Origin of the sequence: Clostridium hominis, assembly GCF_014287825.1 — a bacterium.
GTDB classification, from domain to species: domain Bacteria; phylum Bacillota; class Clostridia; order Clostridiales; family Clostridiaceae; genus Clostridium; species Clostridium hominis.
Window position 1 is genome coordinate 57,672 of record NZ_JACOOO010000001.1, and the last position, 230,686, is coordinate 288,357.

The 230,686-nt window shown below is 28.7% G+C and carries 234 protein-coding genes, 1 tRNA gene, 3 pseudogenes, 4 riboswitches and 2 other annotated features (2 of these 244 only partly in view); of the genes and pseudogenes, 203 read left to right on the forward strand and 35 right to left on the reverse strand.

Going from position 1 to position 230,686, the window contains the following annotated elements:
- The 10 genes from cobU to H8S20_RS00320 all read left to right on the forward strand — a co-directional run.
- Positions 1-230 carry the 3' portion of a bifunctional adenosylcobinamide kinase/adenosylcobinamide-phosphate guanylyltransferase gene (gene cobU, locus H8S20_RS00275; RefSeq protein ID WP_032119106.1) on the forward strand. 319 nt of this gene lie to the left of the window's left edge, so 230 of the gene's 549 nt are visible here — the last part of the coding sequence; its start codon lies off the left edge, out of view; its stop codon occupies positions 228-230.
- Position 231: 1 nt separating this feature from the next.
- Positions 232-981 (forward strand): adenosylcobinamide-GDP ribazoletransferase, encoded by a 750-nt coding sequence (gene cobS, locus H8S20_RS00280; RefSeq protein ID WP_032119105.1) that lies wholly within the window; start codon positions 232-234, stop codon positions 979-981.
- A 53-nt stretch (positions 982-1,034) separates the two neighbouring features.
- A riboswitch (cobalamin riboswitch) is annotated at positions 1,035-1,218 on the forward strand.
- Between the two features lie 256 nt (positions 1,219-1,474).
- Positions 1,475-2,956, forward strand: a complete 1,482-nt coding sequence (locus H8S20_RS00285; RefSeq protein WP_186859012.1) for a cobyric acid synthase — start codon at positions 1,475-1,477, stop codon at positions 2,954-2,956.
- On the forward strand, positions 2,953-3,921 hold the full coding sequence (gene cbiB, locus H8S20_RS00290) for an adenosylcobinamide-phosphate synthase CbiB (protein ID WP_032119103.1): 969 nt from the start codon (positions 2,953-2,955) through the stop codon (positions 3,919-3,921). The genes H8S20_RS00285 and cbiB overlap by 4 nt, the downstream gene beginning before the upstream one ends.
- Positions 3,918-5,000, forward strand: coding sequence for a pyridoxal phosphate-dependent aminotransferase (locus H8S20_RS00295; protein WP_032119102.1), 1,083 nt, complete (start codon positions 3,918-3,920; stop codon positions 4,998-5,000). The genes cbiB and H8S20_RS00295 overlap by 4 nt, the downstream gene beginning before the upstream one ends.
- Complete coding sequence (gene cobT, locus H8S20_RS00300) at positions 5,001-6,107, forward strand: nicotinate-nucleotide--dimethylbenzimidazole phosphoribosyltransferase (RefSeq protein ID WP_032119101.1); 1,107 nt, start codon at positions 5,001-5,003, stop codon at positions 6,105-6,107.
- Complete coding sequence (locus H8S20_RS00305; RefSeq protein WP_186859013.1) at positions 6,091-7,032, forward strand: ABC transporter substrate-binding protein; 942 nt, start codon at positions 6,091-6,093, stop codon at positions 7,030-7,032. The genes cobT and H8S20_RS00305 overlap by 17 nt, the downstream gene beginning before the upstream one ends.
- Before the next feature lie 21 nt (positions 7,033-7,053).
- On the forward strand, positions 7,054-8,094 hold the full coding sequence (locus H8S20_RS00310; protein WP_032119099.1) for a FecCD family ABC transporter permease: 1,041 nt from the start codon (positions 7,054-7,056) through the stop codon (positions 8,092-8,094).
- Between the two features lie 6 nt (positions 8,095-8,100).
- Entirely contained in the window at positions 8,101-8,868 is a 768-nt protein-coding gene (locus H8S20_RS00315; RefSeq protein WP_186859014.1) for an ABC transporter ATP-binding protein, read from the forward strand.
- Positions 8,869-8,993: 125 nt separating this feature from the next.
- Positions 8,994-9,824 carry a GHMP family kinase ATP-binding protein gene (locus H8S20_RS00320; protein ID WP_186859015.1) on the forward strand — a complete coding sequence of 277 codons (831 nt, stop codon included), beginning with the start codon at positions 8,994-8,996 and terminating at the stop codon, positions 9,822-9,824.
- A gap of 265 nt (positions 9,825-10,089) precedes the next feature.
- Here the strand turns inward: H8S20_RS00320 and feoB are convergent, their stop codons facing one another.
- Positions 10,090-12,240 carry a ferrous iron transport protein B gene (gene feoB, locus H8S20_RS00325; protein WP_186859016.1) on the reverse strand — a complete coding sequence of 717 codons (2,151 nt, stop codon included), beginning with the start codon at positions 12,238-12,240 and terminating at the stop codon, positions 10,090-10,092.
- 73 nt (positions 12,241-12,313) lie between these two features.
- Entirely contained in the window at positions 12,314-12,550 is a 237-nt protein-coding gene (locus tag H8S20_RS00330; RefSeq protein WP_032119095.1) for a FeoA family protein, read from the reverse strand.
- 135 nt (positions 12,551-12,685) lie between these two features.
- On the opposite strand from H8S20_RS00330, the gene H8S20_RS00335 reads away from it, so the two are divergent.
- The 21 genes from H8S20_RS00335 to H8S20_RS00435 all read left to right on the forward strand — a co-directional run bounded on the left by H8S20_RS00335 (position 12,686) and on the right by H8S20_RS00435 (position 35,831).
- Positions 12,686-13,174 carry a metal-dependent transcriptional regulator gene (locus H8S20_RS00335; protein WP_032119094.1) on the forward strand — a complete coding sequence of 163 codons (489 nt, stop codon included), beginning with the start codon at positions 12,686-12,688 and terminating at the stop codon, positions 13,172-13,174.
- Between the two features lie 161 nt (positions 13,175-13,335).
- Positions 13,336-14,277 carry a ribonuclease Z gene (locus H8S20_RS00340; RefSeq protein WP_186859017.1) on the forward strand — a complete coding sequence of 314 codons (942 nt, stop codon included), beginning with the start codon at positions 13,336-13,338 and terminating at the stop codon, positions 14,275-14,277.
- Positions 14,278-14,355: 78 nt separating this feature from the next.
- On the forward strand, positions 14,356-15,627 hold the full coding sequence (locus H8S20_RS00345; RefSeq protein WP_186859018.1) for a 4Fe-4S dicluster domain-containing protein: 1,272 nt from the start codon (positions 14,356-14,358) through the stop codon (positions 15,625-15,627).
- Between the two features lie 69 nt (positions 15,628-15,696).
- Positions 15,697-15,790, forward strand: a riboswitch (NiCo riboswitch).
- A 100-nt stretch (positions 15,791-15,890) separates the two neighbouring features.
- The gene (locus H8S20_RS00350; RefSeq protein ID WP_186859019.1) at positions 15,891-18,413 is read left to right on the forward strand and encodes an HAD-IC family P-type ATPase; all 2,523 of its coding nucleotides are present in this window, start codon (positions 15,891-15,893) and stop codon (positions 18,411-18,413) included.
- 152 nt (positions 18,414-18,565) lie between these two features.
- On the forward strand, positions 18,566-20,656 hold the full coding sequence (locus H8S20_RS00355; protein WP_366455260.1) for an SPFH domain-containing protein: 2,091 nt from the start codon (positions 18,566-18,568) through the stop codon (positions 20,654-20,656).
- An 81-nt stretch (positions 20,657-20,737) separates the two neighbouring features.
- Positions 20,738-20,893: a zinc-ribbon domain-containing protein gene (locus H8S20_RS00360; protein ID WP_032119090.1), complete on the forward strand. Its 156-nt coding sequence runs from the start codon at positions 20,738-20,740 to the stop codon at positions 20,891-20,893.
- A gap of 148 nt (positions 20,894-21,041) precedes the next feature.
- A complete protein-coding gene (locus H8S20_RS00365) occupies positions 21,042-22,139 on the forward strand; it encodes a hypothetical protein (RefSeq protein WP_032119089.1) in 1,098 nt (365 codons plus the stop codon).
- Between the two features lie 156 nt (positions 22,140-22,295).
- Positions 22,296-22,520: riboswitch (Lysine riboswitch) on the forward strand.
- 119 nt (positions 22,521-22,639) lie between these two features.
- Positions 22,640-23,941 carry a diaminopimelate decarboxylase gene (lysA, locus tag H8S20_RS00370; protein ID WP_032119088.1) on the forward strand — a complete coding sequence of 434 codons (1,302 nt, stop codon included), beginning with the start codon at positions 22,640-22,642 and terminating at the stop codon, positions 23,939-23,941.
- 82 nt (positions 23,942-24,023) lie between these two features.
- Entirely contained in the window at positions 24,024-25,229 is a 1,206-nt protein-coding gene (locus H8S20_RS00375) for an aspartate kinase (protein WP_186859020.1), read from the forward strand.
- A gap of 18 nt (positions 25,230-25,247) precedes the next feature.
- Positions 25,248-26,081, forward strand: coding sequence for a diaminopimelate epimerase (gene dapF / locus H8S20_RS00380; RefSeq protein WP_207725221.1), 834 nt, complete (start codon positions 25,248-25,250; stop codon positions 26,079-26,081).
- Positions 26,082-26,106: 25 nt separating this feature from the next.
- Entirely contained in the window at positions 26,107-27,255 is a 1,149-nt protein-coding gene (locus H8S20_RS00385) for a M20 metallopeptidase family protein (RefSeq protein WP_032119086.1), read from the forward strand.
- Between the two features lie 30 nt (positions 27,256-27,285).
- The gene (locus tag H8S20_RS00390) at positions 27,286-28,278 is read left to right on the forward strand and encodes an aspartate-semialdehyde dehydrogenase (RefSeq protein WP_032119085.1); all 993 of its coding nucleotides are present in this window, start codon (positions 27,286-27,288) and stop codon (positions 28,276-28,278) included.
- Between the two features lie 19 nt (positions 28,279-28,297).
- On the forward strand, positions 28,298-29,188 hold the full coding sequence (gene dapA, locus H8S20_RS00395) for a 4-hydroxy-tetrahydrodipicolinate synthase (RefSeq protein WP_032119084.1): 891 nt from the start codon (positions 28,298-28,300) through the stop codon (positions 29,186-29,188).
- A gap of 1 nt (position 29,189) precedes the next feature.
- Positions 29,190-29,945, forward strand: coding sequence for a 4-hydroxy-tetrahydrodipicolinate reductase (gene dapB / locus H8S20_RS00400; protein ID WP_032119083.1), 756 nt, complete (start codon positions 29,190-29,192; stop codon positions 29,943-29,945).
- A gap of 30 nt (positions 29,946-29,975) precedes the next feature.
- Positions 29,976-30,683, forward strand: coding sequence for a 2,3,4,5-tetrahydropyridine-2,6-dicarboxylate N-acetyltransferase (gene dapD / locus H8S20_RS00405; protein WP_096902970.1), 708 nt, complete (start codon positions 29,976-29,978; stop codon positions 30,681-30,683).
- 29 nt (positions 30,684-30,712) lie between these two features.
- Positions 30,713-31,894: an aspartate aminotransferase family protein gene (locus H8S20_RS00410; RefSeq protein WP_032119081.1), complete on the forward strand. Its 1,182-nt coding sequence runs from the start codon at positions 30,713-30,715 to the stop codon at positions 31,892-31,894.
- A 397-nt stretch (positions 31,895-32,291) separates the two neighbouring features.
- Positions 32,292-32,849, forward strand: coding sequence for a DUF5317 family protein (locus H8S20_RS00415; protein WP_186859021.1), 558 nt, complete (start codon positions 32,292-32,294; stop codon positions 32,847-32,849).
- On the forward strand, positions 32,843-33,310 hold the full coding sequence (locus tag H8S20_RS00420; RefSeq protein ID WP_186859022.1) for a hypothetical protein: 468 nt from the start codon (positions 32,843-32,845) through the stop codon (positions 33,308-33,310). Before H8S20_RS00415 ends, H8S20_RS00420 begins: the two co-directional genes overlap by 7 nt.
- On the forward strand, positions 33,303-33,950 hold the full coding sequence (locus H8S20_RS00425) for an accessory gene regulator ArgB-like protein (RefSeq protein ID WP_186859023.1): 648 nt from the start codon (positions 33,303-33,305) through the stop codon (positions 33,948-33,950). Before H8S20_RS00420 ends, H8S20_RS00425 begins: the two co-directional genes overlap by 8 nt.
- Before the next feature lie 15 nt (positions 33,951-33,965).
- Positions 33,966-34,091 carry a cyclic lactone autoinducer peptide gene (locus tag H8S20_RS00430; RefSeq protein WP_186859024.1) on the forward strand — a complete coding sequence of 42 codons (126 nt, stop codon included), beginning with the start codon at positions 33,966-33,968 and terminating at the stop codon, positions 34,089-34,091.
- A 54-nt stretch (positions 34,092-34,145) separates the two neighbouring features.
- Positions 34,146-35,831, forward strand: coding sequence for an HD-GYP domain-containing protein (locus H8S20_RS00435; RefSeq protein WP_186859025.1), 1,686 nt, complete (start codon positions 34,146-34,148; stop codon positions 35,829-35,831).
- Positions 35,832-35,908: 77 nt separating this feature from the next.
- On the opposite strand, the gene H8S20_RS00440 is transcribed toward H8S20_RS00435, so the two are convergent.
- Positions 35,909-35,983 (reverse strand) — tRNA-Glu (locus H8S20_RS00440).
- A gap of 314 nt (positions 35,984-36,297) precedes the next feature.
- Here H8S20_RS00440 and H8S20_RS00445 point away from each other — a divergent pair.
- Both H8S20_RS00445 and H8S20_RS00450 read left to right on the forward strand, forming a co-directional pair.
- Positions 36,298-36,807: a QueT transporter family protein gene (locus H8S20_RS00445; RefSeq protein ID WP_032119075.1), complete on the forward strand. Its 510-nt coding sequence runs from the start codon at positions 36,298-36,300 to the stop codon at positions 36,805-36,807.
- A 144-nt stretch (positions 36,808-36,951) separates the two neighbouring features.
- Positions 36,952-37,326, forward strand: a complete 375-nt coding sequence (locus H8S20_RS00450) for a hypothetical protein (RefSeq protein WP_186859026.1) — start codon at positions 36,952-36,954, stop codon at positions 37,324-37,326.
- Between the two features lie 94 nt (positions 37,327-37,420).
- Here H8S20_RS00450 and H8S20_RS00455 read toward each other — a convergent pair whose 3' ends face one another.
- The gene (locus H8S20_RS00455) at positions 37,421-37,600 is read right to left on the reverse strand and encodes a hypothetical protein (protein ID WP_186859027.1); all 180 of its coding nucleotides are present in this window, start codon (positions 37,598-37,600) and stop codon (positions 37,421-37,423) included.
- A gap of 131 nt (positions 37,601-37,731) precedes the next feature.
- Here H8S20_RS00455 and H8S20_RS00460 point away from each other — a divergent pair, with 131 nt between their 5' ends.
- The 4 genes from H8S20_RS00460 to H8S20_RS00475 all read left to right on the forward strand — a co-directional run bounded on the left by H8S20_RS00460 (position 37,732) and on the right by H8S20_RS00475 (position 40,228).
- On the forward strand, positions 37,732-39,084 hold the full coding sequence (locus H8S20_RS00460; protein ID WP_186859028.1) for an FAD-binding oxidoreductase: 1,353 nt from the start codon (positions 37,732-37,734) through the stop codon (positions 39,082-39,084).
- A gap of 12 nt (positions 39,085-39,096) precedes the next feature.
- Complete coding sequence (locus H8S20_RS00465) at positions 39,097-39,441, forward strand: hypothetical protein (protein ID WP_186859029.1); 345 nt, start codon at positions 39,097-39,099, stop codon at positions 39,439-39,441.
- A 21-nt stretch (positions 39,442-39,462) separates the two neighbouring features.
- Positions 39,463-39,873: a hypothetical protein gene (locus H8S20_RS00470; RefSeq protein ID WP_032119070.1), complete on the forward strand. Its 411-nt coding sequence runs from the start codon at positions 39,463-39,465 to the stop codon at positions 39,871-39,873.
- Between the two features lie 109 nt (positions 39,874-39,982).
- Positions 39,983-40,228: a hypothetical protein gene (locus H8S20_RS00475; protein WP_186859030.1), complete on the forward strand. Its 246-nt coding sequence runs from the start codon at positions 39,983-39,985 to the stop codon at positions 40,226-40,228.
- Between the two features lie 108 nt (positions 40,229-40,336).
- Here the strand turns inward: H8S20_RS00475 and H8S20_RS00480 are convergent, their stop codons facing one another.
- Complete coding sequence (locus H8S20_RS00480; RefSeq protein WP_186859031.1) at positions 40,337-40,645, reverse strand: rhodanese-like domain-containing protein; 309 nt, start codon at positions 40,643-40,645, stop codon at positions 40,337-40,339.
- 196 nt (positions 40,646-40,841) lie between these two features.
- Between H8S20_RS00480 and H8S20_RS00485 the strand changes: the two genes are divergently transcribed.
- The 3 genes from H8S20_RS00485 (at position 40,842) to mgtE (ending at position 44,211) form a co-directional block, all read left to right on the forward strand.
- Positions 40,842-41,678, forward strand: coding sequence for a deoxyribonuclease IV (locus H8S20_RS00485; protein WP_186859032.1), 837 nt, complete (start codon positions 40,842-40,844; stop codon positions 41,676-41,678).
- Between the two features lie 460 nt (positions 41,679-42,138).
- Positions 42,139-42,408: a hypothetical protein gene (locus H8S20_RS00490; protein ID WP_186859033.1), complete on the forward strand. Its 270-nt coding sequence runs from the start codon at positions 42,139-42,141 to the stop codon at positions 42,406-42,408.
- 108 nt (positions 42,409-42,516) lie between these two features.
- A riboswitch (M-box (ykoK) riboswitch) is annotated at positions 42,517-42,679 on the forward strand.
- A 188-nt stretch (positions 42,680-42,867) separates the two neighbouring features.
- Positions 42,868-44,211 carry a magnesium transporter gene (gene mgtE, locus H8S20_RS00495; protein ID WP_032119065.1) on the forward strand — a complete coding sequence of 448 codons (1,344 nt, stop codon included), beginning with the start codon at positions 42,868-42,870 and terminating at the stop codon, positions 44,209-44,211.
- A gap of 40 nt (positions 44,212-44,251) precedes the next feature.
- On the opposite strand, the gene H8S20_RS00500 is transcribed toward mgtE, so the two are convergent.
- Positions 44,252-44,932, reverse strand: a complete 681-nt coding sequence (locus H8S20_RS00500; RefSeq protein WP_186859034.1) for a Crp/Fnr family transcriptional regulator — start codon at positions 44,930-44,932, stop codon at positions 44,252-44,254.
- 116 nt (positions 44,933-45,048) lie between these two features.
- Between H8S20_RS00500 and H8S20_RS00505 the strand changes: the two genes are divergently transcribed.
- From H8S20_RS00505 to H8S20_RS00525, 5 genes are all read left to right on the forward strand, one after another.
- On the forward strand, positions 45,049-45,471 hold the full coding sequence (locus tag H8S20_RS00505) for a DMT family transporter (protein ID WP_032119063.1): 423 nt from the start codon (positions 45,049-45,051) through the stop codon (positions 45,469-45,471).
- 13 nt (positions 45,472-45,484) lie between these two features.
- Positions 45,485-45,922, forward strand: coding sequence for a DMT family transporter (locus H8S20_RS00510; RefSeq protein WP_032119062.1), 438 nt, complete (start codon positions 45,485-45,487; stop codon positions 45,920-45,922).
- Positions 45,923-46,174: 252 nt separating this feature from the next.
- Positions 46,175-47,641: a leucyl aminopeptidase gene (locus tag H8S20_RS00515; protein ID WP_436231583.1), complete on the forward strand. Its 1,467-nt coding sequence runs from the start codon at positions 46,175-46,177 to the stop codon at positions 47,639-47,641.
- A 212-nt stretch (positions 47,642-47,853) separates the two neighbouring features.
- Positions 47,854-48,483 carry a cysteine hydrolase family protein gene (locus tag H8S20_RS00520; protein WP_207725222.1) on the forward strand — a complete coding sequence of 210 codons (630 nt, stop codon included), beginning with the start codon at positions 47,854-47,856 and terminating at the stop codon, positions 48,481-48,483.
- 24 nt (positions 48,484-48,507) lie between these two features.
- Complete coding sequence (locus H8S20_RS00525) at positions 48,508-49,548, forward strand: M42 family metallopeptidase (protein ID WP_032119059.1); 1,041 nt, start codon at positions 48,508-48,510, stop codon at positions 49,546-49,548.
- Between the two features lie 168 nt (positions 49,549-49,716).
- Here the strand turns inward: H8S20_RS00525 and H8S20_RS00530 are convergent, their stop codons facing one another.
- Complete coding sequence (locus H8S20_RS00530; RefSeq protein ID WP_032119058.1) at positions 49,717-50,448, reverse strand: phosphatase; 732 nt, start codon at positions 50,446-50,448, stop codon at positions 49,717-49,719.
- Between the two features lie 265 nt (positions 50,449-50,713).
- Here H8S20_RS00530 and yaaA point away from each other — a divergent pair, with 265 nt between their 5' ends.
- The 3 genes from yaaA to H8S20_RS00545 all read left to right on the forward strand — a co-directional run bounded on the left by yaaA (position 50,714) and on the right by H8S20_RS00545 (position 53,225).
- Positions 50,714-51,484, forward strand: a complete 771-nt coding sequence (gene yaaA / locus H8S20_RS00535; protein ID WP_032119057.1) for a peroxide stress protein YaaA — start codon at positions 50,714-50,716, stop codon at positions 51,482-51,484.
- Between the two features lie 3 nt (positions 51,485-51,487).
- Positions 51,488-51,718 carry a hypothetical protein gene (locus H8S20_RS00540; protein WP_032119056.1) on the forward strand — a complete coding sequence of 77 codons (231 nt, stop codon included), beginning with the start codon at positions 51,488-51,490 and terminating at the stop codon, positions 51,716-51,718.
- A gap of 148 nt (positions 51,719-51,866) precedes the next feature.
- Complete coding sequence (locus H8S20_RS00545) at positions 51,867-53,225, forward strand: MATE family efflux transporter (protein ID WP_032119055.1); 1,359 nt, start codon at positions 51,867-51,869, stop codon at positions 53,223-53,225.
- Between the two features lie 17 nt (positions 53,226-53,242).
- On the opposite strand, the gene H8S20_RS00550 is transcribed toward H8S20_RS00545, so the two are convergent.
- The gene (locus H8S20_RS00550; RefSeq protein WP_032119054.1) at positions 53,243-54,205 is read right to left on the reverse strand and encodes a CHASE3 domain-containing protein; all 963 of its coding nucleotides are present in this window, start codon (positions 54,203-54,205) and stop codon (positions 53,243-53,245) included.
- 94 nt (positions 54,206-54,299) lie between these two features.
- Between H8S20_RS00550 and H8S20_RS00555 the strand changes: the two genes are divergently transcribed.
- Positions 54,300-56,489: a DNA topoisomerase III gene (locus tag H8S20_RS00555; RefSeq protein ID WP_032119053.1), complete on the forward strand. Its 2,190-nt coding sequence runs from the start codon at positions 54,300-54,302 to the stop codon at positions 56,487-56,489.
- Between the two features lie 39 nt (positions 56,490-56,528).
- Here the strand turns inward: H8S20_RS00555 and H8S20_RS00560 are convergent, their stop codons facing one another.
- Positions 56,529-57,329 (reverse strand): Cof-type HAD-IIB family hydrolase, encoded by an 801-nt coding sequence (locus H8S20_RS00560; protein WP_032119052.1) that lies wholly within the window; start codon positions 57,327-57,329, stop codon positions 56,529-56,531.
- Between the two features lie 90 nt (positions 57,330-57,419).
- Entirely contained in the window at positions 57,420-58,184 is a 765-nt protein-coding gene (locus tag H8S20_RS00565; protein ID WP_032119051.1) for a DeoR/GlpR family DNA-binding transcription regulator, read from the reverse strand.
- 330 nt (positions 58,185-58,514) lie between these two features.
- On the opposite strand from H8S20_RS00565, the gene secD reads away from it, so the two are divergent.
- The 12 genes from secD to H8S20_RS00625 all read left to right on the forward strand — a co-directional run bounded on the left by secD (position 58,515) and on the right by H8S20_RS00625 (position 70,808).
- On the forward strand, positions 58,515-59,768 hold the full coding sequence (gene secD / locus H8S20_RS00570) for a protein translocase subunit SecD (protein WP_032119050.1): 1,254 nt from the start codon (positions 58,515-58,517) through the stop codon (positions 59,766-59,768).
- A 4-nt stretch (positions 59,769-59,772) separates the two neighbouring features.
- The gene (gene secF, locus H8S20_RS00575) at positions 59,773-60,648 is read left to right on the forward strand and encodes a protein translocase subunit SecF (RefSeq protein ID WP_032119049.1); all 876 of its coding nucleotides are present in this window, start codon (positions 59,773-59,775) and stop codon (positions 60,646-60,648) included.
- A 162-nt stretch (positions 60,649-60,810) separates the two neighbouring features.
- On the forward strand, positions 60,811-61,665 hold the full coding sequence (locus H8S20_RS00580; protein ID WP_032119048.1) for a DHH family phosphoesterase: 855 nt from the start codon (positions 60,811-60,813) through the stop codon (positions 61,663-61,665).
- A 34-nt stretch (positions 61,666-61,699) separates the two neighbouring features.
- On the forward strand, positions 61,700-62,218 hold the full coding sequence (locus H8S20_RS00585; RefSeq protein ID WP_032119047.1) for an adenine phosphoribosyltransferase: 519 nt from the start codon (positions 61,700-61,702) through the stop codon (positions 62,216-62,218).
- A 110-nt stretch (positions 62,219-62,328) separates the two neighbouring features.
- On the forward strand, positions 62,329-64,515 hold the full coding sequence (locus H8S20_RS00590) for a RelA/SpoT family protein (protein ID WP_032119046.1): 2,187 nt from the start codon (positions 62,329-62,331) through the stop codon (positions 64,513-64,515).
- 12 nt (positions 64,516-64,527) lie between these two features.
- Complete coding sequence (gene dtd, locus H8S20_RS00595; protein WP_032119045.1) at positions 64,528-64,977, forward strand: D-aminoacyl-tRNA deacylase; 450 nt, start codon at positions 64,528-64,530, stop codon at positions 64,975-64,977.
- A gap of 19 nt (positions 64,978-64,996) precedes the next feature.
- Entirely contained in the window at positions 64,997-65,596 is a 600-nt protein-coding gene (locus H8S20_RS00600; protein WP_032119044.1) for an MBL fold metallo-hydrolase, read from the forward strand.
- 9 nt (positions 65,597-65,605) lie between these two features.
- Positions 65,606-67,030 (forward strand): coproporphyrinogen III oxidase, encoded by a 1,425-nt coding sequence (locus H8S20_RS00605; protein WP_032119043.1) that lies wholly within the window; start codon positions 65,606-65,608, stop codon positions 67,028-67,030.
- A 13-nt stretch (positions 67,031-67,043) separates the two neighbouring features.
- Positions 67,044-68,291, forward strand: a complete 1,248-nt coding sequence (gene hisS, locus H8S20_RS00610; protein ID WP_032119042.1) for a histidine--tRNA ligase — start codon at positions 67,044-67,046, stop codon at positions 68,289-68,291.
- Between the two features lie 16 nt (positions 68,292-68,307).
- Complete coding sequence (gene aspS, locus H8S20_RS00615) at positions 68,308-70,092, forward strand: aspartate--tRNA ligase (RefSeq protein WP_032119041.1); 1,785 nt, start codon at positions 68,308-68,310, stop codon at positions 70,090-70,092.
- A 144-nt stretch (positions 70,093-70,236) separates the two neighbouring features.
- The gene (locus tag H8S20_RS00620) at positions 70,237-70,380 is read left to right on the forward strand and encodes a hypothetical protein (protein WP_186859165.1); all 144 of its coding nucleotides are present in this window, start codon (positions 70,237-70,239) and stop codon (positions 70,378-70,380) included.
- A gap of 158 nt (positions 70,381-70,538) precedes the next feature.
- Positions 70,539-70,808, forward strand: coding sequence for a metal-sensitive transcriptional regulator (locus tag H8S20_RS00625; RefSeq protein WP_032119040.1), 270 nt, complete (start codon positions 70,539-70,541; stop codon positions 70,806-70,808).
- Positions 70,809-71,007: 199 nt separating this feature from the next.
- Here H8S20_RS00625 and H8S20_RS00630 read toward each other — a convergent pair whose 3' ends face one another.
- Positions 71,008-71,439 (reverse strand): threonine/serine exporter family protein, encoded by a 432-nt coding sequence (locus H8S20_RS00630; RefSeq protein ID WP_032119039.1) that lies wholly within the window; start codon positions 71,437-71,439, stop codon positions 71,008-71,010.
- Complete coding sequence (locus tag H8S20_RS00635) at positions 71,440-72,204, reverse strand: threonine/serine exporter family protein (protein WP_032119038.1); 765 nt, start codon at positions 72,202-72,204, stop codon at positions 71,440-71,442.
- Between the two features lie 114 nt (positions 72,205-72,318).
- Here H8S20_RS00635 and glyA point away from each other — a divergent pair, with 114 nt between their 5' ends.
- The 18 genes from glyA (at position 72,319) to H8S20_RS00725 (ending at position 90,242) form a co-directional block, all read left to right on the forward strand.
- Positions 72,319-73,554 (forward strand): serine hydroxymethyltransferase, encoded by a 1,236-nt coding sequence (gene glyA, locus H8S20_RS00640; RefSeq protein WP_032119037.1) that lies wholly within the window; start codon positions 72,319-72,321, stop codon positions 73,552-73,554.
- 144 nt (positions 73,555-73,698) lie between these two features.
- Positions 73,699-74,451 (forward strand): exodeoxyribonuclease III, encoded by a 753-nt coding sequence (locus H8S20_RS00645; RefSeq protein WP_032119036.1) that lies wholly within the window; start codon positions 73,699-73,701, stop codon positions 74,449-74,451.
- A gap of 287 nt (positions 74,452-74,738) precedes the next feature.
- The gene (locus H8S20_RS00650) at positions 74,739-75,707 is read left to right on the forward strand and encodes an ABC transporter permease (RefSeq protein WP_032119035.1); all 969 of its coding nucleotides are present in this window, start codon (positions 74,739-74,741) and stop codon (positions 75,705-75,707) included.
- Positions 75,688-76,596 carry an ABC transporter permease gene (locus H8S20_RS00655; protein WP_436231584.1) on the forward strand — a complete coding sequence of 303 codons (909 nt, stop codon included), beginning with the start codon at positions 75,688-75,690 and terminating at the stop codon, positions 76,594-76,596. Before H8S20_RS00650 ends, H8S20_RS00655 begins: the two co-directional genes overlap by 20 nt.
- Positions 76,597-76,610: 14 nt before the next feature.
- Positions 76,611-78,188, forward strand: a complete 1,578-nt coding sequence (locus tag H8S20_RS00660; RefSeq protein ID WP_032119033.1) for an ABC transporter substrate-binding protein — start codon at positions 76,611-76,613, stop codon at positions 78,186-78,188.
- A 55-nt stretch (positions 78,189-78,243) separates the two neighbouring features.
- On the forward strand, positions 78,244-79,260 hold the full coding sequence (locus H8S20_RS00665) for an ABC transporter ATP-binding protein (protein WP_186859035.1): 1,017 nt from the start codon (positions 78,244-78,246) through the stop codon (positions 79,258-79,260).
- 2 nt (positions 79,261-79,262) lie between these two features.
- Positions 79,263-80,153 carry an ATP-binding cassette domain-containing protein gene (locus tag H8S20_RS00670; protein ID WP_051986909.1) on the forward strand — a complete coding sequence of 297 codons (891 nt, stop codon included), beginning with the start codon at positions 79,263-79,265 and terminating at the stop codon, positions 80,151-80,153.
- A gap of 194 nt (positions 80,154-80,347) precedes the next feature.
- A complete protein-coding gene (locus H8S20_RS00675) occupies positions 80,348-81,061 on the forward strand; it encodes a carbonic anhydrase (protein WP_032119031.1) in 714 nt (237 codons plus the stop codon).
- Positions 81,062-81,156: 95 nt separating this feature from the next.
- Positions 81,157-81,459: an urease subunit gamma gene (locus H8S20_RS00680; RefSeq protein ID WP_032119030.1), complete on the forward strand. Its 303-nt coding sequence runs from the start codon at positions 81,157-81,159 to the stop codon at positions 81,457-81,459.
- An 11-nt stretch (positions 81,460-81,470) separates the two neighbouring features.
- Positions 81,471-81,806, forward strand: a complete 336-nt coding sequence (gene ureB, locus H8S20_RS00685) for an urease subunit beta (protein ID WP_032119029.1) — start codon at positions 81,471-81,473, stop codon at positions 81,804-81,806.
- A complete protein-coding gene (ureC, locus tag H8S20_RS00690) occupies positions 81,806-83,521 on the forward strand; it encodes an urease subunit alpha (RefSeq protein ID WP_032119028.1) in 1,716 nt (571 codons plus the stop codon). Before ureB ends, ureC begins: the two co-directional genes overlap by 1 nt.
- 19 nt (positions 83,522-83,540) lie before the next feature.
- Positions 83,541-84,017: an urease accessory protein UreE gene (locus H8S20_RS00695; RefSeq protein ID WP_032119027.1), complete on the forward strand. Its 477-nt coding sequence runs from the start codon at positions 83,541-83,543 to the stop codon at positions 84,015-84,017.
- Between the two features lie 82 nt (positions 84,018-84,099).
- Entirely contained in the window at positions 84,100-84,708 is a 609-nt protein-coding gene (locus tag H8S20_RS00700; protein ID WP_243177451.1) for an urease accessory protein UreF, read from the forward strand.
- A 38-nt stretch (positions 84,709-84,746) separates the two neighbouring features.
- Positions 84,747-85,358 (forward strand): urease accessory protein UreG, encoded by a 612-nt coding sequence (ureG, locus tag H8S20_RS00705; protein WP_032119025.1) that lies wholly within the window; start codon positions 84,747-84,749, stop codon positions 85,356-85,358.
- Position 85,359: 1 nt separating this feature from the next.
- On the forward strand, positions 85,360-86,202 hold the full coding sequence (locus H8S20_RS00710; RefSeq protein WP_042281806.1) for an urease accessory protein UreD: 843 nt from the start codon (positions 85,360-85,362) through the stop codon (positions 86,200-86,202).
- A gap of 50 nt (positions 86,203-86,252) precedes the next feature.
- The gene (locus H8S20_RS00715; RefSeq protein ID WP_032119024.1) at positions 86,253-87,455 is read left to right on the forward strand and encodes an ammonium transporter; all 1,203 of its coding nucleotides are present in this window, start codon (positions 86,253-86,255) and stop codon (positions 87,453-87,455) included.
- 37 nt (positions 87,456-87,492) lie between these two features.
- Complete coding sequence (locus H8S20_RS00720; RefSeq protein ID WP_032119023.1) at positions 87,493-88,005, forward strand: AmiS/UreI family transporter; 513 nt, start codon at positions 87,493-87,495, stop codon at positions 88,003-88,005.
- Between the two features lie 284 nt (positions 88,006-88,289).
- Positions 88,290-90,242 (forward strand): YgiQ family radical SAM protein, encoded by a 1,953-nt coding sequence (locus H8S20_RS00725; RefSeq protein WP_032119022.1) that lies wholly within the window; start codon positions 88,290-88,292, stop codon positions 90,240-90,242.
- 45 nt (positions 90,243-90,287) lie between these two features.
- Here H8S20_RS00725 and H8S20_RS00730 read toward each other — a convergent pair whose 3' ends face one another.
- Positions 90,288-90,446, reverse strand: a complete 159-nt coding sequence (locus H8S20_RS00730; RefSeq protein ID WP_186859036.1) for a hypothetical protein — start codon at positions 90,444-90,446, stop codon at positions 90,288-90,290.
- A 378-nt stretch (positions 90,447-90,824) separates the two neighbouring features.
- On the opposite strand from H8S20_RS00730, the gene H8S20_RS00735 reads away from it, so the two are divergent.
- The 3 genes from H8S20_RS00735 (at position 90,825) to H8S20_RS00745 (ending at position 93,484) form a co-directional block, all read left to right on the forward strand.
- Positions 90,825-90,980 (forward strand): hypothetical protein, encoded by a 156-nt coding sequence (locus H8S20_RS00735; RefSeq protein ID WP_096902915.1) that lies wholly within the window; start codon positions 90,825-90,827, stop codon positions 90,978-90,980.
- A 136-nt stretch (positions 90,981-91,116) separates the two neighbouring features.
- Positions 91,117-93,216: a sodium-translocating pyrophosphatase gene (locus H8S20_RS00740; RefSeq protein WP_186859037.1), complete on the forward strand. Its 2,100-nt coding sequence runs from the start codon at positions 91,117-91,119 to the stop codon at positions 93,214-93,216.
- A 64-nt stretch (positions 93,217-93,280) separates the two neighbouring features.
- Positions 93,281-93,484: a heavy-metal-associated domain-containing protein gene (locus H8S20_RS00745; protein WP_032119020.1), complete on the forward strand. Its 204-nt coding sequence runs from the start codon at positions 93,281-93,283 to the stop codon at positions 93,482-93,484.
- A 32-nt stretch (positions 93,485-93,516) separates the two neighbouring features.
- Here H8S20_RS00745 and H8S20_RS00750 read toward each other — a convergent pair whose 3' ends face one another.
- The gene (locus H8S20_RS00750; protein ID WP_032119019.1) at positions 93,517-94,674 is read right to left on the reverse strand and encodes an amidase domain-containing protein; all 1,158 of its coding nucleotides are present in this window, start codon (positions 94,672-94,674) and stop codon (positions 93,517-93,519) included.
- A 154-nt stretch (positions 94,675-94,828) separates the two neighbouring features.
- Between H8S20_RS00750 and H8S20_RS00755 the strand changes: the two genes are divergently transcribed.
- The 5 genes from H8S20_RS00755 to H8S20_RS00775 all read left to right on the forward strand — a co-directional run bounded on the left by H8S20_RS00755 (position 94,829) and on the right by H8S20_RS00775 (position 98,530).
- Positions 94,829-95,779, forward strand: a complete 951-nt coding sequence (locus H8S20_RS00755; protein WP_186859038.1) for a metallophosphoesterase — start codon at positions 94,829-94,831, stop codon at positions 95,777-95,779.
- A gap of 7 nt (positions 95,780-95,786) precedes the next feature.
- Positions 95,787-96,716: a dipeptidase gene (locus H8S20_RS00760; protein ID WP_032119017.1), complete on the forward strand. Its 930-nt coding sequence runs from the start codon at positions 95,787-95,789 to the stop codon at positions 96,714-96,716.
- 89 nt (positions 96,717-96,805) lie between these two features.
- Positions 96,806-97,549 carry an elongation factor P 5-aminopentanone reductase gene (gene ymfI, locus H8S20_RS00765; protein WP_032119016.1) on the forward strand — a complete coding sequence of 248 codons (744 nt, stop codon included), beginning with the start codon at positions 96,806-96,808 and terminating at the stop codon, positions 97,547-97,549.
- A gap of 31 nt (positions 97,550-97,580) precedes the next feature.
- Positions 97,581-97,982, forward strand: a complete 402-nt coding sequence (locus H8S20_RS00770) for a hypothetical protein (protein ID WP_032119015.1) — start codon at positions 97,581-97,583, stop codon at positions 97,980-97,982.
- Positions 97,983-98,134: 152 nt separating this feature from the next.
- On the forward strand, positions 98,135-98,530 hold the full coding sequence (locus H8S20_RS00775) for a DUF2871 domain-containing protein (RefSeq protein ID WP_032119014.1): 396 nt from the start codon (positions 98,135-98,137) through the stop codon (positions 98,528-98,530).
- Between the two features lie 36 nt (positions 98,531-98,566).
- On the opposite strand, the gene H8S20_RS00780 is transcribed toward H8S20_RS00775, so the two are convergent.
- Positions 98,567-100,069: a HAMP domain-containing sensor histidine kinase gene (locus tag H8S20_RS00780; RefSeq protein WP_186859039.1), complete on the reverse strand. Its 1,503-nt coding sequence runs from the start codon at positions 100,067-100,069 to the stop codon at positions 98,567-98,569.
- Positions 100,062-100,745: a response regulator transcription factor gene (locus H8S20_RS00785; protein ID WP_032119012.1), complete on the reverse strand. Its 684-nt coding sequence runs from the start codon at positions 100,743-100,745 to the stop codon at positions 100,062-100,064. The genes H8S20_RS00780 and H8S20_RS00785 overlap by 8 nt, the downstream gene beginning before the upstream one ends.
- Before the next feature lie 154 nt (positions 100,746-100,899).
- Between H8S20_RS00785 and H8S20_RS00790 the strand changes: the two genes are divergently transcribed.
- The 3 genes from H8S20_RS00790 to H8S20_RS00800 are packed head-to-tail and all read left to right on the forward strand — an operon-like array spanning position 100,900 to position 103,872.
- Positions 100,900-102,141, forward strand: a complete 1,242-nt coding sequence (locus tag H8S20_RS00790) for a M16 family metallopeptidase (protein ID WP_032119011.1) — start codon at positions 100,900-100,902, stop codon at positions 102,139-102,141.
- 13 nt (positions 102,142-102,154) lie between these two features.
- Positions 102,155-102,790: a recombination regulator RecX gene (recX, locus tag H8S20_RS00795; protein WP_186859040.1), complete on the forward strand. Its 636-nt coding sequence runs from the start codon at positions 102,155-102,157 to the stop codon at positions 102,788-102,790.
- A 17-nt stretch (positions 102,791-102,807) separates the two neighbouring features.
- Entirely contained in the window at positions 102,808-103,872 is a 1,065-nt protein-coding gene (locus H8S20_RS00800) for a transglutaminase-like domain-containing protein (protein WP_186859041.1), read from the forward strand.
- A 13-nt stretch (positions 103,873-103,885) separates the two neighbouring features.
- Here the strand turns inward: H8S20_RS00800 and H8S20_RS00805 are convergent, their stop codons facing one another.
- Positions 103,886-104,239, reverse strand: a complete 354-nt coding sequence (locus H8S20_RS00805) for a CDC27 family protein (RefSeq protein WP_186859042.1) — start codon at positions 104,237-104,239, stop codon at positions 103,886-103,888.
- Between the two features lie 301 nt (positions 104,240-104,540).
- Between H8S20_RS00805 and H8S20_RS00810 the strand changes: the two genes are divergently transcribed.
- A complete protein-coding gene (locus H8S20_RS00810; RefSeq protein WP_081921756.1) occupies positions 104,541-105,485 on the forward strand; it encodes a carbohydrate kinase family protein in 945 nt (314 codons plus the stop codon).
- Positions 105,486-105,560: 75 nt separating this feature from the next.
- On the opposite strand, the gene H8S20_RS00815 is transcribed toward H8S20_RS00810, so the two are convergent.
- Positions 105,561-106,118 carry a hypothetical protein gene (locus H8S20_RS00815; RefSeq protein ID WP_243177453.1) on the reverse strand — a complete coding sequence of 186 codons (558 nt, stop codon included), beginning with the start codon at positions 106,116-106,118 and terminating at the stop codon, positions 105,561-105,563.
- Between the two features lie 212 nt (positions 106,119-106,330).
- On the opposite strand from H8S20_RS00815, the gene H8S20_RS20600 reads away from it, so the two are divergent.
- The 10 genes from H8S20_RS20600 to H8S20_RS00860 all read left to right on the forward strand — a co-directional run bounded on the left by H8S20_RS20600 (position 106,331) and on the right by H8S20_RS00860 (position 118,967).
- Positions 106,331-106,462: a CPC_1213 family protein gene (locus H8S20_RS20600; protein ID WP_279288152.1), complete on the forward strand. Its 132-nt coding sequence runs from the start codon at positions 106,331-106,333 to the stop codon at positions 106,460-106,462.
- 18 nt (positions 106,463-106,480) lie between these two features.
- Entirely contained in the window at positions 106,481-106,741 is a 261-nt protein-coding gene (locus tag H8S20_RS00820) for a hypothetical protein (RefSeq protein ID WP_032119005.1), read from the forward strand.
- 41 nt (positions 106,742-106,782) lie between these two features.
- Positions 106,783-106,950 (forward strand): hypothetical protein, encoded by a 168-nt coding sequence (locus H8S20_RS00825; protein ID WP_186859044.1) that lies wholly within the window; start codon positions 106,783-106,785, stop codon positions 106,948-106,950.
- A 112-nt stretch (positions 106,951-107,062) separates the two neighbouring features.
- Positions 107,063-111,328 carry a 2-hydroxyacyl-CoA dehydratase gene (locus tag H8S20_RS00830; protein ID WP_186859045.1) on the forward strand — a complete coding sequence of 1,422 codons (4,266 nt, stop codon included), beginning with the start codon at positions 107,063-107,065 and terminating at the stop codon, positions 111,326-111,328.
- 33 nt (positions 111,329-111,361) lie between these two features.
- Positions 111,362-111,571 (forward strand) — a binding site (T-box leader).
- Between the two features lie 156 nt (positions 111,572-111,727).
- Positions 111,728-114,370 (forward strand): valine--tRNA ligase, encoded by a 2,643-nt coding sequence (locus tag H8S20_RS00835; RefSeq protein WP_186859046.1) that lies wholly within the window; start codon positions 111,728-111,730, stop codon positions 114,368-114,370.
- A gap of 57 nt (positions 114,371-114,427) precedes the next feature.
- Positions 114,428-115,741 carry an MATE family efflux transporter gene (locus tag H8S20_RS00840; RefSeq protein ID WP_186859047.1) on the forward strand — a complete coding sequence of 438 codons (1,314 nt, stop codon included), beginning with the start codon at positions 114,428-114,430 and terminating at the stop codon, positions 115,739-115,741.
- 48 nt (positions 115,742-115,789) lie between these two features.
- Complete coding sequence (locus tag H8S20_RS00845) at positions 115,790-116,005, forward strand: DUF3892 domain-containing protein (RefSeq protein WP_032119001.1); 216 nt, start codon at positions 115,790-115,792, stop codon at positions 116,003-116,005.
- Between the two features lie 136 nt (positions 116,006-116,141).
- Positions 116,142-117,458, forward strand: a complete 1,317-nt coding sequence (locus H8S20_RS00850) for a bifunctional folylpolyglutamate synthase/dihydrofolate synthase (protein WP_186859162.1) — start codon at positions 116,142-116,144, stop codon at positions 117,456-117,458.
- Between the two features lie 73 nt (positions 117,459-117,531).
- Complete coding sequence (gene deoD / locus H8S20_RS00855; RefSeq protein ID WP_186859048.1) at positions 117,532-118,239, forward strand: purine-nucleoside phosphorylase; 708 nt, start codon at positions 117,532-117,534, stop codon at positions 118,237-118,239.
- Positions 118,240-118,349: 110 nt separating this feature from the next.
- A complete protein-coding gene (locus H8S20_RS00860; protein ID WP_186859049.1) occupies positions 118,350-118,967 on the forward strand; it encodes a peptidoglycan recognition protein family protein in 618 nt (205 codons plus the stop codon).
- A 47-nt stretch (positions 118,968-119,014) separates the two neighbouring features.
- On the opposite strand, the gene H8S20_RS00865 is transcribed toward H8S20_RS00860, so the two are convergent.
- The gene (locus H8S20_RS00865; protein WP_032118998.1) at positions 119,015-119,260 is read right to left on the reverse strand and encodes a TIGR03905 family TSCPD domain-containing protein; all 246 of its coding nucleotides are present in this window, start codon (positions 119,258-119,260) and stop codon (positions 119,015-119,017) included.
- 169 nt (positions 119,261-119,429) lie between these two features.
- Here H8S20_RS00865 and H8S20_RS00870 point away from each other — a divergent pair, with 169 nt between their 5' ends.
- On the forward strand, positions 119,430-120,305 hold the full coding sequence (locus H8S20_RS00870) for a YncE family protein (RefSeq protein WP_032118997.1): 876 nt from the start codon (positions 119,430-119,432) through the stop codon (positions 120,303-120,305).
- Here H8S20_RS00870 and H8S20_RS00875 read toward each other — a convergent pair.
- On the reverse strand, positions 120,302-120,835 hold the full coding sequence (locus H8S20_RS00875; RefSeq protein WP_032118996.1) for a DUF4364 family protein: 534 nt from the start codon (positions 120,833-120,835) through the stop codon (positions 120,302-120,304). The two genes, H8S20_RS00870 and H8S20_RS00875, sit on opposite strands and share 4 nt — an antisense overlap.
- Before the next feature lie 121 nt (positions 120,836-120,956).
- Between H8S20_RS00875 and H8S20_RS00880 the strand changes: the two genes are divergently transcribed.
- A complete protein-coding gene (locus H8S20_RS00880) occupies positions 120,957-121,709 on the forward strand; it encodes a polysaccharide deacetylase family protein (RefSeq protein ID WP_032118995.1) in 753 nt (250 codons plus the stop codon).
- Between the two features lie 113 nt (positions 121,710-121,822).
- Positions 121,823-122,497, forward strand: a pseudogene (locus H8S20_RS00885) (single-stranded DNA-binding protein).
- A gap of 60 nt (positions 122,498-122,557) precedes the next feature.
- On the opposite strand, the gene dapD (H8S20_RS00890) reads toward H8S20_RS00885, so the two are convergent.
- On the reverse strand, positions 122,558-123,265 hold the full coding sequence (gene dapD, locus H8S20_RS00890; RefSeq protein WP_032118993.1) for a 2,3,4,5-tetrahydropyridine-2,6-dicarboxylate N-acetyltransferase: 708 nt from the start codon (positions 123,263-123,265) through the stop codon (positions 122,558-122,560).
- Between the two features lie 144 nt (positions 123,266-123,409).
- On the opposite strand from dapD (H8S20_RS00890), the gene H8S20_RS00895 reads away from it, so the two are divergent.
- Complete coding sequence (locus tag H8S20_RS00895) at positions 123,410-123,946, forward strand: cob(I)yrinic acid a,c-diamide adenosyltransferase (protein ID WP_032118992.1); 537 nt, start codon at positions 123,410-123,412, stop codon at positions 123,944-123,946.
- Between the two features lie 26 nt (positions 123,947-123,972).
- Here H8S20_RS00895 and H8S20_RS00900 read toward each other — a convergent pair whose 3' ends face one another.
- The 4 genes from H8S20_RS00900 to H8S20_RS00915 all read right to left on the reverse strand — a co-directional run bounded on the left by H8S20_RS00900 (position 123,973) and on the right by H8S20_RS00915 (position 126,873).
- Entirely contained in the window at positions 123,973-124,137 is a 165-nt protein-coding gene (locus H8S20_RS00900) for a hypothetical protein (RefSeq protein ID WP_186859050.1), read from the reverse strand.
- A 90-nt stretch (positions 124,138-124,227) separates the two neighbouring features.
- Positions 124,228-124,980, reverse strand: a complete 753-nt coding sequence (dapB, locus tag H8S20_RS00905; RefSeq protein WP_032118991.1) for a 4-hydroxy-tetrahydrodipicolinate reductase — start codon at positions 124,978-124,980, stop codon at positions 124,228-124,230.
- Between the two features lie 11 nt (positions 124,981-124,991).
- Positions 124,992-125,870, reverse strand: coding sequence for a 4-hydroxy-tetrahydrodipicolinate synthase (gene dapA, locus H8S20_RS00910; protein WP_186859051.1), 879 nt, complete (start codon positions 125,868-125,870; stop codon positions 124,992-124,994).
- Between the two features lie 19 nt (positions 125,871-125,889).
- Positions 125,890-126,873 carry an aspartate-semialdehyde dehydrogenase gene (locus tag H8S20_RS00915; protein WP_186859052.1) on the reverse strand — a complete coding sequence of 328 codons (984 nt, stop codon included), beginning with the start codon at positions 126,871-126,873 and terminating at the stop codon, positions 125,890-125,892.
- Positions 126,874-127,069: 196 nt separating this feature from the next.
- On the opposite strand from H8S20_RS00915, the gene H8S20_RS00920 reads away from it, so the two are divergent.
- The 3 genes from H8S20_RS00920 to hslO all read left to right on the forward strand — a co-directional run bounded on the left by H8S20_RS00920 (position 127,070) and on the right by hslO (position 129,136).
- Entirely contained in the window at positions 127,070-127,321 is a 252-nt protein-coding gene (locus H8S20_RS00920; RefSeq protein ID WP_032118988.1) for an alpha/beta-type small acid-soluble spore protein, read from the forward strand.
- A gap of 182 nt (positions 127,322-127,503) precedes the next feature.
- Complete coding sequence (locus H8S20_RS00925; RefSeq protein WP_032118987.1) at positions 127,504-128,244, forward strand: class I SAM-dependent DNA methyltransferase; 741 nt, start codon at positions 127,504-127,506, stop codon at positions 128,242-128,244.
- Positions 128,245-128,260: 16 nt separating this feature from the next.
- Entirely contained in the window at positions 128,261-129,136 is an 876-nt protein-coding gene (gene hslO / locus H8S20_RS00930) for an Hsp33 family molecular chaperone HslO (protein ID WP_186859053.1), read from the forward strand.
- Positions 129,137-129,235: 99 nt separating this feature from the next.
- Here the strand turns inward: hslO and H8S20_RS00935 are convergent, their stop codons facing one another.
- On the reverse strand, positions 129,236-129,937 hold the full coding sequence (locus H8S20_RS00935; protein ID WP_186859054.1) for a DUF6873 family GME fold protein: 702 nt from the start codon (positions 129,935-129,937) through the stop codon (positions 129,236-129,238).
- A gap of 133 nt (positions 129,938-130,070) precedes the next feature.
- Between H8S20_RS00935 and ytxC the strand changes: the two genes are divergently transcribed.
- The 6 genes from ytxC to pheT all read left to right on the forward strand — a co-directional run bounded on the left by ytxC (position 130,071) and on the right by pheT (position 137,801).
- On the forward strand, positions 130,071-130,961 hold the full coding sequence (gene ytxC, locus H8S20_RS00940; protein WP_186859055.1) for a putative sporulation protein YtxC: 891 nt from the start codon (positions 130,071-130,073) through the stop codon (positions 130,959-130,961).
- 249 nt (positions 130,962-131,210) lie between these two features.
- Positions 131,211-132,557 carry a TrkH family potassium uptake protein gene (locus tag H8S20_RS00945; protein ID WP_032118983.1) on the forward strand — a complete coding sequence of 449 codons (1,347 nt, stop codon included), beginning with the start codon at positions 131,211-131,213 and terminating at the stop codon, positions 132,555-132,557.
- 10 nt (positions 132,558-132,567) lie between these two features.
- Positions 132,568-133,239: a potassium channel family protein gene (locus H8S20_RS00950; RefSeq protein WP_032118982.1), complete on the forward strand. Its 672-nt coding sequence runs from the start codon at positions 132,568-132,570 to the stop codon at positions 133,237-133,239.
- A gap of 11 nt (positions 133,240-133,250) precedes the next feature.
- Positions 133,251-134,033, forward strand: coding sequence for a TrmH family RNA methyltransferase (locus tag H8S20_RS00955; RefSeq protein WP_032118981.1), 783 nt, complete (start codon positions 133,251-133,253; stop codon positions 134,031-134,033).
- Positions 134,034-134,094: 61 nt separating this feature from the next.
- Positions 134,095-134,316, forward strand: a binding site (T-box leader).
- A gap of 69 nt (positions 134,317-134,385) precedes the next feature.
- Positions 134,386-135,405: a phenylalanine--tRNA ligase subunit alpha gene (gene pheS, locus H8S20_RS00960; RefSeq protein ID WP_032118980.1), complete on the forward strand. Its 1,020-nt coding sequence runs from the start codon at positions 134,386-134,388 to the stop codon at positions 135,403-135,405.
- Positions 135,406-135,422: 17 nt separating this feature from the next.
- Positions 135,423-137,801, forward strand: a complete 2,379-nt coding sequence (gene pheT / locus H8S20_RS00965; RefSeq protein ID WP_032118979.1) for a phenylalanine--tRNA ligase subunit beta — start codon at positions 135,423-135,425, stop codon at positions 137,799-137,801.
- 105 nt (positions 137,802-137,906) lie between these two features.
- On the opposite strand, the gene H8S20_RS00970 is transcribed toward pheT, so the two are convergent.
- Positions 137,907-138,788 carry a DUF2156 domain-containing protein gene (locus H8S20_RS00970; RefSeq protein WP_051986908.1) on the reverse strand — a complete coding sequence of 294 codons (882 nt, stop codon included), beginning with the start codon at positions 138,786-138,788 and terminating at the stop codon, positions 137,907-137,909.
- A gap of 200 nt (positions 138,789-138,988) precedes the next feature.
- Here H8S20_RS00970 and H8S20_RS00975 point away from each other — a divergent pair, with 200 nt between their 5' ends.
- Positions 138,989-139,525, forward strand: a complete 537-nt coding sequence (locus H8S20_RS00975; RefSeq protein ID WP_032118977.1) for a hypothetical protein — start codon at positions 138,989-138,991, stop codon at positions 139,523-139,525.
- A gap of 82 nt (positions 139,526-139,607) precedes the next feature.
- Here H8S20_RS00975 and H8S20_RS00980 read toward each other — a convergent pair whose 3' ends face one another.
- The gene (locus H8S20_RS00980) at positions 139,608-140,525 is read right to left on the reverse strand and encodes a radical SAM protein (RefSeq protein WP_186859056.1); all 918 of its coding nucleotides are present in this window, start codon (positions 140,523-140,525) and stop codon (positions 139,608-139,610) included.
- 144 nt (positions 140,526-140,669) lie between these two features.
- Here H8S20_RS00980 and H8S20_RS00985 point away from each other — a divergent pair, with 144 nt between their 5' ends.
- From H8S20_RS00985 to H8S20_RS01010, 6 genes are all read left to right on the forward strand, one after another.
- Positions 140,670-141,560 carry a cell division protein ZapA gene (locus H8S20_RS00985; protein ID WP_186859057.1) on the forward strand — a complete coding sequence of 297 codons (891 nt, stop codon included), beginning with the start codon at positions 140,670-140,672 and terminating at the stop codon, positions 141,558-141,560.
- Between the two features lie 139 nt (positions 141,561-141,699).
- The gene (locus H8S20_RS00990; protein ID WP_186859058.1) at positions 141,700-144,054 is read left to right on the forward strand and encodes a U32 family peptidase; all 2,355 of its coding nucleotides are present in this window, start codon (positions 141,700-141,702) and stop codon (positions 144,052-144,054) included.
- 12 nt (positions 144,055-144,066) lie between these two features.
- Positions 144,067-144,411 carry a hypothetical protein gene (locus H8S20_RS00995; RefSeq protein ID WP_032118973.1) on the forward strand — a complete coding sequence of 115 codons (345 nt, stop codon included), beginning with the start codon at positions 144,067-144,069 and terminating at the stop codon, positions 144,409-144,411.
- Positions 144,412-144,425: 14 nt separating this feature from the next.
- Positions 144,426-146,783: an endonuclease MutS2 gene (locus H8S20_RS01000; RefSeq protein WP_032118972.1), complete on the forward strand. Its 2,358-nt coding sequence runs from the start codon at positions 144,426-144,428 to the stop codon at positions 146,781-146,783.
- 123 nt (positions 146,784-146,906) lie between these two features.
- The gene (locus H8S20_RS01005) at positions 146,907-147,356 is read left to right on the forward strand and encodes a 2-thiouracil desulfurase family protein (RefSeq protein WP_186859059.1); all 450 of its coding nucleotides are present in this window, start codon (positions 146,907-146,909) and stop codon (positions 147,354-147,356) included.
- Entirely contained in the window at positions 147,357-148,376 is a 1,020-nt protein-coding gene (locus H8S20_RS01010) for a hypothetical protein (protein WP_186859060.1), read from the forward strand.
- Positions 148,377-148,423: 47 nt separating this feature from the next.
- Here H8S20_RS01010 and H8S20_RS01015 read toward each other — a convergent pair whose 3' ends face one another.
- Together H8S20_RS01015 and glmS are read right to left on the reverse strand one after the other, a co-directional pair.
- Positions 148,424-148,588, reverse strand: a complete 165-nt coding sequence (locus H8S20_RS01015) for a hypothetical protein (RefSeq protein WP_186859061.1) — start codon at positions 148,586-148,588, stop codon at positions 148,424-148,426.
- A gap of 18 nt (positions 148,589-148,606) precedes the next feature.
- Entirely contained in the window at positions 148,607-150,433 is a 1,827-nt protein-coding gene (glmS, locus tag H8S20_RS01020) for a glutamine--fructose-6-phosphate transaminase (isomerizing) (protein ID WP_032118969.1), read from the reverse strand.
- Positions 150,434-151,295: 862 nt separating this feature from the next.
- Here glmS and H8S20_RS01025 point away from each other — a divergent pair.
- The 9 genes from H8S20_RS01025 to H8S20_RS01065 all read left to right on the forward strand — a co-directional run bounded on the left by H8S20_RS01025 (position 151,296) and on the right by H8S20_RS01065 (position 161,156).
- Complete coding sequence (locus H8S20_RS01025; RefSeq protein WP_051986907.1) at positions 151,296-151,886, forward strand: 50S ribosomal protein L25; 591 nt, start codon at positions 151,296-151,298, stop codon at positions 151,884-151,886.
- 111 nt (positions 151,887-151,997) lie between these two features.
- On the forward strand, positions 151,998-153,725 hold the full coding sequence (locus H8S20_RS01030) for a phospho-sugar mutase (RefSeq protein WP_186859062.1): 1,728 nt from the start codon (positions 151,998-152,000) through the stop codon (positions 153,723-153,725).
- A 165-nt stretch (positions 153,726-153,890) separates the two neighbouring features.
- Positions 153,891-154,979, forward strand: coding sequence for a tetratricopeptide repeat protein (locus H8S20_RS01035; RefSeq protein WP_032118967.1), 1,089 nt, complete (start codon positions 153,891-153,893; stop codon positions 154,977-154,979).
- A 22-nt stretch (positions 154,980-155,001) separates the two neighbouring features.
- On the forward strand, positions 155,002-155,748 hold the full coding sequence (locus H8S20_RS01040) for a WecB/TagA/CpsF family glycosyltransferase (protein ID WP_032118966.1): 747 nt from the start codon (positions 155,002-155,004) through the stop codon (positions 155,746-155,748).
- The gene (gene murJ, locus H8S20_RS01045) at positions 155,735-157,273 is read left to right on the forward strand and encodes a murein biosynthesis integral membrane protein MurJ (protein ID WP_186859063.1); all 1,539 of its coding nucleotides are present in this window, start codon (positions 155,735-155,737) and stop codon (positions 157,271-157,273) included. Before H8S20_RS01040 ends, murJ begins: the two co-directional genes overlap by 14 nt.
- Before the next feature lie 3 nt (positions 157,274-157,276).
- Positions 157,277-158,551, forward strand: coding sequence for a glycosyltransferase (locus H8S20_RS01050; RefSeq protein ID WP_186859064.1), 1,275 nt, complete (start codon positions 157,277-157,279; stop codon positions 158,549-158,551).
- A 5-nt stretch (positions 158,552-158,556) separates the two neighbouring features.
- Complete coding sequence (locus tag H8S20_RS01055; protein WP_186859065.1) at positions 158,557-159,714, forward strand: glycosyltransferase; 1,158 nt, start codon at positions 158,557-158,559, stop codon at positions 159,712-159,714.
- A gap of 2 nt (positions 159,715-159,716) precedes the next feature.
- The gene (locus H8S20_RS01060; RefSeq protein ID WP_186859066.1) at positions 159,717-160,349 is read left to right on the forward strand and encodes a cyclodeaminase/cyclohydrolase family protein; all 633 of its coding nucleotides are present in this window, start codon (positions 159,717-159,719) and stop codon (positions 160,347-160,349) included.
- Positions 160,350-160,373: 24 nt separating this feature from the next.
- A complete protein-coding gene (locus H8S20_RS01065; protein WP_186859067.1) occupies positions 160,374-161,156 on the forward strand; it encodes a hypothetical protein in 783 nt (260 codons plus the stop codon).
- Between the two features lie 75 nt (positions 161,157-161,231).
- On the opposite strand, the gene pdaA is transcribed toward H8S20_RS01065, so the two are convergent.
- Positions 161,232-161,975: a delta-lactam-biosynthetic de-N-acetylase gene (gene pdaA, locus H8S20_RS01070; protein WP_366455363.1), complete on the reverse strand. Its 744-nt coding sequence runs from the start codon at positions 161,973-161,975 to the stop codon at positions 161,232-161,234.
- A gap of 478 nt (positions 161,976-162,453) precedes the next feature.
- Between pdaA and H8S20_RS01075 the strand changes: the two genes are divergently transcribed.
- From H8S20_RS01075 to H8S20_RS01180, 22 genes are all read left to right on the forward strand, one after another.
- A complete protein-coding gene (locus tag H8S20_RS01075) occupies positions 162,454-164,190 on the forward strand; it encodes an ABC transporter ATP-binding protein (protein ID WP_186859068.1) in 1,737 nt (578 codons plus the stop codon).
- Position 164,191: 1 nt separating this feature from the next.
- The gene (locus H8S20_RS01080) at positions 164,192-165,979 is read left to right on the forward strand and encodes an ABC transporter ATP-binding protein (protein ID WP_186859069.1); all 1,788 of its coding nucleotides are present in this window, start codon (positions 164,192-164,194) and stop codon (positions 165,977-165,979) included.
- A gap of 223 nt (positions 165,980-166,202) precedes the next feature.
- On the forward strand, positions 166,203-167,300 hold the full coding sequence (gene ychF, locus H8S20_RS01085; RefSeq protein WP_032118958.1) for a redox-regulated ATPase YchF: 1,098 nt from the start codon (positions 166,203-166,205) through the stop codon (positions 167,298-167,300).
- A 288-nt stretch (positions 167,301-167,588) separates the two neighbouring features.
- Entirely contained in the window at positions 167,589-168,017 is a 429-nt protein-coding gene (mraZ, locus tag H8S20_RS01090; RefSeq protein ID WP_032118957.1) for a division/cell wall cluster transcriptional repressor MraZ, read from the forward strand.
- A 12-nt stretch (positions 168,018-168,029) separates the two neighbouring features.
- A complete protein-coding gene (gene rsmH, locus H8S20_RS01095) occupies positions 168,030-168,962 on the forward strand; it encodes a 16S rRNA (cytosine(1402)-N(4))-methyltransferase RsmH (protein ID WP_032118956.1) in 933 nt (310 codons plus the stop codon).
- A 36-nt stretch (positions 168,963-168,998) separates the two neighbouring features.
- Positions 168,999-169,469, forward strand: coding sequence for a hypothetical protein (locus tag H8S20_RS01100; RefSeq protein WP_032118955.1), 471 nt, complete (start codon positions 168,999-169,001; stop codon positions 169,467-169,469).
- 122 nt (positions 169,470-169,591) lie between these two features.
- Positions 169,592-171,787, forward strand: coding sequence for a stage V sporulation protein D (locus tag H8S20_RS01105; RefSeq protein ID WP_186859070.1), 2,196 nt, complete (start codon positions 169,592-169,594; stop codon positions 171,785-171,787).
- 86 nt (positions 171,788-171,873) lie between these two features.
- The gene (locus tag H8S20_RS01110; protein WP_186859071.1) at positions 171,874-173,319 is read left to right on the forward strand and encodes a UDP-N-acetylmuramoyl-L-alanyl-D-glutamate--2,6-diaminopimelate ligase; all 1,446 of its coding nucleotides are present in this window, start codon (positions 171,874-171,876) and stop codon (positions 173,317-173,319) included.
- A 14-nt stretch (positions 173,320-173,333) separates the two neighbouring features.
- Entirely contained in the window at positions 173,334-174,701 is a 1,368-nt protein-coding gene (locus H8S20_RS01115) for a UDP-N-acetylmuramoyl-tripeptide--D-alanyl-D-alanine ligase (RefSeq protein WP_186859072.1), read from the forward strand.
- Between the two features lie 41 nt (positions 174,702-174,742).
- Positions 174,743-175,705: a phospho-N-acetylmuramoyl-pentapeptide-transferase gene (mraY, locus tag H8S20_RS01120; RefSeq protein WP_243177455.1), complete on the forward strand. Its 963-nt coding sequence runs from the start codon at positions 174,743-174,745 to the stop codon at positions 175,703-175,705.
- Positions 175,706-175,728: 23 nt separating this feature from the next.
- Positions 175,729-176,853 carry a stage V sporulation protein E gene (spoVE, locus tag H8S20_RS01125; RefSeq protein ID WP_032118950.1) on the forward strand — a complete coding sequence of 375 codons (1,125 nt, stop codon included), beginning with the start codon at positions 175,729-175,731 and terminating at the stop codon, positions 176,851-176,853.
- 144 nt (positions 176,854-176,997) lie between these two features.
- Positions 176,998-177,771 carry a cell division protein FtsQ/DivIB gene (locus tag H8S20_RS01130; protein ID WP_032118949.1) on the forward strand — a complete coding sequence of 258 codons (774 nt, stop codon included), beginning with the start codon at positions 176,998-177,000 and terminating at the stop codon, positions 177,769-177,771.
- A gap of 11 nt (positions 177,772-177,782) precedes the next feature.
- Entirely contained in the window at positions 177,783-178,502 is a 720-nt protein-coding gene (locus H8S20_RS01135; RefSeq protein WP_186859073.1) for a DUF881 domain-containing protein, read from the forward strand.
- Between the two features lie 15 nt (positions 178,503-178,517).
- Positions 178,518-178,868 (forward strand): small basic family protein, encoded by a 351-nt coding sequence (locus H8S20_RS01140; RefSeq protein ID WP_186859074.1) that lies wholly within the window; start codon positions 178,518-178,520, stop codon positions 178,866-178,868.
- Positions 178,869-179,603, forward strand: a complete 735-nt coding sequence (locus H8S20_RS01145) for a DUF881 domain-containing protein (RefSeq protein ID WP_186859075.1) — start codon at positions 178,869-178,871, stop codon at positions 179,601-179,603. It begins immediately after the preceding gene.
- 121 nt (positions 179,604-179,724) lie between these two features.
- Positions 179,725-180,375, forward strand: coding sequence for a YggS family pyridoxal phosphate-dependent enzyme (locus tag H8S20_RS01150; RefSeq protein WP_032118945.1), 651 nt, complete (start codon positions 179,725-179,727; stop codon positions 180,373-180,375).
- An 18-nt stretch (positions 180,376-180,393) separates the two neighbouring features.
- On the forward strand, positions 180,394-180,834 hold the full coding sequence (locus H8S20_RS01155; RefSeq protein WP_032118944.1) for a cell division protein SepF: 441 nt from the start codon (positions 180,394-180,396) through the stop codon (positions 180,832-180,834).
- A gap of 19 nt (positions 180,835-180,853) precedes the next feature.
- Positions 180,854-181,621, forward strand: coding sequence for a YlmH family RNA-binding protein (locus H8S20_RS01160; RefSeq protein ID WP_186859076.1), 768 nt, complete (start codon positions 180,854-180,856; stop codon positions 181,619-181,621).
- An 18-nt stretch (positions 181,622-181,639) separates the two neighbouring features.
- The gene (locus tag H8S20_RS01165) at positions 181,640-182,242 is read left to right on the forward strand and encodes a DivIVA domain-containing protein (protein ID WP_032118942.1); all 603 of its coding nucleotides are present in this window, start codon (positions 181,640-181,642) and stop codon (positions 182,240-182,242) included.
- 127 nt (positions 182,243-182,369) lie between these two features.
- On the forward strand, positions 182,370-183,278 hold the full coding sequence (locus H8S20_RS01170; protein ID WP_186859077.1) for an RluA family pseudouridine synthase: 909 nt from the start codon (positions 182,370-182,372) through the stop codon (positions 183,276-183,278).
- An 11-nt stretch (positions 183,279-183,289) separates the two neighbouring features.
- Positions 183,290-183,826, forward strand: a complete 537-nt coding sequence (gene pyrR, locus H8S20_RS01175; RefSeq protein WP_032118940.1) for a bifunctional pyr operon transcriptional regulator/uracil phosphoribosyltransferase PyrR — start codon at positions 183,290-183,292, stop codon at positions 183,824-183,826.
- Positions 183,827-183,840: 14 nt separating this feature from the next.
- Entirely contained in the window at positions 183,841-184,998 is a 1,158-nt protein-coding gene (locus H8S20_RS01180; protein WP_186859078.1) for a THUMP domain-containing class I SAM-dependent RNA methyltransferase, read from the forward strand.
- A gap of 82 nt (positions 184,999-185,080) precedes the next feature.
- Here H8S20_RS01180 and H8S20_RS01185 read toward each other — a convergent pair whose 3' ends face one another.
- Positions 185,081-186,817 (reverse strand): Rqc2 family fibronectin-binding protein, encoded by a 1,737-nt coding sequence (locus tag H8S20_RS01185; protein ID WP_186859079.1) that lies wholly within the window; start codon positions 186,815-186,817, stop codon positions 185,081-185,083.
- 165 nt (positions 186,818-186,982) lie between these two features.
- Here H8S20_RS01185 and H8S20_RS01190 point away from each other — a divergent pair, with 165 nt between their 5' ends.
- The 42 genes and pseudogenes from H8S20_RS01190 to H8S20_RS01395 all read left to right on the forward strand — a co-directional run bounded on the left by H8S20_RS01190 (position 186,983) and on the right by H8S20_RS01395 (position 220,600).
- On the forward strand, positions 186,983-187,990 hold the full coding sequence (locus H8S20_RS01190) for a hypothetical protein (RefSeq protein WP_186859080.1): 1,008 nt from the start codon (positions 186,983-186,985) through the stop codon (positions 187,988-187,990).
- Positions 187,991-188,096: 106 nt separating this feature from the next.
- Positions 188,097-189,488, forward strand: coding sequence for a GspE/PulE family protein (locus tag H8S20_RS01195; protein WP_186859081.1), 1,392 nt, complete (start codon positions 188,097-188,099; stop codon positions 189,486-189,488).
- Positions 189,454-190,488 (forward strand): type II secretion system F family protein, encoded by a 1,035-nt coding sequence (locus H8S20_RS01200; RefSeq protein WP_141395454.1) that lies wholly within the window; start codon positions 189,454-189,456, stop codon positions 190,486-190,488. The genes H8S20_RS01195 and H8S20_RS01200 overlap by 35 nt, the downstream gene beginning before the upstream one ends.
- 5 nt (positions 190,489-190,493) lie before the next feature.
- On the forward strand, positions 190,494-190,928 hold the full coding sequence (locus tag H8S20_RS01205) for a pilus assembly FimT family protein (RefSeq protein WP_032118934.1): 435 nt from the start codon (positions 190,494-190,496) through the stop codon (positions 190,926-190,928).
- A gap of 13 nt (positions 190,929-190,941) precedes the next feature.
- Positions 190,942-191,343 (forward strand): prepilin-type N-terminal cleavage/methylation domain-containing protein, encoded by a 402-nt coding sequence (locus H8S20_RS01210; protein WP_186859082.1) that lies wholly within the window; start codon positions 190,942-190,944, stop codon positions 191,341-191,343.
- 4 nt (positions 191,344-191,347) lie between these two features.
- On the forward strand, positions 191,348-191,815 hold the full coding sequence (locus tag H8S20_RS01215; RefSeq protein WP_032118932.1) for a prepilin-type N-terminal cleavage/methylation domain-containing protein: 468 nt from the start codon (positions 191,348-191,350) through the stop codon (positions 191,813-191,815).
- Positions 191,806-192,240, forward strand: a complete 435-nt coding sequence (locus H8S20_RS01220; RefSeq protein ID WP_032118931.1) for a hypothetical protein — start codon at positions 191,806-191,808, stop codon at positions 192,238-192,240. Before H8S20_RS01215 ends, H8S20_RS01220 begins: the two co-directional genes overlap by 10 nt.
- A gap of 8 nt (positions 192,241-192,248) precedes the next feature.
- Entirely contained in the window at positions 192,249-192,896 is a 648-nt protein-coding gene (locus H8S20_RS01225) for a hypothetical protein (RefSeq protein WP_032118930.1), read from the forward strand.
- Positions 192,877-193,269 (forward strand): hypothetical protein, encoded by a 393-nt coding sequence (locus tag H8S20_RS01230; RefSeq protein WP_032118929.1) that lies wholly within the window; start codon positions 192,877-192,879, stop codon positions 193,267-193,269. Before H8S20_RS01225 ends, H8S20_RS01230 begins: the two co-directional genes overlap by 20 nt.
- Positions 193,270-193,272: 3 nt before the next feature.
- The gene (locus tag H8S20_RS01235) at positions 193,273-193,620 is read left to right on the forward strand and encodes a hypothetical protein (RefSeq protein ID WP_186859083.1); all 348 of its coding nucleotides are present in this window, start codon (positions 193,273-193,275) and stop codon (positions 193,618-193,620) included.
- A gap of 163 nt (positions 193,621-193,783) precedes the next feature.
- Complete coding sequence (efp, locus tag H8S20_RS01240; RefSeq protein ID WP_032118927.1) at positions 193,784-194,341, forward strand: elongation factor P; 558 nt, start codon at positions 193,784-193,786, stop codon at positions 194,339-194,341.
- Between the two features lie 133 nt (positions 194,342-194,474).
- Positions 194,475-194,837, forward strand: coding sequence for a CD1247 N-terminal domain-containing protein (locus H8S20_RS01245; RefSeq protein WP_032118926.1), 363 nt, complete (start codon positions 194,475-194,477; stop codon positions 194,835-194,837).
- A 161-nt stretch (positions 194,838-194,998) separates the two neighbouring features.
- Positions 194,999-195,922 (forward strand): stage III sporulation protein AA, encoded by a 924-nt coding sequence (spoIIIAA, locus tag H8S20_RS01250; RefSeq protein WP_096902911.1) that lies wholly within the window; start codon positions 194,999-195,001, stop codon positions 195,920-195,922.
- Positions 195,907-196,425, forward strand: a complete 519-nt coding sequence (gene spoIIIAB, locus H8S20_RS01255) for a stage III sporulation protein SpoIIIAB (protein ID WP_186859084.1) — start codon at positions 195,907-195,909, stop codon at positions 196,423-196,425. Before spoIIIAA ends, spoIIIAB begins: the two co-directional genes overlap by 16 nt.
- 17 nt (positions 196,426-196,442) lie before the next feature.
- Positions 196,443-196,643 carry a stage III sporulation protein AC gene (spoIIIAC, locus tag H8S20_RS01260; RefSeq protein ID WP_032118924.1) on the forward strand — a complete coding sequence of 67 codons (201 nt, stop codon included), beginning with the start codon at positions 196,443-196,445 and terminating at the stop codon, positions 196,641-196,643.
- Positions 196,644-196,652: 9 nt separating this feature from the next.
- Positions 196,653-197,036 carry a stage III sporulation protein AD gene (gene spoIIIAD, locus H8S20_RS01265; protein WP_032118923.1) on the forward strand — a complete coding sequence of 128 codons (384 nt, stop codon included), beginning with the start codon at positions 196,653-196,655 and terminating at the stop codon, positions 197,034-197,036.
- A 9-nt stretch (positions 197,037-197,045) separates the two neighbouring features.
- On the forward strand, positions 197,046-198,233 hold the full coding sequence (gene spoIIIAE / locus H8S20_RS01270; RefSeq protein ID WP_243177458.1) for a stage III sporulation protein AE: 1,188 nt from the start codon (positions 197,046-197,048) through the stop codon (positions 198,231-198,233).
- 3 nt (positions 198,234-198,236) lie between these two features.
- A complete protein-coding gene (gene spoIIIAF / locus H8S20_RS01275; RefSeq protein ID WP_032118921.1) occupies positions 198,237-198,824 on the forward strand; it encodes a stage III sporulation protein AF in 588 nt (195 codons plus the stop codon).
- Positions 198,825-199,433: a stage III sporulation protein AG gene (gene spoIIIAG, locus H8S20_RS01280; RefSeq protein WP_032118920.1), complete on the forward strand. Its 609-nt coding sequence runs from the start codon at positions 198,825-198,827 to the stop codon at positions 199,431-199,433.
- A gap of 55 nt (positions 199,434-199,488) precedes the next feature.
- Positions 199,489-199,992, forward strand: a complete 504-nt coding sequence (locus H8S20_RS01285) for a SpoIIIAH-like family protein (protein WP_186859085.1) — start codon at positions 199,489-199,491, stop codon at positions 199,990-199,992.
- 87 nt (positions 199,993-200,079) lie between these two features.
- A complete protein-coding gene (locus tag H8S20_RS01290) occupies positions 200,080-200,469 on the forward strand; it encodes an Asp23/Gls24 family envelope stress response protein (RefSeq protein ID WP_032118918.1) in 390 nt (129 codons plus the stop codon).
- 196 nt (positions 200,470-200,665) lie between these two features.
- Positions 200,666-201,070, forward strand: a complete 405-nt coding sequence (nusB, locus tag H8S20_RS01295) for a transcription antitermination factor NusB (protein WP_186859086.1) — start codon at positions 200,666-200,668, stop codon at positions 201,068-201,070.
- 34 nt (positions 201,071-201,104) lie between these two features.
- Entirely contained in the window at positions 201,105-201,953 is an 849-nt protein-coding gene (locus tag H8S20_RS01300) for a bifunctional 5,10-methylenetetrahydrofolate dehydrogenase/5,10-methenyltetrahydrofolate cyclohydrolase (RefSeq protein WP_032118916.1), read from the forward strand.
- Positions 201,943-203,157 (forward strand): exodeoxyribonuclease VII large subunit, encoded by a 1,215-nt coding sequence (xseA, locus tag H8S20_RS01305; RefSeq protein ID WP_186859087.1) that lies wholly within the window; start codon positions 201,943-201,945, stop codon positions 203,155-203,157. Before H8S20_RS01300 ends, xseA begins: the two co-directional genes overlap by 11 nt.
- On the forward strand, positions 203,157-203,372 hold the full coding sequence (gene xseB / locus H8S20_RS01310) for an exodeoxyribonuclease VII small subunit (protein WP_032118914.1): 216 nt from the start codon (positions 203,157-203,159) through the stop codon (positions 203,370-203,372). The genes xseA and xseB overlap by 1 nt, the downstream gene beginning before the upstream one ends.
- Positions 203,362-204,231 (forward strand): polyprenyl synthetase family protein, encoded by an 870-nt coding sequence (locus tag H8S20_RS01315; RefSeq protein WP_186859088.1) that lies wholly within the window; start codon positions 203,362-203,364, stop codon positions 204,229-204,231. Before xseB ends, H8S20_RS01315 begins: the two co-directional genes overlap by 11 nt.
- A 20-nt stretch (positions 204,232-204,251) precedes the next feature.
- A complete protein-coding gene (gene dxs, locus H8S20_RS01320) occupies positions 204,252-206,111 on the forward strand; it encodes a 1-deoxy-D-xylulose-5-phosphate synthase (RefSeq protein WP_186859089.1) in 1,860 nt (619 codons plus the stop codon).
- A gap of 11 nt (positions 206,112-206,122) precedes the next feature.
- Positions 206,123-206,932 carry a TlyA family RNA methyltransferase gene (locus H8S20_RS01325; protein WP_186859090.1) on the forward strand — a complete coding sequence of 270 codons (810 nt, stop codon included), beginning with the start codon at positions 206,123-206,125 and terminating at the stop codon, positions 206,930-206,932.
- 41 nt (positions 206,933-206,973) lie between these two features.
- A complete protein-coding gene (locus H8S20_RS01330) occupies positions 206,974-207,825 on the forward strand; it encodes an NAD(+)/NADH kinase (protein WP_186859091.1) in 852 nt (283 codons plus the stop codon).
- Between the two features lies 1 nt (position 207,826).
- A complete protein-coding gene (locus tag H8S20_RS01335; protein ID WP_032118909.1) occupies positions 207,827-208,276 on the forward strand; it encodes an arginine repressor in 450 nt (149 codons plus the stop codon).
- Between the two features lie 23 nt (positions 208,277-208,299).
- On the forward strand, positions 208,300-210,000 hold the full coding sequence (recN, locus tag H8S20_RS01340; RefSeq protein ID WP_186859092.1) for a DNA repair protein RecN: 1,701 nt from the start codon (positions 208,300-208,302) through the stop codon (positions 209,998-210,000).
- Positions 210,001-210,176: 176 nt separating this feature from the next.
- A complete protein-coding gene (gene spoIVB / locus H8S20_RS01345) occupies positions 210,177-211,367 on the forward strand; it encodes a SpoIVB peptidase (RefSeq protein WP_186859093.1) in 1,191 nt (396 codons plus the stop codon).
- Positions 211,368-211,611: 244 nt separating this feature from the next.
- A pseudogene (spo0A, locus tag H8S20_RS01350) lies at positions 211,612-212,418 on the forward strand (sporulation transcription factor Spo0A).
- Positions 212,419-212,647: 229 nt separating this feature from the next.
- Positions 212,648-213,088 (forward strand): hypothetical protein, encoded by a 441-nt coding sequence (locus H8S20_RS01355; RefSeq protein WP_186859094.1) that lies wholly within the window; start codon positions 212,648-212,650, stop codon positions 213,086-213,088.
- A gap of 53 nt (positions 213,089-213,141) precedes the next feature.
- On the forward strand, positions 213,142-213,879 hold the full coding sequence (locus tag H8S20_RS01360; protein WP_186859095.1) for an HD domain-containing protein: 738 nt from the start codon (positions 213,142-213,144) through the stop codon (positions 213,877-213,879).
- A gap of 79 nt (positions 213,880-213,958) precedes the next feature.
- Positions 213,959-214,594, forward strand: coding sequence for a stage II sporulation protein M (gene spoIIM / locus H8S20_RS01365; protein WP_032118874.1), 636 nt, complete (start codon positions 213,959-213,961; stop codon positions 214,592-214,594).
- A gap of 71 nt (positions 214,595-214,665) precedes the next feature.
- Entirely contained in the window at positions 214,666-215,544 is an 879-nt protein-coding gene (locus H8S20_RS01370) for a tyrosine-type recombinase/integrase (protein ID WP_032118873.1), read from the forward strand.
- Positions 215,545-215,601: 57 nt separating this feature from the next.
- Positions 215,602-216,771 carry a phosphopentomutase gene (locus H8S20_RS01375; protein WP_186859096.1) on the forward strand — a complete coding sequence of 390 codons (1,170 nt, stop codon included), beginning with the start codon at positions 215,602-215,604 and terminating at the stop codon, positions 216,769-216,771.
- A 22-nt stretch (positions 216,772-216,793) separates the two neighbouring features.
- Positions 216,794-218,098, forward strand: coding sequence for a pyrimidine-nucleoside phosphorylase (locus tag H8S20_RS01380; protein ID WP_186859097.1), 1,305 nt, complete (start codon positions 216,794-216,796; stop codon positions 218,096-218,098).
- A 91-nt stretch (positions 218,099-218,189) separates the two neighbouring features.
- Positions 218,190-219,416: a D-alanyl-D-alanine carboxypeptidase family protein gene (locus H8S20_RS01385; RefSeq protein ID WP_186859098.1), complete on the forward strand. Its 1,227-nt coding sequence runs from the start codon at positions 218,190-218,192 to the stop codon at positions 219,414-219,416.
- Between the two features lie 103 nt (positions 219,417-219,519).
- Complete coding sequence (locus H8S20_RS01390) at positions 219,520-220,146, forward strand: hypothetical protein (protein WP_186859099.1); 627 nt, start codon at positions 219,520-219,522, stop codon at positions 220,144-220,146.
- Positions 220,147-220,231: 85 nt separating this feature from the next.
- On the forward strand, positions 220,232-220,600 hold the full coding sequence (locus tag H8S20_RS01395) for a methylglyoxal synthase (RefSeq protein ID WP_032118868.1): 369 nt from the start codon (positions 220,232-220,234) through the stop codon (positions 220,598-220,600).
- 79 nt (positions 220,601-220,679) lie between these two features.
- Here H8S20_RS01395 and H8S20_RS01400 read toward each other — a convergent pair whose 3' ends face one another.
- Positions 220,680-221,408 carry a YwaF family protein gene (locus tag H8S20_RS01400; RefSeq protein ID WP_042281774.1) on the reverse strand — a complete coding sequence of 243 codons (729 nt, stop codon included), beginning with the start codon at positions 221,406-221,408 and terminating at the stop codon, positions 220,680-220,682.
- Between the two features lie 145 nt (positions 221,409-221,553).
- Here H8S20_RS01400 and H8S20_RS01405 point away from each other — a divergent pair, with 145 nt between their 5' ends.
- From H8S20_RS01405 to scpB, 6 genes are all read left to right on the forward strand, one after another.
- Positions 221,554-222,501, forward strand: coding sequence for a CobW family GTP-binding protein (locus tag H8S20_RS01405; protein WP_186859100.1), 948 nt, complete (start codon positions 221,554-221,556; stop codon positions 222,499-222,501).
- A gap of 14 nt (positions 222,502-222,515) precedes the next feature.
- The gene (locus H8S20_RS01410) at positions 222,516-223,139 is read left to right on the forward strand and encodes a GTP-binding protein (protein WP_186859101.1); all 624 of its coding nucleotides are present in this window, start codon (positions 222,516-222,518) and stop codon (positions 223,137-223,139) included.
- Between the two features lie 19 nt (positions 223,140-223,158).
- Positions 223,159-224,073, forward strand: a complete 915-nt coding sequence (locus H8S20_RS01415; protein ID WP_032118866.1) for a permease — start codon at positions 223,159-223,161, stop codon at positions 224,071-224,073.
- Positions 224,074-224,085: 12 nt separating this feature from the next.
- Positions 224,086-224,745, forward strand: coding sequence for a TIGR03943 family putative permease subunit (locus H8S20_RS01420; protein ID WP_186859102.1), 660 nt, complete (start codon positions 224,086-224,088; stop codon positions 224,743-224,745).
- A 68-nt stretch (positions 224,746-224,813) separates the two neighbouring features.
- Positions 224,814-225,578 (forward strand): segregation/condensation protein A, encoded by a 765-nt coding sequence (locus H8S20_RS01425; RefSeq protein WP_032118864.1) that lies wholly within the window; start codon positions 224,814-224,816, stop codon positions 225,576-225,578.
- Positions 225,571-226,188 (forward strand): SMC-Scp complex subunit ScpB, encoded by a 618-nt coding sequence (gene scpB / locus H8S20_RS01430; protein WP_032118863.1) that lies wholly within the window; start codon positions 225,571-225,573, stop codon positions 226,186-226,188. Before H8S20_RS01425 ends, scpB begins: the two co-directional genes overlap by 8 nt.
- Positions 226,189-226,294: 106 nt before the next feature.
- Here scpB and ytfJ read toward each other — a convergent pair whose 3' ends face one another.
- The gene (ytfJ, locus tag H8S20_RS01435) at positions 226,295-226,720 is read right to left on the reverse strand and encodes a GerW family sporulation protein (RefSeq protein ID WP_032118862.1); all 426 of its coding nucleotides are present in this window, start codon (positions 226,718-226,720) and stop codon (positions 226,295-226,297) included.
- Positions 226,710-227,300, reverse strand: coding sequence for a DUF2953 domain-containing protein (locus H8S20_RS01440; RefSeq protein ID WP_051986902.1), 591 nt, complete (start codon positions 227,298-227,300; stop codon positions 226,710-226,712). Before H8S20_RS01440 ends, ytfJ begins: the two co-directional genes overlap by 11 nt.
- Positions 227,301-227,436: 136 nt before the next feature.
- Here H8S20_RS01440 and H8S20_RS01445 point away from each other — a divergent pair.
- The 3 genes and pseudogenes from H8S20_RS01445 to H8S20_RS01455 all read left to right on the forward strand — a co-directional run.
- Positions 227,437-228,363 (forward strand): annotated as a pseudogene (locus H8S20_RS01445) (D-alanyl-D-alanine carboxypeptidase family protein); the annotation flags it as partial.
- A gap of 472 nt (positions 228,364-228,835) precedes the next feature.
- Positions 228,836-229,438, forward strand: coding sequence for an NUDIX hydrolase (locus H8S20_RS01450; RefSeq protein WP_032118861.1), 603 nt, complete (start codon positions 228,836-228,838; stop codon positions 229,436-229,438).
- A 19-nt stretch (positions 229,439-229,457) separates the two neighbouring features.
- A protein-coding gene (locus H8S20_RS01455; protein WP_186859103.1) for an APC family permease crosses the window boundary here: on the forward strand, positions 229,458-230,686 show its 5' portion. 106 nt of this gene lie beyond the right edge of the window; the window shows 1,229 of its 1,335 coding nt (coding positions 1-1,229); the start codon lies at positions 229,458-229,460; its stop codon lies off the right edge, out of view.

Below are 230,686 nucleotides of genomic sequence, written 5' to 3' on the forward strand. Positions count from 1 at the left end.
ATATTTTAGAAAAAGAAATAATTGATGAAATATTAAAGTTCTTAGAGCAGATAAAAAGTAAAGATAAAAATGTTGTAATAATTACTAATGAAGTAGGCTTTTCACTAGTATCAGAGTATAAATTAGGTAGAATTTTTACAGATATTTTAGGAAGGGTTAATCAGATGCTAGCTAAAGAAAGTGATGAAGTATATTTAGTAGCATGTGGTTTGCCAATGAGGTTAAAGTAATATGAAAAGATATTTTGAGAATTTTTTACTTATGCTTCAAGTGTTAACTAGAATTCCTATAAATAAGTCTTTACCTTGTGAAAATACAGACTTTAAAAGAGGGGCAAATTTTTTTGCTATTGTTGGATTAGTTATAGGAGTAATTCAATTTGTAGTATATTCATTTTTAATAAAGTTCTTTAGTTTAGATATAGCAGTAATATTTATAATAATTATAGATATACTTATTACTGGTGGGTTTCATATAGATGGATTCGGTGATACTTGTGATGGATTCTTTGCAACTAAAGGAAAAGACAAGATTATTGAGATAATGAAAGATAGTAGAATTGGTACTTTTGCTTGTATTGGAATAATAATAAATTTATTAATTAAATTTATAGGGTATACTACTGTATTGAATAATACAACAAGTTATATAATAATACTGTTACCTATGATTAGTAGAGTAAGTATAGTATTGATAAGTTATATAGGAAAGGCTGCTAAAAAAACTGGAAGTGGGAATTTATTTATAAATACTGTGACCTTTAATGAAGTAATAATTAATTATTTATTATTTATATTAATAGCTATTTTTGTGTTAGATTTAAAAAGATTATTTATGATACTTGTTATATCAATTATTACAACTATCTTATTTAATAAATATTGTGATATTAAAATAAATGGAATAACAGGAGATTCTTTAGGTGCAAATAATGAATTGGTAATGTTAATCTTATTAATTGCTTTAAGTGGTAAATTTTAATTTTAAATAAAAGTATTGCTAATTTGTAATATCTACAATATAATGAGTGAGGAAAATTATATAGAAATTTAGGTGCCTTCGTAAAAGAAGGGTAAAAGGGAATGTAGTAAAAGCTACAACAGCCCCCGCTACTGTAATTGAGGACAAACTTTCAAACATGCCACTCTAAGATTTAGGGGAAGGTGAAAGTGAGGATGATTCATAAGTCAGGAAACCTGCCTAGATGGATTCTAAGAGCTTTCGGAGGGAGAGACTACTAGGGAGAAGATTCGTTTCTTATTATGCTAATAAAAAATATTGGCATTTTTATGCGATGAATAGAGGTTGTATATGAAGTAAATATACACTTAACTATAGTAGTACACTAACCGTGTACTACTTTTTTTTCTAGAGAATTTCTAATTAAAAGGAAACTGCTACTTATATACGCTCGTAGTAGATAGTTCACTTGCTAAACTAATAATTAAGAGCGTTACTTAAAGGAGGGATAAAATTGGCAAAGATAATGATACAAGGTACTGGATCATCAGTAGGGAAAAGTATATTAGTTGCAGCTTTATGTAGGATATTTACTCAAGATGGGTATAAAGTATGTCCTTATAAATCTCAAAATATGTCTTTAAATTCCTATATTACTTTAGATGGTAAAGAAATGGGAAGAGCTCAAGTGTTACAGGCCTATGCATCAGGAATAGAACCCGAAGCTTATATGAATCCGATTCTTTTAAAACCAACCAGTGATAGGAAGTGTCAAGTAATAGTAAATGGTAAAGTATATTTAAATACTGATGCAAAAGGCTATCACAATTTAAAAGATGAATTTAAAGTTATGCTTAAAAATGACTTTGAAAAAATTGAAGAAAAATTTGATATTGTTGTCATGGAAGGTGCAGGTAGTCCAGCTGAAATTAACTTAAGAGAAAATGATATAGTTAATATGGGAATGGCAGAACTAGTTGATGCTCCAGTAATAATTGTTGGAGATATTGATAAAGGTGGAGTATTCGCATCTTTAGCAGGAACTTTACTTTTACTTAGTGATTCGGAGAAGGAAAGAGTTAAAGGTGTAATAATAAACAAATTTAGAGGAGATATTGATCTTCTAACACCTGGAATTGATATGCTAACTGATATTATCCATAAGCCTACACTAGGTGTTGTACCACATTTTACTTTGAACTTAGAAGATGAAGATGGATTTATGGCTTCATCTATGAAAAACGAAAAGAAAAGAGATATAGATATAGCTGTTATTCATTTACCACACATATCAAATTTCACTGATATTGATGCTTTAAAGGTAGAAGATGATGTTAGTATTAGATTTATTTCTAAAGCCCATGATTTTGGAAATCCGGATATGGTAATTTTGCCAGGTAGCAAAAATACTATAGATGATTTGATTTACTTAAGAAATTCAGGTTTAGAAGAGAAGTTATTGAAATATAGTAAAAGTGGGAGAATCCTAGGGATTTGTGGTGGATATCAAATGTTAGGAGAAGAGATACTAGATCCTAATAAAGTTGAAAGTGATAATTTAAGCGTAAAAGGAATTGGTATAATTCCATGTATTACAAAGTTAACGACAGAAAAAATTATGACTAGATCAGAAGGTGTAACTTCTTTAGGTGACAAAGTATATGGATATGAAATTCACATGGGAGAAACAATAGCCAAATGTGAATATAATTATTTCGTAAACTTAACTAGTTCTAATGGAGAAGAAGCTAGTATTAATGATGGATATATAAGTGAAGATAAAAAGATAATGGCAACATATCTTCATGGAGTATTAGATAGCAGTTCTTTTAGGGAAACTATTTTAAACTCTATTAGAAGAGAAAAAGGATTAATTGAAAAGAAGTCATCAAAATATGAAGCAATAAGAGAAAAAGAAATAGATGAACTAGCTTCTATTGTTAGAGAAAGTTTAGATATAGATAGTATCTATGAGATTATGGGGATTAAAAGATGATTGAATTTTTACTATTAAACTTAATATCTATTGGAATAGCAATTGTAGTTGACTTTATAATTGGAGATCCATATGGATTTCCACACCCAGTAATATATATGGGGAAATTTATCTCAACTTTAGAAAAATACTTTAGAAAAAAATCTAAGAATGACAAAGAACTAAAAAAATATGGTGGATTTATTTTTCTAATACTTATTTTAACTACCTATATAACTACGTTTGTTATAGTAAGTATATTTAGCTTCAATAAAATACTTTATATATTAGTAAATAGCTTTTTACTTTATACAACAGTAGCTGCTAAATGTTTAAAGGTAGAAAGTGAGAAGGTATATAAAGCGCTAGAGGACGAAGATATAAATAAAGCTAGACTTATGCTTTCATATATAGTTGGAAGAGATACAACGACTTTAGAAGAAAGTGAAATAGTAAGAGCTGCTGTGGAGACTGTAGCTGAAAATGCATCAGATGGTGTAATAGCACCACTCTTTTATGGAATTATAGGAGGAGCACCTTTAGCAATGATGTATAAAGCTATAAATACTATGGATTCTATGCTTGGATATTTAACAGAAAAGTATAAATATATTGGATATTTTCCAGCAAAGTTAGATGATATAGCTAACTTTATACCAGCAAGGATTACAGGAATAGCTATGTGTATTTCCTCTCCAATAGTTGGGGGGAACATTATTAGGGCGGTTAGAGTTATGATAAGAGATAGAAAAAATCATAAAAGCCCCAATTGTGCTTATCCTGAAGGAGCAGCTGCTGGAGCAATGGATATAAGATTAGGTGGAACCAATATTTACTTTGGAGAAGTAATAGAAAAGCCTACTATAGGTGATAATATAAAGCCTATAAATAGAATGCATATAAAAGAATGTAATAAGCTTATGATAGTAAGTGAAATATTATTTTTTCTCTTTAGTATTTTTACATTAGGAGTAATTAATTTATGAATAAAACATTAACTAGTCATGGTGGAGATATATATACAGAAGGTTTATTAAAAGGGAAAGAACTTATAGATTATAGTTCAAATATAAATCTTTTAGGTGTACCTAATAGTTTTTATGAAGGAATAAAAGAAGCAACAAACTTAATAAATCATTATCCAGATATACAATATAGAACTACTAAGGAAGCTATTATTAAATATCATAAAATTTCTATAGATAACGATAATATAATCTTAGGAAATGGTGCTGCAGAGGTGTTAGACTTAGCAATATCAACATTAAGGAGTATATGCATTATCGCACCTTCATTTTCTGAATATGAAATTAGTGCTAAAAAATATGGATTAGAAATTAAATATAGCTATTTAAATAATGATATGACTTATAGCTATGAAGATATTTTAGATAAGTTAAAATCATGTGATGGAATAATAATAGGCAATCCTAATAATCCAAATGGGTGTAACATAGATAAAGATAGATTTAAGAAAATCTTGAATTATTGCGAAGTGAATGAGAAAAAAATAATTGTTGATGAGGCTTTTGTTGAGTTTTCAGGAGATAAAGCTTATAGCTTTATAGATGAAGTAATTAATTATAAATCTTTAATTCTTATTAGAGCAATTACAAAGTATTTTGCACTACCAGGAATAAGATTGGGATGGGCAATAAGCTCTGATAAAGAAATATTAAATAAACTAAGAGAAAAACAATTGCCTTGGAATATAAATACATTTGCTGCTGTATCATTAAAATATTTATTAGAGGATAGAGAGTATATCGAAAAGTCCTTAAATGTAAATATGGTTGAAAGAGAGTTTTTAATAAATGAATTAAGAAAAATTAGTTTATTTAACAGGGTGTTTGAAAGTAATAGCAATTTTCTTTTGTGCAAATTAAATAATGTAGTAGAGCAGGAGCTGTTTGAATTTGCATTAAATAGTGGAATACTTATAAGAAAATGTGGTAATTATAGAGGACTAGATAATTCTTTTATAAGATTAGCAGTGAAGAGTAGAGAAAATAATGAAGTTTTATTGGATATGTTAAGACACTATGAGAATATTAGGAGAATCTAGATGAGTTTATTAGAAGATGCATTAAATAAAATTAAGCCTTTAGACCAAGAAGTAATGAATAAAACATGGGAACACTTAGACAGTTTAAGCAAACCCCTTAGAAGTCTTGGAGTACTTGAAGAAATAGCTGTTAAGATATCAGGAATGACTGGCGAAGTTTTTAATAAAATTAAAAAGAAAAATATACTTATTTTCTGTGCTGATAATGGAGTATGTGATGAAGGGGTAAGTGGATGTTCACAAGAAGTTACAAATATTGTGACGAATAACTTACCGAATTACACCACTGGAGTTGGGATATTAGCAAAGTTTTATGGAAGCGAAATAAGAGTAATTGATGTTGGAGTAAAAGGTACAATATCTAATAAAAAAGTAATAGATAAAAAAATAAGAGAAGGATCTAATAATATGGCTTTAGGAGAAGCACTTACGAGAGAAGAAGTAATTAAAGCTATAAACATAGGAATTGAATCTGTTGATATACTTGTTAAAGAAGGATATAACTTGATTGGTACTGGAGAGATGGGAATAGGAAACACATCAACTAGTACAGCGGTTATAGCAGCATTATTAGATTTAGATGTAGAGGAATTAGTAGGACTTGGAGCAGGATTGACAGAAGGTGGATTAGAAAATAAAAAGAAGATTCTAAGAAGGTCTTTAGAATTAAATAATCCTAACAAAGACGATGTTATAGATGTTTTAAGTAAAGTTGGTGGCCTTGATATTGCTAGTCTCTGTGGAAGCTTTATAGGTGCTGCTAAAAATAGGATTCCAATAGTTATAGATGGACTTATAAGTTCTGCAGCAGCATTATGTGCATATAAAATTGATAAAGGTGTAAAAAACTTTATGTTTTCATCTCATAAATCTACAGAAAAAGCTATGAACGAAGTATATAAAGAAATGAACCTTGAGCCTATGTTCGATTTGAAAATGAGATTAGGAGAAGGTAGTGGTTGCCCAATAGCATTTTCAATAATTGAATCAGCTTTAACGATTTTAAGTGAAATGGATACTTTTGATAAAGCTGGATTAGATAATGATGAAAGTGAAAATTATAAAAAATTATATGAGGAGAGAAAAAAATATGAAAAAGAAGTTTAAAAGTATTATAATGATGTTAATTGTAGCTATGTTAGCTTTCGGGTTAGTAAGCTGCGGAGAAAAGAAAACTGAAGAGGAAAACACAAATAATGTACAGGAAACAGTTACAACATATCCTTTAACTATTACTGATACAAATGGAAAGGAAATAGTTATTGAAAAGGAACCACAAACAGTTGTATCTTTAGGGCCAAATGTAACAGAAATGATTTATTCTTTAGATAAAGGTGATAAATTAGCTGGAAGAACTAAGTATTGTGATTATCCAGAGCAAGCTTTAGAAGTACAAGAAGTTGGAACTTTAACTAAGCCGAACTTAGAATTAATTGCAGAAATTAAACCTGATTTAGTTGTTGCATCTACTCATTTTAAAGAAGAAGCTCAAGCTAAATTAGATGAATTAGGAATTCCAACAATAGTTTTATATTCAGAAGATAGCTTTGATGGTGTTTATAAATCAATACAAACATTAGGACAAATTTTAAATGCTTCTCCAAAAGCAGGGGAAGTTGTTGCTGGAATGAAAGATAAGGTTGCAGAAGTTACTAAAAAAGTAGAAGGATTAGAAGCACCAAGCATGTATTATGTAGTTGGATTTGGAGAAAAAGATTCAACAGCTGGTGGAAATACTTTCATAGGTGAAATGATTAGAATGGCTAATGGTAAAAATATAGCTGATGATTCAGAAGGTTGGAGTTATAGTAAAGAAAAGCTTGCTGAGAAGAATCCAGAAATGATAGTTTTATCAAAGTATTATGATACAAAAGTTACATTTACTACTACAGATTTCTATAAAGATTTAGATGCTGTTAAGAATGATAAAGTATATGAAATTGATGAAAATATGTTAAATAGACAAGGACCGAGACTTGCGGATGGATTAGAAGCTTTAGCTAAGATTCTTCACCCAGAAGCATTTAATTAATAAATAAAGAGGAAAAGTTTTATGAAGGATATTATTAGAAAAAATAAATGGAAATGTTTTGTGATATTAATTATAGCTTTTATACTTTTAACAATGATAGCAGTATCTGTAGGGTCTGCATCAATAAGTGTTAAAGATGTATTTTCTACTATTTTTACAAAGATACCCTTCATAGGTAACACATTAGAGGGTGGGGAAGTTAATACCCACGCTCTAATTATATTTAAGCTAAGACTACCTAGAATAGTTATGGCTTCTATAGTTGGAATGGGTTTAGCTGTTGTAGGAGGAAGTTATCAGGCGGTATTTAAAAATCCAATGGCAGATCCATTTGTTTTAGGAATATCATCTGGAGCAGCTCTTGGAGCTACTATTGCAATATTTTTTGATTTAAGAAGTAGCTTTTTTAGCTTTAGTTTAACAACTTTATGTGCATTTGCAGGCGCTATGTTTACTACCTTTTTAGTTTATACTTTAGGTAGAGTTGGAAGAAGAGTTTCAACAACTAATATTCTTCTTTCAGGGGTAGCAATAAGTTTGCTTATGAATGCAATACAATCTACACTTATGATTATGAATGAGGATAAACTTGAAAGTATAGTTTTCTGGACTATGGGAGGCTTAAGTACATCAAGTTGGAAAACAATATCTATTGTAGGACCATGTGTTATACTAGGAGTAATATATCTTACAATCAATTCTAGAGACCTAGATATTATTCTTACAGGAGATGATACAGCTAAAAGCTTAGGGATTGATACTAATAAGTTAGTAAAAAGAGTAGTAATAGTATCTTCATTTATTATTGGAGCTAGTACAGCTTTTAATGGAATAATTGGATTTGTAGGCCTTATTATTCCTCATATTGTGCGTATGATTGTTGGACCGGAACATAAGTATTTCTTCCCATTTGCGGCACTAGGAGGAGCTATATTTTTAGTATTAGCAGATACTGTAGCCAGAACTATAGCATCACCAGCGGAATTGCCAATTGGAGCAGTAACAGCTATGATAGGTGCACCATATTTTATATTCTTATTGAATAAATATAAGAAAGGATAGAATAGAATGAAATCTTTAATACATATAGATAATATAAAATTTTCTTATGATGAAAAAGAAATATTAAAAGGAATAACCTTAAATTTTAATAAAGGTAAATTCTATTCTATAATTGGACCAAATGGATGTGGTAAGACTACGCTAATAAAAAATATAAGTAGTTTATTATCTCCTAATAAAAATACAGTATTTATAGATAATAAAGATTTAATTTCTATGAAGTCAAAAGAAATAGCTAAGATATTAGCATCAGTTCCTCAAAATATCCATATTAATTACGAATTTAAAGTTTATGATGTAGTAATGATGGGAAGAGTTCCTCATAAAGGTAGGTTCGAAGGATATAATAATGAGGATAGAGATATAGTAAAAAAATCTATGGAAAAGGCAGATATATGGAAGTTTAGAGATAAGTTAGTTACGGAGTTAAGTGGTGGTGAACTACAAAGAGTAATTGCAGCTAGAGCACTAGCACAAGATACGGATATAATTTTATTAGATGAGCCGACATCACATTTAGATTTGCAGTACCAAATAGAGTTTTTAAAAATATTTAAAGATATATGCAATGATAAAGTAATTATTGCAGTTCTTCATGATTTAAATTTAGTATCATTATTTAGTGATGAGATAATTATGCTAAAAGATGGGGAGATTATTGATATTGGAGAAGCTGATAAGGTGATGACAAGGGAAAATATTAAAAAAGTATATAATATTGATGTAGAGATTTATAATGATAATAATAAAAGATATATACTACCAATAATATAGTTCTACATTATTTATAATATTAAAATTTGAGATGACAAAAATGTAGCTAGAGTTATATAATATGACTTTAGCTATATTTTTTTATAGAAAAATAATTTTGTAAGGCAAAACAAAAGAGGGGAACTATGGAAGTAATAGAAAGATATCCAGGTAGTGTTGGAGAAATAATTCAAGGGAAATATAATGGAATAGATGTTTTATTATCTTGTCCCATAAATTTATATACAGAAATAATATTATCAGATGAAAAGGAAAGAGATAATGAAAGAGAATATATAAAGTCTTATAGATTTATAGACAATATTTTAGATAAATGGGGATATAGAAATTGGAAAATAGCACTTTCTATAAATTCTACAATACCTAAAGGAAAAGGATTTGCTAGCAGTACAGCAGATTTATCTGCAATTTATAATGGGCTATTAAGATTAACAGATAGGAAATTTAATGAAGAAGAACTTATAAAAAATTGCTTAAAAATAGAACCTACAGATAGTATTATATTTGATAAAGCTACTATATTTGACTATAAAGAAGGAAAAGTTATAGAAAAAGTTGGTAACTATTTTAAATTTCATGTTTTATGCTTTATTGGAGAAAATGTGGTGGATACCGTAGAGTATAATAGCAAGGAACTACAACCGTTAAAAAAAATAGATGATTTGCTTGGAGAGTTAAGAGAAGCATTTGAAGATAAGGATATTAAAAAATTAGCTAAGGTATCTACTGAAAGTATAATTAGAAACCAACATAGATTAAAGTATAATATTTTAGTAGAGGTACTAGAGATAAATAACTTACTTGGTGGTTTAGGTATTATAGGAGCCCATAGTGGAGATATGTTAGGAATAATTTTTGATAACATAGATGAAGAAAAAATGAAAAGAATTAAAAATATAAATATTAATGGATATGAAAAGATTATTGTAGAAACCTTGGATAGTGTTGTTCACTAAAGCTTACAAGAGAAAAGTTAGCTAACGCTAAGAGAAATATGTCCTTTGGACTGAGAAATGTTCACCTTTGGTGAAGAGAAATATACACTTTTAGTGTAGATAAATATGACTGCGGCATATATAAGATTCGTACTGTAGCCATGGTTTTCTATAACTTTAGTCACGCATTTTTTTTCAGCTTGCTGAATATTTCTCTGTAGCTTTAGCTACATATTTCCCTTGCCAAAGGTAATATTTCTTTTTGAGAGCGTAGCGAACAACTTATTTATCCAATTCCTAAAAGTTTAACAACAGTATTGAAAACAAAGCAGATAACAATTCCTGTAGCTGTAGGTATTAAAAATGAGAGTGCAGTCCATTTCCAGCTCTGAGTTTCTTTTTTTATTGTTAAGCAGGTAGTACTACAAGGCCAGTGCATTAGTGAGAATAACATTACAGATACAGCAGTAACCCAAGTCCAACCGTTAGCAACTAATAATTCTCTAAGATGGATTATATTATCTAATTCGAATATTGTTCCTGAAGCGGTGTAACTCATCAAGATTATTGGAATTACTATTTCGTTAGCAGGAAATCCTAAAATAAATGCCATTAAAATATATCCATCTAAACCTATCAAGTGAGCAAAAGGATCTAAAAAGTTTGCACAATAAGATAGTAAGCTTAAATCACCTACAGAAATATTTGCCATTATCCAAATTACTAGTCCAGCTGGTGCAGCTATAACAATAGCTCGCCCTAATACGAATAAGGTTCTATCAAAAATAGATCTAACTAAAACTTTACCTATTTGAGGTTTTCTATAAGGGGGAAGTTCAAGAGTGAAAGATGATGGGATACCTTTTAAAATTGTTTTAGATAGTATTTTTGATATGATAAATGTCATAAATACTCCTAGAAGTATTACTGATGTTAAAATAAGCGTTGAAAGTATAGATTGAAATGGACCAGTAAACATACCAACAAAGAACATAGAAATTATAGCAATTAGTGTTGGAAATCTACCATTACAAGGAACAAAGTTATTTGTAATAATAGCTATTAATCTTTCTCTTGGAGAGTCTATGATTCTACATCCTATAATTCCGGCTGCATTACATCCAAATCCCATGCACATTGTAAGAGCTTGTTTACCACATGCAGAGCACTTTTTAAAGAAATTATCCAAGTTAAAGGCTACCCTAGGTAAGTATCCTAAATCCTCTAATAATGTGAATAGAGGGAAAAATATTGCCATTGGAGGAAGCATTACAGATATAACCCAAGCTAAAACTCTATATATACCTTGCACTAAAACACCTTCAACCCAATGTGGAGTACCAAGCCATAGGAAAAATTCAGTAAGTCTATCTTGAATCCAAAATAATCCGTCAGCAAGTAAAGCAGATGGTACATTAGCACCGGTTATAGTTATCCAAAATATTATTGCTAGCAATAATATCATTAAAGGAATACCAAATTTTTTGGATGTAAGGTACTTATCTATCTTTCTATCCCTGCTGTTATATTCTAAGTTATTAAAAGAAGTAACAGACCTACTTAGCTTTTCACATTTAGATATTAATATAGAAACTATATCATCTCTTAATGCATCAGTATCTATATTATTGTAATTAAGAAGTTCTCTGCTTTTTATGATGCTATCATTAACAGAATCAATACTAAGAATATCTAAATTAAGATATTTATTTATAGACTCTAATAAGGTTTTATCGTCCTCTAAAAGCTTTAGAGCTAACCAACGCAAGTTAAGATTATTAATATTTAAGGTATTTAGAGTGTTAACTATAATAGAAAGTGAAGCTTCAATAGATTCATCGTATTTTATTTTAATAGGATTAGTTTTAATTTTATTATTAGTCAAATTATATATAGTATCCATTAAAATATCTAATCCTTCACCTATGGAAGCACTTGTACCTATACATGGAACACCTAGTAATAAAGATAACTTTGTGAGGTCTACAGTAATTCCCTTTCTTTTTGCTTCATCCATAAGGTTTACACATACAATTACATTGCTAGTAATTTCTATAGTTTGTAATACTAAATTAAGGTTTCTTTCCAAGCAAGTAGCATCTACAACTACTATGGTAGCATCAGGGTTGCCGAAACAGATAAAGTCTCTAGCAACTTCTTCTTCTACTGAATTAGCCATAAGAGAATAGGTACCAGGAATATCAACCATAATGAATCCCCTATCCTTATGAACACATCTACCTTGAGCATTTGTAACTGTCTTTCCAGGCCAATTTCCTGTATGTTGTTTTAGTCCAGTCAAACTATTAAATACAGTACTCTTACCTACATTTGGATTACCTGCAAGTGCAATAACTTTATCATCTTCTGATTCTTTAATTATTTTTAGTTCATGGTCTATTGCAGAGACACCAGTAGAACCTTTTGTTAATCCCATATTAACCTCCAAAAAAGAATTGATAAATTATTAAAATTTCTAAGTGAATAATAAATATAAAAATTTAATATATTTATAATAATTCTACTGATATTTGTGAAGAATCCTCATTACGTAATGCTATAACTGCACCACGTATCAAATATGCTATAGGATCTCCAGATGGACTTTGTTGGAGAGCCTCTATTTCTGTGTCGCCAATTAATCCCAAGTCTAAAAGTCTTCTTCTAATTGAACCAGTAGAGTTAAGTGAAACAACTTTACACTTTTGACCTATTTCTAATTTATCTAGAGTAAGTTGGTTTTTCATATTGATTTTCTCCTCCCTAAGTTTTTTAGTGATGGGAAAGAAAGTTTCCCTACACTAACAAGGTATGAGTATAGATAAAAATGGTGTCAAATTAGAGGAGAAAAAATAAAAAAATATATTAAGGTGGTGATATATATGGAAGAAAATTTTTATACAACTAGAGGGTATGAAATTCAATCATATACAAATAATTTACTTACTTCATCGATGGAAGATTATTTAGAGATGATTTATAGGGGATATTTAGCTGATGGCTATATTAGATTAAGTAAGTTAGCCAGTTTATTAAATGTTAAGGATTCATCAGCTAGTAAAATGGTTCAAAAATTAGGAAAATTGAAACTGATAAATTATGAGAAATATGGAGTTATAACATTGACACCAAAGGGGATAGAAATAGGACATTTTTTATTATATAGACATAATATTTTAGAAGATTTTTTAAGGCTTTTAGGTGGAGAAGATAATTTATTAGTTGAAACTGAGCTGATAGAACACGTTATTAGTAAAAAAACTGTAAATAATATACATTTATTAAATGGATTTTTTTATGAAAATAAAGAAATATTAGATAAGTTTCTAGAATATAAAGATAAAAGTTTATCTAAGGATATAAAAAGTTAACTATATTTATTATAAATTTTATTGAAATAGGTATAAAAATTTTATCTATATGAATAATATAAAATATAATCATAATAGATAAACAGTTATCTAAATGTGATTATGAGGCGTTGCGAGAAAATGCAACGTCTTTTCTTATATAGGACTTAGGAGGAAATTTTATGGTTGACATAGCTATGATAGGAACAGGGGGAGGAATGCCTATGGTTGAGAGGTATTTATCTGCTGCTCTTATAAATTTCAAAGGTAGAAAAATACTTGTTGATTCAGGGGAAGGCACTCAGGTATCTATGAGAATTTTAGGATGGGGATTTAAAAGTATTGATGTAATATGTATAACTCATAGCCATGGTGACCATATTGTAGGGCTACCAGGACTTTTAGGCACTATAGGCAATTCAGGAAGAGAGGAACCAATTATAATTTTAGGACCAAAGGGAATAAAGGATGTTATTAAAGGTCTTAGAGTTATATGTCCATATTTACCATATGAACTTATTATAATTGAAAATCCACATAATATAAAATTATCAGTTGATAAGAATAGGATGAACTTTGAAGATAGGTTTGAAGGAGATATTATCATAAATAGTCTAGAGCTTGATCATTCAGCATCATGTATTGGATATAATTTTATTATTAATAGACGCCCTAAGTTTGATGTTAATAAAGCAGAACTAAATAATGTTCCTAGAAAACTATGGAGCACATTACAGAAAGTAGAAAGTGTAAAAGAAGATAATATAATATATACAAAAGATATGGTTTTAGGAGATATAAGAAAGGGAATTAAAATTAGTTATATAACAGACAGTAGGCCGATAAAAGAAATAATAAATTTCATTTCAAGAAGTGATCTTTTTATATGTGAGGGAACATATGGGAATAATGAAGATATGGAAAAAGCTATAAAAAACAAACATATGACATTTAGTGAAGCGGCAAATTTAGCAAAAGAGGGGATGGTGAAAGAACTTTTGTTAACTCATTTTAGCCCTTCATTAATAGAACCTGAAATGTATTTAATTAATGCTACTAGTATATTTTATAATACAGTAGTAGCCTATGATAGAATTATAAAAACAATAAAATTTACAGATTAGTTAGCAAATAATAGAGCTTATTCAACTCATATTTAAAATATATATTAAATTTACTATGGTTATAAAAGGAGACTAAGTATGTCACATGTAGTAGGAAAATCAGCATACAAAAGTTTGGAGGAAAGGCTAAATAGATTTCCGCAAGGAGCACCAGCATCAGAAACACTTTATAAAATACTTGAAATGCTTTTTGATAAAAAAGAGGCAGAGCTTGTAGCACAACTTCCTATTAAAGCCTTTACTACAGAAAAAGCAGCAAATATATGGGGAATTAAGGTAGGAGAAGCTAATAAAATTTTAGATAAATTAGCAGGTAGGGCAATACTTTTAGATATTGAACAGGATGGTAAAAGAACCTTTTTATTACCACCTCCAATGGCAGGTTTTTTAGAATTTAGTATGATGAGGACTAGAGGAGATATAGATCAAAAGCTTTTAGGAGAGTTATATTATCAATACATGAATGTTGAAGAAGACTTTATAAAAGAATTATTTTATAGTGCAGAGACTAAATTAGGAAGAGTATATGTACAAGAAAGTGTTTTAAGCTCGGATAATTCTGTAGAAGTTTTAGATTATGAAAGAGCATCACATATAATAAAAACTGCAACAGATATAGGGATAAGTACTTGTTATTGTAGGCATAAGATGCAACACGTTGGTAAGGCTTGTGATGCGCCTATGGATATATGTATGACATTTAATAATACTGCAACATCTTTAATTAAACATGAGTATGCAAGGAAAGTAGATGTATCAGAATGTTTAGAACTATTAGAAGTTGCTTATGAAAATAACTTAGTTCAATGTGGAGAAAATGTAAGAAAAGGGGTAAACTTTATTTGTAATTGTTGTGGATGTTGTTGCGAAGCTATGGTAGCCGCAAAAAAGTTTGGAGTAATGCATCCAGTTGAAACAACAAATTATATTGCATATATAGATGAAAATACTTGTATGAAATGTGGTAAGTGTGTTAAAGAATGTCCAGTAGGTGCAATAAAGCTGGTAACTATAAATGAGAATACTCCTATAGAAAAGGTTGTAGCAAAGGTAGACGAAGATTTATGCTTAGGATGTGGAGTATGTGTTAGAAATTGTTTTAAAAGTAGTATAATGCTAAAATCTAGGGGGAAAAGAATAATAACACCTGCTACTTCAGTTCACAGAGTTGTACTTATGGCAATAGAAAAAGGACAATTAGCAAATCTAATTTTCGATAATAGAGCTTTAGTAAGCCATAGGGCTATGGCGGCAATACTTTCGTCTATTCTTAAGTTATCACCTGTAAAAAAAGCTATGGCAAGTGAACAGATGAAATCTATATATTTAGATAAACTTTTGAGTAAGTAATAAAAAAGTGGCAAAATTTAAGTAAAACTCATATAATGCTAGTAATCTCTTTGCACTGCATATAAATCTACAGTACAAACTGATCAGGCCGATGAATTACTTATTTATGGAGCCGGGCCCAAGTTTACTAGGGCAACAGGAGAAAAACACCTGTGGGACAGTATATTGTTCTACAGGTGTTTTTATTTTTATGTAGAATAATAACTGAAATAAGATCTGTATTGCAATGCCATAGAGCTATCAAAATTATGGAGGTAACTTTTATGACAGAACAAGGAAAGGTATTGGATATAAATGGACTAACGACTGAAGAGGTTAAAGAAAGACAAGAGAAGTATGGAAAAAATCAATTGATACCAGAAAAAAAAGAAAATTTTATTTTAAAAATATTAAGTGTATTAAAAGAGCCAATGTTTTTGCTTCTTATTGTAGCTTCTACTATTTATTTTATATTAGGAGAGCCTAGAGATGGAACTATAATGTTGGTATTTGTTGTAGGAGTTATAAGTATTGAAGTTATTCAAGAGTGGAAAACGGATAAAACTTTAAAAGCATTAAAAAATCTATCTGCCCCTCATACTGTAGTGGTAAGGGATGGAAAAGAATGTACTATAAATAGTGAAGATATAGTACCTGGCGATTTGATAATTATTACAGAAGGTGTCAAAATTCCAGCCGATGGAAGAATCATTAAAGCAAATGATCTTAGAGTTAATGAGTCATCATTAACTGGTGAAGCTGAAGAGGTATGGAAATGTTTAGATGATAGTGATAATAAAGATTATTGGAAAAAGGATTATTGTTATGCAGGGACATTGGTAACGCAAGGTAGTGGAACAATATTAGTTGATAAAATAGGGATATATACTGAATATGGTAAGATAGGAATCAATATTGCAGAAGCTCCTGATAGACCAACTCCATTAGAAATACAGACCAGAAAGTTAGTTAAGGCTTGTGCTATAATTGCTGGAGTTTTATTTGTTTTAGTATGCTTAGTTACTTTTATAAACTTATCTGATCATGGGATAAAGTCAAGAATAATAGAAAGTATTTTATCAGGAATAACTCTTGCAATGGCGATGATACCAGAAGAGTTTCCAGTTATATTAACAGTTTTTTTGTCTATGGGGGCATGGAGACTAGCTAAAAAGAATTCATTAGTTAGAAGACTTTCATCAGTGGAAACATTAGGGGCAGTAACTGTATTATGTGTAGATAAAACAGGTACAATAACCAAAAACAAAATGGCTGTAAATAATATTTGGACTACTAATAGGGAAAAAGAAGAGTTGATAAGAATTATGGGAATGGCGTGTGAAACAGAGGCCTATGATCCTATGGAACAAGCTATGCTTAAATATTGTAAGGATAATAATTTAAAAGAAGAAGATTTATTTTGTAACAGATTGATAAAAGAGTATTCATTTACTAATGAGAGAAAGATGATGGGACATGTATGGCGCTGTGATGATGGAATAGTAGTATGTGCAAAAGGTTCACCTGAAAAAATATTGACTATTAGTAAGTTAAATGAAGATATGAAAAAGCTAATAGAAAATAAAATTTATGAAATGTCATCTAAAGGATTAAGAGTTATAGCAGTAGGCAAGGAAGTAGTAAATGATGAAGAAGATATACCAAAAGAACTAGAAGGATGTAGTCTTAAGTTTTTAGGCTTAATAGGTCTTCAAGATCCTCCAAGAGAAAATGTAAGAGAAGATATTGAAAGTTGCACAAGAGCTGGGGTAAGAGTAGTTATGATAACTGGAGATAATGGAATAACTGCTAGCTCTATAGCAAAACAAGTAGGGATTTCTCATAGCAATGAAATTATTACTGGAGATGACCTAAATAATATGACAGATGAGGAATTAAAGGAAAAAGTTAAAAATGTAAGTATATTTTCTAGAGTAGTACCAGAGCATAAGATGAGAATAGTAAGAGCTTTTAAAGATAATGGAGAAGTTGTTGCTATGACAGGGGATGGTGTTAACGATGCTCCAGCTTTAAAATATGCGGATATTGGAATATCTATGGGGAAAAAAGGTTCAGAAGTATCTAGGGAGGCATCTGATTTAATTCTTTTAGATGATAATTTTAGGACTATAGTAGATACAATAAAAGATGGCAGAAGAATTTATGATAATATAAGAAAAGCTATAGGATATGTTTTTGCAATTCATATACCAATAGCTCTTGCATCTTTATTAGCTCCTATACTTGGAATTAGATCTTCATTTTTGATGTTATTACCTGTACATGTTGTTTTATTGGAATTAGTAATAGACCCAACATGTTCAATAGTATTAGAGAGACAGCCAGCAGAGAGTGATATAATGGAACGTAATCCTAGAAATAAGCATGAGAGTATATTAACATCAAAACTTCTTATTAAAAGTATAATACAAGGTGTTGTATTGTTTATTGCATCTTTTGGAGTATATTATTTACATTTATATAAATTCCCTAATGAGCATGAGATTGCCCGTTCAATGGGGTTAATGGTAATAGTAATATCGAATTTGTTACTTGTACAAGTTAATAGTTCAGATATGGATTTTTGCTTTAAGTCTTTGAAATATCTAAAGAGAGATAAAGTTATGTGGGCAGTATGTATTGGCACAATTTTAGGACTTATAGCTATAATGTATACTCCTATAGCTTTAGTATTAAGTTTATCTCCACTTACTATAACTGAAGTTTTTAGAGTTATCATCATATCAGTGGTAGCAGTCTTTTGGTATGAGATAGTTAAAGTTTTTAATAAAAAGAGTCATAAGTAGTTAATGCATGTTTATAAGAAGCTAGGAGAAATCCTAGCTTTTATAAAAATATTTATAATTGGATCTTAAAAAGAATATATCAAGTAATTAAAAATATATTTATTAATAATATAAGTACAGATTTTATAAAAAATAATTAGGAGGTAGATTTTGTGGGCAATATTAGTGACTATCTTAGAATTGCAGGAATAATAATTGGAGCAATTTTAGGTTTATGGTTCTTACTTTGGATTTTTGGATTAAGAATTATTGACAATGATAAGGTTGGAATTGTAGAAAAGTGGTGGAGTAGAAAAGGATCATTAAAAGAACAAATCATAGCTTTAAATGGTGAAGCAGGATATCAACCGGAATTGTTAAGAGGAGGAATTCACTTTAGAACTCCATTAATCTATAAGATTCATGTTGTACCCTTAGTTACTATTCCACAAGGAAAAGTAGCTTATGTTTTTGCTAGAGATGGTAAGCCTCTTGAACCTACACAAACCTTAGGTGAGGTTGTCGTGGAAAGTAATAATTTTCAAGATGTAAGAGGGTTCTTGGTGAATGGAGGACAAAAAGGACCTCAAAGAGGAATCATAAGAGAAGGTACTTATGCTTTTAATCTAGCTCAGTTTGTTATTATTACTGAAACTGTTACTTATTGTTTGAAAACAGGAACTAAAGCAGAACAAGAAACATTAAAAGCTATGGCAAAATTAATACATGAAAGAAAGGGATTTGAACCAGTTATTATTAAAGGTAATACTGATTTGGTTGGAATTGTTACTGTCCATGATGGACCATCACTAGGGGGAGAAAACATAATTTGTCCTACTGTTGGAGATGATGCAGCAGATCCGAATTATCATAATAATTTTCAGGATATTGATGCCTTTTTAAGAGCAGGGGGATTTAGAGGTAGGCAGTATCAGGTTTTAGCAGACGGAACTTATTTTATAAATAGATTATTTGCTACTATTGAGTATATTCCTAAGGTTGTTATACCAGTTGGATTTGTAGGGGTAGTAGTATCCTATACTGGATCAAAAGGTGAGGATTTTTCAGGTATAGATTATAAACATGGAGAACTTGTAAAGAAAGGATATAGAGGAGTATGGAATGAACCTTTAATGCCAGGAAAATATGCATTTAATATTTATGCAGGAAACATAATTAAGGTTCCAACTACCAATGTAATCTTAAAGTGGATATCTAATCAAATTGGAAATCATAAATATGATGAAAATCTTAAAGAAGTTAGCTTAATAACTAAAGATGCTTTTGAGCCAAACTTACCTTTATCCGTAGTATTTCACATAGATTATAGGAAGGCACCATTGGTTATTCAGAGATTTGGGGATATAAAGATGCTTGTAGACCAGACTTTAGATCCTATGATTTCTGCATACTTTAAAAACATTGGTCAAACTAAGACTTTAATAGAATTAATTCAAGAACGTAATGATATACAGGGTCAAAGTTCAAGAGAAATGCAAGAAAAGTTTGGACATTATAATTTAGAATTAGAGGAAGTATTAATAGGAACACCTGCAAGTCCAAAGGTAGGAAATGAAATTGAAACAATATTAACTCAATTAAGAAGTAGACAAATAGCTAGGGAACAACTACAAACATATGAAACCCAACAAAAAGCAGCTGAAAAGGAGAAAGAGTTAAGAGAGGCAGAAGCTGTAGCTAAACAACAAACTACATTAACTGAATCTGATATAAATATTAGAATTCAAGAAAATCAAGGTAAAGCTGAGTTGATGAAAGCAAGGCAGGATGCAGAGAAAATACAAAAACTTTCTGAGGCAGATGCTTATAAAGTTAAGAAGCAATCAGAAGCTGAAGCATTTAAAATTAAGGTTACTGCAGAGGCTGAGGCTGATAAAGAAGCTAGAGTAGGTATATCTAAAGCTATAGCAGCTAAAGAACAAGTTAATGCTTATGGGGGACCACAATATAAAGTTATAAATGACGTTATGTCATCATTTGCAAATGCTATTAAGGATGGAAAGGTTGATATAGTTCCTAAGACATTAGTAAATGCTAGCGGAAGCAGTGATGGGGTAGGCACAAATGCATTTGAGTCACTAATGATGCTTTTATTAAGTGAAAAATTAGGGGGATTAGAATTCAATAAAGAAAGTGAAATTTCTGATCAAGTTAAAAGAATAAAAGAGGAGCTTTTGAATCAAATATCAACAAAAGATTATGTGGAAAATAGTTTGTTAAGCGAAGAAGAAAAAGAAAATTAATTATTTTCTTAAAATATGTATATATTTCATTTCGTAGGGAAAACTGAGAAAGAACAAGTGTTAAATTCAGGAGGAAATAAAATGTCAGACAAAACTTTAGTATGTAGAGACTGCGGACAAGAATTCGTATTTACTACAGGAGAACAAGAATTCTACAAGGAAAAAGGCTTTACAAATGAGCCAACAAGATGTGCTGCTTGTAGAAAAGCTAAAAAAGAACAAAACAATAGAAGATAAGTAATCTTTTGTTTTAAAGTAGTATTAAAGTAATAGTTTATTATTTTAATACTACTTTTTTCAATAATTTTAAAATATGTTTACTATAAATCACATTATGACAAAAAAACTCATATGTATATCTTATACGATATGAGGAGAAAGTGATATGAACGAAAGAGTATTTTTAGCTAAAGACTATAGTTACTATGAATCTTTAGGTCTTAGTAAGGAAATAGAAATATGGGAAGATGGTCTTAGAACATCTGGAGATAGAAATTCATATGAATGGTGGTACTTTGATGCAGAGTATACTAATGGTTGCAAATTTGTAGTTATATTTTATACAAAAGATAGGTTTGATGTTAAGGGATCGGGAAAACCTACAGCTACTTTAGATGTTACGCTACCTAATGGACAAACAATATGTAGAACAATAAGTGAGAATACTAAAATGATCGATGCATCAAAAGAGAGTTGTTATGTAAAAATAGGAGATAGCTTTATAAAGTATGAAAATGGAAGTTATCATGTTCATTTTAAAGATGAGTTAGTTCAATATGATTGTGTTATGAAAAGCGACCTTTCTATGTATAGACCTAAAACAGGATATACATTTTTTGGCGAGGATGAAAAATTATATTTTGCATGGTTAGTAGCACAACCAAGTGCAAAAGTTTCAGGATATGTAAAAGTAGGGGGATTAAGTTTAGAGCTAGAAGGTAATGGGTATCACGATCATAATTGGGGAAATGTTGAGATGAATAAAATAATTAATCATTGGTATTGGTGTAGAGCTAAGGTAGGGCCATACACAATAATCGCTAATGATATTATAGCTGAGCAGAAATATGATTATTTAAGGTCAGCTACTATGTTTATTGCTAAGAATGATGAAGTACTACTAGAGGATGAAGAGAAAACTAAGATCGAAAGGAATAATACAAAAGAGCATGATTTAACTAAGAAATTTATAGATAATAATATAACATTTATTTGCAAAGATGATAATGGAGTAAAGTATACTATTGAATTTTTTAGAGAGAAAGATATTTTCGCGTCATCACTTTTAAATGTTATGGGATTATCTTATAGCGAAATTTTATTGGCAATTTCTGAAAAGATAAACCCAACATATCTTAGATGTGTTGGAAATGTTAGATTAACTGTAGAATCAGAAGAAGGTAAAGAAATTTTTCAAAGTGATGCATTATGGGAGCAAATGTTTTTTGGAAATAATAAAACAGCATATATATCAGAGAAATAAGAAAAAATATCTATTAGATAAGAAAAAAAGATTAAGTTGTAACACTTTTTAAAGCATATAATAAACTAAAATCAAAGATGAAAAAATTATTTGACATTAATGTAAATTAATGCTAAACTTGGTTTAAGTTAAAGTAAATTGAATATGTTGTAAACAACTTGATGTAGAGGCCGCGATTGTCATCAGTACTGTAACTGAAAACTTTAAGCTAATATTTATTAGATTAAAGCTACTCATTGGAATGTTATGAGAAAGAGTTATAGGAAAGGGTCCATCGCCGAAATGGATAGATAAAAGTCTATTTATTGGGGCTATGTTTAAGAAGCATAGAACTGTCTTATGAGAATTGCCCAATTTTCATAAAGAAGAGCTACATCTTGTTGGGGCAGAAGGTTTTGTTTTATATTATTTTAAAACAGTCATGAGTGCCTTTTGCTCATGACTGTTTTTTTTATTTACTAACTTATTCAGGTTAAATTTAGTAAATAGGAGGATATAAAATGAAATTATTTGGAACTATGAAAAAAAATCAAAATGGGAACTTAGAAATAGGAATGTGTGATGCTGTTGATTTAGCAAAAGAATATGGTACACCGTTATATGTAATAGATGAAGAATTAGTTAGAAGAAATTGTAGAACTTTTAAAGAAAATTTTAAATCGTATGGAATAGAAACAGAAGTTATATATGCCTCTAAAGCATTTTTAAACCTAGCTATTTGTAAGGTAATTGAAGAAGAAGGTTTATCACTAGATGTAGTATCAGGAGGAGAACTTTATACAGCTATTAGGAGCAATTTTCCATTAAATAGGGTTTACATGCACGGAAATAATAAAACAGAAGAAGAGCTTAGATTAGCTATAGAATCGAATATTGGAAGAATAGTTGTAGATAACAGATATGAGCTAGAGTTGATTCAAGAGTTATGTGATGAATTAGATAAAAATATTGATGTTCTTTTGAGGGTGAACCCAGGAGTTGATGCTCATACTCATGAATATATCCAAACATCAAAAAATGATTCTAAGTTTGGAGAATCTATATTTAGTGAAGATATATATGAAGTAATAAAAAGCTTTATGAAGAGTGAAAGAGTTACTTTAAGAGGATTTCATTGTCATATAGGATCACAAATATTTCAAGAGACATCTTTTTATATGAGTGTTTCAGTTATGATTGATTTTATAAGTAGGATAAAGGAAAAGTGCGATTTTGTTACTAGAGAGTTAAATATGGGTGGAGGTTTTGGAGTTTATTATTGTGAAGGAGATTCACCTATAGAGCTAGGTAATTTTTTAAGTAATATGGTAGTTTCCACTAAAGAAGAATGTTCAAAACATAATTTGGCTATTCCTAAAATAATGATAGAGCCAGGAAGATCTATCATTGCAAATGCAGGAACAACTTTATATAAGATTGGTGGAACAAAGAAAACTTATGGGGAGAAAAATTATATTTTTGTTGATGGGGGAATGACAGATAATATTAGAACTGCATTATATGATGCAAAATATGAAGCTGTAGTAGCTAATAAGCTTGAAAGTAATACAAATATTGAATATACAATAGCAGGTAAATGCTGTGAATCAGGTGATATTATAATTAAGGATATAGTTCTTCCAGAGGTAAAAAGAAATGATATACTAGCTGTTTTAAGTACAGGGGCTTATAACTATACAATGGCTAGTAATTATAATAGAATTCCTAAACCATCAGTTGTATTTGTAAAAGATGGTATAGCAAGATTAGCAGTTAAAAGAGAAACTTACGAAGATGTTTTAAGAAATGATGTTATGTTTTAATAAGTATTAATTTTAATTTATTGTTTGAATCTATATTTTTGATATAAGAAAAAATATTTCATATATTAAAGGGGGCAATTAAATGGATATTGTAGTGCAAAAATATGGTGGTACTTCTGTAGGAAGTATTGAAAAAATTAAGTTTGTAGCTAAAAGGGTTATTAATGAAAAGAAAAAAGGTAATGAAGTTGTTGTTGTAGTTTCTGCTATGGGTAAAACAACAGATAATCTTATAAATATGTCTAAAGAGATTTGTAATAATCCTAATAAAAGAGAATTAGATATGCTTTTGTCAACTGGTGAGCAGATGTCTATATCGTTATTATCTATGGCATTAGAGGCTGAAGGGTATAAATCTATTTCACTTACAGGCTTTCAAGCTGGTATTAAGACTCAGGGGCTTCATACAAAAAATAAAATATCGGATATTGATAGTGAAAAGGTAAAAAAATATTTGCAAGATGAAAAGATTGTAGTTGTAGCGGGATTTCAGGGGATAAATGAAGATGGTGATATAACTACATTAGGAAGAGGCGGATCAGATACTACAGCTGTAGCTCTAGCAGCTAAGCTAAAATGTCCTTGTGAGATTTATACGGATGTAGATGGTATATATTCTATAGATCCTAGAGTATACAAAGAGGCTAAGAAAATAGATTATATAAGTTATGAGGAAATGATGGAGATGGCTACATTAGGTGCTGGAGTTATGGATGCAAGAGCTGTTGAAATAGGCTGTAAATATAATGTTCCAATTTATGTAGCTTTAAATAACGGAGATATAAAAGGAACATGGATAAAGGAGTATGATGAGAGAATGGAAGAAAGAGTTATTACTGGGCTTACAATTAGTGAAAATAATTTAATGATAACTATAAATAATGTGTTGTTTAAATCAAATAATATTGCAAGAATTTTTGAAAGGTTAGCACAAAGTTTTATAAACATAGATATGATAAGTCAAACTGCACCTGTCAATGGATATGTTAATGTTTCATTTACAGCAAGCAAAGATGATTTAGAAATTATAAAAGATGTTATAACTAAAATTAATGATGAAATTAGAGGTATTGATGTATCTATAGAATTAGATATAACAAAAGTATCTGTTATAGGAATAGGAATGATGAATCAAAGTGGTGTAACTTCAAAGGTATTTAAAATTTTTGCTGATAATGATATAGAGTTTAAACAAGTTACAACGTCAGAAATAAGTATATCTTTTGCTATTGATTCTAAGGACAAACAAAAAGCTGCAAATGTTTTAGCAAAAGAACTAAATTTATAAGATGGTGGGGCAAAAGAAATGATTAAGTTTCAAAAATTTCATGGAACAGGAAATGATTTTATAATTTTTAATGAAAGTGATTTAAGTATTGATGATTATAGTATATTAGCTAAGAAAGTTTGTGATAGGCATTTTGGAATTGGTGCAGATGGAATGATAATAATATCAGAATCAACTAAGGCTGATATAAGGATGAAGTTTTATAATGCAGATGGATCTATAGCTAGTATGTGTGGGAACGGAATAAGATGTTTTTCAAAGTTTGTTTACGAGAATAGACTTGTAGATAAGAAGAAGTTTACTGTGGAGACTTTAGCTGGAATTATGAAGCCAGAGGTTATAGTAGAGAATAATAAGGTTACCTTTGTAAAAGTAAATTTAGGTAAGGCTGTATTCTTGTCAAATGAAATACCAAGAAGTAATAATAATAAATATTTTATTAATGAAGAAATAAATGTAGAAGGAACTAATTTAGAAATAAGTTCTTTAGTAGTTGGAACTATTCATACGATACTGTTTGTTAAAGATTTTAGTGATATTGATATTAAAAAAATTGGACATGCAATAGAACATAATAAGATATTTCCTATAAAAACTAACGTGAATTTTTGTAAAGTTATAGATAAAGAAAATATTGAAGTAATAACATGGGAAAAAGGAGTTGGAATTACTCTTGCTTGTGGAACAGGTGCTGCATCATCAGCTGTAATAAGTTCAATGTTAAAAGATTGTGCTAATAAGATAAATGTGAAAGTTTTAGGTGGAAATCTTATAATTGAACAAAAAGATGAAGAGATTTTTATGACAGGATCAGCAGAGTTTATTTGCAAGGGAGAATATGAATTTATATAGGAAAATAATTAAAGGATGTGTTTAAGTGGTTTTTGAGAAGAATAGATATATTGATGAACTAAGAATATATAGAAGAGAATTGCATAAAATGCCTGAAGTTGGATTTTGTGAAGTAGATACCTCTAGATATATAAGAGAAAAATTAGAGAGCTTTGGGTATGAAGTAAGATCAGTAGCCAAAACAGGACTTATAGCGTTTATGGCAGGAGAAAATATCGAAGAGTCAATAGCGTTTAGAGCTGATATGGATGGTTTGAAAATTTTAGAGGAAACTAATGTAGAGTTTGAATCGGAAAACTATGATTATATGCATGCTTGTGGACATGATGGACATATGGCTATATTATTAGGATTTGCTCACTATATAGCTACAATTAAGTCGTTGAATAAAGGAATATTATTTATATTTCAACCTGCTGAAGAAGGACCAGGTGGAGCAGAGATTATTGTTAAGGAAGGAATTTTAGAGCAGTATAATATAAAGCATGTTTTTGGACTACATTTATTTCCTGGATTAAATGAAGGGGAAATAGGTATAAAGCCAGGCGCAATGATGGCACAAACTGCTGAGTTTGATATAGATATAAAAGCACAGAGCGGACATGGAGCTGTACCACATAAAGCTAATGATGGAATAATAGTAGCTGCTCAATTAATTAATTCTTTCCAAAGCATAATAAGTAGAAATATTAATCCTATAGAAGGCGCTGTTTTAACTATAGGTACTATAAATGGAGGAGAAAGACGTAATATAATTGCAGAAAATATTAGGTTAGAAGGAACATTAAGAGCTTTTGATAAAGAGGTTTATTCAAAGATTAAAAATAGAATGAGAGATGTTACTAAAGGCCTTGAAGTAATGTTTAATGTAAATATAAATCTTGAGTTTAGAGATATGTATCCAGCAGTAAGAAATGATAGGAAGTTATTGAGAAGTATAATTAAGTTTTTACCAGAAGAAAAAGTAGTAGAAATTGATCCTATGATGTTGGCGGAAGACTTTGCTTATTATCAAGAATCAGTACCGAGTTTGTTTTTTATGTTAGGAGTAAAAAATGAGGAGTTAGGATATACACATCAGCTTCATAGCTCGAAGTTTAACTTTAATGAAGAGGTTTTGTTAGAAGGAATAGAACTTTACAATAGAATTTGTGAAGGGTTGAATATTTATTAAATATTAGAATTAATTGGGGTGGGATATAAAATGAAAAAAGCAAATGTAGCGATAGTTGGTGCAACTGGAATGGTTGGAAGAACCTTTTTAAAAGTTTTAGAGGAAAGAAAGTTTCCTATAGATAATTTATATTTGTTTGCATCAAGAAAATCAGCTGGTAAGAATGTGAAATTTTTAGACAGAGATATTATAGTTGAAGAGTTAAACGAAGATTCTTTTAAAAGAGATATAGATATTGCCTTATTTTCAGCAGGAGCAGAAATAAGCAAAAAATACGCTCCAATAGCTAAAGAAAATGGAGTTATAGTTGTTGATAATAGCAGTGCTTGGAGAATGGATAAAGATATTCCGCTTGTAGTACCTGAGGTAAATCCTGATGATGTAAAGTGGAATAGTGGGATAATAGCAAATCCGAATTGCTCAACAATTCAATCTGTAGTACCTCTAAAGGTTTTACATGATGCTTATAAGATAAAAAGGATTGTATATTCTACTTATCAAGCAGTATCAGGATCAGGTGTTGGAGGAATAGAAGATTTAGATAATACAGTTAAAGGTGGAGAAAACAAAAAATACCCTTATAAAATTGCATATAATTGTCTTCCTCATATAGATAATTTTATGGATAATGGCTATACAAAAGAAGAGATAAAAATGATAGAGGAAACTAAGAAGATATTAAATGATTATGACTTAAGAATTACAGCTACTACTGTTAGGGTGCCTGTAAAGTATGGCCATAGCATTTCTATAAATGTAGAGTTTGAAAAGGAATTTAAATTAGAAGATGTATTTGAACTTTTTAATAATGCAGAAGGAATTATTCTTCAAGATGATGTTAAAAATAACATTTATCCAATGTCTATAAATTGTGAAGGAAAAGATGAAGTTTTTGTAGGAAGAATAAGAAGAGATTATAGTTTAGAAAGTGGATTAAATTTATGGGTAGTGGCTGACAATATAAGAAAAGGTGCTGCTACTAATACGGTGCAAATAGCAGAAATATTAGTGAAAGAAATTTAAGAGTATAGGGGGAAGGAATATGAGTTTATTTGAAGGATCAGGAGTTGCATTAGTTACTCCGTTTAAGAATAATAAAGTTGATTATGATAAATTGTCTGAGCTTATAGAGTTTCATATAGAAAACAATACAGATTCTATAATAATATGTGGAACTACTGGAGAATCATCAACTATGAGTGATTGCGAGAAAAAAGAAACTATAAAGTTCACTGTAGAAAAAGTTAGAAATAGAATTCCGGTAATTGCAGGTACAGGAGGAAACAATACTAGTTATTCTATAGAGCTAAGTAAATATGCAGAAGAAGTAGGCGTTGATGGACTTTTATTAGTAACTCCATACTATAATAAAGCAACACAAAAAGGATTAATAGAACATTATAAAGCAATAGCATCTTCTGTGAATATACCAATAATTCTTTACAATGTACCAGGAAGAACTGGAGTTAATATACTGCCTAAAACTGTATATGAACTTTCTAAGGTTGAAAATATAAAAGCTATAAAAGAGGCTAGTGGAAATATATCACAAGTAGCTGAAATAGCTAAATTATGTGGGGATGATTTCTATATTTATAGTGGAAACGATGATATGATAGTTCCAATCTTATCATTAGGTGGTAAAGGTGTTATTTCTGTAGTAGCAAATATATTACCTAAAGAAACTCATGAAATTGTAACTAAATTTATAAATGGTGATGTTTTAGAATCTAAGAATATTCAGTTAAAAATGTTAGACTTAATCAATTCATTATTTATAGAAGTTAATCCAATTCCTATTAAAACAGCTATGAATGTTTTAGGAATGAACGTAGGGAATTTAAGATTACCATTAACAAATATGGAGGATAATAATAGGAGTATATTAATAAATGCTATGAAAGAGTATGGTGTTAAGAAATGGGGGAAATAATATGTTAAAGATAATATTAAGTGGTTGTAATGGAGCTATGGGAAGAGCTATAACAAAAGTTGCTTCAGAAAGTGAAGATGTAGAGATAGTTGTAGGAATAGATAAATATAAGGATAGATATTCAAATAGCTATAGAGTTTATGATAATATATTTGATTTTAAAGATAAAGCTGACGTAATAATAGATTTTTCACATCCAAGTTGCTTAGAGGATATATTAACTTATGGAGAAAAAAATAATACTCCAATAGTAATAGCAACTACAGGATTAAATATTGAGGACGATAAAAAAATAGAGGATGCATCAAAGAATATTCCTATTTTTAAATCAGCTAACATGTCAATAGGGGTGAATTTATTAATAGATTTAGTTAAAAAGGCAGCTTTAGCACTACAAGATAATTTTGATATTGAGATAATAGAAAAACATCATAATAAAAAAGTTGATGCACCTAGTGGAACAGCTCTAATGATTGCAGATGCTATTAATGAAGAGTTAGATAATAGTATGGAATATAAATATGGAAGAGAAGGTAAAAGTGCTAAAAGGGAAGGAAATGAAATAGGTATTCATGCTATTAGAGGTGGAACTATTCCAGGAGAGCATACTGTAATTTTTGCAGGATTAGATGAAATAGTAGAAGTTAAGCATACTGCTTTATCTAAAAATATTTTTGCAAGCGGAGCAGTTAAAGCAGCAAAGTTTATAGTTAACAAAGAAAATGGTTTATATAAAATGGAAAATTTAATGAATTAATATCATTGATAGAAAGGAAGAAAAGATATGATGAATAATAATCTTACAGATCCATATGAAATTGCTAGATTTATAAAGGAAGTAAAGAAGGTTACACCAGTTAAGTTATACATAAAAGGAGATATGGATAATATAGATTTTATTAATTGTAAAGTTTTTGGATGTGGAGACTCAAGAATAGTTTTTGGAGAGTATGAAATTATAAAGTCAATATTAGAAAGTAATGAAGAAAAAATAGAATATTATGAATTAGAGAATGATAGAAGGAACTCAGCCATTCCTATGCTAGATATGAAAAATATTGAAGCTAGGATTGAACCAGGGGCAATCATTAGGGATAGAGTAAGTATTGGTAAAAATGCTGTAATTATGATGGGGGCAGTTATAAATATAGGTGCTGAAATTGGAGAAAATACAATGATTGATATGAATGCAGTAGTAGGAGCAAGAGGAACTATTGGTAAAAATGTTCATGTTGGTGCTGGAGCTGTAATTGCAGGAGTGTTAGAACCACCAAGTAAAACGCCAGTAATAGTAGAAGATTATGCTATGATAGGTGCTAATGCAGTTATATTGGAGGGAGTAAAAATAGGTAAAGGAGCAGTAGTAGCAGCAGGTTCAGTAGTTATAAATGATGTTGAACAAAATACTGTTGTTGCAGGAACACCAGCAAAAGTTATTAAGGAAAAAGATGATAAAACAGCAGATAAGACTAGAATTTTAGAGGATTTAAGATAAAATATTTTATACTATAAGGGGGCATAAATATGGGGTCTTTGCATGAAAATGATAAAAAATATATACTGAATCTCTATAATAGATTAAACCTGGAAGTTGAAAGAGCTGAAGGGGTATATCTTTATGATAAAGATAATAATAAATATTTGGATATGTATAGTGGTATATCTGTAAATAATTTAGGTTATGATAAGGGGATTGCTAAAGCAATAAAAAATCAAGTTGATAAATATATACATCTATCAAACTATTTTGTGTCAGAGCCAACGGTGAATCTAGCTAAACTATTAGTAGATAACTCTTTTGCATCAAAGGTATATTTTTCAAACTCAGGAACAGAAGCTAATGAAGGAGCACTTAAATTATGTAGGAAATATGGAAGAAGCATTAATGAAGATAAAGTTGAAATATTATCTGCGTTAAATTCATTTCATGGAAGAACTTGTGGTGGGCTTACATTAACAGGCCAAGAAAAATATCAAAAAGATTTTAAACCATTACTTTCTGGTGTTAATTATTTTGAATTTAATAATATAGAATCTTTAAGAGAGTGTGTAAGTGAAAATACTTGTGCAGTATTTTTAGAGGTTATTCAAGGTGAGGGTGGAATTGTAGAAGTATCTCAGGAATTTATAAATGAAGTAGTAAAGTTGTCAAAAATATATAATTTCTTAATTGTTATAGATGAAATTCAAACCGGAATAGGAAGAAGTGGAGATTTATTTGCTTTTGAAAAATATAACTTTACTCCTGATGTAGTTACATTAGCTAAATCTATAGGCGGGGGATTGCCTTTAGGAGCAATATTAGTTAGTGAAAGATTAGAAGAAGTTTTAAAGATAGGTGATCATGGAAGTACTTTTGGAGGGAATCCAGTAGCTTGTGCAGCAGGAGAATTTGTTTTAGATAAAGTAGTAAATACTAATTTATTAGATGAAGTCAGAGAGAAAAGTAAATATATTTTAGATGAGCTACAAAAGCTTAAAAAAGACTTTCCGACTTTGATAAAAGAAATTAGAGGTAGAGGAATGATGATAGGTGTAGATGTAGGAGAAAGTGCTATAGCTATAAGAGATAATGCTATGAATAATAACCTACTTTTAAATGTAACTAATAAAACTGTTATTAGATTATTACCACCTCTTTGTATAAGTTATAATGAAATTAATGAGTTTTTAGAAAAGTTTAGAGATATATTAAGTAAAATTTAAGTGAAAAACTGGTGAAGTTTATCACCAGTTTTTTTGTATCCTTTATTTTATCTTTATTCCAAATATATAATTGATTAGAATTATTTAAAGCTGAAAATAACTTGGCTTTAACAATTAGGAAGGTACCATTTAAGCTTTTTATTAAATCCTTAAATTCTTGCATTTTAGTATATCAATCTGCAGAATGAGGATTTTTTCATTCATAAAATCTTGGAATATGGAGCTTTTTTTTATTTTTAGCAAAAAATACATATTAAAACAACAAAAATATACAAAATATATGGAAAAAATACTTAATAGGCCTTATAATATAGTTAAAGTGTTTTAGATAAATGCTTTTTATTAGAAGTACAAATCTTTTTATGATAACGATTTGTATATTGACATAGGAGGAAATATGATTGAAACAATTATATTTGCATTTATTGTTTCTAAATTAAAGGGGTATGATATAAAACCATTATTTAAATCATGGGCATTTTATCCGGTAATAATAATGGAGTTGTTATATTGGATGGGACAAGTCTTAATATGGAACGAACATTATGAAGTTGTAAATTTATTAGCATTTTCTAAGACCATTTATTTATGTTCATATCTATTTTTGATTTTTAAATATGAATTATATTCAAGTGCAATTATTGGCTCGATTTTCACATTAATCGGTGGAATGCTTAATGATATTGCCATTAAAGCAAATGGAGGATTTATGCCTGTTTTTCCAAACTTATCATATTTAACAGGATATGCAAAGCCAGAATCGTTTGAATTAGTAAATGACATACATATACTTGGTAATGCACAAACAAATCTTAAAATTTTGACAGATTTTATAGACACGGGGTACTGTGTATTAAGTATTGGAGATTTATTTATAAGAGTATTTGTATTTTTAATATTATATAATTCAATTAAAAAAATTAATTGTAGAACAAAGGAGAAGATTACGTGTTAAATATTTCAGTGTTTGAATTTATCGTAAGAATATTACCAGAGGCTTTAGTTTTTATCTTTGCTACTTATACTTTTTCTAATATAAAAATAGATAAAAAAAAATATCTTTTAGCTAGTGTTATTTTAGGGTGTTGTGTGTTCATTATAAGAAAATTACCAATAAATTATGGAGTACATACTATACTTAATATTTTTACATTACCAATAATATGTACAAGCATAAATAAGATTAGTATTGTAGAGGCGACTAAGTCATCTATTATTACGACGATATTACTATTTGTATTAGAGGGAGTAAATGTTTTTTTCTTAAGTTTAATATTTAAAGATTCGTTAACACAAGTTATGTCTAATCCGACATTGAAAACTATTTATGGATTACCATCTTTAGCAGTATTAGCAATTATTGTTATAGGATACTATAATTATTTAGGCAAAAAGGAAAAGTTGAATTATGTTTAATGTTGAAAGAACTTCGAGAAAAATTTCTGGTTTTTTAGCAAATGAATTATCATTAGGAGAAGAAAAAGAGGCAGTTATTAACTACGGATTATTTGCAATCATTCAAACTCTAATATCAATAATATTTGTATTAACGTTTGGATTAATATTTGATGTTGCTTTTGAAGCCTTTTTAATATCTCTTACAATGAGTATTTTAAGGAAAAGTTCTGGTGGAATTCATGCTAGCACTCCAGTGAGATGCATAGTAGTAGCGACAATTTTTAGTGTGGGAATGGGGGTAGCAATAAAGAGGGTAATTGCTATAGCTATAAGTTTAGATTCTATATTAAAAATAATAATATTTGTATGGGCATATATTATTGTTTATAAGTTAGCACCTGTGGATAGCATTGCCAAGCCTATAAATAGTTTAGAGAAGAAACGAAAGCTAAAAAGGAATTCTATTTTTATTTTGACAGTATTTATTATTATTACTATTATTAATAATTTAACTTTTATATGGATTAGAGAAGAAAAGTTTATAGTATATAATTACTGCATATATACAGCTATAGCGTGGCAAGTTTTTTCCTTAACAAAGATGGGACACATTATCTTACGTAAATTAGATAATTGTTTTAAATATATTAAGCTTTAAAGGAGGTGAATTAGAATGAAAAAAAGAATATTAATGACAGTGGCAACAGTAGCAACGGTATTTGCATCTTTAGTGGCTACATCAGCATGTTATTTTGGATGGTACCAACCAGAAGAACCACAATGCTTAAGAGATGAATAGTAATAGTCGAGGCCGATAATTCGGTCTCGATAATCTTATGATAAGGGGTAAGAAATGAATAGCGTACAAATCGATAAACAAAAGCAAATTGGCGATATTGTATCAACTGTTAAACTAGCATCATTGTTATTTACTGGAATAATTTTATTTAAATATATATTTACCGGAGATACATCTCAAATAGGGTATCAATCTTTATATTATGAAATGATATCAATTCTATTACCACTATTAATATTGTTATTTATATATTTTGTTTGGACATTTTCGACAAAGAACAAATTGAGCAGTAAGTATGATAATATAGTAAACAAAGGAGAAACATTTTTATTTATATTATTATTTTCTATAATAATATATATATCTGGCGCTAATGAAAGTAATTATAAATTTTTATTTTTATTTATAATAATTACTACAACAATTCAATCTGGAATGAAACATGGTATGATTACTGCAATAATATCATCAATAATAATTTTATCCATGGATTTAGTAATGATGCCAGCTAGTGAAGTTAATATATATTTTGAAAATGATTTAATTTTAGCAGGAATATTTATTTTGACTGCGTGGCCTTTAGGCTTTTATGTTAAAATTGAAGGTGAGCATATTAAAAAGCTTGAAGACATGGTTAATTTTGATGGACTTACTAATGTATATAATCATAGATATTTTCAAGATAAATTAAAAGAGAAAATTGAAATCGGGAGAAAGGAAAATAAACCTGTATCCATGATTTTTATAGATATAGATTATTTTAAGCATTACAATGATTTATACGGTCATCAAAAAGGTGATAATATACTTAGGGAGTTAGCTGAAATTGTAACAAAATCAGTTAGAGAAAAGGATGTTGTTGCTAGATATGGTGGGGAGGAATTTGCTGTTATTTTAGAAGATACCACTGAGAGAGAAACTTTAGAAATAGCAGAAAGAATAAGAGCAAATGTAGAGGAAACCTATTTTGATGGTGAGGAGAATCAGCCAAAGGGAAAGATTACAGCTTCAATAGGAATTTCTGTTTTTCCTGATAAAGCAAAGGATGAACTTGAACTTATTAAAAGTGCAGATGATGCATTATATAGAGCTAAATTCTTTAATAAGAACAGAGTAGAAACATATACATCAATACTAGATGATTTAAAGAAAAATATTGATGATAAGGATATTGAACTAGTAACTTCAATAAAAACATTAATTAGTATAATAAATGCTAAGGATAGATATACATATAGTCATGTTGAAAGAGTGGTTATTTATAGTAGGCTTTTAGCTGATAAGCTTAAGCTTTCTGAAATAGATAAAAGCAATTTAATTTATGGTGCATATATGCATGATATTGGAAAGATAAATATACCTAAGGAAATATTAGTTAAGAGAATGAAGTTAGAGAAAGAGGAATGGGAAGAGTTAAAACAACATCCTGATAATGGTGTAGAGATTATAAAATCTGTTGAATCACTTAAGGATGTAATTCCACTTATAAAACACCATCATGAAAGATATGATGGAAAGGGATATCCTAATGGGTTAAGTGGTGAAGAAATTCCTTACTTAGCAAGAGTGCTTACTGTTGTAGATAGTTTTGATGCTATGACTTCTAATAGACCTTATAATAGAAGAAAATCTTATGAAGAAGGTATTGAAGAGTTAAGAAAGTGTAGCGGTGCACAGTTTGATCCAGAAATAGCAAAAGCCTTTATTGAAGTAATAGAAAGCAATGCCGCATTTTTATAAAACAAATCTGCATTAAAACATCTTGTTTTAATGCAGATTTGTTTGTTTTTATATACGAAAGTTTTTAGTTTATAAAATGGTGACCTGTAGGGGGATCGAACCCCTGATTTCACCGTGAGAGGGTGATGTCTTTACCTCTTGACCAACAAGCCTTATATTCTTTATATAATATTACCGTATAGTGGGAAAATATTCATAAAATATAAAAATATATTTAATTTATTTATACTGCTTGCTTTTAATTGGATATTAAATTATAATGTATAATGAAAATTTAATTAGAGACAGTTCGAAAGCCTCCTGTCTATAAATAAAACTAGGTTGAATAAGATGTATAAAGCTTTGTTTTATACATTGTTTATTTTACTTATGCTTGATATACCTGAGGCTATGGATATTATTATCCATAGCTTTTATTTATTTTCAAGTAAGAGGCTCTATTTAAAAAAATAGGGGGAAATAAAATATGAATCAAAATTTAACTAAAAGAATAGTAGTAACAGGAGTTATTGCTGCAATCTACACTGTATTAACATTAATTTTAGCTCCAATAAGCTTTGGCCCGGTGCAATTTAGATTGTCTGAAATAATGGTATTATTAGCTTTTGTAGATCCTTTATACATCATAGGATTAACTTTAGGATGTTTAATGTCTAATATGTTAGGTGGATTTGGAATAATGGATATAGTATTTGGGTCATTAGCAACATTTATGAGTTGTGTTGCTATGTATTGGACTAGAAACACTATAAAGAATATTAAAGCTTCATTATTAGTCGCATCAATTTGGCCAACAGTATTTAATGGAGTGATAATTGGATGGATGCTTCATGTAACTATAAATGTACCAATGTTTATAACTATGATTCAGGTAGCTTTAGGTGAGTTTGTAGTGGTAACGGTAATAGGGGTACCTTTAGGTAGACTATTTGCTAAAAAGTATGGAAAGTATTTTCAAAGAATTGGATTAGCTTAAGATATGTAAACTTAATATAAAAGAAGAGAGATAGGAACTCCTATCTCTTTTTTGGTTTAAGGAATAAAATGTATAGGAATATTAATAGGATTTTTAGGAAAAATAGTAGTATAGTATAATAAATTTTACAAAGGAGAAATAAAAATGAAATTTAAAAGAACTTTACTAATTACATTAATATGTATACTATCATTATCAATACCTACTTTTGCAAGTAATAAAGAAAAATCACCTATTTTTATGGGGAAAGTTTTAGAAATTACAAAAGATGATAAAGATAATAGCGTTAGAGTTAAGGCTAAAGGATATGTTAAAGGATGTTCAGTATATGAAGAGGAATTAGTTTTGATAGTTACAAAAGATACTGAAATAATAGTCTCTAAGTGTGGAAATGAAGAAAAACATGAAGAAGTTTGTGTAGGGGATTTAATATTTGCTAAGCTTGATAAGGCAATGACTAAGTCAATTCCTCCACAAGTAGTAGCAAAAAAAATACAAATATCAAAAGTTAACAAGTAAATTAATTTTATAAATAGAAAATGCTAAAGAAAAATAGAGAAGTACAAAATCTATTTGTTCCTTTAGCATTTTTTATTGTTAACTTATAAAAAAATTATAAATCATCTACATCTTGCTCTTCACCATAGCGTACTGTACCTTCTGAAGAAAAGCTATCCTTTGGATCTTTTTCAATGAAATAACCATCATTAGGCTCTTTAGAAGGTTTAACATGACTTGTACAAGATTTTAGTTGTACATTTGTAAGATCTTTTATACTTTTCATTTTAGACATATAAAACGCTCCTTTAACTCTGGATTTATAATTATTATTAATAAATTATAATTGTTTTATACTATAAAAAAGTGAATAAATATATTATTATATATGTAAAAGATTATTTTATAGGAAAATGAGGTGATTAAATGTATAACTATGATTATTCTATGCTAACAGGAGAAGTTATCACAAAAGATAATTTTGAATATGAAGAAAGTAGGAAGTGTTGGAATAGAGCTATAGAAAAATATCCTTTAATTATTAATTATTGTAATGATAAAGAAGATGTTTCTAATGGAATTAAGTGGGCTAGAAAAAATGCTGTTCCATTTAGGATAAGATCAGGATGTCATAATTATGAGGGGTTTTCAACAGGGAATGATTTGTTTGTAATTGATGTTAGCAGAATTAATAGTATTTTTATAGATGAAGACAAAAATTATGTTAAATTAGGTGGGGGAGTAAGGAACAGAGAGATATATGAGGCTTTAGGAAAGCAAGGATATCCTTTTCCAGGAGGTGGATGTCCAACAGTAGGTGTTTCAGGATTAATTCTCGGAGGTGGTTGGGGATATTCCACAAGGTTATTTGGATTATCATGTGATACCTTAATAGAATTAGAACTAGTTAATTATGATGGAGAAGTTATCATAGCTAGTGAGAAAGAAAACTCAGACCTGTTTTGGGCATGTAGAGGAGCTGGCGGAGGAAATTTTGGAGTAATTGTATCTATGAAATTTACGTTGCCTAATAAAATGCAAATGGCTACATTGATTAATGGAGATTTTAATAGTTGTGATATTGAAGAGACGATAAATTTAATTTCTGCTTGGCAAGATATGTATAAGAATTTAGATAAAAGATTTAATGGAAAGATGAGTATATATAATTCACAAGAAAATGGAAGAGGCGTAAAGTTTACAGCTTTATTATATGGAGATAAAAATGAAGCAAATCAGATATTAGAACCTTTAAAGAGAGTATCATCAAATTCATTCATCAAAATGGAGTATGGTACTGTTTTAGAGGCTAATAGAAAAATACAAGATAGTCATCCGGAGTATGAAAGCTATAAATCATCAGGAAGATTTGTGTATAAAGAGTACTCTAGAAGTGAGATTGAAGAATTAAGCCATCTAATTGAAACAAGAGCTGAAGGTGCTATTTATACAGCTATTACATTTTATGGATTAGGTGGAGCTGTTATGGATGTTAAGAAAGAAAAAACAGCTTTTTATTATAGAGATGCAAAATTTATTATGGGATTTCAATCTGTATGGGAAGAAGCAAAATATGCACCTGTAAATAGAAGGTGGTTTTTAGAAAAGTTTAATTATATCAAAAGCATTACAGAGGGATCTTTTATAAACTTTCCATTATTAGAGTTGGAAAATTATAAGAAAGAGTATTTTGGAGAAAATGTTTCAAAATTAGTGGGGATAAAAAGTAAATATGATCCCCTAGATGTTTTTAAATTTCCACAAGGGATAATAGATTAGCGAGGTACATATATGATGTTAAATACATATGAACAATTTTCAACTTTAAACAATGAATTAATTACATACTTAAATGAATTGATATCAGATGATTTAAAAGAAAAAGACAGTGAGAAAATAGTTAATAATTTCAATAGAATTTTAAATGATATAGAAGAATTAAAATTTAAAAGTGATGAGATTGTTTCAGGCGGAATGGAATTAGATAAGATAAATAACCTTAGATATTCAATAATGAATTCATTATTCTTAATTTCAGATTTATTACATTTTTATAAGTTAAATGAAATAGAGAGATTTAAGATGAGAGCTGTAAATTATATTAATCATAATTCAAAGCCACAAATTTTTAGGTAAAGTTAAGGAGAGATATTTAAGATGAAATGTATGTTAACAACACATGAATTAGGAAAGTTGCTTTCTGATTTATGTAATGAATATAATATTAGTATGTTATGGAGAGAAAAGGTAAGTGGAGGATTTATAACTTTAACTGGAGCAATAGATATTGAATATTATCCAACAGAACAAGTTATGCTTAAAGGTAATAATATTATTAGCTTACAAGTTAAAAGTGGAGAAAATAGCAATACTGTTAAAATTACAGGAATGAAGGGTGAGTACTTTGATGTAAGCATTGCTCCAACGAAATTTAAAGAGATAAAATCAAATTCTTTATATTTAAATCAAATTCAAGAAAGTAAAACAGAATGTAAACTTAGAATAGATGAAAATATTATTTTTACTATTCCAAAATCATATGATGATGTTATAAAGCTTATTAAGTAAAAGAATATCGAATAAATATGTTAAAATACTAGTTTTAAAATTGTAAAAAACTTCATATAAATTAATATGTGATTTAATCATAAATATTATTTTATGTGGGGGAGAGTAGATGAAAACTTTAAATTACTGTTTAGAATGTAGAAGAGTATTCGAATCTAATGAAAGATGCGAGTTTTGTAGTTCTGATAAAATTAAACCGTTAAAAAAGGGAACATCAGTAAATGTAATTGGAAGTAAAATAAAAGGAAGTGTTTTTAGTTACAAAGATAACTTAGTTAATTTAGTAATTGTTACAGAAAGTAAAGAAAGAAATATTAAAGAATACAAAGCTGATAATTTGAAAAAAATATTATAATAACTTAAATAATTTTTTGCGAATTAATTATAATATTATTAAGAGATGAAAAAACACTAAAATATAACTAGAGGCAGTTCAAATGAAAAATGAACTGCCTCTTAGTTATTATTCTATATTTCCAGTATAATCTAAGATTCCACCTCTTAAATTATATAAATTTGAAAAACCTTCTTCTTCAAGAAGAGTGCAAGCCACAGTGCTTCTTATACCACTTTTGCAATATACTAATATAGGTTTTTCTTTAAATTCATTAAGTTCATCTAGTTCGAATTCAAGATCATCTACAGGGATATTTATAGAGTTTGGAATCTTACCGCTTTTGAATTCACTAAATCTTCTTACATCCAGTATAAGTAAATTATCGACTTCATTTATTAGCTTTAAAGCAGATATATTATTAATTGATTTAATCATTTTTAATCCTCGCTATTTTTAAAATTGTTTAAATAAATTATAAGGAAAATATTTTTTAAATGCAATAGGAATGTTTTATTAATTAATAATTATTATTTACAAACTTTTAAAATAATACTATTATAGTATAAGAGATAAAATAATAATATTGAAGTTAAAATAAATTAATATAAAGTTAAATACGGAGGAAAAATAGATGTTGAAAATAGGATGTCATTTATCTACAACTAAAGGTTTTGAAAATATGGGTAAAGAAGCTTTGGAAATAGGAGCCAATACCTTTCAGTTCTTTACTCGTAATCCTAGAGGTGGAAAAGCAAAAGATATAAATCAAAAAGATATTGATGCGTTTTTAAAATTAGCTAAAGATAATAATTTTGGAGTTTTATTGGCTCATGCACCATATACGTTAAATGCTTGCTCTGCTGATGAAAATACAAGAAAATTTGCAAAAGAAATGATGGCAGATGATTTAATTAGAATGGAGTATACACCAAATAATTTATATAATTTTCATCCAGGAAGTCATGTTAAACAAGGTACTGAAGTTGGAATTAACTATATAGTAGAACTATTAAATGAGGTTATCAAGCCGGAGCAAACAACAACTATTCTTCTAGAGACTATGGCTGGAAAAGGAACAGAGGTTGGAAGAAGCTTCGAAGAAATAGCCGAAATTATAAGTAGAGTTGAGCTAAAAGATCATATGGGGGTATGTTTAGACACTTGTCATGTTTATGATGCAGGATATGATATAGTAAATGATTTAGATAATGTTTTAGATGAGTTTGATAGAATAATTGGACTTGATAAGTTAAAAGCAATACATCTTAATGACTCAAAAAATCCTTTTAAAAGTCATAAAGATAGACATGAGAAAATAGGGGAAGGATTTATTGGACTTGAAGGAGTGAAAAGGATAATAAATCATCCAAAGTTAAGACATCTACCATTCTTTTTAGAAACTCCAAACGAATTAGATGGATATGCTAAAGAGATAGAATTATTAAAAAGTATTTATGAAGAAGTTTAATTAAAAAATAATCCAGTTATTAGAGTCTTTTTATCTAATAACTGGACATTTTTTTGTTTTAATCATAATCTCTACTTGCATTTATTAAGTCTCCCTACATGAAATTAGGGAGATTTTTTATTAGAATTAAAGAATGGGGATAACAATCTATATTAAAAAGTAGGAGAAAAAACTATTATGATATTAATTATTATGATAATACTGACTACGATAATAATTTTATAACAATTACTTTTTTATCATAAATAAGCCTTCTATTAAAATTATTTAAAATAAAGTCTGCTATTTATGGGAAATACTTATAAATAATCATATTATTATCATTTTTATTAGCAAGTAGAATTTAAAAGACTTAATATAATATATGATTATGTAAAATTAGTGTTACTAAATATAGAAGAAAATTTTGAATTTTAGGTAGAAGGTATTGGAATACTAGAGCTATAAGGAGGTTGAAAATATGACAAAACATATATTTGATAAAATTGCATTAAAAAATACAGAAAATTTATCTTCACATAATTTTACTAATGATTATACATTAGGTATAAGTGATAATTTAAATGATCTAAAGATTAATGATGATATTTCTAATGACGATATTATTAAAGATTCTAGTATAGAAGGACTTAAAGTTTCTAGAGAAGAAGAAAATAAAATAAAACCTAATAATGATGATGAAAATATAAAACTTGCAGATTTACCTATATTTCCTAATTTAAGTGAGTAAATATATAGTATATTGTATATTTTATAAATTAATTAAAAAAGTTAATATTAAATTAACTTTTTTATTGACATGAGTACGGATATTCTGTACCATAAGTAGTGGAATTATATATAATATTGTTAGGTGAGGCTCCTATAAAGAAATATGCTGCTGCCCAGAAAAATCTAGAGATTCCAATGGGTTAACAAGAATCATCGTAAAGGTGATTTTTAACGTAGCTGACTTAATGTCTACGCTTTATAGTGCTAAAGCTCTACGATTGCTTAAAAGTTGTATTTAGGACTTTTTGTCGTGGGGCAAAAGGTCTTTTTTATTTGAAATAAGAGGAGGTGGTATAATATGGATTCTTATCCGGCCCATAGGTGTATTAATAAAATTGAATATTTGAAAGATAGGAAGATCATTTATTATACCACTGCTGAAAGTGGTGCTATTCCTATCTAAAGGGAGGAATTAGCCATGAAATTAAATATGAACAAAGATGAATTAAGAAAATTCTTGCTTCATGCACCACAAGATAGAATTATGAAGTACATTGAAGGTATCCACCCTGTAGATATACTTGATGTATTAAGAGAAAATGAAGATGATAGAAAAGATATATTAAATAGATTATCAGAAAAGTGCATTGCATCAATTATAGATGAGGCAGAAGATGAAGAAAAATATGAAATTTTAACGGAGTTTTCTGAAAATAAACAAAAAAATATAATTGAAGAGATGTCATCAGATGAATTAACAGACCTTTTAGGTATCTTGAGTCAAGAGCAAGCTAATAAAATACTATCTAAAATGACTGCAGAAGATGCTAGAAGAACACGTCAGCTTTTAAGTTATGAACCAGATACTGCGGCAGGTATTATGGCTACAGAATTTGTTTCAGTAAAAGGAGATATGACTGTAGAGGATACATTAAAGTATTTACAAAGAACATCTGAAGACGTTGAAAACATATATGATTTATATGTAATAGATGAATTAGACAGATTAAAAGGAGTAGTTTCACTAAAGGAAGTAGCAACAAGTAAATTTTCTACAAAAATATCAGATATACTTCACGTAAAAGTGGAAGGAATTCCTTATGATTTAGACCAAGAAGAGGTTGGTCATAGATTTGAAAAGTATGGTTATTTAACAATGCCAGTTGTTGATAATTATAATAGATTACTTGGTATAGTTACTGTAGATGATGTTATGCAAATTTTGAGAGATGAGAGTACAGAAGATATCCATCGTCTTGGAGGAGTAGATGAGGGAGAAAGAATTAGTGGTACTTTAGGTGAGTCAGTTAAGAGTAGATTACCATGGCTTATTGTTAATTTAGTTACAGCTATATTAGCTTCATCAGTTGTTGGAGCTTTTGAAGGAACTATTGAAAAAGTAGTATCACTAGCTACATTTATGCCTATAGTAGCAGGTATGGGTGGAAATGCTGGTACTCAGACATTAACTATTATTGTTAGAGGTTTGGCTTTAGGCGAGTTAGATTTTAATAATATGAAAAGAGTATTTTTTAAAGAGGTTGGAATCGGACTTATTACTGGGGCATCTATAGGGGCCATTATATCAGTATTAGGCTATCTATGGGAAGGAAATATTTTCTTTGGAGTAGTAATAGGTGTAGCTATGATATTAAATATGATAGTAGCAACAATTTCAGGATTCCTGGTACCAGTTGTATTAAAGAAATTAAAAATAGATCCAGCTTTAGCATCTTCAGTGTTTGTAACAACATTTACAGATGTTTTAGGGTTTTTATTCTTCTTAGGATTAGCTACAGTTTTTGTTCAACAACTAATCTAAAACATACGGCTTTTGCGATATGCAAAAGCCGTATGTTTTTTTATTTGTAAATATCTTTAGCAAGAGCTTCTAATTTGCCAATATCTAAAATATGTATTTCATTTTTGGTCTTTCTAATAATTCTAGAATCTATTAACGCTTTTATAATTCTATTTAAATGTCTATAACTAGAACCGAGAAGTTCAGAAATATGATTTACACCTTCAATTGTAACTGTATTTGAGTCCGATGGAATAATAGATAGTAGATAACTGGCAAATCTATTTTCAAGGGGATAGAGAATGTTGATAGAACTATAGAGTGAATTATTTCTAAGCTTTTTTTCAAGCGAAGATATAATAAATCTTAAAAAAATAGGATCCTCATATCCAAATTTGTGAATAGACCATATTGGAATAGCTATACAGGTGCAGCTATCTAGAGTAACAACATTACAATCGGCATAAGGGTTATCTAATAATTCTAAGTCTCCTATAATTGATAAAGGGGTATTAAAGCATAATAAAAGAGATTGCCCAGATGAAAGTAAAGTAGTAACTTTAGCTTTTCCTTTAACTAAGAAATACATATATTCTAATTTGTTATTTAAAGTACATATAGTTTCATTTTTTCCAAAAGTATATATTTTACATGAATTTAGTAAATCTATATTTAAATATTGCTTTAGTGAATATTGGTCCAAATAGTAATTAAGGATTTTATTATTAATTATTTCGTTCATTTAAACCACCTCGCAACAATTATACTATTTATTATAAAATAGGACAAATGTCCTATAATAAAATATAAAGAGTGAGTAATCTATATCTAGAATAATTAAGTTTAGGAGGAAAATAAATGTATAATATTTTAGCACTTGCAATTGGTGCGCTAATATCTATTATGCTTTCGGTTAATGGAAGATTAGAAGGAGTTGTAGGATTAACTAACTCTTTAATAATAATACATGTAGTGGGACTTTTGACTATAACTTTTATAATGTTAATTAAAAGAGAGAGAATCAAAATAGATAAAAAGATTCCTATATATATGTTTTTAGGTGGCGCAATAGGAGTAGCACTAACTTTAGTTAATATGATAACTATTAGCAAGATAGGAGTTGCATTAACAACATCTATAGCAGTATTTGCGCAATTAATATTCTCATCATTTGTAGATCATTATGGATTATTTGGAATGAATAGATACAGATTCAATAAGAAGAAACTTATCGGTTTTTCTATTGTATTATTAGGGTTAGTCATTATGACTGTATTTTAAGGAGGAATATTAAATGATTATTTTAGCTATGTTAGGTGGAATATTAACCACACTATCTATGATAGTAAATTCATCTTTAGGTAAGAAAATTGGAGTTCTACAAAGTACTTGTATAAATTATATTGTAGGATTAATTTGTTCAACATTAGTATTGATATTATTAGGTAGTAGTGTAAAAGTTAATGCAGAAACATTTTTAAAGATGCCTTTTTATATATTTCTAGGAGGAGCAATAGGAGTTAGCGTTGTTTATTTTTCAAATATAATAATTCCTAAAATACCTGTAGTTTATAGTACATTGTTATTATTTGTTGGACAAGTTGTTACTGGAATTATTATAGATTTTTTTGTTATGTCTGAAATATCTTTTAGTAAATTAGTTGGAGCGATAGTAATTATAATTGGCATTTTGTATAATTCAAAAATAGATGCAAAAGAAGTAAAAGAATAGATAAAGAAGTATGTAAAATTTAAATTATATAAATTTTACATACTTCTTTATTTTTATCATAAAAATTATTTGATCTTATAATAGGCATAGTAGATAGTAAGCTAGGTCATAATAAATATGTAGAAACATTGGTTTAATAAAAAGTGGTGAATTTTTCTATAAAATTTTCAAGTATAACTAGTTTTTACTAGATAATTCATAAAAATAATGGTAATATATTAAGAAACATAGCAAATTAGTGAAGGAGGAGTAATGATGAGTATAAATATTAAAGATGTAACAGTTGAATTTGTTGATGGATTAATAATAACTGCTTTTGAAGATGGAGAAAATAATTCTTCTGAGTTAGAAAATATAATAAAATCTACTACATTTAAAGGCAAAGAAGGGGAAATATTTTATATTACAGAATTAAATGAAAAAGTAAAATATAAGATATTTGTCGGTTTAGGAAAAAAAGAACTTCTAAATGGAGAAGTTTTAAGAAATGCTATGGCTAAGGCTGCTAAAAAAGCAAAGGAATTAAAAATAGAAAAAATAGGTGTAGAGTTTTTTGACACTGATAAGATCTGTGTTGGTGGAAGAATAAAAGGAATAACTGAAGGTATAAGACTAGCTCTTTATAGCTTTGATAAATATAAGGAACAAAAAAGCACATATAGTCCAGAAATATATATATCAGGAGTACCTACTCAAAAGTTAGAAAAGGCTACTGAAAGATTAGAAGAAGTTAATAATCTAGTTGATGGAGTAATTAAGGCTAGAGATCTTATAAATGAGCCAGCGAATTCTATTTATCCAGAAAGTTTGGCCCATGAAGCTATTAAGATTGGCGCTGAATGTGGATTTGAAGTTCAAGTTTTTGATGAAAAAGAATGTAAGGATTTAGAAATGAAAGCATTCTTATCTGTAGGTATGGGATCTTCTAAAAAACCAAGGCTTATAGTTATGAGATATATGGGTGATAATGAAAGTAGTGATGTATTAGGACTAGTAGGAAAAGGTCTTACATATGATTCAGGTGGATATTCATTAAAACCATCTAATTCTATGGTTGGAATGAATGGAGATATGGGTGGTGCAGCAGTAGTAATTGGTACTATGGCTGCTATAGCTAAAAATAAATTAAAGAAAAATGTAGTTGCTGTGATTGCAGCCTGTGAAAACCTAGTTTCTGGGGTAGCATATAAGCCAGGAGATATTATTGGATCAATGGCTGGAAAGACCATAGAGGTATTAAATACTGATGCAGAAGGTAGATTAACTCTTATAGATGCAATAACTTATATTATTGAAAAAGAAGGTGCTACAAAGGTTATTGATTTAGCAACATTAACTGGAGCAGCAATAGTAGCTTTAGGAAATTATACAACAGCATTAATGTGTAATGATGAAGATTTTTATGATGAATTTATGAGAGCTGCAGATGTTACAGATGAAATTTTCTGGAGAATGCCAACATTTAAACATTATAGAAAACAAATACTTGGAGAGAAAGCTGATCTTAAAAATGTAGATCCTAATGGGGCTGGTACAATTGTTGCAGGAATGTTCTTAAAGGAGTTTGTACAAGATAAGCCTTGGATTCATCTTGATATAGCTGGAACTTCAGATACGAAGTCACCTATAAATGAGTATATAGTAAAGGGTGGAACAGGAACTCCTGTAAGAACTTTATATTACTTAGCTAAAGGCCCTTGTGGATGTCATAAAAAATAGATAATTTTTATAGGAGCTGTAGTATACAGCTCCTATTTTTATATACTAATTTAATAGTTGAACATATTTAGTAGAAAATTTACTTAAAACAGTTGATTAATGTTTCTATGTTATTTTGAAGTGGTGGGTTTACATTCTTATAGCACACAGGAAGATAATTTGGTACTATATATATTATAAGGAAAAATCATAAAAGTAGGAGGGAAGAAGTTTTGGAAAAAATAATAAAAGAGTTAAATTTATCACACGTAGAGTTAAACTCATTGCCTTTAAAGAATACGGCTTTAATAGTAGTTGATATGGTTGTAGGATTCGTAGAAGAAGGGATTTTATCTTCTCCTAGAGTTAAAGAAATGTCAACTAATTTATTAGACTTAAATAATAGGACTAATGGTTATAATAAGGTGTATTTTGTTGATTCTCATAATGAAGATGCAGAGGAATTAAAAGCTTATCCATCACATTGTATTGTAAATACTAGAGAAGAAGAGTTAATAGATGGATTAAAAGAATCTATAAGTAAAGACTATAATATTAAAGTTATAAAGAAAAATAGCACAAATGGATTTCATGTACCTGAATTTAAAAGTTGGTTAGATGAAGTAGTTAATAAAATAGATAATTTTATTATTGTAGGCTGTGTTACAGATATATGTGTACTTCAATTCTCTTTAACATTAAAGACATATTTTAATCAGATGAATTTAAATAAAAGAGTAATTGTTCCTGCCAATTGTGTTGAGACATTTGATATACCAGGTCATCCAGGTGATGAAATGAACTTGTTTGCTTTGGGAAATATGAAATCAAATGGTATTGAAGTAGTATCAGAACTTATTTAAAAAATTACTAGGGAGGAAATAGAAATGAGTGAAAATTATAAAATTAATAAAGAATATTTATTATCTACAGCAAAGAGGATATTAGAGTTTAACTCACCAACAGGTTTTTGCTTTGAGATAATGGATAAGATAGAAGAGATTGTAAGGGAGTTTGGTTATAAATTCGAAAGAAACAATAAAGGTGGAGGAATTATAACTATAGAAGGTAGAAGTGATGAAAAGGTAATAGGATTATCTGCTCATGTAGATACGTTAGGAGCTATGGTTAGATCAATTACTAGTTCAGGTACTTTAAGATTTACACTAATTGGAGGGCCTATAGTACCAACTCTAGATGGGGAATATTGTAAGATTAGAACTAGAGATGGAAAAGTTTACGATGGTACTTTTTTAAGCACAAGTCCTGCTGCTCATGTATATGAAGATAGTAAGACTAAAAAGCGCGATGCTAACAATATGGAAATAAGAATAGACGAAGTAGTTAAAAATAAGAGTGATGTTGAAGAATTAGGAATAGCTCCAGGGGATTTTGTATTTATAGATCCTAAGACTACAATAACTCAAAGTGGATTTATTAAATCAAGATTCATAGACGATAAGGGGAGTGTAGCTTCACTAATGGCATTATTGGAGATGTTCCATAGGGAAAATATTACTCCTAGATTTAAAACAAAGATATTAATATCTAATTATGAAGAGGTTGGACATGGTACATCTTATATACCAAGCGATATAACTGAGATGATAGCTGTTGATATGGGATGCATTGGTGAAGATTTAAGTTGTACCGAATATGATGTTTCAATTTGTGCAAAGGATTCTGGAGGACCATATGATTATAATATGGTAACAGATTTGGTTAATTTAGCGAAAAATAATAATATCAGCTATGCGGTAGATATATATCCAATGTATGGTTCAGATGTTGGAGCGGCATTAAAGGCTGGAAATAATATAAGAGGAGCTCTAATAGGACCAGGAGTTCATGCATCACATGGAATGGAAAGAACACATTACAATGCTTTAGAAAATACTATAAAATTATTAGCTTTATACTTAATTTAAATAAAGTGCGAAGCACTTTTTAAGTTGACAGTTAAGAGTTAAAAGTGAAAAGTTTAGGATGAAACTGCTATGCAGTTTCTAAGACATAATATTTTAAAGTCAGCTTTAGCTGACTTTATTCCTAAACTTTTAACTATTCCCTTTTAACTCTTAACTAAATAAATTATCTTATAAGTCACCTAGTCTACCTTTAGATTTTAGATGAGCTATTAGTTTATCAGGATCATTCATAATAAGTTCTTCCGGCATACCTATCTTTTCAAATAGTTCTATACCTTTTTCAAAGTTCCCAATTGCTACATTCATATGAGCATCTGAAGTTAAAATAACTTTAGTACCATATTCTTTGCAAAGTCTAGCTATAGTTTCACAGTTAACATCGCTTCCTTTTCTAGAAGAGCCCATAAGAGAACTATTATTAATTTCAATCATAATATTCTTTTCTTTAGCTTTTTTTACTACAGCTTCATAATCTAACTGATAGTTAGGATTACCTAGATGGCCTAAAATTTCAACTTTCTCATTTTTATCTAGAACATTTAATACAGCTAGTGTTTTTTCTTCTTTAGATGAAGTCATAGGGAAGATAGGCTCATGGAAAGATGCTATCATATAATCTAAATATGTAGATGATTCATTAGGAATATCTAAATTTCCATCTACATCTAAGATGTTGGCTTCACAACCTTTAAAGATAATAACATCGTTAATAGTTCTTGGAACTGCTTTTAAGTTTCCAAAGTACCAATAGTGAGGAGCACCAGGCATGTTTGGTCCGTGTTCCGATGTTCCAAGTATTTTGATTCCATTTTTAGAGCAGTGGTCGATATTTTCTAATAAAGTTGAATAAGCATGACCACTAACAATTGTATGAGTATGCAAGTCAGATGAATAGTTCATAAGTTTCTCCTTAGTAAATTATTAATATTATTATATAAGTAGTATATAAATAATAGAAAATAATTTCAACTTATAGTAGGTCAGAAGAACTTTAAAAGTTCTTAACGTAAACATATACATCTGTTGAATGGTATAAATTTAATGTGATAGCTATTATATAGGGATATGATAGTTATTGATAGAAGAGGCGTAGAGGTGAAAAAATAATTGATAATAATTATTGCTTAATATAAAATGTAGTTATATTAATTAAGGGGGAGATGTTATGTTAATGATAATTTCTCCTGCAAAAACTTTAGATTTTACTAAAGAAAATAAAGCAGGATATAGTACAAATACAATTTTTAACAATGAAATAAAGGAATTAATAGATGTATTAGATAAATATACTATAGATGACCTTTCTAAGCTTATGAAGATATCAGAAAAATTAGCAGAAGAAAACTATGATAGATATCAGAAGTTTTTTACTGATGAAATAGAATGTAAGGAAGCTTTATTAGCCTTTGATGGGGCAGTGTATAAAGGTATAGATAGTAAAACATTTAATTGTGAAGATTTAGAATACGCACAAAGAAATTTGAGAATTTTATCAGGTTTATATGGTGTTATTAGACCTTTAGATATGATAAAAGAATATAGGTTGGAAATGGGCACTAAACTTAAGTTTAAAACATATAAAAGTTTATATAATTACTGGGAAGATAAGTTGACTAACTTTATTTTAAAAGAAATTGAAAGTTCTAGTGGAGATAAAGTCCTTATAAATATAGCTTCAAACGAATATAGCAAAGTCCTTGATTTGAAAGAGATAGGTAAGAAGTATAAAGTTATTAATGTGGATTTTAAGGAAAAGAGAGGGGAAGAATATAAAGTAGTAGGTACTTATGCTAAGAAAGCTAGAGGTTTATTAGTTAATCACATAATAAAAAATAAGATTGTTAATGTTGAGAATATAAAAGCATTTAATAAAGAAGAGTATGTATTTAATTCTGAGCTAAGCACTGATTCTGAGTTTATATTTACAAGGGGATAGAATATGAAAAACTTATTAAAAAATAAAATCCTCTTTATAAGTAATCTTTTATTTTATAGTGGATTACTTGTAGGGGTATATGGTTTATATATAATTTATAAGGTGAAACTATCATTACCTGAAGGGGCATGTCTAATAGAAGATAATAGGAGAATATTAATTGTTTCAGTATTATTATTAGTTGCATCTATACTTACTGAGTGGATAGGAAGTAAAAAAAGTTATAAGGGATAAGCTAAAGCTATTTTTTATGAAAGTGATTTACTTTTTTTAGATGGAATTAGAATTTGAAAATATGAAAATAAAGTTTAAGAAAATCTTGGGAAAATAGTAAGATATATATTATAATAACTAAAGAAAATTATTTAAAGGGGAAAATATAATGTTAATTAGCAAAGAAAAGGACTTTTACAAGCTTATTTTAAGTATAGCTTTGCCAATTGCTGTACAAAATTTAATAAATTTTGCGGTTGGTATGATAGATACAATGATGCTTGGGTCATTAGGAGAGATTCAATTATCCGCAGCAGCTATAGGAAATAATTTATTTTTCATTCTTATGGTTTTAATGTTTGGACTAGCTGGTGGATCAAATATTTTAATATCACAATATTGGGGGAAAGGTGATGTTAAGAGCATACATAAAATATTAGCGTTAATGTATAGAGCATGTATTATAATAACCTCAATTTTTATTGGAATAGCAATGTTTATTCCTAGTGTATTTATAAAACTTTATACTTCGGATATTAATGTTATTGAAGCAGGTAGTTCCTATTTAAGAATAGTAGCTATAGGATATATTTTTTATGCAATAACGAATTGTACTATTATGATTTTACGTTCGGTTAAAACAGTTAAAATATCATTAGTCGTATACACTACTTCACTTATAGTTAATGCCTTCTTTAACTGGGTATTTATATTCGGTAAGTTAGGAGCTCCAGCATTAGGGGTAAAGGGTGCAGCTATTGCAACGGTTATGGCAAGAATAGCTGAATTTATTATTGTAATGTGTTTTATGATATTTTTTGAAGATAAGATAAATTTAAAAGTGAAGCATTTATTAAAAGTAGATAAGGTAATATTAAAAGATTATGTTGCTAATTGTACGCCGGTTCTTTTTAATGAACTACTTTGGTCAAGTGGATCTACTATGATATCTATAATTATTGGTAGGCTTGGAACAGAGACTGTTGCGGCAAATAGTATAAGTAACGTTGTATTTAACTTTGTAACTGTATTTATATTTGGATTATCAAATGCTACTGCAGTAATTATAGGAAATACTATTGGAGAAGGTAGAAATGAAAAAGCTAAAGAATATGCAAGGACAATAGGCGTGTTAAGTATATTAATGGGACTTATGGCTGCGGGAGTTATTCAAATAATTAAACCATATGTGGTTGATTTTTATAATGTATCGGCATTAACAAAAAATATAGCTATAGATTTAATGTCTGTAACTTCAATAATTGTAATATTCCAGTCGTTGGGAATAAACCTAATGATGGGGGTACTTAGAGGTGGAGGAGACGCTAAATTTGTGCTAATAAATGATATTATATTTATGTGGGTTGTAGCTATACCACTAGGATTTATAGCGGCTTTTGTATTAAAATGGCCAGTAGCAGCAGTATTTTTTATAGTTAAAAGTGATGAGATAATAAAATCAATAATAAGTGTTATAAGAGTCCTAAGTGGGAAATGGGTTAGAAACCTTACACGAGACTTTGCATAAAAATAGGCCTAAATGGCCTATTTTTTATTTTCATTACATTCAGTTAAATTTTTAGATAGATCACTTATAAATTGATGATAATTTGGTAGTTGTTTTACAAGCATTTTTATTTCTAACACTTGCATTTCTACTTCGTCTAGTTTTTCTTTAAATATAGATGAATCACTTAATTGCAATTTTAAAAGTTTTAATTTCACATCATTAATAGAAGTTTGAAGAGTGGTAACTAAGGTATATACCTCTTGCCAGTCTTTTTCAAGTTGAGAATTAATTTTATCAGTAATGTTTATATAAGTTAAGATATTAGAATACTTATCTACTATTTTTTCACCTTCATCTATAGTATTCATTATATTATTAAAGGAAATTTCACCATTTTTATATTTTTTTATAAAGTAATAGATAGGGCCTGATATAAAAAGTGTAAAAAAACTGCTTATAACTTTAACTATATTATTTTGAGATGATATAGAGTCTGTTATATTTGATGAAGTTTTAGATGTTGAGTCTGTTTTTGTTGCTATAATATTAGAAAGTTTACGAAGGATATTATTTTGTATTTCATCACTTTTTAAAACTTTATCCTCATACTCTTGTGATAATGGTAATGTAGGAGGATTATTAAATAGATCTGTATTTATATTTTCATAGTCATTTAAATAATTAACAATTTCAACTTTATCAGAATTAGTTATAGTTTTATTAGATAATAATTCATCAAGAGTACTATAGGCAGATTTTAGCGAAGTAGAATATTGAGTTTGAAAATCGTTATTTCCTGTTAAGAAAAATGATTTTTGCATATGAGCTAAATTTACTATATTTATGCTGTAATTATCTAGAGAATTAATTTCATTTTTTCGTGTTTGTAGGTCATCTACATTTGAAGAAAGTATATTATTACTTGAAACTATATAAATATTTAAAGAAAGTAAAAAAACTACAATGATTGACAACGTAATAATTAAAAATTTTTTCATTATTCTCACCTAAAGTGTTTTTAATATAATTTTATGATTTTTTTTACTTAAGGTGATATAATATAATAAAATTCCTAGAAGAAAAGGAGATAATATGAGCAAAATATTAGTTTTAGCAGAAAAACCGTCTGTAGGAAGAGACATAGCAAAGGTATTAAAATGTAGCCAAAATAAAGGTGCATATATAGAAGGAAATAAATATATAGTAACATGGGCTATGGGGCATTTAGTAGGACTTATGGATCCAGAAGGATATGATGTAAAATATAAAAAATGGGCTATGGAAACATTACCTATGTTGCCTAAGCATATGAAGCTTACTGTACTTAAAAAGACTGGTAAACAGTATAATGAAATTAAAAAGCAAATGAATAGAGATGATGTTTCAGAAATTGTTATTGCAACAGATGCAGGAAGAGAAGGAGAGTTAGTTGCGAGATGGATAATAGAAAAGGCTGGTATAAAAAAGCCTATTAAAAGACTGTGGATTTCATCACAAACTACTAAAGCTATATTAGAAGGTTTCAGTAACTTAAAACCAGGTAAAGAGTATGAAAATCTTTATAAGGCTGCAGTATGTAGAGCAGAAGCAGATTGGCTTGTAGGACTAAATGTAACTAGGGCACTAACTTGTAAGTATAATGCTCAACTTTCTGCAGGAAGAGTTCAATCACCTACACTAGCTATGATAGTTAATAGAGAAGAAGAAATTAGAAGTTTTAAACCTAAGGATTATTATACAATAGAGGGAAATTCAAATGGTATTACATTAAATTGGGTTAATAAAGATAATAATGGAAGAATTTTTGATGAAGAATATGCTAATAAGGTATTTAAAAAGATAAATAATGAATCAGGTGAAATAATAAATATAATAGAAAAAGATAAAAAACAATTTTCACCGGCATTATATGATTTAACAGAGCTTCAAAGAGATTGTAATAAGCTATGGGGATTTTCGGCAAAGCAAACTCTTTCAATAATGCAAAGATTATATGAAAATCATAAGATATTAACCTATCCAAGAACTGATTCTAGATATATTTCTACAGATATAGTTCCTACATTAAAAGATAGATTAAATTCTATTGCAATAGGTGAGTATAGAATAGTAGCTCAAGAGTTAATGAAAAATAATATTAATGGGCATAAAGGTTTTGTAGATAATTCAAAGGTTAGTGATCACCATGCAATAATACCAACTGAAGAAAGACCTAATCTTTCAAATCTAAGCTCAGAAGAAAGAAAGGTATATGACTTAGTAGTTAAAAGATTTTTAAGTGTAATGTTACCACCTTTTGAATATACTCAAACAATTATAGAAGCTAATGTAAATGGTGAAAGATTAATTGCAAAGGGGAAAGTTATAAAGTCTAAGGGGTGGAAAAAGGTTTATGATAAAGAAGTAATAGATGAAGAATATAGTGATGAAATTAAAGAGCAAGTTTTACCTAAAGTAAATATAAAAGATAAAATTTTAATAACTAAAGCTAAGATTAAAAAAGGTGAAACAAAACCACCAGCAAGATTTACAGAAGCAACATTGCTATCAGCAATGGAGAATCCACAAAGGTTTGTTAATGTAAGTGGAGAAGAAGCTAAAACTCTTAATGAGACTGGTGGACTAGGAACTGTTGCAACAAGAGCTGATATTATTGAGAAGTTATTTAATTCATTTGTGGTAGAGAAAAAAGGAAAAGATATTTATCCTACATCTAAAGGGAAACAATTAATAGAATTAGTTCCTAGTGAATTAAAATCACCAATTTTGACTGCTAAATGGGAGAAAAAGCTAGATGAAATAAGTAGAGGTAAAGCTGATGATCATCAATTTATAAGAGAGATGAAAAATTATGCTACTGCATTAGTTGAAGATGTAAAAGGTGACAATAGTAAATTTGTACACGATAATAAAACAGGAAAGAAATGTCCTAACTGTGGCAAATATCTTCTTGAAGTTAAAGGGAAGAATGGAACGATGAATGTTTGTCAAGATAGAGAATGTGGATATAGAGAAAATGTAAGTAGATCTACTAATGCAAGATGTCCAGAATGTAAAAAGAAGTTAGAATTAAGAGGGCAAGGTGAAGGACAAATATATGTGTGTCCAAATACAAATTGTAGTTTTAGAGAAAAAGCTTCAGTATTTAATAAACGATTTAGTTCGAAGTCTGATAAAGTTAATAAGAGAGAAGTTAATAATATAATGAAGAAAATGAGAAAAGAAGCTGAAGAGGATATAAACAATCCATTTGCAGATCTTTTGAAAGGATTTAAAAATTAGAATATAAAAAATGGACTGGATAAGCCAGTCCATTTTTTATTAAGAATTTAAAATAATATCGATACATTGATGAACAAAATCTACAGTGTGATTAGCTTTAGCTTTAACACCATCTTCTACATGATTAAAAGTAAAGCTATTATCTGTTATTTCAAACATAGATATATCATTATAGGAATCTCCTATAGTGTATAAATTATTTATATCCCAATTTTCCATTTCAAGAATCTTTTTTAAACCTGAACCTTTACTACAATCTTTTCCAACCATATCGACAAAGGCTTGGTTTCTGAATATCCCATAAGAATCTCCGAAAGTTTCTACTAACTTTTCTTTAAGGCATTCAGCAATTTCACAGTTGCTAGACTTAGAAAAAATACTTATCAAGTTATATTCTCTTTCTTTTGAAAAAACTTCAGATTCATTATTTACATTTTCAAAAGCGCCTAGAAAGTCTTTAAATTCTTTGTTGCAACCAGTATAGAATACAGAACTAGTATCTTCGTAAGTCACGTACATTGCAGCATCTTTATCTGTATTAACTTTATAAATATCATTATAAACAGATTTTACAACATGATGAGGTAAAGTGTTTTTATATATTTCATTTAAATTATTATCTAAGATAAGAGCACCGTTACAAAGAACTAAATAATCGAACTCAACATCGTTATTGTCGTTAAAAATTGATTTAATACCTTTTATATCTCTTCCAGTAGAGATAATAAACTTATGTCCTTTATTTCTAAGTCTTTTAATAGCTTCTATATTATCTTTTCTTATAAAATTTTTCTCAGTTTCAACTAAAGTACCATCTAAATCGCAAGCTAAAAGTTTCATAGTATTCCTCCAAAAGTTTAATTATATACCATGAAATATTATAGCATTGCTAAGAAGATGTTAATTTCATTTTTTGAAAACCTTAGACATTTATATAATTGTAATATTATTTTCATGTAAAATATCTATGATATCTATTGATGGTAATGTATCAGTTATTATTCCATTTATAGATTCAATATTTGAAAATTTATAGTTACCATCAATATTAAATTTAGTTTGTTGCATAACTAAAAAAGTTTTTTTGCTAGACCTTATAATAGCGGTTTTAGTTAAACCATCTTCTATTTCGAAAGTGGTAATACTTTTATCAAAAACATCTATACCACAACTTCCTATAAAGGAAATGTCAAATTTATATTTTTCTACGAAGTTAATAGCAGTAGCCCCGGCAAAACCATTCAAACTTTTATTTAAAAGTCCACCTGTAGCTATTACTGTAACATTATTATCTGTTGAAGATAATATATTTATAATGTCTATCATATTTGTTACTACAGTAACTCTTTTATTACTTTGAGATAATAATTTTGCAATAAGCATATTTATAGTAGATAAATCTAAAAAAATAGTTTCTCTATCTTTTATTAAGTTAAAAGCTTTTTGTGCTATTTTTGTTTTACTAGACACATCAGTTTTACTTCTTTCAATAGTATCGTATTGGTTTGTAGATTGGCGGACTTTTATGGCCCCACCATAAGTTCTTTTTAAATGCCCAAGATTTTCAAGTTGCTTTAAATCTTTTCTTATACAATCTTCAGTTACATTAAAGTGTTGGCTAAGATTTTTAACTTTTATTTTTCCTTCTGAATTTAATAAGTTTAATATTTTATCTAATCTTTCTTCTGCAAACAATATAATTCCTCCTATCTAAATAGTATTTTAATTTAAAAGGTATTAAAAATCAAATTTAAACAATTCAAAATGATAGTAAAAGATAAATAATAATAAGAAATGATAAAAGGTGGAAATGAGATAGTAAACAGTTTAGAATTATAATAGTTATATTACAAAAAATGGAAATTAATGGGGCGAAAGGTGAATTTAATCTATAAAATTAGAAAAAAAGATGTTATTTAGGAATTAAATTGATATACTTGTTATTAGAGTTTACAAGAAACTTGATATTAAGTCGTATACATAATATAATTAATGTGATATGAAAACGTAAAGAGGGGGAAGAAAATGAAAAAAGGTAGAAGTGCAACACTATTTATATTAGCCGTTATCATTATAATATCATTAGCTTTTGCTGGTTTTAAAGGTGTTGAAATTGGAGGATGGGAATTTAAATCTTTCGATAAAGCGATTACTAAAGGTTTAGACCTTCAAGGTGGAGTTTCTGTTTTAATGGAAATAACAGATGAAAATTTATCTTCAGAAGATTTAGAAAAGAATTTAGAAAAAACAAAACAATTATTAGATTTAAGAGTTAATAAGCTTGGGGTTGCAGAAACAACAGTAACTGCTGAAGGCGATAGAAGAATAAGAATAGATATCCCAGGACAATTTGATTCAAAAGAAATAGTTGATTCATTACAAAAAACAGGTAACTTAACATTTAAGGATTCAGAAGGAAATGAAGTTCTTAATGGTAAAGATGTAGAAGAAGCAAGTGTTATGACTGATAATACTACTGGAAAGCCAGTTGTAACTTTAAAGTTAAATGAAGAAGGTAAACAAAAGTTTGCTGAAGCTACAGAGAAGAATTTAAATAAGACAATTTCTATATATATGGATGAAGATTTAATCTCTAGCCCAGTAGTAGAATCTGTAATATCAGGTGGAGAAGCGATAATTACTGGTAGTAAGACTGTAGATGAAGCTAAAAATTTAGCAGGTCTTATAAATTCGGGGGCTCTTCCTGTAACTTTAAAAGTTGCTTCAATTGAAAGTGTTGGAGCTCAATTAGGAGCAGAGGCTATGCCAAATGCTATGAAAGCTGGAGCAGTAGGTATTTTATTAATATTCTTATTTATGATATTTAATTACAGAATGTTAGGTGTGATAGCTTCTATAACATTAACTTTATACACAATGTTAGTTTTAATAGTTTTTGTTGAGGCCAATGTAACACTTACATTACCAGGTATAGCTGGTTTCTTATTAACTATAGGTATGGCTGTAGATGCTAATGTTTTAATATTTGAAAGAATAAAAGAAGAAATGGCAAAGGGAGTTTCTGCAAAGAGTGCTGTAAAAGCAGGATTCCATAATGCATTATCATCTATTGTTGACTCAAATGTAACTACTGTTATAGCTGCATTAGTACTTTATTTTATGGGAACAGGTCCTGTTAAAGGTTTTGCTGTTACATTAATGATAGGTATAGTTTTAAGTATGTTTACAGCAATATTCATAACTAGGAAATTAACTGAATGGGCTATAAATATGGGAATGCTAAGTAAGCCATGGCATTTCAAGGTTAAGAGGGGGTAATAGGATGACAAAGATAGTAGAAAAATCTAAAATTTGGTTTTCAATATCCCTTATAGTAATACTAGTTGGTTTAGGTTTTATGTTAACTAAAGGGTTAAATTTCGGAATAGATTTTAAAGGTGGAACAAAGCTAGTTATTGAATTAGGAAAAGAATACGACAAACCAGAAGTTGATGAAATTGTTAAAGCGATAGTTCCAAATGCAGTGACTAAAACCATAGAAAATACACAATACGAAATTAAGGATAAAGATTTAGATGAAACAAAGACAAGTGAGGTTTTTGAAAAGTTAAAAGAAAAATATTCTTTAGAAGACTCAGCTCTTTTATCACAAACTCAAGTTGGAGGAAGTGTTGGTAAAGAGTTAACAAGAAATTCAATAATTGCACTATTTGTTGCGTGTATAGCAATGCTTATATATATAGCTATAAGATTTAAAATGGATTATGGGGTTGCAGCAGTTGTAGCATTAATGCATGACGTATTAATTACTATAGCTGTATATGCTATATTTGATATACCTGTTAACACTCCGTTTATTGCAGCAATACTTACTGTAGTAGGTTATTCTATGAATGATACAATTGTAATATTTGACAGAATAAGAGAAAATGCTAAGTCAATGAGAAGATCTACATCTACAGAGATTGCAGATAAGAGTATATCTCAAACGTTAGGCAGATCAATTAAAACTACTATAACTACATTATTTGCAATTGGAGCTGTAAATGTATTTGTACCTACAGTAAGAGAGTTTTCATTCCCTATATTAATAGGGATAACTGCTGGAGCTTATTCTTCAATATTTATTGCATCACCAATATGGGTTAAGTTAAGGGATGGAAATAAAAACAAAAATAAAAGAGAAAAAGTTGCATAATAAGGAAATTAAAGAAGGAATTAACTGATGTTAATTCCTTTTTATTTGGCTAAAGAGAGAAAACTTTAGAATAAATAGACTTTTTTATTAGAAAACATTTGTAATATGTATAAATTTAAATTATAATATAGATGTTTTCTTATTTTTATGGAGGAGTTTAAAATGCGTAAGTTTTGGGAAAGTATATATAGTCCAAATTACATAACTGGATATAATCCCTTTATACTTAAGGATATGAATAGAGCTATTGAGCGGATGGTATCTGCAATTAATAATAGAGAAAAAATAGTGGTTTATGGGATACCTAATGTAGATGGATTATGTGCTATTTCATCCCTAATACTGGTTTTGAAATATTTAAATGCAGATATTGAATATGTAGTTCACGATGATTCGTCAGGTGATTCTAGTATTACATCAAAGGACATTATAAATAATGTTCATTTTTTAGGTGCAGAAGTACTTATCACCTTAGGTATTGGGTTAAAGTCGAAGGAAGAAGAAGAGCTTTGTAAAAAGTTAAACATAGATTTGATGGTCTTAGAAAATAGAGATCGAAAAACTAAATGCGAGTACATATATATAAACCCTAATCAAAAAGGGTGTCAATATAGATATAAGAATTTATCTATAAGTGGATTAGTATTTAAGCTAATGCAAGCAATAGCTATATATTATAACATAAAGAGTATTAATAAATATTTAGATTTAATACTTATTGGAGAACAATCTGCAAATGTTCCTCTCAAAGGTGAGAATGGTGTTATATTAAAAGAAGGTAAAAAGTTCTTAACTAATACGAACAATTATGGACTAAGAGCTATAAAGGATGCGTATAATATTACTGAGATGAACGATAGTGATATAAAACAAATAATTAAGATTATAACACCAACTATAAATGTAGTAACAATGATGGACAATGCAAGGATAATAATTGAACTGCTTATTACAAATAGAAAAGAAAGAGCGGAACAAATTACAAAGTATTTAAATAAGTCTAAAGAAAATGTATAATAAAGGTGATAATAAAATTCATGGAGGAGTTAATATGAATTTAAAAGATAAAATAAGAATAGTTGAAGGATTTCCTAAGGAAGGAATAAGCTTTAAAGATATTACAACATTAATAGGAGATGGAGAAGCTTTTAAGGAGTCAATTGACCTTATAGTTAACCATTTAAAGGATAAAAATGTTGATGTAATTTTAGGACCTGAAGCTAGAGGGTTTATTTTTGGAGTGCCTGTTGCATATGCTTTAGGGGTTGGATTCGTTCCAGTAAGAAAAAAAGGAAAATTACCTGCTGAAACAGTTTCAGTAGACTATGCTTTAGAATATGGTGTAGATGTATTAGAAATACACAAAGATTCAATAAAAAAAGGTCAAAGAGTTGCGATAGTTGATGATTTGCTTGCTACAGGAGGTACAATAGAGGCTGTAGCTAAGCTTGTAGAACAAGTAGGTGGAGAAGTAGTTTCATTAGATTTTGCGATAGAGTTAACTGATTTACATGGTAGAGATAAACTTACAGGGTATGAAGTAATGTCATTAGTTCAATATGATATTTAATTTTATTGTAAAACCCTAAATTTTAATATATAATTAGAATGAGAAGGGCTGGTTAATTAACCAGCCTTTGACTTTAGGATTTTGAGGTAATCTAAAGGAGTAAAGAGCTAATGATTGATGTGTTAATGAATAAGATTAAAGAAAATTGTACAAATGTTGATATAGATTTAGTTGTTAAAGCTTATAAGCTTGCTAATGAAGCTCATAAAGAACAAAAGAGAGAATCGGGAGAACCATATATTATACATCCAATAGATGTTGCTACTATTTTAGCAGAGCTAGGAATGGATACAAGTACTATAGTTGCAGGATTACTTCACGATGTTATAGAAGATACAAATTATACATACGAGGATATAAAAAATATATTTAATGAAGAAATTGCCAACCTAGTTAGTGGAGTCACTAAGATAACTAAAATGGAATATAAGTCAAAGGAAGAGCAACAAGCAGATAACTTTAGAAAGATGCTACTTGCTATGGCTAATGATATAAGAGTAATCATTATAAAATTAGCTGATAGATTACATAATATGAGAACGCTTAAGTATATGACTAAGGAAAAGCAAAAGCAGAAGGCTAGAGAAACTTTAGATATTTATGCGCCTTTAGCTCACAGACTTGGTATATCTAAAATAAAATGGGAACTAGAAGATCTTTGCTTAAGGTATTTACATGAAGAGGAATATTATGATCTTGTTAAGCAAATAGCTGAAAAAAGAGTAGAAAGAGAAACATATATTTCTACAATTATTGATGACTTACATGATAAGTTCGAAGATGCAGGAATTGATGCAGATATTGATGGAAGACCTAAACATTTTTATAGTATTTATAAAAAGATGGTTAATAAAAATAAAAGTATAGAACAAATTTTTGATTTAACTGCAATAAGGGTGTTGGTAAATACAGTAAAAGATTGTTATGAAGTTCTAGGGATTGTACATACTATCTATAAACCTATACCAGGAAGATTCAAAGATTATATTGCTATGCCTAAACCTAACATGTATCAATCTTTACATACAACAGTTATTGGGCCACAAGGGAAAACTTTTGAAATTCAAATAAGAACTTTTGAAATGCATAGAACAGCTGAATATGGTATAGCTGCCCACTGGAAGTATAAAGAGGGAGACGCATCAGGGGAAGGGAAAGAAAAGAATTTTGAAAATAAGCTTGTATGGCTTAGAGATATGTTAGAATGGCAAAAGGAAACATCTGATGCTGAAGAGTTTATAGAAGGATTTAAAATAAATTTGTTTACAGATGAAATATTTTTATTTACTCCTAAAGGTGTTGTTATAGATTTGCCTAATGGAGCTACTCCTATAGATTTTGCTTATAGAATACATACAGATATAGGTAATAAATGTGTTGGAGCTAAAGTGAATGGCAAAATAGTACCTTTAGATTATAAGCTTAAGACTGGTGAGATAGTTGAAATTCTAACTTCAAATAGTGCTAAAGGTCCTAATATGGATTGGTTAAGCATAGCCAAGAGTAATCAAGCTAAAAGCAAGATTAGATCATGGTTTAAGAAGGCTAAGAAGGAAGAAAATATAACTAAAGGGAAAGAAATTTTTGAAAAAGAGCTTAAGAAGCAAGCAGTTGTATATAATGAAATAGCTAAAGGTGAAAGCTATGATAAATTTGCAAAAAGATACAATATTAATAATATAGAAGATTTATATGCTTTAATAGGATTAGGCGCTATTACAGCATCTTCATATATAGCTAGATTAAAAGAAGAGAATTTGGTTAAAGATGATAAGAGTAAGGAAGAAATACTTCAAAAGTCTATAGAAGAACATATAGCAAAGCAACAAAGAGGAAAAAAAGAAAATGTTTATGGGATCACTGTTAAGGGATTAGATAACCTAATGGTTAGATTTGCGAAATGTTGTAATCCAGTTCCAGGTGATGATATATTGGGATATATCACTAAAGGAAGAGGTATATCTGTTCATAGAAGAGATTGTAGTAATTTAAAATCTCTTATTGAAAGTGACGGAGAAAAAACTATAGAAGTTTCTTGGGGTAACTCTCAAGGCGTTGGTTATGTAACAGAGATTGAAGTTAAATCTGAAGATAGGATGGGAATATTAACAGAGATTATGACCATAATTAACGAAGCTAAGATTTCTCTAAGTGCATTGAATGCAAAGTCAGCTAAAGAAAATTTAGCTTTTGTAAGCATTAAGGTTAAAATTGATTCTATTGATCAACTTAAAGATTTAATGAAAAAAATACGTAAACTAAAAGGTGTTATGGATGTTTATAGATTAAGAAACTAAAGGGGTAAAAAAATGAGAGCTGTAGTTCAAAGAGTAAAAAAATCAAGTGTAAAAGTTGATGGAGAAATAGTTGGAGCTATACAAAATGGATTAAATGTTCTTATTGGAATATGTAAAGATGATACGTTAGATGATTTAAAATACATAGTAGATAAAGTTATAAATTTAAGAATATTTCATGATGATAATGATAAGATGAATCTATCTGTTAAAGATATAAATGGAGCGATTTTAGCTATATCTCAATTTACTTTATACGGAGATTGTAGAAAAGGTAGAAGACCTAATTTTATGAATGCTTTAGGTGGAAATGAAGCAGAAAAACTATATGATAAGTTTATAGAGATGTTAAGAGAAACGGGTATAGAAATTGCAACTGGAGTCTTTGGAGCACATATGGATGTTGAGATTCAAAATGACGGACCGGTTACAATTTTATTGGATAGTAAAAAAACATTTTAAAATATAGAGAGGTGCTACTATGATAATTAATACTTATCCTATGGGAGAATATGGAGCTAATTGTTATTTTATTATAGATAATTTAAGTAAAGATACTATAGTAATAGATCCAGGAGCTAATGGAAACAGTATAATAAGAGAAATTGAAAGTCTAGGATGTAATTTAAAAGCTATACTTTTAACACATGCTCATTTTGATCATATTGGAGCAGTTGAAGAATTAAAAGAGAAATATAGCGTGCCTTTATATGTTAATGAAGGAGAAGTAGAAAACTCTAAGAAAAATAACACTGTATATGCAAAGCTACCTAGCAATTATAATTTAATTAGTGACGGTGATATATTGAAGTTCAATAGCATTGAAGTTAAATGTCTACATACTCCAGGGCATAGTCAAGGCGGAATGTGTTTCTTAATTCAAGATAATGTATTTACTGGGGATACATTATTCCAGGGGTCAATTGGCAGAACAGACTTTGTAACTGGAAATTATGACACACTTATAAATAGTATAGAAGAAAAACTTATGGTATTGGATAAGAATACCAAGGTTTATCCAGGGCATGGGCCAAGTTCAACAATTATTTACGAAAGAATGAGAAATCCTTTCTTACAGTAGGGAGAGAAAATGGAAATAAAAATTAAATTAAACGACCTTAAGTACAGATATGATGTATATCAAATGTTTAATATATATTTTTCATTAGATGAAATAAAATTTGTAGACGATGGAGAGTATGTTGTAGAAGTACTTGAAGATAAAGTTACATTTACTTATAAAGATTTTTATAAGTATGTTAAAGTTTCAGAAAAGATTAAAGATGATATAAAGAGGTTAGTATTTATATCATTAAAAGAATTAACTAATGAAGAATATCCTTGGGGGATATTAGTTGGAATTAGACCTTCTAAAATTGCTTTAAAGTATTTAGAAGAAGGGAAGAATGAAGAAGAAATAATAAAAATATTTAAGGAAAAGCATTTAGCATCAGAGGAAAAAGCAAAGCTATGTATTGAAGTAGCAAAAGCTGAAGAAAGATTTGTAAATCATGATGAAAAGAAAGTATCTATATATGTAGGGATGGCTTTCTGTCCTACTAGATGTTTCTACTGTTCATTTACAGCCAATTCAATTTTAGGCAGTAAGAAATTAGTTAATCCTTATTTAGAAGCTTTAACTTATGAGATAAGAAAGATTAGCGAATATGTTAAAGAGAAAAATTTGAAAATTGAAACAGTATATTTTGGTGGAGGTACACCAACAGCAGTAAATAATGAAGAATTTGAAAATATAATGAAAGAAGTGTATAATGCCTTTATTAAAGATAAAAATACTTTAGAGTTTACAGTTGAGTGTGGAAGACCAGATAGTATTACAGCTGAAAAACTAGAAACTATGAAGAGATATAAAGTTACAAGAATAAGCATTAATCCTCAATCTATGAATGATGATACATTAGAGGCCATAGGAAGAGGTCATAATGTAAGTGATGTTAAAGAAAAGTTTAATCTTGCTAGAAAGATGGGCTTTAATGATATAAATATGGATATTATAATTGGATTACCTGGTGAAGGCTTAGAGTATGTAAAGACTACATGTGATGAAATTTTTAATCTTAATCCAGATAGTTTAACAGTACATGGACTTTCTTTAAAAAGAGCATCCATACTTTATGAAAACTTTATTTTAAAGAAAGGTATACAAGTAAAAAAGCAAGAAGAATTAGCTTCTATGTATAATGAAAGTATGCAGCTTTCTAAAAAGTTAGGCTTAAAACCGTATTATATGTACAGACAAAAGAATATGGTTGGAAACATGGAGAACTTAGGATATTCAAAAGAAGGAAAAGAGTGTATATATAATATTCAAATGATTGAAGATAAGCAAACTATTATAGCTTTAGGTGCAGACGCTGTAACTAAGGTGGTCTTTTTAGAGGAAGATAGAATAGAACGCTTTGGAAATATAAAGGATATCAAAGAATATTCAAATAGAATAGAAGAAATGGTAAATGGTAAGATTAAGTTGTTAGATACCCTTTATCTTAAGTAGGAGGAAAAGTAGGATGGATATACAAGCGCCTAAAGGTACGAAAGATATGCTACCTCAAGATGCGTACAAATGGCAATATGTTGAAAATACGTTTAAAGAGATAGCTAAATATTATGGCATGAGAGAGTTAAGAACTCCAATGTTTGAACATACAGAATTATTTAAAAGAGGTGTAGGAGATACAACTGATATAGTTCAAAAAGAAATGTATACTTTCAATGACAAAGGGGATAGAAGTATTACATTAAAACCAGAAGGAACAGCACCAGCTGTTAGAGCTTTTATAGAAAGTAGATTATTTAATGAGGTTCAACCAACAAAATTATATTATGCTACACCATGTTTTAGATATGAAAATGTACAAAAGGGAAGATTCCGTCAGTTCCATCAATTTGGTACTGAAATATTTGGATCTAAAGAACCTTCAATGGATGCTGAAGTAATTGCTTTTGCAATGAGTGTTTTAAAGAAATTAGGTTTAAGCTCATTAAGTTTAAATATAAATAATTTAGGGTGCCCAAGTTGTAGACCTAAATATAATGAAGCATTAAAACAATACTTAAAAGATAATTATGAAAACTTATGTGATTTATGTAAATCAAGATTTGAAAAAAATCCAATGAGAATTTTAGATTGCAAAAATCATAAGTGTAATGAAATAACTAAGAATGCACCAATAATATTAGATTTTATGTGTGATGAGTGTGATACTCACTTTACAAAGGTAAAAGAATATCTAGATGCTTTAAATGTGCCTTACAAAATTGATCCAGGAATAGTTAGAGGCTTAGATTACTACACTAAAACAATTTTTGAAATCTTAAATGATGATTTCACTGTTTGTGGCGGTGGTAGATATGATAAGTTAATAGAACAATTAGGTGGACCAGAAATGCCAGCCGTTGGATTTGGAATGGGTGTTGAAAGATTGATAATGATCTTAGAAAAAGAAGGTATAGAGATTCCTAATGAACTACTTTTTGATTTATATATAGGTGCTAGAGGCGATGAAGCTAAGCTTGCGGCGTTTACTTTAGCAAATAAATTAAGAGCAGTGGGAATAAAAACAGAAGTAAATCATATGGGAAGAAGCATAAAAGCAGAAATGAAATATGCTAACAAAATAGGAGCTGCTTTTACAACAATTTTAGGTGATGACGAACTTCAAAATAAAGTAATAAAGCTAAAAAGAATGAGTGATGGAGAACAATTTGAAGTAAGTTTAGATCATATAGAAGAAATAGTTAATGTGATAAGATAGTTAGGAGGAAATAACGATGGGTGAAGCTTTAAATGGATTAAAAAGAAGCCTTATGTGTGGTGAACCTAGAGAAAATAATGTAGGACAAAAAGTTACTCTTATGGGATGGGTTCAAAGAAATAGAAAATTAGGAGGTCTTCAATTTATAGACCTTAGAGATAGAACTGGAATAATGCAAATAGTTTTTGGTGAAGAAATAAATGCTGAAAGCTTTGAAAAAGCAAAAGCTGTTAGACCAGAGTACTGTATAGCAGTTACAGGGGAAATAGTTAAGAGACAATCACCAAATGAAAATATGCCAACTGGTATGGTTGAGTTAATGTGTGAAAGTATAAAAGTTCTTTCAGAATCTGAAACACCTCCTATATATATTAAGGAAGATTTAGATGCAGCAGAAAATATAAGATTAAAGTATAGATACTTAGACCTTAGAAGACCTGATATGCAAAGAATTTTTATGATTAGAAGTAAAGCTGCAATGGCAGTAAGAAATTATCTAAATGATAATGGCTTCTTAGAAGTTGAAACACCTATTTTAACTAAGAGTACGCCAGAGGGAGCAAGAGATTATTTAGTTCCATCAAGAAATTACCCAGGAATGTTCTATGCACTTCCTCAATCGCCTCAAATATTTAAACAATTATTAATGGTATCAGGGTTTGATAGATACTTCCAAATTGCTAAATGTTTTAGAGATGAAGATTTAAGAGCCAATAGACAACCAGAATTTACACAAATAGACTTAGAAATGAGTTTTGTTGAGCAAGATGATGTAATGGCTATGAACGAGGGACTTGTAGCTCATGTATTTAAAGAAGTATTAGGACATGAAATAAAACTTCCAATTAGAAGAATGCCATTTAAAGAAGCTATGGAAAAGTATGGTTCAGATAAACCAGATTTAAGATTTGGAATGGAGATAACTGATATAACAGAAGCTGTTAAAGATATGGACTTCGTAGTATTCAAATCTGCTATAGAAAATGGAGGATCTGTTAGAGCGTTATGTTTAAAAGGTGGAGCTGATTTAGGAAGAAAGCAATTAGATAAATTAGTTGATTTTGTTAAGACATATAAAGCTAAAGGTCTTGCTTGGATTCAACTTAAAGAAGAGGGAAATAAATCTTCTATAGCTAAATTCTTAACTGATGAAGTTACAGAAAACATAGTTAAAACTATGGGAGCTGAAAATGGAGATGCAATACTTATAGTATCAGATAAAAACTCAGTTGTATTCCAAAGCTTAGGAGCACTTAGATTAGAGCTTGCTAAACAATTTGACTTAATTAAAGATAAATCAGAATTTAACTTCTGTTGGATTACAGAATTCCCATTATTTGAATATGATGAAGAAGAAGGAAGATATTTTGCAGCTCACCATCCATTTACATCACCAATGGATGAAGACCTAGAAATGTTAGATACAAATCCAGGAGCTGTAAGATCTAAAGCATACGACTTAGTCCTTAATGGTGAAGAATTAGGTGGGGGATCAATAAGAATACATGATTCAAGCCTTCAAACAAGAATGTTTAAAGCTTTAGGATTTACAGAAGAGTCAGCTCAAGAGAGATTTGGATTCTTAATAGATGCATTTAAGTTTGGGCCACCACCACATGGAGGATTAGCATTTGGGCTTGATAGAATGGCAATGTTCTTAGCAGGAACTGATAATATTAAAGATGTTGTTGCATTCCCTAAAAATCAAAATGCATACTGCTACTTAAGTGAAGCACCAAATGTAGTTGATCAAAAACAATTAGATGAATTAGGAATTGATAAAAAAGATAAATCAGAATAGTAGAAGAGGAGCTAGATGTAACTTTAGCTCCTTTTTTTATAAATAATTTTATGTTTATATATTACGAAAGTGCAAGGATAAAAAATTATATTTTGTATAAAATATATACTGTACTTATTATAGTAAAGATAGGAGGAACTTAAGATGAAAAAAGGGCCTATGAAAAATATTAAAAGAAAACTTCGTAAAGGTAAAGTTAAAGGAAATCTTTTAGTTGAAATGGCTGATGATTTCATGGACTTAGTTACCAATGCAAAATTATATAAGAAGTTAACAAAGAAAAAATAAAATGATCCCAGCTTTATAAGCTGGGATTTAAAATTTAATAAAAAAATAAACTTAAATAAAAAGTATTAACATTATGAAAAGATGATCTTATAACTATATTTCACAAATTGTTAATTAAGTGTTACAATATACCATATATAGTTATTAGGAGAGAAAAAATGGATAAAGATGAAAAGCTTAATAAAGATATTATAAATCGATTAAAAAGAATAGAAGGCCAAGTTAAAGGTATACAAGGAATGGTTGATAAGAATGTATGTTGCGATGATATATTAATTCAAGTATTAGCAGTTAGATCAGCTATTAATAAAGTTGGAGGAATGATTATTGAAAGTTATGCAAATAATTGTTTACAACTAGATGAAAATTCTAAAGAATATGAGAATGTAAAGAAGCTTATAAAAAATATAAATACTTTTATAAAGTAGATAGTTTTTGATTTCAAGCTATTTGATAAAGAATAACTAAAAGTTGAGTTTTCTTAATAATTTAATAAAAATATTCATAAATTATTGACAAATAATTTAATAGCTTGTACAATTCATATATAAGTTAAGACATTTTGCAGATGAGATTTTATATTTCTCCTTAACTTAAAAAAGGAAATGATTTAAATCATTTCCTTTTTTAACGTCTTTTATGTACGGTAAATAATTTTGTTATTGTTGATACGAAAATTATTCCTAAAGCTAATGTTCCAGCAGAAGCTAAAGTGTTTAATCCTAAATCTAAAGACTTTGATATATTACCATTTACAGCTTCTAACATAGTATAATACATACCACCACCAGGTACTAAAGGAATAAGCGAACAAATTACAAGAGTAGTTACTGGAGTTCTTAATATTCTTGCAAATACTTCACAGTAGGAACTAAAAAATATTGCAGATATAAATAAAGATGATAATTCAGATAAATTAAATTTAAGTGACAATGAGTAAAAAAACCAGCTAATAGCACCACCAAGTGATGCAAAGAAAAGTTTCTTTCCTTTAATATTAAAAATTATTCCAAAGCCTAAAGTAGCTAAAAAAGCAGAAAATGTTTGAGCAATTAACATCTATATACCTCCAAAGTTAGATAACCAAAAACTTAACACAGCACCTGAACCTACTGCAATTGAAATAGCAACTAGAAAGGCTTCAGCAGCACGTGTAAGTCCAGATAATAAATCTCCTGCAATTGTATCTCTAATAGCATTAGTTATTGCTAGACCAGGAACAAGAAGCATTATCGAACCTATTATAGTTTGGTCAAGATTTGCTGCTAAGTTTATATTTATAAAGATTATTGCTAAAAAAGCAGCTACAGCAGCTGATAAACTATTTATAAAAAATTGATTTATTTGCATATCACTTCCCTTTATTGTTAAGAATTTAATAATAAATCCTATTATAAATGCGGCTACAAAGTCTTGAATATTGCCACCAAATAAAATTGCAAAAGCAGCTGCGCCTAAAGCAGAGAAGAGTAATGTTATAGTGTTAGAATATCTTTCGCTCCTATTTATTTTTTGAAGCTCAATCTTAAAATCTTTAACTGAAAGATTTTTTAAAAGAATATTTCTTGATAAGTCATTTACTAAATCGATTTTATATAAATCAACAGTTCTTTTAGATACTCTTTTAATTAAAGAATATGTTTGACCATCATGACAAATGGAAGCCATAATTCCAGTTGGAGTAGCAAAACTTTCAGCTTCTTCAGCTCCAAAAGCTTTACATATTCGCCAAATAGTTTCTTCTACTCTATATGTTTCGCCACCATTTTCCAGGATTATTTGACCTGCAAAAGTAGCGACTTGAAGAATTTCATTCATAAGTATCTCTCCTAAATTAAATTTTACTTATGTATTATAACATTAGATAAAGTAAAAAAACAGTTGATATGTACTTAGAAAAAAATTATAATTTAGAAAAAAAGAAAAAAGGTGATGAGGATGAATTTTAATAATTTAAAAGAAGAGGATAATGAAATATTTAATCTAGTTCAAAAGGAGTTAGAAAGGCAAAGAGATGGAATAGAACTTATTGCATCTGAAAATTTTACATCTAAAGCTGTAATGGAAGCTATGGGATCTTATTTAACAAACAAATATGCAGAAGGATATCCAAATAGAAGATATTACGGAGGATGTCATATAGTTGATACAGTTGAAGAAATAGCTATAGAGAGAGCAAAAAGGTTATTTAATGCTGAGCATGCTAATGTGCAACCACATTCAGGATCACAAGCTAATATGGCGGTATATTTTTCGGTATTAAATCCTGGAGATACAGTATTAGGAATGGATTTGAACAATGGAGGTCATCTAACTCATGGTTCACCAGTAAACTTTTCAGGAAAATTATTTAACTTCGTGTTCTACGGGGTAGATAAAATAACAGAAGAAATAGATTATGAGGAAGTAAGAAAGATTGCTTTAGAAAGTAAACCTAAGTTAATTGTAGCAGGAGCCAGTGCTTATTCTAGAGTAATTGACTTTAAAAAGTTTAGAGATATTTGTGATGAAGTGGGAGCTATATTAATGGTAGATATGGCTCATATAGCTGGATTAGTTGCAGCAGGGGTACATCCATCTCCAGTTCCTTATGCTGATTTTGTTACATCAACAACTCATAAAACATTAAGAGGACCTAGGGGGGGACTAATTTTATGCAAAGAAAAGTATGCTAAAGAATTAGATAAGAATATTTTCCCAGGAATGCAAGGTGGTCCACTTATGCATGTTATAGCAGGAAAGGCTGTATGTTTTAAAGAAGCATCTGAAGAAAAATTTGTTACGTATATAAAGGATGTAGTAAAGAATTGTAAGATTCTTTCTGATGAGTTAATTAAATTTGGATTTAATATTGTATCAAAGGGAACAGATAATCATTTGTTATTATTAGATTTATCAAATACGGATATTACAGGTAAAGAGGCTGAAAAGTTATTAGATAGTATAGGAATTACTGTAAATAAAAATACTGTTCCAAATGAAACAAGAAGTCCATTTATCACATCAGGGATTAGAATAGGAACAGCTGCGGTTACAACCAGGGGATTTAAGGAAGAAGATATTGTAGAGGTAGCTGCAATAATTAATGATGCAATTTTAAACAAAGATTCAGATTTAACAGAATTAAAAAATAGAGTGAAAACTTTATGCGAAAAATATCCTTTATATAATTAAGACTTTAAGACTGGAGATTAATAGATAATTGCTTGAAAATATGGTTTTAAATTGAAGTTTCAATTAGTCAGATGTTAGAATAGATATATAAATATATCTTAGTATTGAGTGAGAAATATAGGATAATAAACAGTGGAGGAAACTATGAAATTAATATCATGGAATGTAAATGGAATAAGAGCTTGCGTACAGAAAGGATTTTTAGACTTTTTTAAAGAAGTAGATGCAGATGTTTTTTGTATTCAAGAAAGTAAATTACAAGAAGGACAAATAAACTTAGAGTTAGAAGGATATTATCAATATTGGAATTATGCAGAAAGAAAGGGGTATTCAGGAACAGCTATTTTTACAAAAGTTAAACCCTTATCTGTTTCTTATGGAATTAACATAGAAGAGCATGATAAAGAAGGGAGGGTAATTACATTAGAGTTTGAAAATTATTATGTAATTACTGTATACACTCCGAATTCTCAAAATGAATTAGCTAGATTAGATTATAGAATGAAATGGGAAGATGATTTTAGAGAGTATCTAAAGTCGTTAGAAAAAAATAAACCTGTTATTTTGTGCGGAGATCTTAATGTAGCTCATAAAGAGATAGATTTAAAAAACCCATCTACAAATAGAAAAAATGCAGGATTTACAGATGACGAAAGAGAAAAGTTTACTACTCTTTTAAATTCAGGATTTATTGATACATTTAGATATTTTTATCCAGAATTAACTGGAGCTTATTCTTGGTGGTCATATAGATTTAATGCAAGAAAAAATAATGCTGGATGGAGAATTGATTATTTTGTAGTATCAAATTCACTAGAAGATAGATTAGATAGTGCAAAAATACATGCAGAAGTATTAGGATCAGACCACTGTCCTGTAGAATTAGTTATTAAATAGTAGAAATGGTATTGAATTAAATTATAGTATTTTTCTAGAATATAATTAAATCTAAAATGAAAAGATAAAATATAGTTAATATTTAAAATCACCCTAAAATTATATTGACAAAAATGTAAAAATAAGGTAAGATTTAAAGTGTGAATCACGAAGGTTCACTAAAGGTAAAGTAATTCAATAATCTATAAGTATTTAAATAACCACGAAGGTTAACGATAAAATTTCGTTATCTTTTTTCGTGGTTTTTATTTTTATAAAGAATAGAGGTGAGATATATATTTAAGGTTGTGTTGAAAAAGTTTTTTCAGTGTATAATTGCAATTTTTGTTTTATCTGTAATTGTATTTTATATGTCAAGATTATCTCCAGGCGATCCTCTTGAATCATATTATGGAAATGCTATTGAGAGAATGAGCATAGAACACAAGGAAAAGGCTATGAATAGATTAGGACTCAACGAGCCTATATACGTTCAATATGGAAAATGGTTAAAGAATTCTATAAGTGGGGATTTTGGAATTTCATATAAATATAAGAGAGATGTTAAAGACGTTATACTAGATGTATATAAAAATACAGCTATTTTAGGAGGATTAGCATATATATTGACGTTTATATTAGCATTATTTTTGGGGATATATTGCTCATTACATGAAGATGAGTTAATAGATAGGATAATAACTTTAATAGGAAATGTAACTTCTTGCATACCTTCTTTTTGGATTTCATTAATGCTTATATTAATATTTGGAGTAAATTTAGCTATATTACCTACTAGTGGGGCTTACTCAATTGGAATGAAAGATAATTTTTTTGATAGGGTTGTTCATTTAATATTACCTTTAGTTGTATTAATATTAGGGCATTTATGGTATTACGCATATATGGTAAGAAATAAAATATTAGAAGAAATGAGAGAAGACTATGTCTTATTGGCAAAAGTTAAAGGCTTGAATAAGATAGAAATTATTTATAAGCATTGTCTAAGAAATATTGCACCATCATTTATAACTATAATGGCAATTTCAGTACCTCACATATTAGCTGGTACCTATGTTGTTGAGAAAGTTTTTTCTTATCCTGGTATCGGAACTTTAATTTTTGAAAGTGCAAAATATCATGATTATAACATGCTTATGATATTAACTATTATTACAGGTATACTAGTACTTATTTCAAATATGATAGCCCAAGTTATCAATATTAAGTTAGACCCAAGAATGAAGTATGAGAGAGGTGAAATATTTGAACCTTGATATAAGTAAATTTCAGATTGTTGATAATAAAGCAAAATTTATAGAAAAAAAAGAGATAAAAAATGAATTTAAAATACCTAGAAAATTTCCGCTATTTTCAATTATGGTTTTATTAATAATAATATGTGGATGTATTTTTTCAGAGGTGATAATTACTCATGATCCTAGATTTATGGATTTAGCAAATTCAAATGTGGCACCAAATAGAGAATTTTTATTTGGAACAGATTCGATGGGACGAGATATTTTTTCAGATATTTGGTATGGGGGAAAAATTTCTTTGTTTATTGGTATTTTTTCAACGACAATATCAACAGTTATTGCAATTGTTTATGGTAGTATAAGCGGAATGGCACCAGAATCTATAGATGATTTAATGATGAAAACTACTGAAATTATTTTAAGTATTCCATCAATTTTGATAATAATTTTTGTTCAAGCCATTATAGGAGGAAGCAACCCAATTTCTATTTCAATAGTTATTGGATTAGTTAGTTGGATGAGTATAGCAAAAATAATTAGAAGTGAAGTACGACAAATTAAAAATAGTGAGTATATATTAGCTGCAAAGATAATGGGAGGAAAATTTTTATATGTAGTTAAACAACATCTACTGCCTAATTTTATATCAGCAATAATGTTTATGGTAGTTAGTAATATTGGCTCAGCAATAGCTACAGAATCTACACTAAGTTTTTTAGGAATAGGCTTACCTATTGAAATTATATCTTGGGGGAGTATGCTTTCATTGGCACAAGATGCACTACTATCAAATTATTGGTGGGTAATATTAATTCCAGGTGTATTTCTAGTATCAACGCTTATATGCATAGCCAATATAGGAAATTATTTAAGGAAGAAAAATATTAAAAAATATAATAACTTATAAAAGGGGAAAGTAGTATGAAAAATAAAGTATTAAAAATTGTAACATCAATATTAGCTTTATCATTATTAGTTGGTTGTGGAGGAAATAAAACTTCTAATAATAATGATAATATAGCAACTTTAGAGAGTAATTCAAAGGATGAAAAGGTATTAGTATATGGTAGTTCTGACTATACCAGTATTAATCCAGCGCTTTTTGAACATGGTGAAATTAATTCATTATTATTTAACGGGCTTACAGGAAGAGATAAGGATAATAATATTGTACCAGCGCTTGCAGAGAGTTGGGAATATGATGATGAATCTTTAACATATACATTTAAATTAAGAGATGATGTGAAATGGCATGATGGGGAGCAATTTACGGCTGATGATGTAAAATTCACATATGAGACTATTAATAATCCAGATGTAGGATCTGAAATTGCAACAAATTATGAAGACATTGAAAAAATGGAAATAGTAAACGATTATGAGATTAAAATAACATTGAAAGATCATAATATTGCTATCTTAGACTATTTTACAGTAGGAATAATTCCTAAACATCTTTTAGAAGGTAAGGATATTATTACGGCAGATTTTAATATAAGTCCAATAGGGACTGGACCATATAAATTAAGTGAATGGGATGAAGGGCAAAGTATAACCTTACTAAAAAATGAAGATTATTTCAAAAATACTCCTAAGATAGATAAAATAATTTTTAAAATAGTAGATGATAGTAAAGCAAAGGTAATGCAACTAAAATCAGGTGAGTTAAATTTAGCACAAGTAACACCTAAAGATATAGATATATTTAAAAACAATTCTGATTTTGTAGTAAATATCATGAAAACTGCTGACTATAGAGGAATATTATATAATTTTAATTCAGAGTTCTTTTCTAAACATAGAGACCTACCCAATATATTAAGTTATGGTATAGATAGGCAAGCTATTGTTGATAGTATTTTATTAGGTTATGGAAAAGTAGCATATTCACCATTACAGGCAGGTGAGTATGTAAATGAAGATATAGAGAAATTTGAATATAGCCCAGCTAAAGCAAAGGAATTACTAGAGGAAAGCGGATGGAAACTTGGAGATGATGGTATTTATGAAAAGGATGGAGCAAAATTAAGTTTCGAGTTAGTTTGTGGAGAAGGAGATCAAGTAAGAGTAGATATGGCAAATTTCTGTGCACAACAGTTGAAGGAAATTGGTGCTGATGTAAAAGTTGCTATTAAAGCTAAAGTAGATTGGGCAAATCAAGATGCGTATCTAATTGGGTGGGGAAGTCCATTTGATCCAGATGATCATACTTATAAAGTTTTTTCAACTAATGGTGGAGCAAATTATAGTTCATATTCAAATAGTAAAATAGATGATATTCTTACAAAAGCAAGACAAACTGATGTGTTTGATGAGAGAGTAAAATATTATAAAGATTTTCAAGAAGAAATGACAAGAGATATGCCATATACATTCCTAGCATATATAGATGCAATTTATATTGCTACTCCAAACTTAAAAGGTATAACAACAGATACAGTTTTAGGACATCATGGCGTAGGGATATTTTGGAATGTTGAGGAGTGGGATTTAGAGTAATCTTTAAATGATATAAAAGTACGATAACAATGTTATGGTAGGAGAAAAATTAAGAATGGATAAATTATTAGAAGTCAAAAACTTAGAAGTGAATTTTGAAACTAACTATGGTGAAATAAAGGCAGTAAGAAATGTTTCTTTTAATTTAGAGAAAGGAGAGATTTTAGCTATAGTAGGGGAATCAGGTTGTGGTAAAACAATGTTATGTAGAAGTATAATAAGGTTGTTGCCAAAGAATGGATATATTAGCAATGGAGAAGTGTTATTAGCCAATAAGGATTTAAGTAAAATAAAGGAAGATGAAATGAGCAAAATAAGAGGAAAAGATATTTCCATGATATTTCAAGATCCGATGACTTCTTTAAATCCAACAATGTCTGTAGGAAAGCAAATAGCTGAAGTAGTGATAATTCACAATAAAATAAATAAATCTAAAGCTAAACAACGAGCTATAGAACTAATGGAATTAGTAGGAATAGAAGATGCAGAAAATAGATATAATCAATATCCATACCATTTTTCAGGTGGGATGAGACAACGGATAGTTATTGCTATTAGTTTAGCCTGTAATCCACAGATCCTAATTGCTGATGAGCCAACTACAGCTTTGGATGTTAGAGTTCAACGGCAGATATTAGATTTATTAAAATCAATACAAAGAAAAAGCGGTATTTCAATTATATTTATAACTCATGATTTTGGTGTAGTAGCGAAAATCGCTGATAGAGTTGCTGTAATGTATGCAGGGAAAATTATTGAAATAGGAAGAAAAGAAGAAATATTTCTAAATGCAGCTCATCCATATACAATAGGGTTGTTAGAATCACTTAGAGCTATAAATAAGAATAATGAATATCTACCCACAATTGAAGGGATGCCTCCAAATCTTTTAAATCCACCTCAAGGAGATGCTTTTGCTATTAGAAATAAAAAGCCGTTAGTGATAGATTTTTTAGAAGAGCCACCTATGTTTAAAATAAGTGAAAGTCATTATGCTGCAACTTGGTTACTTCATCCTAAGGCAAGTAAAGCTAGAGAACAAATTAGAATTAACGAGGAGCAGGTTAATTAATAATGGAAAATAAAAATATATTAGAGATAAAAAACTTAAAACAATACTTTAGGTTGAATAAAAATAAGATAATAAAGGCTATAGATGATATTTCTATAGAAATACGCGAAGGTGAAGTTTTAGGATTAGTTGGAGAATCAGGATGTGGTAAATCTACTTTAGGTAAAAGTATTGTGGGAATTAATAAAATTACTGATGGGAAGATAATTTATAAAGGAATTAATATAAGTAGTAATAGAAAGTTGCAAAAAAGAATAGTAAGCGGTAATATACAGTTTATTTTTCAAGATTCTACTTCTTCATTAAATTCAAGAATGAAAATAGGTGAAATAATAGCAGAACCTTTAAATATCAAAAAAATATATAAAGATAAAAAAGATAAAGATAAAATAGTTTATGAGATGATGAAATTAGTAGGATTAGATAAAGAGTTTATAGATAAATATCCATATGATTTCTCAGGAGGACAAAGGCAGAGAGTTGCTATAGCAAGAGCACTTTCTACAAATCCAGAGTTTGTTATAGCAGATGAACCAATAGCTTCTTTAGACGTATTGATGCAAGCACAGATAATAAATTTATTTAAAGCATTAAAAAATAAAGGAAGTTTTACTTGTTTATTTATTTCTCATGATTTATCAATGGTTAGATATATTAGTGATAGAATAGCAGTAATATATAATGGGAAAATTGTTGAACTTGCAGAAACAGAAGAACTTTACAATAATCCTATTCATCCATATACAAAATCATTATTAGATTCTATTTTAATACCAGAGATAAACTCTAGTAATCTTGAAGTGATATGGGATAATATATCAGAGTATAAGGATTATATAAAAGATGGGATGCAGTGGAAAAAAATTAAAAAAGATCATTTCGTATATATGTAATTTTAAAGTAATTATTTTAATCAAGAGGGTTAACAGAAATATTTTTCGTTAAACCTCTTGATTTTTATTTTTATACTAATGAGATACAAAGGTTAAATACTTAGATGAATAAGTTGCTAATATTTAGCTAATATTATATTTAGCATATATATTAAAATATTTTAATTAGATTTATTAAGAGAAGGAGAAGTAGTATGAAGAAAAAATTAATAATGACATTTATTATAGGAGCAATGTTAGTTGCAGGGTGCTCTAACAATGGAGCAACAACAAAGACTAACGAGCAAATATCCAATAATAATCAGGCCACAGTACAAAACACCACAGTTGATACATCTGTAACAAGCGCTGATGAAGCATTAAAGATGCTTGAAGATGGAAATGAGAGATTTTTAAATGATAAAAGCGAATTGAGAAATGTTAATTCAGAAAGAAGAGATGAATTAAAAGAAGGGCAAAGCCCCTATGCTGTTATAGTATCATGTTCAGATTCAAGAGTAACTCCAACTACTATATTTAATGCTGGTCTTGGTGAAATATTTGATATAAGAATAGCTGGAAATGTGGTTGATGATGATGCTTTAGGATCTATAGAATATGGAGCAGAACATTTACATAGTCCTTTGATAGTTGTGATAGGCCATCAGAGCTGTGGGGCAGTAACTGCAACTTATAACAAAGTTGTTAAAGGAGAGGAAGTAAAAGGACATATAGAAGATATTGTTGAAAAAATAGAGCCTAGTGTAAATTCAAGTGGAACTATTGATGATGCAATTCATAATAATATCAATGCTGTAGTTAAAGAGATATCTGAAGATGAGATAATAAAAAATCTTATAGCTCAAGGAAAAGTAAAGGTAATTGGAGCCTATTATGATTTTAATGGAAAAGTAACCTTTAATAAATAAAAATGAATAAAAAAATATATCTTTGGAAAAATAACTCATATGTAATAAATTTATTTGAAATTTATACAATAGAAAGAAAAAAGGAGGAAATTATTTTGCATTTAACTATTAGAGAGCAAGAAAAGTTAATGATTTCTGTTGCTGCAGATGTAGCAAGAAAAAGAAAAAGCAAAGGATTAAAACTTAATTATCCAGAAGCTATGGCAATAATAACAGATGAAATGTTAGAGGGTGCTAGAGAAGGAAAAACTGTTGAGCATTTAATGCAATATGGTACAACAATATTAAAAAGAGATGATGTAATGGAAGGTGTTCCAGAGATGATACATGCAGTTCAAGTTGAATGTACATTCCCTGATGGAACTAAACTAGTTACAGTACATGATCCAATACAATAAGGAGGTAAAGTATGGTACCTGGAGAATTAAAAATAAAAGAAGGAAATATTTTATACAACGAAGGTAAGGAAGCGATAACTTTAGAAGTTGTTAATACTGGAGATAGACCAGTACAAATAGGTTCTCACTATCATTTTTATGAAGTTAATGATGCTTTAGCATTTGATAGAAAAGCATCATGGGGTAAAAGATTAGATATACCTTCAGGAACTGCTGTGAGATTTGAACCTGGAGATAAGAAAGAAGTTAACTTAATTAATATAGGTGGATATAGAAGGGTTTATGGCATAAGAAATATGTGTGATGGATTCTTAGATGGAATGTCAAAAGGGAGTGGTGAAAAGTAATGAGTTTCGAAATTGATAGACATAGATATGCAGAATTATTTGGACCAACAGAAGGAGATAGTATAAGACTTGGAGATACTGACCTTTTTATAAAAATTGAGAAAGATTACACTGGATATGGAAATGAATGTAAGTTTGGTGGCGGAAAAACTTTAAGAGATGGTATGGGACAAAATGCAACCCAAACTAGTAAAAATCCAGAAGTTGCAGATTTAATAATTACTGGGGCTACAATAGTTGACTATACTGGTATTTATAAAGCTGATATAGGAATTAAAGATGGAAAGATTCTTGCTATAGGTAAGGGTGGTAACCCAGATACTATGGATGATGTAGATTTCGTAGTAGGCGTTGGAACAGAAGCATTAGCTGGTGAAGGAAGAATTTTAACAGCTGGTGGAATTGATACTCACGTTCACTATATTCATCCAGGTTGTGCTGAGGTTGCTCTAGAAAATGGGATAACTACATTAGTTGGTGGAGGGACAGGACCAATAGATGGTACTAATGCTGTTACTTCAACACCTGGACCATGGAATATTAAGCAAATGTTAAAATCTGCCGAAGGATGGCCTGTAAATGTAGGTTTACTAGGAAAAGGAAGCGGAGCTAATATAGATGTAAATGCAGAACAAATTGAAGCTGGAGCAGTTGGGTTAAAAGTTCATGAAGACTGGGGAGCTACAAGATCTGCTATTAATTATGCTCTAGAAACTGCTGAAAAATATGATACTCAAGTTGCACTTCATAGTGATACTTTAAATGAAGGTGGATTTGTTGAACATACAATTCAAGCAATTGCTGGTAGAGTAATACATACATATCATACTGAAGGAGCAGGTGGAGGTCACGCACCAGACTTAATGAAGGTTGCATCACAAGTTAACATATTACCTGCATCTACGAACCCAACTAAACCTTATACTGTAAATACAATTGCAGAACATTTAGATATGCTTATGGTTTGTCACCATTTAGATGCAAAAGTTCCTGAAGATATAGCATTTGCTGACTCAAGAATTAGACATCAAACAATAGCAGCAGAAGATATATTCCAAGATATGGGTATATTCAGTATTATGAGTTCAGATACATTAGCAATGGGAAGAATCGGAGAAGTTGTTACAAGAACATGGCAAACTGCTTCAAAGATGAAAAAGCAAAGAGGAACATTCCCTAATGATAGTGAATATAGCGATAATAACAGAGTTAGAAGATATGTTGCAAAATATACAATAAATCCTGCTATTGCACAAGGTATGGATAAATATATTGGCTCAGTTGAAGTTGGAAAATTTGCAGATTTAGTTCTTTGGGAACCACCTTACTTTGGTGTTAAGCCACATCTAATAATTAAAGGTGGAATGGCAATGAGAGGTATTATAGGAGATGCTAATGCTTCTATTCCAACATGTCAACCTGTAGTATATAGAGATTGTTATGCAGCATTTGGAAAAGCACAATTTCCAACATGTATAACTTTTGTATCTACTTATGCTTATGAGCATGGAATAAAGGAAGAATTAGGTTTACAAAAGACTATACTACCAGTTAGTGGAATTAGAAATTTGACTAAGAAAGATATGAAGTTAAATGATGCTACTCCAGAAATTAGAGTAGATCCACAAACTTATGATGTTACTGTTGATGGTGAATTAGTTACTTGTGAACCAGCAACTGAGTTGCCATTAGCACAAAGATACTTCCTATATTAATTTTTAAGGAGAGAGTTATATGATCTTTAACCAAATAAAAGGGAATATAAGCGATATTGATAATTTAAATAATTATCATATTGAAAAGATATTTATAAATAGTGATGATACCTTAAAAAGGATCTTAAGAGTATCATCAGATCATAACAATGAATACGGAATTACTTTAGATAAAAGCGAAGAATTAAAAGATGGAGATATACTTTTAAATGATGGAAAAAACCTTGTAGTAATAAAAGTTAAAGGTGATGACGTTTTAGTTATAAAACCTAATGATATTACAGAAATGGGTATAATTGCACATTCTTTAGGTAATCGACATTTACAAGCTCAGTTTAATGATGGAAAAATGATTATACAATATGATGCATTAGTAGAGGAAGAGTTAAAAAGAGATAAGATTAATTATTCTAGAGAAAACTTGAAACTTGAGAAAGCGTTCAGACATGTTGAGTTTGGACACACACATACACATACTCATGCACATGCAAATTGATAATAATATATTAAAGCATCTGAGAGTAATCCAAATATGTGACTCTAACTTTCCAGTAGGTTCTTTTAATCATTCTTACGGAATGGAGACTTATCTAAGACTGAAAAAGGTATATGATACAAATACTTTTAATAATTGGCTTGACGTTTATTTAAAAGAACAATTTGTTTATACTGATGGTTTAGCTATAAGATTACTGTATGATTTTTTAGAGGAAAATGATATGGAATCTATATATGAATTAGATCGATTAATTACTGTTCAAACTGTAGCTAAAGAAAGTCGTAATGGGGGAAAGTTAGTAGCAAGTAGAATGATTAAATTGTTTATGGATTTATATGATTTGGACTTATTAAAAGATTATGATAAAAAGATAAGAAAAAAAGAAGTATTTGGGCATCCAGCATTAGTTTTTGGTATGCTGATGTATTCTCTAAACTTTAATTTAAAAGAAGCAATAATTTATCATATGTATAGCACAATTTCTACATTAATAAGTAATGCTGTAAGAACTATTCCCTTAGGACAGAAAGATGGGCAGATTCTTCTAAAAAACTTTAGTGAAGAGTTTGTTAGCCTTTATGAAAAAGTGATGAACTTAGATTATGACGATTTTGGAGCTAATAGTCCAGGATTAGAATTATCTCAAATAAAACATGAAACTATGGAATTTAGATTATTCATGTCATAGTTAGATAAATAAATAAAAAACGAAAGGGTGTTGAAAATATGAAGCCAGTTGTTATAGGTGTTGGGGGACCAGTAGGTAGTGGAAAAACACTACTTATCGAGAGATTAACAAGAGTAATGAGTAAAGATTATAGTTGTGCAGTAATAACAAATGATATATATACAAAAGAAGATGCTAAATTTATGGTTAAAAACTCTGTTTTATCTGAGGATAGAGTAATAGGAGTTGAAACAGGAGGTTGTCCGCACACAGCAATAAGAGAGGATGCGTCAATGAATTTTGAGGCGCTTGAAGAGTTAAAAAATAGATTTGATGATTTAGATATTATATTTTTAGAAAGTGGTGGAGATAATTTAGCTGCTACCTTTAGCCCGGATTTGGTCGATTTTTCAATATACATAATTGATGTAGCTCAAGGAGAAAAAATTCCAAGAAAAGCCGGTCAAGGAATGATAAAGAGTGATTTGTTTGTTATAAATAAGATAGATTTAGCACCATATGTTGGAGCAGACCTAGATATTATGAGAAAAGATACATTAGCTTTTAGATCCGAGAATAGTTTTATGTTTACTAACCTAAAAACAGATGAAGGAATCAATGAAGTAATAAATTGGATAAAGAAAAATTGCTTATTAGAGGGTATTTCTTAAAATGGAACAAAGAGTAAAAAGTGAATATGCCGGTGCTATTGAATTAGTATTAGAGCAGAAAGATAACAGAACGATAACTTCAAAAAAATACTATGAAGGACTAGTAAAAGTATCTGCAAATATAAGAAATGATAGAGAAAAAATACCAACATACTATTTATTACAGCTTGGCGGAGGGTATATTGAAGGAGAAAAATACAAAAATGTATTTAAACTTAAAGATAACGCACGTGCAATAATTACTACACAAGCATCAACTAAGGTTTATAAGTGTGAACATGGTAATAAAGTAACTCAAGAGACAACTATTGAGTTAGGTAAAAATAGTGTTTTAGAATATATAGCTGATACAGTAATTTTATATAAAAATGCTATATATAAGCAGGTTAATGATATTTATTTAGATGACAGTTCTACGCTTATTTATAGTGATGGTATTACAGCAGGATGGTCACCTGAAGGAGATAAATTTACTTATAACAAGGTTCAATTGAAGAGTAATGTTTATATTAATAATAAAATAGTATTATTAGATAATTTAATAGTTAATCCTAGGGAGAATGATGTAACAAAATTAGGATTTTTTGAGGAGTATTTAAACTTTGGAACATTACTTATTATTAATAAAAATATTACTAGTAATGTTATTGAAGAATTAAGAAAAGAGTTAGAAAAAATTGAATTACCAATAGATTTTGGAATTTCAGAATTAGAGGTAAATGGATTTGTACTTAGAGTATTAGGTAATTTAACACAAAATATAGAGTTTGCCATGAGTGTTTGTCATAATTATGTACGTAAAAACTTTCTAGGCTCTAAGGATTTAGTTATGAGAAAATACTAAAGATTATTATCTTAAAAGAACAAAGGATAAACTAAAAAGGAGTGAATTTTATGATTATTCATGGCGATGTAGCTTTTATTATTTTAGCTACAACACTTGTTTTAATTATGACACCAGGTTTAGCATTTTTTTATGGCGGATTAGTTGAAAGAAAAAATGCCTTAACTATAATGTTTCAAATATTTATTTCAATAGGAATAGTGACATTGTTATGGGTGTTTGGAGGATTTAGCTTAGTATTTGGTGATGATATTGGAGGAGTTATCGGAAATCCTTTACAATATTTTGCATTTAAAGATATTACATATATGATTAATCTAAATTATAGCAATAATATACCATTCTTAATGTTTTTTATGTATCAATTAATGTTTGCTATAATAACAGCACCTTTAATGACAGGGGCATTTGCAAATAGATTAACAATAAGTGGATGGATAAAAATTTTAATACTTTGGATGATAGTAATTTACTTCCCTGTTGCTCACTGGGTATGGGGAGGAGGATTCTTAAGTAAGTTAGGATTTGTTGATTTTGCGGGAGGAGCAGTAATTCATATAACATCAGGATTTGGGTGCTTAGGTGGAATTTACGTTCTAGGTGAAAGAAAATACAAAAATGAACACGGGCCATTTAACTTAGGATTAGTTGCAATTGGAGCTGGACTATTACTATTTGGATGGTTTGGATTTAATGCAGGTGGAACTTTAGCTGCGGCTGAAACAGCAGCAATAGTATTTACTAATACAGGAATTGCAGGAGCTACAGGAATGGTAGTTTGGGCAATACTATATGCAATGCATAGTAAAAGAGCATCTTTTTTAGAGATAATTATAGGGGCAGTTGCAGGATTAGCTACAATAACACCGGCATCAGGATACGTAGGACCATTAAGTGCTGTATTAATTGGTGCAATAGCTGCGGTTGTATGCTTCTTTTGTGTAGAATTTGAAAGAAAAAAATGGGACGATGCTCTTGATGTATGGGGAGTTCATGGAATGGGTGGATTTATTGGTACATTATTAGTTGGTGTATTGGCGGATCCAAGAGTTAATGGAGTTTCTGCCGGAATAAATCAATTTCTAATTCAATTATTAGGTTGTGGAATAATAATTGTTTATTCAGTATTAATGACATTTATTATATTTAAAGTAGTAGATAGTACTAAGTCTATAAAAGTAAGTGAAGAAATTCAATTAAAAGGATTAGACCAAGAATTCTTTAAGGAAAGCTATGAGACTAAACCAGATTAATTAAAGAATTGATGGTTAAAAATAGAGGAGGAGAAAAATGCTAGGAGTAGTTTTAATATATGTTGGAGTTGTTCTTATTCTTAATGGAGTAGGTAGACTTTCAAATGTAGACGCAAAATCAGCATCAGTATTTAATGTATTTACAGGTATGTTATCTTTTATATTAAATATAGTAGCTGTAATTCAAGGGAATTATTTTGCTGCTGGAACAGGTTTATTATTTGGATTTACATATCTTTATATTGCTGCAAGAGGAATCTTTAATTTGGATGGAAGATTATATGGTTGGTATTGTTTATTTGTAGCAATAAATACAGTACCATTAGCATTTATAGATGGTAGTACATTAAAATTTATTGATTTTACAATAGGGAATATTTATTGGATATTTATCTGGTTGTTATGGGGATTACTATGGTTAACAGGATTTATAGAATTAGTAATGAAAAAGGATTTAGGTAAATTTGTAGGATATTTATCAGTTTTTGATGGGATATTTACTGCGTGGATACCAGGATTTTTGTTATTAATCAATATGTATCCTAAGTAAAATTATATCTTTAAAGAGATTGTTGCAGAACTGCAACAATCTTTTTTTGAAAGTTTTTTTTAGATATATTTATATTAAACAAAATATAATTCATTAATGTAAAAGGTAATATAACTATATGTTAGAAAAAGTATGTTATAGGGAAGAATAATATTAAAAATAAATATTATGGTAATTTGATATGAAGTATTAACAATAATAGAATAAGATGTTATATTAATAGATGTCGAATTATAAAGAATAAAACTTTAATATAAATAAAAGAAAATGAAAGATGTGATAATATGGAAAATAAATTCTTACCTATAAGTAAAGAAGATATGATAGAAAGAGGATGGGAACAGTGTGACTTCATTATAGTAACTGGAGATGCATACGTAGATCATCATAGTTTTGGAACAGCTATAATTTCGAGAGTTTTAGAACACGAGGGATATAAAGTTGGAATAATTCCTCAACCTGATTGGCATAGTACAGAGGACTTTATGAAGCTTGGAAGACCTCGTTTAGGATTTTTGGTAAATGCAGGTAATATGGATTCAATGGTTAACCATTATACAGTAAGTAAAAGATTAAGGGAAAAAGATTTATATTCTCCAGGTGGACAGATGGGACTTAGACCAGATAGAGCTACTATAGTTTATTGTAATAAAATAAGAGAAGCTTATAAAAATATAAATATCTGTATTGGTGGAGTAGAAGCGAGTTTAAGAAGATTTGCCCATTATGATTACTGGTCTGATAAAGTAAGAAAATCTATTTTGACTGATAGTGGAGCAGACCTTTTAATTTATGGAATGAGTGAAAAGCAAATAGTTGAAGTAGCGAGATGCTTAAACGAAGGGTTTGACGCTAAGTATATAAGACATGTTCCAGGAACATGTTACTTAGTAGACCACTTGGATGAAGTTTATGAAGAACATATAGTTATTCCTTCATTTAAAGAAGTATCTACAGATAAGATTAAATATTGTGAAGCCTTTAAAGTTACTTATCAAGAACAAGATCCTATGAGAGGAAGAACTATAGTTCAAGATCAAGGAGATAAATTCTTAGTAGTAAATAAACCTGAGGTTATATTAAATAGAGAAGAGTTAGATGCTGTATATGACCTTCCATTTACGAAGCAATATCATCCATCCTATGAAGAAGCAGGTGGAATACCAGCTTTAGAAGAGGTTAAGTTTAGTATTATGAGTTCAAGAGGATGCTTTGGAAACTGCTCCTTCTGTGCAATTACATTCCATCAAGGGAGAGCTGTTGAAAGTAGAAGTAAAGATTCTATAGTAAAAGAAGCTAAAGAAATGACAGAAATGAAAGATTTTAAAGGATATATACATGATGTTGGCGGACCAACAGCTAACTTTAGAAAACCAGCATGTAAGCATCAGCTAACAATAGGAGCATGTAAAGTAAAGCAGTGTTTAAGTCCGAGTCCATGTAAAAATTTAGAGATTGACCATAAGGAATTTCTAGATGTATTAAGATCAGTAAGAAAATTACCTAAAGTTAAAAAAGTTTTTGTACGTTCAGGGATTAGATATGATTATGTTATGGCAGATAAAGATGATACATTCTTTAAGGAGTTAGTTGAACATCATGTAAGTGGTCAATTAAAGGTTGCACCTGAACATGTATCTGAAGAAGTTTTAAAGCATATGGGTAAACCGGCAGGAAAAACTTATGAGGAATTTAGACAAAAATTCTTTAGAATTACCGAGAGATTAGGTAAGAAACAGTATATTATACCATACTTAATGTCTAGCCATCCAGGTAGTACATTAAAAGAAGCTATAAAACTTGCAGAGTATTTGAGAGATATTAAATATCAACCAGAACAAGTTCAAGATTTTTACCCAACACCAGGAACATTATCTACAACTATGTTTTACACTGGATTAGATCCGATAACTATGAAAGAAGTTTATGTTCCAAAAACTAAAGAAGAAAAAGCTATGCAAAGAGCATTATTACAATTTAGTAAACCTAAAAATTATAATATAGTTTATGACGCATTAATGCAGGCTGGTAGAGAAGATTTAATTGGTAATGGTCCAAAATGTCTAATAAAATCAAAAGAACAAAGATATAAAGAAGCTCATGGATTAGTAAGAAAAAAATCAAGCTCTTCTAACAAAAATAGATCATCAAGTAATAGAAAAAATAATAAAAATGATTCAAAGCGTCAAGGTAAAGAGCTGAGTAGAGGAAGAGAAAAATCTAAGAAAAGAAGATAAAAATTAAAAAAGTTTACAGATTAAATCTGTAAACTTTTTTTATAGTTAATTTTTAATTGAACATAATTTACATATATTAAAGGTTTTACCATCCTCTCCTTTTTTTGTCCAAACTAGTTTTACTCTTTTTCTTCCGCATAATGGACAAGTACCTCTCCAGCCAGGAATAGTTTTAATATACTTACCTCTTCTTTGTTTACTCATTTTTCATCTCTCCTTTTAATAACATTACATTACATTATATTAAGTAAAAGGAGATTTATGACTAAAATAACAAGGCATAATTATTTTTAAAAATAGCACAATAATAATAACAATACTTTTAAGGAGGAATGTAAATATGGAAAGAAAAAAAATAGATATAGCCTTATCAAATACAGTTGCAAAAAAATGATAATAGATGGTGAGCCTTGGGATGACATAATGAATGAAACTCATCTAAGACTCAAGGATCTTAAGAGAATACAAAGAGATCAAATAGATACTCATTTTTAAATTTATATGTATTTTTTTCACTATTTATATTTACCATTATGCTAAATAATATTCAAAAAAAGAAAAAGTTTAAAGAAGGAGAAAGATATGAAAAATAATAATAGAAGAGATTACACAAAAGATAATTTTTTAAGAAATGGAACAAAAACTCAAAATCAATATGCTAAGAGTAGCTTTAATACTACAATAGAAGAACCAGAGTTAAATGAAAGTGGAGTAGAGGCTAAAAAAAGAGGTTTTTAATATAGAAAGTCCCTAAATGGGACTTTTTATATTTAGTAAAAATATAATATCTATTAACATAATAAAAAAATATATATTCTATAATAAAAAAACTTCTCATATTATTATATAAAAGAATATTTGAGGAGAGATAAATATGAATTTAGTAGTTTTTGCGCCTGTAGGAGCTACGCTAGCATTACTTTTTGCTGTATATTTTACTCGTATTATATTTAAGGTTGATGAGGGTACAGACAAGATGAAGTATATAGCTAATAGTATAAGAAGTGGGGCTAATGCATACCTCAAAAGACAATATAAAGGAGTATCGTACTTTTTTATAGGAATGTTTATTATTCTATTTATATTAGCTCAATTTAATTTTGTTTCAATTTTTGTTCCTTTTGCATTTATTACAGGAGGATTCTTTTCAGGACTTAGTGGATATTTAGGTATGAAAATAGCTACTAATGCAAATTCTAGAACTGCTAATGCATGTAGTAAAAGTCTAAATAGTGGTTTAAAAGTTGCTTTTTCTAGTGGTGCGGTAATGGGACTAGTTGTGGTTGGACTTGCACTACTAGATTTAAGTATATGGTATTATATTTTGAATTGGTATTATAAAGCGTTGCCTATGGCTGAAAGAGTAGGATATATTACTTCATCTTTATTAACTTTTGGAATGGGTGCCTCTTCAATGGCTTTGTTTGCAAGAGTTGGTGGAGGAATATTTACTAAAGCTGCAGACGTAGGGGCAGATTTAGTAGGTAAAGTAGAAATAGGAATACCAGAAGATGATCCAAGAAATCCAGCAGTTATAGCAGATAACGTTGGTGATAATGTTGGAGATGTTGCAGGAATGGGTGCTGATCTTTATGAATCATATGTTGGTTCTATAGTTTCTTCTTGTGCATTAGCTGTATCAGCAGGACTATCTATAAATGGAGTGACAGTACCTTTGGTTGTTGCATCAGTTGGTATTATAGCGTCTATTATAGGTACATTTTTTGTTAAGTCTAAAGAAGATGTATCTCAAAAAGTATTGTTAGGAGCATTAAGAAGAGGAGTATATTTTTCATCAATAATAATTGCAATAGTTTCATACTTTATAGTTGTTAATGTTCTTGGAAAAGAACATATAGGAGTATATTTTGCTATTCTAAGTGGACTTGTAGCAGGGTTATTAATTGGTTTTTTCACTGAATATTTTACTAGTGATCATTACAATCCTACAAAGTCTATTGCAAAAGCTTCTGAAACAGGTCCGGCCACAGTAATTATAAACGGATTATCTGTAGGAATGTTATCTACAGCCTGTCCTGTAATTATAGTAAGTATATCTATTTTAGTTAGTTATATTTGTGCTGGAGGATTAAATAATTTCAATCAAGGACTTTATGGTATAGCAATATCAGCTGTAGGTATGCTATCGACTTTAGGTATAACATTAGCTACAGATGCATATGGACCGGTGGCAGATAATGCTGGAGGTATAGCGGAAATGGCTGGTTTAGATAAAGAGGTCAGAAATAGGACTGATGCTTTAGATTCTTTAGGAAATACTACAGCTGCAACAGGGAAAGGATTTGCTATAGGTTCTGCTGCATTGACAGCATTAGCTTTTATAGCTGCATATAAAGACTCCATCGAATCTTTAGCTATAAAAAATAATTTAGATTTTACTTTTGATTTATCTATATTAAATCCGCAAGTTTTAATAGGTATCTTTATAGGTGGTGCAGTTACTTATGCATTCTCTGCATTTACAATGAGTGCAGTAGGAAAGGCTGCGAGCAAGATTGTTGTTGAAGTAAGGCGTCAATTTAAAGAGATAAAAGGACTTATGGAGGGTAAAGCGGAACCAGATTATGCAGCATGTGTTGATATATGCACAAAGTCAGCACTACATGAATTAGTTAAGATTGCAGCTATAGCTGTGGCGACACCTATTATAGTTGGTTTAATTTTAGGTCCTAATGGCGTAGCAGGATTATTATGTGGTGCAACAGTGGCAGGATTTGTGCTTGCAGTTATGATGGCAAACTCAGGTGGAGCTTGGGATAATGCTAAAAAGTATATTGAAGCAGGAAATTTTGGAGGAAAAGGCTCTGAAGCGCATAAAGCAGCAGTTGTAGGAGATACAGTAGGAGATCCTTTTAAAGATACATCTGGACCAGCTTTAAATATATTAATTAAACTAATGTCAGTAGTTTCAATTGTATTCGGGTTAGTAGTTGTAACATTTTCATTATTTTAAAATTCATAATATTTATTTGTTTTGCTTATACTATTCTTGAGTAACCTAAGAAAGGAGAAAAAGTATGGATAGAGTACATTACAATGTTACAGGCTTATTAAATAACTCTACTAAGACACAAATAAAAAATGCATTAGACAAGATAGAAGGTATTCAAGAAGTATGTGTTGACCTTGGAAGAAGTAGTATAGAAGTAGGATTTAATGATAGTGTCACTGAAACAGATATAAGAAATTGTATTGAACAAACTGGTTTTTCAATTGAATAATAAATATTAAAGGAGCATAATATGCTCCTTTTTTAATAGTATATATCTATAAAATGAAATTTTATGTTTTTATTACTCCATCCTAGATCGTAAGGCACTAACAATCTATCTGTATTGTGGCAAGTAACTAGAGGATATCCTTTTGAGTCAAGTCCTGTTACTGTAGAAATATGTGTTATACGACCTTTCTTTTCATAAGCTACTATGTCACCAGGTCTCAATTGAAATGCTGATTTGTATGTCTCTTGATAGTTACCTTTAGCTATATAAGAGCCTCTTCCACTTCCTACAATATAATTCTTAAATCCTTGTGCATTTACCCAAGCTTTTGTTGCATCACCTTTATTATAATTCCAATAATCATTTTTTTTGAAACCTCCACCTTCGTAAAGAATTTGAGAGGCAAAGTTTGCGCAATCTCCACCTTCAGGATTAAAGTTCCTATAACTTGGATTATATTTAAATAGAAACTCTTCATTATCAGAAACACCACAATATGTGTGAGCGTAATCTATAGCTTTTTGACAACGTTCATCAATAGTAAAGTCGGGTGCTTTACAAGATAATATATATTCTTTTATCTCATCAGATTTAATGTTTTCAAGGGTTAAAGAATCAGCTAGTGGATCAGTATACCATTCTTTTGTTATTATATAGCGATCTCCTTCTTTTCTTAAGTTTAAATAATGATAAGTACCTAGCTTAAATCTATTCTGTTCTGATGGCGAATCTAAATAACTATAATAGAATTCAGTAGATACATAACATATTACGCCAAAGAGATTAGTCTCTTTTTCTTTTACTTTCTTAACTTTTAAAATTGAATTAATTCTATCAAACTTAGCACCTTGTTTTTCGGACCAGTTTGAAAAATATTGAATTTTTGTAGTTTCATTTTCATATGCCCATTGCCCAACTTTTTTTGTTAAATCGTAAAACTCTTTTAATCCCTCAGTATCTTTAGATAATATAGCAGAGTTTCTATTTAAAAATAAGTTTTCTAATAAGGATTGAAATTGATTTTTTAGCTCATCAGTTTCGTCTGTATTATTTTTTAAAGCTATTATTTCTTCTTTCATTACAGCTAAATCATCTTTTGATAAAGGGGTAGCAAAACAAATAGTATGAATATTATTAATTGCTAAGAAAAGAACTATTATAATCTTAAGACTAAAGCTATTACGATACACACCTAGTCCTCCTTTTTATAAAAAAAATTATAATGATAGTTTGCTCAAATTTGTTTTTTTATATGTAGTAATAATTTTTTATGAAGTTTTTTAAATAACCTTTAAAGAAATTCAGACATAGGATATAAAAAGGAATTTTTAGTAAGGAGTATTTATGAGAAATACACTAGACTATTTATATGACAATGCATTAACTATACCTTTCGATGATTCATCTAAGTTAGTTTTTATATCAGATGTTCATAGAGGTGATGGAACTTATTTTGATTCATTGTTACCTAATGCTAATATATATATTACTGCATTAAAGTATTATTTACGAAATGGATTCACATATATTGAAGTTGGTGATGGTGATGAATTATGGGAGAATAAGAACTATAATGAAATAGCGTATACATATGAAGAGGTATTTAGGATATTTAATAAATATAAGAAAAAAGACAAAATTTATATGATTTATGGTAATCATGATATAATAAAAGGAAATAAAAATTTTAAAGATACTCAAGAGAAAAGCTTAAGAAAGATAGGTGCAGATTACGGAAGAGAATTTTTAAAGTTTATAGAAGATATAAAGTTTTATCCAGGATTAAATATGTTATATACACCATTAGATGAAAAAATTCTGGTAACTCATGGAAATCAGATGGACTTTTTAAACAAAGAACTGTGGTTTATAAGTAGATTTCTAGTAAGATATATTTGGAAATTTATGTTTGGAATTGCAGGGTTTAGAGATCCGTCAAGTTCAGCTAAAAATAAAACAAGAAGGACAAGGGTTGATTTGGACCTACAAAGGTGGGCTAGGGATAATGGAAAGATGCTATTATGTGGGCATACTCACAATAGTAGATTTCCAGGTGAGTTTGAACCACCATACTTTAATGATGGATGCTGTATATTACCATATGCAATGACATCCATAGAAATAGAAAATGGGGATATAACATTAATAAAATGGAGCGTAGATGCACAAGATTCAGGTATACTATGGGTAAAAAGGAAGATTATCGGAGGACCGAGAAAAATTTCAACTTATTTATCATGGGCTAAAGAAGAAAGGCTACGAGTTAACAAAGAAAATAGTAGAAAGAAGAGGTAATGAGTTAATGATTGATTTACATTGTGATACAGCTAGTAGATTATATTATGAAGGTGGAAGGTTAAACAAAAATGAATTTTCTGTAGATATAAAAAAGTTAAAGAAAGCAGGGGCTTATGGACAAGTATTTGCTCACTTTATAGAAATGGATAAATGTAAAAATCCTTATGAAGAATTTTTAGCTATGCATAGAAACTTTTTGAAGGAATTAGGTGACAATAAAGAAAGTATTAATATAGTAACTAATGTAGAGGAGCTAGAAAATGCTAATAAGGAAGGGAAAATAGGAGCATTTTTATCTATAGAAGAGGGAGAAGTTCTTGAAGGAAAAGTTGAAAGAGTAAAAAATATATATGATTTAGGTATTAGAATCATTACATTAACTTGGAATTTTCCTAATAAGATAGGATATCCTAATATAGATTTTATTTATAAAGACAAGGGGTTAACCCAATGTGGTAGAGAAATCGTAGCTGAAATGGAGAGAGTAGGAATAATACCTGACGTATCACATTTATCAGATAAGGGTTTTTTTGATGTATTAGAAATATGTAAAAAGCCTTTTATTGCATCACATTCTAACGCTAGAGCTATAAAATGTCATCCTAGGAATCTTACTGATAATATGATTAAAAAGTTATCAGAAAAGGGAGGAGTAATGGGGATAAATTTCTGTAGTAATTTTCTAGGAGAATCTGAAATATCAAAATTAGATGACATGATTATCCATATTGACCATATAAAAAATGTTGGGGGAATAGATGTAATTGCAATAGGGAGTGACTTTGATGGAATTGGGAATGAAGTGGAAATTAAAAATATAGGAGAGATTGGGTTATTAGCCGATAGGTTGAAATATAGAGGATATAAAGAAAGTGAGATAGAAAAAATATTTAGTAAAAATGCATTAAGAGTATTTAAGGATGTACTTAAATAAAAGATATTTAAAGAATTTACTTTATATTTCTTTAATAGTAAAATAAAGTTGGAATTAAAGTATGAAACTAAAAGATGGTGGTAAATTTTATGGAAAAACTAACAGGAAAAGTTATATTAGTTACTGGAGCTTCAAGAGGGATTGGAAGAGCTATAGCTCTTGAATTAAGTAAGCAAGGAGCAAGTATAGCAATTAATTGTTCAAAGGATGTAGAAGGTGCAAAGAAAACATTAGATGAAATAATATCTAATGGTGGCTATGGGAAAATATATATAAAAGACATTTCAAAGGCTATAAATTGTAAAGAATTAATTCAAGATGTTATAAAGACATTCGGTAAGGTTGATATATTAGTGAATAACGCAGGTAGGTCTAAAGTTGGATTACTAATGGATTGTGAAGATGAAGATATTGAGGAATTAATAAATACCAACTTATTAGGTGCAATGTATTTATCAAAATATGCAGTAACCAACATGATTTCAAGAGGAAGTGGGAATATAATTAACATATCTTCTATCTGGGGAGAAGTTGGAGCATCCTGTGAAGTAGTTTATTCATCATCTAAAGGTGGTATAAATTTATTTACTAAAGCATTATCTAAGGAAGTTGCACCTTTTGGAATAAGAGTTAATGCTGTAGCACCAGGGGTAATAAATACAGAGATGAATAATTTTTTAGATAAAGATGAAAAGAATTCGTTAATCGAGGAAATACCACAAGGTCGTTTTGGTGATTGTGATGAAATTGCAAAAGCTGTATCTTTTTTATGTGATGATAATTGTAAGTATTTAACAGGACAAATAATAAGAGTAGATGGTGGAATTATATAAATAATATTTAGTATTAAGATGGTGGAAACGTATGATAAAGATAAAAATAGACAAAAATAAAAGAGGAGAACCTATATTTAAATTAGGATATAAGGAATTAGAGGAAAAAGAAGTAAGATTTTTAAAAAGAGCTATAATGGAAGGAAAAGAAATAAAGGGCATGTTTAAATATGAAATACCCCTAAGGTTTTTTACCCCTATTTTTAATAACTTTGATAAAGAGAATATAAAAATAGATAGATATAGTAAGGTTGAATATTTAGAGTTTTCAGACTTCTATGATGAAAGATATTTTTATTCCTTTGAAATAACTCCTAAATATATGAAAAAGTGGAGAGAAGAAGGTTGCCCTAATATATTTAAAATTCAAATAGATGTTGAAACTAAAGAAGTCAAAAAGGAAATAATATTTAAAAAGATAAGTAGAATTTAAAGAAAAAAGGAGCTTTAAAAGCTCCTTTTTTATATTATAAAACAAAAAAAAATGGTTCCAATGCAAACTATTTTTTTTGAAAGTATTGAAAAATTCTTCTTTTTATAATAATATATATTAGAAGATAAAAATTATTTGTTGGAGGTTTTTTTATGAGAAAGTATGTAAATTTTTCAGTTTTTTATTTAGCATTAGGATTAGCATTGGGAGTATTTTTTAGAGAGTTTACTAAGTTTAATAATTTTACAGATAGAACGACATTAAGCGCATTACATGGACATGCACTAATTTTAGGTTTTATATTCTTTTTAGTAGTTCTTATATTAGACAAGCTTTTTGAAATATCAAAAGCTAAAGCATATAAAGTATGGTTAACACTTTATAACGTATCTTTAGTATTTGTGTTAGTAACACTTTTAGTTAGAGGGATACTACAAGTTAATGGTAGTGATTTTGCAGGTTTAAGTCATATTGCTGGATTAGCTCATGCTATGCTTGGAGTATCATTAATTTGGTTTGCTACTATATTATATAAAAAGATAAAATAAAAAATAAGCTGTGACAAAAAGTCGCAGCTTATTTTTTTATTCTTCAATATCTATAGATTTAGATAAAGTAAATTTGAATAATACACCATCAGATGTATTATTTATAGAATAAACACTATTATGAAGATCTAATATTCTTTTAACTATGGATAAACCTAATCCGTAGCTTTTTTTTGTTCTATCACCGGATTTATCTAATCTATAAAACTTGGCAAATATATTTTCTAGTTCTTTCTCAGGTATATTTACTCCAGTATTTTCAATACTTATTACAAAATTATCATTTTGATCTACTACAGAAATATTTATATTACTTCCTTCAGGAGAATATTTTATTCCATTTGTAAGTATATTTTGTATAACTTGCTCAATTTTAAGTATATCTCCATTAACATAAGCATATGGAGGAAGAGCTATAAAGTTAGCTGCTATATTTTTATTAGTGAGCTCTAAAGAGAATTTTTTAATCATTCCTTGTAATAGTCTAACTATATTAAAGTCCTCTAATTCCAATGTTGCTTTATCAGTTTCAAGCCTTGAAAGATCGAGCATACTATTTAACAATGAATTCATTTTGTTAGCTTCATCAATTATAGTTTCTAGATAAATTTTTCTATCTTCACCAGTTACTATATCATCTTTTAAAGCTTCGGCGTAGCCTCCTATTATTCCAATCGGAGTTTTTAAATCATGACTAACACTAGTGACGAAGTCTTTTCTCATGTTTTCGAGATTACGTTCCCTTTCTATTTCATTTTCAAGTTTCAAATTTTTATCTTTTAAATCATCTAAGGCATTTTCAAGATTACTTGAAAGAAAGTTTAAGGTATTAGCTAAACTTCCTATTTCATCTTGAGAAGTTATATCACATTTTGCGTTAAAGTCTAGATTAGACATCTTTTCTGCTACTTTGTTTATTTTTATCAAAGGCTTACTAATTAGCTTAGCATAAATATTTGAAAGAATTATAGCAACAAATAATATACAAATTAACAGATAGAAATAAAAGCTTTTTATAACTGAAGCAGCTTCTTGTATTGGTTGTATTGATGAAACTGAAATTATAATTGAATCATTAAAGTTTTGTAGGGACATAGGAGAAACAACTCCAATTTTTTTACTGTCGCTACTTTTATCGATAAAAATTGTCCACTCAACAGTGTCGTGAGTTAAAACTCTATCAATTAACTCATTATTAGAAAGAAGATCTGCACAAAAAGCTGTTAAAGTTGTAGAATCATCTACACCACCCTCATAGTTTGTTAAATACTTAAGCTTTCCATCAAGTGAGAATATAGCCATTTTGGAGTTGTTAGATTCTTCATAGGAGCTTAAGGCGTTATATAGAGTATTTTTATTAACCAGTTGATAAGAGTACATGGTTCTAAAGGTGTTAACTTCATTTTTTAAATCTTTAACTTTTCTATCTAAATAAAAATCTTCAAAGAAAAGTAATTGAACTATCATATTAATGACGAATACGGATAAAATTAAACTAAATGTTATTGTAAATAATTTTTTTGAAATACTTTTACTCATGATTTACCTCGAATTTATATCCGCTACCTCTTACTGTAATTATATAGTTTGCTTTAGAGCCAAGCTTTTCTCTTAAACGCTTTACGTTTGTATCAACAGTTCTAAGGTCCCCATAATAATCTATGCCCCAAACATTATCTAATATTGTATCTCTAGTTAGTGATATGCCTATGTTATCGGTTAAATAAACTAATAGTTCAAATTCTTTTGGAGATAAGTTTAAAGCTGTACCATCTACTTTAACTTCATGAGCAAGTTTGTTTATACTTAAGCCGTTGAAATCTTTAGCTGAAGAAAAAGAGTTACCTCCATCAGAAGTTCTTTTAAGTAAAGCCTTAACTTTAGCTATTAAAACTTTTGGGGAAAATGGTTTGGTTATGTAATCATCAGCTCCGAGCTCATAGCCAAATAGTTTATCTTCTTCCTGTGATTTGGCAGTTAATAGAATTATAGGTACATCAGAAACGTTACGTATAGTTTCTAACACTGTAATTCCATCAACTCTAGGCATCATTATATCTAACAGAATTAAATCGATGCTATTATTTTGAAAGGCATTAATACCTTCATCACCATCAGAAGCTTCAATTACATTAAAGCCGTCTCTTTTTAAATAGTCTCTAAGTAAAATTCTAATTCTAATCTCATCTTCTATAATTAAAATATTTCTTTCCATACATACTCCTCATAAAAATTTTTTATTAAGTATAATTATAGACTAAAGTGATATAATTATAAACTGTGTTATTATTATTATATTGTAATTAATTATTAAACATATTATATTATAGTATTAGAACAATAATTGGAGATGGGAGAGGCAATAGAGTATGATTAAGCTGAATTTTGACATAAAAAAACATCTATTACCTAATGGGTTAGAGATATTAACAATAAAAAAAGACACACAAATTTCATCAATAAATATAGGAATTAAAGTTGGAGCATTATATGAAAAGGTAAATGAGAAGGGGATTTCACACTTTATTGAACATATGCTTTTTAAAGGAACCAATAAAAGAACCTTTCAAGCTCTAAATGATGAATTAGAAGCTTTGGGGGGAGAGTATAACGCGTATACTGACTTTACGTCTACTGTATATTCTATAAGTTGTTTAGAAGAGGAGTTAATAAATGGAATAGAAATTTTATCTGATATGGTGACGTCATCAGTGTTTTTGCAGGAAGAAATTGAGAAGGAAAGAGGAGTCATTCTAGCAGAGATTAGAACTAGTAAAGATAGTGTTGAAGATTTAAGTTTTAAGAGAGCTAATGAAGTAGCTTTTAAGAAGGGACCTCTTAGATACGATGTTGCTGGCGTAGAAAAAAATGTTAAGAAATTTAATCATAAAGACTTGTATACATTTTATAAAAAGCATTATATAGCAAATAATTCTGTTATTACTATGGTATCATCTTTTGAACATGAAGAGGCTCTAAAAATGATTCAAGAACATTTTGGAGAGTGGAAAAGTGGAGATATAACATCATTAAAAGTTAAGGATGAAAAGAATGTAAAAACTAAAGAGATTACTGTTAAAGAAAATATTGAATTAAATACAATTATATATCTGTATACATTTTATGAATTAGATAAAGAGTATGAATTACCATTAAGAATTCTAAACCATAGATTAGGAGAAAGCTCAAATTCCTTATTATTTAGGGAAATAAGAGAAAATAGAGGGCTAGCCTACGATATATATTCTCATCTTGATGTAACAAAGCATGTAAAAACATTATATATTTACACAGCTGTAGATGAAGAAGATATAGATAGTGCAATAGAAGCTATTGATGAGACTTTATTGGGAATAAAGGAAGGAAAAATCGAAATAGGAGAAAAAGATTTAAATATAATGAAAAAAGTTCATAAAACTGCTGTAGTATCAACATTAGAAGATCCAGTGGAGTTATGTAGCTATATTTTGACCCAAAGTGTTGAAGGAGAGGATATATTTGAATTTTTAGATGATATGGATAGTTTAAATAATATAACTAAGGACAAAATTTATAATGTTGCAAATAAAGTATTAAATAATCCTACTATTCATATACTAAAGTCTTCATAAGGTGGCAATAATTATGAATATAATAACTAAACTAGAGATTGGTAAGCGAAATAAAGAAAGAATTAATGTTTATATAGACGATGAATTTGCTTTTTCATTAAGTGCAGAAATAGTTTATAAAGAAAATTTGGCTCCAAAGAAAGTTATAGATATTGAAAAACTTACGAGACTTGCAAGAGAAGATGAATTTATGAAGTGTAAAAATTCTGCACTTAAGATAGTTGAAAGAAGTTATAAAACAGAGAAAGAAATATATAACAAGCTAATAGCGAAAGAGTATAGTAAAGAATCTATAAATAGAGCCATTGAGTTTTTAAGAGAATATAATCTTATAAACGATGAAAATTATGTAAAGATGTATGTAAAAGATAAATTAAAAAGCCAAGGTAAAAACAAGATTAAATATAATCTAAAAAGAAAAGGGATACCAGATGAACTAATAAATGAGGAACTTTCTAAAATAGATTATGATGACTCTAAAGATGGAGCGATAATTTTAGCACAAAAGAAATATAATGAATTACAAAGAAGAGAAAGTGATAAATATAAGCTATCACAAAAATTATATAGATTTCTTATAAGCAAAGGATACAATTATGACCTAGCATCAGACGTTATGAAAGAGGTTGTAAAAAAGGATGAGTATTAATTAAAGGAGTATTCTTTATGGAGAAATTAATAGCATATTCTATATGCTTTGCTTTTATTTTATTTGGGGTTAAAGAAAGTATAAATCTACTAAAAGATCATAGAGATATAAAATTTCCTATTAATAGAACCTTATATTATCTATCGATATTACTATCTTTTTTAATAATAAATAGTAATTTAAATGTTATTTTAGCGGATATTATTAAAATAAGTTATAACTATTTTGCTTTTTCTTCAATAAAAAATGAAGTGATTAGAATGGTTTTATTAGTTGTAGTTTACTTTATAATTCATTTTATAATTTATATGGTATTAAAGTTTTTGGCTAAATTATTTTATTTTGGCAAAATATTAAACAGAAGGATTTTAATATTTATATCTGCTTTATTGGGTGCCATAAAAGGGACTATTGTTATTTTAATAATGTTTATAGGAATAGTAATATTTAATATGACTATTGGGAGAAATTTTCCTATGAATATTTTTACTAATATTAGCGGATATAAAATGATTTATGATACTATAAGTCAAAACTTCACTAGTAGCAATGAAAAAATAACGTATAGTGATGAAGAGAATTATATGCCTACCTCTAACGTGTTGATTTATTATAATGGAGTAACGTTAGAAGACGGAGTTAGGTCAAATAGTGAAATTGACAATAAGGCTATTGAAATAACTAAATATAAAGAGAATGACTTAGAAAAAGCAAAGAGCTTATATGTATGGATAGGAAGTAATATAGAATACGATTTTGATAAAGCTTATAAAACTTTAAATAATGAAAGTAGTGGAAAAAGTGGAGCAACTGAAGCTTGGACAACTCAAAAAGGTATATGCTTTGATTATGCATGTCTTTATGTTGCAATGGCAAGAGCTATTGATTTAAAAGTTAGATTAGTTACAGGAAGTGCATATGATGGGACACAATATGGGCCTCATGCATGGAATGAAGTATATTTGGAAAGTGAAGATAAATGGATACCTGTAGATCCAACGTTTTATATGTCGGGCAACTATTTTAATAATAATAATTTCTATGATGATCATATAAAAGAGATGATAGCAGGTGAATGGTAAAAGCGCTTTAAGATTAAAGCGCTTTTTTGTTAGCCATAATTAAATTTATTGCTTTTTCACAGTCTGCATCTGTACTATCTAATGACCAAGCCCTATTAAAATATATAAGAGCTCTATTTGTATCTTCTTTCATAGCATAGCAATATGCTAAGTTAAAGAAGTATTTACTTTCTTTTTGAATAGAAAGTGCATTTTTAATCATATCTATAGCAGCGCTGAAATTTTTTAATTTTATAAAGCATACTCCTGCATTATAATAAGCACAAGCTGTATTTTCTTTTGTTTCAATAGATTTTTTGTATAACTCTATTGCTTTATCATATTCTTTTAAATTATAAAGTTTATTTGCTTCGCTAAAATAATCCATATGGACCTCCTGTATATATAAACCATTATTATAATTATTGGCATTATAGGTAGCTATTATTCACATAATATATATTATTAACATTAAACAATTACTAAATTATTCCTATTTTCATAATTTAAATTATTAATTTGTTAAAAGTATAAGGGGAAAAGTTGAAAATAGTTAAAGAAAATAGTGAAATAAAGGGGGGAAACTAAAAAAAACGACAAATTTTTATTTTTTTCTTTATTTTTTTTAATCTGTTTACTATAATATATTTATCACTCAAAATCGGAGAAAACATAGCAGGAGAGATATAATGATAGTAAATGATAAGTATATATTAGTAGTAGGAGCTTCAATAGTAGATATAATTGGCTTTGGAAGAAAAGAGTATAGTCCTAAAGATTCAATTCCAGGATGCATAAAAGTGTCTTTAGGAGGTGTATGTAGAAATATAGCTGAGAATTTAGCAAGAGTAGGAGTAAGTACTGAATTTATTTCTATTGTAGGCGATGATAGTAATGGAAGAAGTATTTTAGAACATTCTAAAAGAATTGGTTACAGAATGGATAATTCTTTAATATTAAAAGATGGGTGTACTCCAACATATATGGCTATTTTAAATACTGAAGGTGAAATGGAGTCAGCTGTAGTAGATATGGAAAGCTTAAATAAAATGGATACAGCTTTTGTAGATTCTAAAGCAGAAATATTTGAAAATGCAGAATATACTATTGTAGATTCAGATAATCCTATACTTTTAGAGTATATGCTAAAAAAGTATAGAGGAAAAACTAAATTTGTATTAGACCCTGTTTCAGCTAATAAAGCAAAAAAAATAAGTCACTTAGTTAAATATTTCCATACTGTTAAACCTAATAGACTTGAGACTGAAGCCTTATGTGGTTTTAAAATAAATACAGATGAAGATTTAAAGAAGGCAGCAAGATATTTTTTAGATCAAGGAGTTGAAAATGTATTTATAAGCTTAGATGCTGATGGAATATATTATTTAACAAAAAATGAAGAAGGAAAGCTAGCTTGTGGTGATAAAGTTGATGTAAAGAATGTAACAGGTGCAGGAGATTCATTTGTTGCAGGATTAGGTTATGGGTATATGAATAAATTTTCAACTATAGATACGCTTAAATATGCTATTGCTATGTCTATAGTAACTATAACTCATGAGGAAACTATAAATCCACATATGAGTCATGAATACGTAGAAGAATATGTTAAAAAAATCAATTGGGTAGAGTAAAAGCTTATTGATAAAAGATAACTTTAGTGTTTTTAATAGAGATTATTATAAGAGATATGAAAAAGGAAGGTAATTTTAAATTATACCTTCCTTTTTTATATTTATTAAGTTTATAGAAAGACCATGTTTATTTGCTAAATCTTTATATTGATTTAAAATGTTAATATCAGAAAAGAATACAGGAAATTTTAAATCATAATTTCCCCAAATAGTAAAAGGAAAGTGTTTGAAATATATTGTGCAAAAGAATAGAGCTCGCGTATTTAAAATAGTTATGAAACCTAGTAGATTAGTATCTGTTAAAGTGAAATAAACAGAATCATCTTTAAGATTTTTTAATTCTTGAAGTAATATTATTTTGTTATTATGGTCAAGAGAGTCTAGTAAATTTAATATTTCTTCACTACTTAGATTTTTTAAGTAGAAATCTACTATAAGATGATTTGAGTTTAATGATAAAGCTTGTTGAAAAAACTTTAAAAATCTTTCTTCTTTTGCTTTAAAGGATAGTGTATCATCTACACATTCTAGAATTCCATTACTAAACGTATTAAAACCATCGCTAATATTATTAAATCTAATTTTTATAAGTTCTTTAAAATCTTTATCAGATATTGGATGTAGGTTTTCCATTAGTACCTCCATATAAATCATTTTAATTTATTATAATATCATATTTTTAAATTTATCAATAAAAAAATTAAAATTAAGTTTGCTTATGAATTTTACTTAGTTGGAATTCTTGTGAGAAGAAGTTTCCTTATGAATATTATAAAACAAATGGAAATTTTCTAATAGGATATTAAACGAGAATATGTACAACATATTAATGAGGTGATGTTTATATGGGAAATCAGATGAAAAAAACAAAAAAGCAAAAGAAGAATGTAAGTCATAATCCGCAAGTGGAAAGTGTAAAAGCTTGTTTTGGTGAACCAAAAGCCAAACCATATGATCCAACTGATTTTAAAATTTAAGTAAGAGGAAGTGTGAATATGGATAAATATGATTATGTTTTTAAATGGTTGAAAAATGCAACTAAGCCTGAACGTCACATTGATGAGATGGAAGCTTTTGCAAAGAAACATCCAATTATATTTATGAAGTTCCACAAAGAATCATCTAAAATCGTTAACAATGATGTTAACGATGAAAAGTATATTAAAGCTAAGGAAGAGTTAACTAAATTATTTAATGAAAATGAAGAATATTTTAGACCAGTGTTTGACGCAGTTAAAAGTAAATTTAATTATTAATTTTAAATGGATACTTAATTATTAATATGTGAGGTAAGTTTATGGATAATAATAAAAATAGAATGAAAGATAGACCAAAATCTAAAAATGAGCTTAGGAAAATAGATCCTACAGGAAATTCAGAAGTAGGAATAGAAAATGGTGAAAGAATAGGAGCTCATGCACATAATAAAAAGAGTTATAAAACTTATGAATGGATGAATGATTAAACTTTATGGTGGCATACAATTAAGTATGTCATCTTTTTTTATAAAAATAATATTAATAATATATGTAATGTGTGTTTGAGTCATATATAATTGGGGGAAGTGAGATGGAATTATGTATAAAGTAGGAATTGATGTAGGTTCAACAACAGTAAAATTAGTAGTTTTAGATAATCGAAATAGAATTATTTATAGTAAATATAAAAGACACTTTTCAGATATAAGAATAAGTATAGTTAGATTAGTTGAAAATGCATATAAAATTTTAGGAAATATTAAATGTTCTATAGTTGTAACTGGCTCAGGAGGATTATCTGTTTCTAAGTGGCTTAATTTAAACTTTGTGCAAGAGGTGATTGCTTGCTCAAGAACAGTTGAAGAGTTTATTCCTGAAACAGATGTGGTTATAGAATTAGGAGGAGAAGATGCTAAGATAACATATCTTAATGGTAGTATAGAGCAAAGAATGAATGGAAGCTGTGCAGGAGGGACAGGTGCATTTATAGATCAGATGGCGGTATTGTTGAATACAGATGCTGAGGGATTAAATGAATATGCAAAAGATTTTAAGGTAATTTATCCTATAGCATCTAGATGTGGAGTATTCGCTAAAACTGATATTCAACCGCTTATAAATCAAGGTGCACATAAAGAAGATATAGCAGCTTCTATTTTTCAAGCGGTTGTAAACCAGACCATAAGTGGGTTAGCTTGTGGAAAGCCAATAAGAGGAAGGGTAGCATTTTTAGGAGGACCATTAAATTTTTTATCTGAACTTAGAGAGAGATTTGTAGAAACATTAAATTTAACAAAAGAACAAACTATTACACCTAAAAATGCAGAGTTATTTGTAGCTATAGGAGCTGCATTATTAAGTGAGGATAATAAAGAGGTTTTATTAGGTGATTTACTAGGAAATCTAGAAATGATACTAGATATTAAGGATAATGACGTTAAAAGATTAAAACCTTTATTTACAGATAATGAAGATTATAAAGTATTTAAAGATAGGCATAATAAAGCTATTGTAAAAAAGGGAGATTTATTAAGTTATAAGGGAAAAGCTTATTTAGGGATTGACGCAGGTTCAACTACTACTAAGGTAGCTTTAATTAATGAAAAAAATGAACTGATATATTCTTTTTATGAAAATAATGATGGGGACCCATTAAAAAAGGTGATTAGTATATTAACTAATTTATATGAAGTTATTCCAAATGATGTTGAAATAGTAAATTCAGCGATAACTGGTTATGGAGAATCACTAATAAAAACAGCTTTACATATAGATATAGGAGAAATTGAAACTATGGCTCATTATAAAGCTGCAAAATATTTTTTACCGGAGGTTAATTTTATATTAGATATAGGTGGACAAGATATGAAGTCTATGGGAATAAAAAATGGGACTATAGATAGTATTCTTTTAAATGAGGCATGTTCATCAGGCTGTGGTTCATTTATTGAAGGTTTTGCAAAGTCTTTAGGGATGGATGTAAAAGAGTTTGCAAAAGAAGGATTATTTTCAAAGTCACCGGTAGATTTAGGGTCAAGATGTACTGTGTTTATGAATTCAAGAGTAAAACAAGCTCAAAAAGAAGGTGCTGAAGTTTCTGATATATCAGCAGGTTTATCTTACTCAGTAATAAAAAATGCTTTATTTAAGGTAATAAAGATGAGAAATGAAAATGATATGGGGGATAAAATAATAGTTCAAGGTGGAACTTTTTATAATGATGCAGTTCTAAGAAGTTTTGAAATTATTTCTGGGAAAGAGGTTATAAGACCAGATATTGCAGGAATAATGGGAGCCTTTGGATGTGCAATAATTGCAAAGGAAAGATATATAGAAGGGGAAAAATCAACTCTTTTATCTAATGAGCAAATTAAAAAATTTAAAATAGAAACTGATTTTGCTAGGTGTGGTCGATGTGGGAATAATTGTTTGCTTACAGTAAATAAATTCTCAGATGGAGAAGAGTTTATTTCAGGTAATAGGTGTGAAAAAGCACTAGGAGTAATTAAGAAAAAAAATGAAGAGATTCCTAATTTATATAAGTATAAATATAAGAGAATATTTAATTATAAACCTTTACCGTTAAATGAAGCTAAAAGGGGAGTTATAGGTATTCCAAGAGTTTTAAACATTTATGAAAATTATCCGTTTTGGTTTACTATGTTAACAAGTTTAGGGTTTAGGGTAGTGCTTTCTGATGCATCAAATAAAAGGATATATGAGTTGGGAATAGAAACAATACCATCAGAATCGGCCTGTTATCCTGCTAAAATAAGTCATGGACATATAATGAATCTCATCAATAAAGGGATAAAAACTATTTTTTATCCATGTATTCCTTATGAAAAAAAGGAGTTTAAAGATGCAACAAATCATTATAATTGTCCTATAGTAACATCTTATCCAGAGGTTATAAGAACAAATATTGATGAGATAAAAGAGAGAAATGTTAAGCTTATTGAACCATTTTTATCTTTAGACAATTATAAAGTTTTAGCGAAAAGAATTGTTGAAGAATTTAAAGAGTATAACATATCCTTAGATGAAGCTAGGGAGGCAATAAAGAAAGCCGCATTAGAGAGATTGGCATGTAAAAGAGATATAGAAAATAAGGGGGAAGAGGTATTAGAATATTTAAAAGTAAATAATAAAAAGGGGATAGTATTATGTGGAAGACCATATCATATTGATCCTGAAATAAATCATGGTATACCAGAAATAATAACATCTTATGGAATGGCTGTTTTAACAGAAGATAGCATATCTCATTTGGGTAAGTTAGAAGAAAATTTAAGAGTAGTAGATCAATGGATGTATCATTCAAGATTATACAGAGCAGCAGCATTTATAGCAAAGAATCCATATTTAGAGATTATACAATTAAATTCATTTGGATGTGGACTAGATGCTGTAACAACTGATCAAGTTTCTGATTTAATTATTTCGAGAGGTAAAATATATACATCTTTAAAGATTGATGAAGGAAATAATTTAGGCGCAGCTAGGATAAGAATAAGATCGTTATATGCAGCTATAAAAGAAAGAGAGAGGCTAAATTATAAACCTGTAGAGGAAAGTATCAAATACAATCCACCTATATTTGTTAAGGAAATGAGAAAAAAACATACTATATTAGCTCCGCAAATGTCACCTATGCATTTTGACTTACTAGAGAAAGCGGTAAGAGAGTGTGGATATAATATAGAAGTATTACCAGCTATGGATATAAAGTCTATTGATGAAGGATTAAAATATGTAAATAATGATGCTTGTTATCCATCAATAATAGTTGTCGGACAAATTATAAAAGCTTTAAAATCAGGAAAGTATGATGTTGATAATACATCTGTATTAATAACACAAACCGGTGGAGGGTGTAGAGCTACAAATTACATTGGATTTTTGAAAATGGCATTAAAAGATGCTGGATTTAAAAATATTCCTGTTATATCACTTAATGCTTTAGGTATGGGAGAGCAACCAGGATTTAAGATAACTTTAAAATTTATAAATAGAGCTATAATGGCATTAGTTTATGGAGATTTATTTATGAGAGTTTTATATAGAACAAGACCTTATGAAAAAAACTTAGGTGAAGCTGATAAGCTATATAAATTCTGGAATAAAAAAGCAAAAGAAAACCTTGGAAATGGTAGTAGAAGCATTTTTAATAAAAATATAAAAGGTATAATAAATGATTTTGATAATTTCGAATTAAAAGATATTAAGAAGCCTAGGGTGGGAATCGTAGGAGAAATATTAGTAAAGTATCACCCAACAGCTAACAATGATATAGTAACTATTCTAGAAAATGAAGGAGTAGAGGTTGTAGTTCCTGATTTGTTAGATTTTTTTATGTATTGTTCTTATGATTCAGGATATAAAGCAAAATATCTTGGAAAGAGCAAATTAAACGAAGGTTTAGGGAATATAGTTATAAATTATTTAGAAAATTACAGAAAAGTTATGATGAAGGAGTTGAAAAAAAGTAGAAGATTTGATTCACCGAAACATATAGGAGAACTTGCTAAATTAGCATCACCTATTTTATCTATAGGAAATCAAACTGGAGAAGGTTGGTTTTTAACTGGAGAGATGATTGAATTAATCAAAAGCGGAGTTAATAATATTGCTTGTGTACAACCTTTTGCATGCTTGCCTAATCATGTTACTGGAAAAGGGATGATAAAGATATTAAGAGATCATTATCCAGATTCTAATATAGTAGCAATTGATTATGATCCTGGTGCTTCTAATGTCAATCAGATGAATAGAATAAAATTGATGTTATCAGTAGCAAAGAAAAAGATAGAAAATAATGAGGCGAATAATAAAGAAATTATAGATAATATATTGACAAAATAAAAAAAATATCATAGTATAAAGTAAAATTGATATCTAAAAACTGTGAAAAAGAGGAGTAGGAATAGGAAGTATTAAGAGAGGAAGGCCTTGGCTGTAAGCCTTCTATATGAAGTATTCTGAAGGTAGCTTTTGAGTTTCTTAGCTGAAATTATAGTAAGCTAAGACGGCTGTCTAGTCGTTATTTAATTAAGAGCCTGTTGATTGACAGGAATAAAGGTGGTACCGCGAGTCTTCGTCCTTTTTATGGATGAAGGCTCTTTTTTTATTTAGAAAATGATTATATGAATTGCAATCATGGAACTATAACTAATGAGAGTTTTATTAAGGAAATGTAATTCAAATAATTTATTTATATATTATTAAGTATATTTATTTAAATTAAATCAGGAGGTTTTATTTATGGAAGAAAAGAAGAATTTATCTACAACCTATAATCCAAAAGAATTTGAAGAAAGAATCTATAAAACATGGGAAGAAAAGAAATATTTCACTCCTGTCGTTGATAAGAGTAAAAAGCCGTTTACTATAATGATGCCACCACCAAATATAACTGGTAAGCTTCATTTAGGGCATGCATTAGATAATACTATGCAAGATATGCTTATAAGATTTAAGAGAATGCAAGGATACTGCACATTATGGCTTCCGGGAACTGACCATGCTTCTATAGCTACAGAAGTTAAAGTTGAAAATGAACTTTTAAAGCAAGGTTTAGTTAAGAAAGAAATGGGAAGAGAAGCTTTCTTAGATGAAGTTTGGAAATGGGCAGAAGAGTATAAAGGCACTATTAGAAATCAGCTAAAGAAGTTAGGGGTTTCTTGTGATTTTACAAGAGAAGCATTTACAATGGATGAGAACTTAAATAAAGCTGTTAGAACTGTATTTGTAAAGTTATATAACGAAGGACTTATCTATCAAGGGAATAGAATAACTAACTGGTGTCCAAAGTGTACAACTGCTTTATCAGATGCAGAAATAGTATATGAAGAAAAAGAGGGAAGCTTCTGGCATATTAATTATCCAATAGCTGATGGTTCAGGATTCTTAGAAATAGCTACAACAAGACCAGAAACGTTACTTGGAGATACCGCAGTTGCTGTTAACCCAAATGATGATAGATTTAAGCATTTAATTGGAAAAACTTTAAAATTACCATTAACTGATAGAGAAATACCTGTTGTTGGTGACGAATACGTTGATATTGAATTTGGTACAGGAGCAGTTAAAATAACTCCAGCTCATGATCCTAATGACTTTGAAGTTGGTAAGAGACATAATCTTCCTATAATAAGAGTTATGGATGATCATGGTGTAATAAATGAATTAGGAGGAAAATACCAAGGGTTAGATAGATATGAAGCTAGAAAGCAAATGGTAAAAGATTTAGAAGAGCAAGGGTTGTTAGTTAAGGTTAAACCTCATACTCATAATGTTGGAACACATGATAGATGTAATACTGTAGTTGAACCAATAGTATCTAAGCAATGGTATGTTAAAATGGAGTCTTTAGCAAAACCAGCTATAGAAGTTGTTAAAGAAGGAAAGACACAAATTGTTCCTGAAAGATTTGAAAAAATCTACTTTAACTGGATGGAAAATATTCAAGACTGGTGTATTTCAAGACAATTGTGGTGGGGCCATAGAATACCTGTATTCTATTGTAACGACTGTGGAAATGAAATGTGTGAAGTAGATGCACCACATAAGTGCTCAAAATGTTCTTCAGAAAATATAAGACAAGATGAAGATGTACTTGATACTTGGTTCTCATCTGCATTATGGCCTTTCTCAACTTTAGGATGGCCAGAAAAAACAGAAGACTTAGATTTCTTCTATCCAGGTAATGTATTAGTTACCGGTTATGATATTATATTCTTCTGGGTTGCAAGAATGATATTCTCAGGCCTTTATAACATGAAAGAAACACCATTTGAAACAGTTCTAATGCATGGGATAATTAGAGATGCTAATGGTGTTAAAATGAGTAAATCTTTAGGAAATGGGGTTGATCCACTAGAAGTAATTGAAAACTTTGGTGCAGATGCTTTAAGATTTATGCTTGTTACAGGAAGTACTCCTGGAAATGATATAAGATATATTCCAGAAAAAGTTGAAGCTGCAAGAAACTTTGCAAACAAGATGTGGAATGCTTCAAGATTCGTTATGATGAATTTAGATAAAGAAGTTATGGAAAAGTATTCTGACTGCAAAGAGTACAGCTTAGCTGATAAGTGGATATTATCAGAAATGAATAAATTAGTTAAAGAAGTAACTGATAACATGGAAAAATACGAGCTTGGAATTGCAAACCAAAAGGTTTATGACTTTATGTGGACTGAATTCTGTGACTGGTATATAGAACTTGTTAAGCCTGTGTTCTTCAGTGATGATGAAAAGGCTAAGGGTGTAGTTTATAATGTATTATACACTGTATTAACTACAGGATTAAAATTATTACACCCAGCAATGCCATTTATAACAGAAGAAATATATACTACTTTAACAGATGGAGAATCAATAGCTATATCTTTATGGCCAGAATTTAAAGCTGATGAAGTAGATGTTAAAGCAGTAAAAGATATGGATTATATAATAGAAGCTATTAAGGGATTAAGAAACTTAAGAGCTGAAATGAATGTACCACCATCAAGAAAAGCTAAAGTAATTTGTTATATTTCTGATGAAGCTAAGGATGCTTTCTCAGCAGGTATACCATATATAGAGAAATTAGGTTCAGCTTCAGAAGTTGAATTTATAGCTGATAAATCTCTTGTTCCTGAAAATGCTGTATCTTTAATAGTTAAAGGTGGGGAATTATTTATGCCACTTCTTGACTTAGTAGATAAAGATAAGGAACTTGAAAGATTGGGGAAAGAGAAGATTAAATTAGAAGGTGAAATAACTAGAATTGAAAAGAAACTTTCTAATCAAGGATTCGTTGCAAAAGCTCCAGCAGCAGTAGTTGAGTCAGAAAAAGAAAAAATGGCTAAGTATCAAGAAATGCTTGATGCAGTTTTAGTAAGAATAGAAGCATTTAAATAAAAGATTTAAGGCTGTCTCGTAAGAGACAGTCTTTTATATAATGAATTGGGGGGAAAGATGGATTTACTTAAAGATGATGTGAAAAGATTATACTTGAAATATTTTTTGCCAACAGTAGGAGCAGCTCTTGTTACCTCAATATATATTCTTTTTGATACCATTTTCATTGGCCAAGGAATAGGCGGTGATGGACTAGCCGCATTAAATATTGTATTACCAATCTATTCGTTAGTGTTTGGAGTGGGGTATTTAATAGGAGTTGGAGGATCAACGGTATTAGGTATTGAAAGAGGTAGAGGGCATAATAAAAAGGCAATAGATATTTTTAGCTTATCAATTTATATGGCAGTGATAATTTCTATATTATTCTTTATAATAGGAAAGTTTTTTATGGACGATATAGCAATAATGCTAGGTGCTACTAACATTACTAGAGAGTTAATAAGAGAGTATATGGATATAGTTGCATTTGGATTTATACCTTTTACTATAGGTTCTACTTTACAAGGCTTTGTTAGAGTGGATAAGAATCCAAAGAGAGCTATGATTGCTACAATAATAGGCGGAATGCTAAATATAGTTTTAGATTATGTGTTTGTATTTCCTTTAAATATGGGGATGTTTGGAGCAGGACTTGCAACTGTACTATCGTACACAATAAGTACAATAATATTATTGACTCATTTTATTTCGAAAAATAATACATTAAAACTAACATATAAATGTTTTAAATCAAGTTATATTATGAGAATAATTAATAATGGTATTCCAAGCTTTTTTATTGAGATGTCAACAGGAATAATAATATATCTATTCAATTTTCAATTATTAAAATTTATTGGAGAAACTGGAGTAACAGCGTACAGTATAATATCTAATACAGCGATAATATTTATTTCAATAAGTAATGGTATAAGTCAAACAATTCAACCAATAGTAAGTATAAATGTGGGAGCAAAGAAGTACTCAAGGGCAATGGAGTTAAGAAAAATAGCCTTTTATGTGGCTATAGTTTTTGGACTAATATCAGCTATATGCGGGTTTTTATTTCCAGAGCAGATTATAAAAATATTTGTAACACCAACGGATGAGGTAAATCAAATAGCAATTATAGCTATAAGAATATATTTTATAGCATTTATTACTATGGGTGCTAATATCGTGTTAGGGGGATATTTTCAAGCGATAGAAATGTCTAAAATAGCGATTTTTATTTCCCTACTAAGAGGATTAGTAATAGTAGGAGTTATGATCTTTATTTTACCTATAATATTAGGTGTTAATGGAATATGGCTTAGTGTTCCATTGACAGAAGTTATTACTTTTGGAATTGCTTTGTGTGTGAGCAAAAAAACTTTAAAGATAATTTAGTATAATAATTTGGTTGTAGATTAAAATATAATTAAGAGGTGATATTTTATGACACAAAAAATTACTGATACTATAAAAGATAGTAGTGGAGAAATAACTCATTATATATTAGATAATGGAGAAAAACTTGAAAAGTCAGAAGGTGTTAATAGAGCAAAAAATGGTGAAATTGAAGGAGTTATAGTAGCTCATTCAAGAAAAGGTGAAGAGTATTTAAGAACTAAGCCAGATGGAAATGAAGGTAATAATCTATCTTCATTATAAAGTATTTACGATTAGATACCATAAATGTTTTTATGGTATCTTTTATTTTTTTGTAAAGTTTGATATTTTCGAAAAATTTATTTATAATTATGCTAAATAAATGAGGTAATATAAATTAATATAAAAGTTAAGAGGTATAAATATGAATTATAATCAAGCTATGAAATACATAACTGGAGTGGGGAATTTTGGATCTAATTATGGATTAGAGAGAACTTTAAGATTGTTGGAGTTATTAGGAAATCCACAGGAGAATTTAAAGTTAATACATATTGCAGGAACTAATGGAAAAGGTTCAACAACATCTATGATAACAAAAATGTTAAGTGGCTTAGGTTATAAAGTTGGAATGTACACTTCTCCTTTTTTAGAAGAATTTGAAGAGAGAATTCAGATAAATGGAGAAAATATTCCAAAGGATGTTTTAGCAGAAATGGTGACACTGATTAAGCCATCAATAGATAAAGTTAAAGAAGAAGGGTATGGACATCCTACTGAATTTGAAATGATAACTGTTTTAATGCTTCTTTATTTTGAAAAAGAAAAGGTGGATTTTGGAGTAGTTGAAGTTGGCTTAGGTGGAAGATTAGATTCTACTAATGTAATTATTCCTATAGTATCAGTTATTACATCTATTAGCTTTGATCATACTAACCTATTAGGAAATAGTTTAAAAGAAATTGCGGGAGAAAAATGCGGAATAATTAAAAAAGATATTCCCACAGTAGTTTTTCCGCAATATGAAGAAGCAAAAGATGTTGTTTTAAATAAATGTAAGGTTGAAAACTCTAGATTATATGAGGTTAATCTAAATGATGCTGAGCTATTGGAAATTATTAAAGGTGATAAGCCTTTTCAAAGAGTTAAAATAAGAGGAACAAAAGAATATATATTAGACTTACCTTTACTAGGGGAACATCAAATTTATAATTTAGCTTTAGCAATAAAAGTTTTAGAAGTAATAGAAAGACAAGGATTAATAATTCTAAATAATGAAGCTATTGAGAAAAGTATAAGGGAAGTAAAGTGGAAAGGTAGATTAGAGGTATTAAGGAATAAACCGTTAGTTGTCATAGATGGAGCACACAATATTCAAGGAATAGCTACTTTGAAAACAAATATAGAAAAGTATTTTAATTATGAAAATGTGTATTTAATCTTAGGTATTCTAGCAGATAAGGATGTTGAAAAAATGGTTGAAGAGATTGCACCATTAGCAAAGAAAGTATATGCTGTAACTCCAAATTCTATAAGAGCAGAATTAGCTCAAGATTTAAAAATGGAAATTATAGAATACAATAAAAATTGTGAAGCTTATGAAAGTTATGAGGATGCCTTTAATAATGCCTTAAAAGATGCAAATGAAAATGATTTGATAATTGCAAGTGGATCATTATATATGATAGGGGACATGAGAAAAATAATAGTAAAGGGTAAAGGAAGTAAAAATTAAAACACCTATATTTACTAATAATATAAGATATAATATACTATGTATAATAGATAAATAGATAGGAGGAGTTAATATGTCAAAACATTTACATATTATGGCTAAAGAAGGTTCTATAGCTGAAACAGTATTACTACCAGGGGATCCTTTAAGAGCAAAATTTATCGCTGAAAACTTTTTAGAAGATGTGGTTTGTTATAATGAAGTTAGAGGAATGTATGGTTATACAGGAACATATAAAGGTAAAAGAGTATCAGTTCAAGGTACAGGAATGGGGTTACCATCGCATTCGATTTATGTAAATGAATTAATACAATTCTATGGAGCAAAAAGATTAATAAGAATAGGTTCAGCAGGTTCTATAAACGATAATGTTAATGTTAGAGACATAGTTCTTGCTCAAAGTGCATCAACTAACTCAGGGATTAACAAGAGAAGATTCCAAGGGTTAGACTATGCTCCAAGTGCAAATTTTGAATTATTATATAATGCTTATAATAAATGCAAAGATAAAGGGATTAATGTAAAGGTAGGAAATATTTTATCTAGCGACTTATTCTATGATGATGCAGGATTCCCAATAACAAAATGGGCTGAATATGGTTGTTTAGCTGTAGAGATGGAAAGTGCAGAGCTTTACACTGTAGCTGCTAAATATGGGGTTGAAGCATTAGCTATTCTAACTATTTCAGATCATATTTTAAAGGGAGAAGAAACATCTCCTGAAGAGAGACAAAATACATTTACAGATATGATGGAAATTGCTTTAGAATTAATAAAATAATGTTTTTAGAGGAAAGGATTTTTGATCTTTTCCTCTTTTTATATAGCAATAATATTTAAAGTTCTCTTCATATAAAATCTATAATAAATATAATATGAAGAGGTGATTTTGTGAAAAAGGAAATAAAATATATATTTTTTCTAGTACTAATTTTAGGAACTATATACTTTCTTAAGCCAACAATACTTAAAGTTATTGGGTGGAGTTACAAAGATATATATAATGCTAATATTACAGTAGAAGAAATTGAAAATATGCAAAAAAGTTTAAATATACATTATTTAAAATATGAATGGTCTGAGGAATTAGAGGTTGATAACGAACCTACTAAATTAGTTTATCATCATACAGCAATAAAGAATATCTCACCAGAGGATATAAATAAATTACATAAAAATAAAGGATGGAAAGGAATTGGATATCATTATTATATTAGAAAGGATGGGACTATTTATAAGGGAAGAGAAGATGATGCTGAAGGATCTCATGTTAAGGGATATAATAAAGAATCAATAGGGATTTGTGTAGAAGGAAATTTTGAAGAGGAGTATTTATCGGATGAGCAAATAGAATCGCTAAAGAAGCTTTCATTATATATTTGTCTTAAATATAATATAAAAGATATACTTCCACATAAAGAATTAGGAAAGACACTATGCCCAGGTAAGAACTTTCCATTAGAAGAAATTAAAAATGATGTTATAAAAGAGATTAAAAAAATCAATTAATTATAAAAAATGAGAAAGTTATTAATAACTTTCTCATTTTTTATATATTAAGAATTTTTCATTGATAATAAAGCTTTAGCTAATTGGTCAGGACAAGAAGTTCCTTTTGAACCACATTGAATCCCTTGCAATTTATCAATTGCATCAGTAACTTTCATACCTTTAACTAGTGAAGAAATTCCAAGTAAATTTCCTGCACAACCTCTTACGAAATTAACATCTTCTATTTTATCATCTTTTACATCGATATGTATTTCTGTTGAACAAACACCAGAAGTTTTGTAAATATACATTTAAATACCTCCCCATATTAAATAATAACATTAATATTATAAGGCTTTATACAATAAAAAGAAAGATTGAAAATAAAATTATGTAATATTGAGAAAAATGTGCCAAGTTTTATAAAGATGCATATATTGAAAGTACAAGAGGTTTCAACCTAAAGGAGGTGAAATAAGGGTGAACTCTATAATAATATGCAATACAGGAGCAGACTCCCTTTCAAGGATTACTTTAGATAATTTAGCTTTAGAGAAGATAACATTTAATTTAGGTGAGAAACCTATAGGTCCTCATGGAATTAAAACTTATGATGATGGATTTATAACTACAAATAGTTATAGCGATTCAATATCATTTTTTGATAAAAATACTTTTAAAGAGAAAAAAAATGCAAAAATTGGACCTTCTCCAAATGATTTAATAATATATAAAAAGAAAGTTTATACTATCTGCGGTGAATCAAATTCTGTAGTGGTATATGATATTTTAGAAGATAAAACTTCATATGAAATTGCCACAGGAAGTTGGCCCCATAGCATAGATTGTGATATTGAAAAAGGAATAGCTTTTATTACAAATTTCGAAAGTAACGATATTACAGTAATTAATATGGAGAATAATAATGTACTAACTAAAATAGAAGCTAGTGAGTATCCAACAAAAGTATTACTATCAAAAAATAAAGAATTTATATACGTATGTGAAAGTTACTTAGGGCATGATAAGAGTGGGTTTTTAGATGTAATTTCTACCAAAACATTAAAAAGTATAAAAAGAATTGAAGTAGGTAGCTCACCTATGGAAGTTATAGAAGAAGAAAAAAACATATATGTTTCAAATTTTACGGATGGAACAATAAGCGTAATAAATAAAAGTAATATGATGGTTATGGAAAGCATGTATGTTGGTGGAATGCCTAAAGGAATGGTTGTACATGAGAACAAAATGTATGTTTTAGATTATTTAAAGGGGAAGGTATATATTGTAGAGGATAATAAAATAAATAAAGTCATAGCTATCGAGTCTGAACCCAATGCCATGACTTTGTTTTAATCTTCATCAGAAAATAAACTTTGCATAATCCTAGTGTAAATATCTGAAGGATTATCCTTCCATTTTGTGCATAATGCTTTAGCTTGAGATTTTGTTGGAACGGATACCTTTAAATCAATTAATAGCATCTCATCTTCCAGTGCTTTAAGATTAACAATGAAGGAATCGCTATTCTCTATAGTGTAATCACTATGAATAGTTAATTCCTTTTTTATATTATCAATTACTGAGGAGATATAATTGTCAATTATATCTCTTTTAATTGCTGAAATTCTTTGTGTAAAAAATGAAAGAACTTTTTCACCTTTAGTTGTAATAGTTAAAAGCTTTTTATCATTTTTTTCTATATATTTTAGAAACTCAGAAGATAATAGCTCAGTTATATATTGTTGCAAAGTAAAATAATTAATAAAGTTATTTTCTAAAATTATTTCTGTTAACTGAGTATTTGATATCGGATGCTTTAATGATTTTATAACGTATAAAACTAATAATTTATTTTCTGCTAATTCTGCTGAATTTTCGTACATACTAAACCTCCATTATATAAGGATCTATTTTATTATAACATAAATTTAGAATTGTGGAATAATATAGGCATTAATATTATAAATAAAGAATATAAATTATTATGGATAAGGGAGGATTGATATGGTTAGAAAAAGAAAGGTTATAATAGCCATCTTATTGATTTTTGGAACTATAATTACATCGATTTTAGGATCAAAGTCTATATTAGTTAGTGGTAATCTTGATAAGAAACCTATTTTTCGAGTGAATACAGAAAAGAAAGAAGTAGCTTTAACATTTGATGTAAATTGGGCAGAAAATGAGTACATTTATGACATATTAGATGTACTAAATAAATATAATGTAAAAGCAACATTTTTTGTAATGGGTAAATGGGTTAATTATCCAGAGGGAAACAAAGAAAAATTAATGAAAATTAATGAGATGGGACATGAAATAGGGAATCATAGTTATGTTCATCCAAGCTTTTCAAAAATAGATGAATCAAGAATGTTAGAAGAATTGACAAAGACAGATGATATTATATATGAGGCTATTGGGGTTAAACCTACATTATTTAGATTTCCTAGTGGTGATTATAACGATAAAGCATTACAGTTTGTTTTGGATAAGGGATATAAATGTATACAATGGGATTGTGATTCAGTTGATTGGAAACAATCCGGAGAAAAAGTTGAGTATGAAAGAATTATGAAAAAAGCAACTTCAGGTTCGATAATGTTATTTCATAATAATGCAAAATATACTCCAAGTAATTTAGATAAAATAATTTCAAAACTTAAAGAAGATGGATACGAATTTGTTACTGTTGGGCAACTTACAGAGTGTGATGAGTACTATATAGATGAAAATGGAGAACAACATAAAAAATAAATATTAGAAATATATTGAAATTGAAGATAATATTGTATTATAATGGAAATAAATCCTTGTGGGGTAAAAGCAATAAAAAATCAAACTAATTACTAAGGGAGAGAGGGGTAACGATGGATAATTTGATGTTAAATAACAAGATTTATCTTGAAGGAAAAATAGTAAGTGAATTAGAGTTCAGTCATGAAATGTATGGATAGGGATTCTATACTTTTTATATGGAGGTGCCTAGATTAAGTGATTCTGTAGACTTATTAAATATTACTATATCTGAAAGACTTATAAGTAATATGAATATAGCAGTAGGAAACGAAATAATAGTTTTAGGTCAATTAAGGTCATATAATAAGTTTGTAGATGGCTCTAATAAACTGATTCTAACTGTGTTTGCAAGAAACATAGAACCTTGTATAGAAAGAAGTAAAAATCCAAATGAAATATTCTTAGATGGATATATATGTAAAGAGCCTGTTTATAGAAAGACTCCTTTCGGAAGAGAGATTGCTGATGTTTTATTAGCTGTAAATAGAGCATATAACAAATCTGATTATATTCCAACTATAGCTTGGGGAAGAAACTCAAGATTTTGTCAAACACTTGAAGTTGGAGATAATATAAGGGTATGGGGTAGACTTCAAAGTAGAGAATATCAAAAGAAATTAAACGATACTGAAGTAATTAAAAAGATTGCATATGAAGTATCTATATCAAAGATGGAAAGAGTTACAGAAGAAACAGAAGAAATAGAAAATAATGTAACTTCTTCATCTGAAGAAGGCGCTATATAATTCATTTATATAAAAAGGAGCTATTAAGCTCCTTTTTATTTTTATATTGTACAATAAATATTAACGTAAATCGTCTATAAATTTTGTTTTGCTTTTTGTTTGAGTATCTACATTCTTTATTATTTTTGCAGGAATACCAGCTACAACAACTCCAGGGGGGACATTTTTTGTGACTATAGATCCTGCTGCAACTACAGCACCTTGGCCTATTTTTATTCCTTCTAATATTACTGCATTTGCGCCTATAAGTACGTCATCTTCGATAATACAGGGTTCTTGGCTTGGAGGTTCCAATACACCGGCAATTACGGAGCCAGCTCCTAGATGAACTCTTTTACCAATTTTACCTCTGGCACCAATGACTGCATTCATATCAATCATTGTATAATCTCCTATTTCAGCTCCTATATTAATAATGGCTCCCATCATTATAATAGCATTTTTACCGATTTTAACACCGGCTCTAATTATTGCACCTGGTTCAATTCTAGCATCTATAGGAATAATATCTAAAAGTGGAATAGCTGAGTTTTTCCTATCTGCTTCTAAGCGATAATATCTAATTACTTCTTTATTATTAATTATAAACTTTGATATGTATTCAAATTCACCGAATAATATATAAAAGTTATTAGAGCCATACCACTCTATATTTTTATCGTCAATATCATTTAGAGAACCATTTATATAGGCTTTTACTGGAGTGGATTTTTTTATGTTTTTTATAAACTTGATAATCTCATCATGATCATTAAAGTTATAATCCATAATATCCTTCCTTTCAAGATTTAGATTTAATGAATTAATCATAATTATTATAATTATAATAAAAAGATAATAAGAATATGATTAAATGAAAATTATTTACTAAAGTATAAGTTTGTAATAAAATTTTTAGGAGGAGTGATTAAGATGAGACTAGAAAAAGGATTAGTTCAAGTATATACAGGGAATGGAAAAGGAAAGACTACAGCTTCAATTGGTTTAGGAGTAAGAGCGTATGGTAATGGTTTAAAAGTTATTATGATACAATTTTTAAAAAGCGGAGTTACTGGTGAGTTAAATGTTTTAAATAATCTAGGTGAAAACTTTAAAGTATATAGATTTGAAAAAGAGAAAGATTTTACTTGGAACCTAACTGAAGAGCAAAAGGAAGAGTTAAAAAAAGAAATAGCAGAAGGTTTCGATTTTGCAAAAAAGGTTGTAAAAGAAAATATGTGTGATATGTTAATACTAGATGAAGTTATGGCATCAGTTAATGGTGGATATATTAAAGAAGAAGACGTAGTGAAATTAATAGAAAGTAAAAATGAAAATATGGAATTAGTTTTAACAGGTAGAAATGTACCTAAGGCTATCGCAGATAAAAGTGATTTAATAACAGAGATGAAAGATATTAAACATTATTTCAATAAGGGAATTCCAGCTCGTAAAGGAATTGAATTTTAAAAAAGAAGAGTTTAAACTCTTCTTTTTTAATTTCCTGCTGGGTTATAGTGTTCGCTAGAAACACCTTGTTGCTTAACAGATTTATGCTTTTTATTAGGATTGTGATTGTGACCTTCTTCAGTTATTGGAGTTTGGTAATTACATTTTTCCATTCTAGCGTATTTATTGTCGGGTTGACTATCTTTTGACATATTAAACCTCCTATAAATTGCATTACATATATAGTATGTCTATAAGCCAAAAATATTATTAATATAGTATCAAAATATAATAATAAGTTTTTATATTTCTAACATATTTTCCATATTATATAATCCTGGATCTTTTATTTTACTCATATACTCACAAGCTTTTAATGCACCTATAGCAAAAACCTCCCTTGAGATAGCTTTGTGACTAAGTTCTATAATCTCGCCAGTTCCAGCAAATATTATTTCATGATCACCTACTATTGATCCACCTCTTATAGCATGAATGCCTATTTCATCTTTTTTACGTTTCTTTTTGCCTTCTCGGCCATATATAAAATTGGTTTTAGAATCTATGGAGTTAGATATAGTATTGCCTAGCAATAAGGCTGTTCCACTAGGAGAATCTATTTTTTGATTATGGTGTTTCTCTACTATTTCAATATCATAATTATCATATAAAAGTGGAGAAATCTTTTTTAAAAGTACATTTATTAAATTAATGCCATAAGACATATTGGCAGATTTGAATATTGGAATAATTGAGGATTTTGTATTGATTAAATCTAAATCGTTTGGGGCATATCCAGTAGTGCACAAGATTAATGGTTTTTTAGTTTTTTCACTTAAAGATAGTAGACTTTCTAAAGCAGTTGGTCTGGAAAAATCTAGTAAAACATCATATGAAATGTTTATATTTGACAATGAAGTGAATACAGGAAACTGATTATCGCATGGATATTTATCAACACCAGCAACGATATTTAAATCTGGAAATTGACTTATTGCTTCTGCAATAACTTTCCCCATTTTTCCACAGCAACCATTAAGAAGAATTTGAATCATAACAGTACTCCTTAAATTAAATTATATTTTTTTAAAGTATTAACTAAAATTTCTTTATTTTTATCATCCATTTTATAAAGTGGAAGTCTTAGATTTCCAACATCTTTTGATAAAATATTAAGAGCTGTTTTAACAGGAATAGGATTTGTTTCTATGAATAATGTGTTACAAAGTTCTAAATAATCTAGTTGCAATTTTAAAGCTTTATCATAGTTTCCATGCAAAAATTCAGAAGTAAGATTGTGGACTGCATTAGGAATAATATTTGCTGCCACGGAAATAACTCCTAAACCGCCTAGGGACATTATAGGAATTATTTGATCATCGTTACCTGAGTAAATATCAATTTTATCACCGCAGAGTGCTTTCATCTTAACAATCTGACTAATATTACCGCTAGCTTCTTTTATGGCTATTATATTATTAAATGCAGATAGCTTTAAAAGTTGTTCGGGAGTTATATTTAAACCAGTTCTACTTGGAACATTATATGCAATAATAGGGGTGTTTACAGCGTTATTTATAGCTTCAAAGTGTCTAATTAAACCTTCGCTATTAGTTTTGTTATAATAAGGTGTAATGATAAGAAGTCCATCTACGCCAACACTTTCTGCATATTTACTCATACTAATAGATTTTACTGTATCGTTACTTCCTGTACCAGCAATGACAGGTATTCTATTTTTTATTACATCAACTGTAAATTTTATGGTTTTTTTCTTTTCTTCCTCTGACATAGTAGTAGCTTCGCCTGTTGTACCACATATTATGATGGCATCAGTACCTTCTGATACATGCCATTCTAGTAACTCCTCGAGTTTTGTGTAATTAACACCAGTATCTGTAAATGGAGTAATAATTGCAACACCGGAACCTTTAAAGATTGACATAATATAACCTCCTATAAATTTAGTTTGTTAATGTTTCAAGGATTTGTATTGCATTTAAAGCAGCACCTTTTCTTAGATTATCTGCTACGACCCAAATGTTAAGTCCGTTATCAACACTAAAGTCTCTTCGTACTCTACCTATATAAACCTCATCTTTTCCATCAGCTAAAATAGGCATTGGATATTTTAATGATTCTTTTTCGTCATAAAGAATTAATCCTTTAGAATTATTAAATAAATTAATTACATCCTTTAGGTTATAATCATTTAATAATTCTATATTTATACTTTCTCCATGACAGTTTAGGACTGGTACTCTAACGGTAGTGGCAGTGATTTTTAAGTTGTCATCATGAAGAATTTTTTTTGTTTCATTTACCATTTTGATTTCTTCTTTTGTATAACCGTTATCTAAAAAAATATCAATTTGAGGAATACAGTTATTAAATATAGGGTAAGGGAATTTTGTTGGAGATATTCCAGAAATTCCGTTTTTTAAGTCGTTAATTCCTCCAATTCCTGCCCCAGATACTGCCTGATAAGTTGAGTATATAATTCTTTTTAAACCGTAATTATCTTTTAAGATTTTAAGCGGTATCATTGCCTGTATTGTTGAACAATTAGGATTGGCAATAATGCCATTATGACTTTTTAAATCTTCAGGATTTACTTCAGGAACTATTAATGGAACATCTTTATCCATCCTCCAAGCGTTAGAGTTATCTATAACTATAGCGCCGTATTTAGTAAAAATAGGCGCATATTTCAAACTGGTTTCACCACCAGCTGAGAAAAGAGCATAATCAATTTTTTTGTTTTTTATATTATCTTCAATAGTTTCTTCAACTAAGTAGCTTTTGTTTTTAAATTTAAGATAACTTCCATTAGATTTTTTAGAGGCAAAAAGATAAAGTTCTTTAATAGGAAAATTTCTTTCCTCTAAAATATTTAAAAATTTTCTTCCTACATTGCCGGTAGCTCCGACTATTGCAATGTTGTACATAAACTATCCTCCTATAAAAATAAAAAGATTTAAATTAAAAATTCCCTATATAGGAGCATTAAATCTAATAATTTAAATTCTTTGTCATAATAACAATATATGATAAAGCCTTAAATAAGTTATAAAAAGATAGGGGGTATAAATATATACTTGTTGGATAAAATACATATGACAAATTTATTTAGGGGGAAGTAATATGAGTAAAACACCATTAAAAAAAATTATAAAATCCAAATTAAAAAGTAATAAAGAATTAACCCCGGAAGAGCTTTTAAGAGAAAAAATAAAGTATGAAATAGCGGATGAATTAGGCTTAAAGGACAAGGTTGATGAATATGGATGGGCAGGGTTAACAGCAGAAGAGACAGGTCGTATTGGTGGAATTATGACTAAGAGAAAGAAGGAGCTAAAAATACCTACTAATGATGAGATATTAGGTAGAAAATAGTTTGTTAATTTAGTAATTTTATAAATAAAGACTATCTATATATGAGGAATAGTTAGTTATCGTTGACTAAAAGTACTTTTACATATATTATAGTTTGTAGAAAAATATAGCTTTATTTACTTAAGTTATATTTTTCTAAATTTGACCTTATGGGAAAATTACTACAAGTGAGGGGGGATTTTATGGCATATGGTGAATTTGCCAAAATCTACGATGAACTTATAAATGAAGATATAGATTATGATGAAATGGTTAATAGAATTATTAGTATTTGCGAAGAAGAAAATGTTAAATTTAATAACTATTTGGATGTGGCTTGTGGTACTGGAAATGTTACTATACGTTTAGCTACAAAATTTAAGGATATATTTGCTGTAGACCTATCAGAAGACATGCTACGTGAAGCTTTTGAAAAGTTAAAAGCTAATAAGTTAAAAGGAAAAGTAATATGCCAAGATATGACTGAGTTAAGTTTAAATAAGAAGTTTGATTTAATAACTTCTGTACTTGATTCTACCAATTACATAATAGAGGAAGATGGAATTTTATCTTACTTCAAGTCTATATATGAGCATTTAAATGATGATGGGATTTTTATTTTTGATATAAATTCATACTATAAACTATCAGAAATATTAGGAAATAATATATATACATATAGCGAAGAAGAAGTTTTTTATACGTGGGAAAACACCTTTGAAGATGATTTGCTTTCAATGTTTTTAACTTTCTTTGTTAAAAAAGGAGAGTTATATGAAAGGTTTGAAGAGGAACATTTAGAAAGAGCGTATAAAGCAGAAGAAATTGAGAAGTATTTAAAACTTTCAAACTTAGAAGTGATAAATAAATTTGATGGATACACTAATAATGATGTACAAGAAGATAGTGAAAGATTAGTGTATGTTGTAAAGAAAAGCAGATAATTTGGAGGAAGATTAAATGAAAGATACAATTATAACAGCAACAGCTAAAGATGGAATGGTTAGAATTATTGCAGGATCAACTACTAATTTAGTTGAAAAAGCACGTGATATACATGGATGTACACCAGTAGCAGCAGCTACTTTAGGTAGATTATTAACTGCAGGAGCTTTATTAGGAAGTACACTAAAATCAGAGAAGGATGTAACAACATTAAAAATTAACGGTGGAGGAGATGCAGAAGGAGTTGTTGTAACTGCATATAAAGATGGTATAGTTAAAGGGTATATAGGCAATCCATATGGCGATTTACCGTTAAATTCTAAAAATAAATTAGATGTTGGCGGATATGTAGGTAAAAATGGTAATTTAATAATAATTAAAGATTTAGGATTAAAGGATCCATACGTTGGGCAAGTTCCAATATTCTCAGGAGAAATAGCAGAAGACTTAGCATATTATTTCACTGTATCAGAGCAAACACCTTCAGCTGTAGCTTTAGGAGTTTTAGTTAATACTGATTATTCTATAAAATCTGCTGGGGGATTTATAGTACAGATGATGCCAGGGGCAGATGAACTATTAGCTGATTTAATAACTTATAGATTGGAAGAAATACCATCAATAACAACTTTACTTGATGAAGGAAAAACAATTAAAGAAATAATAGAATACATATTTGATGGTATGGATCTTAAGATATTAGAAGAGGTAGAGCCAGAGTTTAAGTGTAATTGCTCAAGAGAAAAGGTAGAAAAAGCTTTAATATCTATTGGGGAAAAAGATCTTAAAGAAATAGCTGCAGAAGGAAAAGATGAAGAGTTAAAATGTCATTTCTGCAATGCTAGTTACATTTTTACAAAAGAAGATATAGAGAAGATTTTACAAAAATAATACAAACACCACTAGATCGATAGGATTTAGTGGTGTTTTTTTGTAAATAAAATATATTCAACTTTTAAAGCATTTATACGTAGTATATAGGGAATAAATTTATAAACACATTAAACTACCTCTATCAATTAATTTACCTTGGCTCAAGTAGATTGGTTTAATATCATATTTGCTTAAAAAGAGTTTAATTTCTTTGCCGTATTTATAGTAGTCTAAGTTACCAAAAAAAGCTAAAGAGTCATCAGATATTTTTCCACCAACGCCACCAATAAAGCCATAATTTAAACTAGGTAATAATATGTCACCAGGAGGAAGCCATAAAATATCATAATCTTCTTTTTTTAAGATATCATGTATTCCTTTATCATTTGTTATAATTACTTTTTCTCTAATAGGGAGTATTGAACATTTAGAATATCCTTGTTTAACATTGATAAAATTTTTATCCTTCATAGAAGATATAAGGTTTTTATCAGTGTATTTAAAATTATGAATAATATCATTTTCTAATATTGCAGCATTTAATATTATATTCCCAGGATATTTTTCAGTAAGAGAGCTTAAACTTTTTAGATACTTAATATTATATTGTTCAAGTTTCTTAAGGAAAGAAGAATCAATATCTTTATGTACAATTATTTTTTTTTCTTTTTTATCAATTATATTCATCTGTATATCTACGTGACCATCAATTGCATCATATAATGTTGAATTTTTTGGTATTTCTATAAAATCAATATTAAATTTTGAAAGTGATTTTTTTTCTTCTGCTGTAGTTCGATAATCGATAAATGCAACCATATAAGCCCACCTTTAATAATTTTAATATAAAGTTATCTGAAAAATAAGAAAAAATCAAGGGTTGTTTACTTAATATTGATGGTATAGAGATGTTATTTTAATACATACTATTATTAAGAAGGGAGTGAAATCTATGATAGTATTGAATTTACGACGTAATGATGACCTTGATTTCGTAAAAGAGCTGCAAGAGTTGAGAGACATATTAAAGAAAAAGAATATTACGATAGGTCTCGTGGAAAGTTTTGAAGGTGACACTCATTCAGTAAAAGTTATATGCGATGAAAAGTGTTATGATGAGAGAGTTAAAAATACACTTTATCTATATATCAGTAATATTCTATACAATATTGTATTAGAACAATATAGAAAAAAAGAAATGTTCGAGTTTTTGATGGAAAATTATTTCTTTTTAAAGCAAGATGAAATTTTAGAAGTAGAAGATATAATTATGAGTGTTCTAAAAGGTGAAGCTACAGTAAATGATGATAGAATGATATATTGTTTAAATAAAGTAAACTCAATAATAGAGAAAATAAAGGAATGTTTAGAGGAAAATGAAGAGATAAACATCCAAGGCTTTGTAACTTTTAGAATGAAAGAATTAAGACAGGGGATAGAAGATATAATTGAAAAAGTTGTAGAAGAGTACATGGTAGAAAAGGAATATAAAGAATTTGTGAAGTTATTAAAATACTTCGTTGATATTCAAGAAAGCAGAATTGATGAAATTAATATTTTTATACAAGATGGTGGTGGATATATCATTAAAGATAAATATGGCAATGATATATTTGAAGAATTTATTAAGGAACTTTCAGAGTGTAAGGTGGATACCGAAGCTAATATAGAGGATGTTATAATAAGCGGATTAATTACTAATGCACCAAAAAGTGTAATAATTCATGGAAAAGAAAAATGTAATAATAAGGAGTTTATAAATACAATAATAAATGTTTTTGGAGAAAGAGCATATTGTTGTAAGGGATGTAGTGAGTGCAAAATAGTTAAAACTAAAATATAATTATTTTATTACTAAGAAAAATATAGTTTCTAAGATTAAGATTTTGGAATTGTTAAATATAGATTTTATTTAGGCGACTTTTAAGTCGCCTTTATTATTATATATAAATAAAATTATTTAATGGACTATGAAAATAAATGTAAAGATGGTAAAATACATGGAGGACAAATATTAACACCCAACAAATAAAATAATATATATAGAGCAAAATAATAAAAGTAGTTAAAATGAAACCTACGAGGTGAGATTATGCAATTTAATTTAAGAAAAAATACTAAGCTTAAAGGAGTTCAAATTTTAGCATTAGGTTTTTTAGCAGTGATATTGATTGGAGGAATAATATTAACTTTACCTATATCATCTGCAAGTGGAGAAACGACTAATTTTTTAGATGCGCTATTTACAGCTACATCTGCTGTATGCGTTACAGGGTTAATAACACTAGATACTGGAACTCATTGGAGTATGTTTGGTCAAACAATTATTATGTTATTAATAGAAATTGGTGGACTTGGATTCATGTCTTTCACAACATTAATAGCAATCGTATTAGGGAAAAAAATAACATTAAGAGATAGGCTGATATTACAAGATGCTATGAATACTTTTAATATTCAAGGCCTTGTTAAGATGGTGAAATATGTAATAGTGTTTACGGTAACAGTTCAACTTTCTGGAGCACTTTTATTTTCGACACAATTTATACCACAGTTTGGAGTAGCAAAAGGATTATTCTATAGTGTATTTCACTCTATATCTGCTTTTTGCAATGCGGGTTTTGATTTATTTGGAAATTTTTCAAGTTTAACAGGATATAGTTCAAATTGGGTAGTTTTACTTGTAGTTAGTGCCTTGATTATAATTGGGGGTATAGGCTTTACAGTATGGATAGAAATTTACAATTTTAAAAGCATTAAAAGACTTTCATTACATTCAAAAATAGTTATTTTAGTTACAACTGTTTTACTTGTATGTGGAACAATACTTATGTTTATTTTTGAACATAATAATCCAAACACCATGGCTAATATGAATATTGGAGATAAGGTAGTAAATTCATTTTTTGCAGCAGTAACTCCAAGGACTGCGGGATTTAATTCAATATCTACAGCAGGAATGACTAATGCAGGAAATTTTTTAACGATTATACTTATGTTCATAGGTGGTTCGCCAGGATCAACTGCTGGTGGGATTAAAACAACAACTATGGGTGTGTTAATAGTAACTGTTATATGTGTTATAAGGGGACGTGATGATGCAGAAGCATTTAAAAAGAGATTTCCTAAAGAATTAGTATATAAAGCATTTACTTTATTCTTTATAGGAGGAGTTTTAATAATAGGATCAACTATGTTATTATCATATACAGAAAAAGGGGCATCATTCCTTTCGGTATTATATGAAACTACTTCTGCCTTTGGAACAGTAGGTATAACTTTAGGGTTAACTCAACAACTTACTGAAGTTGGTAAAGTGTTAATAATGATAATGATGTATTTAGGCAGAGTTGGACCATTAACTGTTGTATTATCATTAATGAGAAATAAAAATAATAATGGTGTAAGATATCCAGAAGGAAAAATACTAATAGGTTAGGAGAGTAATTATGGCGAAGAGTAAACAATTTGTAGTTATAGGTTTAGGAAGATTTGGGGAGTCTGTAGCAAAGACTCTTTATGGGTTAGGTCATGATGTATTAGCTGTAGATATGGATGAGGATATGGTTCAAGAAATTTCAGATTCTGTAACTCATGCGGTTCAGATGGATGCAACAGATGAGTCAGCACTTAGAACTTTAGGGTTAAGAAATTTTGATGTTGCAGTAGTTACAATAGGATCGAATATACAAGCTAGTGTTATGGTAACATTATTAGTTAAAGAATTAGGAGTTAAATACATAATAGCAAAAGGACAAAGTGATTTACATGCTAAGGTATTATATAAGATAGGTGCTGATAGAGTAGTTTTACCTGAAAAGGATATGGGAGTTAGAGTTGCTCATAATCTTGTATCTGCAAGTATTTTAGATTACATTGAATTATCACCAGATTATAGCATAATGGAAATGAAAGCATTAGCAGAATGGAATGGTAAGACACTTACTGAGCTTAAGCTTAGAAGTAAATATGGAATTAATGTAATGGCAATAAAGAAAAATGATGATATTAATATCTCTCCTAGCGCTGAAGAAGTTATTTCTACAGAAGATATAATAGTAGCTATTGGTTCAGCAGAAGATTTAGCTAAGATAGAAGAGATTATGTCTAAGCAAAAATAGAGGTGTAGAAATTGATATCAATAGAAAGTAAAGAGAATACATTTTTTAAGCTAGCGAAAAAGCTTAAAGATAGAAAAGGTAGAAATAAAGAACAAAAATATATAATAGAAGGCTTTAGATTAATACAAGAAGCATTTAAGGCAGGATGTAAAATTGATTCTATAGTTGTAAATGCTGATGGAGAGAAAAAAATAAGTCAATATTTAGAGGGGTATATCGATAATATAAAGATATATTTAATGGAAGATAGCCTTTTTTCACAACTTACTTCTACCGAGAATCCACAAGGAATAATTGCAATACTAGAGATAGAAGATAAAAGAGAAAACTTAAATGGAGATTTCTATCTTCTATGTGATAAAGTTCAAGATCCAGGTAATTTAGGTACCATAATCAGAACTGCACATGCAGCAGGAGTAACTGGAATTATACTAACAAAAGGTACTGTTGATATATATAATGATAAGGTTATAAGATCTACAATGGGTTCTATATTTTATGTTCCGATAATACATGATAATGATTTGTCGTTTTTAAAAGAACTAAAAAATGATGACTTTAGTTTAGTTGCTACTTCATTGCAAGAATCTAAAGATTTCTTTAGAGAGGATTTAAGTGGTAAAATAATTCTTTCAGTAGGAAATGAAGGAAATGGTATAAGCGATGAAATTTTTGATATGGCAGATATTAAAGTTAAAATACCAATGCCTGGTGGAGCTGAATCTCTAAATGTAGCTATAGCAACATCTATAATTTTATTTGAAAGAGTTAGACAAAATATATCAAATAAATAATTTTACATAAAACTATTGAAAATATTGTCTTTTAGATGTATAATCAGTTGTAATTTAATATAAAAATACTGTGATTGAGAGAGTAGGTATAAAAACTTTTTCAGGGAGAAGAGGTCATAGACTGTAAGCCTTTTTATTAGAATTTATATTGAAGTTCGCTCAGGAGTACTAGCTGTGAAACGAAGTAGTAGCTAGCGGTTTTTACCGTTATTAAAATTAAGTTGGATATTTGTTTTATAATAAATATCAATTAGGGTGGTAACGCGGATATTCCGTCCCTTTGTGGGGCTGAATATCCTTTTTTTTATTGGAAAAAATACCATAATTTAATTCGTTAGAAGGGAGAATACAAATGCAAGAAAAATTATTAGCAATTAAAGAAGCTGCTTTTAATGAAATATCTGCTGCAGAAAATAGTGGAGCATTAGAAGAAATAAGAGTTAAATACCTTGGGAAAAAAGGGGAGCTAACTACTATCCTTAGAAGTATGGGAGCTTTATCAAAAGAAGAAAGACCTGTAGTTGGGAAATTAGTTAATGAGGCTAAAAATGAGGTAGAAGAGAAATTAGAAGAGGTTAGCAAAAAGATTAAAGAAAAAGAAAAGAATGCTAAACTTGCTAGCGAAGTTATAGATATATCATTACCAGGTAAAAGAAATGTTATAGGAAAAAGACATCCTTTAGATTTAACATTAGAAAGCATGAAAGAAATATTTATTTCAATGGGATTTACTATAGAAGAAGGACCAGAAGTTGAATTAGATCACTATAACTTTGAAGCTCTAAATATACCAAAGGACCATCCGGCAAGAAGTGAGCAAGATACTTTCTATATAAATGATAACATAGTATTAAGAACTCAAACTTCTCCAGTTCAAGTTAGAACTATGGAGAAACAACAACCTCCTATAAAAATGATATCACCAGGTAAGGTTTATAGATCAGACGCTGTAGATGCTACTCACTCACCTATATTCTATCAAATGGAAGGTCTAGTAATTGATAAGGGTGTTACTTTTGCAGACTTAAAAGGAACATTAGAATTATTTGCTAAAAAGATGTTCGGGGATAAGGTTGTAACTAAATTTAGACCACACCACTTCCCATTTACAGAGCCATCAGCAGAAATGGATGCTACTTGCTTTGTATGCGGTGGAGAAGGTTGTAGAGTATGTAAAGGAAGCGGATGGATTGAAATTTTAGGATGCGGAATGGTTCACCCTGAAGTTTTAAGAAATTGTGGAGTAGACCCAGAAGTTTATAGTGGATTTGCTTTCGGATTTGGTGTAGACAGAATGGTTATGCTTAAGTACGGAATAGATGATATCAGATTATTATACGAAAGTGATATGAGATTTTTAAATCAATTTTAATTAGGAGGTAAAGTGAGATGAAAGTACCATATAATTGGTTAAAAGATTATGCAGAAGTAAATGTAGATGCAGTTACATTAGGTGATAAATTAACTCTTTCAGGTTCAGCTGTAGAAGAGGTTATTATACAAGGTGACAATATAAAAAATATTGTTACAGGAAAGATTACTAAAATAGAAAAACATCCAGATGCTGATAGATTAAATGTATGTCAAGTAAATATTGGAGCTGAAGAAGAAATTCAAATAGTTACTGCAGCTACTAATATGAAAGAAGAAGATGTAGTTCCAGTTGCTCTTCATAAATCAATTTTAGCTGATGGAAGTGAAATTAAAAAAGGTAAGATGAGAGGCGTAGTATCTAATGGTATGTTCTGTTCTGAAGAAGAACTAGGAATTGCTGGAGATGAACCAGTTCATGGATTAATGATATTACCACAAGATGCACCTCTTGGGATGGATATAAAAGAATACTTAGGTTTAAACAAAGCTATATTAGATTTTGAAATAACTTCTAATAGACCTGATTGTTTAAGTATAGTTGGTATGGCTAGGGAAACGGCAGCGACTTTAAGAACTTCTTATAAAATGCCAAATATGAACTTTGAAGTAAAATCATCAGCTAATATTAATGATGAATTAAAAGTAGAAGTAAGAGATGATTTATGTAGAAGATATATGGCTAGAGGTGTTAAAAATGTAAAAGTAATGCCATCACCAGGTTGGATGCAAGAAAGACTTTTAGAAGCTGGGGTTAGACCTATTAACAATATAGTTGATATAACTAACTTTGTTATGTTAGAGATTGGGCAACCAATGCATGCTTTTGATGCTAGACAAATAGAAAGTGGAAAAATTGTTGTTGAAAAAGCTAAAGATGGAGAAAAATTCACTACTTTAGATGAAGTAGAAAGAGAGCTAACTTCAGATTTCTTAATGATTAAGGATGGTGAAAAATCAGTTGCATTAGCTGGAATAATGGGTGGATTAAACTCAGAAATTCAAGATGATACAACAGAAGTTATATTTGAATCAGCAAACTTTGAAGGAACTAATATAAGAGTTAGCTCTAAAAAGTTAAATTTAAGATCAGAAAGTTCTTCAAGATTTGATAAAGATATAGACCCTAACTTAGCTAAGCTTGCTATAGATAGAGCTTGTGCACTTGTTTGTGAATTAGCATGTGGAGAAGTTATGGAAGGAACTATAGATGTTTATAATCAAGTTAAAGAAGAAGGCTCTATAACTGTAGATTCAGCTTGGATTAATAAATTCTTAGGAACAGATATATCTAAAGAAGAAATGAAAGAAGCTTTAGACTCTTTAGATTTAAAAGCGGAGATTAAAGGTGAAATGTTAGATATAACTATACCTACATTTAGAATAGATATAGCTATAAAAGAAGATATAGCTGAAGAAGTTGCTAGAATTTATGGATATGATAAGATTCCTACAACAGTATTTAAGGTATCTACTGAAAGAGAACCTAAATACAAAAATGAATTATTATCAGATAAAGTTGTAGATATAATGATTGGAAGCGGCGTTAATCAATCTATCAGTTATTCATTTGTATCACCTAAGGTGTTTGATAAAGTTAATATACCAGAAGATAGCGAACTTAGAAATGTTGTTAAAATAAAGAATCCATTAGGTGAGGATTATAGTGTAATGAGAACTACTACATTACCATCAATAATGGAGTGTTTATCTAGAAACTATTCTAGAAACAATGATTATGTTAGATTATTTGAAATAGGAAGAGTATATATTCCCAATGAAGTAGAAACTGAGTTGCCAACAGAGAAAAATATCTTAACTATAGGTATCTATGGTGATTGCGATTACCTTGATCTTAAAGGAATAGTGGAAAATGTAATTGAAGGATTAGGTGTAGATAAAGCTAAATATGCACGTGAAAGTGAAAATCCAAGTTACCATCCAGGAAAAACTGCAGCATTAATGGTTAGAAATAAGAAAGCAGGAGTATTTGGGGAAGTTCATCCAGATGTAACTGAAAACTATGGAATAGATGTAGATTGTTATGTAGCAGAATTAGACTTAGATTTACTATTCCAAGCAGCTACTACAGTTAAATCATATAAACCATTACCAAAGTTCCCAGCTGTAACAAGAGATATTGCACTTTTATGCGATGACTCTATATTAGTTGCTGACATAGAAGACTGTATAAGAAGAGCTGGTGGAAACTTAGTAGAAAAAGTACAATTATTTGATATCTATAAGGGAGCACAAATACCAGAAGGTAAAAAATCAATAGCTTATGCTATAGCTTATAGAGATGAAAAGAAAACTTTAGAAGATAAAGATATATCTAAAGTTCACGATAAAATCCTAAAAGCACTAGAACACAAACTAGGAGCTGTGTTAAGATAACTGACACTCTAAATCTCCGATTTAGTTAGTGGAACTTACTTATTTAATATCACGAAAATTAGTTTTCTTAACTTAAAAATAAAGTAGTAATTCAAAAGTGAATTACTACTTTATTTTTACAAAATATTTATTTAGAATTTTATATGGGTGATAAGATTCTTTTGATTTTTGTAGACCTTCATGTCCGCAGTCTTCTTCTCTATTAACATATTTAGTATCTTTAAAAGATGATTTTAAAAATTCATTATTTATAAATGCATAAATTCCACGATAGTCTGTATTGCATTTTTCTATATGAATTATAGCTGAATCATTAAAAACTTCACCTATAGAAAAACCAGCTAAGACATCATCAACATATACAGCTATAGAATTTAGCGATAAATCATTAAGAGAATATAAAATGTTTTTTATAGCAGATGGTTCGATTAATAGTTCCTTTGAGCATATACATTTTTTATTTTCCCAGTTAGATAGAAGTATTAAGCAATCAGTTATTATTTTTTCACTATTTATAGGAGAAGAAGAAAAGTTATATGAATTAATAAAATTATTATAATGATTTCTTTTTTTATGATATTTTTTTCCTTTAAGACTAATTAAATCAGTAGTAAGATAAATATATTCAGAAGAGTTTTTGTTTTCTAGAACTTCTATGGGGTAACGTTTTTTTAATAAATTAAGATAGTTGTTATCTATATCACCTAATAAATATTTAAAGTTTACGTAGTTACATTTTAAATAATCTAAAGTTTTATATAACGACTCAGTATTATCTGAATAAGGCATCATAAAGAAAAAACCGTTATCTTCATCGTATTTTTGAACTACTAAAGTATCGTAAATTATACCTACATTAGTTTGACAAAGGTCTTTCCATAAATATAATGAGTTAAAAGAGTACTCATATGATAGTGTAGTTATAGATTTTGAATAAGAATCTATCAAGTTTTTATCTTCATAAGAAATTGGATGTAAATCTAACAAAACTGCCATCTCCTTTGTTAAAAAATAGATATATAATATTGTATTTTTGATTCATAGATATTGTGATAGTTATAATTCCAATTAGTGATAATAAATAGCAACTTGTAATTATATATGAATATATGTAAAATATAAAAGAAAAGCTATTAGGTATGTAATTAATAGCTTTTTATATAAGTTAAGACATTAAGGAGTAGACAATGAGCAGCATAAATAACAAAGCATTAGAAGAAAAAGTTGGACAACTTAAAAAAGCTATAGAGATAGTTGGTGGAAAAGAAGAGATAATCGAAAAGTGGAGCGATAATGATAAAATAATGAGTTATATCATTACTAAACTTTTTGAAGAAGATAAAGTAACTTTTGAAGTTTCTGATAAAGAATATTCTATAAATAGATTGCTAGCAATAAAATTAGATTATGAGAAGTACTTCTTAAAAAATAAAAGTAAAACTATTGAAAGCATAATTTACAAGATTAAAAAGTATGATACAAGTCTTGATTCTTTAATAAGAAAGTATAAAAAGACAAGAGGGATAGAGGAGTATAATAAAATATTCTCTACTTTAGAAAAGACATATAGAAGAGATATAAACATGATTATTTTAAAAGAAATTGATAGTAAGATTATAGAATCATTATTATTTGGAGAAGAGGAAAAGTATTATGGAGAATACTTAAATCAAAAGAAGAAAGCTTTATTAGATGGGGTTATTAGCAAAATGGGAATAGTTTAACCCATAATTAAGAATTAGAAATTAAAAAAAGTCAGCCTTTGCTGACTTTTTTCATTAATTATAAACCATTAAATTTTAATTGTTAACTGTCTATAGATTTTACTCCTTCATTTTTAAAGCTAGGAACATAGTTTTCTGAGTTAGTTCCTTCTTCTTGAATAAATCCATTTTTAACGCCTATATTTACTGCGTAATTTATAAGTGAATCGTAAATTTTAGGATTAATTGGTTTATTTATTTCTGGATAATTTTTAGCGTTATATAAAGGGGTATATTGATTCATAAAGGATATATAGATATTATCACCAAAGTTGTTATAAAGATTATCTATAACTTTTTTGGAGTCAAAAAGAAGTCCTGGTAATAATAAATGTCTTACTATAACGCCTTTTTGAATTATGCCGTCTTTAAATTGAGGTTCACCTACTTGAGAAACCATTTCTTTTATAACTTCTAATACATTCTTGCTATAGCCTGGAGCCTTTGAGTAAGCAATTGAATATTTATCATCAAAGTATTTAAAATCAGGCAGATACACATCTATATAACCATTTAGTAACTTTATTGTTTCTGGAGAATCAAATGAATTAGTATTATAAAGTATAGGTATTGTAAGCCCATTACTTTTAGAAATTTTAAGAGCCTCAATTATTTGTGGAACATAATGAGTTGGTGTAACTAAGTTGATATTGTGAGCGCCTTGAGATTGAAGCTCTAAAAATATTTCTGATAATCTGTTTATAGAAATTTCAAGTCCATTTCCTTCTTGAGATATTGAATGATTTTGACAAAAAACGCATTTTAAGTTGCAGTTAGAGAAAAAAACTGTACCAGATCCATTAGATCCAGAAATGCAAGGCTCTTCCCAATGATGAAGTTTAGCTCTTGCTATTTTTAAAGTGTCTGTAGAATTACAGACTCCTACTTGCCCATTAAGTCTATCTATTTTACAGTTTCTTATACAAAGAGTACAATTTTTCAATAAATAATTATAGTTCAATATAAACACCTCAATGAAAGTATAACAAGCTTAATAAAATTTATCAAATAATCCCCTAAACTGTGGCATTAACTAAGGAAAGTATAGTTATTTAAAGCTTAATATGGTATAATATAAATAATTATAGTAAACGAGGGGTGCAAAATGAACACGGTAACGGTTAAGATAAATGGTGTGGAATATAATTTAAAAGGAAAAGAAAATGAAAAATATTTATTAGCAGTAGCAGAATATGTTGATGGTAAGTTTAGAGAGATATCTGCCAATAATAGTAAGTTAAGTACCACAGCTGTTGCTGTATTATCTGCATTAAATATAGCTGATGAATATTTTAAATGTGAATTAGATAATGAAGATTTAGTAAAAAGAAAAAATTCTTTAGAGGAAAAGTGCGTTGCTTTAAAAGAAAGGCTTAAAGAAGTCAAAGTAGAGTCTGAAGAGTATAATAAGATAAAAAACAATGAGGTAGATAATTTAAAAAATATTATTTGCTCTATGGAAGACAAAATTAAAGATGTTGATAATCTTTATAGTACAATAGATACTTTGCATAAAGAATTAGAAGAAACAAAACAAAAGCTACAAGCTGAAAAGGAAGAACTACAAAATAATTTTGCTATACAAAAAGAAGAGTTAAAACAAAATTTTAATCATGAAAAAGAAAACTTAACAGAGTCTTTTGATAAAGAGGTAGAAGAGTTAAAGAAAGCTTTAGATGAAAAAGAGCAAAAGGTTAATTTACTTAACTTGAAAAATGAAGAGTTACAAAAAAGTGAAACTTATTTAAAAGATTCAATAATATTAAAAGAAAAAGAAATAGAAGAATGCAAGTATAATAGTGACGAAGTTAAAAGACTAAAGAGTAGAATAAATAGCATTGAAAATGAAAAAGATGTTCTTAAAAAGAATAATAAAGAATTAAAGTTTAAGCTACAAAATTCAAGGTATAAATTATTGGATTTAGAAAAAAAATTAAATGATGCTAATTTTAGCCTTGCAATAGAGAAAAAAATTAAAAACCCACTACTAAGATAAGAGCCTGTCCTATTGCGGATAGGCTTTTCTTTTAGTGTTTAATTAAGTTTAAGATGGAAAAGTAAATGTATTTATGATATAACAAAATAAGTACAAAATAAACAAAAGAGTAAATTTAGATTATATAGGAGAGAGTCTTATGAATAAAGTAGAAGTTTTAGCACCAGCTGGCAGTATGGAAAGTCTTTATGCAGCAATAAACAAAGGTGCTGATGCAATATATCTTGGAGGAAATAAGTTTTCAGCAAGAGCATATGCATCAAATTTTGATAATGATAATATGATAAAAGCTATAGATTATGCACATAGTTATAATATAAAAGTATATGTAACTTTAAATACTATTCTTAAAGAAAATGAAATCGAAGAAGCGGTAAAATATGTAGGATTTCTATATGAAATAGGTGTTGATGCATTAATTATACAGGATGTTGGATTGTTAAAGAGAATAAGAGAAGAATTTAAAGATTTTGAGTTACATGCATCTACCCAATTAACAGTTCATAATGGTGAGGCAGCATTATATTTTAAAGATAAAGGATTCCATAGAATTGTTTTATCAAGGGAGTTAAGCTTAGATGAAATTAGATATATATCTAAGGATTTAGCAATTGAAACAGAAATGTTTGTACATGGAGCATTATGTATAAGCTATTCTGGACAATGTTTAATGAGCTCTATAATCGGCGGAAGAAGCGGTAATAGAGGTAGGTGTGCTCAACCATGTAGAATGGAATATACATTAAAAGGTGAGAAGACTGGTGAAAAAAGAGGGTACCTATTAAGTCCTAAGGACATGTGTACAATTGAAGATGTTAATGAAGTTATAAATACAGGAACATATTCATTAAAAATTGAAGGTAGAATGAAAAGGGCTGAATACGTAGCCGGGGTAGTCGATAACTATAGGAAAGCTGTAGATAAGGCTTTGTTTAATTCAAAATATGATAGTCAGGCTGGAAAGAGACAGCTTTTACAATTGTTTAATAGAAGTGGATTTACAAAAGCATTCTTACAAAAAGATACGGGTAAGGATATGATGAGTTACAATTCTCCAAAGAATGCTGGAGTTCCACTAGGCAAAGTAGATAATAATGGAGAGGTTATATTAAAAGAAGACATTAAATTAGGTGATGGTGTTAGATATAGGGATAAAGGATTTACATTAAGTAAAATACTTTTAAATGGAAAAGAAGTTAAAGAAGGTAAAAGAGGAGATAAAGTAAAGGTATTTCCAATAGATTATAAAAAAGGTGATGAATTATTCAAGAGCTTAAATAAAGAATTGTTTGATGAATTAGAAGGATATTTAAAGCCATTTTATAAAAAGATACCATTAGAAGCTAAAGTGAATTTTGAAGTTGATAAACCGTTCTCTTTAGAGGTTACTTATAAAGGGAAAGATTACAAATTCTTAGGTGAAGTAGTTCAAAAAGCTGAGAAAAGACCTTTAGATAAAGAGAGAATAGAAGAGGCTCTTAAAAAGTCAGGAGATGTTCCATTTAAGTTTGATAAAGTAAATTTTGAAAGTTTTGAAGATGGATTTTTAAGAGTATCAGATTTAAATAACTTAAGAAGAGATGCCTTAGAATCTATAGCTAAAGCTATAAGTAAAAGTTATAGAAGAAGAAGGCCAGCAAAAGAAAATCACAAAGATAGTGTAATAAATAAGGAAAATATAGAAGAAATATTTAGTTGTATCACAAGAGAACAGGCAGATGCTTTAATAGAGTGCGGAGCTAAAGATATAGCTTTTGATTTATTTAGTAGAGAGTTAGGAGCTTTAAGATCAAAGGATTTAATAGAGTTAAGTCAAAAGTATGGAGATAATATAAGATTTTATATAAAGACATCTACAATAGTTAAAGAAGAGTTTAGCTCTATATGTGAGACTATAAATAAAGTCAAACCTTATATAAAGGGGATAGTTAGTTCTAATGTAGGTATAGTTAACGTATTTAAAGACCAATTATATATAATTGGCGATTATAAGCTTAATATTATGAATTCAGAAAGCTTAAAGTTCTATCAAAAAGATATGTCATTACCAACTTTAAGTCTAGAGCTTAATAGAGGAGAAATAAAAGCTTTAGCTAAAAAAGCAAAAGGAAATATGGCAATGATAGTTTATGGTAAGCCAGAGTTAATGATAAGTGAGTATTGTCCAATAGGAAGTACTTTTGGTGGGAAGGATTCTGAAAAGAAATGCAACATTGCCTGTGCAAAAGATAGATTTACACTTATTGATAGAGTAAATGAAAGATTAAGAGTTATGACTGATCTTTATTGTAGAAGTTATATATTAAATCCAGTTCCTTTAAATTTATTTGACGAAATAGATTCTATAAAAGAATTTGGAGTAACATCTTTAAGGTTTGATTTTAGAGATGAAAGCTATGAAGAAGTAAAGAATATATATAATATTTATAAAAACAAATTAAAATTCGATAGTAAAGATTATACAAAGGGACAATTTAGAAGAGGAATAGAGTAAGAGGATTAATTTATGAAAATAATTGCTATATTAGCGCTTGTTATAGGATGTATCTTCAGTATATATGAAATGATAGATTCTAATAAGTTAATAAGTAAAGATTGGTTTAAGAGCCTTGATAGAAATAATAAAATCAAAGCTACAACAGTATTAAAAAGTTTTTGGAAGAAAAATATAATTTTAATAGCATTAATGATTGGAGTGTTTTTAATATTAATATCTACGTTTACTGGTGCAGGAAATAGGTATGAAAATATTATAAGTATAGTTGCAGTTATTTTTGCGATACTTTCTATAGTCATAAGTGCTTGGAGTAGAAAGGAATATAATGATAAGATAAGTAAATTTTGTAGGTAAATAAGGAGAGAGTTATGAAGGAAAAAACTCTAAGAGTACTAGAATTTAATAAAGTTAAAGATAAATTAAAAACATATGCAATAACAGAAAGTGGTAAAAGATTAGTAGAGCAACTTACACCTTATAAGTCTATTTACGAAGTAAAGAATAAGCTTGAAGAGAGTAATGAAGCTTTAGATATTCTTATAAGAAAAGGTGCTCCACCTTTTGAGGGGCTATTTGATACAAGAGAAGCTCTAGAAAGAGCTGGAAAAGGTGGGGTATTAACGGCAGGTCAACTTTTAAGAGTTGGTGGCATGCTTAGATGTTCTAGACGTTTTAAGGAGTATATTGAAAGAAAAGATGATGAGGTATCTTATAAACATTTAGAAGACTTAGCGTTCGTTCTTACACCTCTTAAAAAGTTAGAAAGTGATATTGAAAATGCTATAGTTTCAGAAGAAGAAATAAGTGATAAAGCTAGTGGAACTTTATATGGAATACGAAGAAGTTTAAAAGAAAAAAACTCTTCAGTAAGAGAAAAGATTAATTCTATAGTTAGATCAAATTCAAAATATCTACAAGATTCTCTATATACTATGAGAGGAGATAGATATGTAATACCTGTTAAAGCTGAATACAAAGGAGCTGTACCAGGGTTAGTACATGATCAAAGTTCTACTGGGGCTACTCTTTTTATAGAACCAATGAGTTTAGTTAATTTAAATAATGAAATAAAAGAGCTAATGCTTAAAGAAAAAGCTGAAATAGAAAGAATATTATCTGAGCTTTCTGCAAAAGTATATGAAAACTTTGAAGAAGCAAAGAATAATTACAAAATCTTAACTGAGTTAGATTTTATCTTCGCAAAGGGAAAATATGCATCGAAATTGAATGCTGTAATCCCAGCAGTAAGAGATGATAGAAGTTTTGATATAATTGGAGGAAAGCATCCACTTATAGATCCTAAGGTGGTAGTTCCATCAGATATATATTTAGGAGAAGAGTTTACAACTCTTATGATAACTGGGCCTAATACAGGTGGTAAAACAGTAACTTTAAAAACAGTGGGACTTTTACATCTTATGGCATTAAGTGGATTATTAATACCAGCAAGAGACGGATCAGCAGTTGCATTCTTTAATGAAATCTTTGCAGATATTGGTGATGAGCAAAGTATAGAACAGTCTTTATCAACATTCTCATCACATATGACTAATATAGTATCAATTTTAGAAGAAGCTGATAAAGATTCATTAGTTTTATTTGATGAATTAGGTTCAGGAACTGATCCAACAGAAGGGGCTGCTTTAGCAGTAGCGGTAATTGAAACACTAAAAAATAGAGGGGCTAGATTAATTGCTACAACTCATTATAGTGAATTAAAAGGATATGCCCTTAGAACTGTAGGTGTAGAAAATTCTTCTGTAGAATTTGATGTAGAGACTTTAAAGCCGACTTATAGATTATTAATTGGTATTCCAGGAAAGTCAAATGCATTTGAGATTTCTAAAAGACTTGGATTAGGTGAAGATGTTATAGTAAAAGCTAAGGATTATATGTCAAAAGAAAATCTTCAATTTGAAGATCTTATTAGAGATTTACAAGAAAAGAGTATAATTGCTAATAAAGATGCTAGGGAAGCAAAACGAATAAAAGAAGAAGCAGAAGATCTTAAAAAGAAATATGAAGAAAAACTTCAGAAGTTAGATAAGGTCAGAGATAAGGCTTACGACGAAGCGAGAAGAGAAGCTAAAGAGATAATAAGCAAAGCAAAAGATGAAGCTGATGAAATAGTTAAGGCTATGAGAGAGCTTGAGAAAATGGGAATTGCAGAAGGCGGAAGAAATAGGCTTGAGGCAGAAAGACGAAAACTTAAAGAAAGTCTTGAAGAAAAAGAAGCTGCAATGGTTAAAGTAAGAGAAAATAATGGAGAACCTTTAAAAAAAGTTACACTTGGAATGGAAGCATTCTTACCATCTTTAAATCAACGTGTTATAGTAATTTCAATGCCTGATAATAAAGGTGAAGTTCAAGTTGAAGCTGGTATAATGAAAATAAATGTTAAATTAAAAGATTTAAGAAAAGTTGAAGTTACTCCTGCAAAAAAAGAGAAAAAGAAGAGAGAATTAAAATTGAATTTGAAATCTGTTGAAAGTAGAATTGACTTAAGAGGAATGGATGCAGAAGAGGCATGTTATAGAACTGATAAGTATTTAGATGAAGCATATATGGCTAATCTAGGCGAAGTTACTGTAGTTCATGGGAAGGGTACAGGAGTTCTTAGAAAAGCTATAAATGATATGTTGAAAAGACATCCACATGTTAAATCATATAGATTAGGTGTATATGGTGAAGGTGGAGATGGCGTAACTATAGTTGAATTAAAGTAGGCATATATTGGGGTAAAGATTTTCTTATATCTTTACTCCAATTTTTATCTTAAAATTAGTTATTATGTAATTTAAAAGAGAATTAGAGTATGCTATAATTGTAGTATATTGGAGGGATAGTATATGTATTTAATTAGTGCTTGTTTGTGTGGAGTAAATTGTAAATATAATGGCGGTAATAATTATTCTAAATATTGCGATGATCTATTTAAAAGTGGTAAAGCAATACTTATTTGTCCTGAACAATTAGGGGGATTGCCTACACCTAGAATTCCAAGCGAAATGATCCAAAAAGCTGAGGATATATTAAAAAGAGAAGGCAAAATATTTACTAAAGATGGAAGGGATGTTACAGAAGAGTTTGTAAAAGGTGCAAATGAAGTTGAAGAAATTGCTAAGAAGCTTAATATAGAAGGTGCTATATTAAAAGATGGTAGTCCGTCTTGTGGTGTGAATTATGTTTATGATGGCACATTTACAGGAAAGAAAATAAAAGGGAGAGGGATTACAGCAGAAATATTAGTTAAAAATGGGGTTTTTGTTATGAGTGAAAATGATATAGGAGGAAAATAAATGGGGATATTTGATTTTTTTAAGAATAAAAATCATAGAAATGTAGATGATGAAGAAGATGTAGAATACATAAATGATGATGATAATTATATAGATGATTACGAAATAAGAAAAGAAGAAAGCGTTCAATATAATTTTAAAATAGAAGAAAGCTTTGAGGAGATAAGCTCAAAAGAAGTTGAACAAACTTTTGAAGAGATATCACCTGAAAGATTAGATTATATAATTACTGAAGAAATTCTAAAGGTAATAGAAAATTATAGAGATTTCGAATCAGTACAGGAAACAGTTAATGAGGCTACAAGAGCTATTGGGGTGAAGAATGTTGAACTCCTTAAAGATTATTTAAAGGGAAGAGTATCTAAGCCTCAAAGAATGAAGATGAAGTATGAAGAGTTAGGTCAATGGGGTAAAATAGTTGAAAATGCAGTGTTAACTATTATATATGGGTTTGGTGAATATGGTGTTGATGAGTTGCTAAAGATATCTGTAATGCCATCGGAAGTAAGCTTTAAAGCAATTAACTTGCTTTGTAAACTTGCTGCAAAGGATATTGAAAGACAAAAGATAATTGATTCAATAATATACATTATGAAACCATTAAGAGAAGATGAGATAATTAGAGTTTTAAACTTCTTATCTCAAATTAAAAATAGTACAAAGGTAGATAGATTATTAGAATTATATTTTAAAAAATATTTACTTGAGAACAATTTAGAATATGCTTATGATACTGTAATTAACAGAGTTAACTTAAGAGGAAAATATATAGAAGACGATCTTATATTTTTTAAGATTTTAGCACTTTATGATGGAAAATTAGAAGCTAATTTAATATTAAAGGGCGAAAAGGGAATTATAGACTTTACTAATGTATCAGATGATATTAGAGTAAAAGCCGCTGTAAGCTACTATTCTTTAAATAAAGAAGATGACGAAATAAATTATAGACTAGTGTACTTAAAAGAGAATTCTTTAGATCTAGAGCTAAGAAAGTTTTTATCAACTGTAATTAAATAGATACAAATTTAAAAGAGTTAGGGAATTATTTCCCTAACTCTTTTTATCTAATTAGATACTTTTAATAAATTTTCTAAATCAGCAATTATTGTTTTTATTAAATCTATTTTACCTTGAGCATAATCTTTCTCATTTAATAGATTAATATATTGTGTCATTATAGTTTCAGTCTCTTTATATTGGTTTAAAAGTCTCAATACTTCTTCTTGCATTTTAATACCCCCACAATACTACTCAACTGTTACAGATTTAGCTAAGTTTCTTGGTTTATCAACGTCACAACCCTTTTGTTTAGCTATATAGTAAGAGATAAGTTGAAGTGGAATTACACTTACAAGTGGAGTCAATAAATCAATAGTTTTTGGAATATAAACTAAATCATCACAAACTTCTCTAGCTATAGTATCACCTTCATTAACAACAGCAAATATATTACCGCCTCTTGTTGATACTTCTCTAACATTACTAATCATTTTATCCTTTAAGTATTCTTGTGTTAAAAGAGTAATAACAGCAGTATCTTTTTCTATTAGAGCAATAGGACCATGCTTTAATTCACCAGCAGCGTATGCATCACAATGAATATAAGATATTTCTTTTAGCTTTAATGAACCTTCCATTGCAACGGCATAATCAAGCCCTCTACCTAAGAAGTACATATCTTTGTGATTATAATGAGATGATGCGAATTTTTGTAATGAATCTTTCATATTAAGAGCTCTTTCTATTTTATCTGGAATTTGTAACAATTCTGATTTAATAGTTTCGATTTCTTCAATACATAAAGTATTCTTTAAAGATGCAAAGTATAATCCAAGAATATAGAAAGCTGCTAATTGAGTAACATATGCTTTTGTTGAAGCAACTGCGATCTCAGGACCGGCTAAAGTATAGAATACGTCATCAGCCTCTCTTGAAACAGATGATCCAACAACATTAGTTATTGCTAATATTCTAGCTCCTTGCTTTTTACCATCTCTTAATACTGCTAGTGTATCAGCGGTTTCACCAGATTGAGAAACTACAATTATTAAAGTTTTATCTGTAATCATAGGGTCTCTATATCTAAATTCTGAAGCTATATCAACTTCAACAGGAATTTTAGCTAGTTTTTCGATAACTGTTTTACCAACTACACCTGCATGATAGGCAGTACCACAAGCTACTATATATATTTTATCAAAGTTTTCAAGCTCTTCTTTAGTGAAGGTTATATTATCAAGAGTTATTTCTTTATTTAAGGCTATTTTACCTAGTAATGTATCTTTAACAGCTTTTGGTTGCTCGTGGATTTCTTTTAACATAAAGTCTTCATATCCACCTTTTTCTGCTGCATCTACATTCCAAGTGACATGATAAATTTCTTTTTCAATTTTTTCGCCTTCTTCAGTTCTAAGTTCTACACCATCTTTTGTTAATATAACAAATTCTTTATCTTCTAAAAGATAAATATTTCTAGTGTAGTTTAAAACTGCTGGGATATCAGATGCTATAAAGAACTCATCATTACCTAATCCAACTATTAGTGGACTATCTTTTCTTACGGCTATAAGCTTATCAGGTTCGTTTTTATTTACAACACCTATAGCAAAGCTTCCTTCTAATTTTGAAGTTGCTTTTACTACAGCATCAAATAAATCACCTTCATAATAAAAATCTATTAGGTTTGGTATTACTTCTGTATCAGTTTCTGAGAAAAAAGTATATCCTTTAGAAGTTAACCATTCTCTTAATTTTATATAATTTTCTATTATCCCATTATGAACAACACTTAAAGTTACATTAGCATTAGAATGTGGGTGAGAGTTAACATCTGATGGCTCGCCGTGAGTAGCCCATCTTGTATGCCCAATTCCAATATTACCGTTTATAGGTTTTTCATTTAAGCTATTTGCAAGGTTTTGAAGACGACCTTTAAATTTTCTAACTTCAATTTCGTTGTTATTTAATACTGCAATACCTGCAGAGTCATAACCTCTATATTCTAATTTTGATAATCCTTCTACTAATATAGAAGATGCTTGTCTATTTCCTACATATCCAACTATTCCGCACATAAATTTAATCTTCCTTCCTATTCCTTATTATAATTAAGTTATGACTATTGTTTTGAAAAAAGGGTATACTATCCCTATAGTTCCAAAACCAATAGGTGGTTTTAACACCAAGTTAGTGTTGTCCTACAAATCACTTTGTAGATTTACTAACTGTTAACGGTAGTGCGATACCGTGGGGCACCCGCCGAAGAATTCGATACTCCCCATCCTCGTCAACTTAAGTGAGCCTCCAAATTTTAATTTGGATAGGCGAACTTACTCAGTTTTATACTGAGACTTTATATGAAAAATCTTAGATTCAGTTCGCCTACATCACTCGGCATAAGCTGAGCAGTTTAAAAAAATCCAAATCTACGATTTTTTGAGCTTACTAATTTTTATTACCAAAGCTTTTATTTATTAGTAAGGCTTGTCACACTTAAGTTCTGGCGCTTTTAAGTTTTATTATAAAATATTGTTCTATAATATTGTCCCCCTTTCACAAAAAATTATTTAACGAGTTAATTCTATCATAAAAAATTTTTTTGTCTATAAAAAATATTTCATAAATTGAAACCCTAATTATAATATAGTACGAAAAAAACGAGTTGTTACATGAGAAAATGATAAAAAAAGATAAAAAAGCATATTTATAGAGATTATATTTAAAAATTTTAGCTATAGATACATATAAATAATTTCGTATTGTGAAATTTATTTGTAAAAATAAGGTAAAAATCTCTGCGAAAAATTTAAAACTCAAATTTGGAAGGTAATTTTATAGAAATATATTGTTTTATTGGATAAAGCTAAAGGAAATGAATAAAAGATAGTTTTTTTGTTAAGAATATTCAAGAGAGTTTTATCGATAGGAGGAATTATTTTGTCAAATTTAGAATTAAAAATGAGAGATAAAAATGTACCCAATAGTGCTAAGAAGGCTAGAAAAAGTGGGAATATTCCTGGAGTACTATATGGAAAAGCTATAAATAATTTTATGTTTGAAGTAGGAGACTTAGAATTAGTTCACGAAATAGCATCAACTGGTGAGCATGGAATAATTGATGTTCTTTTAAATGGAGAAAATCATAAAGCTTTAATTAAAGAGGTGCAAAGAGATCCTGCTACTAATAAAATTATACATTTAGATTTAGAAGAGTTAAAAGGTAAGGATAAAATTATTTCATCTGTACCAATACATTATATAGGAGAAGAATATATAAATCGTAGAGGTTCAGTATTACAAAAGGAAAAAGATAGTGTAAAGATCGAATGTTCTGTAGATTCTCTACCTAAATATATAAATTTAAATGTTGGATCTGGAACAGTTGGAGCTGTATATAAACTTGGAGATTTGGAAGTTGCATCAGAAATATCTATATTAGATGATTTGAATTCTGTAATAGCAGCTGTAAGCTATGAAAGAAAGACTGTATCAGATGATATGGATTTAGCACAAGAAGAAGCAGAATAAAATTAGTAGTATGAGCTTAATAGTAATAATTAGTATTAAGCTCATACTTTTTCTTTAAAAATTTCCCAAAATGTTATATAATATACGAGATAACGTTTAGGAGGGATAGGTATGGCATACAAAGAAAAATATAATTTATGGTTAAACTCAAAAGACATAAATGAAGAAATTAAAGAAGAATTAAGAAGTGTTACAGATGAAAAAGAAATTGAAGATAGATTTTATAAAGATTTAGACTTTGGTACTGGCGGATTAAGAGGGGTTATAGGAGCCGGTACTAACAGAATGAATGTTCATACAGTTTCTAAAGCTACACAAGGGTTTGCTAATTATTTAAATAATTCATTTGAGAACCCATCAATAGCTATAGCTTATGATTCAAGAAATATGTCAAAGGAATTTGCTGAATCTGCAGCATTAACACTTTGTGCTAATAATATAAAGGTATATTTATTTGAAAGTTTAAGACCTACACCAATGCTTTCATATACAGTTAGACATTTAGAGTGTAAGGGTGGAATAGTTATAACTGCTTCTCACAATCCGAAGATTTATAATGGATATAAAGTTTATGATGAATTCGGTGGACAAGTAACTGATGAGAAGGCTAACATAATAATTAATGAAGTAAACAATGTTTCAGATTTTAATCAAATTAAATTAGTATCAAAAGATGAAGCAATAAATAAAGGGCTTTTAGTATATATAGGAGAAGAAGTTGATAAGGCTTATATAGAAGAAGTTAAATCATTAACAATAAGAAAAGATTTAGTAGCTACTAAAGCGAAGGATTTAAAAGTTATATACACTCCAATACATGGTAGTGGAAATATGCCTGTAAGAAGAGTTTTAAAAGAACTTGGATATGAAAATGTTGAAGTTGTTAAAGAGCAAGAGATGCCAGATGGAAACTTTCCAACAGCGCCATATCCGAATCCAGAAGATCCAAAGGTGTTTAGATTAGCTTTAGAAATGGCTAAAGAATCTAATCCAGATATAATATTTGGAACAGACCCAGATGCAGATAGAATTGGTGTAGTTGTTAAAGATAGCAATGGTGAATATCAAGTGTTAACTGGTAACCAAACAGGACTATTATTAAGTAACTATATTTTATCAGCTCTAAAAGAAGAGAATAGATTACCTGAAAATGGGGTTATAGTTAAAACTATTGTTACTTCAGAAGGTGTAAAAGAAATAGCTAAAGCATATAACATTGAAGTTATGGATGTTTTAACTGGATTTAAATATATAGGTGAAAAAATAAGAGAGTTTGGTGAAGCGGGAGATAGAAAATATCTATTTGGATTTGAAGAAAGCTATGGTTATTTAGCAGGTGAATTTGTAAGAGATAAAGATGCTGTAATAGCTTCTATGCTAATTGCAGAAATGACTCTTTATTATAAAGAAAAAGGAATGAGTCTTTATGATGCATTAATTGACCTTTATAAAGAATTTGGATTCTTTAAAGAAGACTTAATATCTATAGAACTAAAAGGTAAAGAAGGTCAAGAAAAAATAGCGCAATGTATAGATTCATTAAGAAACTCAAGCTTAACTGATGTTGATGGAGTTAAGGTTAATACTAAGTTAGATTACAGACTAAGCAAAGAAGAAGATTTAGTTAATAATACAGAGAAAGAAATTAACTTACCGAAGTCTAATGTTCTTAAGTTTATATTAGATAATGGTTCATGGTTTGTTGTAAGACCTTCAGGTACTGAGCCAAAGATGAAAATATATCTAGCTATTAAAGGAACAGGATTAGAAGATTCTGCTGAGAAAATAGCAAGTTTTAAAGAACGTGTTATGACAATAGTTAATGAAAAGTTAGTTTAATTAATGGTTTATATTTTAAACTGAGATATTACAACTAAATTAGTGTAATAATTAAAGCTACTGGGAAACTGGTAGCTTTTTATCATATTTATTGGTTTTATTTGAAAGTTTTATAGGAATAATGTATTATGATAAAAGAAATAATCTACTAGAGGAGTGTAATACATGGATTATAATGCAATGATTAAAGAAAAATTAGGTAAGCTTTTATTTTTAGAGATGAATATTAAGGGTTTTAAAGAAAATATAGGTATACCTGAATATGTAACATTAAGAAATAAAGAATTATATATGCCAATAGATTCAAAATATATAAGTTCAAATATACAAAATGAAATAAAATTAAAAAATATTCCTATATACTGTTTTATAGAAGGGATGTTTACAGCTATAGGTTGCGATGAGAATTTAAGGTTCAATGAGGATTATGAGCTTATATTAGATTATATAAAAGATACAGAGAATTGTATAAAATCTTTAATAAGTAAAGCTATAGAAAAGGATGAACTTTTAAATGGATATCTTTTATTAAAAGGTTACTATAGATATTCAAAAGATTTAGATGTTTATAAAAAGCTTTTATTAGTAGGTGAAGCTATAAGAGAAAAAGATAGTGCTTTTAGTGAAATTCTTATGGGTGATATAGAATATGCAGAAGAAAGATTGTTGAAGATTCCAGAAAGCTACTTATATAAAGCTATGATATTAAAGGAAAAAGGTGAGTTTGAAGCTGCAAGAGTAGCGTTAAATGAGTATTTTAATAAAGGTGGAAAAGAAACTGCAGAAATACAAGTTTTAAATGATGACATTAATAATATTGCTGATTATGAGAAAGCAATAGCTTTATTAGAAAATAATCCAACAAAATCAATAGAGATACTATTAAGATTAGCTAATGATTTTGAGGAGAATCCATTACTTTACTATTACTTAGGGATGGCCTTTAGAAAGTTAGAAAATTATGATAAGGCTATATATTATTTGGAAGAAAGTATAAGAAGAGAAAGTGGTATTCTTGAGGTAGTAGTAGAGCTTGGACTTAACTATGCTTGTATTGGAGAATATCAAAAAGCTATTGATTTGTTTAAAAAGGCTTTTGAAGCATCTAGAGATGTAGAAATTTGCACTAATATTATAATGTGTTACTTAAATATAGGTGATGAGGAGAATGCTAAGATACATTTAGAAATAGCTAAGAAACTTAATCCAGAAGATGAAATAGTAAAACAAATAGAGGAAGTTATAAAAAAATAAGTAATTTAAAGAGGAATGCTATATGATAGAAAACAGAGAGGGATATATAGATATTTTAGGGTATAAGGTCTTTGCAGGAAGTAAAAAAGAATGTCTAGATAAGGTGTTTGTTTATAATAAAGTCCATATTATATCAGGAAATCCAGAGGTTTTATATACTGGACTTAAAAACAAAAAGATATTAGAAAATTTTAAGTCGGATGAAGCACTTATTATTCCAGATGGAGTAGGAACTCAGATTTCAGGTAAGATCTTAAAAACGCCAGTAAAAGAAAAAATTGCTGGAATAGAATTAATGAAGGAAATAATTAAAAGATGTGAAGAAAATGAAGAGGGAGTTTATCTTTTAGGTGCTTCGCAAGAGAGTTTAGATGCTTGTGTAGATAAACTTTTAATAGAATACCCAAGGCTAAATATAGTTGGTGCTAGAAATGGATTTTTTGAAATTGAAAATGCAGATGAAATAATAAATGATATAAAGGATAAAAAGCCTTTAGCGTTATTTGTTGCTATGGGATGCCCAAGACAAGAAAAATTTATAGTTAAGTATATGAATGACCTTCCTGTGAAAATTTTTATGGGTGTAGGTGGAAGTTTTGATGTAATAGGTGACAAAGTAAAAAGAGCTCCAAGCTGGATGATTAATATAGGTATGGAATGGGCATATAGGGTTATAAAAGAACCTTTTAGAATTAAAAGGCTTGGAAGTATTCCAAAGTTTTTATGGCTTGTTGTGAAAGATAGAGGAGCAACTAATGAAAGGAAATAAAATTTTTAAAGCTACTTTTGTTGTAATGATTGTTACTTTGCTTAGTAGAGTTTTAGGGATGGTTAGAGATATTTTAGTTGCTTCTAATTTTGGAGCAGGAGTATATACTGATGCTTATAAAGCAGCTGTTTCAATTCCTGATAATCTATTTACTATTATAGGTCTAGCAATATCTACTGTATTTATACCGATGATAAGTAAAGTTAAATACGAAAAAGGTAAGGAGGAAATGTTTAAGTTCTCTAATAATATAATAAGCATTCTCTCAGCTATTTCAGTATTGCTATTAGTATTTGGACTTATATTTACAAAAGATTTAGTTAGGGTTGTAGCGACAGGCTTTGACGAAGAAAGAATGAGTTTAGCGATTACATTAACAAGGATTAGTTTAATTAACTTATTATTTTTATCGGTAAATGTTTGTTTTCTTTCTATGCTTCAGGTTTGCGAAAAGTTTATATTACCTTCAATTTTAGGATTATTCTTAAACTTACCTATGATAATTTATTTAGTTCTATTTAAGGACATAAGTATATTAGGGTTAACTATAGCCAATGTAATAGGAAATTTCTTACGTGTAGTAGTTCAAATTCCAGCACTTTACAAGGAAGGCTATAGAATTATTCCTCATATAAATTTAAAAGATGAGAGGATAAGAAGAGTATTGATATTAGTTGTGCCAGTAATTATTGGAGCTGGAGCTAATTCTTTAAATATGATAGTTGACTTAAATATATCTTCTACTTTAGATGTGGGGTCTATGTCAGCATTAGATTATGCTCAAAAGATAATTATATTTATAAATACTGCTATAACTACATCTATAGTATCAGTATTATACCCTGTTATGAGCAATAAATTAAATGAGGGAGATAATGAAGGGTTTCTTGCATATTTATGTAAATCAATAGTTATAATTTCTTTATTACTAATTCCTATTGCTTTTGCCATAATACTATTAAATAAAGAAATAGTAACAGCCTTTTATGGAAGAAATCAGTTTGGGGCTAGTGCCATTACATTAACATCTATAGCTCTTTTAGGATATTCAATGCAAATTCCATTTTTGGGAGTGCGAGATATACTAAATTCATCACTATTCTCTATGCAAAAAACAAAGATAACTACTATAAATGGAATTATAGGAGTTGTAGTTAATATAACTTTAAGTATTACATTATCAAGAAAGATTGGTTTGTTAGGTGTTGCAATAGCTTCGTCTATAGCATCAGCTGTAACTGCAATTTTACTATTCTATTCCACTAAGAAGGTTATAGGAAACATTGATTTAAGTAATATGTTAAAAAGTTTATCTAAGATTACTTTATCTGCATTTATTATGATATTTATAGTGAAGATAGTTAATAATTTCTTAGGTATAAGTAATCCTTTTATAGTCTTACTTATAGATGGTGCTATTGGAAGTATAGTCTTCTTTACAGGATGTATTGTGCTAAGGGTTAAAGAGTTAAAAGAAATATTAGATATGGTACTTAATAAGTTTGTAAGAAAAGAGGTTAGATAGAGTATGAAGATATTATTTATTGCTTGTTATTCTCCTTTAATAAATAACTCTGCTTCTATAGAAACGTTACAATATTTGAATAACTTAGCTAAAGATAATGAAGTTGATTTATTAACAGTTAACTTTCCAGAAAACTCAATTTATTATGATGAATATATTTTAAAGATGTTAGATGAAAAAGTTAAACTTCATATTATATCTGGAGGTAAGATTTTTGAAAAGATAATGCCTAAAAAGTCTCTTAAAAAAATAGAAGATGAAAATGCTAAAAAAGATAGTAATTTCATAAAAAATACTATAAAAAGAGCAAAAAATATAGTAGCAATACCTGATATGTATTTAAATTGGGCTAGAAAAGCATCTAAGTATGGGATTGAATTAGTTAAGAAAAATAATTATGATGCTATTTTTTCAATGCATGAGCCACCATCAAGTCATATATGTGCTTTAAAGATAAAAGAAAAATTTAAAGATATTCAATGGGTTACATATTGGAGTGATCCTTGGCTTAAAGATTCTACAAGAGAAGGTATTGGAAGTATACGAAAGAGTATTGAAGGAAGTTGGGAAAAGAAAGTAGTTGAGCTTTCAGATAGATTTATTTTTGTAACTAAAGCTAATAGGGATGATTATGTTAAAACATATAATATACCAATAGAAAAAACTTACATACTTACTAGAGGGTATGATAGTAATTCTTATAGAGATATTAAAGCTTTAGGAATTCCAGAGAAAATAGATAATTTTAAAGTAAATTTTGTTTATGCTGGTGAAATTTTTAGTAAATTAAGAGATGTAAATCCATTTATAGAGGCTGTAAATGAAATTAAAGAAAAAGATATGGAATTATTTAACAGTATTAATATTTTATTTTTTGGTAATATAGATAATAAATCTGTAGAGAGTAAATTAAAATCTGTAGAAAATGTAAATGTGTCACCGAGAATTCCTTATAAAGAAGCTTTATCTTATATGTTAAATAGTGAGGTGTTACTTTTATTTGGAAATAAGAACTCTAAACAAATACCAGCAAAGATTTACGATTATTTTGGAGCAGAAGGTAGGATATTTGTAATACTAGGAGACGAAAATGATCCTATAAAAGATGTAGTGTTAAATAATGATAAATGTATAGTTGTAAATAATAACAAAGATGAAATTATAGAAGGTATAAATAAAATTATTGGGTTGGTTAAGGAAAATAAATTAACGAAACCATTAAAAGAATATGAGTGGGCAAATATTTCAGAAAGATTAAATAAAATATTAAGGGGGTAGACAATATGCATATAATGTTTATACCTTCTTGGTATGCAAATGAAAGAAATAAAGTTCATGGCAGTTTTTTTAAAGAACAGGCATTGGCACTACAAAATAAAGGGGTTAAAATAACAGTAGCTTATAATGAGATATGGCCACTTACATTAATAAATAAGGTTAAAGAAAAAAGTGGATTATATTTTAATATAGAGGATAACTTAAGAACGTACAGATATAAGAATTATAATTTTATTCCTAAAAGTCCATTAATGTTTAAAGTGTTCAATAAAAGAATGGAAAAATTGTTTAAAGAGATTGAAAAAAAAGAAGGTAAAATTGATATAATTCATGCACAATCATCATTGTGGGGTGGTATTAGTGCTGCGTATTTGTCGAAAAAGTTTAATGTTCCTTTAGTTATAACAGAACATTCCTCTGTTGAAAGAGGTCCTTATATAAGAGAAAGCTATATTCCAAGTATTGTTGATTCTTATAACACCGCAAAAAAATTAATAGTTGTAGGTAATGGATTGAAAAAGGAACTGAAAAAATTAACTAACCGTGATGACATTAAAGTAATTGGAAATCTAATTCATTTCTCAAAATTTCCGCTAAAAGACAAAAAGGTAGATAATAAGTTTAGATTTTTTTCTTTAGCTTTTCTTGAAGGAGAAAAAGGTTTTGATACATTAATAAAAAGCTTCAGTAAAGCATTTAAAAATATGGATAACTATGAATTAGTTATAGGTGGAGATGGTAGCCAGAGGAAATGGTTAGAATCATTAGCTTTTGAAGAGGGTATTAGTGATAAGGTAACATTTTTAGGGGCATTAGCAAGAGAAGATGTATCGAAGTGGATGAGAAAGGTAGATGTTTTTGTATTACCATCTAGATATGAAACTTTTGGAGTGGTGTATATAGAAGCATTAGCAAGTGGAACCCCTGTTATTGGAACTTTTAATGGAGGAGCAGAGGATATAATAACTCATGACAATGGGTATATAGTAGATATTGATGATATTGATAGTTTAGCTCGTGCTATGAAAGACATAACTATTAATAAAGAAAAATTTGTTCCAGAAAAGTTAAGAGAAGATTGCTTTAAAAGGTATAGTCCAGATATTATTGCAGATAAGATAATATCTGTATACAAAGATATTGTTGAAGAAGGTGAGGTTTAGCTATGAATTTTAAAAATTATAAAATAGATGAGTTTATATGTGATTTAGCAAGTGATTTGTCATCTCCGGGTGGAGGAAGTGTTGCTGCGTTAGTAACTGCTTTAGCATCAGCGTTAAATTCTATGGTTTATTCATTTACTATAGATAAAAAAACTTTTGAAAGTCTTAACTCTGAGCAAAAGGAAAAAATGATAAAGCTTTCAGAGGAAAGCAAAGTTCTTATACAAGAAGCATTAGTTTATATGGATAAGGATAGAGATGCTTTTACTAGTTTGATGGATTGTTATAAGCTACCTAAGGAAACAGACGATGATAAAAAAATACGAGGAGAAAAAATATTAGAAAATACGATAGTTTCTATGAATGTTCCTCTAGAACTTGCTGAAAAGGCAATAAAGTTTTATGAAAATATTGAATTTGCTATAAAATATGGGAATAAGAATTTAGCATCTGATGGTGTTGTGGCAGCTATTCTTTTACATAGTTCTATTGAAGCTGCGGTAGTTAATGTAAAGGTTAATTATTTTAGTATAAAGAATAAAGAATCTGTAAGTTTTATTCTAGATAGATGTAAAGAACTTCTGAATGAATCTTTAGAAAGAAAAAGTAAAATAGTTGAGAGTTTTGAAGGCTAAACTAAAGTGTTTAGGAGAGAAGATATGAGTTTAATAATAAAAGCTGAAAAGGCTATAGACCTTTTGAAAACTAAATATTTAATGAAATGCAAACAAAGTACATATAGTGGTGAAAAATATAATATTAAATACCTGTTTGAAGAAAAAAAAGGATCAAAAGATTTGCTGATTGTTTTTACGGCTTGTACAAAAGTTGGTCAAAAGGCAAGATATAATTACATTAAGACTTTAGATGAATTTAAATGTAATAAACTTTTTATTTTAGATGATTTCGGCTTTGATGAAAGAGGAGCTTACTATTTAGGAAAAGATAAAGATTTTGCTATAGAAAAAGATGTGGAATCTTTAATTAATTATATTTGTGAGAAAATAGGACCTAATAAAGAATTTTATATTGGTTCAAGTAAAGGTGGATATGCTGCGCTTTACTTTGGAGTTAGAAGAAAAGATACTTATATTGTGGTTGGTGCTCCGCAGTACAACTTAGGGAATTATTTAAATTTACCTGGGCATACAGAAATTCTTAAGTATATTATGGGAAATTGTAGCCAAGAATCTATAAGAATATTAAATGAATTATTAAAAGAGGTATTAATTATAAACAAAGAGAATAGAAATAAGATTTTTCTTCATTATTCAGATAAGGAAGAGACTTTTGATTCAGATTTAAAACCACTTATAGATGAATTAAGAAGCTTGAATTATGAGAGTGAATTTGATTTAGAACATTATGAGAGTCATGCAGAACTTACTAAATATTATCCTCAATATATAAAAAAGATACTAAGCAAAAATCTTAGTAGATAAAAATGAGTTTGATGTTTTAAAAATCTCCTTGCTATTTTGCAAGGAGATTTTTGCTTGTCATATTAATATTTTATTTTAAGGAAGTTGATCTAGGGATTTAAATTCATATCCATCAGCTCTTATTTGGTCTATTACAGTGCCTAAAATATTTGTATTTGTTTTAGAAACTGCATGTAATAACATTATACAACCAGGATGAACACCGTTTGTAATTTTCTTTATAGCATATTCTTCTGATGGTTGTTCATCTTTTAGCCAATCTTTATATGCAAAACTCCAAAAAATGCTTTTATAGCCTAAATCTTTAGTCATTTTTAAAGAGTTAATTGAATATTTACCCATTGGAGGTCTGAAAAATTTAGGTATATCTGTTCCAACTACTTCCCTATATGCATCTTCAACTTCGGTAAATTCATTTTGGAATTTTGTGGGATCTGTTATTGAAGCCATTGATGGGTGATGAGAGGAGTGATTGCAAACTAAATGACCCTCATCAGCCATTCTTTTAACTATATCAGGATTTTGAGTTATATAAGGTTTTACAACAAAAAAAGCAGCAGGGACACCTTTCTCTTTTAAAACGTCTAATATTTTTTCAGTATAGCCATTTTCATATCCTTCATCAAAGGTTAAATAAATTACTTTACTTTCTGTATCACCTAGATAGTACGCATCATAATCCTTTAAAATATTTACAGATTCTTTAGGACCTTCAGGTAGTGTATCTTTACCTCTATGTACAAAATACCAATTTAGTTCAGAGTTTTCTGGTACAATACTAGCGTTTACATTGTATGTAAAGGTAGGTGTTAAAGCTATTAATAATAATGGAATAAATAATTTTATAATTTTTTTTGAAGATATCAATATTATCACCCCTTCTTAGATTATTCATTATATTTTTTAACTTAAAGCTAAATAATATTCATGATAATACATAGAAGAAAAAAACTTATTTGAAAAATATTGACAAATAGAATGGTGTTATATATAATTGGTATATATTGAAATAAAAGGAGGTAGGATTATGTTCAACTTTAATAACATCAAAATAATAAGAAAAATAAATATTAAATTTGTTTATAAGTATAACCCTGTCTCTTTAGGTATTAATAAATTAGTTTATTAAGTGTAAGAATTTACTTAATGAGATCGCGAAGTATATCCGCGATTTTTTTTATTTTTACGTATTGAAAGTCATGGCTATCCATGACTTTTTTTTGCTTTATTTAACTAATTATTAGCTTAAAGGGTTAGTGATTTACTTGATTTTTTACTAAAAGTGAGGTGTATATGGATGAAGAGGATTTTACAATATGTATGGAAGTATAAAGGAAGTTTAATATTTGGAACAATATCAATGCTTATAATTATAGGAATAGATTTGTTTAGTCCATACTTACAAAAGATTTTTTTAGATAAAGGAATAATAGGAGGTAAGGAATCTTTAATAATACCTATTTTAATATGTTTTACTGCTATATCAATAGTTAAAGCTGTATTAGGATATGGAAAAGAATATATTTATGATAGGTTAGCTAGTTTTGTTCAAGAAGATATTAAGCATAGTATGTTCAATCATATTCAAAAATTAGAATTTAAGTATTTTGACAATATAAATACTGGAGAGCTTATGTCTAGAATAGGTGAAGATGTTGATAATATATGGGATACTATAGGATTTGGACTTAGACTCTTTGTAGAAAATGTTATATATTTTGTAGTTTCTGTAGTGATACTATTCTACCTAAATTGGCAGTTAACCCTAATTTGCATGGTAGTAATGATACCTATAGGATTTATTGGTGTTAAGCTTGAAAAGGAATTTGGAAAATGCTACGACGAGTTGAGTGATAAGACGGCTGAAATAAATACTGCCGCAGAAGAAAATATTGCAGGGGTAAGACTTGTAAAAGCTTTTACGAGAGAGAAACATGAGATTTTAAAATTTTTATCTATGAATAAACGCTATTATGACTTAAACGTAAAGCAAGCAAAGGTAATAGGAAAGTACTTTCCTCCAGTAGAGTTTCTTACCAATATTTCTTTAGTTATAATGATTGTTCTTGGTGGAATATTTGTAATGAAGGGAAATATGACTTTGGGAACGTTAGTTGCATTTAATGGATATATAGGAAATGTAATATGGCCTTTAAGAATGTTAGGAAATTTATTGGACTTACTATCTAGAAGTAATGCTTCAGCAAAGAAAATATTTAAAATAGTAGATAGAAAATCAAAAGTGTATAGTAAGGAAAATAGCTATAAACCTGAAAAAATAAGAGGGGAAATACAGTTTGATAATGTTAGTTTTAAATATAATGATGAAGTTGTACTTAAGGATATAAACTTAAAGATACCTTCAGGAAGCACTGTAGCTTTAATGGGAACTACGGGGTCTGGTAAATCGACAATGCTAAATCTTATAGGTAGGTATTATGATGTTTGCAAAGGTAGTGTTCTGATAGATGGAGTAGATGTAAGAGATTACGATTTAGGAAAACTAAGGGAGAATATGTCTATTGTAATGCAGGATACATTTTTATTTTCAGACTCTATAATTAATAATATTAAATTTAGTAATGGCGGAGCCACTATTGAAGATGTTGAAGAGGCATCTAAAACTGCGTGTTGTTTTGATTTTATACAAGAATTGACTAGTGGTTATGATACAGAAATTGGAGAAAGAGGCATAGGGTTATCAGGAGGGCAAAAGCAAAGAATATCAATAGCTAGAGCCCTACTCAGAAAATCGGAAATTTTGATTTTAGATGATGCCACATCAGCTTTAGATATGGAAACTGAATATGAGTTACTAGCCAATTTGAATAAAAGAAAAGAAAAAAGCACAACGTTTATTATTGCTCATAGAATTTCAGCAGTTAAAAATGCAGATATTATTTTATATTTTGAAGATGGAAAAATAAAAGAAAGAGGAACTCACGAGGAGCTGTTAGGACTAAAAGGTAGTTACTATAACGTATATTGTGAACAATTTAAAGATTTTAATCTTTTGGAAAAAGAGGTGATATAGTATGGGTAGTAATTCAATTAATAAAGATGAGCAAACGTTAAAAAGAAGTAAAGTAGAAATAGTTAGAAGGTTATCTATATATTTAAAACCTCATAAAGCTAAAACTGTTATTGTAATTTTGCTTATGATATTTGTAATGATGTGTAGTATTATAAATCCTTATTTACTTCAGATTGCTATAGATAACCATGTAGAGAATGAAAATGTTAAAGGTTTATTACTTATTGGTTTAATTCTTCTTTCTCTAAATGCTTTTGCATGGATTTTATCAAGAATTAGATGGAAAATGATTTCTGAAGTTACTAATACAGTATTACTAGATATAAGAAAGGAACTTTATAGCCATATTCAGAATTTGTCTTTCGATTTTTTTGATTCAAGACCTGTAGGAAAGATATTGGCAAGAGTTGTTGGAGATGTAAATGCTCTTAAAAATTTATTCAATCAGAGTATACAGACGGTTATACCTGAAGGGTTAAGTTTAATTTGTGTATGCATTGCTATGATGATAATGAATTTTAAACTTGCTGTTGCATGCATGACTTTGCTTCCTTTATTAGCTATATCTATGTTTTATGTTGAGACAAAATCAAGAAAAAGATGGAATGATTTTAGGAGTAAAAGATCAAACTTAAATGGATTTACCCATGAAAATTTTTCAGGGATGAAGGTTGTACAAGCTTTTGCTAAGGAGGAGGATACAGAAAAAACTTATAAGGAAATGGTCAGGAAGGAAAAGAATGCTTTTTTGCAAGCGATAAAATTAAATGATTTATTTTGGCCATTAGTTGAATTATCATGGGGTGTTGGAACTTTAATAGTATTTGCTGTAGGGTATAGATTAGTTATATCAGGAGAAATACAAATAGGGAAGCTTATCGCGTTTTCGATGTATACAGGAATGTTCTGGAGACCAATAACAAATCTTTCGAGTTTTTATAATACAATGATAACTAATTTTGCAGCAGCTGATAGAATATTTGATATTTTAGATATAAAACCAGATATAGAGAATATACCAGAAGCTATTGACATTGGTAAAATAAGTGGAAAAGTAGAGTTTAAGGATGTAAGCTTTGCTTATAATAATAGTTCAGAAGTTTTGAGTAAAGTAAACTTTAAAGTTAATAAAGGTGATAGAGTGGCTTTAGTAGGTGCTACAGGAGCTGGTAAAACAACAATAATATCTTTGTTGAGTAGATTTTATGATCCTAGTAACGGTAAAATTTTAGTGGATGGTAAAGACATTAAGGAGGTAAAATTAGAATCATATAGATCTCAGATGGGAATAATGCTTCAAGATACATTTTTATTTTCTACATCAATAATGGAAAATATAAGATATGGAAGGTTAAATGCAACTGATGAGGAAGTAATAGAAGCAGCTAAAGCTGTAAATGCCCATGATTTTATTATGCGTATGGAAAAAGGATATGAAACAGAGGTGAATGAAAGAGGATCCAGACTTTCTTTGGGTCAAAGACAATTAGTATCTTTTGCGAGAGCATTACTTGCAAACCCTAGAATATTAATATTAGATGAAGCTACATCAAATATTGACACTGAAACTGAAAGGTTAGTACAAGAAGGAATAGAAAAACTTCTTCAAGGAAGAACTTCCTTTGTTATCGCACATAGATTATCTACAATTAGAGATTGCGATAAGATAATGGTGGTTGAAAATGGTGGAATAAGTGAAATGGGAAGTCATGAGGAGCTTTTAGCCAAAAGAGGAGTTTATTATAACCTTTATATGGCTCAGTATAGATTTATAAGTGAAGGAGCATAGTGGATTACTTCGTAAAGGGGAAAATTTGATAGAGCAAAGAGAAAAATATGAATAATATAGTGAAAAGTTTAAGTGTAATACAGATAGAAATGTAAGTGTAGGGTGAATTTATAGTATTAATCTATATTTATCTATGGTTGTATATTTTAAATGGTTGAAATAAAAATGTTTGTAGAGTATAATTTTAAAAGTATTAGTATACGGAAGAAAGGAATGTACTTAGATGAGATTAGGAATTGTAGGGTTACCAAACGTAGGTAAGAGTACTTTATTTAATGCTATAACAAAAGCAGGAGCAGAATCTGCTAACTACCCATTTTGTACAATCGAACCAAATGTAGGTGTTGTTAGCGTTCCAGATAAAAGATTAGATGTACTTGAAAAAATGTATAATACTAAAAGAAAAGTTTATACTGCTGTAGAATTTTATGATATAGCTGGACTTGTAAAAGGAGCTTCAAAAGGAGAAGGACTTGGAAATAAGTTTTTATCACATATAAGAGAAGTTGAAGCTATAGTACATGCGGTAAGATGTTTTGATGATGGAAATGTTGTTCACGTTGAAGGGTCTGTAGATCCAATTAGAGATATAGAAACAATTAATTTAGAGCTTATTTTTGCTGATTTAGAAGTTTTAGAGAGAAGAATGGAAAAGGGAGTTAAGCTTGCGAGATCAGGAGATAAGAAAGCTAAGGCAGAGTATGAGATAATGGAAAAGGTTAAAGCTCATTTAGAAGCTAATAAACCAATAAGAACTTTAGAAGTAACAGAAGATGAAGATGCATTTATTAAAACTTTATTTATGATTACATCTAAGCCAGTTTTATATTCTTGTAATATTTCTGAAGATGACATGATGAGTGGTAATCTAGAAAATGATTATGTAAAGACAGTTAAAGAATATGCTGCAAATGAAAATTCAGAAGTAGTAGTAGTTTGTGCTAAACTTGAAGAAGAACTTTCAGGATTAGAAGATGATGAAAAGGCAGAAATGCTTGAAGAGTATGGTTTAGTAGAATCAGGTCTAGATAAACTTATAAGAGCTTCTTATAAGCTTTTAGGACTAATAAGTTATTTAACTGCTGGTGTTCAAGAAGTAAGAGCTTGGACTATAAAAGAAGGAACAAAAGCTCCAGCTGCAGCAGGTAAAATTCACTCAGATATTGAAAGAGGATTCATCAGAGCTGAAGTAGTTGGATATGATGATTTAATAGAGTGTGGTTCGGAAGCGGCTGCTAAAGAAAAAGGTTTATATAGATTAGAAGGTAAAGAGTACGTTATGAAAGATGGAGATGTTGTAAACTTTAGATTCAACGTATAATAGTGATTAAATAGTGTGTATTTAATTTGTAAGAATTAGATATACACTATTTTTTTTGCTTAAAATAGTGATAAAAGGATAAAAAATCAATTTTAAAAGTGCTAAAAATAATTACAAGAAATGTAAAGAAGTGCTGAAGCCTTGAAATTACTAGCTTAAAAATTAAAAAAACTAGCTAAAAAGTAGTAAAACTACTTGAAGAATACATAAAAGTTTTATAAAATATATATAAAGTGGTTAAAAGTGGTGGAAAGTGGTTAAATGTAGAGAGAATTTCTGAGGTGCAAAATGTTCATAGGGGAATATCAACATAGTTTAGATAGTAAAAATAGAATAATTGTACCTTCAAAATTAAGGGAGGGTTTAGGAGATAAATTTATAATCAGCAAAGGGTTAGATGGTTGTCTTTATGCTTATCCCATAGATGAATGGCAGAAATTTGAGGAAAAGTTGAAAAACTTACCACTTACTAATAGAGATGCTAGAGCTTTCGTAAGATTCTTTGTTGCTGGGGCAACAGAAGTTGAAACAGATAAACAGGGAAGAGGTTTAATTCCGGCAAATCTTAGAGAATATGCAGGCATTGAAAAGGAAATAGTAACTATAGGTGCTTTAAATAAGGTTGAGATTTGGAGTAAGGAAAAATGGGAAAGCTATAATGAGTCAGATATAGACTTTGATAGTATAGCTGACAAAATGGGCGATTTAGGAATATAAGGAGTTTTTAAAATGGAATTTAATCACGTTTCAGTTCTTTTAAATGAATGTTTGGATGCTTTAAATATTAAAGAAGATGGAATTTATGTAGATGGCACACTTGGCGGTGCTGGGCACTCTTCAGAGATTCTTAAAAGACTTTCAGAAAATGGACGTTTAATAGGTATTGACCAAGATACAGACGCTTTAAAAGCGGCAGGTTTAAGATTACAGAACTTTAATAATGTAACATATGTACATAATAATTTTTATAATATTAAGCAGATACTAGATGATTTAGATATAGAAGAGGTAGATGGAATACTAATGGACTTAGGAGTTTCATCTTATCAGTTAGATACTGGTGAAAGAGGATTTAGTTATATGAAAGATGCGCCTCTTGATATGAGAATGAATAGAGAAAATGAATTGTCTGCTTATGAAGTTGTTAACACATATTCAGAAGAAGAACTATATAGAATTATAAGAGATTATGGAGAAGAAAAATTTGCTAAAAGGGTAGCAACATTTATTGTTAATGCTAGAGAAGAAAAAGATATTGAAACTACTTTAGAGTTAGTAGAAATAATAAAAAATGCTATACCTGCAAAGGCTAGAAGAGAAGGACCTCATCCAGCAAAGAGAACTTTCCAAGCTATAAGAATAGAAGTAAATAGCGAACTATCAATATTAAATAGAGCTATAGAAGATGGAGTTAGTAAGTTATCTAAAGGCGGAAGGATGGCAATTATTACTTTCCACTCTCTAGAAGATAGAATAGTAAAAAATAAGTTTAGGGATTTAGCTGTATCTTGCAGATGTCCAAAGGAATTCCCAATATGTGTTTGTGGAGAAAAAGCTAAAGTTAAGGTTATTAGCAGAAAAGCTATAGATCCATCAAAAGAAGAAGTGGAAATGAATCCAAGAAGTAGAAGTGCGAAATTAAGGGTAATTGAGAAAATATAAAAAAGGGTAAATTAATATGTGGGAGATGTGAATAAAATGGTTGTTAGAGAATATGATTATATAAGAGGAAATACAGCACTTGCACCAGAAAGAAAGGTAAAGGAGCAAGAGGTTAAGAAGAAAAAGAAACAAGTAAAAAAAGAGTTTGACTGGAAAAACAACAGAGTAAAAATAATATCTTCAGCAGTAATTGTTTCAATTTTAGGTGTAGCGAGTTTAAGTATTGATAGCTATGTATACAAAATCCAAAAGAATTTATCAAATTTGGAAGTGGAAATGGAAACTGAATTAGCTAAAAATGAAGCTATGAAAGTAGACTTACTTAAAGTATCTTCCCTTGATAATATAAATGAAGTAGCTGTAAATGGATTAAACATGACTTATCCTGATAAATCAAGCAGTATAACAATTGATATGTCTAAGAATTATTTTGATCACATAAAAGATAAAAAAGAGACTAATACAAAAACAAACCTAATAGCAAAAATAGCAAATTGGATGAATTAATGAATAACTTATAGAATTCCTTTATAGGCTTTCTATAAGTTAAAATTGCTTTAGAAAGACTAAGTATTAGATATTGGCTTTTTCTTTTATTCATTAATTCATCTGGGTATGGGGGAATGATTATGAGTAAAAGAACGTTCAAAGACCGTGCAGTTATGAAGAAAAGAATGACAATCGTTATTAGTGTAATAACTTTAACATTTTTAATTCTTAGCCTGAGATTAGCCTACATAATGATTGTTAAGCGAGAGGATTATGCTAAGAGAGCTGAAGAACAATGGACAAGCGAAGTTAGGATTGATGCAAGAAGAGGTAGAATATTAGATAGAGATGGTGAAGAACTTGCTGTTTCTGCAGATGTTTATAGAGTTGACTTCGATCTTAATTCAATTAGACAAAGCTTAAATAAGAAAGGTTTAGAAACGAAAGATATAGCACCGTTAATTGCTAATGCCTTAGATTTAGAAAGTGATAAGGTGCTTGAAAAGTTAGAAACAAAGTTACCAAGTGGAGCTAATGCTGGATCTGCTAATCTTGTTAGAAGAATAGAGAAAGAAGCAGCGGATAAGGTAAAAGCATTAGAGATTAGTGGGGTAATTGTATCTCCAGATACAAAGAGATATTATCCAAATGGTGAGTTTTTAGCTCATGTTCTTGGAAGTACTAATGTTGATGGACAAGGACTAACTGGCGTAGAGTTACAGTATAATGAATATTTATCTGGTGTTCCAGGAATAAGAATATCAGAGCTAGATAGAAATAGTGCTAATGTATCATATACTATATCTAAGTTTACGGCACCAATAACTGGTAAGGATGTTACTCTTACAATAGATAAAAATATCCAAGCCTTTGCAGAAAAGGCTGCAGAAAAAGCTTTAGTAGATAATAAGGCAGCAAGAGTTTCTATATTAGTAATGGATCCAAATAATGGCGAGGTTTTAGCTATGGTAAATAAACCAGACTTTGATCCTAATAATCCATTTGAAGGGTATTCTGATTTTACTGGAAATACTGATGCGGAAAAACTACAAAAAATGTGGAGAAATAGTTTAGTTAATGATACTTTTGAACCAGGATCTATATTTAAGGTTGTGACTATGGTTACAGCATTAGAGGAGGGGCTTGTAAGTGAAACGGATAAATTCACTTGTGGAGGAAGCTTACAGGTAGGACCACATACTATAAAATGTTGGAAACATGGAGGACATGGAGAACAGACTTTGCCAGAGATATTGCAGAATTCATGTAACGTAGGGTTTATGAAGTTGGGTGAAAAAATCGGTAAAGAAAAGTTAACTGAATATATTAAAAAATTAGGTTTTGGTCAAGTTTCAGGCATTGATTTGCCAGGAGAAGCAAGAGGAATAATAAAAAGTGTAGATTCGATAAAAGAGGCAGATTTAGCTACAATTTCTTTTGGACAAACAAATACAGTAAACGCAGTGCAATATATGACTGCTTTTAATGCGTTAGCCAATGGTGGTACACTTATTCAGCCGCATATAATGAAAACTGTAACTCATACAACATCAACTGGTGAAGATGTGGTAGATGAAGTTTTTGAACCTACTGTTAAAGAAAATGTTTTATCAGAGGAAATGACAGCTGTTTTAAGAGATTACTTGGAGAGAACGGTAAATAAAGGTGGATCTAATAGATCTTATATAGCAGGATATCACTTAGGAGGGAAAACTGGTACAGCACAAAAGGTTAACCCTGTTACTGGAGGATATGAATCAGGAAGGTATATATCATCAATGGCAGCTATGATTCCTAGCAATGATCCTAAGGTTACGGTATTTGTAAGTATAGATGAGCCAAGTAATGGTGATTACTATGCAGGTGTTGTAACAGCACCGGTAGCTAAGGTATTGATAGATGATATAATAAACTACATGAATGATGAAATTCTAAAAGATAATGATTCTATTTTAAGAGAAATTGTAATTCCAGAATTAAGGGGATTATCAATAGATGAAGCTAAAAAGGTTCTCAAAGATAACAATTTAGAGTATAATATTGAAGGAAGTGGGTCTATAATAACAGATATAAAACCATATCCTGGATATGTAGTTAAAGAGGGGTCAAAGATTAATCTTTACACTGATGGAGATGGAAATTATAATAAGAATGTTGTTATGCCAGATTTGATAGGATATTCTAAAGAGTCAGCTATAGAACTATTAGAAAGCTTAGGAATTAATTATACTCTTCAAGGAGATGGAGTTGTTACTAATCAAAGTACTCCACAAGGAGAGGTAATTGTTATAGGTGATACGGTGAAACTTATACTTACTTCGGAATACGGAGATTAAAAGTTTACCATTAGTTTAGCATGTGGAATATCACATGCTAAATTTTTATCTTTTGAGATATCTAATTATTAAGAGGAGATGAAGTAATGAAACTATTACAATTATTAGATGGGGTAAATTATAAAGTAGTAAAAGGAAATTTAGATAAAGAGATAGTTAATATTCAATACGATAGTAGAAAAGTTAGCAAAGATGATATTTTTGTGTGCCTTTCAGGGTTTGAGGTTGATGGACATAACTTTGTAAGCAAAGCTGTTGAAAATGGTGCTAGAGTAATTATATGTGAAAAAGATATAGATTTAACTAACAACTTAGAAGATGTAACTATTATAAAAGTAGAAGAAGGCAGAAAAACATTAGCTACTATGGCAGCTAACTACTATGATCATCCAACAAAAAAACTTAAGTTAATAGGTGTAACAGGAACAAATGGAAAAACAACAAGTGTATACATACTAAAATCTATTTTAGAAAAGTCAGGGGAAAAAGTAGGTTTAATTGGTACTATAGCTAATTATATTGGAGATGAAAAAATAGAATCTACTCATACTACTCCTGAATCATTAGAATTACAAAAATTATTTAAGAATATGGTAGATAAAGGGTGTAAATATTGTGTGATGGAAGTATCCTCTCACTCCCTAGCTTTAGATAGGGTATATGGATGTCATTTTGATATTGGAATATTTACTAATATAACAAGGGATCATTTAGATTTTCATAAAACTTTCGAAAATTATTATGATGCAAAATTTAAGCTTTTTGAAAGAAGTGATTACTCTATAATTAATGTAGATAATAATTACGGATATAATGTGATTAGAGATTTAGAAAAGTTAAATAAAGAGGCTATAACTTATTCAATAAATGAAGAAAGTGATTATAAAGCAACTGAAGTTATGTTCGAAGGACAAGACACTATATTCACAGTAAATGGAACAAGATATGAGTTTGTATTACCAGGAGAGTATAATGTTCATAATGCATTAGGTTGTATAGCTGCTGCTAAGATATTAGGAATTAGTGATGAAAATATTAAGCATGGTTTATTAGATGTAATAGTTCCAGGTAGATGTGAAAGAGTAGGGAATAAGTATAATCTTCCATATGAGTTGATAATTGATTTTGCTCACACGCCAGATGGATTAAAAAATCTTTTAGAGACTTTAAGAGCACTTACTAAAAATAGATTAATAGCTGTTTATGGCAGTGGTGGAGATAGAGATAAGGTTAAGAGAGCGGAAATGGGGAGAATTGGTAGTGAAATTGCAGATTTAGTAATTATAACTTCTGATAATCCAAGAACAGAAGATCCTATTGCAATTTTAAAAGAGATTAGTTGTGATATACAAAAAACTAACTATTTAGCTATTGAAGATAGAGTTGAGGCTATAAGATTAGCAATGGATATGGCAGAACCAGGAGATGTAGTAGTGCTTGCTGGTAAAGGTCATGAAACTTATCAAATAATGCCTGAAGGAAAGGTTCATTTTGATGAGAGAGAAGTAATTGCTAATATTTTAAATAAGTAATAAGAGGTGTAATAATGGAAATAACTTTCAAAGAACTTTTAGCTGCTATTGATGGAGAGGTTATATTAGATAGTAGCAAGAAGGAATTTAATAAGTTTTGTATTGATACAAGAAATATAGAAGAAGGAAATATTTTTGTAGCCTTAAAGGGAGAAAAGTTTAATCCTAATAAACATGCTTTAGAAGCTATTGATAAAGGAGCTAATATAGTAATAATAGATGAAATATTATTTGATAAGGCAGATCTGAAAAATGAAGGAACCATAATAAAGGTAGATAGTTGTCATAAAGCTTTATTAGATTTAGCTAATTATTATAGAAAAAAACTAAATTTAAAAGTTATAGGGGTAACAGGGTCTACTGGTAAGACATCTACAAAGGATTTAGTAGCAGCTTTTTTAAGTCATAAGTTTAAAGTATTTAAGACTAAAGGTAACTTTAATAGTGAAATAGGATTGCCACTTATGATTTTTGAATTAACTAGAGATTATGATGTAGCTGTTTTAGAAATGGGAATGAGTGATTTAGGAGAGATACATAATCTTGCAAAAACAGCTCTTCCAGATATGGCTGTTATAACTAATATTGGATTATCTCACTTAGAAAATCTTAAGACACAAGAGAATATATTAAAAGCTAAAATGGAAATTACTGATTTCTTTACAGAAAATAATGTTTTGGTAGTTAATGGAGAAGATAAGCTATTAAACAATTTGAATAATAATTGTTTTAAAATTGAAAAAACTGGATATAATCATGAATATGATGTTTACGCTACTAATATTATATTAAGAGAGAACTCTACAGAATTTACAGCGCATCATAAGGGAGAAGAGTTTACATTTAAGTTACCGGTGGCTGGAAAGCATAATGTGTTAAATTCTATGTTGGCAATTGATATTGCATTTAACTTAGGGTTATCTTTTGAAGAGATGAGCGAAGGATTAAAAAACTTAGAAGCAACATCTATGAGATTGCAGGTTATAAAGAAAGAAAATATAACAATTATAAATGATTGTTATAATGCTAGTCCTGATTCAATGAAATCATCTTTAGATGTCTTAGCTACTTATAATGGTGGAAGAAAAGTTGCTATACTTGGAGATATGTATGAGCTAGGTTCAAAATCTAAAGAAGCTCATGCTGAAGTTGGAGGTTATGCAACTGATAAAGTAGAGCTATTAATAGCTATAGGAGAAAATGTTAAAGAGTTTAGAAGTGGCTATAAAGGAAAAAACATAGTTACATTCGGAACTAAAGATGAATGTTTAGAGAAGCTAGAAGAGTATATTAATAAAAATGATATTATTCTAGTTAAAGCATCTAGAGGAATGAAATTTGAAGAGGTAGTAAATAAGCTTGAATCTATCTCAATATCATAGAGGAGGTGAACTGCTTTTAGCAGTAAAAAATGGGGGATAAAATGATAAATATAATAACATCAAAATATGCAATAGCGGCGGTGCTGAGCTTATTAATTTCATTAGCATTAGGACCAATCGCAATACCAGCATTAAGAAGATTAAAATTCGGACAAAACATAAGAAAAGAAGGACCGCAAAGCCATCTTAAAAAAGCTGGAACTCCTACTATAGGTGGATTAATCTTTATAGGTTCAACTTTAATAACGATGCTTGCCTTAAGATTAAAGTGGAATGATGAAGCTATGATAGTGCTATATTCACTTATAGCATTTGGTTTTATTGGGTTCTTAGATGATTTACTTAAAATAATAAAAAAAGATAACGAGGGATTAAAGGCTTGGCAAAAGATGGTGCTATTATTAGTGTTCTCTGGAGCTATTGCTTATTATGGATATCTAAATTTAAGTACAAGTATGATAATACCTTTCTTAGGTAAAAAAGTAGCTCTTGGAATGTTCTATATTCCATTTGTAATCTTTATTTATGCAGCAACAACAAATGCAGTTAATTTAACAGATGGTTTAGATGGTTTGGCATCTACTGTATCAGTTTTGGTATTAACATTTTTTGCAGTAAGTTCATTTATATTAGGACATGATTCAGTTGGACTTTTCTGTATCGCATTAATAGGTGGATTAATAGGTTTCTTAAAATATAATGCTTATCCAGCAAGAATATTTATGGGAGATACTGGTTCATTAGCTATAGGAGGCGCAATTGCAACTATAGCAATTATATTAGAAATACCTTTACTTATTCCAGTAGTTGGAGGAATATATGTTCTTGAAACATTATCTGTAATAATTCAAGTAACGTCATTTAAATTAACTGGTAAAAGAATATTCAAAATGGCTCCTATACATCATCATTTTGAACAATGTGGATGGAGCGAAGTTAAAATTGTAACAGTATTTTCGGTAGCAACTGTAATATTATGCATGATAGGATTTTGGGCACTTTAGAAATTTAATATGGAGGAGTGTTTATGAGATTTAATGAGCCCCTAAATAAAAAAATGTTAGGGGAGGTAGACTATGGTATATTCTATTCTTTATTTCTATTATTAGCTATAGGAATAGTAATGATTTACTCTGCAAGTTCTTTTTATGCTATGTTTAAATATAAAAATAGTATGTATTACTTAATTAGACAGGGTGCATTTGCAGTAATTGGGATAATAGCTTTAGTGATGATGATGAAATTTGATTATCATAAGCTTAAAAAAATAACACCATATTTATTGATATGTACAATTCCTTTGTTAATAGCTGTTTTCTTTTTTCCTGAGGTAAATGGAGCTAGAAGATGGATAAAGTTAGGAATACTATCATTCCAGCCTTCTGAATTGACTAAATATGTAGTAGTTATGTTCTTAGCTATGAGTATCGATTTGAAAGGTGATAGAATAAAGAGATTTTGGGATGGCTTAGTACCTTATTTAGCTGTAGCAGGTTTTTTTGCTGCAATGATATTAGCAGAAAAGAATATGAGTATTGCAACTATTATTATGATAGTAACTTTTATAATGCTTTTTGTTGCGGGTGGACAAATTAAGCATTTATTTGGAATAATATTTCCAGCTATGTTTTCACTGGCTATATTCTTTATTTTTAGTTCTGATTATCGTAGAGCTAGAATGTTAAACTTTATAGATCCATGGAAAGATGCTGCTGGTGATGGATATCAACTTATACAATCCTTTTATGCTCTAGGAGCTGGAGGAATAACTGGGTTAGGGCTAGGGGAGTCAAGGCAAAAGATTTTATATATGCCAGAACCACATAATGATTTTATTTTTTCAATTGTTGGAGAAGAATTAGGGTTAGTTGGATGTTTGTTTATTATAGGATTATTCTTATTTCTTATTTGGAGAGGGATAAGGGTTGCTATGAAGGCAAAAGATACCTATGGTAAATTGCTTGCAGTAGGTATTACATCTATAATTGCAGTTCAAGCAATTATTAACATTGCTGTTGTAACAGGATCAATGCCTGTAACAGGTGTTCCTATGCCGTTTATAAGTTATGGAGGAACGTCTTTAGTAATAAATCTAATGGCAATGGGGATTTTGTTAAATATATCATCTCAAATAGAAAAAAGTGTAACTTAAGAGAGTACCTCTACATATAGGGGTACTTTTTGCTGTTGTTGTAAATAATGTAATAAAATTGTAATTAAATTTTGGATGAAAAACTTGCAGAAAAATGATATTATTATATATAGATATATTTAGAAAAGGATGAAATATTGCAATATGACAGAATATAAACAAAGTAATGAGATTAAGAAGTATTTAAAGACAAAAAAAAGAAAGAAGAGAATAAAAAAGGTCATAATGATTGTAATTGTATTAACAATTACTTTAATCTTATTTTTAACAAAAGCTCCTATATTTAATATTAATACAATTGATGTAATAGGAACTTCTAAAATAAGCTCTGATAATTTGAAAGAGACTTTGAAAATGTTTATTGGACAAAATATTTACATCGTCAATGAAGATGAGATTAAAAATATATTAATGAAAGATAAGTATGTGAAGGAAGTTAAGATATCAAGGAAAGGAATATCTAAATTAGTTATAAATATTGTTGAGGAATCACCTGTATTTTACGTTGAAAATAATGGAATTATAGAAGTTATAAATGAAGATTTAGTGGTGATTGAAGAATTAGATAGTATAGAGGGTAAGAATTTAGTAAAGATATCAGGAGTAGGGGCAGAAAATATTTCTGTTGGAGATAAGGTTAGTGATGATGAAATCCTATCTAGTATATTAGAAAAGTTTTATCCATATATAGCTCAAAATAGAGAGTCAATTAAGTTTGATGAAATAAACATTGCAGATATTGTAAATATAAAAGGAAGAATTGGAGAAGTAGAAATATTTTTTGGAGATGATTCTGATTTACATAATAAAATGGAAAATGTTTATAGAATATTATTATCAGAAGAAATTAAGTTAACTAAGGGTTATATAGATGTTAGTTTTGATGGACCACCTATAATTAAGAATACATCTAGCTAGGGGGAATATATATGAAAAAAATAATATCACAGCTTGTGGTTGCTATAGTATGTGCACTTTTAGGCTTTTTGCTGACATATCAGTTTAAAATGTTAAGTTTACAAGAAGATGCAAAAGCTATAGCGCAAAATCAGGATATCTTATCTCAAATAGAAGTGTTAAAAAAAGAAAGAGATGAGCTTTCAGAAACTAATAAAACTTTATCAGAGGAAATCAAAAGATTAGAAGAGAATGCTGCTGAAGAGGGAGCTTTAGAAAGTGAAATAAAAAAACAACTAGATAATACTAGAATGCACTTAGGATTATTAGATGTTAAAGGGTCAGGAATAACAATTATAATTACACCTAAAACTACAATTTTTGGTGAGAGTACAACAGATAGCACAGTTAGTATAAGCGAGGAGGAATTAATACATATTATAAACCTTCTTTGGTATTCAAGAGCTGAGGCTATTTCAGTAAATGATATTAGAATAACGCCCCAAACAGGAATTAAAACATCAGGAAAAAGTATTTCTATTGGAAGTGTTGGGCTAGTAGATCCTAAATCTAAGATTGTAATAAAAGCCATCGGAGATAAAGCTAAGCTTAATGTTGGAGTAAGTTTTGGAAATTCTTTAGGGTATGGTGCTTTAAAAAATTATAATGTAGAAACAAAAACAAGTGATGATATAGTTATAAATAAGACTACTCAAAGCTTGAGAAGTGAATATATAAAGCCTGTACAATAAAGGAGGATTAGAATAATGATTGGATTCATAGGATTATTAGTAGGAGTATTATTAGGATTAGTTTTAAATATAAATATACCTGATAAGTTTTCACCATATATGTCTGTGGCAATTTTAGCTTGTTTAGATTCAGTTTTCGGAGCATTACGTGCAAGTCTTTCTAAAAGTTTTAAACCTGATATTTTTATTTCAGGTTTTATAGGTAACGCTATATTAGCAGCGGCTCTAGCTTATCTTGGTGATAAGTTAGGAATTCCAATATATATAGCGGCAGTAATTGTTTTTGGAGGCCGTATATTTGATAATTTCGCAATAATAAGAAGATTCTTGCTTGAAAAACTTAAAAATCGACAAAGAGGTGATTAAGTGAAAAAGCATATAGATAAAATATTGATTTTTATTGCTTCTATTGTAACTGGTGCACTTATATCTATAAGTTTTAGTGAAAATAAAACTGATACTTTTTTCTCGATGAAGAGTATAGAATATAAAGACGCAATAGAACAAAGAAATTTGTTATATAAAGAAATCTCTGATTTAAAAGAGAGCAACAATGAGATTATGTATAAGTTGAGAAGTTACAATCAAGGTGAAGAAAAACACCAAAAGGTAATGGATGATATGAAATTACAACTTAGTGATTATGGTGAAATAGCTGGAACAACAGCCTTAGAAGGTAGTGGAATAGTAATAAAAATTAAAGATGGATATTATGATATTAGTGAAAGTACTTCTTATGAAATAGAAAGAAAAACATTGCATGCAACAGATGCGGCTTTATTGCTTAATGAACTTAGGAGTATTGGGGCTGAAGCTATTTCTATAAATGGATATAGAATCCTTAATGATACAGGTGTCAGATGTGATTGGGCATTTATAACTTTCAATGATAATAACCAGAGCTATGAAGGACAGCCTTTTTATTTTTCTGCATTAGGTGAACCTGATGAATTAGAAGCAGCACTTTTAGCAGATGGAAGTTATTTAAACAGACTTATAATAAGAGGCTTAGAGATAGAGGTAGAGAAAAGAGATGATTTATATTTTTCACCAACTAATAGAGTTCTTGATTTTCAATATATGCAAAGAGAAGATTCATAATATATTATAAATAGTAAAAAAATATGAAAAAGTTTATGAAAATAAGAAATTTATGAAGGAAATTCTATGTTTTTGGAGAATTAAAATAATGTAGAAGATTCTCCTAAAGGGAGGGATTAAAATAGATATAAAAGAGAATATAGAAAATATATTAAGTGAAATACCTGATAATGTTTTGCTAGTTGCTGTTTCAAAGACAAAGCCTGTAGAAGATATTTTAGAGGCTTATGAAATTGGAATAAGAAATTTTGGTGAGAACAAAGTTCAAGAACTAGTAGATAAATATGATAAGTTGCCAAAAGACATTAGTTGGCATTTAATTGGTTCGTTACAAACTAATAAAGTAAAATATATAGTTGGTAAAGTAACTTTAATTCACTCTTTATCTAGTATAAAACTTCTAGAGAAAATTGAATTAGAATATGGTAAAAAAGGTATGGTAGCTGATGTTTTAATTCAAGTAAATATAGGAAGAGAAGCTTCGAAGAGTGGCGCTTTAGAGGAAGATTTAGATGGATTGATTCAGGCTGTTGAAAGATGTGAGAATGTAAAGGTGAAAGGGATTATGGTTATAATTCCAAAAGGAAATGATGATGAAAATAGATATTATTTTAAAAAGTCTTTTGAAATTTTTAAAGAATTAAAAAATAATATCTATAAAAATATTTCAATGGAGATTTTATCAATGGGTATGACCCATGATTATAAAATAGCTATAGAAGAAGGATCTAATCTAATAAGAATTGGAACTGGAATTTTTGGAGCAAGATAAATTGTAGGAGGAGTAAGAATGAGTATGTTAAGTAAATTTAAAGAAATGGTTTTTGGAGAATATGATGAGGATTTTGAAGATATAGAAGAAACAGAAGAAGAGGAAGAAATAGAAGAAGTAGAACCTATTATATCAAAACAAAAAGGTAATAAAGTTGTTAATATACACAATAGTGCTTCGCCAAAAGTAATGGTTGTAAAGCCATCTAGCTATGAAGAAGCTAAAGAGATTGCAGATGCTCTTAAAAATAGAAAGATAGTAGTAGTAAACACTACTGCATTAGAAGCTAAGGTAGCACAAAGATTAGTTGATTTTATTAGTGGAGCAGTTTGCGTTTTAGGTGCTCAATTACAAGAAATTGAGCAAAGAGTATATCTTTTATCACCTTCAAATGTAGAAGTTTCAAGCGAATTGAAAACAGAAATAAGCAGTAAAGCTTTATTTAGTTGGAATAAATAATAGGAGCTAATAGTAGCTAATGATAAAAAAAGAAGAAGTATTAAAAAACTTTGGTAAAGAAGAAAGAGATGAAGTTATAAAGATATATGAGTGGATGGAACTTTCTTATGAAAAGGAAATACCTATATTTTCAAGAAGTTTTTGTACACCGAACATATGGTTATATTTTATAAATAATTTTAACTCGAAAAACTTTAAGGTAGAAGCTAGTGGATATTTTGAAGAGAGTGATAGAAGGGTGATATCATTTAATAATATTTACGAAAGTGATTATCCATATAAGTTAGTAAAAATAGAAAAAAAGTCAAAATTTGATTCGCTATCTCATAGAGATTACTTAGGAGCAATTATGGCTTTAGGTATGGAAAGAGAAAAGTTTGGAGATTTAAGAGTTTTAGAAAATTATGCAGTTGTTCCGGTGTATGAAGATGTTGTTGAATATATTATATCGTCATTAGTTTCTGTAGGTAAATCGCCAGTAAGTTGTGAAGTTATACATGACACAACATTATCTAAGGTTAGCTTTTTAGAAGTTATAATCAATGTATCATCTTTAAGACTAGATAGTATTGTGTCAAAACTTTCAAATATATCTAGATCAAAAGCATTAGAATTAATTAATCAAAATAAGGTGTTATTGGACTATTGCAAAGTTAATAGTAAAAGTTTAGAAGTTAAAGAAGGACAAAGGATAACTATTGCTGGCGTGGGTAAATATATTATGGGGAATATTGTAGGTAGCACTAAAAGCGGTAGGTTTAAGGTTAACATAAAGAAATATATTTAAAAAACGAGGTGGGGGAAAATGAAGTTAACGCCAATGGATATTAACAATAAAGAGTTTAAGAGGGGAATTAGAGGATATAATCCTGATGAGGTTGATGAATTTTTAGATGAAGTAGTTGAAAATTATGAAGAATTATATAAAGAAAATTCTAGATTAAAAGAAAGCATTACAAGGCTAAAAGATAAAGTTGAACATTATGAAAGATTAGAGGCTACAATACAAAACACCCTATTATTAGCACAAAATGCTGCAGAGCAAGCGAAAGAAACTTCTCAAAAAGAGGCTGATTTAATTGTTAATAATGCAAATGAAACTGCCCAAAAGATTTTAGATAAAGCACACAATGATGTTATTGGAATAAATGATGAATATGAAAGAGTAAAAGAAGAATTCATTAAATTCAGGGCGAAATTTAGAGGGTTTATGAATACACAACTTCAAACCTTTGATGAACTTGAAAAAGATTTAACTAAGAATTATAATGTTTCTGAAGTTGTACAAGAGTTAGAATTAGGGAGCAAGGAAATAGAACCAAAATTAGACATAGATGAAGAAGTTGATAATGGTACTATTAAAGAGGACGATATTTCAGAAATTAAAAGTTTCTTCGCAAAAAACTAATACATATAAGAGAGACGGAAACGTCTCTTTTGATTTTTATATGATTAATTACTGTATAATACTTGAGTAACATATATAGATATATTATAATGTGGTAAGAATTATTATTGACGGAGAAATTAATTATATGGAAGAAATTGTATTAAAAATTACTGAAGAAAATAATGGAGAAAGAATAGATAAATATTTGTCTACTGTTATTGAAGGAAAAACTAGATCATTTATTCAAGGTCTTATTGCAGATAAGGCTGTAACTGTAAATGGTAAAATTATAAAAAGTAATTACAAATTAAAAAGTAATGATGAGATAGTTATTATTTTACCAGAACCTATAGAATTAGATGTAAAAGCAGAAAATATTGACTTAAATATAGTTTATGAAGATAGTGATGTTATTGTAATAAATAAACCTAAGAATATGGTGGTTCATCCTGCTCCAGGTAATTATACAGGTACATTAGTTAATGGGCTTTTGTATCATTGTAAAGATTTATCAGGTATAAATGGAGTTATAAGACCAGGGATAGTACATAGAATAGATAAAGATACTACAGGTATTTTAGTAATAGCTAAAAATGATGAAGCACATAATTCACTAGCCAAGCAATTTAAAGATCATTCTATAAAAAGAGAGTACTATGCATTAGTTGAGGGTAGATTTTCTAAAGAGTCAGGAACTATAGATAAACCTTTAGGGCGCAATAAAAAAGATAGATTGAAAATGGATATAGTGGAAGATGGTAGAAGAGCAGTTACTCACTATGAAGTTTTAGAGCAATATGATAAAGGGGTATCTTTAATAAGATGTACTTTAGAGACGGGAAGAACTCACCAAATTAGAGTGCATATGGCTTCTATTGGTCATCCATTAGTAGGAGATCAGACATATGGATATAAAAAACAGAAGTTTAAAATCGAAGGTCAAGCATTGCATGCAAAAACTTTAGGATTTATACATCCTACTACAGGAGAATATATAGAGTTCACATCGGATCTTCCAGAATATTTTGAAGAATTAATAAAAAAACTAAGGTAGGAGGATTAGCTATGAAATTAAAGGCTAACTTATTAGATGAAAATGCTATAAGAAGAAGTTTAATAAGAATATCTCATGAAATTATAGAAAAAAACAAGGGTGTTGAAGATATAGTACTAATAGGAATTAAAAGAAGAGGATATCCTATAGCAAACAGAATATCAGATAATATCGAAAAAATTGAAGGTATTAAAGTGCCAGTAGGATATGTTGATATTACATTGTATAGAGATGATATTTCAGAGGTAATGGATATGCCAGAAGTTAAAAATATAGACTTAGGTGTTGAGGTTAAAGGTAAAAAAGTTATAATTGTAGATGATGTTTTATACACTTGTAGAACTGTAAGAGCTGCTATAGATGCAATAATTCATGCTGGTAGACCTAAATCAATACAATTAGCAGTGTTAATTGATAGAGGACATAAGGAGTTACCAATAAGAGCAGATTATGTAGGGAAAAATATTCCAACGTCAAAATCAGAAATAGTAGCAGTACAAATAACGGAAATAGATGAAAGTGATTCAGTAAAAATATATGAATCATAAAAAGGAGAAATGTAATGGAATTTAATTTAGTTGCGACTACTACCTTTGGACTTGAAGGTATAACAGCTAAGGAGCTTAAAGCATTAGGATATGAAGATTTAAAAACAGAAAATGGTAAAGTTCACTTTGAAGGTGATGAGATGGATATAGCTATAGCTAATGTTCATTTAAGAACTGCAGATAGAGTGTTTATAAAAATGGCTGAATTTGAAGCTAGAACATTTGAGGAATTATTCCAAGGGACAAAAAAAGTTAAGTGGAGCGAAATTATCCCAAAAGATGGAGTAATGCATGTAGTTGGAAAATCGGTAAAATCTACTTTGTTTAGTGTGCCTGATTGTCAATCAATAGTTAAAAAGGCTATTGTAACCAGTATGAGTGAAAGTTATGGTATAGATAAATTTGAAGAAGATGGACCTGTTTATAAGATAGAAGTTTCTATATTAAAAGATGTAGTTACTTTATCAATAGATACAAGTGGTGTTGGCTTACATAAGAGAGGGTATAGGGAAGAGGCTGGTATAGCTCCATTAAAAGAAACTTTAGCAGCGGCAATGGTATTAATATCAAGATGGAGAGGAGATTACCCATTAATAGATACTTTCTGTGGATCAGGAACTATATTAATAGAAGCTGCAATGATAGCTCAAAACATAGCACCAGGATTATGTAGAAACTTTGTATCTGAAACTTGGCCTACTATCGGTAGTGAAGTTTATGAACAAGTTAAAGAAGGTGCAGAAAGAAGCATAAAACATAATGATATTAAGCTTATTGGTTATGATATAGATGGCAGAATATTAAGGGTTGCAAGAAGTAATGCTGAAAAAGCTGGAGTATCTAAGTACATAGAATTCCAAAAAAGAGATTTTAGAGAGTTTAAAACTTCAGATAAAAATGGATTTATTATAACAAATCCACCTTACGGAGAAAGACTAGGAGATAAGGATGAAGTAGGCGAACTTTATAGAATATTTGGAGAGTATAAAAAACTACATAATACTTGGGACTTTAATATATTAACATCTTTTGAGAATTTTGAAAGACCATTTGCAAGAAAAGCAACTAAAAATAGAAAGTTATATAATGGAAAAATTAAATGTTATTATTATCAATATTTTGATAATAAATTAATTAAAAATGATGGAGATATGTTAATAAACCACATTTAGTTAAGTTAAAAGTTAAAAGTGACAAATGGCAAGTTGATGAATTGATAAAACTTGTCGCTTGTCACTTTTAATTTGTCACTAGCTAAATTTTCTCTAAATTAAAAGAATTTAATTCAGAAGGTTCAGCAAAAAGTGTGTAGTTTGTATGGTATATTACCATACCAGGCTTTGAGCCAGCTGGTTTCTTTAGGTTTTTTACTAAAGTATAATCAACAGGAACCTTTGATGAAGTTTGAGCTTTGCTATAATATGCTGCAAGTGTAGCACCTTCCATTAATGTTTTATCAGGAATATCTGTTGAACAAATAATTACATGAGAACCTGGAATGTTTTTCGTATGAAGCCACATATAATTTTTGTTTGCAAATTTTAAAGATAAATAATCATTTTGTATATTGTTTTTACCTACAAAAATATCAATTCCTTCAGAAGAAACGAAGTGAAGTGGTTTTGAGGCTTTAGATTTTTTATCATTTTTTGAAGCTTTTCTATTTCTTATATAACCTGTTGAGATAAGTTCATTTTTTATATCATCTATTTCAATATAGCTTTCACAATTTTGTATATTAGTTAATACAGAGTAAAGATATTGAAGCTCCTCTTCATTTTTTTCTAATTGTTCTAATGAAGATTCTTCTGATTTTTTTAGTTTATTATATTTTTTATAATAGCTTTGAATATTTTCTGAAGGAGATTTATTAGGATCTAAAGCAATTTCCATATATTCTTCATTTTCACTATAAAAGTTTAGAAGTTCTATAGAAGAACTACCAGGTTTTATTGTGTAGATATATGAAGTTAATAAGTCGCCCTTTATTTTAAAATCATCTTTTCCCTCGCATTTTTTTAGAAGAGAAGTAAGCTTTTCTTCTTTCTTTAAACATCTATCTATATTAGTAGTTAAAAGCTTTTGAATATTAATAGACCTACTCTTAATACGCTCTTGCTTATCTTTTATTAGATAAAATTTATCCATCATTATATGTGGATTTTCAAATGTTAGAGAATTATGTTCATTATCAATATTGTTTAATTTTATAGAAAATAAATCAATAAAATTTCCATTTGAATCAACTGTAATGTTAAACTTAGAATTATTAGCAAGATTATTTGTTATATCTTTCATAAAATCACATAAAGCATCTAAGTTTATGTTGTTTTCTGATTTTGAGTATTCAGAATAAAAGTGATGTGAAAGTGGTTTACTAATACCAGTGAAAATTGATGAAAAAATATTTGTATCAAAAGAAATAGTATTTTCTTTTATATAATCTTCTAGTTCGATTTTAGAAAAATTAAAGGGATTTAGCTTTTTAGACTTAGGTGGATATTTATAAGTAACACCAGGGTAAAGAATTCTATAACTATTTACATCTGCTCCTATGTGTTTTATACATTCCATTACCTTGTTATCTCTTTGTCTAACTAATGTTATATTACTATGACGTCCCATAATCTCAACTACAAGTATATATATACTGTTAAAACCTAATTCATCTGTAGCCTCAATATAAATATTAAGTAATCTATCACCATCAATTTGTTCGATATCTATTATTTTTCCACCTATTAAGTATTTTCTTAGAACCATTGTAAACATAGGTGCTTGAAGAGGGTTGGTTTTATTAACCTCTGTAAGGTGAATTCTAGGATATTTTGAGGATGCAGAAATCAAAAGTTTAACATTTTTTCTGTCTTTTCTTAATGTTACAAAAATTTCATCTTTTTCAGGTTGATTTATTTTATCTATTTTTGAATTTGTTATTGATTTTTTTAAATCTTGGACTAAACTATATAAGTAGATACCATCTAATGCCATGAATGTTTTCCTCTCTTTTTCTGTTTTAAAGATAGTATAACATTATTATGCTTAGGTGTTCAAGATAACAAAGAGGAAGGGATAAGGAAAATATTTAGAAGAGATTGTATGAATTTAAGATATAACTTAAATGTGGGGGATAGTTTATAAGTAAATGAGGTAAAGATGAAAGTGAAAAAGAAGAGATTTAAAATTGTAGTAATAGTTATATCGATAATTATGCTAATATGTGGGTGTACAGAAAAAGAGAATGAAAAGGAAATAGGGATAGAAAAAGAAAGAATTACTTTAACCCAAGGCTCCTATAGGAGTATTGAAGATGAAATTAATAGTATATATTCATTTAATGATGAGTCTAGATATGAAAAAGTTGATACTGAAGAGTTAGTGATTTCCTATAATAATGAAAGTGGAAATTATATCTTTATAAAAGACGATGATGTTTTTGTTAATTATCTAGGTGAAAATATTAAGGTAAATGATAAGAAAATAAAAGCGCCTAAGTTATCTAACGATGGAAAATATTTATTTTACTTTTGTGATAATGGCATATTAGAACCAAAGGTTATTGATTTGGAATATAAAACAGAAGTAATAATAGATAATAAGGCTATAATTTCAGGTCAATTTGTAGATTGGGTGGCGGATAACACACTTATTTATTATGGAATAAGAAATGAAGATAAAAAAAGTGGGATTTTTACTTATGACTTAGTAGATAAAAAAGAAGGTCTAGTATATGAAATAAATAAGGGGTATGTTTCGTTTTTAAAGGCTATAGATGATGAGGTTGTATTTATAGAAGATAACATGGAAAATAGGAAAATACTTATTTCATTAGAAAAAAATAATAGCTTTAGAGAAATTACCGAAAAAATTATAGATATAAAAGATATAATAAAAATAGATAAAAGAATATATGTACTAGGAAAAGTAAAAGATGATGTATATTCTATTTATGAAATTTTAGATAATGGTTTGCATAGAGTTGTTTATGATTTTCCGCTTATGATTAATTTAGAAAAAGGTTTATCTGTAAGTCCTAAAGGTGAGCTGTTATTTATGGGAAGTAATGATGATTATAATGACCAAAATATATATAGTTATTATGATGGTGAAGTAAAATTAATATCAAAACAAGAGGGTAAATATACTTTTATAAAAATGAATTAGAGGTTTTAGACGATTTAGTCTAAAACCTCTAATTTTTTTTATTAAAAAATGATAACAATGATTAAATAAGTAATAAAATGGAAAATAATTTAAATGGTGAGGATATATGATTAATTTTGAGAATATTAATATTGATATTTTAAGAAAAATAACAAAAGATGATGCAAAAAGGCTTAAAGCTATTCCATACAAATGCGAGAATGAAAGAATTCATATAATTGCCTCAAAGGTAGATGTGAATATGAAAAACGAATTAAAATTTATATTTGATAAAGAGTTGAAAATAAAAGAGATTGATGAAAACATTCTTTATGGAATGATAGAAAGATTGTATATAGGTTTAGCAGAAGATGTTGAAAATATAATAATAAAAAACTCTATAAAGGTAAATGCATCAGATATACATTTTGAGCCAAGAGAAAAATTTACTGTAGTAAGAATGAGAATAGATGGTAGGCTAGTTGTTACTAATATTTTAACATTAGATGAACATTTGAAAGTAATATCAAAATTAAAGGTTAAAAGTAATTTAGATATTACGGAAAAGAGAAGACCACAAGATGGTAAGATTACATTTAAGTTAAATGATAAAAATTACGACTTAAGACTTTCTTTTACGAATACAATTTTTGGTGAAAAGCTTGTAGTAAGAATACTATATGGGCAAGTATTTAACTATAAACTAGATAGTTTAAGGCTAACTAAAAATCAAATGAAAAAGATTAATGAAATAATGAAAGTTAGTAATGGTTTAGTTTTGATAAATGGGCCAACAGGTTCTGGCAAATCTACAACATTATATACAGTATTGCAAGAAGTGAACACTGAGGATGTAAATATAACAACCCTTGAAGATCCGGTAGAAGTTATTATAGAAAGAATAAATCAAATTGCTTTAAATAAAACAATTGATTTGAATTTTGCTGAAGCGTTAAGAAGTACCTTGAGGCAAGATCCAGATATAATAATGGTAGGTGAAATTAGAGATGATGAAACAGCAGTAATAGCATCTACAGCGGCAATTACTGGGCATAAGGTATATTCAACTATACACACAAAGACACCAAGAGAAGTATTTTTTAGGTTGGAAGATATGGGAGTTAAAAATTATATTATAAAGGATGCATTAGTAGGAATTATATCACAACGTCTAATAAGAACTCTTTGTAATGACTGTAAGGTATTAGAAGGAGAAGTAGAAATTAAAGCTCAAAAGTTTAATGTTTATAAAAAACAAGGGTGCAATAAGTGTAATTTTACAGGATATAAGGGAAGGGCATTGGTAGCTGCAGTACACCATATTAACAAAGAGTATAAAAGAAAGTTAAATGATTTATATGAAGATGATAGTTTATTAAGTAATAAAGAAATGATAGAAAATCTTAAGGAACTTTTAAAAGAAGGATTAATTAGTTGTGATGATTACAATGTGTTTTTAGAGGTAGAGGAGATAGAGTTTGATTATGAAGATAAATACACTCCTGAATGTAAGATATAAAGATTTGCAGATTATTATAGATAATATGTTTAATCTTTATAAATCTGGAATTCCAATATTTAATTCTTTTGAACTAATGGAAGAGCTACCTTTAAGCAAAGAGTATAAGGAAAGTATTAAAGGTATAAAAGAAGAACTTAATAAAGGAGAAAGTTTACATTACGCTTTTACTCAATATGATAGGTTATATCCAAAATTCTTTTTATCTATGTTAAAGGTAGGGGAAGAGACAGGGAGATTAGGTGATGTATTAAAAGGATTAGATTTATATTATAAAAAGGTAAATTTAATGAAAAGAAGATTGAAAAGTTCTTTAACATATCCAGCTATATTAGTTTTGGCATCATTATTTTTAGTAGTATTTTTTGGACTATTTGTAATACCTACTTTTCAAGATATATTTATTTCTATGGAAAAAGAAGTACCTAAAGTAATAGAAATTTTTATTAGAATAAAAATATTTATTGATAAATCTCCATTTGTTTCAGTAATATTTTTGTGTTTTTGGGGAGTGATTATTCCTTCCATTATTATTTTTTATAATAAAGAAAGAGTTATGACAATTATATATAAAGTTCCTTTAATAAAAAGATTTAGAGAATATGTATCCATAGTTCTACTTTCTATAATTATAAAAAGTGGAATAAGTTTATCCACGGGATTAGAACAGTGTATGGATATCGATTTGTTAGGTGGTGTAAAAGAACAATTTAGTAATGTTAACCTATTAATCTTAGAAGGCAAAGCATTAAATGTAGCTTTAGAAAAAACTTCGGGTTTTAGTAAGTACACATTAGCTCATATAAAGTTAGGAGAAGAGTGTGGTAATCTTGAGGGTATCCTTAATAATTTAGAAAAAGAGCTTTTTGATAAATTAAATTTAGAACTTAACAGAATATTAGAGCTTATTCAGCCAATTACAATAGTCTTTATAGGTGGATTGGTGATGAGTTTTATTTTAATAGTTATATTGCCTGTTTTTGAAGGTTTAATTGGGTAAGTAGTATGAAAAAAAGAGGATATACATTATTGGAACTTATAATAGTTATGGCAATATTAGTAGTATTAATGCCTGCAGCTGTAAAAGGTAGTTCAGTTTATAATCTTATAGATAATATAACAGTTCACAGCTTAAAAAGTGATATAGCCAATTTAATTAGCTTTGCTAAACATTATAGCTACAATACTGGTAATACAGGTAGGTTAGAGATAGATAATATAAAGGGTGAAATATCTTTTGTAGATACAAAAAATGAACTAACTAAAAATACAATTGCAAAGGTTACTTTGCCGAAAGGCTATGATTTTTTAGAAAGGTTTAATATATCAGTTAGTAACAAAGGCGTAGTTTCAGGTGATTCTATAATTTTTAAAAGTTTAAGTGGCGAATATCATAAAGTTACTATTTCTGTCGGAATTGATTTTGTAAATATATATTAATAAAGGTGAATGGATGAAAAAGAAAGGTGTTACTTTAGTTGAAACAGTAGTTAGTTTGATGATTCTAATGATGGTAATTACAATGTTCGTAAAAATAGTGAGAGACTATAATATCAATATTAATACTAGAAGAATAAAAGAGAGATTAAATAGATTATCCTATTGTGTTATGAATGAATTAAAATATAACTGCACAAAAGAAGAGATAAGACTGCAAAGTAGTAATAATAAAATAGGATTAAAAAATTATGAGAATATATTTGATGATTTAAAAAATAGAAGTTTATTGTCGTTAGGTAGAGGAAATGGGGTTGAAATTTTCTTTAATAATAATACAAATGATAGTTTGAAAATTAAAGTTACTATCTATGAAGAGGGCTTTATAGAAGAAATGGAGTTTGTAAAATGGAGGTAACTTAGTGAAGATAAAAAAATATAAAGGTGGATTTACGTTAATTGAATTACTTATTTCTTTGGGTATCTTTACAATAATAACAACAGTTTCTCTTAATATAATTATATCAGCTTCTAAACAGTACATTTTATATATTAATAAAAGTACTGAATTAGATAATTTAGATAATTGTCTTATAAATATAGATAACATTATTAGAGATAATTATATAACAGATATTAATATAGAAGGAGATAAAATTGAGGTTGTATCTAAGCTTGTTCATAATGGGAAGAGTGTTAAGAAAAAGATTATATATAAAAAAGATAGCAATTTGATGGTAAAAACCTTAATAAATGATGATTTAGATACAAGTGCAGGTAATAATATTCTTTTGAAAAATGTTAAAGAGTTTAATGTTCTTCAAAAAGGGGAACTTATATATTTTGAAATAGTTACAAATAATGAGGAGAAAAGAATAAGATGCATATAAAGAATAAAAAAGGTTTTGCTTTATTAGAAGTGTTAATAGTTATAAATATTTTAATAGTACTAATATCTTTATATGCAAGACAAAATCTTGTAAACATAAGAAAATCAAAATATTACATTGTAAAAGAAGATATAATGACTCTTACTATAGAAGAAGAGCAGTTTATAAAAGAGTCTGAAATAAAGATATCTTCTGATATAAGCCTTGTTACGAAGTTAAAAGAAAATGGTGTTGATGAAAGTGTAAAGATTATATCTACAGATGATACAAACTTGTATATAGATATATTAAAAAAAGACATATACCTAATCCGTAAAAAAGGATCAGAAAAGAAATATAGAAAATTAGAATATGAAATTATAAGTGAGCCTATAAAAGTTAACATAAGACCAACTAGATATGTGACAGCATATACAAATAAATAGGAGAGTTTATGAATACTGTTATTATTGAAAAGAATAAGTATGTATACAAAGGTAAAATATATGAAGATAAAGAAATAGAAGGATTAATAAAAAAGTGTGGTAAAAATATTAAGGTGGTAATATTAGCAGAAAATCCATTAATAAAGATTTGTGAAAATATAGATTTAAAGAATAGAAAAAATGTTGAAATAAATATATTGAGCAATTTGATTATTGATGACGACACATTAGTGGATTATATAGTAGATAAAAAGTTTAAAAAATTATATATATACTCTATTAAGCAAGGTATAAAGGTGAGAAAAGTTTTAATGAGAGCTGATAAAATGGTAGTAGAACCAATTCAATATATTTTAATAAGTACTATTAAGAAAAGGTTTAAAGTAAAGGGTGATTATAAAGCCTTAATTAAAATAAATAATTATTTATATTTAATTCATGTTCAAAATAGGAAATTAGTATACTCAAAAACGCTAGAAGAGAAAGAAGATGAATTAGTTAAATTAATTCAACAAGATTTAGTAGGAAAAAGCATGCTAGTTGATATTAATTTGAAAGATATAATTATAAATAAAGTTTTAGATGATGAGCAACTTAAAAATATAACTTATATAAATTTGAAAGAGAAAGTGGATTATGAAATATCAAAAATATAAAGACTTTTTGCCAGAAGGTATTAGATTAAATAAATTAGGTAAAATCAATAGAAGTAATAAAAGAGTGATGTTTTGGATACTTATTTTAAATAGTATTTTATTACCATTAAATTTGAGTAAGAAAAATTATGATAATGAGATAGAAGTATTTAATGAAGAGAATATATATAATTATGAAAATAAAATAGAAAGTATAAAAGAATGGATTAATATAAATGAAGATTATTATATAAATATCTCAGTAGAAAATGAGGATGGAGAAATATACTTAAGGGAAAGAAAATTTGCCTATCAAATTGAGAAAGATGGATTTTATGTAAAAGAGTATAGAACAATAGAAGATGATAAGATTATAAAGGTGGTTAAAAGATAATTTATGATTAAGCGAAAATATATAATATATTTAATAATATGTTTAATAACTTTGATGCAAATATATTTATATTTAAAAGAAGATAAAGAAGTGATAGAGGTTATTTCTAGCAATAAAATTGAAGCAAAGAAAAGTTTTGAAGATATAGATAAAGAGTTAAATGAGATTGGAAACTTAGAACTTTTAGAATTAAAAGATAATGGTGAAAGTTGGAGTGGTAAAATATTATTATCTGGAGCTAAAAATGAGATAATGAATAATATAGAATTGTTAAAGGCTTATAAGATTACTAACTATAAAATTGATGGAAATGCTAATGAATTTCAGGTTTTATTGGACATATGTAGATAAAATAATTAAAATTTTAATCGATATTTATGAAATAATTGCATTTCTTTAGTAATTTTGATAGAATATTTTTGTTGTGTCATTATGCAACAATATAGTTATGACTATTTATAAAGTGTTAAGGTCATAATAATTATGAATTCAAGTTTATTTGGAGGGAATTTATATGATATCAGCAGGAGATTTAAGAAAAGGTACTACTTTTGAATATGAAGGACAAGTTTTTACAGTAATCGATTTTCTTCATGTTAAACCAGGAAAAGGTGCTGCATTCGTTAGAACTAAATTAAGAAATGTTATTTCAGGTGGGGTTACAGATACAACTTTCAACCCAACTACTAAATTACAAGAAGCGGTAATTGAAAGAAAAGAAATGCAATATCTTTATACAGATGGAGAGTTATACTACTTCATGGATCAAGAAACTTTTGAACAAATACCACTAAACTATGAAAAGGTTGAAGATGCTATAAAGTTCTTAAAAGAAAACATGTTTGCTATAATTAAGTTCTACAAAGGAGATGCTTTCTCTGTTGAAGCACCAAACTTCGTTGAATTATTAATAACTCAAGCAGATCCAGGAATCAAAGGTAATACAGCAACAAACGCTATGAAACCAGCTACATTAGAAACAGGAGCTGTAGTTAACGTTCCAATGTTCGTTAATGAAGGAGATACTATTAGAGTAGATACTAGAACTGGCGAATACATGGAAAGAGTTTAATATCTAAAAAAATGCTAAGTTTCTTAGAACTTAGCATTTTTTAGTATCTATTTTAAAAGTTAAATTGATAATAAATTTTACAAAAAGGGTATAATTTAGATAAGAGTATTAACTTTTAAGGAAGTGAAAGCAAGTGAGAGAGATTTTTGAAGAAATAGAAAATATCAAAGAGACTATACATGGTATAGAAGATGAAAAGTATAAAGAGTTGTTTACTAAAATTTCTAGTGTTTTAATTAACTTAAGCGATAAAATGGAAGAAGTTATAGTTAAGCAAGAGTCTTTAGAAGAAAATGTAGGGTACATAGGAGAAGACTTAACAGATATCCAAGATGAATTATTTGAAGAGGTAACTTTTGAAGATTTAATGGATATCGAAGATGAGTATGTTGAAGTAAAATGCAAATGTTGTGGAAAACCGCTTTTTGTTGAAAAAGATGCTTTAAATAAAAATAATAATATTCCATGTCCTTTTTGTAATAATAAGGCTAATTAAAAAGAAACTGCAAATAAATGCAGTTTCTTTTTTTGTCTTAAAATAAAATATATAAATAATAAAACATTAAAAATATTTTACATATTTTATTTATATTAAGAATAATTATAAAGTGTGTGAAATAAGAATTATATAGAACAGTAGAGGAGGAAGTGATTAAAGTGGTTTATGGAGATGAAATTATAAGAATACTTCCTGAAAAAATAGGTAATGAAATAAAGAACTTTATAAGAGAGGGAAATATACAGGAGATAAGGATTAAGGTTGGTAAACCAATAATATTAATACTATCTAATGAAGAGAAGATATTAGATTGTATTACTACTAATGATGAAGTTAAAGGGATACTTGTTAAAATATCAAACTATTCGTTATACGCTTATGAAGAAGAAATAAAGCAAGGGTATATAACTATAAAAGGTGGTCATAGAGTTGGTATAGCGGGAGAATGTGTTATATCAAACGGTGAGATTAAAACTATAAAAAATATATCTTCATTAAATATTCGTATATCTAAGGCTGTTGTAGGATCGTCTAAGAAGATAATGCCTATTATAACTGGAGGTGACAGAATTTATAATACTCTTATTATTTCTCCGCCTAAATGTGGAAAGACAACTATCCTGAGGGATATAGCTAAAAATATATCAAATGGAATGTATACAGTTGGGCTAAAGGGTAAAAAGGTAGTTATTATAGATGAAAGAAGTGAGGTTGCAGCTTGTTATAATGGTGTTCCACAGATGGATGTAGGGATAAGAACAGATGTCTTAGATAATTGCTTAAAAAAGACAGGTATGATTATGGCAATAAGAAGTTTGTCACCAGATGTATTGATATGTGATGAAATTGGAACTTTAGGAGAAGTTGAAGCTCTTAATATGGCCTTTAATTCAGGGGTGAATATAGTTGTAACTGTTCATGGCTTTGATATTGAGGATATATATAGTAGGAAAGTTTTTAAGGAATTAATAGATGAATCAATAATAGAAAGAGTAGTGGTATTAAGTAGTAGAAAAGGCGCAGGTACTATTGAAAGAGTATACAAAATAGAAAGGGGTGAGATTAAGTGTTTAGATTTATAGTTATTTTTATAACTTTTCTAGCATGTGCATATATAGGATTCTATTTTGGAGAAGTTTACAAATATAGAAGTTTAGAGCTTAAAGATTTTCAAAAAGCAGTGACACTTATGAATACTGAGGTTTTATATTCTAATACACCGTTACCTATAGCGTTATTAAATATTAGTTATAAGTTAGAAACTACTTTTAGTAAAGTTTTTAAAGAGATATCTGATATGTTAGAGGAAGGTGAGATATTTAGTGTATATGAGGGATTTAATAAAAGTTATAGCAAACATAAAGATGAGTTCAATTTAAAGGAAGGAGATTTGAATATAATTAAAGATTTTTTCTTTTCATTAGGTGAATCAGGAGTATATGGTCAGGAGAAAATTTTTAATTTAACATCTGAAGAATTAAAAAGAAAATATCTTGAAGCTGAAGAAGAATGCAAAGTTAACAGGAAGATGTATAGAGGTATTGGAGTTTGTGTTGGAGCAATAATAGCTATATTTTTTATATAAAAAGGGGATGTTAAAAAGTGGTTTTGGATTTTAGTTTATTGTTTAAAATTGGAGCTATGGGTGTCTTGTTGATAATAATTGATAAGGTTTTAAAAAGTGGAGGAAGAGAGGATATATCTGTATTAACTAATTTAGCAGGAATAGTAATAATTTTAATAGCAGTACTAAGCATAATATATAAATTATTTGATTCAGTAAAGACTCTATTCACTTTATAGGAGTAGTTTATGGAGATTATAAAGATTGTTTCTTTTGCTCTAGCAGCATTAATCATATTCATGCTCCTAGGGGAAAGAAAAAAAGAATTAGCAGTTTTAGTAGCTATTATAGCAGGAGCAATAATCTTTTTAGCGTTAATAGATAAGCTAAGTGAAATAATAAATTTTATTGGTACTATTGCTGATAAAGCTAATATAGATATGGTTTATATAGGAATAGTGCTTAAGATACTTGCTATTGCATACCTTTCATCTTTTTGTAGTGAAATATGTAAGGATGCAGGGGCTTCAAGTATAGCTTCTAAGGTTGAATTTGCCGGAAAAATACTTATTTTAGCATTAGCTATACCAATATTGATGGCAGTATTAAATTCAATCCTTCAGATATTGTAGGTGTTAAATATGAATAGAAAAATGAAAAGAGTATTTTTAAGTTTAATTTTTGCAGCAATACTATTTATTTTTGGTAGTGTAAGTAACATAGCTTTTGCAGAGGATAATATAACATCTGTTATAAATAATGATGAAATACAGACAGAAATAGATTCCTTATATAACTATATAAACACTATGAAAAGTGATGTAGAGCTTATGAATGAATTAGATCCAGTAAGTTATATTAAGGCTTATATGGAAGATGGTAAGGGGAATATTAGTATATCCAAAATTGGAGGAGCTATTGTAAGTTTACTATTAAAAGAAGTTAGAAGTGTTTTAGGTTTATCATTTTCAATTATTGCTATAGGAATAATTAGTGCATTATTAAAAAATTTGCAAGAAGCATTTAATGCAGAAGGAATATCAGAAGTAGCATTTTATGCTTGCTATGCATTAATGATAGTAATGCTTACAAAAACCTTTTTGATTTCTTTAGATATGGCAAAGGATGTTATAACAAATGTAGTGGAATTTATGAGTAAGTTGCTACCGGTGTTAGTTTTAATGCTAGGTGCGGCAGGAGGTTTAACTCAGGCAGCTACAATGGATCCTATAATTTTAGGAGCAACTATTTTAATTCCACAAATATATTTAAATATAATAATACCACTTATTTTATCAAGCTTTGTTTTACAGTTTGCAAACAATATGTCTAATGGAAGTAAGCTAAGTAATTTATGTGATATTACAAAGAAAAGTACAATGTGGATACAGGGAATAGTAATTACTATCTTCATTGGATTACTTACAGTGAGGGGGATTACAGCTTCAACAATAGATGCTGTTACATTAAAAACAACAAAATTTGCTATTGATAACTTTATACCTATAGTTGGCAAATCTTTTTCTGATGCTATATCATCTGTAGCAGGTTATTCATTAATCATAAAGAATGCTATAGGATCAATAGGACTTATAGCAATTATACTTATAATATTATATCCAATAATAAAAATAGTTTTATCATCTATAATATTCAAATTATCAGCTTCTCTTTTAGAGCCGATAGCAGATAAACGTATAACGAAATCTATAGCTGCTGCAGGAGAATCACTAACTTTAATAATGAGCTGTGTACTATGCGTTAGTTTAATGTTCTTCATATTAATAGCAATGATGGTACAAGCTGGGAAGTTTGTTGTAGGGGGATAGAGTATGGAGTATATTAAAAATTTTATAATAGCTTTAGTTACGACAATTATATTTATTACTGCAGTAGAAATAATAGCTCCAGATAAACCTATTAAAAAATATATAAAGTTTGTTTTAAATTTAATTCTTGTATCTGTATTGTTAAACCCTATAGTTTATCTTTTTACAAAAGGTGAAGGAGAAATTGTAGGATCTATCCAAAAGTATGAACAAATTTTATCTCAAGGAAGTACCTCTAGTGACACTAAAGCTATTAAAGATAATAGAGAAGAGGCATTTAAAGAAAATTTGAATAAAAATTGTGCAATGCTTTTACAAGAGAAATTTGATGGCAAAAAATTTGAGTGCAATGTTATATGTACAGTTGATTTAGAAAATATGACATATAATATTGAAAAAGTTAATGTTGGAGTAAAAGATAACAAAATAAAACTTATAGAGAAAATTGAAATAGATACAAGCAAAAGTACAGAAGTTATGTCATCAAATGAGGAAGTAGAAGGAAGCGATGAAATAATCGAATACTTAATAGAAGAACTTAACGTTTCTAGAGAAAAAATAGATGTATATAAGGTTGAGAGGAGTGAGTAAATGGATAAAGATAAACTAAACAATGAACTAAAGAAAATAATGAATAATAAGACTTTTGTTAACGCTTTGATAGTATTGCTTATGATAGCGTTCCTATGGTTAGCGTATACTACATTTTTTAGTAGTAGCAGTAGCAATGGAGAATCAGAGTTAAATCCAAGAGGAGCACAAGAGGTAACTGCAGATGAATCAGAAATAAGTAAACAGATTCTAGATTATGAAACAGAACAAAGACAAGAATTGCAAGATATACTATCGAAGATGGAAGGTGTCGGGAAGGTGGAAGTTAAGATGTATTTTGAAAGTGGTGAAGTAAAGGTTCCTGCTTACAATTCTACCACTCAAACTTCTGAAACTAGGGAAGAGGATTCGCAAGGTGGCACACGCTCTACAGTACAAGAGAATGGTGGGGATACGGTTGTGATGTATTCAGATGGAAGTACTAATGAGCCGTTTATAGTACAAACGTATAAACCTAAGATAACAGGTATAATTATAGTAGCAGAAGGTGCAAAGAATAGTAAATTAAGATATGATATGCAAACTGCAGTTTCTACTTTATATAATTTAAGTTTAGACAAGGTTAATGTATATCCTATGGAAAACTAGCATATAATTTATAGAAAAATAGAAAAATAGAAAAATGTATAGGGGGATTTTTAAAATGACAAAAAAACAATTTGGGATTATCTTTACTCTTATGGCTTTGATAGTATGTGTTGGAGTATTATCAATGAAATTGAATGAGCGTGGATTAACAGATCCAACAGACTTAGGTGCAATGTTACTTGAAAATGATACAGATGAGGAAACAATGAGTACTCAAGATTATTTCTATAACCTAAGAACTAAAAAAGCTCAATCAGATGATAAAATTAAAAATGAAATGAAAGCAGTTACTGAAGATGCAAGCGCTTCTCAAGAAGCAAAAGACATAGCAAATAATTCGTTAATTCAAAAGGCTCAACTTCAAGAACAAGAATCAAGAGTTGAAATGGGAATCATGAATAAAGGTTATGAAGATGCAATATGTATGATTGACTCAAATAAGGTTACAGTTTATGTTAAAGTAAAGGATGCTCCTACCACAGAAGAAACTGCTTCATTACAACAATTAGTTGAAGATATTACAACACTAAGCGACATACAAATAGAAACAAAGAAATAATTCGTTGTAATAATAAAAGTATTTTGTTATAATAAACATAAGAAAAAAGAGGTTTTACAAAAGTGTAAACCTTAAGGAGGGTTTAATATGGAAAATGTTAAAGCTGATTCAGCTTTAGGAATCGTAAAGATTTCTGATGAAGTAGTTAGTGTAATTGCAGGGATAGCAGCTGAAGAAATTGATGGAATAATAGAACTTCCACAAGGAGTTGGAAATAACATATCACAAATATTAAAAGGTAAGAAGAGTAACTTAGGAAAAAGCGTTAAAGTTACTTTAGTAGAAGACAAGGCTATTATAGATTTATCTGTAGCGGTTGAGTATGGAGTTAAGATTCCAGATGTAGTTAATAGTGTACAAGAAAATGTAAAGAAAACTGTTGAAACTATAACTGGGTTAAATGTTGAAGCGGTAAATATAAGTGTTCAAAACATATATGTACCAAAGCAAGAACAAGAAAATCTAAAAGAAGATTAATAAAACCCTCTGTTCAGCAGAGGGTTTCTCATTCTTTTAATAAAATTTAGTTAATAAATTGATTTATTATAGACACAAGTAAGATTATATTGTAATATACATATGTTTAATTAACAAAGTATAAGTTTATAATATTAATAAAATAGGTGTTTATATATAGATATATAATATATGCATTGGTACCTAGGAGGAAATTATGAAAAGACAAAAATCAAGAGAAATTGCAATGGAATTATTATTCGGAATGGCGTTAAGTAAAAATTCTTACGAAGAAACAATAGAAAACTTTGTAGAAGATTATGGAATGGATCTTACTACTATAGATTTAGATTATGTAAAAGAAGCAGTTAAAGTTGTAAATGATAATTTATCAAAGATAGATGAAATAATTACAGAATCACTAGTAAATTGGAAATTAGACAGAATTTCAAAAGTTAATTTAACAATACTTAGACTTGCAGTTGCTGAAATGCTTTATGTTGAAGACGTACCAGAGAAAGTTGCAATAAATGAAGCTATTGAGTTAACAAAGAAATATTCAGATGAAAAGAGCGTATCATTTATTAATGGTGTATTAGATAAAGCGTTTAAAAGTATTTAATTATACGAATATTTAAGTAGGGGTAGATAGATAAATGGGAGAAATAATTAAAGGTAAAACTATAGCTGATAAAATAAAACTTGATATATCAGAGTTTGTAAATTTTAGAAAAGCTAATAACTTAATAATACCGAAAATAGCATCTATTCTTGTTGGAGAAGATGGAGGGTCTATTTATTACATAAATAATCAAGAAAAGATATCTAAATCGTTAGGTGTAGGTTTTGAAAAAATATTATTTCCTAGTTCTATTTCAGAAGAAGAGTTAATAGATGAGATTATCACTTTAAATAATAGGGAAGATATTAGTGGAATAATACTTCAATTACCTTTACCTAAAGATATGGATGAGAAAAAAGTTATCTCTACTATTTCATCAGATAAGGATATAGATTGTTTAACATATGAGAATGTTGGAAAGTTATATATGGGAGAGAAATGTTTCCTTCCATGTACTCCAAATTCAGTTGTAAGAATTTTAAAGAGCTTAAATGTTATTTTAGAAGGTAAACGAGCTGTAATAATTGGTAGAAGTAATATTGTAGGAAAACCTCTAAGTTCATTGCTATTAAAGGAAAATTGTACAGTTACGGTATGTCATTCAAAAACAGAAAACCTAAAGGATGTCTGTAAAGAAGCAGATATATTAATAAGTGCCATTGGTAAACCAAAGTTTATAAATGATGAGTTTGTGAAAGATGGAGCTATTGTAATTGACGTTGGAACATCTTCTGTTGATGGAAAGATAACTGGAGATGTAGATTTTGATAACGTAGTTAGCAAAGCTTCTTTTATAACTCCTGTCCCAGGAGGTGTTGGAGCATTAACTACAACACTACTAATAAAGAATTCTTGTGAGGCATTAGAGAAAGATGAAGATTAAGACATTATCTGTTTCAGAAGTAAATAATTATATAAAAAAAATATTAGATAATGACTTTATATTAAATAATCTCTCTGTAAAAGGGGAGATTTCTAATTTAAAGCTTCATTCAAGTGGACATATATACTTTTCTTTAAAGGATTCTGCTGGCAAGATAAATTGTATAATGTTTAAAAATAGAGCATATGATTTACAGTTTCCTTTAGAAGATGGAATGGAAGTCATTGTTAAAGGGAGAGCGTCGGTTTATACAGCTAGCGGTACTTTTCAGATTTACTGTGATGAAATTGAAAAGGAAGGTATAGGAGAACTATATATCAAGTTTGAAAAGTTAAAGTCTAAATTAGCTAAAGAAGGATATTTTGATGAAGAATTAAAAAAGGATATACCTAAAGAGATTAGCTCAATAGGTGTAGTTACATCAGAAACAGGGGCGGCTATACAAGATATAAAGAATGTTATTAGACGAAGAAATAATTTAGTTAATATAATGCTTTATCCTGCTCAGGTTCAAGGTAATGGAGCCTATAAAACTATTATTGAAGGTATAAAGTATTTCAATAGAAAAAAGAATGTAGATGTAATAATTATTGGTAGAGGCGGAGGTTCTATAGAAGAGTTATGGAACTTTAATGAAGAAGATTTAGCTATAGCGATATTTAAATCTAATATTCCTATTGTTTCTGCTGTTGGGCATGAAGTGGACTTTACTATATCAGATTTTGTTGCAGATTTAAGAGCAGCTACACCTTCACAAGCAGCAGAGTTAGTAACACCTTTAGAAATAGAGATATATAATAGAATTGAAAATAATCAATATAATCTTAATAAGATAATGGAAAGAAAGTTTGATGTAGAAAAAAACTTGCTAGAAAGTTATGATGAGTTATTAAGATTAAAATCTCCTCTAAATAAAATTGTAAATGGATATTTAGAAGTTCAAAATTTAAAAGAGAGATTAGATTTTACTGTTAAAAATAAGATAGATAGAGAGAAACATAAATTAATATCTCTAAATGAAATTCTTCAGGCTCGAAGCCCTATAAATATCTTAAGAAAAGGATATGCTATAATTAAAGATGATAATGATAACTTTTTAAAAAGTGTAGGGGATTTTAGTGATAAGGAAGATATTAATATTACTTTGAGAGATGGGTATGTTAAGGGAAGCTTTATCCTAACAGAAAGGGGAGGAGATTTATAATGGCTAAAAAAGAAAGCTATAATGAGATGATTGAAAACTTAGAGGATATTCTAAGAAATTTAGAAAATTCCGAACTTACTCTTGAGGAATCAATGAAGGAATATGAAAAGGGGAGTAAGTTGATAAATAAGTTGTACAAAACGTTAAACACTTTAGAAGGCAAATTTATAAATATAAAAGAAGAAAATGAAGTGGTGAATAGTGATGAAGAATAAAGAAATTAGAGATTCACTTAATGATTACCTAAAAAGCTATTTTAACGATAAAGGACATTATAATAAGATAATATACGATTCAGCAAGCTATAGCTTAAATATTGGTGGTAAAAGAATAAGGCCTATATTAATGATATTAAGTTATAGTATGTACAAGGATAATTGGAAAGATATTTTACCTATGGCAGCAGCTATGGAGATGATCCATACTTATTCACTAATTCATGATGATTTGCCAGCAATGGATAATGATGATTTAAGAAGAGGTATGCCGACAAATCATAAAAAGTATGGTGAAGCTATAGCTATATTAGCTGGAGACACGCTATTAAATGAAGCTATGTCATTAATGATGAGTTTTTCATTGAGAAATGGAGAAGGTGCTTTAAAGGCTGCTGTCGAAATTGCTGAAGCAGCAGGACCAGAAGGTATGATTGGTGGCCAAGTTGTGGATATTGTAAGCGAAGGAAAGAAAGTTTCAAAAGATGTACTAAATTATATGCATTTAAAGAAAACTGGTGAACTTATAAGAGCATCAGTTGTAGTTGGAGCAATCTTAGCTGGAGCTAATGAAGATGATAAAAATAAACTAAATGAATTTGGACAAAAATTAGGTTTAGTTTTTCAAATAAAAGATGATATACTTGATGTAGAAGGTAATGTGAAGAAATTAGGAAAAAATACATTAAGTGATGAGAATAATGATAAAACTAATTTTATATCGCTTTATGGATTGGAATATTGTAAAAAAGAATGTAAAGAATTAACGGAGAATTGTATTCAGATACTGAAGACTCTATCTGTAGATAGTACAAATTTAATTAATTTAACATATGAATTATTGGATAGAGAATATTAAACAAAGGAATGGTATGATGTATGGGAAATATATTGAATAATATAAAGTCTCCAGGTGACATTCATGAGTTAGATACTGAAGAACTATATAAATTATCCCAAGAGATTAGAACGTTTTTAATCGATAGCGTTTCAAAAACTGGGGGACATTTATCTTCAAATTTAGGAGTTGTTGAATTAACTTTAAGTTTATACAAATCATACAATCTTGAAAAAGACAAGATTGTATGGGATGTAGGACATCAAACCTATATACATAAGATGTTATCAGGAAGAAAAGATAAATTTGGAACTTTAAGAAAATATCAAGGATTGTGCGGCTTCCCTAAAAGATGTGAAAGTAAATATGATGCATTTGGTGCAGGGCACAGCAGTACATCTATATCTGCAGCTGTTGGAATAGCAAGAGCTAGAGACGTACTAAAAGAAGATTTTGATGTTGTAGCAGTTATTGGAGATGGAGCATTAACAGGGGGAATGGCTTTAGAAGCGCTTAATGATGTAGGGTTTAACAAAACAAATCTTACAATAGTATTAAATGATAATCAAATGTCTATTTCTAAAAATGTTGGGGGCTTGTCAAATCACTTAAATAAACTTAGAGTAGGACCAGGATATAATAAGCTTAAGGAAGATATAAGCTCTACCTTAAATGGTTCAAGTATCGGAAAAGTATTAAATAATTCTATACATAAAGTCAAAGATAGTATAAAACAATTATTAGTACCATCGATGTTTTTTGAAGGCATGGGAATAAAGTACATAGGTCCTATTGATGGACATGACATTGATATGATGAATGATGTTTTAACAAAAGCCAAACTTATTAATGGACCAGTTATTGTACACGTAATAACTCAAAAGGGAAGAGGATATGAATTTGCAGAGAAAAATCCCAATAAATATCATGGAGTATCGCCTTTTGATTTAGAAAGTGGAGAAACTAATATAAATCCTAAAAAGACTTATTCAAAAGTCTTTGGAGATACTATGATTGAGCTTGCTGAAAATGATGATAGAGTAGTTGCTATAACAGCAGCAATGCCTGACGGAACTGGATTGAAAGAGTTTTCAAAAAAATACCCCAATAGATTTTTTGATGTAGGAATAGCTGAAGAACATGCAACGACTTTAGCAGCTGGTATGGCAAGTGCTGGATTAAAACCTATATTTGCTGTTTATTCAACTTTTCTACAAAGGGCGTTTGATCAGATAATTCACGATGTGTGCATCCAAAATTTACCGGTTATTTTTGCTATAGATAGAGCAGGGATAGTAGGAGAAGATGGAGAAACTCATCAAGGTGTTTTTGATTTATCATATCTTTCACAAATACCAAATTTAAAGGTTTTAGCACCTAAACATTTAGATGAATTATCATTAATGTTGAAATGGGCTATAAAGCAAAATGGGCCAGTAGCTATTAGATATCCTAGAGGTTCAGATTGCTGTGATGAAATTATACCGATTAGTGAAATAAATTATGGAAAGTGGGAAAAGATTATAGAAGGAGAGAATGTTGCAATTATAGCTACGGGCAAAATGGTTCAACATTCATTAATTGCAAGAAGAAAGTTATTAGAACTTGGATATAATCCTACTATAATTAATGCTACATTTATAAAACCATTAGATTTAAAAATGTTAAGTGAATTAGTACAAAAAGGATTTAATATAGTTACTGTTGAAGATAATATGGTAAATGGTGGATTTGGTTCGTATGTATTAATGGAATTAAATAGGATGGGATTTAATGGGGAATTTAGAGCTCTAGGCTTTAAAGATGAGTTTGTACCACATGGAGATGTTACAAATCTTTATAAAGATGCAGGCTTAGATCCAAAAGGAATAAAAGATTGCATAGTAGAGATACAGGAATAAAGGAGATAAAGATGTCATCAAAAAAAGAAAGATTAGATATACTTTTAGTTGAAAAGGGCATATGTAATTCAAGAGAAAGAGCAAAGACTAATATTATGGCTGGATTAGTTTTTGTTGATGGGCATAGAGTTGACAAGGCTGGAGAAAAAGTAAATAGAGATGCTGAAATTATATTTAAAGGTGAAGAATTAAAATATGTAAGTAGAGGCGGATTGAAGCTAGAAAAGGCTATGAATGAATTTAACATATCATTAGACAATAAGGTATGTATGGATATTGGTGCTTCTACCGGTGGATTTACTGATTGTATGCTTCAAAATGGAGCTACTAAAGTATTTTCAGTAGATGTTGGTTACGGGCAATTTGCTTGGAAACTTAGAGTTGATGAAAGAGTAGTTTGCATGGAGAGAACAAATATAAGATATGTGACTCCAGAAGATATAGGAGATAAATTAGATTTTGCGTCTATAGATGTTTCATTTATTTCTTTAAGAACTATAATGCCAGCTGTTAAAAATTTACTTAAGGATAATGGAGAAGTTGTAGCTTTAATTAAGCCACAATTCGAAGCTGGAAGAGATAAAGTAGGAAAAAAAGGTGTAGTTAGAGAAAAGTCAGTACATAAAGAAGTTGTAAGTAATATAGCTAATTATTTAATAGAAAATGAGTTTAATATAGTTGGAATGAGTTTTTCGCCAATAAAAGGGCCAGAAGGAAATAGAGAGTATCTTGTATATTTTTCAAAAGATAAAGAAAAAGAATCAGATTTTAGTCTAGATCAAATTGATGAAATAATAGAGCAATCACATAGCCAGCTATAATAGCTGGCTTTAGGTATAGGAGAGTTTGAAAAGGAAATATTATGAGAAATATTGCTATAGCGTTAAATCCTTCAAAAGATAAAGATGGAAAAATACTAGAAAAGATATTATTAAAATTAAAAAGTGTATTTTTAGATTCTAATATTATAGTTTTAAACAGCTTTGATATGAGTTCTATCGACTTTAAAGAAAAACTAGATTTAATTATTGTTCTAGGTGGAGATGGAACTATTTTAGGTGTAGCAAGAGATATAAATGAAAAATATAATTACCCTATTTTAGGAGTTAATATTGGAAATTTAGGATTTCTTGCAAGTATAGAAATAGATAATTTAGATTATGCTTTGAAAAAAATTAAGAATAATGAATTTATAATTCAAGATAGAATCTTATTAGAATGTGAAAGCAATATTGAAAGTAAGCTTGAAGTGAATAAGGCCTTAAATGATATAGTTATAGCAAGAGGTACATTATCTAGAATGATGAAGTTTAAAGTGTTTATTGATGATAAGCTATACTATACTTTTAAGGGAGATGGATTGATCATAGCTACTCCAACAGGATCAACGGCATATTCATTTTCAGCAGGAGGTCCTTTTGTTTATCCAGATATGGAAGTTATTACAATTACTCCTATTTGTCCACATACTAAGAGTATGCAACCTATAGTTTTAAATGCTAAAAGTAAAATAGAAATTAAAGCAGATAGCTATAGTGAAGAGATATATTTAACTTTTGATGGACAAAAATCCTTGAAAAATATTGATAAAAGCATTATTAGAATAAAAAAATCAAAAGAAAATGCAAAAATATTACTATTAGATGATTACGATTATTTTAAAGTGTTACGTAAAAAGATTTTAAATAATCAAGTAGAAGGTGAGGAGAATTAGTTTGAAGTCAAAAAGACATAATAAAGTACTAGAAATAATAAACCAATCCGAGATTGAAACACAAGAAGAATTAGCAGAAGAGCTTAAAAAAAATGGATTTGATGTAACACAAGCTACAGTATCAAGAGATATAAAAATATTAAAGCTTGTTAAAATGCAAAGTTCATCAGGTAAATATAGATATGTAGCTCCAACTCAAGAAGAGCGTGGATTAAATGATAAGCTATATAGCATTTTGAAAAATGCAGCAATATCTGCAGAAAAAGTTGATAGATTTGTTGTTTTAAAAACATTAACAGGTGCAGCGTCAGCAGTTGCAGAAGCTATAGATAATCTTTATACAGAGGATGTTGCAGGGACAATCGCAGGAGACAATACTATATTTATTTTAGTTAGAACTGATGAAAAAGCTGAGGAGCTTATATTAAAAGTAAGAAAGATCATTTCTTAAATTAGATCTAAAGGTGGGGTACAATGTTAATTGGATTAAATATAAAAAACTTTGCATTGATTCAGGAACTTTCAGTTGAATTTGGTGCAGGATTTAATATATTATCAGGAGAAACTGGTGCCGGTAAATCTATATTAATTGATACTATTGATTATGTTTTAGGTGGAAAGTTTTCTAAAGATTTAATAAGGTATGGAGAAGAAAAAACATATGTAGAAGCAATTTTCTCTATAGAAAATAAAGAGATTTATGAAATATTAGACCAGTTAGGTATAGAAAAAGATGAGTTATTAATAATTACAAGAGAAACTACTATTTTTGGTAAAAGTTTTATAAAGGTAAATGGAAGAACTATTGTATTATCTCAATTAAAAAGAATAAGAGAAAAGCTTTTAGATATACATGGCCAACATCAAAACCAAAACTTACTTAATAAAGGAACTCATATTTTATATTTAGATGAATTTTATATGGATAAGTTAGAAGGTTTATTAAGTCAATTTGATTCATTAAGAAATAGACATATAGAGTTGCTAGAAAAGTTAAATAGACTTAAAGGAAATGAGGATAGAGAAAAATTAGTTGACTATATAAAGTTTCAAATTGACGATATTGAAAAAGCTAATTTAAAAGTTGGTGAAGAAGAAGCTTTAAAAGAAGAATTTAATCTACTTAATAATGCAGAAAAAATTTCGTTAAGTCTTTCTAAAAGTTATAGTTATCTACATAATTCAAATGAAGGAATATCAGTATTAGAAGGTTTATCTAAGGTAATTACTGAGCTATCATCAGTAGAAGGACATTTAGATAAGATTAAAAATAGAAGAGTTGAAATAGAAGAAGCATATTATGTTATAGAAGAAGCATCAAGAGAGATTCGTGATATTGGTGATGAAATATATTATGATGAAAATGAATTAGCTAAAATAAATGAAAGAATATATCAAATTGATATTTATAAAAGAAAATATGGAAACTCTATTGAAGATATATTAGAAAATTTAAAAAATTTAAGAGAACAATATGAGGAATTGACAAACTCTGAAGTAATAATTAATAAATTAAAAGAAGAATTAGACTTACTTAAATCTGAAATGAGAAAAGTTGGAGAAAAAATACATATCATAAGAGTTGAAGCAGCTGAAATTTTACAAAAGAGTATAAAAGAAGAACTTTCTTATGTAGGATTAGAAAAAGCTAGAATTAAAATAGAAGTTGAGTTGTGTGAAGATTTCAATCAATATGGATATGATGATGTTCAATTTTTAGTATCAGCTAATCCAGGTGAACCACTAAAGCCGTTAGAAAAAGTTTTATCTGGAGGAGAATTATCAAGAATTATGCTAGCTTTAAAGTGTGTTTTTGTAGATAAAGATAGAATTCCTACACTTATATTCGATGAAATTGATACTGGTATAAGTGGTGCTATTGGAAAGCGTGTTGGAGAAAAGATGTATCAGGTTTCTACGAAACATCAAGTTTTATGTATTACGCATTTGCCACAGATAGCTGCACTTTCAGATAATCATTACTTTGTATCTAAAAAGATAAAAGATAATAAAACATTTACTGGAATTAAGATATTACCTAAAGATGAAAAAGTAAAGGAAATTGCTAAAATGATTGGTGGAGATGAAATAAGTAGCGTAGCATTAGAAAATGCCTCAGAAATGGTTAAATTTGCTGATTTAAAAAAAGATGAAATTAAAAAAAATCATATATAATTACATAAGATTGAGTAATACTGCAGAAAATAAAATCATGGAAAAAAAACATGGTTTTATTTTTTTTATAAAAAATTATTTCTCTTAATAATATTTGACTTTAATAACAAAGTTACCACAGCATATTGTAAATTCTATAAGGGAAAATTAAAGTCAGAAGCAAAGGAGGAGATAAAATGATTAAGAAGTTCATTAAACGTTTTAGCATAATAGCTGCTCCAATGTTTATTTTGACTTTAATAACTTATCTAAGTATAACAAAGATACCAGATAAAATTTATATCAATGAGGAGTCAAAGTTAACAGACGTTTCATTACAGAATAACAGCTTTCTAAACAAAATAAAATTGAATAACGATAAATTAAATGTAGATTTTTTAGGATTATTTCCTATAAAATCTGTAGCAGTTCAAACAGTTTCAAATTTAGAATTATATCCTGGAGGAACTAGTGTTGGAGTGAAATTATCAACTAATGGAGTATTAGTTGTTGGCTATTCTAACATAGAAACTTCAGATGGAACTATGGATAGCCCGGGAAAAAGTTCAGGAATAGAGTTAGGAGATATGATTTTAAAAGTAAATGGAACTGAAATACAAAGTTCTAAAGATTTAATAGCTAAAGTTAAATCAAGTAGTGATGAAAATTTAAGTGTTGAAATTCTAAGAGGAAAAAGTAAGCTGACAAAAGAAATTAAGCTTATAAAAGAAGGAGAGGAATATAAATTAGGATTATGGGTTCGTGATTCTACAGCAGGTATAGGTACTTTAACCTTCTATCATGAAAATACTGATACATTTGGAGCTTTAGGGCATCCAATAACTGATGCAGATACAAATACAATATTCTCTATAAAAGATGGTGAATTGCTTAAATCATCAATTTTAAGTGTTAGGAAAGGTCAAAGAGGAACACCAGGAGAACTTAAAGGATTATTCTTAAATGAAAAAGATTCTATTGGAAGCATAAACAAAAATTTAGGCTCTGGAATATATGGAAAAACAACAGAACCTTTAATTAATCCTGTGTTTAATTCACCTATGCAAGTTGGTTATAGAAATGAAATAAATGAAGGACCAGCTCAGATTATAACTACAATTGGAGAAGAAGGCCCTAAATTATATGATATTGAGATAGTAAAATTACTGCCACAAGATAAACCAGGTCCTAAAAGCATGGTAATTAGAGTAACTGATGAAGAATTATTAAATCGTACTGGAGGAATTGTTCAAGGAATGAGTGGAAGTCCAATAATACAAAATGATAAAATAATTGGTGCAGTTACTCACGTTTTGATAAACAAACCGGATTATGGATATGGTATCTATATCGAATGGATGTTAAAAGATGCAGAAATTTTACCTTAAAAGTAAGGCCTACTTTATTTAAGTAGGCTTTTGTTTTAAAAAAGTCAGAAAAATTTCAAAAATATGTAAAAAAGGCTATTATGTTTTTTTTTCTTGTGTTATAATACAAATATGATATCATTTATATTGAAAAAAACACATTTTTTACAAAAAATTAAAAAACTATAAATTTGAAGGGTTTTTTTATAGAAGGTTGAATATGGTATACATATTTATGTAAAATCGTGGTAAAGGAGAAGGGGAAATGGAATCAAATAAAATTTCAGTATTAATTGCAGATGATAATAAAGAATTTTGCAGTATTTTGAATGACTATTTATTAAATCAAAGAGATATAGTGGTTACAGGTATTGCGAAAGATGGGAAGGAAGCTTTAGCTCTTATTGAGCAAAAAGAGCCAGATCTAGTTGTTTTAGATATAATTATGCCACATTTAGATGGGCTTGGGGTATTAGAAAGATTACATTCAATGAATCTTAAGAAATTCCCAAGAATTATAGTTTTATCTGCTGTTGGACAAGATAAAATAACTCAAAGAGCTATAACATTAGGGGCAGATTATTATGTTGTGAAACCATTTGATATGGATATCTTTACAAAGAGAATAAGAGAAATGTTCAATGGAGTTGTTTCAACAGAAGTTGTAAAGAAACCAGTATCAGTGCCAGTAAACGAAGTGCTTCCATCAAATGGACCAATGGATTTAGAGACTGAAATAACGAATATTATACATGAGATTGGTGTTCCAGCTCATATAAAAGGATATATGTATTTAAGATAAGCTATAACTATGGTTGTTAATGATATGGAACTTTTATCAGCAGTAACAAAAGAGTTATACCCTTCAATAGCGAAGAAATATAATACAACAGCTTCCAGAGTTGAAAGAGCTATAAGACATGCTATAGAAGTTGCTTGGGGTAGAGGACAAATTGAAGCTATTAATAAGCTATTTGGATATACTGTTCACAATGATAAAGGCAAGCCAACTAATAGTGAATTTATTGCTATAATAGCAGACAAGCTAAGACTTAAAAATAAAGTTTCTTAATTGTTGATAAGATTAGTAATATAGGGTGAGAGCATAGATTTGATATTTTGTCAAATTTATATTAGAAAGCCAACTAATATGTTTTTAAGCCTATAAATATAGAAGATTAATGATTACAAACACCAAGATCAGTTGGATTAAAAATCTAACATGATTTTGGTGCTTTTAGGTTATTTAAATATAATTTACTTAATATAATTATATAAAATAACTTAAAGGTGGGAATAAAATGAAAAGGAAGAGAAGTGCTTTATTAATAATTGCCTTTATTCTTGTGACAACTTTATTTATTTCTTGTGAAAATGCAAATAGAGAAGATTTATCTGATTTTAGAGCAAAATTTGATGCTTATGTAGATGTTCAAACAGAAGCTTTATACAATTACGTTTATGGTTATTGTAGTAAAGAAGAGTTTTTAACTCAGCAGGAAAAAAATATTGAATTTTTATATAGTATTCAAGAGTTTTGCCCTGATGAATTTAAGAGTTTGCTTAGTGAATATTTAGAGTGTTTAAAGGATTTTAAGGTAAATAATAATGATGAATCTTATGGTAGGTTTAAAATTTCACTAGATAATTTATATAATGAAATTACAACTGTTTCTAATGAAAATAATTTGAATTATGATAATATTTTAAAAGAAAAATATATTAATGAAATGAAAAGATAAAATTATTAAAGATGGGAACTTCCCATCTTTTTATAGTTAGGGTAGAAATTTTTTTGTATAATAAAAAAGAGCAATATACAAAGAATAAAGATATAACGATGAAGGAAGGTGTAAATTTGAGCACGTTATTAAGATATATTATAGAACATTTATTAAATGATGCCAGGCCATCAATTTATTTGGAAAGTATTAAAGAGACTCTAAAAGATAGTCCTCTTGAAATACTAGTAGAACTTGAAGGTGTTGAACAAGAGAAAAAACATCACCCCGAAGGAAATGTATGGAATCATGTTTTATTAGTTGTAGACCAAGCTGCAACTTTAAGAGAGTATGCTAATAGCCCAAATGCTTTAATGTTAGCTGCATTATTACATGATGTAGGTAAAAAGGCTGCTACTAGAAAAAATAAAAGTGGAAGATGGATATCTTATGATCATGATAAGATTGGAGAAGAAGTAGTTAGAAAAATATTAACTTCATATGAAATGGATAAAAATGAAATTGATAAGGTTTGTAGTTTGGTTAAGTATCATATGCACCATTTATTTATAATAAAGAATTTACCTTATGGTAATGTAAATGGTTTAATTAATGAGGTAGATATAAATGATATGGCATTATTATTTATATCAGATAGGTTAGGAAGACTACAAGATACTTACGAAGAAAAGAGTAAAGAGGTTTTAGATGTATTAGAAATATTAGATATTTTAAATCAAAAATATAATGTAGATGTAAGTGAAGCTAAAGGTAAAGTTGAGAAAATATTAAAAAATTTATCTAAAATTTGATTTACATATATTCACTTATGAATAATACTGTTAATCTCGTCATATTATTCAATGTAGAATAAGTTTGGAGGGATTAAAAATGAATATAATTAATAAGGCACAACATAATTATAAAGAAAATAAAATATTTTATTTTATGGTATTCATATTCTTTTGTGTAGGAATTACTTTAGGAACTTTTATGGTTAAGTACATGAACTATAATGATGCTACAGATTTAACTAATTATTTTTCGACTTTTACAAAAAGTATAGTTACAGAACAGGTTAACACTAAAATTTTATTATTGGACATATTAAAGAAGAATTTAATATTATTAACAGCAATCGTTTTATTTGGGTTTACAATTTTCGGTACTCCGTTAATTTTATTAATAGACTTAATTAAGGGATTTACTTTAGGATATACTTTTAGTTTTCTGTTAACTAGCTTTGAAGGAAAGGGAATTTGGTTAGCTATAGCATCCACGCTACCTCAAAACATAATTTATATACCATGTTTCATTGCATTAAGTATAGTTTTTATACAATTTTCTTCAATGAAACTGCGAGATAGGTTCTTTAATAAGGGAAAAGTAAATACAATAGTAGAGAAGGAAATAATTTTTAAAGTAGGGGTATTCTTGTGTGTATTTATTGTTGGTACGATAGTTGAAACTTATCTTTGTCCAAACTTAATAAAGTTTGTTTTAACAAATGTTTATAAAATTGTTTAACAACATATAGATATAAAGGGAAATATAAAAATATGTCGAATTATATAAATTAGATGGGAATGGGGAGAATTATGAAAGAGATAGTAAACGAGTATAGGGAATCATTGCTACAAAGTCATAAAAGTGAAAATACTGTTTATGCATATGTTACAGATGTAAATTTATATATTAAATATTTAAATAGTAAAGATATTTACTTAAATGAATCAGATAATAACACTGTATCTGATTATATTCAACATTTATTAGATGAAGGAAAGTCAGAAAGATCAATAAACAGAATAGTAATTAGTTTAAGAAGTTTTTATAATTATTTAAAGGATCATAAGATAATAAGAGATATACCTAAAATATATTATAAAGCTACTGACAGTGCAAAGAAACTTCCTGAAATTCTTACAATTGAAGAAGTTGATAAGATAATAAAGGTTGTTGACAAGGATTGTAATAAAGGAATAAGAGATAATGCATTACTAGAGCTTATGTATGCAACTGGTATGAAAGTATCAGAACTAATCGGATTAAAGGTAGAATGTGTTAATCTAGATTTGTCATATGTTGTATGCCATGATAATAGAAATTATGAAAGAGTAATTCCTATTGGAAGAAGTGCAAAAAGTGCAATAAAGGACTACTTAAAGGTAAGAGATCTTATTGCCGCTAGTGGTGTAGAGAATCTTTTTGTAAATCTTAATGGTCAACAATTAACAAGGCAAGGTGTATGGAGAATAGTAAAAGAGTATTCTCATAAAGCAGGAATAAAGAAAGATGTAAATTTAAATACTTTTAGACATTCATTTGCTGTTCATCTATTACAAAATGGAGCTAATGTAAGAGCAGTACAAAAATTATTAGGAAATCAAGTCCTAACATATATGGATACTTACTATGAAATAATAAACAATGATAAGATAAATTTAGTTTACAAGAACTCCCATCCGAGGGCATAAGGCAATAAGACATGAATTTAGGGAGCTTATTTAAGAGTAGGAAAGGAGAAACAAAAAATGAAGAGAGCTATACTAGTTATATTAGATAGTTTAGGAGTAGGAGAATTACCAGACGCAAAGGAATATGGTGATGTTGGCAGTCATACGCTAGATAACATATATAAGGTGTGTGGTAAATTAAATATTAATAACTTAGAGAATCTTGGGATAGGTAATATAGAAGGTGTTAACGGACCTAATAAATCTAATGCTCCAAAAGGTTCATACGGTAGAGCAATGGAACTTTCTAAAGGTAAAGATACGGTTACAGGACACTGGGAAATTGGTGGTGTTATTTTAGATAAACCATTAAACACATATCCAGAAGGATTTTCTGAAGAGATAATTAATGAGTTTTTACAGAAAACAAACCAAAAAGGTATTTTAGGTAATGTAGTTGCTTCAGGGACAGAGATAATAAAAGAATTAGGTGCAGAACATGTAAAAACAGGATACCCAATAATCTATACATCTGCAGATTCAGTATTTCAAATAGCAGCTCACGAAGAAATTATTTCCATAGAGGAATTATATAAAATGTGCGAGATAGCAAGAGAAATGTTAGTAGGAGATAAGGCAGTAGGGAGAGTAATTGCAAGACCATTTACTGGTGAAGAAGGAAACTTCACAAGAACATCTAATAGAAGAGATTATGCGTTAAATCCATTTTCTAAAACTATGCTTGAATATTTAAAAGAGAACGGCATGGAAGTTGCAGCTGTAGGTAAAATAGAAGATATTTATAACAAAAAAGGTGTAACTAAGGCTGTGCATACTAAAAATAATATGGATGGCGTAGATAAGACTTTAGAATATATGAAGGAAGTAGAAGAGGGATTAATCTTTACTAATCTTGTAGATTTTGATATGTTATATGGCCATAGAAATGACGCGAAAGGTTACGGAAAAGCTATAGAAGATTTTGATGGCAGATTACAAGAAATATATAACAATATGAGTGATGATGATATGCTTATAATTGCAGCAGATCATGGTTGCGATCCTACAACAGACAGCACAGATCACTCAAGAGAATATATTCCAATATTAGTGTATGGTAAGAAACTAAAAAATGGAGTAGAGTTAGGTACAAGAAAAGGCTTTACAGATATAGGAAAGACTATTTTAGATTTCTTTAATATAGATAATGAAATTGTTGGTGAAAGCTTTTTAGATAAACTAAAGTAGTTTCTTAGGAGGAATATTAATTATGAGAATGTATGACATAATAATGAATAAAAGAAAAGGTAATGAGTTATCTAAAGAAGAAATAGATTTTGCTGTAAAAGGTTTTACAGAAGGTGAAATTCCGGATTATCAAGTTTCAGCTTTATTAATGGCTATTTTCTTCAATAAAATGAATAAGAGAGAAACTGCTGATTTAACTATGGCTATGGTAAAATCAGGTGATGAAATTGATTTAAGTAAAATTAATGGAATTAAAGTAGATAAGCACTCAACTGGAGGAGTTGGTGATAAAACGTCAATCTGTTTAACTCCTCTAGTAGCTTCATTAGATGTACCTGTAGCTAAAATGTCTGGAAGAGGATTAGGGCATACCGGTGGAACTATAGATAAACTTGAAACCTTTGAAGGATTCTCAGTAGAATTAACTGAAGATGAATTCACTAAAAATGTTAATACAATAAATATAGCTATAATGGGGCAAAGTGGAAATCTAGTACCAGCAGATAAGAAGTTATATGCATTAAGAGATGTTACTGCTACAGTAGATAATATGTCTTTAATAGCTTCAAGTATAATGAGTAAGAAGATAGCTTCAGGAGCAGATGCTATAGTTTTAGATGTAAAAGTTGGAGACGGAGCTTTTATGAAAACACCAGAAGATGCTAAAAGTTTAGCACAAGAGATGGTTAACATAGGTAATGCTTTAGATAGAGAAACTATAGCTGTAATATCTGATATGGATCAACCTTTAGGTTATGCTATAGGTAATAGTTTAGAAGTTAAAGAGGCTATAGAACTATTAAAAGGTAATGGACCAAAAGATTTGTTAGAATTAACTTTAACTATAGGTTCTAATATGTTAGTGTGTGCAAAGAAAGCTAACAATGTAGAAGAAGGAAGAGAGTTATTACTTCAAAACATAAAAAATGGTAAAGGCTTAGAAAAGCTAAAAGAATTTGTAAAAGCTCAAGGTGGAGATACTGCTCCAATAGATAACTTAGATCTTTTACCAAAAGCTAAATTTGTTGAACCAGTATTGGCAGAAAAGGATGGATATATCACAAAGATTAAGGCAGAAGCTTTTGGATTAATAGCTATGGAATTGGGTGCAGGAAGAGCAACTAAGGAAAGTGAAATAGACTTAGCTGTTGGTATAGTTTTAAATAAAAAACGTGGTGATAAAGTTTCAAAAGGTGATGTTTTAGCTTATATTCACTCAAATGGTGAAGAGAAAATTGAAAAAGCTAAAAAGGATATAATAAGCAATATTACTATCAGTGATAGTTATGACTTAAATATTCCAGTAATATATGAAATAATTAGATAAATATAAAAAAATATGATAGAGAGAAATAATAATTCTTTCTATCATATTTTTATTTCTTTTGGTAATAATAAGCTTGAAAGGAGGAACATAGATGAACAAAAATATTATTAAAATTATTTCTTTTGTACTTTTATGTTTATTATCTTTAAGCAACATTACAGTTAGCGCAAGCTTAAACCAAGAAAAAATATTAGAGGAAGAGAGCTACGATGAATTTGCTACTAATGCAGTTTTTGAAGAAGGCAATATTGTAGTTGAAGCGAGAAGTGCACTTTTAATGGAACCAGTAAGCGGAACTATTTTATATGAAAAAAATATAGATGAAAAGTTTGCTCCTGCTTCTGTTACAAAGATAATGACAATGCTTTTAGCTATGGAAGCTGTAGATAGTGGTAAAATATCCTTACAAGATAAAATTACTTGTAGTGAAAATGCTAAAAAAATGGGTGGTAGCACAATGCTACTAGATACAGGAGAAGTAAGAACAGTAGAAGAAATATTAAAAGGGATTGCTATTGCATCAGGAAATGATGCTGCAGTGGCTATGGCAGAGTTTTTAGGTGGTACTGAAGAAGCTTTTGTCCAAATGATGAATACTAGAGCACAAGAGCTTGGAATGACTAATACAACCTTTAAAAATTGTAATGGGTTACCTGTGGAAGGACATCTTTCAAGTGCGCGTGATATTGCTACAATGTCTATGGAACTTTTAAAACACAAAGGTATTTTAAAGTATACAGGAACATATATGGAAACAATATCAGAAGGTCGTAAAACTCCAATAGAATTAGTTAATCATAATAAATTAGTTCGTTTCTTTAATGGGTGTGATGGACTAAAAACTGGTTTTACAGACGAAGCAAAATACTGTATATCTGCAACAGCAGTTCATGATGGTGTAAGAATGCTAAGTGTAATTATGGGTGCTCCAACATTTAAAGTACGTAATAGAGATGCTAGCATGCTTATGAATTATGGTTTCTCAAAATTTGAAGGTAAAAAGATCTTTGATAAAGATGCTGATGTAGAAAAAATTTATTTAGGTAAGAATACAGATAGGTTCTTTATAGCAAAAGCTCAAGATGATTTGGTTATAGTAGTACCTAAAGGAACAGATGGAGAGCCAACAACTAAGGTAGTATTAGATGAGTTAAAAGATTCGTATAATATGGGTGATGTTGTAGGAAAATGTGAAGTTTATATGGGAGATAATAAAGTTGGAGAAGGCTTACTTTATGCAGATAGAGACGTAGAAAAAGCTAACTTCATTGATAACTTCAAATATAATATGAAGAATTTATTTAAAAAAGGTATTTAATTAAAATATAAGTACATAATATACTATTTTTGTATATTATGTACTTATTTTATTTATAGCAATATGTATAATATGATATAATTTAGGTATAGGGGTGGATTTTATGAAGAAGACAATAATTTTAAGTATGATTATTATTACTATACTTCAAGTAGGATGTAGTAATAAGGATACTGAAACTATAAATAGTAATGAGATACGTACTGAAGAAAATAATAAAGAGGATATAGTTGAAGAAAATTATACTGTATTTAATTCTTTAGGTAATGTTTATGAAAAAAATGAAGATTTGACATTACGTGAAAAAGGTGAAGAAATTTTTAATAGTATAATAGATATTCCATACGAAAGAGGAAAGTTTATGGAAATTGATTATGCAAATGATTTTATAGAAAAATATTTATCTGGAGATAAAAGTGTTTATGATTATTTAATAGATATTGATGATAATTATGAAATAGGATATAAGAAGTCGACTGATGATGAAAGAAATAGATTGAATGAATCTTTACAGTTTCTAAGAGAACAAATGTATTTAGGAGATGAAGATCCAATTTACTTTAAGATCTCTAAGGTTAGTTATGAGGGACAAGTTGATGGGATAAAAGATTCAATAATATTAAATGTTGGTGGATATATTTCTGCAGACAATATCAATTTTTTATCATTAACAAAGTTTACTGTTACTATAGTACCAGAAAAGGATAAGTTATTAATAAATATTATATAAAGTTATATGTATGATTTTAAGAAATTTGTTATTGTCTAAATTTTAAATTTACTATATAAATTAGAAAAATGTTGGAGGAGAGTATATGAAAGTAGCGTTAATAGCCCATGACAAAAAGAAGGGAGAAATGATAGAATTTGCTAAAAAGAATGAAAACATATTAAAGAATATGACTTTAGTTGCTACAGGTACAACAGGATTAAGGATTATGGAAAATACTTCTTTAGAAGTTAAGAGATTTAAAAGTGGACCATTAGGAGGAGATCAACAAATAGGTGCGCTAGTATCAGAGCATGAAATTGACATGGTAATTTTCTTAAGAGATCCACTTACAGCACAACCTCATGAGCCTGATATAAGTGCTTTATTAAGATTATGTGATGTCTATAAGATACCACTAGCAACAAACATAGGCACTGCAGAGCTTTTACTAGAGGCAACGCTTATAGAGTAATAAATAAATACATAAAAAAAGTCAGCTTTGCTGGCTTTTTTATTTATAGTTTATAATTTAGTATTTTATGAAGATATTTTTATTTCATTAATTTATAGCTATACTTTAATATAAAGTACCATAACAACATAATTATAAGAAAGAGTATTTGAAGGTTTATAAAATAGAAATATCCTTCACCAACGTAAGATAAAATAGAGCCTTTTGCAGCTTCATTTGAGGTAAAGCTTACAAACATATAGTTTGTATTGTAAATCTCATTAAATACACCAAGTGAAAGACCAAGTATTTCCGTTATAAATATAACTTTTAAGGTATCTTTAATAGTTATGCTATATTTATAAATGAACATAAAATAAATAGGAATTATAATAATAGAAATATGACAAATCATAAACTGATAATATCTAAAATACTTAAAAGAAAGATCTAACTCAGGAGCTAAAAGGCTACTTAGTCCCCCTAAGATACCGGTAAATACAACAAAATTAAATATCTTCTTGTTTTTATTAAAGCATAATATTATACAAAGAATGTTACTAATAAAACAAATGTGAAGAGGAAGATTAAATACTGTTATTCCATTACTACACCATTCTAATATATAGTAAATTGAAAGAAAAATTAAGGATATTATTCCACAATAATAGCGAAATTTTTTATCTAACAATTTATTATTTCTGATTTTATCCCTGTTAATGTAAAGTGTAATTATTAAAACTATAAGAATAAAAATAGGAATAATTTTTTCAATTAAAGTTATTTCATAATTTACATCTATGTTACTCAAACTAAAAAATTTACTCATAAGCACCACCTTAATATAAGAAATATTATATTAAAGTATATAAAGATAAGATTACAATATGATAAAAATATTCTCATTAAACATATTTATAATATTCGAGACATAAAATGGTTTAAGGATAGTAATTTTAATTTGTGGAGTGGAAATGAAGGTTAAGGTAGATATATTTTCAGGTTTCTTAGGAGCAGGTAAAACAAGACTTATTAAAAAACTAATTAACGATAAGTATTATAGAGAAAAAATAGCTATAGTTGAAAATGAATTTGGTGAAGTAAGTATAGACGGTGCTATTTTAAGAGAAACAAATACTGTTATTACAGAAATTAATTCAGGTTGCATTTGTTGCCAGGTAAGCGGAAACTTTAAAAAAGCAATATCAAATATTATCAGTAATTATGAAATAGATAGGCTTATAATTGAACCTACTGGAGTTGCTAAGCTTAGTGAGTTAAAAAGAGTATTTGAAGAGAAAGAACTTAATGAAATTGTAGAGGTAGATAAGCTTATAACTGTAGTGGATGGTGAAAGGTTTTATATATATTTAAATAATTTTAGAAAGTTTTTTGTAGATCAAATAAAAGCTGCAGATGTAATTGTGATTAGTAGGTCTCAGTATTTAGATAAAGAAAAATTAGAAAAAATAGTTACTGATATTAATGGTTTAAACAAAAAAGCTATAGTAGTAGATAAGGAATGGAGTAAGGTAAGAGCACAAGAACTTATTCCTAAAGGAGAATATAATCAAAAAGAGTATAATAAGGTTTTTAGGAGAGCTTATGTTAAGAGTAATAAAGGTGTATCAGCTTATAATGATTCTGCTGAGGATACCTTCCAAACATTTGCAATGAGTATAAGTAGATCAATTTCAAAAAAAGAGCTTATTAGCAAATTTAATTTTGTGGCTAATACAAATAGTTTTGGTGAAATTATAAGAGCTAAGGGAATAGTAAAGCTTAATGATGAAACTATGAATCAATTTGATTTTTCTCTAGATGAGTTTTCAATTGAAACTGTAAGTTATGAAGGAGAAGGAATTATATCTTTTATAGGAGTAGATTTAAATAAAGATGAAATAACGAAATTTTTTCAGTAATGATAGGTGGAATTATGAAAGTTAAATTAGATATTGTAACAGGTTTTTTAGGCAGTGGAAAAAGTGTATTTATAAACAATATTATTAAGGAAACGATCACGAAAGATGAAAAAGTAGTGGTTTTACAATTAGAAGATGGAGAAACAAAGATTAGTAATAATTTTACTAATGTTAAAACTTTTATGTACAGTGATGAAATTGATAAGTTAGATTGCTGTATAAGTAGTATAGTGGATGAAGAAAAGTGTACAAGGATTATAATAGAGTACAATGGAACAGAAAACTTTGAAGAATTACAAAGTACATTAAGTAAAACTATTGTGCGAAAAAAATGTAAAATAAACGATATCTATTTTATAGCTGATGCCAATGTAATAAAGTCATATATTTTAAATATGGGAGATTTTATTATTCCTTCTCTTGAAAAGAGTAATTTAATATTTATAAATAACTGCTTAGGTAAAGAAATAGATAAAATTGAAGAAATAGAAACCTTAGTAAAAAATATAAATTTAAGCGGTCATATTTTAAAGTGTGATAATAATGATGATGTAGGTAGAACTATAAGAGAAAGTAATTTATTTAGTAAAAAGAGGATTAAGAAATTTTATATGAACATAAGGGGAGAAAAAAATTAAATTTTAGAGAAGGTGTGATATGGTGGATACAAGTATTTTAGAGAGTTTTATATGGAGCTTTTTAGGTATAGTGGTAGAATCATTACCATTTATCATAATAGGCTCCTTAGTTTCTGCAATTATTCAAGTATTTTTAACAGAAGAATTAATAAGAAAGTTTATACCGAAGGTAAGTATATTAGGGTATCTAGGTGCTATTCTTTCAGGAATACTTTTTCCAATATGTGAATGTGCAATAGTACCAATTACTAGAAGTTTAATAAAAAAAGGGTTACCAGTAGGAATTGGGATAAGCTTTATGCTTGCAGTCCCTATAGTCAACCCAATAGTTATCATGTCTACATATTACGCTTTTCCTAATAATATATCAGTAGTGTTATTAAGGACATTAGGTGGAGCGTTAATAGCATTAGTGGTTGGTTTAATTATGGGATATTTATATAATGGAAAAAAGAAAGAATTAATTTTAAAAGAAAATATAATGACAATTAGATGTGAATGCTGCGTAAGTAATAAATTTACAACTAGCAAAAGAGAAAAGATAATAAATTTAATAAATCATGGCTCAAATGAATTTTTAAACATTAGTGTATATTTTATAATAGGTGCATTTTTATCAAGTGTATTTGCAGCATTGATGAATAATGAAGTATTAGCAAGAATAAATACTAACAACTTAGTTGGAGTTTTATTTATGATAGCTCTTTCTTTTATATTATCGCTATGTTCTGAGGCGGATGCATTTGTAGTTAAAGGATTTTTAGATAACTTTGGAGTAGGAGCAATTGTAGGATTTTTGATTATGGGACCTATGATGGATTTAAAAAATGCATTTTTAGCTTTTGGAGTTTTTAATAATAGGTTTGCTTCTAGACTTGTTCTATTTATAACAATATTCGTTACAGCTCTTGCTTTACTTATATCAATAGTGTAAAGGAGGACGGATATGAAAAAATTTAATATCGATGAGTTTATTTGGTTTATGATTCAGTTAATATTAATTATATTAATGATATATTTAAAAGTTTCAGGAAAGATAACATACTTTATAAGTGGTAAAATGATGATTTATTTCAGTATATCAATACTAATATTGGTAGTATATACTTTAGCTCAAGCCAGCAAAATATTTACAGTAAAAAGTAGAAATTACATTACAGATAAGTTTTATCCGATAATGTTTGCAATTGCTCTATGCACAGTATTTTTATATATTATGCCTAATTATAAAAACTTGAAAGTAAGTGTAAATAGTGAAAGTATGATTAATGAAAATATATATGAGGGAATGATAGAAATAACTAATGATAATTATGAAATGCTTTATGATATGGATGAGTATGAGAATTCTGTAATTGAAATAGTTGGTTTTGTATATAAAAAAAATAGTGATAATGAGATAACTTTAGGAAGAGAAGTAGTAAGTTGTTGCCAATCTGATAAATCACTAATACAAATAAAAGTTAAGGGAATTAATAATATTAAAAAAGGTGAGTGGATTAAAGTAATTGGAAAAGTAAATTTTAATGATTCGATAAATTTAGAATGTATGAATTATGAAAAGGTGGATGAACCAATTGAAATATATTTTCATGAAAAGTTATAATGCTTGTTCTTTTACATTAAAATTGATATTATATTTATAGCATTTAACTGTAATGAGGTGATTTATATATGGAATTGCTAAAGATAAAAGTAGCAGATTTCGAAGGACCCTTTGATTTGTTATTACATTTAATTAAGAAAAATAAGATGGATATATATAATGTAGAAATATATAAAATAACCAATCAATATTTGGAATCTCTTAATGAGATGAAAGAGATGGATTTAGAGATAACATCAGAATTTGTAGTAATTGCAGCTACATTAATAGAGATTAAATCTAAGAAGTTACTTCCTAAGGTAAAAGTAGAAGAGGAAGAGAATGAAGAAGATATTGAAAAGCGATTAATGGAAAAGCTTATAGAATATAAGCGATTTAAAGGTGTTTCAGAGTTCTTTAAAGAAAGATATACAAGCTCTGGAGAGGTTTATAGTAAAAAGCCTGAAGTAATAGAAGAAATAGAAAAGACAGATGAAAAAGTTGCCGAGAGCTTTGAAGATATTTTTAAAAATATTACTTTACTAGATTTATATAATATTTATAATAGAATTCTTGAGAATTATCGAGAAAAGCAAAATGTTGCCAATGTGGTTCAAAAAAGAATATATGTAGATAAATATAAAATAGAAGATAAAATGAATGTTTTAGTTAAAAGGTTCGAAAATGATGAAGTAGTTGAATTTTCTTCTATTATGATGGAAAGTGAATGTAAAATGGAGACAGTAGTTACTTTTCTAGCGGTACTTGAGCTAATTAAAATAAGAGTAATAAAAGTTTATCAAGAGGATAACTTTGGAAATATACTAATGAAAAGAAGAAGGGAGAATGAGTAGGGTGGATGAAAAACAGTTTGAATTTGAAGAAGTTTCTATTAAGCCTAAAATAAAGTCAGCAATAGAGGCTATGTTATTTGTCAGTGGTGAGCCGCTACCGGCTAGAGAGCTAATATCTAACTTAGAAGTAGATAATAAACTTGTATTAGAAATAATAAATGAAATGATAGAAGAGTATAAAAAAGAAGATAGAGGAATTAGGTTAATTGAAATAAACGGTGGATACCAATTAGTTACTAAAGAAGAGAACTCTGATTATATTCAAAAGTTGCTAAAGAAAAATAGAAAGCATTCATTATCTCAAGCTTCTATAGAAAGTTTAGCTATAATTGCTTATAAGCAGCCAATTACAAGAATTGATATAGATGAAATTAGAGGAGTAAAGTCAGAATCTGCACTTCAAAGATTAGTAGAAAGAAATCTAATAAGAGAAGTTGGAAGATTAGAAGTTCCAGGCAGGCCAATACTTTATGGAACTACAGATGAATTTTTAAGACAATTTGGATTAAAAACGCTTAAAGAGCTTCCATCTTTAGATCTTTATGAGGATAAGGAAACTGAAGAAGCTATGGAATTATTAGATCAAGCTTTTAAAGAAATAGATAAATAAAAGATAGGAGAAATCCTATCTTTTATTTTTTGAAAATTATATTATTATAAATAAAAAGTGATTAATAAAGAAAAATATACAATAATAAGATATTTATAATTACTAATTAAAGATTATTATAGTTATCATCATTTAAATTGTTTAATTGCTCGTTGTTTGGTTTGAAAAAGTTTTTAACAGATTCTAATAAATCTGGAACTGAGTCTACAATTCTATCTACTGTTGTATCATAATCCATAGGTAACAATTTAACGCTGTCACCTCTTATAACTAAAAAAGCAACTGGCTTAACGCTTACTCCAGCACCAGATCCTCCACCAAAAGGATATTTGTCAAAATCATCTCTTTTAGCTAAGGTTCCAAATTCACTTCCGCCAGAAGCAAAACCAAATGAAACTCTAGATATAGGAACTATATAATTACCATCAGCAGTTTCTATAGTGTCGCCGATTACAGTGTTTACGTCTATCATATCCCTCAAATTTTCCATGGTACTTCTCATAAGATTCTCAAGTTCGTGTTTATTTTCCATAGCTTTGCCCTAAAACTATAGGGACACCTCCTTTTTTTCGCATCAAAAACAATATATATATAATTTGTGCAATATTAAATGTAATTATACAATTTATAGTTAAATTTATATTTAATTCATTTTTAAAGTTAGGATTTAATGAATAATTAAATTTTTTGACTTTAAAAAAATCAGAAAATATTTTAAGTAATATAAAGTTTAGATTACTTAAAAGACCATAGAGTGTTGCAGTAAATGCTGCATCGTCAAAACTATAACTGCCTAAAAGAGAAAACTTTATAGAAGGCTTAAATTTATTAGTTTGGAGTAGGGTATAGGCCTTTTTTATAGAAAATAATTTTTTTTTCTTTTCTTTATTTTCAGTTTTAGGATTATTATTTTTTCCTTCTTTCTTCTTTTTATTAGAAGAGTTAGATTTACGATTTAATATTTTACGTATTATACCATCAGTTTTAGAATAAAGATTTATTCTATATAGCTTTAAATAATAATTTTCATTACTATAATGAGCAATAACCTTTATTGGAATTGGTAATAAAATTATGAAAATGAAGAATACTAAAATTATAAATAAAATCATAAAAATCTCTCCTAAACTCTTTTATGATTATATCCAAAAAAATGAAAAATAAACAATAAAATTTATATTGTATTGGGATTAAAAAATAGATTTTTGAAAAAACTAGATATCAGATGGATAAATGGAGGTGAATAGAATGAATAGGAAAATAATTTCAAGAGTAATATGTTCAATTCTATTAATTATGCAAAGTTATTCTATTTGCAGTGCTAGTATTTTATTTGAAGAAGACGTTGAAGGTATGGAGGATGAAATAATAATAACAGAAGATAGAGAAATAAATGATGTAGATAATACCTTAGTTTTAGATAAATTAAGGGTAAATGCTAGAAATGCTATTGCTATAGATGGAACAACAAGACAAATTTTATATGAACAAAATTGTTATGAAGTAGTTCCAATGGCAAGTACAACAAAAATCCTTACAGCTTTAGTGGCTTTAAATGAAAGTGACCTAAATAGAGAACTTACAGTAACTAAAAATGCTGCAAGTATTAGAGGATCAAAAGTAGGATATAAAGCAGGCGAAAACATTAAACTAAGGGAACTCTTATATGGGTTAATGCTTAAATCAGGAAATGATGCAGCTATAACAATTGCTGAAGGTCTTGGGGGAAGTATTGAAAACTTTTCTAAAATTATGAATCATTATGCTACTAGTTTAGGATTAACTACATCACATTTTGAAACTCCTCATGGATTAGATAGTCAAAAACATTATTCATCAGCTTATGATCTAGCTATATTAACTGCAAAAGCTATGGAAAATGATACTTTTAGAGAAATTTGTGGAGAAAAGTTAATTACACAAGATAAGTATGATTTTACAAGAGAGTATCAAAATATAAATAAAATACTATGGAAAATACCTGATGCAAATGGTGTTAAGACTGGATATACAGGTGGAGCAGGAAAATGCTTAGTTTCTTCAGTTAAATATGAAGGAAGAAATATTATTATAGTAGTATTGAATTGTAGTGACAGATGGAATGTTACAGAGAAAATATTTAATTATGTTTGCACTAACTATAATTTTAAGAAAGAAAGTAGTAGTGAAATAATTAAGTCAAATGCTATTTCAAATTTAGGTTCTATTGTTGAAGATGCTGATTTTCAATATGGAGCAAAAGAAGAAGCAAATTTAGAAGTTGAAGTTTTTAAACCTATAATGAATATAGTTAAAGGTGATATTATAGGAAAGATATCCTTAAAAGATAATGACAAGGAAAATTTAAAACAAGAAATTAGAAGTAATAAAAATATTTCTAAAGATAAATATAATAGAGTTTTATCTATGAATTATTATGAAAATAAAGATACTAGCGAAAGTTAGTATCTTTATTTTTTATGAACTTTACTACAGATATTGTACTAAAATGAACTTTAACTTATATAGTTTGATTATAATTAGGAATAAGAAAACGATATCCTAAAAAAAGTGTTAAAAAATAAAAAAAAATATTCAAATCTTGGATGTATTAGTATACAATGTTAAGTAATAAATAAATGGATAATAAAATGAAAGGAGATAGATCATGAAAAAGACTAAAATTAAAGATGTTGAAGTTTTAGCTAAAACAAAATTTTTAAGTTTATATAATGCAAAATATGAAAATAAAAATGGTAAGGAAAAAAATTGGACTATTGCTTCACGAAAAGGAAGTGAAGTTTTGAATGAAACTTTAATCCAAGGATCAGAAGATAAAGTAGATGCTGTAGTAATAGTAGCTTTTCATAAAAGAGAAAAAAAACTAGTGTTAGTTAAGCAGTTTAGAGTACCAATTAATGATTATATATATGAACTTCCAGCTGGATTAGTAGATGATGGTGAAGAAGCTATAGTTTCATTAAAAAGGGAATTAAAAGAAGAAACTGGTTTAGATATTGTGGAGATTATACCTGGGCTTGGAAGAGATAAAGTTTATTTATCACCAGGGATGACAGATGAATCAGTAAATTTAGTTTACTGTACATGTGATGGTGAGCTTTCAAAAGATGGTTTAGAAGAGGATGAAGATCTTGAGCCATTACTAATATCAAAAGAAGAAGCTAAAGCTATATTGCAAAGTGATAGTAAAATAGACATTAAATGTCTTATGGTTTTACAATCATTTATTAATATAAATATAGATATTTAAAGAACAAAGGAGATTACTTATGAAGAAAAATGAATATGGTTTATTTACAGCTATTGCTATGATAGTTGGCGTAGTAATAGGATCTGGAATATTCTTTAAGAGTGACAACATTTTAGTTGCAACTGGTGGGAGTATTAGTTTAGGAGTTTTAGTTTTCTGTTTAGCAGCTATAGCTATTATTTTTGGAAGCTTAACGATTTCTGAACTTGCATCAAGAACTTCTCAGGCTGGAGGGGTTATATCTTATGCAGAAGACTCGTATAACAAATCAGTTGCATGTGCATTTGGATGGTTCCAAACATTTTTATATTTTCCAACATTAATTGCTGTAGTATCATGGGTAGCAGGTATATATATTTGTATGCTATTTGGATTAGAAAGTACATTAAATGTTCAAATATTAATTGGACTAGCTATTATAATAGTTTTATTTATTACTAATACACTTTCAGCAAAGTTAGGTGGATACTTCCAAAATGCATCTACTATAATAAAATTACTACCTTTAATATTCATAGCCGTAGTTGGATTAATATTTGGGGATGTATCTAAAGTATCATTTGCAGATATTACTACAATGCAATCAGCAGGGTGGATAACAGCAATTGCGCCTATAGCATTCTCATTTGATGGATGGATAGTAGCAACATCAATAGGGCATGAGATTAAAGATTCGAAGAGAAATTTACCTAAAGCATTAATTATTGCACCAATATTTATTTTAGTAGTATATATTGTTTATTTTGTTGGGGTATCTACATATTTAGGACCTGATGCAGTAATGAGCTTAGGCGACGGACATGTTGACTTAATTGCTAATAAGATTTTAGGGCCGTTAGGAGCAAAGATAATATTAATATTTGTAATAATATCAATTATTGGAACAGTTAATGGATTAATATTAGGGTTAATAAGATTACCTTACTCTTTAGCAATAAGAGAAATGTTCCCAAATTCTAAAAGGATTTCTAAATTAGATCAAAGAATAAACATGCCGCTAAACTCTGCATTCGTAGGTTTTGCTTTATGTATTTTCTGGACAGTAGTTCATTACTTAACTACAAAGTTAGGATTATTATCTAACTCAGATATTTCTGAAATATCAATTACTGTAAGCTATGTTATGTATATTTTTTTATATGTAAAAGTATTTAAACTTGGACGTGAAGGTGAAGTAAAAGGATTATGGAGAGGAACTATCAATCCTATATTAGCTACTTTTGGTTCATTAATAATACTTATAGGTAG

Excerpts from the sequence above, each read along its gene's own strand:
- cobS (WP_032119105.1), top strand. The coding sequence starts at position 232 with ATGAAAAGATATTTTGAGAATTTTTTACTTATGCTTCAAGTGTTAACT.
- cbiB (WP_032119103.1), top strand. The coding sequence starts at position 2,953 with ATGATTGAATTTTTACTATTAAACTTAATATCTATTGGAATAGCAATT.
- H8S20_RS00295 (WP_032119102.1), top strand. The coding sequence starts at position 3,918 with ATGAATAAAACATTAACTAGTCATGGTGGAGATATATATACAGAAGGT.
- cobT (WP_032119101.1), top strand. The coding sequence starts at position 5,001 with ATGAGTTTATTAGAAGATGCATTAAATAAAATTAAGCCTTTAGACCAA.
- H8S20_RS00305 (WP_186859013.1), top strand. The coding sequence starts at position 6,091 with ATGAAAAAGAAGTTTAAAAGTATTATAATGATGTTAATTGTAGCTATG.
- H8S20_RS00310 (WP_032119099.1), top strand. The coding sequence starts at position 7,054 with ATGAAGGATATTATTAGAAAAAATAAATGGAAATGTTTTGTGATATTA.
- H8S20_RS00315 (WP_186859014.1), top strand. The coding sequence starts at position 8,101 with ATGAAATCTTTAATACATATAGATAATATAAAATTTTCTTATGATGAA.
- H8S20_RS00320 (WP_186859015.1), top strand. The coding sequence starts at position 8,994 with ATGGAAGTAATAGAAAGATATCCAGGTAGTGTTGGAGAAATAATTCAA.
- feoB (WP_186859016.1), bottom strand. The coding sequence starts at position 12,240 with ATGGGATTAACAAAAGGTTCTACTGGTGTCTCTGCAATAGACCATGAA.
- H8S20_RS00330 (WP_032119095.1), bottom strand. The coding sequence starts at position 12,550 with ATGAAAAACCAACTTACTCTAGATAAATTAGAAATAGGTCAAAAGTGT.
- H8S20_RS00335 (WP_032119094.1), top strand. The coding sequence starts at position 12,686 with ATGGAAGAAAATTTTTATACAACTAGAGGGTATGAAATTCAATCATAT.
- H8S20_RS00340 (WP_186859017.1), top strand. The coding sequence starts at position 13,336 with ATGGTTGACATAGCTATGATAGGAACAGGGGGAGGAATGCCTATGGTT.
- H8S20_RS00345 (WP_186859018.1), top strand. The coding sequence starts at position 14,356 with ATGTCACATGTAGTAGGAAAATCAGCATACAAAAGTTTGGAGGAAAGG.
- H8S20_RS00350 (WP_186859019.1), top strand. The coding sequence starts at position 15,891 with ATGACAGAACAAGGAAAGGTATTGGATATAAATGGACTAACGACTGAA.
- H8S20_RS00360 (WP_032119090.1), top strand. The coding sequence starts at position 20,738 with ATGTCAGACAAAACTTTAGTATGTAGAGACTGCGGACAAGAATTCGTA.
- H8S20_RS00365 (WP_032119089.1), top strand. The coding sequence starts at position 21,042 with ATGAACGAAAGAGTATTTTTAGCTAAAGACTATAGTTACTATGAATCT.
- lysA (WP_032119088.1), top strand. The coding sequence starts at position 22,640 with ATGAAATTATTTGGAACTATGAAAAAAAATCAAAATGGGAACTTAGAA.
- H8S20_RS00375 (WP_186859020.1), top strand. The coding sequence starts at position 24,024 with ATGGATATTGTAGTGCAAAAATATGGTGGTACTTCTGTAGGAAGTATT.
- dapF (WP_207725221.1), top strand. The coding sequence starts at position 25,248 with ATGATTAAGTTTCAAAAATTTCATGGAACAGGAAATGATTTTATAATT.
- H8S20_RS00390 (WP_032119085.1), top strand. The coding sequence starts at position 27,286 with ATGAAAAAAGCAAATGTAGCGATAGTTGGTGCAACTGGAATGGTTGGA.
- dapA (WP_032119084.1), top strand. The coding sequence starts at position 28,298 with ATGAGTTTATTTGAAGGATCAGGAGTTGCATTAGTTACTCCGTTTAAG.
- dapB (WP_032119083.1), top strand. The coding sequence starts at position 29,190 with ATGTTAAAGATAATATTAAGTGGTTGTAATGGAGCTATGGGAAGAGCT.
- dapD (WP_096902970.1), top strand. The coding sequence starts at position 29,976 with ATGAATAATAATCTTACAGATCCATATGAAATTGCTAGATTTATAAAG.
- H8S20_RS00410 (WP_032119081.1), top strand. The coding sequence starts at position 30,713 with ATGGGGTCTTTGCATGAAAATGATAAAAAATATATACTGAATCTCTAT.
- H8S20_RS00415 (WP_186859021.1), top strand. The coding sequence starts at position 32,292 with ATGATTGAAACAATTATATTTGCATTTATTGTTTCTAAATTAAAGGGG.
- H8S20_RS00425 (WP_186859023.1), top strand. The coding sequence starts at position 33,303 with ATGTTTAATGTTGAAAGAACTTCGAGAAAAATTTCTGGTTTTTTAGCA.
- H8S20_RS00430 (WP_186859024.1), top strand. The coding sequence starts at position 33,966 with ATGAAAAAAAGAATATTAATGACAGTGGCAACAGTAGCAACGGTATTT.
- H8S20_RS00435 (WP_186859025.1), top strand. The coding sequence starts at position 34,146 with ATGAATAGCGTACAAATCGATAAACAAAAGCAAATTGGCGATATTGTA.
- H8S20_RS00445 (WP_032119075.1), top strand. The coding sequence starts at position 36,298 with ATGAATCAAAATTTAACTAAAAGAATAGTAGTAACAGGAGTTATTGCT.
- H8S20_RS00450 (WP_186859026.1), top strand. The coding sequence starts at position 36,952 with ATGAAATTTAAAAGAACTTTACTAATTACATTAATATGTATACTATCA.
- H8S20_RS00455 (WP_186859027.1), bottom strand. The coding sequence starts at position 37,600 with ATGTCTAAAATGAAAAGTATAAAAGATCTTACAAATGTACAACTAAAA.
- H8S20_RS00460 (WP_186859028.1), top strand. The coding sequence starts at position 37,732 with ATGTATAACTATGATTATTCTATGCTAACAGGAGAAGTTATCACAAAA.
- H8S20_RS00465 (WP_186859029.1), top strand. The coding sequence starts at position 39,097 with ATGATGTTAAATACATATGAACAATTTTCAACTTTAAACAATGAATTA.
- H8S20_RS00470 (WP_032119070.1), top strand. The coding sequence starts at position 39,463 with ATGAAATGTATGTTAACAACACATGAATTAGGAAAGTTGCTTTCTGAT.
- H8S20_RS00475 (WP_186859030.1), top strand. The coding sequence starts at position 39,983 with ATGAAAACTTTAAATTACTGTTTAGAATGTAGAAGAGTATTCGAATCT.
- H8S20_RS00480 (WP_186859031.1), bottom strand. The coding sequence starts at position 40,645 with ATGATTAAATCAATTAATAATATATCTGCTTTAAAGCTAATAAATGAA.
- H8S20_RS00485 (WP_186859032.1), top strand. The coding sequence starts at position 40,842 with ATGTTGAAAATAGGATGTCATTTATCTACAACTAAAGGTTTTGAAAAT.
- H8S20_RS00490 (WP_186859033.1), top strand. The coding sequence starts at position 42,139 with ATGACAAAACATATATTTGATAAAATTGCATTAAAAAATACAGAAAAT.
- mgtE (WP_032119065.1), top strand. The coding sequence starts at position 42,868 with ATGAAATTAAATATGAACAAAGATGAATTAAGAAAATTCTTGCTTCAT.
- H8S20_RS00500 (WP_186859034.1), bottom strand. The coding sequence starts at position 44,932 with ATGAACGAAATAATTAATAATAAAATCCTTAATTACTATTTGGACCAA.
- H8S20_RS00505 (WP_032119063.1), top strand. The coding sequence starts at position 45,049 with ATGTATAATATTTTAGCACTTGCAATTGGTGCGCTAATATCTATTATG.
- H8S20_RS00510 (WP_032119062.1), top strand. The coding sequence starts at position 45,485 with ATGATTATTTTAGCTATGTTAGGTGGAATATTAACCACACTATCTATG.
- H8S20_RS00515 (WP_436231583.1), top strand. The coding sequence starts at position 46,175 with ATGATGAGTATAAATATTAAAGATGTAACAGTTGAATTTGTTGATGGA.
- H8S20_RS00525 (WP_032119059.1), top strand. The coding sequence starts at position 48,508 with ATGAGTGAAAATTATAAAATTAATAAAGAATATTTATTATCTACAGCA.
- H8S20_RS00530 (WP_032119058.1), bottom strand. The coding sequence starts at position 50,448 with ATGAACTATTCATCTGACTTGCATACTCATACAATTGTTAGTGGTCAT.
- yaaA (WP_032119057.1), top strand. The coding sequence starts at position 50,714 with ATGTTAATGATAATTTCTCCTGCAAAAACTTTAGATTTTACTAAAGAA.
- H8S20_RS00540 (WP_032119056.1), top strand. The coding sequence starts at position 51,488 with ATGAAAAACTTATTAAAAAATAAAATCCTCTTTATAAGTAATCTTTTA.
- H8S20_RS00545 (WP_032119055.1), top strand. The coding sequence starts at position 51,867 with ATGTTAATTAGCAAAGAAAAGGACTTTTACAAGCTTATTTTAAGTATA.
- H8S20_RS00550 (WP_032119054.1), bottom strand. The coding sequence starts at position 54,205 with ATGAAAAAATTTTTAATTATTACGTTGTCAATCATTGTAGTTTTTTTA.
- H8S20_RS00555 (WP_032119053.1), top strand. The coding sequence starts at position 54,300 with ATGAGCAAAATATTAGTTTTAGCAGAAAAACCGTCTGTAGGAAGAGAC.
- H8S20_RS00560 (WP_032119052.1), bottom strand. The coding sequence starts at position 57,329 with ATGAAACTTTTAGCTTGCGATTTAGATGGTACTTTAGTTGAAACTGAG.
- secD (WP_032119050.1), top strand. The coding sequence starts at position 58,515 with ATGAAAAAAGGTAGAAGTGCAACACTATTTATATTAGCCGTTATCATT.
- secF (WP_032119049.1), top strand. The coding sequence starts at position 59,773 with ATGACAAAGATAGTAGAAAAATCTAAAATTTGGTTTTCAATATCCCTT.
- H8S20_RS00580 (WP_032119048.1), top strand. The coding sequence starts at position 60,811 with ATGCGTAAGTTTTGGGAAAGTATATATAGTCCAAATTACATAACTGGA.
- H8S20_RS00585 (WP_032119047.1), top strand. The coding sequence starts at position 61,700 with ATGAATTTAAAAGATAAAATAAGAATAGTTGAAGGATTTCCTAAGGAA.
- H8S20_RS00590 (WP_032119046.1), top strand. The coding sequence starts at position 62,329 with ATGATTGATGTGTTAATGAATAAGATTAAAGAAAATTGTACAAATGTT.
- dtd (WP_032119045.1), top strand. The coding sequence starts at position 64,528 with ATGAGAGCTGTAGTTCAAAGAGTAAAAAAATCAAGTGTAAAAGTTGAT.
- H8S20_RS00600 (WP_032119044.1), top strand. The coding sequence starts at position 64,997 with ATGATAATTAATACTTATCCTATGGGAGAATATGGAGCTAATTGTTAT.
- H8S20_RS00605 (WP_032119043.1), top strand. The coding sequence starts at position 65,606 with ATGGAAATAAAAATTAAATTAAACGACCTTAAGTACAGATATGATGTA.
- hisS (WP_032119042.1), top strand. The coding sequence starts at position 67,044 with ATGGATATACAAGCGCCTAAAGGTACGAAAGATATGCTACCTCAAGAT.
- aspS (WP_032119041.1), top strand. The coding sequence starts at position 68,308 with ATGGGTGAAGCTTTAAATGGATTAAAAAGAAGCCTTATGTGTGGTGAA.
- H8S20_RS00620 (WP_186859165.1), top strand. The coding sequence starts at position 70,237 with ATGAAAAAAGGGCCTATGAAAAATATTAAAAGAAAACTTCGTAAAGGT.
- H8S20_RS00625 (WP_032119040.1), top strand. The coding sequence starts at position 70,539 with ATGGATAAAGATGAAAAGCTTAATAAAGATATTATAAATCGATTAAAA.
- H8S20_RS00630 (WP_032119039.1), bottom strand. The coding sequence starts at position 71,439 with ATGTTAATTGCTCAAACATTTTCTGCTTTTTTAGCTACTTTAGGCTTT.
- glyA (WP_032119037.1), top strand. The coding sequence starts at position 72,319 with ATGAATTTTAATAATTTAAAAGAAGAGGATAATGAAATATTTAATCTA.
- H8S20_RS00645 (WP_032119036.1), top strand. The coding sequence starts at position 73,699 with ATGAAATTAATATCATGGAATGTAAATGGAATAAGAGCTTGCGTACAG.
- H8S20_RS00660 (WP_032119033.1), top strand. The coding sequence starts at position 76,611 with ATGAAAAATAAAGTATTAAAAATTGTAACATCAATATTAGCTTTATCA.
- H8S20_RS00665 (WP_186859035.1), top strand. The coding sequence starts at position 78,244 with ATGGATAAATTATTAGAAGTCAAAAACTTAGAAGTGAATTTTGAAACT.
- H8S20_RS00670 (WP_051986909.1), top strand. The coding sequence starts at position 79,263 with ATGGAAAATAAAAATATATTAGAGATAAAAAACTTAAAACAATACTTT.
- H8S20_RS00675 (WP_032119031.1), top strand. The coding sequence starts at position 80,348 with ATGAAGAAAAAATTAATAATGACATTTATTATAGGAGCAATGTTAGTT.
- ureB (WP_032119029.1), top strand. The coding sequence starts at position 81,471 with ATGGTACCTGGAGAATTAAAAATAAAAGAAGGAAATATTTTATACAAC.
- ureC (WP_032119028.1), top strand. The coding sequence starts at position 81,806 with ATGAGTTTCGAAATTGATAGACATAGATATGCAGAATTATTTGGACCA.
- H8S20_RS00695 (WP_032119027.1), top strand. The coding sequence starts at position 83,541 with ATGATCTTTAACCAAATAAAAGGGAATATAAGCGATATTGATAATTTA.
- H8S20_RS00700 (WP_243177451.1), top strand. The coding sequence starts at position 84,100 with ATGGAGACTTATCTAAGACTGAAAAAGGTATATGATACAAATACTTTT.
- ureG (WP_032119025.1), top strand. The coding sequence starts at position 84,747 with ATGAAGCCAGTTGTTATAGGTGTTGGGGGACCAGTAGGTAGTGGAAAA.
- H8S20_RS00710 (WP_042281806.1), top strand. The coding sequence starts at position 85,360 with ATGGAACAAAGAGTAAAAAGTGAATATGCCGGTGCTATTGAATTAGTA.
- H8S20_RS00715 (WP_032119024.1), top strand. The coding sequence starts at position 86,253 with ATGATTATTCATGGCGATGTAGCTTTTATTATTTTAGCTACAACACTT.
- H8S20_RS00720 (WP_032119023.1), top strand. The coding sequence starts at position 87,493 with ATGCTAGGAGTAGTTTTAATATATGTTGGAGTTGTTCTTATTCTTAAT.
- H8S20_RS00725 (WP_032119022.1), top strand. The coding sequence starts at position 88,290 with ATGGAAAATAAATTCTTACCTATAAGTAAAGAAGATATGATAGAAAGA.
- H8S20_RS00730 (WP_186859036.1), bottom strand. The coding sequence starts at position 90,446 with ATGAGTAAACAAAGAAGAGGTAAGTATATTAAAACTATTCCTGGCTGG.
- H8S20_RS00735 (WP_096902915.1), top strand. The coding sequence starts at position 90,825 with ATGAAAAATAATAATAGAAGAGATTACACAAAAGATAATTTTTTAAGA.
- H8S20_RS00740 (WP_186859037.1), top strand. The coding sequence starts at position 91,117 with ATGAATTTAGTAGTTTTTGCGCCTGTAGGAGCTACGCTAGCATTACTT.
- H8S20_RS00745 (WP_032119020.1), top strand. The coding sequence starts at position 93,281 with ATGGATAGAGTACATTACAATGTTACAGGCTTATTAAATAACTCTACT.
- H8S20_RS00755 (WP_186859038.1), top strand. The coding sequence starts at position 94,829 with ATGAGAAATACACTAGACTATTTATATGACAATGCATTAACTATACCT.
- H8S20_RS00760 (WP_032119017.1), top strand. The coding sequence starts at position 95,787 with ATGATTGATTTACATTGTGATACAGCTAGTAGATTATATTATGAAGGT.
- ymfI (WP_032119016.1), top strand. The coding sequence starts at position 96,806 with ATGGAAAAACTAACAGGAAAAGTTATATTAGTTACTGGAGCTTCAAGA.
- H8S20_RS00770 (WP_032119015.1), top strand. The coding sequence starts at position 97,581 with ATGATAAAGATAAAAATAGACAAAAATAAAAGAGGAGAACCTATATTT.
- H8S20_RS00775 (WP_032119014.1), top strand. The coding sequence starts at position 98,135 with ATGAGAAAGTATGTAAATTTTTCAGTTTTTTATTTAGCATTAGGATTA.
- H8S20_RS00780 (WP_186859039.1), bottom strand. The coding sequence starts at position 100,069 with ATGAGTAAAAGTATTTCAAAAAAATTATTTACAATAACATTTAGTTTA.
- H8S20_RS00785 (WP_032119012.1), bottom strand. The coding sequence starts at position 100,745 with ATGGAAAGAAATATTTTAATTATAGAAGATGAGATTAGAATTAGAATT.
- H8S20_RS00790 (WP_032119011.1), top strand. The coding sequence starts at position 100,900 with ATGATTAAGCTGAATTTTGACATAAAAAAACATCTATTACCTAATGGG.
- recX (WP_186859040.1), top strand. The coding sequence starts at position 102,155 with ATGAATATAATAACTAAACTAGAGATTGGTAAGCGAAATAAAGAAAGA.
- H8S20_RS00800 (WP_186859041.1), top strand. The coding sequence starts at position 102,808 with ATGGAGAAATTAATAGCATATTCTATATGCTTTGCTTTTATTTTATTT.
- H8S20_RS00805 (WP_186859042.1), bottom strand. The coding sequence starts at position 104,239 with ATGGATTATTTTAGCGAAGCAAATAAACTTTATAATTTAAAAGAATAT.
- H8S20_RS00810 (WP_081921756.1), top strand. The coding sequence starts at position 104,541 with ATGATAGTAAATGATAAGTATATATTAGTAGTAGGAGCTTCAATAGTA.
- H8S20_RS00815 (WP_243177453.1), bottom strand. The coding sequence starts at position 106,118 with ATGGAAAACCTACATCCAATATCTGATAAAGATTTTAAAGAACTTATA.
- H8S20_RS20600 (WP_279288152.1), top strand. The coding sequence starts at position 106,331 with ATGGGAAATCAGATGAAAAAAACAAAAAAGCAAAAGAAGAATGTAAGT.
- H8S20_RS00820 (WP_032119005.1), top strand. The coding sequence starts at position 106,481 with ATGGATAAATATGATTATGTTTTTAAATGGTTGAAAAATGCAACTAAG.
- H8S20_RS00825 (WP_186859044.1), top strand. The coding sequence starts at position 106,783 with ATGGATAATAATAAAAATAGAATGAAAGATAGACCAAAATCTAAAAAT.
- H8S20_RS00830 (WP_186859045.1), top strand. The coding sequence starts at position 107,063 with ATGTATAAAGTAGGAATTGATGTAGGTTCAACAACAGTAAAATTAGTA.
- H8S20_RS00835 (WP_186859046.1), top strand. The coding sequence starts at position 111,728 with ATGGAAGAAAAGAAGAATTTATCTACAACCTATAATCCAAAAGAATTT.
- H8S20_RS00840 (WP_186859047.1), top strand. The coding sequence starts at position 114,428 with ATGGATTTACTTAAAGATGATGTGAAAAGATTATACTTGAAATATTTT.
- H8S20_RS00845 (WP_032119001.1), top strand. The coding sequence starts at position 115,790 with ATGACACAAAAAATTACTGATACTATAAAAGATAGTAGTGGAGAAATA.
- deoD (WP_186859048.1), top strand. The coding sequence starts at position 117,532 with ATGTCAAAACATTTACATATTATGGCTAAAGAAGGTTCTATAGCTGAA.
- H8S20_RS00865 (WP_032118998.1), bottom strand. The coding sequence starts at position 119,260 with ATGTATATTTACAAAACTTCTGGTGTTTGTTCAACAGAAATACATATC.
- H8S20_RS00875 (WP_032118996.1), bottom strand. The coding sequence starts at position 120,835 with ATGTACGAAAATTCAGCAGAATTAGCAGAAAATAAATTATTAGTTTTA.
- H8S20_RS00880 (WP_032118995.1), top strand. The coding sequence starts at position 120,957 with ATGGTTAGAAAAAGAAAGGTTATAATAGCCATCTTATTGATTTTTGGA.
- dapD (WP_032118993.1), bottom strand. The coding sequence starts at position 123,265 with ATGGATTATAACTTTAATGATCATGATGAGATTATCAAGTTTATAAAA.
- H8S20_RS00895 (WP_032118992.1), top strand. The coding sequence starts at position 123,410 with ATGAGACTAGAAAAAGGATTAGTTCAAGTATATACAGGGAATGGAAAA.
- H8S20_RS00900 (WP_186859050.1), bottom strand. The coding sequence starts at position 124,137 with ATGTCAAAAGATAGTCAACCCGACAATAAATACGCTAGAATGGAAAAA.
- dapB (WP_032118991.1), bottom strand. The coding sequence starts at position 124,980 with ATGATTCAAATTCTTCTTAATGGTTGCTGTGGAAAAATGGGGAAAGTT.
- dapA (WP_186859051.1), bottom strand. The coding sequence starts at position 125,870 with ATGTCAATCTTTAAAGGTTCCGGTGTTGCAATTATTACTCCATTTACA.
- H8S20_RS00915 (WP_186859052.1), bottom strand. The coding sequence starts at position 126,873 with ATGTACAACATTGCAATAGTCGGAGCTACCGGCAATGTAGGAAGAAAA.
- H8S20_RS00920 (WP_032118988.1), top strand. The coding sequence starts at position 127,070 with ATGAGTAAAACACCATTAAAAAAAATTATAAAATCCAAATTAAAAAGT.
- H8S20_RS00925 (WP_032118987.1), top strand. The coding sequence starts at position 127,504 with ATGGCATATGGTGAATTTGCCAAAATCTACGATGAACTTATAAATGAA.
- hslO (WP_186859053.1), top strand. The coding sequence starts at position 128,261 with ATGAAAGATACAATTATAACAGCAACAGCTAAAGATGGAATGGTTAGA.
- H8S20_RS00935 (WP_186859054.1), bottom strand. The coding sequence starts at position 129,937 with ATGGTTGCATTTATCGATTATCGAACTACAGCAGAAGAAAAAAAATCA.
- ytxC (WP_186859055.1), top strand. The coding sequence starts at position 130,071 with ATGATAGTATTGAATTTACGACGTAATGATGACCTTGATTTCGTAAAA.
- H8S20_RS00945 (WP_032118983.1), top strand. The coding sequence starts at position 131,211 with ATGCAATTTAATTTAAGAAAAAATACTAAGCTTAAAGGAGTTCAAATT.
- H8S20_RS00950 (WP_032118982.1), top strand. The coding sequence starts at position 132,568 with ATGGCGAAGAGTAAACAATTTGTAGTTATAGGTTTAGGAAGATTTGGG.
- pheS (WP_032118980.1), top strand. The coding sequence starts at position 134,386 with ATGCAAGAAAAATTATTAGCAATTAAAGAAGCTGCTTTTAATGAAATA.
- pheT (WP_032118979.1), top strand. The coding sequence starts at position 135,423 with ATGAAAGTACCATATAATTGGTTAAAAGATTATGCAGAAGTAAATGTA.
- H8S20_RS00975 (WP_032118977.1), top strand. The coding sequence starts at position 138,989 with ATGAGCAGCATAAATAACAAAGCATTAGAAGAAAAAGTTGGACAACTT.
- H8S20_RS00985 (WP_186859057.1), top strand. The coding sequence starts at position 140,670 with ATGAACACGGTAACGGTTAAGATAAATGGTGTGGAATATAATTTAAAA.
- H8S20_RS00990 (WP_186859058.1), top strand. The coding sequence starts at position 141,700 with ATGAATAAAGTAGAAGTTTTAGCACCAGCTGGCAGTATGGAAAGTCTT.
- H8S20_RS00995 (WP_032118973.1), top strand. The coding sequence starts at position 144,067 with ATGAAAATAATTGCTATATTAGCGCTTGTTATAGGATGTATCTTCAGT.
- H8S20_RS01000 (WP_032118972.1), top strand. The coding sequence starts at position 144,426 with ATGAAGGAAAAAACTCTAAGAGTACTAGAATTTAATAAAGTTAAAGAT.
- H8S20_RS01005 (WP_186859059.1), top strand. The coding sequence starts at position 146,907 with ATGTATTTAATTAGTGCTTGTTTGTGTGGAGTAAATTGTAAATATAAT.
- H8S20_RS01010 (WP_186859060.1), top strand. The coding sequence starts at position 147,357 with ATGGGGATATTTGATTTTTTTAAGAATAAAAATCATAGAAATGTAGAT.
- H8S20_RS01015 (WP_186859061.1), bottom strand. The coding sequence starts at position 148,588 with ATGCAAGAAGAAGTATTGAGACTTTTAAACCAATATAAAGAGACTGAA.
- glmS (WP_032118969.1), bottom strand. The coding sequence starts at position 150,433 with ATGTGCGGAATAGTTGGATATGTAGGAAATAGACAAGCATCTTCTATA.
- H8S20_RS01030 (WP_186859062.1), top strand. The coding sequence starts at position 151,998 with ATGGCATACAAAGAAAAATATAATTTATGGTTAAACTCAAAAGACATA.
- H8S20_RS01035 (WP_032118967.1), top strand. The coding sequence starts at position 153,891 with ATGGATTATAATGCAATGATTAAAGAAAAATTAGGTAAGCTTTTATTT.
- H8S20_RS01040 (WP_032118966.1), top strand. The coding sequence starts at position 155,002 with ATGATAGAAAACAGAGAGGGATATATAGATATTTTAGGGTATAAGGTC.
- murJ (WP_186859063.1), top strand. The coding sequence starts at position 155,735 with ATGAAAGGAAATAAAATTTTTAAAGCTACTTTTGTTGTAATGATTGTT.
- H8S20_RS01050 (WP_186859064.1), top strand. The coding sequence starts at position 157,277 with ATGAAGATATTATTTATTGCTTGTTATTCTCCTTTAATAAATAACTCT.
- H8S20_RS01055 (WP_186859065.1), top strand. The coding sequence starts at position 158,557 with ATGCATATAATGTTTATACCTTCTTGGTATGCAAATGAAAGAAATAAA.
- H8S20_RS01060 (WP_186859066.1), top strand. The coding sequence starts at position 159,717 with ATGAATTTTAAAAATTATAAAATAGATGAGTTTATATGTGATTTAGCA.
- H8S20_RS01065 (WP_186859067.1), top strand. The coding sequence starts at position 160,374 with ATGAGTTTAATAATAAAAGCTGAAAAGGCTATAGACCTTTTGAAAACT.
- H8S20_RS01075 (WP_186859068.1), top strand. The coding sequence starts at position 162,454 with ATGAAGAGGATTTTACAATATGTATGGAAGTATAAAGGAAGTTTAATA.
- H8S20_RS01080 (WP_186859069.1), top strand. The coding sequence starts at position 164,192 with ATGGGTAGTAATTCAATTAATAAAGATGAGCAAACGTTAAAAAGAAGT.
- ychF (WP_032118958.1), top strand. The coding sequence starts at position 166,203 with ATGAGATTAGGAATTGTAGGGTTACCAAACGTAGGTAAGAGTACTTTA.
- mraZ (WP_032118957.1), top strand. The coding sequence starts at position 167,589 with ATGTTCATAGGGGAATATCAACATAGTTTAGATAGTAAAAATAGAATA.
- rsmH (WP_032118956.1), top strand. The coding sequence starts at position 168,030 with ATGGAATTTAATCACGTTTCAGTTCTTTTAAATGAATGTTTGGATGCT.
- H8S20_RS01100 (WP_032118955.1), top strand. The coding sequence starts at position 168,999 with ATGGTTGTTAGAGAATATGATTATATAAGAGGAAATACAGCACTTGCA.
- H8S20_RS01105 (WP_186859070.1), top strand. The coding sequence starts at position 169,592 with ATGAGTAAAAGAACGTTCAAAGACCGTGCAGTTATGAAGAAAAGAATG.
- H8S20_RS01110 (WP_186859071.1), top strand. The coding sequence starts at position 171,874 with ATGAAACTATTACAATTATTAGATGGGGTAAATTATAAAGTAGTAAAA.
- H8S20_RS01115 (WP_186859072.1), top strand. The coding sequence starts at position 173,334 with ATGGAAATAACTTTCAAAGAACTTTTAGCTGCTATTGATGGAGAGGTT.
- mraY (WP_243177455.1), top strand. The coding sequence starts at position 174,743 with ATGATAAATATAATAACATCAAAATATGCAATAGCGGCGGTGCTGAGC.
- spoVE (WP_032118950.1), top strand. The coding sequence starts at position 175,729 with ATGAGATTTAATGAGCCCCTAAATAAAAAAATGTTAGGGGAGGTAGAC.
- H8S20_RS01130 (WP_032118949.1), top strand. The coding sequence starts at position 176,998 with ATGACAGAATATAAACAAAGTAATGAGATTAAGAAGTATTTAAAGACA.
- H8S20_RS01135 (WP_186859073.1), top strand. The coding sequence starts at position 177,783 with ATGAAAAAAATAATATCACAGCTTGTGGTTGCTATAGTATGTGCACTT.
- H8S20_RS01140 (WP_186859074.1), top strand. The coding sequence starts at position 178,518 with ATGATTGGATTCATAGGATTATTAGTAGGAGTATTATTAGGATTAGTT.
- H8S20_RS01155 (WP_032118944.1), top strand. The coding sequence starts at position 180,394 with ATGAGTATGTTAAGTAAATTTAAAGAAATGGTTTTTGGAGAATATGAT.
- H8S20_RS01160 (WP_186859076.1), top strand. The coding sequence starts at position 180,854 with ATGATAAAAAAAGAAGAAGTATTAAAAAACTTTGGTAAAGAAGAAAGA.
- H8S20_RS01165 (WP_032118942.1), top strand. The coding sequence starts at position 181,640 with ATGAAGTTAACGCCAATGGATATTAACAATAAAGAGTTTAAGAGGGGA.
- H8S20_RS01170 (WP_186859077.1), top strand. The coding sequence starts at position 182,370 with ATGGAAGAAATTGTATTAAAAATTACTGAAGAAAATAATGGAGAAAGA.
- pyrR (WP_032118940.1), top strand. The coding sequence starts at position 183,290 with ATGAAATTAAAGGCTAACTTATTAGATGAAAATGCTATAAGAAGAAGT.
- H8S20_RS01180 (WP_186859078.1), top strand. The coding sequence starts at position 183,841 with ATGGAATTTAATTTAGTTGCGACTACTACCTTTGGACTTGAAGGTATA.
- H8S20_RS01185 (WP_186859079.1), bottom strand. The coding sequence starts at position 186,817 with ATGGCATTAGATGGTATCTACTTATATAGTTTAGTCCAAGATTTAAAA.
- H8S20_RS01190 (WP_186859080.1), top strand. The coding sequence starts at position 186,983 with ATGAAAGTGAAAAAGAAGAGATTTAAAATTGTAGTAATAGTTATATCG.
- H8S20_RS01195 (WP_186859081.1), top strand. The coding sequence starts at position 188,097 with ATGATTAATTTTGAGAATATTAATATTGATATTTTAAGAAAAATAACA.
- H8S20_RS01200 (WP_141395454.1), top strand. The coding sequence starts at position 189,454 with ATGAAGATAAATACACTCCTGAATGTAAGATATAAAGATTTGCAGATT.
- H8S20_RS01205 (WP_032118934.1), top strand. The coding sequence starts at position 190,494 with ATGAAAAAAAGAGGATATACATTATTGGAACTTATAATAGTTATGGCA.
- H8S20_RS01210 (WP_186859082.1), top strand. The coding sequence starts at position 190,942 with ATGAAAAAGAAAGGTGTTACTTTAGTTGAAACAGTAGTTAGTTTGATG.
- H8S20_RS01220 (WP_032118931.1), top strand. The coding sequence starts at position 191,806 with ATGCATATAAAGAATAAAAAAGGTTTTGCTTTATTAGAAGTGTTAATA.
- H8S20_RS01225 (WP_032118930.1), top strand. The coding sequence starts at position 192,249 with ATGAATACTGTTATTATTGAAAAGAATAAGTATGTATACAAAGGTAAA.
- H8S20_RS01230 (WP_032118929.1), top strand. The coding sequence starts at position 192,877 with ATGAAATATCAAAAATATAAAGACTTTTTGCCAGAAGGTATTAGATTA.
- H8S20_RS01235 (WP_186859083.1), top strand. The coding sequence starts at position 193,273 with ATGATTAAGCGAAAATATATAATATATTTAATAATATGTTTAATAACT.
- efp (WP_032118927.1), top strand. The coding sequence starts at position 193,784 with ATGATATCAGCAGGAGATTTAAGAAAAGGTACTACTTTTGAATATGAA.
- spoIIIAD (WP_032118923.1), top strand. The coding sequence starts at position 196,653 with ATGGAGATTATAAAGATTGTTTCTTTTGCTCTAGCAGCATTAATCATA.
- spoIIIAE (WP_243177458.1), top strand. The coding sequence starts at position 197,046 with ATGAATAGAAAAATGAAAAGAGTATTTTTAAGTTTAATTTTTGCAGCA.
- spoIIIAF (WP_032118921.1), top strand. The coding sequence starts at position 198,237 with ATGGAGTATATTAAAAATTTTATAATAGCTTTAGTTACGACAATTATA.
- spoIIIAG (WP_032118920.1), top strand. The coding sequence starts at position 198,825 with ATGGATAAAGATAAACTAAACAATGAACTAAAGAAAATAATGAATAAT.
- H8S20_RS01285 (WP_186859085.1), top strand. The coding sequence starts at position 199,489 with ATGACAAAAAAACAATTTGGGATTATCTTTACTCTTATGGCTTTGATA.
- H8S20_RS01290 (WP_032118918.1), top strand. The coding sequence starts at position 200,080 with ATGGAAAATGTTAAAGCTGATTCAGCTTTAGGAATCGTAAAGATTTCT.
- nusB (WP_186859086.1), top strand. The coding sequence starts at position 200,666 with ATGAAAAGACAAAAATCAAGAGAAATTGCAATGGAATTATTATTCGGA.
- H8S20_RS01300 (WP_032118916.1), top strand. The coding sequence starts at position 201,105 with ATGGGAGAAATAATTAAAGGTAAAACTATAGCTGATAAAATAAAACTT.
- xseA (WP_186859087.1), top strand. The coding sequence starts at position 201,943 with ATGAAGATTAAGACATTATCTGTTTCAGAAGTAAATAATTATATAAAA.
- xseB (WP_032118914.1), top strand. The coding sequence starts at position 203,157 with ATGGCTAAAAAAGAAAGCTATAATGAGATGATTGAAAACTTAGAGGAT.
- H8S20_RS01315 (WP_186859088.1), top strand. The coding sequence starts at position 203,362 with ATGAAGAATAAAGAAATTAGAGATTCACTTAATGATTACCTAAAAAGC.
- dxs (WP_186859089.1), top strand. The coding sequence starts at position 204,252 with ATGGGAAATATATTGAATAATATAAAGTCTCCAGGTGACATTCATGAG.
- H8S20_RS01325 (WP_186859090.1), top strand. The coding sequence starts at position 206,123 with ATGTCATCAAAAAAAGAAAGATTAGATATACTTTTAGTTGAAAAGGGC.
- H8S20_RS01330 (WP_186859091.1), top strand. The coding sequence starts at position 206,974 with ATGAGAAATATTGCTATAGCGTTAAATCCTTCAAAAGATAAAGATGGA.
- recN (WP_186859092.1), top strand. The coding sequence starts at position 208,300 with ATGTTAATTGGATTAAATATAAAAAACTTTGCATTGATTCAGGAACTT.
- spoIVB (WP_186859093.1), top strand. The coding sequence starts at position 210,177 with ATGATTAAGAAGTTCATTAAACGTTTTAGCATAATAGCTGCTCCAATG.
- H8S20_RS01355 (WP_186859094.1), top strand. The coding sequence starts at position 212,648 with ATGAAAAGGAAGAGAAGTGCTTTATTAATAATTGCCTTTATTCTTGTG.
- spoIIM (WP_032118874.1), top strand. The coding sequence starts at position 213,959 with ATGAATATAATTAATAAGGCACAACATAATTATAAAGAAAATAAAATA.
- H8S20_RS01370 (WP_032118873.1), top strand. The coding sequence starts at position 214,666 with ATGAAAGAGATAGTAAACGAGTATAGGGAATCATTGCTACAAAGTCAT.
- H8S20_RS01375 (WP_186859096.1), top strand. The coding sequence starts at position 215,602 with ATGAAGAGAGCTATACTAGTTATATTAGATAGTTTAGGAGTAGGAGAA.
- H8S20_RS01380 (WP_186859097.1), top strand. The coding sequence starts at position 216,794 with ATGAGAATGTATGACATAATAATGAATAAAAGAAAAGGTAATGAGTTA.
- H8S20_RS01385 (WP_186859098.1), top strand. The coding sequence starts at position 218,190 with ATGAACAAAAATATTATTAAAATTATTTCTTTTGTACTTTTATGTTTA.
- H8S20_RS01390 (WP_186859099.1), top strand. The coding sequence starts at position 219,520 with ATGAAGAAGACAATAATTTTAAGTATGATTATTATTACTATACTTCAA.
- H8S20_RS01395 (WP_032118868.1), top strand. The coding sequence starts at position 220,232 with ATGAAAGTAGCGTTAATAGCCCATGACAAAAAGAAGGGAGAAATGATA.
- H8S20_RS01400 (WP_042281774.1), bottom strand. The coding sequence starts at position 221,408 with ATGAGTAAATTTTTTAGTTTGAGTAACATAGATGTAAATTATGAAATA.
- H8S20_RS01405 (WP_186859100.1), top strand. The coding sequence starts at position 221,554 with ATGAAGGTTAAGGTAGATATATTTTCAGGTTTCTTAGGAGCAGGTAAA.
- H8S20_RS01410 (WP_186859101.1), top strand. The coding sequence starts at position 222,516 with ATGAAAGTTAAATTAGATATTGTAACAGGTTTTTTAGGCAGTGGAAAA.
- H8S20_RS01415 (WP_032118866.1), top strand. The coding sequence starts at position 223,159 with ATGGTGGATACAAGTATTTTAGAGAGTTTTATATGGAGCTTTTTAGGT.
- H8S20_RS01420 (WP_186859102.1), top strand. The coding sequence starts at position 224,086 with ATGAAAAAATTTAATATCGATGAGTTTATTTGGTTTATGATTCAGTTA.
- H8S20_RS01425 (WP_032118864.1), top strand. The coding sequence starts at position 224,814 with ATGGAATTGCTAAAGATAAAAGTAGCAGATTTCGAAGGACCCTTTGAT.
- scpB (WP_032118863.1), top strand. The coding sequence starts at position 225,571 with ATGAGTAGGGTGGATGAAAAACAGTTTGAATTTGAAGAAGTTTCTATT.
- ytfJ (WP_032118862.1), bottom strand. The coding sequence starts at position 226,720 with ATGGAAAATAAACACGAACTTGAGAATCTTATGAGAAGTACCATGGAA.
- H8S20_RS01440 (WP_051986902.1), bottom strand. The coding sequence starts at position 227,300 with ATGATTTTATTTATAATTTTAGTATTCTTCATTTTCATAATTTTATTA.
- H8S20_RS01450 (WP_032118861.1), top strand. The coding sequence starts at position 228,836 with ATGAAAAAGACTAAAATTAAAGATGTTGAAGTTTTAGCTAAAACAAAA.